The sequence below is a fragment of the Chungangia koreensis genome (genome assembly GCF_042651785.1).
In the GTDB taxonomy this organism is placed as follows: Bacteria; Bacillota; Bacilli; order Bacillales_A; family Planococcaceae; genus Chungangia; species Chungangia koreensis.
Window position 1 is genome coordinate 1 of the sequence record NZ_JBHSEC010000003.1, and the last position, 179,573, is coordinate 179,573.

The 179,573-nt window shown below is 42.1% G+C and carries 179 protein-coding genes, 1 pseudogene and 1 other annotated feature; of the genes and pseudogenes, 41 read left to right on the forward strand and 139 right to left on the reverse strand.

The window, feature by feature from the left end; translation table 11 throughout:
• Nucleotides 1-76: 76 nt before the first annotated feature.
• The 4 genes from ACFOZY_RS03230 to ACFOZY_RS03245 form a co-directional block, all read right to left on the reverse strand.
• Nucleotides 77-304: a hypothetical protein gene (locus tag ACFOZY_RS03230; RefSeq protein ID WP_378152219.1), complete on the reverse strand. Its 228-nt coding sequence runs from the start codon at nt 302-304 to the stop codon at nt 77-79.
• Between the two features lies 1 nt (nt 305).
• On the reverse strand, nt 306-563 hold the full coding sequence (locus ACFOZY_RS03235) for a phage holin (RefSeq protein ID WP_378152221.1): 258 nt from the start codon (nt 561-563) through the stop codon (nt 306-308).
• 1 nt (nt 564) lies between these two features.
• Nucleotides 565-924: a hypothetical protein gene (locus ACFOZY_RS03240; protein ID WP_378152223.1), complete on the reverse strand. Its 360-nt coding sequence runs from the start codon at nt 922-924 to the stop codon at nt 565-567.
• Nucleotides 925-1,018: 94 nt separating this feature from the next.
• A complete protein-coding gene (locus tag ACFOZY_RS03245; protein ID WP_378152225.1) occupies nt 1,019-1,318 on the reverse strand; it encodes a hypothetical protein in 300 nt (99 codons plus the stop codon).
• A 115-nt stretch (nt 1,319-1,433) separates the two neighbouring features.
• Here ACFOZY_RS03245 and ACFOZY_RS03250 point away from each other — a divergent pair, with 115 nt between their 5' ends.
• On the forward strand, nt 1,434-1,556 hold the full coding sequence (locus ACFOZY_RS03250) for a hypothetical protein (RefSeq protein ID WP_378152227.1): 123 nt from the start codon (nt 1,434-1,436) through the stop codon (nt 1,554-1,556).
• A 132-nt stretch (nt 1,557-1,688) separates the two neighbouring features.
• Here ACFOZY_RS03250 and ACFOZY_RS03255 read toward each other — a convergent pair whose 3' ends face one another.
• Nucleotides 1,689-2,204: a hypothetical protein gene (locus ACFOZY_RS03255; RefSeq protein WP_378152229.1), complete on the reverse strand. Its 516-nt coding sequence runs from the start codon at nt 2,202-2,204 to the stop codon at nt 1,689-1,691.
• A 1-nt stretch (nt 2,205) separates the two neighbouring features.
• Entirely contained in the window at nt 2,206-2,889 is a 684-nt protein-coding gene (locus ACFOZY_RS03260) for a hypothetical protein (RefSeq protein ID WP_378152231.1), read from the reverse strand.
• Nucleotides 2,890-3,082: 193 nt separating this feature from the next.
• Between ACFOZY_RS03260 and ACFOZY_RS03265 the strand changes: the two genes are divergently transcribed.
• From ACFOZY_RS03265 to ACFOZY_RS03275, 3 genes are all read left to right on the forward strand, one after another.
• Entirely contained in the window at nt 3,083-3,265 is a 183-nt protein-coding gene (locus ACFOZY_RS03265; RefSeq protein WP_378152233.1) for a hypothetical protein, read from the forward strand.
• A gap of 139 nt (nt 3,266-3,404) precedes the next feature.
• The gene (locus ACFOZY_RS03270; RefSeq protein ID WP_378152235.1) at nt 3,405-3,611 is read left to right on the forward strand and encodes a hypothetical protein; all 207 of its coding nucleotides are present in this window, start codon (nt 3,405-3,407) and stop codon (nt 3,609-3,611) included.
• A gap of 141 nt (nt 3,612-3,752) precedes the next feature.
• Entirely contained in the window at nt 3,753-5,801 is a 2,049-nt protein-coding gene (locus ACFOZY_RS03275) for a catalase (RefSeq protein WP_378152237.1), read from the forward strand.
• 57 nt (nt 5,802-5,858) lie between these two features.
• Here the strand turns inward: ACFOZY_RS03275 and ACFOZY_RS03280 are convergent, their stop codons facing one another.
• Nucleotides 5,859-6,677, reverse strand: a complete 819-nt coding sequence (locus tag ACFOZY_RS03280) for an N-acetylmuramoyl-L-alanine amidase (protein WP_378152239.1) — start codon at nt 6,675-6,677, stop codon at nt 5,859-5,861.
• A gap of 149 nt (nt 6,678-6,826) precedes the next feature.
• On the opposite strand from ACFOZY_RS03280, the gene ACFOZY_RS03285 reads away from it, so the two are divergent.
• Both ACFOZY_RS03285 and pabB read left to right on the forward strand, forming a co-directional pair.
• A complete protein-coding gene (locus tag ACFOZY_RS03285) occupies nt 6,827-7,393 on the forward strand; it encodes an anthranilate synthase component II (protein ID WP_378152241.1) in 567 nt (188 codons plus the stop codon).
• Complete coding sequence (gene pabB / locus ACFOZY_RS03290; protein WP_378152243.1) at nt 7,390-9,129, forward strand: aminodeoxychorismate synthase component I; 1,740 nt, start codon at nt 7,390-7,392, stop codon at nt 9,127-9,129. Before ACFOZY_RS03285 ends, pabB begins: the two co-directional genes overlap by 4 nt.
• Nucleotides 9,130-9,179: 50 nt before the next feature.
• Here the strand turns inward: pabB and pdxT are convergent, their stop codons facing one another.
• Both pdxT and pdxS read right to left on the reverse strand, forming a co-directional pair.
• Nucleotides 9,180-9,758, reverse strand: coding sequence for a pyridoxal 5'-phosphate synthase glutaminase subunit PdxT (gene pdxT, locus ACFOZY_RS03295; protein ID WP_378152563.1), 579 nt, complete (start codon nt 9,756-9,758; stop codon nt 9,180-9,182).
• 1 nt (nt 9,759) lies between these two features.
• Nucleotides 9,760-10,638 carry a pyridoxal 5'-phosphate synthase lyase subunit PdxS gene (pdxS, locus tag ACFOZY_RS03300; RefSeq protein ID WP_378152565.1) on the reverse strand — a complete coding sequence of 293 codons (879 nt, stop codon included), beginning with the start codon at nt 10,636-10,638 and terminating at the stop codon, nt 9,760-9,762.
• A 128-nt stretch (nt 10,639-10,766) separates the two neighbouring features.
• On the opposite strand from pdxS, the gene pdxR reads away from it, so the two are divergent.
• The gene (gene pdxR, locus ACFOZY_RS03305) at nt 10,767-12,161 is read left to right on the forward strand and encodes a MocR-like pyridoxine biosynthesis transcription factor PdxR (protein WP_378152245.1); all 1,395 of its coding nucleotides are present in this window, start codon (nt 10,767-10,769) and stop codon (nt 12,159-12,161) included.
• 54 nt (nt 12,162-12,215) lie between these two features.
• Here the strand turns inward: pdxR and ACFOZY_RS03310 are convergent, their stop codons facing one another.
• Together ACFOZY_RS03310 and ACFOZY_RS03315 are read right to left on the reverse strand one after the other, a co-directional pair.
• Nucleotides 12,216-12,341, reverse strand: coding sequence for a hypothetical protein (locus tag ACFOZY_RS03310; RefSeq protein ID WP_378152247.1), 126 nt, complete (start codon nt 12,339-12,341; stop codon nt 12,216-12,218).
• On the reverse strand, nt 12,341-12,562 hold the full coding sequence (locus ACFOZY_RS03315) for a hypothetical protein (protein WP_378152249.1): 222 nt from the start codon (nt 12,560-12,562) through the stop codon (nt 12,341-12,343). The genes ACFOZY_RS03310 and ACFOZY_RS03315 overlap by 1 nt, the downstream gene beginning before the upstream one ends.
• A 145-nt stretch (nt 12,563-12,707) precedes the next feature.
• Between ACFOZY_RS03315 and ACFOZY_RS03320 the strand changes: the two genes are divergently transcribed.
• Entirely contained in the window at nt 12,708-13,205 is a 498-nt protein-coding gene (locus ACFOZY_RS03320) for an amidase domain-containing protein (protein WP_378152251.1), read from the forward strand.
• A 52-nt stretch (nt 13,206-13,257) separates the two neighbouring features.
• On the opposite strand, the gene ACFOZY_RS03325 is transcribed toward ACFOZY_RS03320, so the two are convergent.
• The 4 genes from ACFOZY_RS03325 to ACFOZY_RS03340 all read right to left on the reverse strand — a co-directional run bounded on the left by ACFOZY_RS03325 (nt 13,258) and on the right by ACFOZY_RS03340 (nt 17,573).
• Nucleotides 13,258-15,273 carry a TRAP transporter permease gene (locus ACFOZY_RS03325; RefSeq protein ID WP_378152253.1) on the reverse strand — a complete coding sequence of 672 codons (2,016 nt, stop codon included), beginning with the start codon at nt 15,271-15,273 and terminating at the stop codon, nt 13,258-13,260.
• Nucleotides 15,266-15,775 (reverse strand): DUF1850 domain-containing protein, encoded by a 510-nt coding sequence (locus ACFOZY_RS03330; protein ID WP_378152255.1) that lies wholly within the window; start codon nt 15,773-15,775, stop codon nt 15,266-15,268. The genes ACFOZY_RS03325 and ACFOZY_RS03330 overlap by 8 nt, the downstream gene beginning before the upstream one ends.
• A gap of 62 nt (nt 15,776-15,837) precedes the next feature.
• A complete protein-coding gene (locus tag ACFOZY_RS03335) occupies nt 15,838-16,821 on the reverse strand; it encodes a TAXI family TRAP transporter solute-binding subunit (protein ID WP_378152257.1) in 984 nt (327 codons plus the stop codon).
• 128 nt (nt 16,822-16,949) lie between these two features.
• A complete protein-coding gene (locus tag ACFOZY_RS03340) occupies nt 16,950-17,573 on the reverse strand; it encodes a phosphatidylglycerophosphatase A family protein (protein WP_465251154.1) in 624 nt (207 codons plus the stop codon).
• 59 nt (nt 17,574-17,632) lie between these two features.
• On the opposite strand from ACFOZY_RS03340, the gene ACFOZY_RS03345 reads away from it, so the two are divergent.
• From ACFOZY_RS03345 to ACFOZY_RS03355, 3 genes are all read left to right on the forward strand, one after another.
• A complete protein-coding gene (locus ACFOZY_RS03345; protein ID WP_378152259.1) occupies nt 17,633-18,352 on the forward strand; it encodes an alpha/beta hydrolase in 720 nt (239 codons plus the stop codon).
• A gap of 84 nt (nt 18,353-18,436) precedes the next feature.
• A complete protein-coding gene (locus ACFOZY_RS03350; RefSeq protein WP_378152261.1) occupies nt 18,437-18,955 on the forward strand; it encodes a YjcG family protein in 519 nt (172 codons plus the stop codon).
• A 5-nt stretch (nt 18,956-18,960) separates the two neighbouring features.
• Nucleotides 18,961-19,395 carry a GNAT family N-acetyltransferase gene (locus ACFOZY_RS03355; RefSeq protein WP_378152263.1) on the forward strand — a complete coding sequence of 145 codons (435 nt, stop codon included), beginning with the start codon at nt 18,961-18,963 and terminating at the stop codon, nt 19,393-19,395.
• 34 nt (nt 19,396-19,429) lie between these two features.
• Here ACFOZY_RS03355 and ACFOZY_RS03360 read toward each other — a convergent pair whose 3' ends face one another.
• The 7 genes from ACFOZY_RS03360 to ACFOZY_RS03390 all read right to left on the reverse strand — a co-directional run bounded on the left by ACFOZY_RS03360 (nt 19,430) and on the right by ACFOZY_RS03390 (nt 22,507).
• The gene (locus ACFOZY_RS03360) at nt 19,430-19,720 is read right to left on the reverse strand and encodes a hypothetical protein (protein WP_378152265.1); all 291 of its coding nucleotides are present in this window, start codon (nt 19,718-19,720) and stop codon (nt 19,430-19,432) included.
• Nucleotides 19,721-19,779: 59 nt separating this feature from the next.
• Nucleotides 19,780-20,037, reverse strand: coding sequence for a stage VI sporulation protein F (locus tag ACFOZY_RS03365; RefSeq protein WP_378152267.1), 258 nt, complete (start codon nt 20,035-20,037; stop codon nt 19,780-19,782).
• A gap of 16 nt (nt 20,038-20,053) precedes the next feature.
• A complete protein-coding gene (gene yjcZ / locus ACFOZY_RS03370; protein ID WP_378152269.1) occupies nt 20,054-20,206 on the reverse strand; it encodes a sporulation protein YjcZ in 153 nt (50 codons plus the stop codon).
• Between the two features lie 67 nt (nt 20,207-20,273).
• Nucleotides 20,274-20,636: a stage V sporulation protein AE gene (gene spoVAE, locus ACFOZY_RS03375; protein WP_378152271.1), complete on the reverse strand. Its 363-nt coding sequence runs from the start codon at nt 20,634-20,636 to the stop codon at nt 20,274-20,276.
• 10 nt (nt 20,637-20,646) lie between these two features.
• A complete protein-coding gene (locus tag ACFOZY_RS03380; RefSeq protein WP_378152273.1) occupies nt 20,647-21,657 on the reverse strand; it encodes a stage V sporulation protein AD in 1,011 nt (336 codons plus the stop codon).
• Complete coding sequence (gene spoVAC / locus ACFOZY_RS03385) at nt 21,651-22,106, reverse strand: stage V sporulation protein AC (protein WP_378152275.1); 456 nt, start codon at nt 22,104-22,106, stop codon at nt 21,651-21,653. The genes ACFOZY_RS03380 and spoVAC overlap by 7 nt, the downstream gene beginning before the upstream one ends.
• Complete coding sequence (locus tag ACFOZY_RS03390; RefSeq protein WP_378152277.1) at nt 22,106-22,507, reverse strand: hypothetical protein; 402 nt, start codon at nt 22,505-22,507, stop codon at nt 22,106-22,108. The genes spoVAC and ACFOZY_RS03390 overlap by 1 nt, the downstream gene beginning before the upstream one ends.
• A gap of 133 nt (nt 22,508-22,640) precedes the next feature.
• Between ACFOZY_RS03390 and ACFOZY_RS03395 the strand changes: the two genes are divergently transcribed.
• The gene (locus ACFOZY_RS03395) at nt 22,641-23,183 is read left to right on the forward strand and encodes a CotY/CotZ family spore coat protein (protein WP_378152279.1); all 543 of its coding nucleotides are present in this window, start codon (nt 22,641-22,643) and stop codon (nt 23,181-23,183) included.
• 407 nt (nt 23,184-23,590) lie between these two features.
• Here the strand turns inward: ACFOZY_RS03395 and ACFOZY_RS03400 are convergent, their stop codons facing one another.
• Nucleotides 23,591-23,953 carry a hypothetical protein gene (locus ACFOZY_RS03400; protein ID WP_378152281.1) on the reverse strand — a complete coding sequence of 121 codons (363 nt, stop codon included), beginning with the start codon at nt 23,951-23,953 and terminating at the stop codon, nt 23,591-23,593.
• Nucleotides 23,954-24,019: 66 nt separating this feature from the next.
• A complete protein-coding gene (gene mgtE / locus ACFOZY_RS03405) occupies nt 24,020-25,393 on the reverse strand; it encodes a magnesium transporter (RefSeq protein WP_378152283.1) in 1,374 nt (457 codons plus the stop codon).
• 95 nt (nt 25,394-25,488) lie between these two features.
• Here mgtE and prpE point away from each other — a divergent pair, with 95 nt between their 5' ends.
• Nucleotides 25,489-26,232, forward strand: a complete 744-nt coding sequence (gene prpE, locus ACFOZY_RS03410; protein ID WP_378152285.1) for a bis(5'-nucleosyl)-tetraphosphatase PrpE — start codon at nt 25,489-25,491, stop codon at nt 26,230-26,232.
• Here the strand turns inward: prpE and ACFOZY_RS03415 are convergent.
• From ACFOZY_RS03415 to yjbM, 3 genes are read right to left on the reverse strand one after another with little or no spacing between them, the layout of a single operon-like run.
• A complete protein-coding gene (locus ACFOZY_RS03415; protein ID WP_378152287.1) occupies nt 26,213-27,121 on the reverse strand; it encodes an RluA family pseudouridine synthase in 909 nt (302 codons plus the stop codon). The two genes, prpE and ACFOZY_RS03415, sit on opposite strands and share 20 nt — an antisense overlap.
• The gene (locus tag ACFOZY_RS03420) at nt 27,114-27,914 is read right to left on the reverse strand and encodes an NAD kinase (RefSeq protein ID WP_378152289.1); all 801 of its coding nucleotides are present in this window, start codon (nt 27,912-27,914) and stop codon (nt 27,114-27,116) included. Before ACFOZY_RS03420 ends, ACFOZY_RS03415 begins: the two co-directional genes overlap by 8 nt.
• A gap of 2 nt (nt 27,915-27,916) precedes the next feature.
• Complete coding sequence (yjbM, locus tag ACFOZY_RS03425) at nt 27,917-28,591, reverse strand: GTP diphosphokinase (protein ID WP_378152291.1); 675 nt, start codon at nt 28,589-28,591, stop codon at nt 27,917-27,919.
• A 162-nt stretch (nt 28,592-28,753) separates the two neighbouring features.
• Between yjbM and ACFOZY_RS03430 the strand changes: the two genes are divergently transcribed.
• From ACFOZY_RS03430 to ACFOZY_RS03440, 3 genes are all read left to right on the forward strand, one after another.
• On the forward strand, nt 28,754-29,389 hold the full coding sequence (locus ACFOZY_RS03430) for a lytic transglycosylase domain-containing protein (RefSeq protein ID WP_378152294.1): 636 nt from the start codon (nt 28,754-28,756) through the stop codon (nt 29,387-29,389).
• A gap of 198 nt (nt 29,390-29,587) precedes the next feature.
• Complete coding sequence (locus tag ACFOZY_RS03435; RefSeq protein ID WP_378152296.1) at nt 29,588-29,986, forward strand: globin domain-containing protein; 399 nt, start codon at nt 29,588-29,590, stop codon at nt 29,984-29,986.
• Complete coding sequence (locus ACFOZY_RS03440; RefSeq protein WP_378152298.1) at nt 29,986-30,786, forward strand: DsbA family protein; 801 nt, start codon at nt 29,986-29,988, stop codon at nt 30,784-30,786. The genes ACFOZY_RS03435 and ACFOZY_RS03440 overlap by 1 nt, the downstream gene beginning before the upstream one ends.
• 402 nt (nt 30,787-31,188) lie before the next feature.
• Here ACFOZY_RS03440 and pepF read toward each other — a convergent pair whose 3' ends face one another.
• From pepF to ACFOZY_RS03490, 10 genes are all read right to left on the reverse strand, one after another.
• A complete protein-coding gene (pepF, locus tag ACFOZY_RS03445; RefSeq protein WP_378152300.1) occupies nt 31,189-33,006 on the reverse strand; it encodes an oligoendopeptidase F in 1,818 nt (605 codons plus the stop codon).
• A gap of 51 nt (nt 33,007-33,057) precedes the next feature.
• Nucleotides 33,058-34,158 carry a competence protein CoiA gene (locus ACFOZY_RS03450; RefSeq protein WP_465251155.1) on the reverse strand — a complete coding sequence of 367 codons (1,101 nt, stop codon included), beginning with the start codon at nt 34,156-34,158 and terminating at the stop codon, nt 33,058-33,060.
• Between the two features lie 129 nt (nt 34,159-34,287).
• Nucleotides 34,288-34,956: an adaptor protein MecA gene (gene mecA / locus ACFOZY_RS03455; protein ID WP_378152302.1), complete on the reverse strand. Its 669-nt coding sequence runs from the start codon at nt 34,954-34,956 to the stop codon at nt 34,288-34,290.
• Between the two features lie 247 nt (nt 34,957-35,203).
• On the reverse strand, nt 35,204-35,599 hold the full coding sequence (spxA, locus tag ACFOZY_RS03460) for a transcriptional regulator SpxA (RefSeq protein WP_378152572.1): 396 nt from the start codon (nt 35,597-35,599) through the stop codon (nt 35,204-35,206).
• 517 nt (nt 35,600-36,116) lie between these two features.
• A complete protein-coding gene (locus ACFOZY_RS03465; protein ID WP_378152303.1) occupies nt 36,117-37,334 on the reverse strand; it encodes a putative glycoside hydrolase in 1,218 nt (405 codons plus the stop codon).
• 188 nt (nt 37,335-37,522) lie between these two features.
• Nucleotides 37,523-38,461, reverse strand: a complete 939-nt coding sequence (locus tag ACFOZY_RS03470) for an ABC transporter ATP-binding protein (protein WP_378152305.1) — start codon at nt 38,459-38,461, stop codon at nt 37,523-37,525.
• Nucleotides 38,461-39,525 (reverse strand): ABC transporter ATP-binding protein, encoded by a 1,065-nt coding sequence (locus ACFOZY_RS03475; protein WP_378152307.1) that lies wholly within the window; start codon nt 39,523-39,525, stop codon nt 38,461-38,463. The genes ACFOZY_RS03470 and ACFOZY_RS03475 overlap by 1 nt, the downstream gene beginning before the upstream one ends.
• Nucleotides 39,526-39,538: 13 nt before the next feature.
• Nucleotides 39,539-40,558, reverse strand: a complete 1,020-nt coding sequence (gene opp3C, locus ACFOZY_RS03480) for an oligopeptide ABC transporter permease (protein ID WP_378152309.1) — start codon at nt 40,556-40,558, stop codon at nt 39,539-39,541.
• On the reverse strand, nt 40,558-41,490 hold the full coding sequence (opp3b, locus tag ACFOZY_RS03485; RefSeq protein ID WP_378152311.1) for an oligopeptide ABC transporter permease: 933 nt from the start codon (nt 41,488-41,490) through the stop codon (nt 40,558-40,560). The genes opp3C and opp3b overlap by 1 nt, the downstream gene beginning before the upstream one ends.
• Nucleotides 41,491-41,686: 196 nt before the next feature.
• Complete coding sequence (locus ACFOZY_RS03490) at nt 41,687-43,402, reverse strand: peptide ABC transporter substrate-binding protein (RefSeq protein WP_378152313.1); 1,716 nt, start codon at nt 43,400-43,402, stop codon at nt 41,687-41,689.
• Between the two features lie 241 nt (nt 43,403-43,643).
• Here ACFOZY_RS03490 and ACFOZY_RS03495 point away from each other — a divergent pair, with 241 nt between their 5' ends.
• Complete coding sequence (locus ACFOZY_RS03495) at nt 43,644-43,988, forward strand: DUF3899 domain-containing protein (RefSeq protein WP_378152315.1); 345 nt, start codon at nt 43,644-43,646, stop codon at nt 43,986-43,988.
• Nucleotides 43,989-44,040: 52 nt separating this feature from the next.
• Nucleotides 44,041-44,243: a binding site (T-box leader), on the forward strand.
• A 65-nt stretch (nt 44,244-44,308) separates the two neighbouring features.
• The gene (gene trpS / locus ACFOZY_RS03500; RefSeq protein ID WP_378152317.1) at nt 44,309-45,301 is read left to right on the forward strand and encodes a tryptophan--tRNA ligase; all 993 of its coding nucleotides are present in this window, start codon (nt 44,309-44,311) and stop codon (nt 45,299-45,301) included.
• Here the strand turns inward: trpS and ACFOZY_RS16105 are convergent.
• The 8 genes from ACFOZY_RS16105 to ACFOZY_RS03535 form a co-directional block, all read right to left on the reverse strand.
• Nucleotides 45,252-45,470, reverse strand: coding sequence for a hypothetical protein (locus ACFOZY_RS16105; protein WP_465251156.1), 219 nt, complete (start codon nt 45,468-45,470; stop codon nt 45,252-45,254). The two genes, trpS and ACFOZY_RS16105, sit on opposite strands and share 50 nt — an antisense overlap.
• A gap of 122 nt (nt 45,471-45,592) precedes the next feature.
• Entirely contained in the window at nt 45,593-46,510 is a 918-nt protein-coding gene (opp4C, locus tag ACFOZY_RS03505; protein WP_378152319.1) for an oligopeptide ABC transporter permease, read from the reverse strand.
• A 13-nt stretch (nt 46,511-46,523) separates the two neighbouring features.
• Entirely contained in the window at nt 46,524-47,489 is a 966-nt protein-coding gene (gene opp4B, locus ACFOZY_RS03510; RefSeq protein WP_378152321.1) for an oligopeptide ABC transporter permease, read from the reverse strand.
• 161 nt (nt 47,490-47,650) lie between these two features.
• Complete coding sequence (gene opp4A / locus ACFOZY_RS03515) at nt 47,651-49,387, reverse strand: oligopeptide ABC transporter substrate-binding protein (RefSeq protein ID WP_378152323.1); 1,737 nt, start codon at nt 49,385-49,387, stop codon at nt 47,651-47,653.
• A gap of 31 nt (nt 49,388-49,418) precedes the next feature.
• Nucleotides 49,419-50,426 (reverse strand): ABC transporter ATP-binding protein, encoded by a 1,008-nt coding sequence (locus ACFOZY_RS03520; RefSeq protein ID WP_465251157.1) that lies wholly within the window; start codon nt 50,424-50,426, stop codon nt 49,419-49,421.
• Nucleotides 50,423-51,454 (reverse strand): ABC transporter ATP-binding protein, encoded by a 1,032-nt coding sequence (locus tag ACFOZY_RS03525; RefSeq protein ID WP_378152325.1) that lies wholly within the window; start codon nt 51,452-51,454, stop codon nt 50,423-50,425. Before ACFOZY_RS03525 ends, ACFOZY_RS03520 begins: the two co-directional genes overlap by 4 nt.
• 258 nt (nt 51,455-51,712) lie before the next feature.
• Complete coding sequence (gene fabF, locus ACFOZY_RS03530) at nt 51,713-52,951, reverse strand: beta-ketoacyl-ACP synthase II (protein WP_378152327.1); 1,239 nt, start codon at nt 52,949-52,951, stop codon at nt 51,713-51,715.
• 31 nt (nt 52,952-52,982) lie between these two features.
• Nucleotides 52,983-53,915 (reverse strand): beta-ketoacyl-ACP synthase III, encoded by a 933-nt coding sequence (locus ACFOZY_RS03535; RefSeq protein WP_378152329.1) that lies wholly within the window; start codon nt 53,913-53,915, stop codon nt 52,983-52,985.
• A gap of 190 nt (nt 53,916-54,105) precedes the next feature.
• Between ACFOZY_RS03535 and ACFOZY_RS03540 the strand changes: the two genes are divergently transcribed.
• Both ACFOZY_RS03540 and ACFOZY_RS03545 read left to right on the forward strand, forming a co-directional pair.
• The gene (locus ACFOZY_RS03540; RefSeq protein WP_378152331.1) at nt 54,106-54,294 is read left to right on the forward strand and encodes a YjzD family protein; all 189 of its coding nucleotides are present in this window, start codon (nt 54,106-54,108) and stop codon (nt 54,292-54,294) included.
• Between the two features lie 107 nt (nt 54,295-54,401).
• Nucleotides 54,402-54,545 carry a hypothetical protein gene (locus ACFOZY_RS03545; protein ID WP_378152333.1) on the forward strand — a complete coding sequence of 48 codons (144 nt, stop codon included), beginning with the start codon at nt 54,402-54,404 and terminating at the stop codon, nt 54,543-54,545.
• Between the two features lie 168 nt (nt 54,546-54,713).
• Here the strand turns inward: ACFOZY_RS03545 and ACFOZY_RS03550 are convergent.
• From ACFOZY_RS03550 to ACFOZY_RS03565, 4 genes and pseudogenes are all read right to left on the reverse strand, one after another.
• Nucleotides 54,714-56,837: pseudogene (locus tag ACFOZY_RS03550) on the reverse strand (ATP-dependent Clp protease ATP-binding subunit); the annotation flags it as partial.
• 421 nt (nt 56,838-57,258) lie between these two features.
• Nucleotides 57,259-59,346, reverse strand: coding sequence for a putative bifunctional diguanylate cyclase/phosphodiesterase (locus tag ACFOZY_RS03555; RefSeq protein ID WP_378152335.1), 2,088 nt, complete (start codon nt 59,344-59,346; stop codon nt 57,259-57,261).
• A 274-nt stretch (nt 59,347-59,620) separates the two neighbouring features.
• Complete coding sequence (locus ACFOZY_RS03560) at nt 59,621-59,929, reverse strand: metal-sulfur cluster assembly factor (protein WP_378152337.1); 309 nt, start codon at nt 59,927-59,929, stop codon at nt 59,621-59,623.
• Nucleotides 59,930-59,967: 38 nt separating this feature from the next.
• Nucleotides 59,968-60,774, reverse strand: a complete 807-nt coding sequence (locus ACFOZY_RS03565) for a prolyl oligopeptidase family serine peptidase (protein ID WP_378152339.1) — start codon at nt 60,772-60,774, stop codon at nt 59,968-59,970.
• 123 nt (nt 60,775-60,897) lie between these two features.
• On the opposite strand from ACFOZY_RS03565, the gene ACFOZY_RS03570 reads away from it, so the two are divergent.
• From ACFOZY_RS03570 to ACFOZY_RS03580, 3 genes are all read left to right on the forward strand, one after another.
• Entirely contained in the window at nt 60,898-61,704 is an 807-nt protein-coding gene (locus ACFOZY_RS03570) for a Cof-type HAD-IIB family hydrolase (RefSeq protein ID WP_378152341.1), read from the forward strand.
• A gap of 56 nt (nt 61,705-61,760) precedes the next feature.
• Nucleotides 61,761-62,612: a DegV family protein gene (locus ACFOZY_RS03575; protein ID WP_378152343.1), complete on the forward strand. Its 852-nt coding sequence runs from the start codon at nt 61,761-61,763 to the stop codon at nt 62,610-62,612.
• A 76-nt stretch (nt 62,613-62,688) separates the two neighbouring features.
• Nucleotides 62,689-64,014, forward strand: coding sequence for a CoA-disulfide reductase (locus ACFOZY_RS03580; protein WP_378152345.1), 1,326 nt, complete (start codon nt 62,689-62,691; stop codon nt 64,012-64,014).
• A gap of 37 nt (nt 64,015-64,051) precedes the next feature.
• Here ACFOZY_RS03580 and ACFOZY_RS03585 read toward each other — a convergent pair whose 3' ends face one another.
• Nucleotides 64,052-65,491, reverse strand: a complete 1,440-nt coding sequence (locus ACFOZY_RS03585; RefSeq protein WP_378152347.1) for an alpha-amylase family glycosyl hydrolase — start codon at nt 65,489-65,491, stop codon at nt 64,052-64,054.
• A gap of 151 nt (nt 65,492-65,642) precedes the next feature.
• Here ACFOZY_RS03585 and ACFOZY_RS03590 point away from each other — a divergent pair, with 151 nt between their 5' ends.
• Nucleotides 65,643-65,978, forward strand: a complete 336-nt coding sequence (locus ACFOZY_RS03590) for a hypothetical protein (RefSeq protein WP_378152349.1) — start codon at nt 65,643-65,645, stop codon at nt 65,976-65,978.
• A gap of 186 nt (nt 65,979-66,164) precedes the next feature.
• Here the strand turns inward: ACFOZY_RS03590 and ACFOZY_RS03595 are convergent, their stop codons facing one another.
• The 6 genes from ACFOZY_RS03595 to ACFOZY_RS03620 form a co-directional block, all read right to left on the reverse strand.
• Nucleotides 66,165-66,512 (reverse strand): YisL family protein, encoded by a 348-nt coding sequence (locus ACFOZY_RS03595; RefSeq protein ID WP_378152351.1) that lies wholly within the window; start codon nt 66,510-66,512, stop codon nt 66,165-66,167.
• A 75-nt stretch (nt 66,513-66,587) separates the two neighbouring features.
• Complete coding sequence (locus ACFOZY_RS03600; RefSeq protein ID WP_378152353.1) at nt 66,588-67,490, reverse strand: fumarylacetoacetate hydrolase family protein; 903 nt, start codon at nt 67,488-67,490, stop codon at nt 66,588-66,590.
• Between the two features lie 59 nt (nt 67,491-67,549).
• Nucleotides 67,550-68,719, reverse strand: a complete 1,170-nt coding sequence (locus ACFOZY_RS03605) for a DUF418 domain-containing protein (protein ID WP_378152355.1) — start codon at nt 68,717-68,719, stop codon at nt 67,550-67,552.
• A 21-nt stretch (nt 68,720-68,740) separates the two neighbouring features.
• The gene (addA, locus tag ACFOZY_RS03610; protein WP_378152357.1) at nt 68,741-72,445 is read right to left on the reverse strand and encodes a helicase-exonuclease AddAB subunit AddA; all 3,705 of its coding nucleotides are present in this window, start codon (nt 72,443-72,445) and stop codon (nt 68,741-68,743) included.
• A complete protein-coding gene (gene addB / locus ACFOZY_RS03615) occupies nt 72,429-75,917 on the reverse strand; it encodes a helicase-exonuclease AddAB subunit AddB (protein ID WP_378152359.1) in 3,489 nt (1,162 codons plus the stop codon). The genes addA and addB overlap by 17 nt, the downstream gene beginning before the upstream one ends.
• Before the next feature lie 148 nt (nt 75,918-76,065).
• Complete coding sequence (locus ACFOZY_RS03620; protein WP_378152361.1) at nt 76,066-76,668, reverse strand: TVP38/TMEM64 family protein; 603 nt, start codon at nt 76,666-76,668, stop codon at nt 76,066-76,068.
• A gap of 146 nt (nt 76,669-76,814) precedes the next feature.
• Between ACFOZY_RS03620 and ACFOZY_RS03625 the strand changes: the two genes are divergently transcribed.
• Both ACFOZY_RS03625 and ACFOZY_RS03630 read left to right on the forward strand, forming a co-directional pair.
• Nucleotides 76,815-77,543 carry an AzlC family ABC transporter permease gene (locus ACFOZY_RS03625; protein WP_378152363.1) on the forward strand — a complete coding sequence of 243 codons (729 nt, stop codon included), beginning with the start codon at nt 76,815-76,817 and terminating at the stop codon, nt 77,541-77,543.
• The gene (locus ACFOZY_RS03630) at nt 77,543-77,851 is read left to right on the forward strand and encodes an AzlD domain-containing protein (RefSeq protein WP_378152365.1); all 309 of its coding nucleotides are present in this window, start codon (nt 77,543-77,545) and stop codon (nt 77,849-77,851) included. The genes ACFOZY_RS03625 and ACFOZY_RS03630 overlap by 1 nt, the downstream gene beginning before the upstream one ends.
• A 202-nt stretch (nt 77,852-78,053) precedes the next feature.
• On the opposite strand, the gene ACFOZY_RS03635 is transcribed toward ACFOZY_RS03630, so the two are convergent.
• The 10 genes from ACFOZY_RS03635 to ACFOZY_RS03680 form a co-directional block, all read right to left on the reverse strand.
• Nucleotides 78,054-78,314 (reverse strand): CsbA family protein, encoded by a 261-nt coding sequence (locus tag ACFOZY_RS03635; RefSeq protein ID WP_378152367.1) that lies wholly within the window; start codon nt 78,312-78,314, stop codon nt 78,054-78,056.
• Nucleotides 78,301-79,467, reverse strand: coding sequence for a PDZ domain-containing protein (locus tag ACFOZY_RS03640; RefSeq protein ID WP_378152369.1), 1,167 nt, complete (start codon nt 79,465-79,467; stop codon nt 78,301-78,303). The genes ACFOZY_RS03635 and ACFOZY_RS03640 overlap by 14 nt, the downstream gene beginning before the upstream one ends.
• An 88-nt stretch (nt 79,468-79,555) precedes the next feature.
• Nucleotides 79,556-80,995, reverse strand: coding sequence for a S41 family peptidase (locus tag ACFOZY_RS03645; protein ID WP_378152371.1), 1,440 nt, complete (start codon nt 80,993-80,995; stop codon nt 79,556-79,558).
• Between the two features lie 79 nt (nt 80,996-81,074).
• Nucleotides 81,075-81,653 (reverse strand): peroxiredoxin family protein, encoded by a 579-nt coding sequence (locus ACFOZY_RS03650; protein WP_378152373.1) that lies wholly within the window; start codon nt 81,651-81,653, stop codon nt 81,075-81,077.
• Nucleotides 81,654-81,656: 3 nt separating this feature from the next.
• The gene (locus tag ACFOZY_RS03655; protein ID WP_378152375.1) at nt 81,657-82,310 is read right to left on the reverse strand and encodes a hypothetical protein; all 654 of its coding nucleotides are present in this window, start codon (nt 82,308-82,310) and stop codon (nt 81,657-81,659) included.
• A 72-nt stretch (nt 82,311-82,382) separates the two neighbouring features.
• Nucleotides 82,383-83,693 (reverse strand): murein hydrolase activator EnvC family protein, encoded by a 1,311-nt coding sequence (locus tag ACFOZY_RS03660; RefSeq protein ID WP_378152377.1) that lies wholly within the window; start codon nt 83,691-83,693, stop codon nt 82,383-82,385.
• 32 nt (nt 83,694-83,725) lie between these two features.
• Entirely contained in the window at nt 83,726-84,610 is an 885-nt protein-coding gene (ftsX, locus tag ACFOZY_RS03665) for a permease-like cell division protein FtsX (RefSeq protein ID WP_378152379.1), read from the reverse strand.
• On the reverse strand, nt 84,600-85,286 hold the full coding sequence (gene ftsE / locus ACFOZY_RS03670; protein WP_378152381.1) for a cell division ATP-binding protein FtsE: 687 nt from the start codon (nt 85,284-85,286) through the stop codon (nt 84,600-84,602). Before ftsE ends, ftsX begins: the two co-directional genes overlap by 11 nt.
• Before the next feature lie 350 nt (nt 85,287-85,636).
• Entirely contained in the window at nt 85,637-85,990 is a 354-nt protein-coding gene (gene cccB / locus ACFOZY_RS03675) for a cytochrome c551 (protein WP_378152383.1), read from the reverse strand.
• Between the two features lie 73 nt (nt 85,991-86,063).
• A complete protein-coding gene (locus tag ACFOZY_RS03680) occupies nt 86,064-86,927 on the reverse strand; it encodes a YitT family protein (protein ID WP_378152386.1) in 864 nt (287 codons plus the stop codon).
• Nucleotides 86,928-87,193: 266 nt separating this feature from the next.
• On the opposite strand from ACFOZY_RS03680, the gene ACFOZY_RS03685 reads away from it, so the two are divergent.
• Entirely contained in the window at nt 87,194-88,114 is a 921-nt protein-coding gene (locus ACFOZY_RS03685) for a LysR family transcriptional regulator (RefSeq protein ID WP_378152389.1), read from the forward strand.
• On the opposite strand, the gene ACFOZY_RS03690 is transcribed toward ACFOZY_RS03685, so the two are convergent.
• The 21 genes from ACFOZY_RS03690 to ACFOZY_RS03790 form a co-directional block, all read right to left on the reverse strand.
• Nucleotides 88,106-89,146 (reverse strand): ABC transporter ATP-binding protein, encoded by a 1,041-nt coding sequence (locus tag ACFOZY_RS03690; protein WP_378152392.1) that lies wholly within the window; start codon nt 89,144-89,146, stop codon nt 88,106-88,108. The two genes, ACFOZY_RS03685 and ACFOZY_RS03690, sit on opposite strands and share 9 nt — an antisense overlap.
• On the reverse strand, nt 89,130-90,131 hold the full coding sequence (locus ACFOZY_RS03695) for an ABC transporter ATP-binding protein (RefSeq protein WP_465251158.1): 1,002 nt from the start codon (nt 90,129-90,131) through the stop codon (nt 89,130-89,132). Before ACFOZY_RS03695 ends, ACFOZY_RS03690 begins: the two co-directional genes overlap by 17 nt.
• On the reverse strand, nt 90,131-91,051 hold the full coding sequence (locus ACFOZY_RS03700) for an ABC transporter permease (protein ID WP_378152394.1): 921 nt from the start codon (nt 91,049-91,051) through the stop codon (nt 90,131-90,133). The genes ACFOZY_RS03695 and ACFOZY_RS03700 overlap by 1 nt, the downstream gene beginning before the upstream one ends.
• A gap of 13 nt (nt 91,052-91,064) precedes the next feature.
• Nucleotides 91,065-91,982, reverse strand: a complete 918-nt coding sequence (locus tag ACFOZY_RS03705; RefSeq protein ID WP_378152396.1) for an ABC transporter permease — start codon at nt 91,980-91,982, stop codon at nt 91,065-91,067.
• Nucleotides 91,983-92,045: 63 nt separating this feature from the next.
• Nucleotides 92,046-93,632, reverse strand: coding sequence for an ABC transporter substrate-binding protein (locus tag ACFOZY_RS03710; protein ID WP_378152398.1), 1,587 nt, complete (start codon nt 93,630-93,632; stop codon nt 92,046-92,048).
• Between the two features lie 31 nt (nt 93,633-93,663).
• Nucleotides 93,664-95,031, reverse strand: a complete 1,368-nt coding sequence (locus ACFOZY_RS03715; protein ID WP_378152400.1) for a M20/M25/M40 family metallo-hydrolase — start codon at nt 95,029-95,031, stop codon at nt 93,664-93,666.
• Nucleotides 95,032-95,336: 305 nt separating this feature from the next.
• The gene (locus ACFOZY_RS03720) at nt 95,337-95,528 is read right to left on the reverse strand and encodes a hypothetical protein (protein WP_378152402.1); all 192 of its coding nucleotides are present in this window, start codon (nt 95,526-95,528) and stop codon (nt 95,337-95,339) included.
• A 41-nt stretch (nt 95,529-95,569) separates the two neighbouring features.
• Nucleotides 95,570-96,671, reverse strand: a protein-coding gene (prfB, locus tag ACFOZY_RS03725) for a peptide chain release factor 2 (RefSeq protein WP_378152578.1) whose coding sequence is annotated in 2 segments (ribosomal slippage) — nt 95,570-96,598 and nt 96,600-96,671 — 1,101 coding nt in all. Because the reading frame shifts where the segments join, the coding sequence is not laid out codon by codon here.
• Between the two features lie 21 nt (nt 96,672-96,692).
• On the reverse strand, nt 96,693-99,203 hold the full coding sequence (secA, locus tag ACFOZY_RS03730; protein ID WP_378152404.1) for a preprotein translocase subunit SecA: 2,511 nt from the start codon (nt 99,201-99,203) through the stop codon (nt 96,693-96,695).
• Between the two features lie 273 nt (nt 99,204-99,476).
• Nucleotides 99,477-100,049, reverse strand: coding sequence for a ribosome hibernation-promoting factor, HPF/YfiA family (gene hpf, locus ACFOZY_RS03735; protein WP_378152406.1), 573 nt, complete (start codon nt 100,047-100,049; stop codon nt 99,477-99,479).
• A 275-nt stretch (nt 100,050-100,324) separates the two neighbouring features.
• A complete protein-coding gene (locus ACFOZY_RS03740) occupies nt 100,325-100,663 on the reverse strand; it encodes a PilZ domain-containing protein (protein WP_378152408.1) in 339 nt (112 codons plus the stop codon).
• 24 nt (nt 100,664-100,687) lie between these two features.
• Nucleotides 100,688-102,160, reverse strand: coding sequence for a methyl-accepting chemotaxis protein (locus ACFOZY_RS03745; protein WP_378152410.1), 1,473 nt, complete (start codon nt 102,158-102,160; stop codon nt 100,688-100,690).
• A 211-nt stretch (nt 102,161-102,371) separates the two neighbouring features.
• Nucleotides 102,372-103,610, reverse strand: coding sequence for an AAA family ATPase (locus ACFOZY_RS03750; RefSeq protein WP_378152412.1), 1,239 nt, complete (start codon nt 103,608-103,610; stop codon nt 102,372-102,374).
• Nucleotides 103,603-104,055 carry a tetratricopeptide repeat protein gene (locus ACFOZY_RS03755; protein ID WP_378152414.1) on the reverse strand — a complete coding sequence of 151 codons (453 nt, stop codon included), beginning with the start codon at nt 104,053-104,055 and terminating at the stop codon, nt 103,603-103,605. The genes ACFOZY_RS03750 and ACFOZY_RS03755 overlap by 8 nt, the downstream gene beginning before the upstream one ends.
• 15 nt (nt 104,056-104,070) lie before the next feature.
• Complete coding sequence (locus ACFOZY_RS03760) at nt 104,071-104,523, reverse strand: hypothetical protein (RefSeq protein WP_378152416.1); 453 nt, start codon at nt 104,521-104,523, stop codon at nt 104,071-104,073.
• Between the two features lie 27 nt (nt 104,524-104,550).
• Complete coding sequence (locus tag ACFOZY_RS03765) at nt 104,551-105,450, reverse strand: tetratricopeptide repeat protein (protein ID WP_378152418.1); 900 nt, start codon at nt 105,448-105,450, stop codon at nt 104,551-104,553.
• Nucleotides 105,451-105,461: 11 nt separating this feature from the next.
• Nucleotides 105,462-105,914, reverse strand: coding sequence for a hypothetical protein (locus ACFOZY_RS03770; protein WP_378152420.1), 453 nt, complete (start codon nt 105,912-105,914; stop codon nt 105,462-105,464).
• 231 nt (nt 105,915-106,145) lie between these two features.
• Complete coding sequence (locus ACFOZY_RS03775) at nt 106,146-106,502, reverse strand: hypothetical protein (protein ID WP_378152422.1); 357 nt, start codon at nt 106,500-106,502, stop codon at nt 106,146-106,148.
• Nucleotides 106,502-106,900 (reverse strand): flagellar export chaperone FliS, encoded by a 399-nt coding sequence (fliS, locus tag ACFOZY_RS03780; RefSeq protein ID WP_378152424.1) that lies wholly within the window; start codon nt 106,898-106,900, stop codon nt 106,502-106,504. The genes ACFOZY_RS03775 and fliS overlap by 1 nt, the downstream gene beginning before the upstream one ends.
• Nucleotides 106,901-106,931: 31 nt before the next feature.
• Complete coding sequence (locus ACFOZY_RS03785; protein ID WP_378152426.1) at nt 106,932-108,461, reverse strand: flagellar hook-associated protein 2; 1,530 nt, start codon at nt 108,459-108,461, stop codon at nt 106,932-106,934.
• A gap of 19 nt (nt 108,462-108,480) precedes the next feature.
• Entirely contained in the window at nt 108,481-108,846 is a 366-nt protein-coding gene (locus ACFOZY_RS03790) for a flagellar protein FlaG (RefSeq protein ID WP_378152428.1), read from the reverse strand.
• A gap of 125 nt (nt 108,847-108,971) precedes the next feature.
• Here ACFOZY_RS03790 and ACFOZY_RS03795 point away from each other — a divergent pair, with 125 nt between their 5' ends.
• Complete coding sequence (locus tag ACFOZY_RS03795; protein WP_378152430.1) at nt 108,972-109,778, forward strand: flagellin N-terminal helical domain-containing protein; 807 nt, start codon at nt 108,972-108,974, stop codon at nt 109,776-109,778.
• A 141-nt stretch (nt 109,779-109,919) separates the two neighbouring features.
• Here the strand turns inward: ACFOZY_RS03795 and ACFOZY_RS03800 are convergent, their stop codons facing one another.
• From ACFOZY_RS03800 to ACFOZY_RS03895, 20 genes are all read right to left on the reverse strand, one after another.
• Nucleotides 109,920-111,527 carry a CgeB family protein gene (locus tag ACFOZY_RS03800; RefSeq protein ID WP_378152432.1) on the reverse strand — a complete coding sequence of 536 codons (1,608 nt, stop codon included), beginning with the start codon at nt 111,525-111,527 and terminating at the stop codon, nt 109,920-109,922.
• On the reverse strand, nt 111,514-112,752 hold the full coding sequence (locus tag ACFOZY_RS03805) for a motility associated factor glycosyltransferase family protein (protein ID WP_378152434.1): 1,239 nt from the start codon (nt 112,750-112,752) through the stop codon (nt 111,514-111,516). Before ACFOZY_RS03805 ends, ACFOZY_RS03800 begins: the two co-directional genes overlap by 14 nt.
• Nucleotides 112,749-113,099 carry a DUF8042 domain-containing protein gene (locus tag ACFOZY_RS03810; RefSeq protein ID WP_378152436.1) on the reverse strand — a complete coding sequence of 117 codons (351 nt, stop codon included), beginning with the start codon at nt 113,097-113,099 and terminating at the stop codon, nt 112,749-112,751. Before ACFOZY_RS03810 ends, ACFOZY_RS03805 begins: the two co-directional genes overlap by 4 nt.
• Before the next feature lie 15 nt (nt 113,100-113,114).
• Nucleotides 113,115-114,809 carry a motility associated factor glycosyltransferase family protein gene (locus ACFOZY_RS03815; RefSeq protein WP_378152438.1) on the reverse strand — a complete coding sequence of 565 codons (1,695 nt, stop codon included), beginning with the start codon at nt 114,807-114,809 and terminating at the stop codon, nt 113,115-113,117.
• A gap of 721 nt (nt 114,810-115,530) precedes the next feature.
• Nucleotides 115,531-115,695, reverse strand: coding sequence for a hypothetical protein (locus ACFOZY_RS03820; RefSeq protein WP_378152440.1), 165 nt, complete (start codon nt 115,693-115,695; stop codon nt 115,531-115,533).
• A gap of 130 nt (nt 115,696-115,825) precedes the next feature.
• Nucleotides 115,826-116,638: a flagellin N-terminal helical domain-containing protein gene (locus ACFOZY_RS03825; protein WP_378152442.1), complete on the reverse strand. Its 813-nt coding sequence runs from the start codon at nt 116,636-116,638 to the stop codon at nt 115,826-115,828.
• Nucleotides 116,639-116,773: 135 nt separating this feature from the next.
• A complete protein-coding gene (gene csrA, locus ACFOZY_RS03830; RefSeq protein ID WP_378152444.1) occupies nt 116,774-116,995 on the reverse strand; it encodes a carbon storage regulator CsrA in 222 nt (73 codons plus the stop codon).
• Complete coding sequence (gene fliW, locus ACFOZY_RS03835) at nt 116,995-117,435, reverse strand: flagellar assembly protein FliW (RefSeq protein WP_378152446.1); 441 nt, start codon at nt 117,433-117,435, stop codon at nt 116,995-116,997. The genes csrA and fliW overlap by 1 nt, the downstream gene beginning before the upstream one ends.
• A gap of 14 nt (nt 117,436-117,449) precedes the next feature.
• The gene (locus ACFOZY_RS03840) at nt 117,450-118,004 is read right to left on the reverse strand and encodes a DUF6470 family protein (protein ID WP_378152448.1); all 555 of its coding nucleotides are present in this window, start codon (nt 118,002-118,004) and stop codon (nt 117,450-117,452) included.
• A 54-nt stretch (nt 118,005-118,058) separates the two neighbouring features.
• Nucleotides 118,059-118,982 (reverse strand): flagellar hook-associated protein FlgL, encoded by a 924-nt coding sequence (flgL, locus tag ACFOZY_RS03845; protein WP_378152450.1) that lies wholly within the window; start codon nt 118,980-118,982, stop codon nt 118,059-118,061.
• A 15-nt stretch (nt 118,983-118,997) separates the two neighbouring features.
• Nucleotides 118,998-120,518, reverse strand: a complete 1,521-nt coding sequence (flgK, locus tag ACFOZY_RS03850) for a flagellar hook-associated protein FlgK (protein WP_378152452.1) — start codon at nt 120,516-120,518, stop codon at nt 118,998-119,000.
• 15 nt (nt 120,519-120,533) lie between these two features.
• On the reverse strand, nt 120,534-121,025 hold the full coding sequence (locus ACFOZY_RS03855; RefSeq protein ID WP_378152454.1) for a flagellar protein FlgN: 492 nt from the start codon (nt 121,023-121,025) through the stop codon (nt 120,534-120,536).
• A 17-nt stretch (nt 121,026-121,042) separates the two neighbouring features.
• On the reverse strand, nt 121,043-121,309 hold the full coding sequence (flgM, locus tag ACFOZY_RS03860; protein WP_378152456.1) for a flagellar biosynthesis anti-sigma factor FlgM: 267 nt from the start codon (nt 121,307-121,309) through the stop codon (nt 121,043-121,045).
• A gap of 117 nt (nt 121,310-121,426) precedes the next feature.
• On the reverse strand, nt 121,427-121,831 hold the full coding sequence (locus ACFOZY_RS03865) for a TIGR03826 family flagellar region protein (RefSeq protein ID WP_378152458.1): 405 nt from the start codon (nt 121,829-121,831) through the stop codon (nt 121,427-121,429).
• An 11-nt stretch (nt 121,832-121,842) separates the two neighbouring features.
• Entirely contained in the window at nt 121,843-122,472 is a 630-nt protein-coding gene (locus tag ACFOZY_RS03870; protein ID WP_378152460.1) for a ComF family protein, read from the reverse strand.
• The gene (locus ACFOZY_RS03875; RefSeq protein WP_378152462.1) at nt 122,469-123,839 is read right to left on the reverse strand and encodes an ATP-dependent helicase ComFA; all 1,371 of its coding nucleotides are present in this window, start codon (nt 123,837-123,839) and stop codon (nt 122,469-122,471) included. Before ACFOZY_RS03875 ends, ACFOZY_RS03870 begins: the two co-directional genes overlap by 4 nt.
• A 177-nt stretch (nt 123,840-124,016) precedes the next feature.
• Nucleotides 124,017-124,859, reverse strand: a complete 843-nt coding sequence (locus ACFOZY_RS03880; RefSeq protein WP_378152464.1) for a DegV family protein — start codon at nt 124,857-124,859, stop codon at nt 124,017-124,019.
• 98 nt (nt 124,860-124,957) lie between these two features.
• The gene (locus ACFOZY_RS03885; RefSeq protein WP_378152466.1) at nt 124,958-125,521 is read right to left on the reverse strand and encodes a nuclear transport factor 2 family protein; all 564 of its coding nucleotides are present in this window, start codon (nt 125,519-125,521) and stop codon (nt 124,958-124,960) included.
• Between the two features lie 566 nt (nt 125,522-126,087).
• Entirely contained in the window at nt 126,088-126,762 is a 675-nt protein-coding gene (locus tag ACFOZY_RS03890) for a response regulator (protein WP_378152468.1), read from the reverse strand.
• Nucleotides 126,763-126,775: 13 nt separating this feature from the next.
• Nucleotides 126,776-127,936 carry a sensor histidine kinase gene (locus ACFOZY_RS03895; protein WP_378152470.1) on the reverse strand — a complete coding sequence of 387 codons (1,161 nt, stop codon included), beginning with the start codon at nt 127,934-127,936 and terminating at the stop codon, nt 126,776-126,778.
• A gap of 154 nt (nt 127,937-128,090) precedes the next feature.
• On the opposite strand from ACFOZY_RS03895, the gene ACFOZY_RS03900 reads away from it, so the two are divergent.
• Both ACFOZY_RS03900 and ACFOZY_RS03905 read left to right on the forward strand, forming a co-directional pair.
• The gene (locus ACFOZY_RS03900; RefSeq protein WP_378152472.1) at nt 128,091-128,723 is read left to right on the forward strand and encodes a YigZ family protein; all 633 of its coding nucleotides are present in this window, start codon (nt 128,091-128,093) and stop codon (nt 128,721-128,723) included.
• A 101-nt stretch (nt 128,724-128,824) separates the two neighbouring features.
• The gene (locus ACFOZY_RS03905) at nt 128,825-129,880 is read left to right on the forward strand and encodes an LCP family protein (RefSeq protein WP_378152474.1); all 1,056 of its coding nucleotides are present in this window, start codon (nt 128,825-128,827) and stop codon (nt 129,878-129,880) included.
• Between the two features lie 153 nt (nt 129,881-130,033).
• Here the strand turns inward: ACFOZY_RS03905 and ACFOZY_RS03910 are convergent, their stop codons facing one another.
• Entirely contained in the window at nt 130,034-131,086 is a 1,053-nt protein-coding gene (locus ACFOZY_RS03910) for a glycosyltransferase family 4 protein (RefSeq protein WP_378152476.1), read from the reverse strand.
• A gap of 255 nt (nt 131,087-131,341) precedes the next feature.
• Here ACFOZY_RS03910 and secA2 point away from each other — a divergent pair, with 255 nt between their 5' ends.
• Complete coding sequence (gene secA2, locus ACFOZY_RS03915; RefSeq protein WP_378152478.1) at nt 131,342-133,699, forward strand: accessory Sec system translocase SecA2; 2,358 nt, start codon at nt 131,342-131,344, stop codon at nt 133,697-133,699.
• Nucleotides 133,699-134,589, forward strand: coding sequence for an accessory Sec system S-layer assembly protein (locus ACFOZY_RS03920; protein ID WP_378152480.1), 891 nt, complete (start codon nt 133,699-133,701; stop codon nt 134,587-134,589). Before secA2 ends, ACFOZY_RS03920 begins: the two co-directional genes overlap by 1 nt.
• Nucleotides 134,590-134,634: 45 nt before the next feature.
• Here ACFOZY_RS03920 and ACFOZY_RS03925 read toward each other — a convergent pair whose 3' ends face one another.
• The 10 genes from ACFOZY_RS03925 to ACFOZY_RS03970 form a co-directional block, all read right to left on the reverse strand.
• Complete coding sequence (locus tag ACFOZY_RS03925; protein WP_378152483.1) at nt 134,635-136,194, reverse strand: hypothetical protein; 1,560 nt, start codon at nt 136,192-136,194, stop codon at nt 134,635-134,637.
• 363 nt (nt 136,195-136,557) lie between these two features.
• The gene (locus ACFOZY_RS03930; RefSeq protein ID WP_378152485.1) at nt 136,558-139,062 is read right to left on the reverse strand and encodes a phosphodiester glycosidase family protein; all 2,505 of its coding nucleotides are present in this window, start codon (nt 139,060-139,062) and stop codon (nt 136,558-136,560) included.
• A gap of 244 nt (nt 139,063-139,306) precedes the next feature.
• The gene (locus ACFOZY_RS03935) at nt 139,307-139,927 is read right to left on the reverse strand and encodes an S-layer homology domain-containing protein (protein WP_378152487.1); all 621 of its coding nucleotides are present in this window, start codon (nt 139,925-139,927) and stop codon (nt 139,307-139,309) included.
• Nucleotides 139,928-140,001: 74 nt separating this feature from the next.
• On the reverse strand, nt 140,002-141,021 hold the full coding sequence (locus ACFOZY_RS03940) for an acyltransferase (RefSeq protein ID WP_378152489.1): 1,020 nt from the start codon (nt 141,019-141,021) through the stop codon (nt 140,002-140,004).
• A gap of 126 nt (nt 141,022-141,147) precedes the next feature.
• The gene (locus tag ACFOZY_RS03945) at nt 141,148-141,645 is read right to left on the reverse strand and encodes a C40 family peptidase (RefSeq protein ID WP_378152491.1); all 498 of its coding nucleotides are present in this window, start codon (nt 141,643-141,645) and stop codon (nt 141,148-141,150) included.
• A 197-nt stretch (nt 141,646-141,842) separates the two neighbouring features.
• Nucleotides 141,843-142,541 carry a glucosamine-6-phosphate deaminase gene (locus ACFOZY_RS03950; RefSeq protein WP_378152493.1) on the reverse strand — a complete coding sequence of 233 codons (699 nt, stop codon included), beginning with the start codon at nt 142,539-142,541 and terminating at the stop codon, nt 141,843-141,845.
• A 137-nt stretch (nt 142,542-142,678) separates the two neighbouring features.
• Nucleotides 142,679-143,995 (reverse strand): NAD-dependent malic enzyme, encoded by a 1,317-nt coding sequence (locus ACFOZY_RS03955; protein WP_378152495.1) that lies wholly within the window; start codon nt 143,993-143,995, stop codon nt 142,679-142,681.
• 176 nt (nt 143,996-144,171) lie between these two features.
• Complete coding sequence (locus ACFOZY_RS03960) at nt 144,172-145,575, reverse strand: alanine/glycine:cation symporter family protein (RefSeq protein WP_378152497.1); 1,404 nt, start codon at nt 145,573-145,575, stop codon at nt 144,172-144,174.
• 153 nt (nt 145,576-145,728) lie between these two features.
• Nucleotides 145,729-146,484 (reverse strand): general stress protein, encoded by a 756-nt coding sequence (locus ACFOZY_RS03965; RefSeq protein ID WP_378152499.1) that lies wholly within the window; start codon nt 146,482-146,484, stop codon nt 145,729-145,731.
• Between the two features lie 187 nt (nt 146,485-146,671).
• Nucleotides 146,672-147,616 (reverse strand): nuclease-related domain-containing protein, encoded by a 945-nt coding sequence (locus ACFOZY_RS03970; RefSeq protein WP_378152501.1) that lies wholly within the window; start codon nt 147,614-147,616, stop codon nt 146,672-146,674.
• Between the two features lie 234 nt (nt 147,617-147,850).
• Here ACFOZY_RS03970 and ACFOZY_RS03975 point away from each other — a divergent pair, with 234 nt between their 5' ends.
• The 5 genes from ACFOZY_RS03975 (at nt 147,851) to ACFOZY_RS03995 (ending at nt 152,412) form a co-directional block, all read left to right on the forward strand.
• A complete protein-coding gene (locus tag ACFOZY_RS03975; protein ID WP_378152503.1) occupies nt 147,851-148,828 on the forward strand; it encodes a DUF2382 domain-containing protein in 978 nt (325 codons plus the stop codon).
• A 162-nt stretch (nt 148,829-148,990) separates the two neighbouring features.
• Nucleotides 148,991-150,139 (forward strand): betaine/proline/choline family ABC transporter ATP-binding protein, encoded by a 1,149-nt coding sequence (locus ACFOZY_RS03980; protein ID WP_378152505.1) that lies wholly within the window; start codon nt 148,991-148,993, stop codon nt 150,137-150,139.
• Nucleotides 150,139-150,792, forward strand: coding sequence for an ABC transporter permease (locus ACFOZY_RS03985; RefSeq protein WP_378152507.1), 654 nt, complete (start codon nt 150,139-150,141; stop codon nt 150,790-150,792). The genes ACFOZY_RS03980 and ACFOZY_RS03985 overlap by 1 nt, the downstream gene beginning before the upstream one ends.
• A gap of 7 nt (nt 150,793-150,799) precedes the next feature.
• The gene (locus ACFOZY_RS03990; RefSeq protein WP_378152509.1) at nt 150,800-151,717 is read left to right on the forward strand and encodes an osmoprotectant ABC transporter substrate-binding protein; all 918 of its coding nucleotides are present in this window, start codon (nt 150,800-150,802) and stop codon (nt 151,715-151,717) included.
• A complete protein-coding gene (locus ACFOZY_RS03995; RefSeq protein WP_378152511.1) occupies nt 151,714-152,412 on the forward strand; it encodes an ABC transporter permease in 699 nt (232 codons plus the stop codon). The genes ACFOZY_RS03990 and ACFOZY_RS03995 overlap by 4 nt, the downstream gene beginning before the upstream one ends.
• Nucleotides 152,413-152,454: 42 nt before the next feature.
• Here ACFOZY_RS03995 and ACFOZY_RS04000 read toward each other — a convergent pair whose 3' ends face one another.
• Nucleotides 152,455-152,655, reverse strand: a complete 201-nt coding sequence (locus ACFOZY_RS04000) for a CsbD family protein (protein ID WP_378152513.1) — start codon at nt 152,653-152,655, stop codon at nt 152,455-152,457.
• 400 nt (nt 152,656-153,055) lie between these two features.
• On the opposite strand from ACFOZY_RS04000, the gene ACFOZY_RS04005 reads away from it, so the two are divergent.
• Both ACFOZY_RS04005 and ACFOZY_RS04010 read left to right on the forward strand, forming a co-directional pair.
• A complete protein-coding gene (locus ACFOZY_RS04005) occupies nt 153,056-154,258 on the forward strand; it encodes a tetratricopeptide repeat protein (RefSeq protein WP_378152515.1) in 1,203 nt (400 codons plus the stop codon).
• 13 nt (nt 154,259-154,271) lie between these two features.
• Nucleotides 154,272-154,910, forward strand: coding sequence for a hypothetical protein (locus tag ACFOZY_RS04010; RefSeq protein WP_378152517.1), 639 nt, complete (start codon nt 154,272-154,274; stop codon nt 154,908-154,910).
• A gap of 80 nt (nt 154,911-154,990) precedes the next feature.
• On the opposite strand, the gene ACFOZY_RS04015 is transcribed toward ACFOZY_RS04010, so the two are convergent.
• The 9 genes from ACFOZY_RS04015 to ACFOZY_RS04055 all read right to left on the reverse strand — a co-directional run bounded on the left by ACFOZY_RS04015 (nt 154,991) and on the right by ACFOZY_RS04055 (nt 166,354).
• Complete coding sequence (locus ACFOZY_RS04015) at nt 154,991-156,364, reverse strand: glucose-6-phosphate isomerase (protein WP_378152519.1); 1,374 nt, start codon at nt 156,362-156,364, stop codon at nt 154,991-154,993.
• Nucleotides 156,365-156,484: 120 nt separating this feature from the next.
• Nucleotides 156,485-157,120 (reverse strand): superoxide dismutase family protein, encoded by a 636-nt coding sequence (locus ACFOZY_RS04020; RefSeq protein WP_378152521.1) that lies wholly within the window; start codon nt 157,118-157,120, stop codon nt 156,485-156,487.
• 102 nt (nt 157,121-157,222) lie between these two features.
• Nucleotides 157,223-157,996 (reverse strand): HAD family hydrolase, encoded by a 774-nt coding sequence (locus ACFOZY_RS04025; protein ID WP_378152523.1) that lies wholly within the window; start codon nt 157,994-157,996, stop codon nt 157,223-157,225.
• Nucleotides 157,997-158,051: 55 nt separating this feature from the next.
• Nucleotides 158,052-159,512, reverse strand: coding sequence for an S-layer homology domain-containing protein (locus tag ACFOZY_RS04030; RefSeq protein ID WP_378152525.1), 1,461 nt, complete (start codon nt 159,510-159,512; stop codon nt 158,052-158,054).
• A 148-nt stretch (nt 159,513-159,660) separates the two neighbouring features.
• Nucleotides 159,661-160,266, reverse strand: a complete 606-nt coding sequence (locus ACFOZY_RS04035) for a DUF4309 domain-containing protein (RefSeq protein ID WP_378152527.1) — start codon at nt 160,264-160,266, stop codon at nt 159,661-159,663.
• 128 nt (nt 160,267-160,394) lie between these two features.
• A complete protein-coding gene (locus tag ACFOZY_RS04040; RefSeq protein WP_378152529.1) occupies nt 160,395-161,915 on the reverse strand; it encodes a class I adenylate-forming enzyme family protein in 1,521 nt (506 codons plus the stop codon).
• Nucleotides 161,916-162,268: 353 nt separating this feature from the next.
• Nucleotides 162,269-164,503, reverse strand: a complete 2,235-nt coding sequence (locus ACFOZY_RS04045) for an S-layer homology domain-containing protein (protein WP_378152531.1) — start codon at nt 164,501-164,503, stop codon at nt 162,269-162,271.
• A 217-nt stretch (nt 164,504-164,720) separates the two neighbouring features.
• The gene (locus ACFOZY_RS04050; protein WP_378152533.1) at nt 164,721-165,644 is read right to left on the reverse strand and encodes a dipeptidase; all 924 of its coding nucleotides are present in this window, start codon (nt 165,642-165,644) and stop codon (nt 164,721-164,723) included.
• Nucleotides 165,641-166,354, reverse strand: coding sequence for a gamma-glutamyl-gamma-aminobutyrate hydrolase family protein (locus ACFOZY_RS04055; protein ID WP_378152535.1), 714 nt, complete (start codon nt 166,352-166,354; stop codon nt 165,641-165,643). Before ACFOZY_RS04055 ends, ACFOZY_RS04050 begins: the two co-directional genes overlap by 4 nt.
• 364 nt (nt 166,355-166,718) lie before the next feature.
• Between ACFOZY_RS04055 and ACFOZY_RS04060 the strand changes: the two genes are divergently transcribed.
• Complete coding sequence (locus ACFOZY_RS04060; RefSeq protein ID WP_378152537.1) at nt 166,719-167,327, forward strand: aspartate/glutamate racemase family protein; 609 nt, start codon at nt 166,719-166,721, stop codon at nt 167,325-167,327.
• A 46-nt stretch (nt 167,328-167,373) separates the two neighbouring features.
• Here the strand turns inward: ACFOZY_RS04060 and ACFOZY_RS04065 are convergent, their stop codons facing one another.
• The 11 genes from ACFOZY_RS04065 to ACFOZY_RS04115 all read right to left on the reverse strand — a co-directional run bounded on the left by ACFOZY_RS04065 (nt 167,374) and on the right by ACFOZY_RS04115 (nt 179,077).
• On the reverse strand, nt 167,374-168,810 hold the full coding sequence (locus tag ACFOZY_RS04065; protein ID WP_378152539.1) for an SLC13 family permease: 1,437 nt from the start codon (nt 168,808-168,810) through the stop codon (nt 167,374-167,376).
• A gap of 88 nt (nt 168,811-168,898) precedes the next feature.
• Nucleotides 168,899-170,863: a TRAP transporter permease gene (locus ACFOZY_RS04070; protein WP_378152541.1), complete on the reverse strand. Its 1,965-nt coding sequence runs from the start codon at nt 170,861-170,863 to the stop codon at nt 168,899-168,901.
• Between the two features lie 18 nt (nt 170,864-170,881).
• Nucleotides 170,882-171,367, reverse strand: a complete 486-nt coding sequence (locus tag ACFOZY_RS04075; RefSeq protein WP_378152543.1) for a DUF1850 domain-containing protein — start codon at nt 171,365-171,367, stop codon at nt 170,882-170,884.
• A 3-nt stretch (nt 171,368-171,370) separates the two neighbouring features.
• On the reverse strand, nt 171,371-172,375 hold the full coding sequence (locus tag ACFOZY_RS04080) for a TAXI family TRAP transporter solute-binding subunit (RefSeq protein ID WP_378152545.1): 1,005 nt from the start codon (nt 172,373-172,375) through the stop codon (nt 171,371-171,373).
• A 79-nt stretch (nt 172,376-172,454) separates the two neighbouring features.
• The gene (locus ACFOZY_RS04085; protein ID WP_378152547.1) at nt 172,455-173,660 is read right to left on the reverse strand and encodes an acyl-CoA dehydrogenase family protein; all 1,206 of its coding nucleotides are present in this window, start codon (nt 173,658-173,660) and stop codon (nt 172,455-172,457) included.
• Nucleotides 173,657-174,814, reverse strand: coding sequence for a CaiB/BaiF CoA transferase family protein (locus ACFOZY_RS04090; RefSeq protein WP_378152549.1), 1,158 nt, complete (start codon nt 174,812-174,814; stop codon nt 173,657-173,659). The genes ACFOZY_RS04085 and ACFOZY_RS04090 overlap by 4 nt, the downstream gene beginning before the upstream one ends.
• A gap of 245 nt (nt 174,815-175,059) precedes the next feature.
• Nucleotides 175,060-175,377 (reverse strand): DUF3870 domain-containing protein, encoded by a 318-nt coding sequence (locus tag ACFOZY_RS04095; RefSeq protein ID WP_378152551.1) that lies wholly within the window; start codon nt 175,375-175,377, stop codon nt 175,060-175,062.
• Nucleotides 175,378-175,445: 68 nt separating this feature from the next.
• Complete coding sequence (locus tag ACFOZY_RS04100; RefSeq protein WP_378152553.1) at nt 175,446-176,972, reverse strand: solute symporter family protein; 1,527 nt, start codon at nt 176,970-176,972, stop codon at nt 175,446-175,448.
• Nucleotides 176,969-177,358: a DUF485 domain-containing protein gene (locus ACFOZY_RS04105; RefSeq protein WP_378152555.1), complete on the reverse strand. Its 390-nt coding sequence runs from the start codon at nt 177,356-177,358 to the stop codon at nt 176,969-176,971. Before ACFOZY_RS04105 ends, ACFOZY_RS04100 begins: the two co-directional genes overlap by 4 nt.
• Nucleotides 177,359-177,602: 244 nt before the next feature.
• On the reverse strand, nt 177,603-178,385 hold the full coding sequence (locus ACFOZY_RS04110) for an SDR family NAD(P)-dependent oxidoreductase (RefSeq protein WP_378152557.1): 783 nt from the start codon (nt 178,383-178,385) through the stop codon (nt 177,603-177,605).
• A 77-nt stretch (nt 178,386-178,462) separates the two neighbouring features.
• Nucleotides 178,463-179,077, reverse strand: coding sequence for a YIP1 family protein (locus ACFOZY_RS04115; RefSeq protein WP_378152559.1), 615 nt, complete (start codon nt 179,075-179,077; stop codon nt 178,463-178,465).
• A gap of 75 nt (nt 179,078-179,152) precedes the next feature.
• Between ACFOZY_RS04115 and ACFOZY_RS04120 the strand changes: the two genes are divergently transcribed.
• Nucleotides 179,153-179,326, forward strand: a complete 174-nt coding sequence (locus tag ACFOZY_RS04120) for a hypothetical protein (RefSeq protein WP_378152561.1) — start codon at nt 179,153-179,155, stop codon at nt 179,324-179,326.
• Nucleotides 179,327-179,573: the final 247 nt, after the last annotated feature.

Consider the following 179,573-nt stretch of genomic DNA (forward strand, 5'->3'; position numbering starts at 1 on the left):
TGAGCCATACTTGATTCCTCCTAATGTTTTGGTCGCACTTAACATTTACCCAGGAACCAAGGTGGCTCATTCACTTTTACACAATTATATGGACTTTATCAAGTTGAATGGATCCATCACGCATGATAATTTCATGGTACCCACCAGTGCCCCATTTTTTCTGGCCATTCCATGTACGCCAAAATGTGAAGAAATCACCATCCTTCGTAGCAGAATGATGACGAGCAATATGAGTGATTTGACTCAGCGGCCGGGTGCCATTTGTTCGTTGTGTTTTGCTCCGGATATCGATTAGTTTGACCATATCACTTCACCCCATTAGGCTTTTCATATTGTCTCGCCTGCTTACTATCGGTAACTCCTGTTGTAGTCGGATCAGATACAACGCCGAAAGCGACCAGAATAGCAAGGACAGTATTGAAAATGTCGGTAGCTTGCTCACTGTAAACTGTAAAATCCAAACTAAATAAAGAAGCTACCTGCTGAGCAAGTAGCAACACTAATGAAAACAATGCAATTAAGAATGGTCCATGCTGAAAACGTACTTTCCAATTTATTTTCATATTAATTCCCTCCAAATTTGTCTATTAAGTGTTGAATGATTATATAGCCAGTTCCCCCTGCAGTTGTAAACCCCAGCAATAATTTAAGAATCACATTCGTCGAGGCGTTGATTTTTGCCATCCGTTGTTCATGTTTGTGTTTTGCTTCATCTGACTGATAACCCATCGCTTTGTCGACAATGGAGAAAAGCTTTTCAGTTTGCTGTACCATGGTCGAGCGAGTATCACGGTTTTCTTGCATGACCGTATTTTCTAACTTTAAGGCATTCGTCTCCAATTGTTTCAATCGTTCATCATGCCGCCTGTCAGCTTCCTTCAGTTTTTCTATGTCTTCCCCATGCTGTTTGACTGTATCAAACATTGATGTAGGACCTCCTTCTGGCATCCTCGCAACCCCCAAACCCATTTAGATTGAAAAATAAAAGAGCACCCGTTGTGGATGCTCTATAAAGTATTTAAGAATTCACTTTTTCCGTAATGGTTGCCCGTATTCCGTTTAATGCATCAAATTTAAAGAAAATCATCGGTATCATTTGGGCCATTTCATCTCTGGAATTCCTGTTGTAATTATAAGTGGAAACAATTATGGAATCATTTTCTCTGAGATAATCCATATCAACGATATCTTCTGCAAACACTTCGCACAATTCTTTATAAACTTTGTTTCTCGTTTCCGCGTCATTGAAAGCAAAAGATAAATGAGCTCTGTTCCCGCTTTCTACATATTCAACTTCAATCTGATACTCAATAGTCATTTAGCTCCCTCCTCTTTCATCCATTATTCGATAAAAGTGGAAGGAATCCTTTTTCAAATATAAAAGCATACTCAGATGAGCATGCTTTTATTATATGTTCTTAAACTTCTTAATAATGTCAGGTAAACTAAATAGAATCACCAATAATACCGCCATTATAGTACCAATCCAAAAAGCGATTCTAATGTCTGTTGGAGTTAAAGGTACAAGGGAACTCATTGACGGTGTAAATGAATAAGCAAAAATAAAGGTTAACATGCACATGTAAATAACCACAATAAACCACTGGGCTTTGCTTAATCGTGCATTTCTAACTGTTTCACTCGCCACATTAGACATAGGATCAAGATTAGCGAACATGATGCTACTACTATACATATTTGTCTACCCGGTCCTTCATGTCAATAAATGCGGAAATAATACCTGCAATAGAAAAGATTGCACCTGTAACTGATGAAAAGGGACCAATGGAGCCAGAAATACCTGCGGTAACGAACACCCCAAGTAGTAAAGCACAAAAAGACCAAACAGCAGTATAGTACTTATAATAAATTAAATTTGTTTGGTATTTCTTTTTCATTGCTGTTTCTGCCTCCTTTATCTTTCCCTCTAATTTCATAGTTGAAATATCATATGCAACTGATTCCGTTGACTTTACTGTTCGAGTAATTTTATTTGTAAGGTTAGTTGCTGCTCTCAAATGATAAATCAAATCATCAATCTCGGGTAATTTCTCTCCAGTTACAGAAATAGATGGTTCTTTATTAATAAATTGAACCACTTTTGAGCTTGGGATAGCGCTTTTTGTAGAATCTAAATTCTTGGCTGCTTTATCATATCTTACTGGCGGAATAGTTTGTTCTTCTTTTAATAGCATACTTTCCACATTATCCCTCCAATAAACCTAACATTTGGTCTAATGTCTCTACGGCTATCTTATTTGATTTTTCTACGAATGATCCGTAACTTTCTGATCGATTTGTAAAAACATCAATATCGATAAGGATATATGCGTCCTGCTTATGTTCAGCCCCTGTTGAAGAAATAGAAATTTGACCGTTCATTTCAGTTCGAAGATTAACATTTATATAATAGTCGTCACCTTGTTGTAGTGTAAAAGCTAAAGTGGGATTATTAATTGCTTTTTGGAAGGAACCCTGAAACCGTTTAAAGAACTTTTCGCTTAATAGTTCTTGTCCCTCAGCAATCGAATCTACTATTTTCCCAAAAAATAATCTTGTTCCCATACGGATATATTCTTCAACATCCAAGTTAGAAGAAACCTGGTCCATCACTAACTTTGAAAGGTTTTCAAAATCAAATAGGATTGGATCTTGCATATCCAGTGAAGTACTTTCTGCGTTAACAATAGCTACTGAACTCCCATCTGGCTGTAGTAAAATAAGTGAACCGTTTTGTTCGTCTTTTTGAATTTGACCAAAGAAACCTTTTAACCCTTTAGAAATGTAATTGATTTGTTTTAAGTCATCAAATAGAAAAGAACGGTCATAAATTACTTGTGATAAAGCCCTTACCAACCTTATATCTGTCCTATCCAGCTGATTTCCCATTTTATTTCCCCCTTATATGACTATCTTAATAATACTATCCTACCAAATATTATCAAGAGTCATATGATTGAGAAAACTGAAAAACCTAATATTATCTTTATTCGAGCAATAGCTTGAAAATCCTTTTTTAAGAAGAAGATATTTTATTAAAGCGCATAATGTATCTATTATTCACATAGGAGGTTCTTCACAAATGACTCAAAACTTGAATCCTAATGAAAGCAATAATGAAAAAAAGACCGATCCCTCTACTTGGACAGCCTATGGAGATCCTTTAAAAGAAGCTTCTTCCTCTGGTAAAGATGAGTATAATAATTCTACTTCCCCAATGATTGAAAAGGCACGTGAGGATGGAAACTACGTTAAAAAAGAATAGTGGAACAAAGGGAACTGTCCCAAAATCATGAAGAGTGATATCGGAGACAGCTCCCTTTTATTTAAATGAAATTTATTACGTTTTCGGGATAAAGAAGTACTTACTACATATCCTATCCCTGTTTAGGAGGTGAAACTTCATGGTGAATCAAAACAATCAAAACCAACAAAATGATCAATCAGTTGCGGAGAGCATCAAAAAAACAGCTGGCTCAGCCTTTGAAACAGTTCATAATGCTTTGGAAGCGACAGAAAACGTAGCAATGAAATCGGTAGATGCTACTAAAAATGCTACTAAGAAATTAACAGGTAAAGACAACGACGATTACATTGAAACATACCAATAATGAAAAAGGAAACGCCCTCACCGGCGTTTTTTTTATGTATCAAAAAACTTTCACAAGGTTTATTTGAAAACCATATTTTCTCGTTTCACTAAATTTTTTAAGGGTAGAGGTGAAAGAACTTAACTAAAGGAGGTAGCTGTAGTGACGGAGAATTTCAATGTGAATGAAGCAAGTAAAGACAAGCAATTGGAGCAGTATCGTGCGGATGATCAAGGGGAAAAGCTGACGACCAATCAAGGTCTTCGTGTTTCTGAGGATGAACATTCCTTAAAGGCCGGTGTCCGCGGACCAACTTTAATGGAAGACTTTCACTTCCGTGAAAAGATGACGCATTTTGACCACGAACGTATTCCCGAACGAGTAGTTCATGCGAGGGGCTTTGCAGCACATGGCCATTTTGAATTATACGAATCCATGGCTCCATTCACTAAGGCGAAATTTTTACAAGAACCAGGCTCTAAGACTCCTGTATTCGTTCGGTTTTCTACAGTAGCGGGTTCCCGCGGTTCGGCTGAGACCGTCCGTGATGTTCGTGGATTTGCCACTAAATTTTATACTGAAGAAGGAAATTTTGATTTGGTCGGAAATAATATACCAGTTTTCTTTATACAAGACGCGATTAAGTTTCCTGATCTAATTCATGCAGTGAAGCCAGAACCTCATAATGAGATGCCACAGGCCGCTTCAGCACATGATACATTTTGGGATTTCGTTGCGAATAATCAAGAGACCGCTCATATGATTATGTGGCATTTGTCAGACCGCGCCATCCCTCGAAGTTTCCGGATGATGGAAGGTTTCGGAGTACATACATTCCGGTTTGTAAATGAAGAAGGACGGGCTCATTTCATTAAGTTCCATTGGAAACCGGTTATAGGTGTCCATTCCTTGGTCTGGGATGAAGCGCAAAAGATATCAGGAAATGACCCTGACTTTCTCCGGAGAGATTTATGGGAAAATATTGATAAAGGGAATTTCCCGGAATATGAGTTAGGAGTGCAAATCCTTCCAGAAGAAGAGGAATTTAAATTTGACTTCGATGTATTGGACCCTACAAAGATATGGCCAGAGGAAATCGTCCCTGTAAAACTGATCGGCAAGATGACATTGAACCGAAATGTTGATAATGTCTTTGCAGAAATCGAACAAGTGGCGTTCCACCCTGGTCATGTCGTTCCTGGTATCGACTTTACGAATGATCCACTATTACAAGGAAGACTTTTCTCATATACGGATACTCAACTGATTCGTTTAGGCGGACCAAACTTCCATGAATTGCCGATCAACCGTCCTGTCTGCCCGTTCCATAATAACCAACGGGATGGGTACGGAAGACAAACGATCAATGTAGGACAAGTCAGCTATCACCAAAACTCACTTGCAGGCAATACACCTTCTCCAGCGAACCCTGAAGAGGGAGGTTATGTCCACTATGAAGAAAAGGTGGAAGGCAGAAAAGTACGTGCACGCAGTGAGAGTTTCAATGATTTCTTCTCCCAAGCAAAACTATTTTATAATAGCATGAGTGAAGCAGAGAAAAAACATATTATCGATGCCTTCAGTTTTGAATTAGGCAAGTGTAAAAGTAAAGATGTTCGCCAACAAGTCGTAGAAATGTTTGGTAATGTGGATACGGAAATGGCTACCTCGGTTGCCAAGAAGATCGGTGTCAAACCGCCGAGTTCGACACAAGTGAACGTTACGATGTCTTCTCCTGCACTAAGCCAATCCAATACGAAGAAAAGCCCAGAGACACGCAAAGTTGGCGTCATCGTCGGGAATGGCTATAATTCAGGAGAAGTCGACAAGGTCTTAAATGCCTTGAAAGCAGCTAAAGTACAGCCGGAAATCATTGGTGAAATGCAGGGAATGGTAGAAAGTGTTGACGGCAGCAAGCTTGAGATTGAACAAACCTTCTCAACGACAAATCCAGTCCTCTATGATGGGCTGTATGTAGTCGGAGGAGACGCAGAGCAACCTGAAATGTTTAGGCAACAAGTGTTGTACTTCATAGAAGAAACATACAAACACTACAAAACCATCGGAATCTCCTCTAATTGGGCAACTGTCATTGACCGTTTTACAAATGAGGAACCCGGAGTCGTTTTAGCTCATGACCTTCCGGAGTTTACTAACAAATTCCTTGATTCGATTGCTGAATACAGGCATTGGGACAGGATGGGATATTAATAGTATTGGGCACCGCAATTATTAGATGCGGTGCCCGTTTCGTTTTAATCACCATATCTATATGACCTCTTCACGAATATAAGTTATCCATCCAAATTTTTGTTGAAGTTTAACTTTTGCCTCCTCAGCCGCAGCTTTTGTTTTAAAAGTTCCGGTAAAAATCCGGTAAGTAGGGTTGAAATCAAGTGATTCTGCACGTTCATAAAAGACCCATGTGAATTCTCTTCTTGCCATCTCAATTGCATCTGCTAAAGACCGGCTGCTGTTAAATGTCCCGGTAAATACTCGATAGAGCGAAGTTGTGGTTGAAACATTTTTCGGTTTTAAGAAGAAAAGATTCACTAATGCTTGTGCAGCCACTTCCCCTTGAGCCTTTAGTTTTGCGTCATTTCGTAACGCCTGAATGTCGATCGTTGAATCCATGAAACCACCTTCTATTAGTACAGATGGCATATTCGACTCTCTCAACATATGGAAGTTTGCTTCTTTCATTTCCCGATCTTTGAGACCCATGGCCAGAGCAATTCTTGGGTGGATGAGACGTTGAATTTCCTTGGATGCAGCAGAAGATTGGGGATGCGTATACGTTTCAATCCCTGAATGTGTCCCCCAACTTCCAGCTAACGCATTATGATGAAAGCTGATCAGCACATCCGCTCCCCATGCATTCGCCTTGTCCGTCCGCTCCGATAATGGCACATCCCGATTTCCGCTGGGATCATCCAATCTTAAGAGCTCAACGTTTTCATATTGCTTTAGTTTGTCCGCAAACGCTATGGCAACTTTGTTGTTGAACATCCATTCCCGCTCCCCATCAGGCGTCCGTTTACCACTTGTACTCATTCCATGTCCAGCATCGTAAGCGATTTTTGTCATTCTATCTCCTCCCTCCTTTAAATAGACTCAAAGCGTACAATAGTATATTCATTATATAGCTGATAAAAGACGCAAATGCTGGGAAATCAATTGTCGCCTGCCTTCGTTGCATGTAAACTAATCATAGATTTAAGAAATGGAGATTCCGAATGATATTAGTCATCGATAACTATGATTCGTTCACCTTTAACCTTGTCCAATATTTAAAAGAACTCGGTGAAGAATTGACGATTGCACGGAATGATGAAATTACGATAGAAGAGATCCGAAAGTTGAAAGCAGATTCAATTTTGTTGTCTCCGGGACCAGGCAATCCTGACTCAGCAGGAGTTTGTTTGGATGTTGTACGTCAACTATATAAGGAAATTCCCATTTTAGGCGTTTGTCTTGGCCAGCAGGTCATTGGACAGGCATTTGGAGGCGTAGTACGAAAAGCGGTGCAGCCGATGCATGGTAAAGTTTCGACGATTTCTCATGACGGTTTAGGGGTTTTTTCGAATTTGCCATCACCGTTAAATGTTGCGAGATACCACTCGTTAGTCATCGATGAACTCCCTGCTTGCCTTACAATTACGGCAAGGACAGGAAAAGGTGAAATCATGGGCATACGACATACGAAATATAAATTGGAAGCTGTACAATTCCATCCTGAAGCGATACTGACCGAATATGGCATGGAAATGTTACGGAATTTCTTTGAGGGGGTACGTACATGAGCAACACTTTTACCTGCTCTTTTGAGTATGTGAACCATGATGGCCAACTGGTTCCGATGACCTTCACGAATCCGATTACAATCATTCAGGCGATTCGAATTGAGGAAGTCATCCCTGCTCTGCGTGAAATTGAAACAGCAGTGGAGAAAGGCTATTATGCTGCCGGTTTCTTATCCTACGAGAGTGCACCTGCCTTTGAATCTGCTTTTAAGGTTCACGAGTCCCCGACTATGCCTCTACTTTGGTTCGGAATCTTTGAGGAGCCGGAATATCGCAAATTAGAAAGAGCAAGGCATTATACCCTTTCAGAATGGACACCTAATGTGAGTCATGAAGAATATGCCGCGTCCATTCAAGCGATTCGGGATGCAATTGAATTGGGCATAACGTATCAAACGAATTACACTATCCGTTTGACTGCGGACTTTGAAGGCGACGATCTGTCGTTATTCACAAAGATGAAACGTGCTCAAGCGTCCAATTATTGCTCGTATGTTAATACTGGAGAACATAGCATTCTATCTGCTTCTCCAGAATTATTCTTTCATTTGAAAGGCAATCATATAAAAACAAAGCCCATGAAGGGAACGTTGAAAAGGGGCCTTTACTACGAAGAAGATGAAGCAAACCGTGAGTGGCTTAACCATTCGGAGAAGAACCGGTCAGAAAATGTCATGATTGTCGATTTGCTCCGCAATGATTTAGGTATGATTGCAGAAGCTGGTTCAGTGAAGGTAACAGAGTTGTTTAAGATTGAAAAGTATCCGACAGTTCTTCAAATGACATCTACTATTGAAGCAGAGATTTCATCCGATAAAACAATCGTTGATATTTTCAAGGCCCTATTCCCTTGCGGTTCCATTACCGGAGCACCTAAAATCAGTACAATGGATGTGATTGCAGGTCTTGAAACTGCGCCTCGGGAAGTTTACTGTGGAACCATCGGATTCATAACACCTGAAAAAGAAGCGGTTTTCAATGTGCCGATCCGAACGATGATGATTGTGCAAAAGACAGGAAAAGCGACATATGGCGTTGGCGGTGGCATCACGTGGGACTCTACCGCGGAGGACGAATATGAGGAAGTATTGGCGAAGGCAAGTTTTCTTAAAACGGAGAGACCGGATTTTGAAATCTTAGAAAGTATTCTATTAGAAGATGGTGCTTATTTTCTTTTAACTGAACATCTGCAAAGGATGAAAAAATCCGCACATTACTTTAATTTCGAATTTCCTCATAAAAAAATCATGGAGACATTGGACGAGTGTTCAAGTAATCATCCTGTGGGTTCTTTTAAAGTTCGGCTGCTGCTGAATAAAAGCGGAGACGTTGAAATAGAAGCTCAGCAAATCACACAAATCGAGACTCCGATTCTCATTGGCCTTGCTGAGAAACCAGTCAATCGGCAAAACCCTTTCCTATACAATAAAACGACGAACCGGAAAATTTACAGTGAGCTAAAACTTCAGAAGCAAGACGTATTCGATACACTACTTTGGAATAAAAATCATGAACTGACCGAATTCTGTAACGGGAATATCGTGTTGGAAATAGACGGGGATTTATTTACCCCCCCGGTCCGAAGCGGGTTGCTACCTGGAACATTTCGCAATTCTTTATTGAATGATGAAGTTATTAAGGAAAAAGTACTATCAATTTCCGACTTGAATCGCTCGACGAAAATTTGGTTCATCAACAGCGTCCGCCGTTGGCTTGAAGTAAAATTGAAAAAATGACATAGAAAAACGCTTGGATCTACTGTCTATCCAAGCGTTTTCCCATTCTTTTAAACTACTGTTAACTTTGAACTATTTACCATATCAATGAACAGTTGGAGGAATCGATGATCATCCGTCAATTCAGGGTGAAAAGCACTGACGAGGATGTTGCCTTCTTTTGCAGCAACCACTTGACCATCATAAGTGGCAAGCACTTCTACCCCATCTCCTGTCTCCTCTACGTAAGGAGCTCGGATGAACACTGCATGATAAGGTTCTTCCAATCCCTTCACCTCAAGAGCAGCCTCAAAACTGTCCTTCTGTCTGCCGGATGCATTCCGCTTCACTCGGATATTAATCCGTTGAAGGTGCGATTCTTCTGTACCGCTCAATTCATTTGCTAATAATACCATTCCCGCACATGTACCGAAAATAGGTTGTTCAAAGCTTTTTAAAGGTTCAACAAAACCGTAGCGGTCCATCAAATTACGGATAGCTGTACTTTCTCCTCCAGGGATGATTAAACCATCAATATCCTGTAGCTGTTCAGCCTTTTTGACAACTACTGCATCCACACCGCACGACTGGAGTTGTTTTAGATGCTCCCCTACGGCCCCTTGAAGTCCTAAGACACCGATGACAGTCATATTACCAGCCACGCTCCTGCATACGCTCTGCAGATGAAAGTTTGGAAATCTCGATCCCTTTCATCGGGCTGCCGAGCTCTTTTGATAAACGGCCGATCAATTCATAATCAGTGTAATATGTCGTAGCTTGAACGATGGCGCTCGCAAACTTCTCAGGGCTTTCGGATTTGAAAATTCCAGAACCGACAAACACGCCATCAGCACCAAGTTCCATCATAAGGGCTGCATCAGCTGGAGTGGCTACTCCGCCAGCGGCAAAGTTAACAACAGGAAGCTTTCCTTCTTTTCGGATTTCCTTTAACACCTCAAAAGGAGCTCCTAATAGCTTCGCTTCAGTCATTAGCTCATCGTCGTTCATATGTACAACCTTGCGTACTTGAGCATTCACTTTACGCATATGGCGTACGGCTTCTACGATATTACCTGTACCCGGTTCCCCCTTGGTCCGAAGCATGGAAGCCCCTTCCCCGATCCGTCTCGCTGCTTCACCCAAATCACGGCAACCGCAAACGAATGGAACTGTAAAATCACTCTTCAGCAAATGGAATTCTTCATCCGCTGGTGTCAGTACTTCACTTTCATCGATGTAATCTACTCCCATCGCTTCAAGCACACGAGCTTCAACAATATGGCCGATCCGTGCTTTCGCCATGACCGGGATTGAGACAGCATTCATGACTTCCTCGACAATACGAGGATCGGCCATTCTTGCTACACCGCCCGCTGCACGTATATCAGAAGGAACCCGTTCTAATGCCATAACTGCCACTGCACCAGCCGCTTCCGCAATTTTCGCCTGCTCAGCATTGATGACGTCCATAATGACGCCGCCTTTTTGCATATGGGCCATCCCTCTTTTAACTGTTTCTGTACCTAACATTTTAGTCATCTTCATTTCCTCCCTAAATTGCAATTGACTTCTATATAACTTAGTATAGAAATCAACTGAACCCATAGAAAGTGTCAGATTCAAACAGATTAAAGGGGTCAGATAAGGAGAGAAAGCGTATGGACATGTTGTCATGCAACTTGGACCGTTCAAGTGAATTACCGTTATATGAACAACTTTATCAGTTCATCAAAAGTGAAATTATAGAAGGAAGAATTCCTGATCAAACGAAACTTCCTTCCAAGCGAAAGCTGTCAGATTTTCTTCATATCAGCTTAAATACAGTTGAATCGGCATACGACCAGTTAGTTGCAGAAGGCTATGTAGAAGTTATTCCGAAGAAAGGATACTTTGTTTTAAAGTTCGAGGATTTGGAATATGTCATGACAGAAGATAAGCGCATGACGGCAAACTTTGTTGCTGAAGAAAAGGTGCTTTTCGATTTCCATCCGACTCGAATCGACTCCCTCCACTTTCCATTCCAAAAATGGCGCAAATATATGAAAGACTTGCTTGATGTACAACATCACGAATTATTGCTTCTCGGTCACCCTCAAGGTGAACAACGATTACGGTCAGAAATCAGTCATTATCTGTACGAAGCGCGGGGTGTCCATTGTTTACCAGAACAAATTGTGATCGGAGCAGGAGCCGAAACATTACTGCATCAGCTCATTCTTTTATTCAAAAATGAAACTGTATACGGTGTTGAAGATCCTGGATATCATCTCATTCAGCAGATTCTCAAAAGTTATCCGAACGAGGTCGTGCCCTTGAAAGTTGACGATGAGGGAATCGATATCGAGCTCTTTTCGGAGGCAGATATGAATGTTGTGTATGTCACTCCGGCGCGTCATTTTCCGTTCGGTACCGTACTGCCGGTAAATCGTCGTACAAAGTTGCTGAATTGGGCGGCAAGTACTCACGACCGATATATTATTGAAGATGATTATGATAGTGAATTCCGGTATAGTGGCAAATCCATTCCTTCCCTTCAGAGTATGGACCAAGGTGGCAAGGTCATCTATTTAGGTTCTTTCTCTAAGTCATTGGCACCTTCCATTCGGATCAGCTATATGGTGCTCCCTAAACAGTTACTTAGTAAATATCAGGAGAAGTTGTCGTTTTATCACTCTACTGTGTCAAGGATTGACCAACATGTTTTAGCAGAATTTATGGCGAATGGAGACTTTGAACGGCACTTGAACCGCATGAGGAAAATCTATCGCCGGAAATTGGAGAAAGTCGAGGAAATTTTCAGGCCCTATGATTGGATCCAAATCATTGGTGAACGGTCTGGTCTTCATATCGTATTGGATGTGAAAAATGGAATGGATGAAAACGAACTTGTCCAACGGGCAGCTGCGTTTGAATTAAAGATATATCCGCTTTCCTACTATTCTTTTAAAGATGTACAGTATTCGACCCCGAAAATCATTTTCGGCTTTGCAGGCATTCCTGAAGAAAAATTAGAGGAAGCTATCCCGTTGCTGCTCAAGAGTTGGGAAAGATAGTTCACAAATAAAGTGATACAGAATTCGAAAAGGAGCTAAGTTCCATGTGTGAACTTAGCTCCTTTCTTTATTCCGTACGTTAAAGAAGTACTCGGTCAATGCAGCCGATTGAGCGAAATGGATAACCAGTTGCCATGCACCGACACCGAGAAGACCATGGTTTATGGGTTTATTCGCCATTAACCGATTCTTCTTTGCCTGGTTCTTACCGGAAAAGCCGCGAGCAACTGCTCAATGTGGAAGATCCGTTTCTTATTACGCAAGTAACAATAAGCAAAGACAGCATCTCCTTTTATACTTAACACGCGTATGTTACGTTGGCTGATTGAACCGTCCTTCGCCTGATACACAATTTCTAAAACCTTGCTAACTTTCATAGCTTTGATTAATTGCTCTCTCACGATTCTCGCCCTCTCCTAAAAGAACATTTGTTCTTATTTTACTTTATTCTATGCAGAAAAGAAACAACTTAACCCTATTTTTGATCAGGTAAAACATGGACATCCATAATGTTTGCATATGTTCAGTAAGAGAGGAGGAGAAGCAATGGCTACTTACAACCGCGCGGCTGCTGTCCAATATGCGCACCGTTGGTGGAACAGTAATAATCCGGCGTACCCAATATTCAGTAATGATGATTGCACGAATTATATTTCCCAATGTCTGCATGCCGGGGGCGCTCCGATGAGAGGGTATCCGAATAAGCAAAACGGCTGGTGGGTCCGTGGAAACAATTGGAGTTATAGCTGGGCATCACCCCATTCTTTGCGCTGGTATCTCGGAGGATCCAAAAAAGGGTTGACCGCTACTCAAGTATCAAGTCCAGAACAACTACAGTTAGGAGATTTGATATTTTACGATTTCCAAGGAGATGGACGTTGGGACCATTCCACCATAGTCACGGCAAAATCGCAGGATGGCCTCCCCCTTGTCAATGCCCATACGAATAACAGCCGATATCGAAATTGGGAATACAAAAATTCAGGAGCATACACACCGAACATCAAGTACCTCTTTTTCCACATAAATGATCAGTTTACGTAACAAGAAAAAGTTCGTACTCCACGATTGGAATACGAACTTTTTGTTTGTCATATTAAGCTGTTTTCACTTCAATCTTCTTCTCTTTGTTTCGGGTAAGAATTTGAAGAGCTAATAGAGCAACAAATAAAATTAAACCGACAGTGTCAGAGATTCCTTCCGGATAGATCAGCATCAGACCCGCTGCTAATGCGAGTATCCGTTCAATCCAAGTAACTTTCCGGTACCAATAACCGATCATACCCGCTCCTATTGCAATCATTCCGGATATGGCTGTGAATAGTACCCATAACACTTCAGGTACAGTCGTATCGATCATCAGCAATTCTGGTGATAGAACAAACATATACGGAATGATGAAGGCTGCGATTGCCAACTTGGATGAATTGACACCAGTCTTAATCGGGTCGCCTCCTGAAACAGCTGATGCTGCCATGGCTGCCAACGCAACCGGCGGTGTAATATCGGCGATAATTCCGAAATAGAACACGAATAGGTGAGCAGATAAGGCAATGACTAACGGTACAGCGGCCCCAGCTGGCTCATTAAGCATGAGCAGAGTAATGATGGCAGGCGCAGCAATCGTTGATGTGATAACATAGTTTGCCGTTGTCGGAGAACCCATTCCAAGCACTAATGAAGCAATCATCGTAAAGAATAGCGTCAATAAGATGCTGCCATTCGACACGTCGATTAATCCATTTGCCAGACTTAACCCAAGTCCCGTTTTCACAACAACTCCAACGATGATTCCTGCTGCTGCAGTTGCAACTGCTACCGGTAATGCTGAACGGGCACCATCTACTAATGCTTCGATAATATCGCGGAAACCTAATCGTGTGCTCTTATCAAATGCACTAACAATAATTGTCAGAACAATCCCTAATAATGCAGACATCATAGTTGGAACGCCGGACATTAACAGGAAGATTATTGCAAAAATCGGCAGAAGCAAATAGAGCTTTTTAAATACTTCCTTCTTATTTGGCATTTCCTCTTTTGGAACTCCCCTAAGACCTAAACGCTTCGCTTCAAAGTGGGTCATGATCCAAATACCTGTAAAGTAAAGAAGCGCCGGGATTGCTGCAGCTTTCGCTATATCCCAATACTCTACACCATCGATGAATTCAATCATTAGGAACGCTGCCGCTCCCATGATCGGCGGCATTATTTGACCACCCGTCGAGGCAGAGGCTTCCACTGCCCCTGCAAATTCTTTTTTGTATCCTAACTTTTTCATCATCGGAATTGTATATGATCCCGATGTTACAACGTTGGCAACGGAACTTCCTGAAATCGTTCCTTGCAAGGCACTGGAGAAAATCGCAACTTTCGCTGGCCCTCCTATCGCTTTGCCCGCAATGGTTACCGCAAGGTCATTGAAGTATTGTCCAACCCCTGTTTTCACGAGGAAAGCTCCGAACAATAGGAATACGAAGATGAAAGTCGCGGACACACTAATTGGTGTACCTAAAATTCCATCAGTTGTATAGAACATAAGTTGTACGATACTTTCCAAGTCCTGACCACGGTGTTGTAGGAATCCCGGGAACTCACGGCCAAAGAAAGCGTAAAGTAAAAATAAACTCGCAATGATCGTAATCGGTAAACCGACTGCACGCCGGGAAGCTTCCAGTGTTAAAAGCACTGCGAGTATACCGATAATTAGATCCAGCGGTTCAACATTTCCAATTTGCATAACGAGGCTCTCGTACATGATTGGCCAGTACAGACCTACGGCCACCGATAATAAGGCTAAAATCCAGTCGTAAAATGGCACATTGTTTTTTTTCGGGCCCTTTTTCCGTAGAGGAAATAAGAGGAAAATTAAAGCAAGAGCGAATCCTAAGTGAACAGAACGCTGGATATATGCCGTGAACTGTCCGAAAATAGCCGTATATAGTTGGAAAAGTGAAAATGCCAATAATCCAAAGAAGACAACTTTTTTTACGATTCCCGCTACGTCCCGAGTATTGGACTCCGGATCATATTTCTGCAGGATTTCCATCTGTTGTTCATCTGATAGCTGCTCAATTTGTTCGATTTCATTCGATTGATCTTTTTTAGCCACTCATATTCACTCCTTTCAATAACTGAAAAAGAGAAAGGCGATCCGGTTCAAACCGATATGACTCGCCCCTCGTCAAAAATTGTTTTAAGTCATATTCCCGATTTTCATAATTTAGTGCCAGATCACGATCAATATCTCCGACAAATAGTGTGAAATCGGACATTTTACGATTCATATTCTCTATGTAGTACTTTCCGTTCTCTTCCCTGAATGTCTCCCCTTCTTCGGCCCCACTCGGCATTCCGATTGCAAAGTCCTCATATTCTAATGATTGAAGGATAAATTGATTGTTTGTTACATCATAAGTTTCGATCACATCAGATAGATGGATGGAGTGCGTATAGCGGATTTGAAAATGTTGGTCCTTGTTGAGTGGAAGGTATGCAACCAGATTCGATGTACGGCTTTCGTAGAATACGAGACTATTCTTAAAAGGCATAAAAAGAAAAGCGGTACAAATCGCAAGAATTATCGGGATCAGCAGGATTCGTTTAATCTTCAAATCCCTCACCCCTTCATTTTAATAGGAATGACGATGGAGCATGACTCCATCGTCACAAAATTTTACTGTTCAGCTTTTACACCGTTTTCATCGAAGAATTTCTTTGCACCCGGGTGTACAGGTATTCCAATACCATTCAAGCCCGTTTCTGTTTTAATGAATTTCCCTTTAGGGTGTGTCAAAGAACCTGCGCCTTCATAAATCGCCTTCGTAATTTTGTATACCACGTCTTTAGGAAGGTCGTTTTGGACAACAAGCATTGCCCCAACAGAAACTGTCGGTACGTCCTCTTCTAATCCATAAGTTCCTTTAGGAACAACTTCTTTTGCATAGTAAGGATACTTTTTGATCAATTCATCAGCTTTCGCATCCTCAACAGGTACAATGACAACCTCTGTCGTCGCATTTAACGTTTCAACTGCTGCAGTTGGTGTACCGGCAGTGATAAAGGCAGCATCGATTTGACCGGATTGAAGGCTTTCTTGTGACTCACCGAAGTCAAGGTTTTGAGCTTTGATGTCATCTTTAATTGATAAGCCATGAATTTCAAGTAATTGTTCAGCATTTGCGTATGTCCCTGATCCAGGTGCTCCGACAGATACTTTCTTGCCTTTTAAATCTTCAAACGTTTTGATTCCGGATTTTGCAGTTGTAACTAATTGCACAGTTTCCGGATACAATGCACCGATTGCAGAGACCATGTCGATTTTGTCGCCTTCGAACATTAACTCTCCATTAGCTGCATAATACGCGATATCCGTCTGTACGAAAGCAATTTCAGCTTTTCCGTCTTTAAGACCGGTCATGTTCGCTGCAGATGCTTGGGAACTTTCAGGTGTAGTAGAAATCCCTGTTTCATCCTCGATCAATTGTGCAAACATCCCGCCAAGTGGATAATACGTACCGGTTGTTCCACCAGTTAAAATACTTAGGAATTCAACTTCCTTGTCACCGCTCCCATTATTGGAACCGCTTCCACAAGCAGCAAGAACAAATAAGGCTAAGACACTTAGAATCGCTGTAAGCTTAAAAAAGTTCTTTTTCATTTTTTTCTCCCCTTTATTTAACAGAATATAAGAAACTATTACTTTAGTATAATAACATGAACCATAGTTCAGTTTCAAATTTGAAAAAATAAAAACCAGCCGTGGATGGCTGGCGTTTATTTCTAATCTTACTTTGCACCTTCAATATTGTTTTCCGGTGCAGTTTCTTCGGGAGGAAGTTCATTAAAAGTCTCTCCAGCTTCCTCCAAGTCACGTGTTCGGTGAGCGAGCCTCGAAGCCGCACATGCAGCAACACTTGCTACTAAATCATCTAAGAATGTGTTAATTTTGCCGATTCCGGGCTCAGTATCCAATTCATTAATAATACCGATCTTATTTTTGTCCAAATGCCCGAATGTTGTAACGGCAATACTTCCGTAGGTAAATACTGCACCTAAAGCAATCGTTTCATCAACACCAAAGAGGCCTTCATCGGCAGTGACGATTTGTTGCAGCGGTTCGGACAAAAGATTTTTTTCTGCTAACTCATCAAGCTCAACACCAACTAAAATGGCGTGTTGCATTTCCCGTTTCTTCAGTACACTTTCAACGGATTCAACACAGTGATCCATTGTCAGCCCGTCGTTATAAGGCACTTGCATTTCATAAACGATTTTTGCGATATCTTCAAGCGAAACTCCCCTGCGCTTCAACGCATTTTTGGTTGCTTCAGTCACCACTTTCGAATGTACACGCAGATTCTCATTATACATAAACCCAACTCCGTTCCTACCTGAAATTAGTAACATCATTATACCTTCCTTACAGTATATGATACAATTTTGGTACATTCACTTCCGGAGGTGCGGACATGAAAACGGGAACCGTACATGATATCACTTTATATAGCAAGGAATTAGGAGAAGAAAGGCAATTACTCATCTATTTGCCCCAAAACTACTCTCCTTTATACAAATATTCCATACTTATTGCATCGGATGGCAAAGACTTCTTTCAGCTTGGCAGAATTCCGAGAGTAGTTGACGGGCTTTTGGAAGAAGGAGAAATCGAGAACGTCATCGTTGTCGGTGTTCCTTATAAAAGCGTTAGAGAACGACATGAGATCTATCACCCCTCCGGTGAACGCACGAACGCTTATATGAGGTTCTTAGCTCATGAACTTGTTCCCTATTTGGATGAGAACTATCCTACCTACCAAGTGGGCAATGGACGTGCACTGATCGGCGATTCCCTTGCGGCGACTATTTCCTTTATGACCGCTGCGAAATATCCAAACATTTTCGGAAAATCGATTTTGATGTCCCCATACGTGGATCAGCGTATACTTGAGATAGCCCGCCAGACAGATCCAAAAGCATTTTCGGTCTATCACATCATCGGACTCAAAGAAGATGAAGTGAAAATGACGACAGGAGAGGTAACAGATTTTCTTCAACCAAACCGAGAATTAAATAAAATCTTCAAAGAAAGAGGATTTGACTACTTCTATGACGAATTTAACGGGAATCACTCGTGGAAATTCTGGCAACCTGATTTAAAAAGGGTTATGAAAATGAAATTCGGGATATAAGAGTGTTTAACATCGTTGAACTTCTACAGTTTTTGATATAATTAATTTGAAAAGGACTTTTGAGAATAAAAGGAGGTCTTTACCATGAAATACGGAATTGTTGCTTTTCCTTCAAAAACACTTCAAGACTTGGCGAATTCATATCGGAAACGTTATGACCCTCATTATTCACGCATCACGCCTCACATGACACTAAAAGGTGTGTTTGAAGCAAATGATAAGGAAATCGAAACCGTTGCAAAAGAAGTGGCTGAAATCGCAAGAAAATCTCGCCCGTTCCATTTGAATTTGACGAAAGTGAGCTCATTTGCTCCGATTACGAATACCATCTACTTCAAAGTAGAATCAAACGATGAATTATTAAGTCTTCATGAGGCATTGAATAATGAAAGTTTCTTTGGTGAACAGCCGGAGTATTCATTTGTTCCCCATATTACGATTGCCCAAAAACTTTCGTCAGGTGAACATGACGACATTTTAGGGCAAATTAAAATGGGCAACACTTCTCATGAAGAAACGATTGACCGTATCCACTTGCTTTACCAATTGGAGGACGGATCCTGGACGGTTTATGAGACTTTCCGTTTAGCAGGGGAGGCATAATCCCTTTGTTCGTTCGTGTAGTTGAAAATGCAACAGACAGAGAAAATGCTTTTTCCATCCGCCGAAGAGTGTTCGTAGAGGAGCAAGGGGTACCTTTACACTTGGAACTTGACGAACTCGATCGGACAGCTACGCACTTCATCGCTTATGATGATGACAAACCGATAGCTGCGGGAAGACTACGGGAAACAGACTTGAAAATTGGTAAGGTCGAACGTGTCTGTGTGATTCCTGAATATCGAGGGAAACACATTGGAAATTTAATGATGAAAGAAATGGAACGGTATGCAGCAGAGGTTGGCTTTGAGAAAATCAAACTGAATGCACAAACTCATGCTATCCCTTTTTATCAGAAGTTAAATTATGAAATTACATCTCCCGAATTCATGGATGCCGGAATTCCCCATCGTGCGATGGAAAAGCAAGTATCTTTGAAATGAGAAAAGGATCTGTCCGACGACAGATCCTTTTTTGTTATACATACGTATTAATTTGCAATCCCTTACCTACAACGAGTGAAATTTCTTGGGCTAAGGCCGCATGTTGGATAGGAGTGTTTTCAGCCCGATCAATGGATGGCATTCGATAGTTATCTACAATCAATCGATCATTTTCGTGAAGCTTCTCTTCGAGCTCTTCCTCAAAAAGAGACTTCGGCTTAACCGGGACAACTCTATGAACATTTGCATAATCGTAACGATCCATAGTTGTACGGCCGGCATATAAACCGGATTGGTTTGGCTGTATTGGCAATATATATCCCATGTCTCTTCCTCCACATACACGTTTTTTCACCCTATTCCCGCATTTACACTCGACCAAACTTATTTTCCTCGATTAATCATCGATTGTATTTGAGAAACATCCAGTGAATGTCCTTTTTTAATGATGGAATTGACAATATCATCTTCCAGTTGCTTGGATACATCTCTCTTCGCCAATTTCCCTACCTTTTTCACGATTTTCCGGACTTCATTCTCATCCGTGAAATCTGCATGCTGGATTGCATTCGCCAGAGCAAAGATTTCATTCATAGACACACCCGTTTTGCTTTCAATCTTATCGAAGAATGATTCGCTCATTGACTACCCCCTCCTCTCAACACGTATAACTCTTCCCAACAATAATTAACAGGATGAATAGTACGACGATGAGTATAAAAGAGGAGCGCCCAGGATAACAGCCATAATTATATCCGTATCCACCAAATCCGCCGGGATATCCTCCGCAGCCGCAATTGCAACCGTACATACTCTCTCCTCCTTTCCCGTTCCACCTATTGTATGCAGGACGGGAAAATCAGAGGCGGGTAATTTACCTATATACGGCCCTTCGGGCGGAAAATCAAAGCACCAATGAATCCAAAAAGAATAGCGGCGCTGATCCCAGAACTTGTCACTTCGAACATCCCGGTCAACACCCCGATTAAGCCATGTTTTTCAGCTTCCTGTAAAGCTCCATGGGTTAAAGAATTCCCAAATGAAGTGATGGGAACGCTCGCACCAGCTCCAGCAAAATCGATAAGCGGTTCATACAATCCAAAGCCGTCTAAAACTGAACCAACAACTACCAATAAGCTTAATGTATGGCCAGGTGTCAGTTTAGCTACATCAAATAATAGTTGACCGACTACACAAATGAGACCCCCGACAATAAATGCTACGACAAATGAACTAAACATATTCCTCACCTCATTCTGAAATCAATTCAATGGCATGTGCGATACAAGGGATTGTCTCTCCCTGCTGGAAGGATAGTGGAGACAGCAGTGCCCCAGTTGCAATTAGGAGAACCCGTTTATACGTTTTATTCATTAATTTTGTATAGACTTCACTGAAATACGCCGCTGCCGAACATCCCGCACCACTTGCTCCAGCAATGACACCTGGTTCATCACCATAAAATTCCTTTCCGGCATCTTTCAAGTACATATTCGGATGTGTCAAGAGTTCTTCCTGTTTCACCATTTCCATAAGTAAAGCAGAACCGACTTTCCCTAAATCGCCTGTCATAATGAGGTCATATTTAATGTCTTTCCCTTCATTCGCTTCCAAATGGCGCTTTAGTGTATCGAACGCGGCAGGGGCCATCGCAGCTCCCATATTGAGTGGGTCGGTCAATTTGTAGTCAATGACGCGCCCGATTGTGGCCCGGTGAAGATACGGATACCCTTCTTTGAAAGGACTGACAACGGCAAAACCAGCGGCCGTGACCGTCCATTGAGAAGTGGGCGGTTTTTGAGTTCCATATTCGATCGGATAGCGGAATTGCCGTTCAACGGCATTATGTTGGCTCGCCGCTCCTGCCAAAGCATAGTGAGACATTCCTACTTCCGTAAGTAAACCAGCAATGACAAGTGAGGAAACGGATGTTGCACAAGCAGAAAAAGCCCCGATGAATGGAGCAAATAGTTGTCTTGCCGCAAAATTGGATGGGGTCATCTGATTGACCAAATCACCACAAATCAGAAAATCAGCTTCTCCGATTGCTGCACCGACTTTGTTCATCGCGATCTCACAAGCATCTGAGATTAACTGCGTATGACCTTGCTCGTTCGATTGGAGATCCAGCCTTTCGTCATCATAGGTCTTATCGAAATACTCCGAAAAGGAACTTTTTCTTTTCTCTAAAGGGCCTGCTGTAACACCTGTTGCAGCAATAATCGGTTTCGTCATGAACTGAACAGTACCTTTTCCTACCACGATACAATCCCAGCCTTCACTAAGAGTGTTTTAATAAGTGCTACAACAAAAGCGGAAAAGACACCGAAAACAATTACTGAACCAGCAAGCTTGAAAATGTTCCCACCGACACCTAAAACAAGCCCTTCTGTCCGATGTTCTATTGCGGCAGAAATCATGGCATTTCCAAAGCCTGTCACCGGCACTGCGGAACCTGCCCCACCAAATTGCGCAATTTTCCGGTATTTACCAAAGCCAGTCAACAACATAGCCAAAAAAACCATCGTTGCAACGGTAGGATTGCTGGCTGTCCTTTCTGTAAAGTCGAAGAAGCGCATGTAGAAAAACTGGATTGCCTGTCCGATTGTACAGATGATCCCCCCTGTCACAAATGCTGCAATGACATTCTTTAATAAGGGACGTTTAGGACTCGTCGACTGCTCAATCGATTTGTATAAGTTTTGATCCATTATGTCTCCTCCTTCGAGAGCGATTGAATTTCTTGGAGTCTTTTGCGCATCTTCTTTTCTGAATCGCTTTCTTTCAATTCTTCAATTTCCCAGAAGATCTTTAAGTCGGTGGAAAAAATGACTTTATGTTCTGGAAAAGCTTGTTCAATTTCTTTTTGGAGCTCGGCTTCGATTTTTGCTTTATTGAACTTCGAAAATTGTTTCACCTTTCCTGCAGCAACCAGATGCCCGTCTATGATGTAGCCAACCGCATCGGACAATCGGTCTTCGCTCTTTAAAATAGTCAGAAGTTCATCTCTCTGTAATTCTGCATTTTCCGCCGATTTGATGTTAAACGCTCCATCATTCGAGCAGGCGGAAAGAATGACAGTTAGCATCACCATTATCAGTAAACTTTTCATGCTACGACTCCTATTTTTTTCTTAGTATGAAACAACGGAATAACATTATTCGCTCACATGTGCATCCGCCCTGAAAAGATTCGAACATGAACATAAGTTATAGAGAATTTGATGGTGAGGAGGTGAATTAATAATGGGATGCGGAAGAAATGATAATGTGGTTGAAAGCACAACTAATGACACAGTTGGCGGAACAATCATCGACGGCCGCTGCGTATGTGACGTCGTCCGTGCAATCAAAGACATTCAGGACGCATTTGAAGATGAATGTGGTCCATGTCCTACAAGCTGCTTTAACACTCCGCTTGGAAACCTCACTATCCCAGCTAACACACCAGCAGACACGCGCGTGTTCATGCTTTTGACAAAAGATGGCTCACCATTTAAAGCTTTTTACAGAGACCGTGATCGCTGCGACAATGATTGCTGGTCAGTATTTTTCAGAGTCGAAGACATCTTCGGACGTTGCTGCGCAACATTGCGTGTACTTGAACCACGTGATCGTCATGGAAACGAAGTGAACTTACTAAATGAACACAACAAATCACAAATCGATCTAAGCAAAATCTGTAAAGTAGTCGATTGGGATGCAACTGGCAGCTGTATTACAGTAGATCTTGACTGCTTCTGTGCAGTAGAGTGTATCGCAGACGTATTTTTAGGAATTTGTGACTAATAATCTTTACAACAATACAGTGTCCTTCCGTCCGGAATCAACCGGACGGATTTTTTATAGGGTTTTAATGTGGAGTCGGACGAGATGATTTGTTTTGTGGTTTTGCAGCTGCTGATGAATTTTTTGCCGTTCCCCGCCGAAACTTTTGGGGGTAGGAAAAGTCTTCGGTCTATATCTCGCTTTTGCATTCCTATTTTTATCTTGAGCAGAAATTCGGTCTAATATTGCTGTTTGAACATACCTATTGTAGAGAGAATTACGGTTTTCATTCAAACTATTGCGCATATTACGCCCAGTATTACCGCTCTCAATTGCGGAGAAATTTTTAATCGTCACAAAGTCCACTGTTTTATCCAAACAAAAAACCCTGCATACCTTTTTAGGCTGTGCAAGGTTCCCAATATTACTCAAACTTTAAAAACTTTTCCCTGCCAGACGATCTTCTCTAAATCGCCCAAGTGCACTTCGACTAATTCGGAATCCTCTGTGTCTGATTCCAGACGGACGACCACATGGTCCTCGAACAAGCTATCTACGACACCAAGCAGCTCACTCCCATCCGTTAGACGAAACGTCAGTGGCCGATACACATGACGTTGGAATGGGGAGTCCAAAAATTGAAGCTGTTGTTTAATCGGAGTCAAATCTCTCGAAGGGGTAAATGGTTTCGTATAAACTGAAGTGCTTTCCTCATAGCTGTTGTAGGCAGTTTCTTTCGTTTTCGTGAAAATGGGCGGTCCTGCTATGAAAAGGAGCGGTTCGCTTTGCAAAGTAAAAGGCACATCCTTTTTTTCTTTATAGTATGCATAGCGAAAAAAAGGTGTGCCCGCCCATCCTTATAACTGGCTCAAGAACATTGTCGCCAATCCTAAGTAAATGAGGATGCTTATAATATCATTCAATGTTGTGATGAAAGGCCCCGAAGCCACTGCCGGGTCAATTTTCATTCGGTGGATGAGTAGTGGAATAAAAGAACCGGCAATCGTCGCAACAAAGATGGATCCGAAGATTGCTCCACCAACAAGGGAGCCTAAAAGCAGTTCATGTTTCCATAAATAAATGACAAATGTAATGATAACTCCACATGTTAAGCCCGTCAGCAGACCTGTTCCAGCTTCCCGAAGCAAGAGCTTCAATCGACTCTCATCTTCAAGCTGCCCTGTTGCGATACCGCGGACAGCTACTGCGAGCGCCTGTGTACCGCTATTTCCTGCCATTCCGGCTATTAGCGGAATGAATACTGCTAATAAAGCAACTTGATCGAGTGTATTTTCAAACATCCCCATCAAATTCGCCGTAATCATACCAAGGAATGACAGGATGATTAGCCATGGCAAGCGTTTCTTAGCTGCGGTAAGTGGATTACGGTCAATCGTATCCATATCGGCAACCCCAGCAAGTTTCGAGTAGTCATCGGATGCCTCTTCTTCCAAGACGTCGATAATATCGTCGACTGTGATTATTCCAAGTAAGTGATTCTGAAAATCGACAACCGGTACAGCGAGGAAATTATAGTCCTTAATTGTACGGGCGACCTCTTCCTGGTCTTCGCTAACGGGTACACTGACGACACGATCACTCATGATGGAGCGGATGAGCGTGTCCTCATCAGCGATGATCAGATCCCTTAAAGAGATTACCCCTGTAAGCTGGTTATCTTCATTAACAACAAATAAATAATAGATCGTTTCGGCTTCGGGAGCAGCATTGCGCAGAATCGTCATCGCCGAGCGAACGGTCGAATTCTCAGGAATCGCTACATACTCCGTCGTCATAATGGAACCGGCCGTGTATTCTTCATAATGGAGAAGATCCTTGATTTCCTGTGCGGACTCCTGATCCATTATCGTTAAATAACTGGCGACTTGTGTCTTATCCAGTTCATTCAAAACATCCACCGCATCGTCCGTATACATCAAAGAAAGCATGTCTGCAGCATAACGATGGTCCATTTCCTTCATGAACTCTTCATATTCATCATTATCTAACTCGATTGCCTGAAATATCTCGGCCATTTCCTTTGGAGATAGGAATCGGTAGATAATCTGCCTACTATCAGGGCTCACCTTTTCATAAAATTTTGCCTGATCATAGGGGTGGAGCTGTAAGAATTCTTCACGGAAACCTTCATAATCTTCATTTAATAAAAGGCTATCCAAAAAGTCCAAATCGAATGGAAGCTCTTCGCGTTCAAACCGTTCCTCTGCCAATCTGACTCCCTCCTTTCCGCTTGTGTTATTTTGAAAAAGTCCATTAAAGGGTAAACTTAGCATGACCGAATAGAAACTGTCAAAGGGTGTTTTTGGTGAAATACGACATTATTGGTGATATCCATGGTTGCTTTGATGAATTAATCCAACTCTTATCAAAACTCGGCTACAAGAAACAAAATGATATTTATGTACATCCTGAGGGACGACACCTTGCATTCGTTGGTGACGCCACTGATCGCGGCCCCAAGTCTTTGGCGACATTGGAGTTGCTATTTAAGCTACAGGAAGCCGGCCAACTAACCTATTCCCCGGGAAATCACTGCAACAAATTATATCGGTTCATGAAAGGCAGTAACGTCCAACAGACACATGGACTGGAAACAACCGTGGCCGAATTCAAAACATTATCAGGAAAAGAGCAGAATCGCGTTCGAAGACAGTATATCCGATTTTACGAATCATTCCCGGTCTATTCGGAACTGGATGACGGTAAACTCATACTGGTCCATGCCGGAATCCGGGCTGACATGATTGGTAAACCGATCAATAAAAGCATTATCACATTTGCCATATATGGCGATATTACAGGCGAAAAACATCCGGACGGCAGACCGGTCCGGAGAGATTGGGCAAAAAAATATGCGGGCAGCCAAACCATTATTTACGGACACACGCCCGTAAAAGAGCCACGTTTCATAAATAATACTGTCAATATAGATACGGGTTGTGTATTCGGCAATAAGCTCACAGCTCTTCGTTATCCGGAAATGGAAACTGTTTCAGTTCCCTCGTCCATGCCTTATTTAGAGGAGAAATTCACTCATTTTGATGGATGAATCGGCTCATATCATCCGGTAATGGTGCAGTAAGCTGCAACATGTTGCCTGTGATTGGATGGGGAAACAACAGCTCATGGCAATGAAGGGCATGGCGCTGAATCAGCCCCTTTTCCCCTCCATACAGATCATCTCCAGTAAGCGGGTGTCCGATGTGACTCATATGAACACGGATTTGGTGGGTCCTTCCGGTATGAAGTTTTAAACGAATGACTGAAAAAGGTTGTCCTCCCCGCTCTATACGCTTTAGCACCTCGACATCCGTATGGGCATATTGCCCTTCCTCACTTACTTTTCGTTCGATGATACTTCCTTCTTTTCGACCAATCGGTGCAATGACCGATAGGAAATCTTCCTTCATATGACCATGTACAATGGCTACGTAAAACTTTTGAAGTTTCCGCTCTTTTTGAAGGACATCCATTAAATGATGGACATGACGATTTTTAGTCATACAGAGAAGGCCCGAAGTATCTCTATCGAGCCGTGTCACAACATGTACAGTCGATGGGATCCCTTTCCTTTTCAAGTGATACGCAGCAAAATTCGCTACCGTTCCGGTTGGATGTTCAAATGATGGAATCGTTGCTTGGTCAAAGGGTTTATTGATCACCAATAGTGTTTCATCCTCAAAAACGATATCGAGTTCCCCTTCATCAATAGAAATCCCTTCACTGACTTCTTCTGGCGGGAACACTATCGTTACGAGATCACCTTCACTTAACAAGTGGCGGACCGTCCGTTCTACTCCATTCACGATCAATTCCCCGCCTGAAAACTTAACAGCCGTCAACGTACGTTTTGAAATGCCCCAATTTTTCAAGGCGTCACGTAATAGCAGCCCGTCCTGTTCTGCGGTAAAAGTGAGTTGAAAACGTTTCTTAGTCATTACTGTCAATGAACGAGTCATGCACCCGTTTCCAGAATGGAAATGGACGGAAGCGTGCAAATCGCACACGTTCCTTTGCTACTCTATAATGAACAGATTTAACGTCTTTCTGCAAAATCTGCAAATGATCAATCGTCACCATGAAATCTGGCCCCTTTACCGGCTTTAACACCAAATTATGGTGGGATGGCAAAATGAGCGGAGAACCGACTGTCCGGAACACCCGGTTATTGATGGAAGCCATTTCCGTCATTTGTATCGCAGGAAGCGATGGATGAAGAATCGCACCGCCAAGTGCCTTGTTATATGCCGTACTACCGGTTGGAGTGGAGACACAGAGTCCATCACCTCTAAACCGCTCGAACAATGCACCGTTCAACTCAACATCCATGACAAGCGTCACTTCCGGAGATTTGATTGTTGATTCATTTAAAGCTAAGAAGGTCGCGCTCTGATTTCTGTTTGTATATTCCACTTTCACTTCGAGCAGTGGATACTCAATCACTTGGAAGTCATGCTTCGCAATGGAGATGACTAATTTTTCAATTTCGGCCGGTTTCCAGTCTGCATAGAAGCCTAAGTGTCCGGTGTGAATACCGACAAACGCAACCTCATCAAGACGCTCTTTATATCGATGGAAAGCATGGAGAAGAGTACCATCCCCACCGATGGAAAGAACCACATCCGGCTCTGCGTCATCGAAAATCAAGCCAAAATCCGTTAAATACGTTTTGGCCCGCTCCATTAATTCGTTTGATAAATCATCATTCCGCGATTGCACTGCAAATCTCATCGTCATTTTTGTTCACCTTCCTCGTTTTTCGCTTGGAAGTACGTGTTCGGCGTTTCCTTGTACTCACTAAAATACTTTTGGGCTTCCCGGACTTCATCTCTGATTTGTGACATTTCCTCATCCAGGCTGAATGCTGCCTCGGCCGCACGTTTCAATCTCAATTGAATTTCCTGAGGGAACAACCCTTTATATTTATAATTTAATGAGTGTTCAATGGAAGCCCAGAAATTCATCGCTAACGTCCTAATTTGGATTTCAGCAAGAATTTGGATTTCCCCGTGAACCGTCTGTACCGGATATTCAATAATCATATGGTACGACCTGTAACCGCTTTCCTTATTTTTTGCGATATAATCCTTTTCTTCGATGACACGCAAGTCATTGCGCATCCTTAATTGGTTAACGACCGTTTCGATATCATCGACGAATTGGCACATGATCCGAAGTCCTGCAATATCCTGCAGTTCCTCGGCAAGTTTTCTGGAAGGTTCAAAAGAAACCCCTTTTTCCAAGCATTTGTCATAAATGCTGGCAAGAGGCTTTACCCGCCCTGTGACAAATTCAATCGGTGAATGGACATTCTCGATTTCATATTGCGCCCGCATGCCTTTAAATTTAATTTTCAGTTCATCTACTGCTTGTTTATAAGGTTCAAGAAACCGATCCCATTGTCCCATGGAACGAACCCCCTGTTCTCTCTTAAAGCCGGGTTTGCCCCAGACTTTCCATGTTCATATTTTATCACAGGAAAGTGTCTGGCGCAGTGTAGATCAATCCTTTTTATTCGATTAAAATTGATGTAAAATAGGAAACAGTAAGAAAGGAGAGGACAAGCTACTTTGGATATCCGCTCTTTAAAATCATTAATGGAAATCAATGCCCTCCAAACACTAGGGGCAGTTCAGACATATGCGCAGTCCGATACGGTTTCGACTGTATTCAATGAGATGATCACTGAATTGATGGATCCTGACTCCATGACCGAATCCATGTCGAGCCAATCACAGGCATTTCTAAATCAGAGCTTGAACTATAGCGGTATAGCTCCAGTTTTCGTTCCAAATGATGTAAGCAGTCAAACGAGTGGATTTACTTCGGATGGTGACTGGGCTGATTTAATAAACCAAGCCGCTCAAAAGTTTAACGTGCCGGCTAAACTTATCCATTCAGTCATTCAGCAGGAGTCTTCTTTCAATCCTCAAGCAGTCAGTCAAGCGGGTGCAGCTGGACTCATGCAGCTGATGCCCGGGACAGCTAAGTTCTTAGGTGTTGAAGACCGGTTTGACCCAGGCCAGAATGTAATGGGTGGAGCTAAATATTTACGTCAAATGCTCGACCAGTTCGATGACCGAGTCGATCTGGCACTTGCAGCTTACAACGCTGGTCCAGGAAATGTGAAAAAATATGGAGGAATCCCGCCATTCCAAGAAACACAAAACTATGTGAAAAAAGTCCTTTCCAATTTTCAAGGATAATATGTTAATAATTGATCTGCCCTTTACAAAAGTGGCAGATTTTTTTGTTGTGGAATTAAGATTTCCAATTCGTTAAATTATGAAGTAAATAATCCAATAGTTTAAGAGGTACAAACCCAATCAGAAAGACGATTTATTTGAGAATTTATAGGCAGGCTGATAGAATGACTTTACTATACACGTGAAGGAGCGTACTCCATGACACGCAAATTCGTCATTCCTTACGAACAAATTGGTGAAGAAAAGCTATCACAGCTAATTGATATATTTTATAAGAATGTCGCAAAAAACCCTTTGCTAAAACCGATTTTCCCAGATGATTTAACGGAAACTGCACGTAAACAAAAGCAATTTCAAACTCAATACTTGGGCGGACCGAATCTATTTTCTCAAGAACATGGGCACCCCATGATGAGAGCTCGCCATAGCCCATTTCCTATTACACCCGCTCGTGCACAAGCATGGCTGGAATGTATGTCGGAGGCCATGGATGAAGTGGGATTAGAAGGTCCGTTCAGGGAAGAATACTTCAAAAGACTCGTCATGACAGCACATCATATGGTCAATACACCTGACGACGAAGAGGAGGAATTCTAGTGGATCGGTTCACGCTTCCCCCGGACATCATCGAGCCTGCAAATCCGAATAAGCCGATTGAGCTTTATGTATTTGTAGATCCCCTTTGCCATGACTGCTGGGAGCTTCAGCCGATGATCCGGAAATTACAGATTGAGTATGGTAAGTACTTTACTCTAAGGTATATTATCCGGACAAAACTAAGGCTCATTGAAAGTGAACAGCCAGAAGAACATGAAGAGTTTTGCCATCCGCTCCTGCCGAGCATTGCAATCAAGGCTGCTGAATATCAAGGGAAAAAGGCAGGGAATCTATTCCTTTCCAAAATCCAGGAAGCCTTTTTCTTAGAGCATAAAAATGTTACGAAATTAGGGTGTCTACTGTCGGTTGCCGAAAAATCCCGACTCGATATGGAAGAATTCGTACAAGACTTAAATTCCCCTGAAGTTTTAAAGTCATTCCAATGTGACCTTTACATTTCACGGGAAATGGAAGTCGATATCGTGCCAAGCATTGTCTATTTCAATGAACGAATTGAAGATGAGGGATTAAAAGTAAGCGGCAGCTATCCTTATGCCGTGTATGAAAAGATTTTAGAGGAATTGATCGGTTCCGAATTAGTACGTAACGAACCGCCTGAACTTGATGTTCTCCTTACCCAATACGATTCGTTAGCAACAAAAGAAATTGCTGCAATTTATCAAATCAGTGAGAAAGCAGCCGAAAGTGAATTGAAGAAAAGAATGTTGCAGCAAAACATTGAATGTGAAGCGTTTAAGAACACTAAATTGTGGCGCACTAAAAAGTTTAAAACAACGTGAAAGACCCATTCCAACTGGAATGGGTCTTTCCTATTTCACAAAGGGGATGGGAGAAATGTTCACGTTCAAACAAAAAGGGGTGTATGTTTGCTTGTGAATTATTTCACATCTAAAGATTATCACAGAATAATATTGCATTCAACAGTTTGAGATTAATTTCACAAAGTTGTCAAAGTGTAAGCGACTTCGTATTCTACTATCTTCGGATGATTGCTGATGACGATAAGGTTGATAGTAACTGTATGGCAAAAAACTCCGTTCATATTGCGCGAAATGCAATTGGTATTGCGGATTATCGATTCAGTATTGCGGGAATCTGCTTACGTATTGCGTTAACATATTATCGCCCATTATTTCTCCATAATAAAAGAGAGTGAATTATATTCACCCTCCCTTTCCTCCTTATTTCAATAATAAGGATTCCAACTCATTCAATTTTTCTTCAAATACTCGGCATGCTTCTTCGATTGGCGCAGATGTTGTCATGTCAACACCAGCAGCCTTTAATACGTTGATCGGGTAATCTGAGCAGCCAGCTTTCAAGAATTCTTTGATATAGCGTTCCACTGCAGGAGCGCCTTCTTCAAGAATCTGCTTGCTTAACGCTGTAGCAGCACTAAAGCCGGTTGCGTATTGATAGACATAGTAGTTGTAATAGAAGTGAGGGATTCGAGCCCATTCCAAGCCGATTTGCTCATCTACTACAATGTCCTCACCGAAGTATTTCTTGTTCAAGTCATAATAGACTTCCGTCAATTTATCCGCAGTAAGTGCTTCGCCATTTTGATCCAATTGGTGAACCAGGTGCTCAAATTCAGCAAACATCGTTTGGCGGAAGACTGTTCCTCTGAACCCTTCGAGCCAATGATTCAATAAGTACACGCGTTTTTGCTCGTCATCAATCGTTTTTAGCAAGTGGTCATTCAGTAATGCCTCATTTGACGTAGAAGCAACTTCCGCTACGAAAATGGAGTAGTTTCCGTAAATGTACGGTTGATTACTCCGTGTATAGTAGCTATGAACACTATGACCAAATTCATGAGCCAGTGTGAAAAGATTGCTGACGTTATCTTGCCAGTTCATCAAAATATACGGATTCGTTCCATAAGCACCAGAAGAATAAGCACCGGAACGTTTTCCTTTATTCTCAAGAACATCTACCCAACGATTTTCCAAACCGTTACGGACGATGGAAACGTATTCTTCTCCAAGTGGAGCAAAACTTTTCAGCATCGTTTCCGTCGCTTCTTCGTATGGGATTTCCATATTGGCATCTTTTACGAGTGGTGTATATAAGTCGTACATATGAAGCTCATCTACCCCTAACACTTTTTTACGCAGTGTTACGTAGCGGTGTAAAAGATGTAAGTTCTTATTGATTGTACCGACAAGGTTATCGTATACTTCCTCCGGAATATGGTTCTCGGACATGGCAGCATCGCGAGCAGACTGGTAATTTCGGACACGGGCATTTACGTTATTCGATTTTACATTTCCTGCAAGCGTAGTGGCAAATGTATTTCTGAACTTACCGTAAGTGTCATACATTGCTTTGAAAGCACCTTCCCTAACAGAGCGGTCGGAGCTTTCCAAGAAGTTAACGTAACGGCCGTGCGTCAATTGAATTTCCTCACCATTTTCACCTTTGATGAACGGGAACTCAAGATCAGCATTATTCAGCATCATGAAAGTTTCCGTAGAGGAACCTGTCACCTCTGCTAATTGAGCAAGTAATGCTTCCTGCTCGGCAGGCAATACATGAGGACGTTCCTTATTAATTTCCTCCAAGTGTTGGCGATACATTTGCAAGCCTTTTTCTTGCTCAACGTAAGACTTTAACTGTTCTTCGCTCAATGAAAGGATTTCAGGTACCAAATACGAAAGACCCGTTGATACTTTTACATATAGTGTTTTGATCCGGCTGTCCATCGCTTGATATGTGCTATTCGTCGTATCTTGATCGTAGCGCATATGGGCATATGTATAAAGCCTCTGCAACCGTTCAGAAATTCCATCACGGAATGTTAGTGCCTTAAGCAAAGCTTGGGGCCCCTGGTTTAAAGTTCCTTGGAATTGTGCTGCTTGATCAGCCAATTTACTTACTTCATCGAATTCTTTATTCCATTCTTCGTTCGTCGCGAAAATGTCTTCTAACCGCCAAGTCAGCTCAGCGGGTACTTCTCCGCGTGTCAATACTTTGTTAGTTGTGTCTGTCGTCAACGGAAGTCCCCCTTTATTCCCATTCTTGATGGAAAGTATAAACCTATTTTCTCAATTTTCATAACGCTTTGCAAGAAAATGGGGAGTTATGAGTTCAAAAAGAATTTCGACAGGAACCGACTTGCGTAAACAGTCAGGAGTTAGTGGGCATAGTCCGAGCTGATCCAAGAAAAGCAAAAAATTGTTTACCGCTGCCCATGCAAGATTCCGATCGAGATGGGGTTGTCTATTTATGAAAGTGTCCAAAGACTGATCCTCCATCCCATTTTCAATCACATGGAAAATCAGATTCGCTTGCCATTCTACTGCATGCCCCTCAAAGATTTCTGAGCCAGCAGTCGGCATACCTATAAATGAAGGAAGCTCTTCAGGACGAATACGGAACATGTAGCAATTCCGCAGAAATCGATCCTTGAGCCCTTTACGGCTTGTTAGCACCCTGGAAGAAAGGAATCTCCTTCTTTTACTACTATAAATCTTTTCATAGATTTTGAGTTCTCTCTTAGTTGGAGGATTAACGAGTAAGAAAGGGAATTGTTGTGAACCGATCGGAAGTCTTCTGATTTTCGCAATAACCTGGTTTTGTTGGACTGGTAGTAGATGGGAAGCATATAAGAAACTTTTGTTGGTATTGTCATATGTAAGGAGAGTTTGACCAATTAGTGGCCGACGGGGGATGAAAAGCTGTTGAAACTTGGAAAGGCTGAACAGTTGTATGCCATCTGACAATTCCTGCAGCGTTGTGGGTGTCCGTATTATCCATATAGGCTTTATGCCTATTTCTTTATAGCCTGCATTTCTGTGATCAAACAAATCTTTTGGAATGGGGCTACATTGATATTCGATAGCAAACCGATTATTCACCAATAGATCCGGCCTCTGTTTAATCTTATCTAATACGGCTTCCAATTGAACTGGATAATACGATTGAAAAAACTCATATAACTGTTGCTTACCGGCTAAATGATCTGCAGATTCACCTTCTGAAAATGCGCTGCTGCAATCATTTGACGAAATATGTGCAAAATGTGGGATGACCACTTGTCCCACTTTTAAAATTAGTTTCCCTTTACATTGAGGACAAAAGAAGTTGTCGCTTCTCCTCCATTCCTCCAACTCTCGCCGTTTGTGCTGTCTTGTTAACGTAATCAAACCATTCGCCTTTGAAACTGCAGTTAGAATGATTCATCACCTCCAACATCATTGTATGAATATTCACTCATTTATTCAAGTCAAAAAAAAGCCCCTCAATTAGATTACTCCAACTTAAGGGGCTGACGTTTAGCCAAAATATTTTAACACATGTTCAAATACATCGTGTTCCATTATTAGTTTGCCATACTCATCTAAACGGTAGATCGTAACATTCGTTTTTGTAGCGAATTCAGAAAGCATGCTGACAATATCTTGGATTTCCTCATTCGAGTATTCCTCGATTTCAACCTTGACATGCAGGTAATATCGCTCGTTAAAAAAGTAGAGTGACGTTTCAAGATCAGCGATTTCCATCATCCGCTCAGACAGTGGAATTAGATCGTCGAAGTCATTTAAGACAAAAGTGAATTCCTTCTGGTCTTCATCAGACGGTTCTTCATATTTAGCGAAGTCATCCAAACCTTGAATTCCATTAAAGGATTCATCATCACTTTGGAACATTTTTTTCGCTTCATCCATATCGAATGGCGGTTCAAACTTTTGACCGTCTTTAGCTGAGTAAGCCCTTGTCACGGTTACTTCCAAACCGCTGTCCATTGCATGGACTTGGATCCAGAGAGGACCTTCGATTTCAAAATCTGATTCATCATCAATTTCATCCATCATTTCCCAAAAGAGTTCTTCGCTCTTATCTCTGTTAAACCAAATTTCATCACGGCTGAAGCCTCGTTCTTCTATATCGATGTATGAAATGTAAAATTTCACGGTGTTTTCATTGATACGTTCGATATCCATTTTACACCTCTCCTTCCATCGGTATTTTTAGGGTGTTCAGAATTTCCGTATAAATGCAATACAGTGTCTATTCTTATTGTATGTTGACTTCTCAATTTTGAAAAGGATTCATTGGCATTCAATTATTTAGAATAGTATATGCATTTTAGTTGAGTATTCCATGGAAATCAACCCTAAATTGCGATAAAAAGGCCGGCAGGTTTCTTTGTACAAGAAACAGATAACCTGCCGGCCGTTAGTTTTTAAATTAGTTGACCATGCGTTGAGCTTCAGCAAGCTGGAATGCACGGACCTTCCGCGGTAAGAAACGACGGATTTCGTCCTCATTATAACCGACTTGAAGTCTCTTTTCATCCAAGATAATTGGTCGTCTTAAAAGTCCTGGATGTTCTTGAATAAGTTCATATAGTTTTTGTAGTGGAAGATTTTCCACATCCACATTCAACTTCTGGAAGATTTTCGATCTTGTCGAGATGATCTCATCAGTTCCATCTTCAGTCATACGAAGAATTTCTTTAATTTCACCTATAGATAACGGTTCGGAAAAGATGTTCCGTTCTTTATATGGTATTTCGTGTTCTTCAAGCCACGCTTTTGCTTTCCTGCAAGATGTGCAACTTGGAGAAGTATATAAGGTAACCATCATATGGAAGCACTCCCTTTCAACTGGGTAGTAAGATTTATTTAAACATTCAGCATATAATTTAGAATGATTTTAAATTATTTCATCTTGGTTAAATTATACACCATTTTTGACCTTTTGAAAATATGTTTCAAAAAAATAATTCGTATGTCTTAGCATTCGACAAAATCATAAGTATTTAGCGGGTATTAAGCACTCAGCATTAAAATGATACACATCTCCTAACTGTTATACCCTTTTAAAAAAACTTTCAAACATATTATTTCTAATTTTTTTCATTCTCAATTAGTTTAATGCTATTGAAAAAGAAATGAATCAAGTGTTCGTTATATAGTACGTTTCATTTACCCTTTCGGTTTCAGCCTTTAACGGGAAAAATATGTAGTAATTGTGTCTTCCTCTTCCTATCTCATTATTTCATTTAGTTTTGATTTTTAATCATCCTTTTATTCCTACAGACTTTTCCCCATTAAAATACTCCCGAAACATAAATTGCTCCGGGAGATCAAATATTTACCTATTCATTTGTTGGAGTATAGTCCACATTCTTTGAGTATCTGTTTCCGGAGTTCCATAAGAGGAATTCATTGATTCCTGCTTCATTCAACGCTCGGATTTGCGCTTCTACCTCTTCTTTTCCATACTTCTGATAATTACCAGCTCCTAAATAGGAAGCAGTAAAGTCTTGGAGCCAAGGTCTTGAAATCGGTGGACTTTCCAGTTCAGAAAGCTTTTCGTTTTCTACTTTGGCATATTCCTTAACAAGCCGATAAGGTTCAAGATCAGGTTTTGCAATACCGAAATAGGACGTCCAGTGACTTGGGTAAATCATGGATGAAATAACATCTACATTCTCCGAGATTTTAGAGAAGTTCTGTCCGATCCCAGGTGCTTCTGGAAGGGTTGCTGAGTATCCGAAGATATCAACGGACACTTTCACATCATAAGGTTTTAATTGTTCTCTGGCATAGGCCACGAAGTCTGTAACAGCCTCTACACGGCGTTGTACCGAATCCAATTCTGAATCCGTGTATTCACCCATTCCATAATTCAAAACCTCTTCTCTTTTTTCAAAACCTTCCGGAAAGCGGACATAGTCAAACTGTATTTCTTGGAAACCCATTTTTGCAGCTTCAATTGCTATCTCAACGTTGTGATCCCATACTTCCTTAAGGAAAGGATTGACAAAGGATTCTCCACGGCCATTTTTCCATACTTCATTTCCCTCAACATATGACAGTTCAGGTTTTTTTTGAGCCAATACAGAGTCTTTGAAGACAACTACCCGAGCGATAGGGTAAATTTGTTTTTCCTCCATTGTCTTTAGCATTGCTTTCGGGTCTTTAATGTATGGTTTCCCGATGTCGAGTTGTTGAAGTGGTGATTCTTCGTTTGGTACGTATGTAAGGTTTCCATAGTCATCCTTAATATCGATGACCATTGCATTCAATTCAGTGGAATCCATTAATTCAAGCAAATCGTTGAAGCGTTGGCCTCCTGCTGAATGTCCAGTCACATAAACGCCTCTTACTGCATCAGGATATTCAAACGATAGTCCCGAATTATAACGGAACAAATCAGAAGTAGCGATCAACTCTTCATCAATCGGTTCGAACCCTGACGTTAATCCTTCAAAGTCTTTGACTCCCGCTTCTTGGGCAGCGACGGATTGGATCGACATAGAAAGTATCATTGCCGAAATTGCACTACCGCTGATCCATTTAGTTAGGCTCATAGCTGTGTTCCTCCTTAGTTGTTCCAAACCATTGTATCAACCATAAAGTGGTTTTAAAACATTTTAATGAAAATTTATTTCATTTAAAATGTTAAAAAGCATCCGAACGGTTCAACTTTCTTTATACCACATTGAGACAAAGAAAAACCGGCTTCCTTATAGTATGGAAAGCCGGGTCATAAGAATACTTATTTAGCGGAAGAAGCTAACTTCATGGCATTAAATTCTTTTTCAGAACAGAATACGAAATGGCCAGGTGTCACTTCACGCATTGCAATTTCTTCACCATCAGCATAATTATGTGATGCTGGGTCATAAGTCTTACGAACACGGTTGCGCTCGTAATCCGGATCCGGAAGCGGAATTGCTGATAGCAATGATTGAGTATAAGGATGAAGAGGGTTGCTATAAAGCTCTTCAGCCGGAGCTAATTCAACAAGCTTACCGAAATACATAACACCGATACGATCAGAAATGTATTTAACCATGGAAAGGTCATGGGCGATGAATAAATACGTCAAGCCCTTTTCCTCTTGTAATTCTTTCAATAAGTTTACTACTTGTGCTTGGATAGAAACGTCAAGAGCTGAAATCGGCTCATCGGCAATGATGAACTCAGGATCAACAGCAAGTGCACGGGCAATTCCTAAACGCTGACGCTGACCACCGGAGAACTCATGCGGAAAACGGTTTGCGTGTTCACGGTTCAAACCAACTGTTTCAAGAAGGCTATACACCTTCTCTTTACGTTCAGCAGGGTTTTTAGCAAGACCATGAATATCCAAACCTTCAGCAATAATATCCATTACTTTCATACGCGGGTTTAGAGAAGCGTATGGATCTTGGAAAATCATCTGCATTTTACGATTGAATTGCTTTAAATCGGCCTTGGATTTTTTGTCGTGGACATTTACACCATTATAAATGACTTCACCATCTGTAGCATCATATAAGCGGATAATGGTACGGCCAGTTGTAGATTTGCCACAACCGGACTCACCAACTAACCCTAATGTTTCTCCTCTGTAAATATCAAAAGAGATATCATCCACAGCACGAACTTCATTTTTCTTTCCGGCATTGAAATATTGTTTCAAGTTACGGATTTCCAGCAATTTTTCTGCCATCAGTTCGCACCTCCAGTCGTTGCACTGTAATACCGGCTACCAGGGAACTTTTTCATCCGTTCGATGATCTGTTCAGGTGGTTCCACCTGTGGAGCATCTGGATGAAGCAGCCATGTAGCCGCATAATGCGTGTCACTCACTTGGAAGAAAGGCGGTTCCTGCTCAACATCGATTTTCAAGGCATAATCGCTTCGTAGTGCAAACGCATCTCCTTTAGGAGGATCGAGCAAATCAGGTGGTGTTCCAGGAATCGCATATAGCTTCTCATCCTTCGCATCTAAGGACGGCATCGAGCTTAATAATCCCCAAGTATACGGATGCTGAGGATTATAGAAAATTTCATCGACTGTTCCCACTTCAACAATACGGCCGCCGTACATAACTGCTACACGGTCAGCAACGTTCGCAACAACCCCAAGGTCATGCGTAATGAAGATAATGGATGTTTCGATTTTCTTTTGCAATGACTTCATCAATTCAAGGATTTGTGCCTGAATTGTAACGTCTAATGCAGTTGTCGGCTCGTCCGCTATCAAAATATGCGGGTTACACGCAAGTGCAATAGCAATGACGATCCGTTGACGTTGACCACCAGAAAATTGGTGAGGATATTGTTTAACCCGAAGTTCTGGCTTAGGGATACCTACCATCCGTAAAAGGTCGATCGCCACTTTTTTCGCTTCAGCTTTACCGACTTTTTGGTGTTTCAAAATCGGTTCGATAATTTGTTTACCGATTGTCATGGTCGGGTTCAAAGAAGTCATCGGATCCTGGAAAATCATTGAAATGTCTTTTCCACGTACCTTTTGCATTTCCCGATCAGATAGTTTTGTCAAATCACGGCCTTCAAAAAGAATATGGCCATTTTTAAATTCTGAACTGTGTTCAGGAAGTAAACGCATAATCGCTTTTGTCGTAACGGATTTACCTGAACCCGATTCACCAACAATCGCTAACGTTTCCCCTTTGAACAAGTCGAAAGATACGCCCCTGATTGCCTTAACCTCACCAGCAAACGTGTGGAAGGAAAGCTCGAGGTCTTTAACTTCTAATATTTTTTCCATCTAACTTTCCCCCTTAATCTTTCATCTTCGGATCGAATGCGTCGCGCAATCCATCACCGAGCAAGTTGAAGGCAACCATCAAAGCACTCAAGACAAGTGCAGGAGCCAACAAGATATGTGGTTGGAATTTAACTAATTTATAACCATCGTTGATCAAAGTTCCTAATGAAGCATCAGGCGGCTGAAGACCTAACCCGATAAAGCTAAGGAATGCTTCAAAGAAGATAGCTGAAGGAACAGTAAACATCGTATTGATGATAATGATTCCTAAAATATTCGGAAGCAAGTGCTTGCTGATGATTCGTCCGTTGCTTGCCCCTAAAGTACGGGCTGCAAGTACGAATTCTTGGTTTTTGAACTTCAAAATTTGCCCCCGGACGATACGGGACATTCCGATCCATCCGGTCAGAGCAATGGCGAAGATAATTGCCCCAAGCCCTGGTTCCATGACCAATAACATCAGGATGACGATAACTAAGTTTGGTATACCGTATAGTATTTCCACGATCCGTTGCATAATATCGTCGACACGTCCACCGTAGTAAGCGGATACACCGCCATAGATTACCCCGATTACAACGTCAATAATTGCTGCAACAAAAGCGATAATCAGTGAAATTTGGGCACCGTCCCAAACACGGGCAAACATATCCCGGCCTAAGCCATCAGTACCAAACCAATAATAATCATCCACACCTTTAAGTTCATAAAGGTTTACAACTTTACCCGCCATGACACCTTCGCCATCCATAATTCCCAGTTTTTCAAGTCCTGGAACTTTTGGAGGAAGGTTAGCGTGAGTAATCGTTTGGGTATTAGCATCATGTGGTCCGATGTGAGGTCCAATGATCGCCATGATGATAAGTAAAACTAATGCTATCATACTAACAACTGCAGCTTTGTTTTTACGAAGTCGCAACCAAGCATCTTGCCAAAAATTTAAACTCGGTTTTGAAATCTTCTCAGCTTGGCTGCTGTCGATTTTAATTCTTTCAAAAGATTCAGCAGGAAGTTTCTCGTAGTTTTGTGTCATTAGCTCTTACCTCCTGACAAACGGATACGCGGGTCAATAACTCCGTATAGCAAGTCGACAACGAAGATGATGACGACAAGGAATACTGAATAGAAAAGTGTTGTACCCATAATGATCGAGAAGTCGTTTGTCATAATCGCTTTAACGAACTGCTCCCCGATTCCTGGAATGGCAAAGATTTGCTCAATAACCATAGAACCAGTCAAAATACCTGCGGCCATTGGACCTAATACTGTAACAAGCGGAATCAATGCGTTTCTAAAAGCATGTTTGAAAGCGATTTCAGAACCACTGGCTCCTTTAGATTTTGCAAGAGTAATATAGTCTGAGCTCATTACCTCGATCATTTCTGTTCTGACAAAACGTGCTGCTGTAGCCAATGGTCCCAATGCGAGTGCAAGGGATGGTAATACACTGGATTTCCAACCTTGATCCCAAAGGGCTACAGGGAACCAGCCCCATTTAACTGCGAAGAAATATTGCAGGTAAGTAGCTAAGACGAAAGACGGAATCGATATCCCAATAATCGCAACGAATGTGCTGCCGTAGTCCCAAATTGTGTTTTGCCGTAAAGCGGCCAACATACCTAAAAGAATACCAATTAGGACACCGAAAATCATACCTTGTGCACCTAACTGCATTGATGGCCCTAAACGGTTTATGATCAGGTCGGATACTTCCTGACCTCTAAATTGGAACGAATAACCCAAATCACCTACGACAAGATTCGACATATACGTAACATACTGTACTGGGAGCGGATCATCCAATCCATATTTCGCCTCAACTACCGCCAATTGTTCTGGAGTGAGTTTGTTAGCGGAACTGAGAGGGGAACCTGGAAGTAGCTTCATTAAGAAGAACGTTGCAGTCGCAATCAGAAAAAGAGTCAGCAACATGTATATTACACGTCGAGCGATATACTTAGCCATCTTTGCACCTCCTAAAATAAGAATCTTTTTTTAAATCTATTATTTATATATACAGACTAAACCCATTATTGTCAAAGTCATTTTAAAAAACAGAAATTTTCCGTGTATTCTGTTTTATTTAAAAAGAGAGTATATGGACTTAAAGCAGCCATATACTCTCTGATTATGTGGTTTTCCTAAATACCGTCAGATAAAATTATTGGTTTTTACCTTCGATATAAGCCCACTTGTAAGAGTAGTCTCCACCGAATGGGTGAGAAACAACACCCTTAACATAAGGTTTTAGAAGTTGCATTGTAGCACGTTGGTAAAGTGGTGCGATACCATATTCTTCGCCTACAACAATCTTTTCAGCTTTAGCTAATGCAGTCCAACGAGCAGATGGATCCATTGCCAATTCGTTAGAAGCTTGTTCTAAAGCTTTGTCATATTCTTCGTTAGAGAATGACATTTGGTTGTTACCGCCATCTGTGATCCAAAGAGACAAGAATGTGTAAGGGTCTTGATAGTCAGGGCCCCAACCAGCAACTTGAATGTCATAGTCTTGGTTTGTATCAAGTTCAAGACGTACGTTGAAAGGTACTTCTTTAAGAGTAATTTTCAAACCAGGTAGATTAGTTTCCATTTGGTTTTTCAAGTACTCATCCATTTTCTTGGAAAGATCGGAGTCTCCACCAAGGATTTCCAATGTTACTTCTTTAACCCCTAGTTCAGCCAAACCTTTTTCCCAAGCAGTTTTTGCTTCTTCAGCATTGTAAACAGCCATGTCGCCGTTTACTTCACGGAAGTCAGTTCCGCTCTCATCGAAAGCGAATCCTTGTGGTACAAGGTAGTTAGCAGCAACGGAACCGTTAGCTAATACTACGTTAACCAAATCTTCCTTGTTGAAAGATTTCGCGATTGCTTCACGGATATTCACGTTAGCAAGTGGTGATGGTTTACCATTACGCTCTTGGTTGAATTTCAAGTAGAAAACAGTAGTTTCCATTTCTTTAACCAAGTCTGGATTGTCAGCATATTGCATTGCAAGCTCACCGGAAAGACCAGCACGGTCTTTTTCACCAGTTTCATACAAGTTTACAGCAGTAGCTGCTTCTTTTACTACGTCATAATTGATTTCAGTAAGTTGTACTGTTTCAGCATCCCAGTATTGGTCGTTTTTAACCAATTTCCAAGATAAGCCTGTACCATCCCACTCTTGAAGAGTGAAAGGACCATTGTAGATCAATGCTTCAGAGTTAGTAGCATATTTGTCGCCTTGGCCTTCAACAAATTCTTGTTTTTGTGGCAAGAACGTTCCGAAAGACATTAGAGACAAGAAGTAAGGAATTTGTTTTTCTAAAGTTACTTCAAGAGTCTTTTCGTCAATAGCTTTAACGCCAAGCTCGTTGAAGTCCATTTCGCCGTTAGAGATTGCAGTAGCGTTTTTAATGACGCCAGCCATCATGTACGGACCGTATTCAGAACCTGTTTCAGGATTCATCGCACGCTTCCAAGCGAATTCGAAGTCTTGTGCAGTTACAGCAGAACCATCGGACCATTTAGCATCGCGAAGTTTGAAAGTGTAAGTCAAACCATCTTCAGATACTGTTGGTTCACCGTCAGAAATTGCTGGTTCAGCAACGTTTTCTTGGTTCAAACGGTAAAGACCTTCCATTACGTTGTTCAAAAGGTCGAAACCTACAGAGTCAGTTACAAGAGCAGAGTCCATAGTTGGGATCTCAGCACCCATGATTAGATTAAGTACTTGTTCTTCATCTGCAGCTGGTTCAGTTGTTTCTGGTGTGTCGTCGCCTTTGTCTTTTGGTTCATCAGCTGGTGTAGCGTTATCATCGTCTCCACCACAAGCTGCCAAGAACATAGCAAGAACGAGCATCAGGCTTAATAGCCAAGCTAATTTGCTTTTCTTCACTTTCGTGACCTCCTTAAATATTCTGAAAAATTGTTACATTGTTTATTATACATAATCTTTTTTTCTTGTACACCCTTTTTTGTGAAATTCTTTTGGCAAATATTTCAGTAATGTTACAGAATTGTAGATTTATCAAGGGTTCGTAAAGGTTACAAAACTTTATGACTTTTTTCCCAGTTTCAATGTTTTTTGATTTTCACCTCCATTTAAATTAATATAAAATAAATTAGGGGGTTTCTCGATGAGAAAATTTGGGTACTACTTTGGGATTGCACAAATCCTGATCGTTATATTAATGGTGATCATATATCGTGATATCGGTTTATTGCCATATATTAATACATCATTCATCATTGGCGGTTCTCTCATGTTTTTCGGACTGGTTGTCTACATAGTGTCCAGTGGATTCTTCGACCTTTTCACATTGAGCTTCCGCAAAATGTTTACACCTAAGAACCGTATGAAGGATGCAATGGAGATGCGTACTCCATCTGATGCCATGTCCTTCTCATATGGACCCTTCTTAGTTGTAGGTGCTTCGATCATATTGATCATGTCGGTTTGTCTCTATATATATTACATGTAAAAATCACTTGCATTTCGAGTTTCTTCTATATTATAATAACCAACAATTACATTGAATAGCGATGACGAAGAGTAGTACATTTGGGTAAGCTGTCTAGAGAGTCTGTGTCCGGTGCAAACAGACCAGCATCCAAATGGAATGGACTTCCGAGCTGAGCTTGCGAACGAAGTAGCAAGTTCCGTTCCTTCACGTTACGAAGCTGAGTGGCCTTCGGGCAATCAGGGTGGTACCACGGATACATCATTCGTCCCTTTTATAGGGAAATGAATGGTGTTTTTTTATTTCCGTTTTTAATCAAACTACAAAAGGAGAAGTAAATCATGAAAAAAATCTTTTCTGGCGTACAGCCAACAGGTAACGTCACATTGGGTAATTATATCGGCGCTTTTAAACAGTTCACCGATCTCCAACACGACTATGATTGCGTGTTCTGTATTGTTGACCAGCATGCAATTACTATTCCACAGGAGCCTGCGGAATTGCGACGAACGATCCGTTCTCTCGCCGCCCTCTATCTTGCAGTGGGATTGGATCCTGAAAAAGTGACATTGTTTGTTCAATCTGAGGTACCTGCTCATGCACAGGCCGGCTGGATTATGCAATGCATCTCGTATATTGGTGAACTAGAACGGATGACTCAATTCAAGGACAAATCCGAAGGAAAAGAAGCCGTATCGGCTGCTCTCCTTACTTACCCGCCACTTATGGCTGCAGATATTCTTTTATATCATGCTGATCTTGTACCAGTTGGGGATGACCAAAAGCAACACGTAGAGCTGACAAGAGATTTAGCGGAACGCTTCAACAAACGATACGGTGAAGTATTTACGATTCCGGATATCAGCCTTCCAAAGAACGGAGCGCGTATTAAATCACTTCAAGATCCTTTTAAGAAGATGAGCAAGTCCGACCCGAACAAAAAAGGAACCATTACCCTTTTAGACTCACCAAAGGATATCGAGAAGAAAATCAAGAGTGCGGTTACGGATTCCGAAGGTGTAGTTGCTTTCGATGTAGCCAATAAACCAGGTGTCTCCAACTTACTTGTAATTGAATCTTCTTTAACGAACCAGTCTATCGAAGAACTGGTTAAGAAGTATGATGGTTTAGGATATGGCGCATTTAAAGCAGGTGTAGCTGAGTCGGTGATTGGACATCTTGCTCCAATTCAAGAGCGCTACAATGAGTTAATTGAGTCTGATCGCTTGGATGATATTTTAGATGCAGGTGCAGAAAAAGCAAATGCCATTGCATCGGCGACACTTAAAGCGATGGAAGACGCGATGGGCTTGGGAAGAACACGACGCAAGTAAAACAGATACTCGAAATGATAAACAGTTTAAAATCCGGTGTTTGAAGGATATAAGTGAACACTTGATTCCACGAATAACCGATGGAACGGTAATTCAAATAGAAAATCATTTGAGTAATGGTAACGACCATCAGTCCGTAGGAAATTAAAAAGAGCAAAAATCGTGTCATGAATAGCCCGTCCTTTATGGTTTTATAAAGTATATGAAAAAGCGGTTCCCCACTTGAATGGGAAACCGCTTTTTAGTTGATAAATATTCTTTACTCCCTATTACCCTTTGTGACTCTACCTATTACCGATAAGATTTCGGATTGAACGCGTCCTTCAACCCTTCACCAATAAAGTTAATTGAAAGGATGGTCATTGTTATAAATAGTGCCGGTGGCATCCAGATCCAAGGTTTCCCTTGGAGTACATCCGGTTCGTTTGCGAACGCCAACATATTTCCCCAGCTTGGTGTCGTTTGTGGAACACCGAAGCCTAAGTAACTTAAACTGGATTCTGCAACAATCATAGAAGCAAAGATCAATGTCGCGTAAACGATGATTGTGGATAACACGTTCGGCAGTAAATGCTTTGTTATTACTTTGAACGGAGAACAGCCAATTGAGATGGCAGCTAAAATATACTCATTCTCTTTTTCGGCTAAGATTTTACTCCGTACAATACGGGCCACTCCACCCCAGCTTAAGACACCGATTACAGTAATCAGTACCCACAAGCCATCGACAATACCTAATAGAATAGTATTTAATACAATTACGAAAACTAAGAATGGGAAGTTCAATACGAAGTCTGTAAAGCGCATTAATAGATTATCAACGATTCCTCCGAAATAACCGGCAATCGAGCCGACTACTGTTCCGATGAAGATGACAATTGCTGTACAGCTAATTCCTAAGAACAACGATACCCGTCCTCCGTAAAACAACCGGGTTAAAATATCCCGTCCACTTTTGTCAGTTCCTAAAATGTACTCTTCGCCCGGTGGCTTACTCATAGCGCTAATATTGACCTTTGTAATGTCCGGATGTGGAGATAGATGTGGTGCCAACGTTGGTGCCAGCATCGAAAGTATTGCAATGCTCAGTAAAAAGAATGTACTGATCATAGCCAACTTGTTGTTTAAAAATTTTCTTCGGGCAATTGCCCAAGGAGATAAGCTCTTCGCAGGCTTCTTCGGCTCAATCATTGTAGTAGTAGCTGTCATATGTGCTTCCCCCTTAATCCAGCCTGATCCGCGGATCGACGACTCCATACAGGAGATCCGCTATCAAGTTTCCTAATAATGTTAAGAAAGATAAGAGCATGGTGACGGTCATAAGCGTTGGATAATCACGATTTGTCACTGAATTCAGGAACAATTGTCCGATTCCCGGATACGTGAAAATAGTTTCCGTAATTACCGCTCCACTCACCAGTGCTGCAAAGTCAAATCCAAGGAAGGTAACAAGTGGAATAATGGAGTTCCTTAGGATATGAACATTGTAAATTTTGCGAACTTGTGTCCCTTTTGCCCGAGCTGTCCTGACATAGTCTTTCCGTGAACTTTCAATAATGTCATTACGTAGGAATTGTGTATAGGAAGCTGTACTGAATACCCCCAAAACTAATGCAGGCATGAATACATGATGAAGCCGGCTAATCCAATAATCCATTGTCCCATTCTCAACTTGTATGTCAACGGAACCCGCGAACGGAAACAAGTCAAGTTTGAAAGAGAAGAAGTAAATTGCAAAAACTGCCGCAACGAATGACGGAATGGCCAGTCCGGCATAGTTGAAACCGGCTATCAGATTATCCCCTATCGTATAAGGCTTCCGGCCGGCGTACATCCCCATTAGAAATGCTAACACATATGTAATAGCAAGTGAGATGAAGCCTAAAAATAAGGTATTCGGAAGCTTTTCTGCAATTAAATCCGCAACCTGAACTTTGTAGCGGGTCGATTTACCGAAATCCCCCTGAACGAAATCAGTAATCCAACGTCCGTATTGGACATAAATCGGGTCGTAGTAGCCATATTTAATTCGCATTTCTTCGATGTATGCTGGGTCCGTGTTGTTCGGATCAATTTCACCGCTGAACGAGTCACCCGGCATTAGTTTTGCCAGTGAAAAGACAACAATTGAGATGAGGAACAACATTGGAATCATGGCCAGCAGGCGCCGGAATGTATACTTTAACATCGGGGAACCCTCTCCTTTTCTGTCAATCATGGTTGGACAAGCAACTCTTAGTCACGGTAAGGGACATTTCAAATTAAATAGACCTTACCGTGCATAAGAGCCTTCCATCATGAAAAAGGAATGGACGGAATGTTTTCCGTCCATTCCCATGAAATCTCAACTTATTTTTCGTTCAAATACCATTCTGCAGGGTTATTGTAACCGGAAACATCCATTGTGAATCCACCTACGTTTTTGTTAACACCCATGATTTCTTCAAGTTCAGCAATGTACAACATTGGAACTTCTTCGTTCAAGATCTTTTGCCATTCAACGTAAACTTGCTTACGTTTTTCTGTGTCTGTACCCATTTCTTCAACACTTAGAGCTTTATCAAGCAATGCATCAGCTTCAGGGTTGTTGTAACGTGGGTAGTTCCACAATTTATCTGCTTTCCAAAGGTCGGATGGATCTGGATCAGAACCTGTTCCCCAACCTCCGAAGAATGTTTCGATACCTGGATCATCTTTCTCGATCATGTCGTAGTACAAGTTAACTTCCGTCATTTCAAGCTCTGTGGAAAGACCTACTTCATTCCAATATTGAGTCAAAGCAGTTGCACGAGTTTCAAATGTCGGGTTACCTGTCGCATAGTGAGAGAATTTCACAACAAATTTCTCACCATTTGGATCCTCACGCATACCATCGCCGTCTACATCTACATATCCAGCTTCGTCAAGCAACGCTTTAGCTTTTTCCGGATCGTATTCGTATGCATTTGGTAAATCTTTGTCATCAGCGGAAATCCAGTGTGAAGATGGAACTGGTTTGTTAACTGGTTTACCATATCCGAAGAAGAATGCATCTACCCACTCTTGGCGGTTGATGGCATACATCATCGCTTGGCGAAGTTTCTTGTCTTGGTATTTTGGATTCACTTCAGAGATTACGTTCTTTTCAGAATCGAATTTCCCTAATTTGAAACCTACATAGTAGTATGAAAGACCAGGAGCCGTAATTACATCTACGTTTTCCAAGTTTTCAACATCCGGAGCAGTTACCGGTTGCAAACCAACCATGTGGACATCTTCATTTTGAAGAGCTCCCAAAGTTGCAGTATTATCGATTACGCGAATGATAATCTTGTCAAGGTTAACTTCACCTTTCCAGTAGTTGTCGTTACGAACTAACTCAACAGATTCACCTGGAACGATTTTTTCAACTTTGAATGGTCCTAAACCAACAGGCTTTGTACGTACTAATTCATGTGCAGACATATCTGCAACTGCAATACCTTCAAAAGCCTTAGAGTTCATTGGGTATGTCCAGACGTTAGTCAAGTTGTTCAAACGTGGTTGGTCAAATTTGATTTCGATTGTGTAATCATCAATTACCTTAACACCAGAGATGCTATCAGCTGTTCCTTCACGGAATGCAGGTGCACCTTCGATGTTTTGTACGTTAGAGTAACGTGGGCCGTCATAGTCTTTATGAGCCAATGTTTCAAGAGCGAATACCCAGTCATGTACAGTCAATTCATTGCCATCATGCCATTTAACGCCTTTTTCAAATTTGAATGTATAAGTTTGGTTATCAGAAGTTTCCCAGCTAGCCAAGTTTGGAACTGGCGCTAAGTTTTCATCGTAATCGATTAATCCTTCATCAAACAAACCTAAAACTTCTGCATCTGTAGCAATACCATAGAATGCAAAGTTGAATAGACCTTCCGGTGGAGCATCGATCGCGTAAACTAACGTGCCACCCTTTTTATCATCTTCTGCTGGTTCCTGAACTACCGGATCCTCATCTTTCGGATCTTCTTTCGCTGGTTCTTTATCACCTGAAGTGTTACAAGCTGCTAAGAATGCGGAAAGAACAAGCATCATAGCAAATAGCCAAAATAAGGATTTCTTTTTCATTCAATTTCCCCCTAACTATTTAGTCGTTTGATCAATACAGAACACACGCCACATGATGCCCAGGCTTCACCTCCTTCAAAGGCGGCTTTTCCTGCGAACAAATTTCTTGTGCCATCGGACAGCGCGTATGGAACGGACAGCCTGTTGGCGGATTCGCTGGACTTGGTACATCCCCTTGCAGGACAATCCGCTCTTTTTTCAGCTTCGGATTTGGTTCCGGTATCGCTGAGATGAGAGCCTGCGTATAAGGGTGCAGCGGTTCTTGGTAAAGATCTTTATTTGAAGCGACCTCAACGAGATTGCCCAAATACATAACACCGATCCGGTCACTCATATGCTTCACGACACTTAAATCGTGCGCAATGAACAAATACGTAAGACCGAATTCCTCTTGTAAATCCTTCAACAGATTAAGAACTTGTGATTGAACGGAAACATCCAAGGCCGAAACCGGCTCATCCGCTATAATCAGCTTCGGATTCAAAGCAAGTGCCCGGGCAATCCCGATCCGCTGACGTTGGCCCCCCGAGAATTCGTGTGCATATTTGTAATACGCTTCTTCCGGTAGTCCAACTTTTTTTAGCAGGTTTTTTACGTACTGTTTAAGTTCCTTTTTATCCCGCTTCTCGTAATTCAGGATCGGTTCGGAAATGATATCCCCGACCATTTGCATCGGATTCAAGGAAGCATAGGGATCTTGGAAGATCATTTGGAAATCCCGTCTTGCCTTTTGGAGTCTTGCTCCAGAAAGGTTCGTAATATCTTCACCCTCGAAGAGGACTTTGCCATCCGTCGGTTTCATCAACCGTAAAATGGTTCTGCCAGTTGTCGATTTTCCACATCCGGATTCACCGACAAGGCCCAATGTTTCCCCTCTTTTAATGGTGAAGGATACATCATCGACCGCCTTCACGTTTCCGACTACCCGGCGGAAAAATCCTCCCCGGATCGGGTAATACGTTTTCAAATTTTGAATTTCAAGCAACGCATCAGAATCAATCGGTTTACTATTTTGTTCAGTCAGTTCCTTCGTTGTCATGAAACGATCGCCCCTTCTTTTTGAATGCTCTCCTCGTACAGGAGACACGCCACATCATGTCCATCTGCTACCGTTTGAAGATTCGGCGTGATTTGTGTACATTCAGGCATCGCTTTTGGACATCTGTTTGCAAATCTGCAACCAATTTGCGGCATATTCGTCAAAGAAGGTACAAGCCCTTCAATCGTCGCCAACTTCTCTACGTCTTCTTCCATCTTAGGTATCGCATTCATCAATAGCTCTGTATACGGGTGTTTCGGAGATTCAAATAATTCCTCGACACTTGCCTGTTCGACGATTTTACCTGCGTACATGACGATAACTTCATCACAGATTTCTGCTACAACCCCTAAGTCATGGGTGATCAAAATAATGGACATGTCGTTTACTTCTTGAATACTTTTGAGCAGTTCCAATATTTGCGCTTGGACCGTTACGTCTAGTGCGGTCGTTGGTTCATCAGCAATCAGGAGCTTTGGCTGGCAGGCGATGGCCATGGCAATCATGACACGTTGACGCATTCCGCCAGAAAGCTGGTGAGGATACTCATCAACAATTTTATCTGCTCTTGGTATACCTACGCTGCGCAACAATGCGACAGCTTTCACTTTTGCTTCTTTCTTGGATAGACCCTTTTCGTGGTTCCGTAGAACTTCCATGATCTGATAGCCAATCGTGAACACTGGATTCAGCGAAGTCATCGGCTCCTGGAAAATCATCGAGATTTCTTTTCCTCGTATATCGTTCATTTGTTTGTCATTAAATTTCGAGATATCTTGACCTTCAAAAAGAATTTCGCCCCCGCGGACCTCCCCCGCACCTTTGGGCAATAACTGCATGATGGAAAGTGACATCACACTCTTGCCACAGCCTGACTCCCCTACAACGCCAACAATCCGCTTAGGCTTCACTTCAAAGGAAACCCGTTCAACTGCATTATGATATTGTCCGTCTATTTTGAAGCCTGTTTGTAAATCCTGGACTTTCAATAGGGGTGCTTCTCCCTTGGTTGCCGCCACTCTGACCATATGAACACCTCTGAATTTCTATTTTTCTGTTAATTTAGAGTTTAGTTTATTACATAAGTATTACAATATCAATAATAATTTGAAAAATTAAAATAGACTAAATGATTTAGAACATTGTAATAACGTTCTCAAACCCTTGGAAAACATAGGTTTTATTCCCAATGTTTTTTTGGAAAAAATTATTTTCCGCGAGACTTTTTGAAACAAAAATGACATAAAAAAAGAAGCCGAGTAATTTCGGCTCCCGTAATAACTATCTTATATTTTCTTCAAAAGAATGGATGCATTATGTCCCCCAAAACCGAGAGAATTGCTCATGGCATACTGAACTTCTTCTTTTCGTGCTCCATCCGTTATATAATCCAAATCACATTCAGCATCAGCTGTTTTGTAGTTCGTTGTAGGCGGAAGGATATCTTCCTTCAAGCTAAGCGCTGTGAAAATTGCCTCGATTCCACCGGCTGCGCCCAATAAATGCCCAGTCATCGATTTTGTCGAGCTCATTGCAAGCTTATATGCATGATCACCAAATACTGTTTTGACAGCCATCGTTTCAAACAGGTCATTATACGGTGTACTTGTGCCATGAGCATTGATGTAACCGACAGCGTCCGGTGTTACTTCAGCGTCTTCAAGTGCTTGTGCCATTGCACGGGCAGCACCTTCCCCTTCCGGAGCTGGAGCCGTAATATGGTGTGCATCCCCAGTCGAGCCATAGCCAACCACTTCTGCATAGATCTTCGCTCCCCGGTTCACTGCATGCTCATACTCTTCGAGGATGACAATTCCTGCACCTTCACCAATGACAAAACCGTCTCTGTCCTTGTCAAAAGGACGGGAAGCAGATGCTGGATCCGGATTTAAAGACAATGCCGTGTTCGCACAGAAACCTGCAACAGCCATGTTCGTAATCGGTGCTTCTGCTCCACCAGTGATCATGACATCAGCATCTCCGCGCTGAATCACTTTAAACGCGTCTCCAATCGAGTTTGTACCCGATGCACAAGCTGTTACGGTACATGAATTGATTCCTCTTGCACCAAAATGAATGGATACTTGGCCAGAAGCCATATCCGGAATCATCATCGGCACAAAGAACGGACTAACGCGGCGATAGCCTTTTTCCAAGAAAGTGCGGAATTGCTGTTCATGTGTTTCAATTCCACCGACTCCGGAGCCGATCCACACGCCTGTACGGTTCTTCATTTCTTCCGGAAGTTCTTCTAAACCTGCATCGCGCATCGCCATGATGGAAGCGGCGAGTGCATAATGAGTGAAGCGGTCCATTTTCCGCGCATCTTTTTTCGAAATATATTGTTCAATATCAAAATCTTTTACTTCAGCTGCCACTTTTACCGGAAAATCCTCCGGGTTCAAACGTGTAAGTGGCCCAATTCCCGATTCTCCATTCAGAACTGCTTTCCACGTCGTTTCTGCATCATTACCAAGAGGCGTTACTGCTCCGATACCTGTTACAACTACACGGCGTTTACTCATATAAGTGTTCTTCCTTTCGCTCGTCATTCTATTATTTTCCCCACTTCATGGCGATTGCGCCCCATGTGAGACCACCGCCAAAACCGACCATGACAATCGTGTCATCATCTTTCACTTTACCATCTTTCAAGTCGTCGTAAAGTGAGATCGGAATGGATGCTGCGGATGTGTTTCCATATTTCTGAATCGTTTTCGACATCTTTTCAATAGGCAAGTCAAGCCGTTCCCGGGAAGCTTCCATGATTCGGATATTCGCTTGGTGAGGAATGAGATAATCGACTTCATCTTTTGTAAGTCCTGCTTTTTCAATCACATTCACTGCAGACTCACCCATTTGACGCACTGCAAATTTAAACACTTCGCGTCCGTTCATGATAATTTTATCATCTTGATACAAATGTTTCCCGCCAGTACCGTCTGCGCCTAATTCGAAAGATAAGATTCCGCGCCCTTCAGACACTTGACCGATGATTGCAGCTCCCGCTCCGTCACCGAAAAGAACAGCTGTATTCCGGTCTTCCCAATTCGTGATTTTTGAAAGCTTTTCAACTCCGACAACCAATACATACTTGTATACGTTCGACTCGACGAATTGTTTCGCCGTAATGACGCCATACATGAAACCTGCACAGGCTGCCGAAATATCCATAGCCGCGGCATTTTTCAAACCAAGGTTTTCTTGGATTCTGCATGCAACGGATGGAAATGGTTTATCCGGCGTGACCGTTGCCACAAGGATCAGTCCCACATCTTCAGGAGAGATTCCTGCATTTTCAATCGCTTCGCGTGCTGCTTCCGTTGCCAAATGGGATGTGTCTTGTTCATCTCCGGCAATTCTGCGTTCTTCTATTCCGGTCATCGTCCGAATCCACTCGTCAGATGTATCCATCATCTTTTCTAAATCAAAATTTGTCAAAACTTTGTTGGGCACACATTTTCCGATGCCAATAAAACCTGCATTCATATTTCCGCCCTCTTTCATAATATCAAATATTAGTACCTGGTAATAATAGTAACTGAAAGTTTGAGATTTTTCAAGATGCCAGTCACGGTTTCGCCAAAAATTCTAATCGTTGAGGGAAAAGTTTCTTTTGATGTTGGGCAGGCTATGATATCATGATAAGAGAATATTTCTGTTTAGAGGTGAATCCGAAATGAAATATATTATGACATTATTTTGGTCAGTCATTTTGACAAATGTCTTGGGTTACGTAGTATCATCCGTACAAGGTACTGAAAATAATTTCACTTTAGTAACGGTTATTGGAGTAATTATTGCAGTCCTAATTTTCGTAATCGATGCTGTTCTTCCTAAGAACGAAGCAATTGCAGACCACCATTGATTAAATGAAGTGCCGCTTTTCTGGTCGTGAACCGGAAAGCGGTTTTTATTTTTGGATTAAAGATGGTGGCGGGCTAAAAAATCGTTGTGTCATGCGACAACGCACGCATGACCGACATCCTATCGGCCTTGTTTGAAACGAATTTGCAAGTATTCGACATGAAATTGCAAGTATTCGACACGAATTTGCAAGTATTCGACAAAAACTTGCAAGTAAATTTCAATGAACAAAGGACAGCCGATAAAATATAAATACCTGGAGCAATCGCTCCAGTCGGCCGCTTTTCGCGGGCTCGCGCCAAGCCTACGGAAAGCGAAGGGGCAGGAACTGCTGAATTTCTTATACAATATTAATTAAAATCCTACTTTGTTTACAGTCAAAAAGGACAGCCTATATTTGGCTGTCCTTTGTTGTTATTCTTACACTCTATTCACTTTCACTTGACCATCTTCTAAAACTACTTGCAACTTACCGCCTGGAGGCACTTCTCCTTTGATTAACTCACGAGCGACGGCCGTTTCAACATGACGTTGGATGAACCGTTTAAGTGGACGGGCACCGAATTCAGGATCCGTCCCCTCCTTCACGACCCAATCTAACACGTCTTGGTCTACGGTTAAGTCAATCTCTTGCCCAGCAAGACGCTTGCGTAAGCCATTCATCATCTTCTCAGCGATCTTAATAAAATCGTTGCCTTTCAATGAATGGAAAATGATAATATCATCCATCCGGTTGAGAAGTTCCGGCTTGAAATGTTGCCGAAGTGCAGCCATTACTAAATCTTCGACAGCGTGTTCCTCTGTTTGATCCAAACCTTGCAGTAAATATGCCGAACCGATATTAGAAGTCATGATGACAACCGTATTTGTGAAATCGACATTCCTGCCTTGGCTATCCGTAATACGTCCATCATCCAATAGCTGTAGGAGGATATTGGCCACATCTGGATGAGCCTTCTCAATTTCATCCAAGAGGACTACGGAATAAGGATTGCGTCGGACTGCTTCTGTCAATTGGCCGCCTTCCTCGTAGCCGATATATCCAGGAGGAGCTCCGACTAAACGGGAGACGCTATGCTTCTCCATATATTCGGACATATCTATCCGGATGAAATGGTCTTCCGAATCGAATAGCGTTGCAGCTAATGTCTTAGCTAACTCGGTCTTCCCGACCCCAGTCGGTCCTAAGAATAGGAATGAACCGATCGGCCGATTCGGATCTTTTATTCCGGCGCGGGCGCGCCAAACTGCTTCCGTTACTAATTGAACCGCCTGATCCTGGCCAACTACCCGTTCTTCTAAAGTTTCCCTTAAACGAAGGAGTTTTTCCCGATCTCCTTCGACAAGTTTCGTCACTGGAATTCCTGTCCAGCGACCGACGATGGAAGCAATCTCATCTTCCGTCACGTCCTCGCGAAGAAGGCGACTTTCCGTTCCTTCTTGTAATTCACTTTCAAGTGTTTCCAAATCCTTTTCCAACGCAGGGATATCTCCGTACCGGAGTTCCGCCGCTTTATTCAAATCATAGCGATCTTCTGCGTCTTCCAATTCCCGGCGGTACTGGTCAAGCTGCTCCCGCTTTTCTTTGATGAACTTAAGCGATTCTTTTTCCTTTGCCCATTTTGCACGCATGTCTTCAGTCGATGTGCGAAGTTCTTCAAGTTCTTCACGCAATGATCGCAAACGGGTTTGACTCGCAGCATCCTTCTCTTTCATGAGCGCCTGCTCCTCAATTTCGAGCTGCATCATGCGCCGCGTCACTTCGTCTAACTCCTGTGGCATCGAGTCAATTTCTGTCCGGATCATCGCACACGCTTCATCCACCAAGTCGATTGCCTTATCCGGGAGGAAACGTTCCGTTAAGTAACGATTTGATAATGTTGCCGCTGCCACTAATGCACGGTCATGGATCCGAACACCGTGGTGCAATTCAAAACGTTCTTTCAATCCGCGCAAAATTGAAACCGTATCTTCGACAGATGGTTCGCGAACGAGCACCTGTTGGAAACGCCGCTCCAAAGCCGGATCCTTTTCGATATACATCCGGTACTCATCAAGTGTCGTTGCACCGATACAGTACAGTTCACCTCTGGCAAGCATCGGCTTCAACATATTCCCTGCATCCATCGCACCCTCAGTTTTTCCTGCACCGACAATGGTGTGGATTTCGTCGATGAAAAGGATGATCTTCCCTTCGCTCTCTTTCACTTGTTTCAGAACCGCTTTCATCCGTTCTTCAAATTCACCACGGTATTTCGCTCCTGCGATCAGAGAACTCATATCCAATTCATAAATTGTTTTTTCCTTAAGGCCTTCCGGAACATCCTTCTTTACAATCCGCTGTGCCAAGCCCTCAACAATCGCCGTTTTACCGACACCTGGTTCGCCGATCAGTACTGGATTGTTCTTAGTCTTTCTTGATAAGATCCGTATGACATCCCTTATTTCCTGGTCACGTCCAATAACGGGATCCATCTTCCCATTCTTCACTTCATCCACTAAATTTCGTCCATATAACTCTAAAGGATTCTTTTGTTCTTCTTGTGCAAATCTCATCTATAGCCACCCCTATTCAAGTTTGACCTTTTTTGACTAATTCAATTATAGAACGTTTTATTCTTCATTTCCAATAAAATGCTTATGCCTAATTTACGGATTGGTTCAGTGAAAGTTCCACCCACTTATTACTGTTACCCTCTTTTGATAAATTTAATAAATTCCTCTACACCCGAAATTTTGATTGTACACTTTGTGGATTTCATTGTAGACTTTTGGGATTTCGTTGTAGACCTCGCTTGTATGGTTGTACACTTTCGGCATTTGGTTGTACACTTTCGGCATTTGATTGTAAACCAGACTATTTCATATAAATTAAAAAGACTACCCAGCTGGATAGCCTCCATTTGTAGATCCGATAAAATTAACTAACAACTCACGAAACTCTCTTTTCGACTAAAAAGAGTTCTCATAATTTGCCTCCTATTTGACCATTTGAGCTACTTACATAATTAGTGAGCATTTCTGTAATTGTTTCTGCAGCTTCCGGCTTGGAAAAATAAAAACCTTGAAGATATTCACATGACATCCCTTTTAGGAAGGATAATTGAGCTTCTGTTTCAACTCCTTCAGCAGTAACAGCTAAACCGAGCCGATGAGCTAAAGTCAAAATAGATTCGATAATAATCCGCGATTTTTCATCCTTTTCAATATCTTTGGTAAATGAACGGTCAATTTTGAGAATGTCAAAAGCGTAATCCCTTAAATAAGAAAAGGTTGAAAATTGAGTCCCAAAATCATCAAGAGAGAGTTTAATCCCTGACATTTTCAGACGATTAAGCATTTCCAATGTCCGAGGATTATGATCCATGAGGACTCCTTCCGTTATTTCAAGTTCAATCAATTCAGGTGGAATTTCTAAACTCTTTGTACACTCAATGATTAAATCGACCCAACCATTCTGTTGAAATTGTTTAGGCGAGATGTTTATTCCCATAACAACAGGAGGAAGCCCCTGGTCAAGCCAGCTTCTCAATTGTATTAATGAAGTTTTAATAATCCAATTTCCAATTTCGTGGATCATCCCGTTTTCCTCAACTTGTGGAATGAACTTATCCGGCATAAGTAACTTTCCATTCGGCAATTGCCAGCGTATTAGGGCTTCGACTCCATGTAAACTGGAATCTAACTTGAATTTAGGTTGGTAATGTAAAACGAATTCATTTCTCTTAATCGCCCTTTCAAAGTCCATGCTATCGGAGAGATTGGAAAATTGGTGGGGCTCATAGAAGCGAAAACCTTTAATTTTATTATTTTTGGATTCATACATCGCAAAATCCGCGTATTTTAAAAGCTCTTTCACCGTATTGCCTTGATCAGGAGCATATGTAGCACCAATACTCAGTGAAATGTAATATGGACGACCATCCACCATATAGGGTGCGTCCATATGTTCGATCAGCGAACAGCAACGCTCTGCTAAATCATTCCTTGAGTTCAAATTAGGAATAACCATGACGAATTCATCGCCGCCTAATCTGGCAACCATTTCATCTGATCGTATAAAATCCAACAAACGCTTCGATACCATTTTTAGTAGATCATCCCCAGCCTGGTGGCCATGGTGATCATTTATGTATTTAAAATTGTCCAAGTCAAATAAAAGAACCCCCACTATTTGAGAACGGTTACGGCTGTTGAGTATTTCATTCAACCGATCAGTAAATTGCCTTCGGTTTGGCAACCCTGTTAACGAATCATGGTAAGCCATATATGATATTTTGAATTCTGCTTCTTTCCGCTTAGTAATATCCGTTCGGATCGCAGTGTATTGATAAGGAACTCCATTCAGGTCAAGAAAAGGGACAATGGTGGAATCTACCCAATATATTTCACCATTCTTTTTCTTGTTCTGAATTTCACCTCTCCAAATGTTTCCCTTTTGAATTTTCTGCCACATGTCCTTAAAGAAGCTTTTTGAATGGTAACCGGAGTTAGTAAGATTATGAGAACAGCCAATCAACTCACTCTTTGAGTAGCCGGAGATCGAACAAAACTTATCATTGACGTATGTAATGGTTCCATTTACGTCAGTGATTGTTACAAGTGTGGATTCATCTAATGCGAATTTTAAATCGGCAAGATGCCTTAAAGTATGATTTAGTTGAATTTCTGCTTCCCGTGAAGCAGTGATATTCTGAGTAATTCCACTAATGATATTTTCCTCGAGTCTCTCTAAATTCATATTTGCGTAAACATGAATCAGTTCGTCTTCCCGTTTAATACGGTATTCGATTTCTGTTTGAGAGCAATCCCATTCACCGTCTATAATTTTCTCTGTTATACTTGGCAGGAAACCCCAGTCGTCTTCATGTACATATTCTTTGATATATTCCTGCACAGGGATCATTGTTGGAATATCAGGACTGCCCATAATTTCGATATGCTCATCACTCAAGTGCAGATTCCCCGTCGTCAAATCCAGCTCCCACATTCCTACTTTAGAGAGCTTTAGGGCATCCTTGTATGCTGAATTATTAAAAATCAACTTATTCATTTCTTTCTCCATCACCCCATTCATCCCTATTTCACCCCATTCTCTATTTTGTGTAAATAATAGCAAAATAGAACTACTTAGTTTGTGACTTTCATCACACTTAAATCGATTAATTTAGTATAAAATAACTACTGAAAGACCTCTTTCTACAAATTTTTATAAGTTCAACAGTGAAAAGCTTATTCAAATTTAAGTTACTTTAAATAAAAAACTGTAGATTAATTCGACTTTTGTCGATTCAATCTACAGCCTGTGACTACATATTCATATTAAGTTATCGAATGCCAAGCGCCATTTTAGCATAACGCGACATCTTATCTTTCGACCAAGGCGGATTCCAGACGATATTTACGTCTACATCCTTTACTTCCGGTAGATCGGAAACGGCCGTCTTCACTTGGTCGACGATGACCGGTCCGAGCGGGCAGCCAAGTGAAGTTAGCGTCATAGTAACCGTCAAGGCACCTTCTTCATTCATATCTACATCGTAGACAAGCCCTAAGTTGACAATGTCGATCCCTAATTCCGGGTCAATGACGTTTTCAAGTGCACCCATGATACTTTCTTTTAAATCCTGGTCCATACTGAACCCCCATTTCAAACTATAGTGTGTTCATCATATCAAAACTTCATAGAAACATTCAAATGGTCTGCAAGCCAATCTACTGAAGCGAGCATTCCTTCGCGGGAAACGGCATGACCTGCATTCGCTTCACGCATGAAATGTAGCCGATTCGGCACTTCTTGATAATCAGCACGAATCGCTTCGTAGAAATTATGCGTCGGAGCAAACGGGACGGTCAGGTCTTGTTCTCCGTGCCAGAAGAATAGAGGACGCTGCTTCAATGTTTGTTGATGCTTCGTTAAATCTACATACTCGAGAGTAGCGAAAATCTTTTCACGCTCTTCAGCCGTCATCGGCAGTGTGAATCCTTTTGACTCATATTGTTTGATCTGTGCTTTTGCTAATTGAACATAGCCTGGCGCACCCATCATGACAGCAGCCACATCAATCCATGGGTATAATTTCAACGCACCAAGCGTCGTTATGCCCCCCATCGATGTACCAGCCACTCCAATTTTCCCTTCGGTGGCAAAGCCGCGTTCAACCGCTTCTTCTTTTAGTTCTTTCAGTTCTTCAAGCGAAGTCAATACAATTTCCCAGAAACGGAGCGTGATCTGGACATCATCGATTTCTTCAGAGCGTTCTCCGTGTAAAAGTGCATCGGGTAAAATTACGCGCAAGCCTTTCTCTGCTAAGTTATAAGCATAATGCAGATTATGTTCTTTCGCACTTGTATGGCCGTGCAAAAAGAAGACTACTGGAACCTGCTTTTCAAAGTTTTCTTCTGTTGCGACATGCAATAGAGGGATTTTGCCCCACTGTTCCCGTTCTACTCTCATTTGTCCCACTTCCCTATCCTTCATTCATATTAAATCGTAACAAAGTTTTTTCTCAAAAACAAAAATGAGGAATGGAGTTTGACTTAATTTGACTTGTGTACATAGGAAAAGCTACACTTTTCTTAGAAAAGAAAGGGGTTTGATTCAATGGAACGGCATTTAATCGTCTTGGATTTAGATGGAACCTTATTAACAGATGAGAAAATTATCTCCGAAAAGACTGAGCAAACCTTGCGGAAAGCAGTAGAAGCCGGTCATGAAATCATGATTGCGACCGGCCGTCCATATCGTGCAAGTGAGCCATATTATAAGCAATTGAATATGCGGACACCAATCGTCAACTTTAACGGTGCTTTCGTCCATCATCCAAAGGACCGATCATTTAAAACCGCACACGAGGCGATTTCCCTTCCGGTCGTCCAAGAAGTGGTTGAGTCTTTAAGTAATTTCCGTTTTCAAAATATCGTAGCGGAAGTGAAGGATGATGTATACGTCCATCACCACGATGAGAAGCTCTTGAACATCTTTGGCTTTGGAGAACCGAATGTAACGATCGGCGACCTTCGGAATTATTTGAAGGATGATCCGACAAGTTTACTCATACAATCTGATGAAGAGTATGTCCCGCAAATCCGCCAGCACTTGGAAGAGGTCCACGCGGAAGTGATCAACCACCGTAGATGGGGTGCCCCATTTCATGTAATTGAAATTGTACGGAACGGGTTGAATAAAGCAGTCGGCCTTTCAAAAGCTGCTTCCTACATGGGAATTCCAAAGGAACGGATCATTGCCTTCGGAGACGAAGATAATGACTTGGAAATGATTGAATACGCAGGTATAGGTGTGGCAATGGGCAACGCCATTGATCCATTGAAGAACATTGCCAATGAAATTACGCTGACAAATAACGAAGATGGAATTGCCGAATTACTGATCGACAGGCTAAAATTATAATTAGACCATTTAATAAGGAACAAGTGAATAACTTATATAAAAAAAGGGGGATTCAAATGAAAATTTACGCAGATAGTGCAAGTGATTTACCAAAGTCTTTTTTCGAGGAAAATGATGTCATACTTTTCCCTCTCCGTGTACATATTGATGAAGAGGAGTACGACGATCTGATTACGATCGATCCGAAACAAGTTTATGACGAGATTCGTGGTGGTAAACATCCAAAGACGTCTCAAGCTTCACCGGAATTATTCATGCAAAAGTTTACGGAGCTTGCTCAATCCGGTGAGGAAGGCATCTATATCGCATTATCCTCCGAATTGTCGGGCACGCATAACACCGCTGTCATGGTGAGAGAACAAGTGAAGGAAGAATACCCGGACTTGAAATTGACCATCATCGACTCAAAGTGTGCTTCACTTGGAATCGGTCTACTGATTAAGGAAGCCGTACGCTTACGTAAAGCTGGCGATCCATTAGGGCAAATCGAGGAGAAAATTCGTTTCATGGCCGAGCATATGGAACATCTTTTCACTGTTGAAGACCTCGATTACTTAGCACTAGGTGGACGAGTATCTAAAGCAAGTGCATTTATTGGCGGCTTATTGAATATTAAGCCTTTATTGCACGTTGAAGACGGTAAGTTGGTTCCGATCGAGAAACATCGCGGCCGTAAGAAAGTGCTTAAAAGAATCGTGGATTTAATGGCAGAACGTGGCGAGAAACTGCATGAACAAACGATTGCCATTAGTCATGCGGACGATGAGTCAATAGCGCTGGACTTAAAGTCGGCTATTGAGGAAGCATTCAATCCAAAAGCGGTTGAAATCTACATGATTGGTTCAGTCATCGGTGCACATACCGGTCCTGGGACAGTTTCCGTATTCTTCTTGAATAAATTACAATAACCTGAAAGCTCCGATCAGGCATGGCTTATTTGTCCTGCTGTTCGGAGCTTTACTCTTCTTGAATGGAGGTTTTCGCATGAAAATTATCGTGGTCGGGGCAGTTGCAGGCGGTGCAACCGCGGCTTCCCAAATCCGTCGAGTATTACCTGATGCTGAAATTACGGTCTATGACAAAGGCAGTACGATGTCATTCGGTAACTGTGGAATGCCCTATGTGATTGGCGGGGTCATCGAGGACAAGAAAAAGATCATTTCCGCCACGCCCGAGAGTTTTAAGGAGAAAAAGAACATAGAGGTTTACGTTCACCATGAGGTAGTCCGCATCGACCGGAAACAAAAATTGGTTGAAGTGAAAAATGTACAGACTGGCAAATCCTTTACAGATTCGTACGATAAGTTAATCCTCTCTCCAGGAGGTTCAGCTAGACGACCGACTTACGAGGGAATGGATACAGCGGACGTTTTCACTCTTCGAAGCTATGACGATATGGAAGAAATTCTGTCTTATATTCACGAGAAAAAGCCGTCTTCCTGTGCAGTTGTTGGTGGGGGCTTCATCGGGGTGGAGTTGGCTGAGGTGCTCCATGAACAGGGAATTTCCGTCAGTGTCATTGAGCGCAACAAACACATGATGTCGATCCTGGATCCTGAAATCGCTGTTTTGTTGGATGAAGAGCTTCGGAATAACGGTGTTGCGCTTCACAGGGAGACGGAGATTGCCAATATTAATGGATCGAAATTGACGTTGAAAAATGGTGACGTCGTAGAGGCGGATTTTGTCATGATGAGTGTCGGAATTATTGCCAATACCGAATTAGCGGAAGCTGCTGGCCTCGAAATTGGTGAGACTGGCGGCATCGTTACGAATGATGTCATGCAAACGACCGACCCGGATATTTACGCCATCGGGGATGCAGCGGAAAACAAAGAATGGTTCACCGGCAAGCCGAAGCGTGTTCCCCTCGCGTGGCATGCACATAGACAGGCATATATTGTCGCGAAGCATTTAGAAGGAAAACCCGTGAGAATCAAAGGATTACTTGGCACCTCGATTTCTAAAGTATTCTCACAATCAGTCGCCATGACAGGCATGACGGATGATATGCTTGAGGAAGAAGGAATACCTTTCAAAACCGTATTGCATAAAAGTAAAACGAATGCCGGCTATTACCCGGACCACGCGAATATTACGTTGAAAGTTACGTACCACGCTGAAACTCGTAAAGTTTTAGGAGCACAAGCATTTGGTGGAAAAGGAATTGATAAGCGCATCGATGTCATCGCAACCGCCATTTTCGGCGGCCTCACAGTCGATGATTTAGCTGCACTCGAACTTAGCTACTCCCCACCGTACTCATCACCGAAAGATCCAGTCAATATGGTCGGTTATAAAGCGGAGTAATATGAAAAAAGCTGGCGGATTGCTCCCGCCAGCTTTTCTATTTGGACGATTCTTCTTTACGTTTCTTCCCTTGTCTCCATACCAATGTAAGGAAACCAATAAATAGAATCCACACGAGGATTAAGGCTAAAATATATCCTTTATTGATCCCCCGGTCTTCATTCACAATGAACACTTCAGCAGTCTCACGATCCATAGTGATATTGAACTTATAGTCTACTGGACGTACGATATCACCGTCTAACAATCCACGAAGAATTGAATCACTCTCGCCGATTACAGTGTCATCCAATTCCACGACATGCGTTTCACTTGTGTTATTAACGGCGATGATCCATGTCTCTTCATCATTCCAACGCTTGTACACCATCATGCCGTCCTCGTTTTTCAGCAATTCGTATTTTCCGCTGCGCAATGCCTCGGATTCATTACGTAAATAATTCAAATCGGCAATATGTTTTATTAGTTCATCATCAGACTTAAAACTTAGAATCGGGTGTGATTCAGGTGCTTTTTCCCCATTCACCGCAATTTCTGTACCGTATTGAATGACCGGTGTACCCGGTAATGTCAAAAATGTTGTCATGATTAGGTTCCACCGAGTCGGCGGGAACATGCGCTCACTTACGATATCATACGTAAAACGGGAGTCGAACGGAGTGTCTACATAGATAGCTGCTGTATTTTCGTTGGATACCGGTAGGTCACTTAATTGCGACGATGGTTGATCAAACGCTACAAACAGTTCACGCAGAATCTCCTCCGTCTGGTCGTACATAGCCAAATCGAAGTTTGCCCCCGTATCTCCATCTCCCATAACATAAGCAGAAGGCTCTGCATCTTTTATTGCTCCAATAAGGTCATTCAGGAATTCCGTATCGATTCCATCCGTAGCAATAAGACGGACCCCATCTAAGTTATGTGTGGAAATAAAACCGACAACCGCATTCGTTAAGGCTTCCCTCACCTCAGGCAAATCGAGGTTCCAGTCAATCGTTCCATCTTCATTCGGCAGAGCCCAATTTTCATTCGAGGTCCAAATATGTTGAGCACTTACTCGGCTTAAAGGGATGTCCACAGTGATTTTCATATCTAACTCATGAGCTGCATCAACTAACGCCTTTAAATCCTCTGGCGTTCCGAAATGCTCCTCAATCGTGTCATAGCTCAATGCCAAACGACCGTCATAACGCTCCGTATCAAAGATCGGACCAAGATTGACAACCGTGAAGCCCATATCATTTAAGTACGTCAGCTTCTCTTTGACACCAAGTAGATCTCCCCCATTGAATGCGTTAGGGTCTTTGTAATCTACATCGAAATTATTGTCATTTGTATAATTAAAAAAGCGATCGACAAGCAAATCATACACACTCTCATCAACGATAGTGCGTTGCCCGTCAGCGTATGTTGCAGGTGCAATAGACGTTAGTAATAGTATAGCCGCCAGTACAGCGGTAAATTTCAATCGTTTCACAAGCTGTCCTCCTTCGAACAACGTTCCTCCGTCATTTTACCAAACTTGGCCTGCCACCTGCACATCTTTCAGCAGGAAAACATGGATTTGCCAAGAGATTTCGACAAACTTGTGAAGAGTGGTTTCCAGGAATAGGGGATGTGAGCATTGGGTGGGGTTATCCGAGCATAGAAGCGATGTATCCGAGCATTGGATCGGGTTATCCGAGCATAGCGGCCTGGTAAGCGATCATTGGTCCGGGCTATCCGAGCATAGGAGCGATGCATCCGAGCATAGGAGCGATGCATCCGAGCATTGGATCGGGCTATCCGAGCATAGCGGCCGGGTAAGCGATCATTGGTCCGGGTTATCCGAGCATAGAAGCGATGTATCCGAGCATTGGATCGGGCTATCCGAGCATAGGAGCAATGCATCCGAGCATTGGAGCGATGTATCCGAGCATAGGGGGTGTTCTTCCGTGCATTGGAGAATTTATTACGCGTGCTGACATCTACGGAAGCGTGGAAGGATTGGATTCGAAGCACAGTCTACAGCTTCAACGAAGGATATTTCCACAAATGGGTCCATCCGTCCATAAGTACCTCGTATATGCCCATATCCACCCATATATCCTCGCGCTCCCGTCACCAACTAAAAAAACCGCCCCCGAAAGGACGGTTATTCTGTCTGCTCATCACCAGCCGATTGGTAAATGGATTCCCATTCCAACTGTCAATACTAAGAACACGATGAACAAGATGAGGAACATGGTTGAGGGTTTGCCCTTTTTCTTGCGGACAAGTGCCATCTCTGCCATACCGATTGTCAATAGGCCAAGCAGGAATTTAACTCCGTACTGTGCCGGATCGTGAGCTGAAAATTTGAAGAATAATAGAGCTCCGGAAATCACGATCAATACGTAAAACAGGCGCGTAATCATATGTACGATTTTTTGCGCTTTGGCGTCAGCGGGCATGAAGTATGCCACGAAGAATAAAATGATGCCGACAACCCATGTGAAAATATGAAAATGTGTAGTCAAGTGGTTCACCTCTCGTCATTAATCCTTCCCTATCGTACCACATTTCATTTAGGCAAGGCATGTTTGAAGACATGCTTAAACGAATGTGTTGGAAAGGGTGCCGATCCCTTCAATCGATACTTTTACCGTATCACCGGCTTTCAAGAATGTCGGAGGTTTCATTCCTTTACCGACACCTGCAGGCGTACCCGTTAAGATCACATCACCCGGCTCTAATGTCACATATTTGGAAATCTCCGCAATCAGATCCTCTACCTTGAAGATCATATCCTCTGTACTGCCGTTTTGGCGCACTTCTCCATTCACCTTCGTCACGACAGTCAACTTTTGTGGATCCGCAATTTCCTCTTTCGTTACAAGATAAGGACCCATCGGGCAGGAACCATCCAAACTCTTTCCTAAGAAATACTGTTGGTGCTTGGATTGCAAATCGCGTGCTGTTACATCGTTCGCAATCGTATAACCGAATATATAGTCATAGGCCATTTTCTTTGGAATATTGCGGCCGGTTTTCCCGATCACTACTGCCAATTCCCCTTCGTAATCGAGGTTGGAAGTGACGTCGGCATGGACCGGGATTTCCTGGTCATGCGCAGCAATGGAAGTCGGCGATTTCGTGAAGACGACGATGTCTTCAGGGGCTGAAGCAGCACCCATTTCTTTCGCATGGTCGTTATAGTTTTTTCCGACACAAAGGATGTTTTTCGGTGTCCTCGGAATTGGTGAAAGCCATTCGATTTCTTGGAATGAACGCTTAAAACGCGCCGGATTTTCATCTTTATTCGCCGCATCGACGAGCTTCCGAACTTGTTCCAAAAAGTCAAAGCCCATTTCGATTCCTTTCAGGATGGTCGATGGGAAAGACGGGAGCACATTCAATTCGTCTTGGATCTGGCATACATCCCAGACTGCCTCCTCCTTTTTCACCTTCGGCCCAAAGCATACGTTACCATCGTGTTGAAAAGTCAATAACTTCATCCGATTTAACATCCTTTCATTCTTTTAATATAGTATACGACACATAATGCCATTTTCCTTTAATTTGTCGGAAGTTTACCATACGTCATTTTCCGCCATACCCATTCAAACGGTCCATACTTGAATTTCATGAACCAAAGCTCTGCAAAGATGACTTGGATGACAAAGATGCCTACGGCGAGCCACGTACCAGTCGCGACATCCACTTTTCCATAAAGGCCGAGGCCATACGAATAAAAGATTAAAGTTGCTATGATTGACTGCATTAAATACGTTGTAAAGGACATACGGCCAGCCCTTGCAACTGGGCGAAGAACAACCCGGAAGAGCGGGATCTGGCAAAGAAGAGCGATCAACGCCCCATACCCTACAGCTACGAAAGGTCCGCCGATTGAGTCTTGGACGGTGACAGTGAGCAAATCGGCTCCTCCAATATAAGGCAGCATTTTCAAAGCAAAGCCAATTCCGAATGAAACAATCGATGTCACTATCCAGAACGTCAACTTCTCTCCTGTCCGTTCGATCAGCTTCGCTTTAGCTGCAGCTGCACCAATCATCGTAAAAGGAAGAATTGTCGACAAAATCATCAGTGGAAGGATAATCGGTTGATTCGCATAAAACCAATCTCCGGCACGCTGTACGAAAATTTCACCCCATGAGCCGTTTGCATAGGCGGCAATTGAGCTTTCAATTTTCGTGATATCCACGTATGCCATATCGAATGATGGAATCTTGGATACAAAAAACGCTAAACCGACTAAAATGGCTTGCCCAATTCCAAATAGTACCGCTGCAATGGCAGTTAGCCATTTAGCTGAAAGTTTAAGCAAACCGAATAGGGCAAAACCGGTTATTGCATAAGTGATCAATATGTCCCCAGACCACACGAAGAAGGCGTGGAACATCCCGAACAACAACAATACAGAGAGTCTGCGAACGGCAAGCGGTGTAAAAGAAATCCCCCGCTCCACCGTTTTTCGGTGCTGCATGGCAAGTCCATAGCCGAACAACATCGAGAATAGCGGATAGAAGCTCGCCTGGACAAAAATATCAATCCAACGGAACGCCTCCTTATCTGCCGGTACTGTAAACCATGAATACGGATCGATATAGTAAAACGGTGTATGGAACAACAGCATGTTGGCGATGAAGATGCCGAGCAGGGCGAATCCGCGCATCATATCGATGGCGATAACCCGTTCCTGCAGCGGCGTCGGTGTTAAATTCAAGTCATTTCCCCCTATCGCGAATTACAAAACGAGCGTTCGATCCGCGTCAAATAAATAAAGGATTTTCTCTTTAATCTGTATGCCTAAAATTTCTGAAATAGCCTTTTCGTATAAAGAAAGCTGGACATCATACCGATTTTGCATTTCCTGGACAAGTTCCTCTTCCGAACCGAATCTTCCGCGCACCCGGTCTGTTTTATAATCCAACAGCACCCAGCCATCCTTTTCCTTGAATAGGCAATCCGCAATCCCCTGCAGGATTTGGATATCGCCATCGTCATCCGGCATGCCATAAGTGAATGGCATTTCACGGCGAACTTCCAACGAACTTCGAAGACGTGCAGCAACTTCATGTTTAAAGAAGTTTACAATCGACTGTGCGTGGATCGCATTTACCTCTTCCTCTGTCAGCAGCTGACGTCTGACCAATTCGTCTATCAACGTTCGAACCGTAGCGGCTGTATGTTTTTCATTCAAATCGATATGCTGCATGATCGTGTGCATCGCTGTACCGATTTCGGCAGAAGACAACCGGCGATCTTGCATGAATTGCGGACGCTCGTGCATATACATTGGTCGGATTTCATCATCTCTGGTAAAGAACGGATCCCGTTCCTCCTCCAACTCAAGCTGAGCGAGCCTCTTCAATTCACTGACCGACCGTTTCGTTTTCTTTGTTACGGACGATTCGTGATGATAGCGAGCATCAAAACGTTCAGTGACTGTCTTCAACAACTCCGGATCCGGCTTCTCGGACAGCATCGTCTGTAGTGTTTTCTGCTCATCCGTTTCTTCCTTCTCATACATACCAGTAAGCTCAGATGTATGGATCGCCGTGACTTCCCATTTCGAAGGATCATCACGCCAACTTCCACCTTCCATCAGGCCGAACTTTTCGAAATCCGGATGGCGGGCAACTGAAGGTCCAATCCAATCTAAATAACTGTTCGCTCGTGAACGTGTATATTCCGGCAACATTTCAGCCGGATCTATTAACTGTGCTTCCTGCCATTTCGGCAACAGCTTCTCCAAGCTTTTCGTATTCGAGACTAAAATCAGCTTTTCCTTCGCCCGTGTCATTGCCACATACAGGACACGCATTTCCTCCGCCTTCATTTCAAGCTGCTTCCGCTCCTTCATCGCCAAAAATGGTAATGACGTGTATTGAATCCGCTTTTCAGGATCAATCGCCTTCACAGCGAGTCCAAAGTCTTTGTCAAATAAATACGGCTGATGGAAATCGAGCTTATTGAACTGTCGACCAATTCCAGCGATGAAAACAACCGGGAATTCGAGTCCTTTCGATGAGTGGATTGTCATGAGCCTGACCACATTTTCCTTCTCACTCATCCCTTTTGCTGCGCCTAAATCATCTCCACGACGGCGCATCCGGTCGATGAACCGTAAGAATCGGAAGAGCCCACGGAATGATGTACGCTCGTAATCGATTGCCCGGTCATGCAATGCCCGTAAATTCGCTTGACGCTGCTTGCCGTTTGGCATAGCCCCGACCATTTCGAAGTAATGCGTATCCAAATACACTCGCCAGATTAGCTCTGACAACGAACCGCGACGGGCCAAATTGCGCCATTCCTCGAACTGTAAATAGAAGCGCTGCAGCTTTTCCTGTGTTTGCAAGTTGACGCCGCTCCGTTCATTGCGCATGAACAGCTTCACTGCTTCATAGAACGGTTCCTTCGGTGCTGCCAGCCTGATTTTCGCAAGCTCATTATCCGTGAGGCCTACAAACGGTGCACGGAGTACGGATGCCAATGGTACGTCTTGATATGGGTTATCGATCACACGGAGCGTGTTCAACATGATCATCACTTCGAGTGCATCAAAATACCCTTTTTTGAGTTCCGTATATACAGGAATCCCTGCCAGCTTGAACTCTTCCGTAATTTCGCCAGACCAAGTCATGGAACGCATGAGAACGACGATGTCCCGGTACTCAATCGGCCGCTTCTTCCCTGACCACGGGTCCATCACCAACGTTTCCGATTCGACGAGTTCTTTGATCCGCCTCACCATGAAGCGCGCTTCGATTTGGGATTTCTTCAGTTCCTCCTCCGTAAGCTCAGTCGCGTCTTCCACCAGTTCGTCCGTTTCGGGCTCATCCGAATAAAGGATTGCAAGCTCGACCGGCATATCCGTCTCATCATACGGTGCCTTCGGCTTGAGTGCCGCCGCTTCATCATAATCGATCTCCCCGACGCGCTCACCCATCACTTGAGAGAAAATATAATTCGTGCCGTGCAAAACCTCCTTGCGGCTCCGGAAGTTAGCATTCAAGTCTATCTTATAGCCTGAATCGGCAGCCGGATCCGTCGAGAAGCGCAAATACTTATTCAAAAACAGCATCGGCTCGGCAAGACGGAAACGGTAGATTGACTGTTTTACGTCTCCAACCATGAATAAGTTCCCGTTTTCTTCGTCGCCCGTTTTCACCAATTGAATAATGGTTTCCTGCAGCATGTTCGTATCCTGGTATTCGTCAACTAATACTTCCTTGAAGCGTTGGCGATAGTCTTTTGCAATCAAAGACGGTTTCAACCTTCCATTCTCTTCAATTGCCAAAACTTCTAACGCATAATGCTCCAAATCCGAAAAGTCGACGAGGCCACGGTCAACCTTCACCGCCTCATATCGTTTGCCGAACTCGATGGTCAATTCAACAAGCCTTTGCATGGAAGGGGCCATCAGCCGGATTTCATCGAGTAAACGGGCAGGCGTTCTGGCAAAGAAAGATTCACGTAAACCATTGACCAATTTCTTTGTTTGGTCACGAAGAGCTTTCGCCCGGTCCTTTAACGCATCATCGCAGGAATCCTTCGGTACCCGGCCTGCAGTCATCCATTTTATCGTCTGGAAATATTCATATGTTTCCTGCCAATTGCCGCTTGAAATACGATAGATCGCTTCTTGCAGCATGATTCGGTCCTGCTCGGCAGTGTCGCCTAATGCAGAGGGACCGTTCGGCATAATGGCAATCCGTCTTACTTCTTCTGTAAGCGCGACCGCTTCCTCCAATGTATGGCGGATCGTCAACTTCAGCGGGTCAATGAAGGGCAGCTCGTCTACAGTAATCCCATCCGGTAAGTCATACTCCTCCGGAATGGAACGAAGCCAACGTTCAGGTGACGGATGGACACGGGAGTAATCGTATAGACGGTCGATCAACATCTCGATCGCCTTATCATCGCGGTCACCGGTAAAACTATCGGACAAACGGTAAATCGCTTCCGGATTATCCGAGCTGTATGCTTCCTCTAATACATCTTCCAAAATATCATCCCGTAACAACGCCGCTTCCGTTTCATTGGCGATACGGAATCCTGGATCGATATCCAGCAAATAAGCGTATTGCCGTACGACATTCAGGCAGAAGGAGTGCAGCGTGGAAATCTGCGCTTTATTCAACAAACTGAGCTGTTTTCGTAAATGGTCTGACGTCGGATTTTCAGCAATCGCCTTTTCCAAGGCAGCGGCCATCCGGTGGCGCATTTCAGCTGCTGACGCATTCGTGAAGGTCACAACAAGGAGTTCATCGACATCAATCGGGTTCTTCAAATCGAGCACTTTCTCGATCATCCGGTTGATCAGTACTGCCGTCTTCCCGGAACCTGCTGCGGCGGAGACGAGGATATCCTTCCCCTTCGCCCATATGGCGTTCCACTGGTCGTCCGTCCACGTCACATCATTCGGTTTAGTTGGAATGATCATCCGGCTGCACCTCCTTCCTGATTTTCTCGATCATCTCTTCCGGTTTCTGCTCATGGAGCGGACGGTATTTCGATGCCGGATCGGTCGGGTCAAATTGACAAACGGACCGATACGAGCAAAATTGGCATGGCATTTTATCTTTCATTCGATACGGCAGAACATCTGCATTCCCTTCAAGCATTTCGTTGCCCGCTTGTTGGTGCTTTTTCCGTACGAATAAACGCATGAGCTGCATATCATCGCCGGAGAGGATTTTCGACTGCGATTTCGACAGCGTCTGGTCCTTATTCATGCGTACCGGAATGATGGACGAGAAGCCCTCCATGTCCTGATCCATTTCTGTAACGACTTCCGGGTCGTCCAGTACATAGCCCTTCATTTTGAATGAACGGAGCAATTCCGATTCCATCCGGGAGTCCGTTAACTCCTCATTCGGCTTCAGCATCGGGTTATGGATGTGTACATATAAAACGCCGGCAGGGGAAGCTTCCTCATCGAGCCAGACTTTCGAGTTGTCCAGCGCCACGTCCAAATACGTCAGCATCTGTAAACTCAAGCCGTAATACACTTCATTCAAGTCAAGTGCCCTTGAAGAGGATTTGTAATCGACAATGCGCACATACGGCTTGCCGTTCACACGTGTCGCATCGACCCGGTCAATCCGTCCACGCAGTTTCATCGATTCCCCACGTTTCAACGGAATCTGAAGCGGCGGCAGCTGTTCTCCTGGCCCGAAGCCCGCTTCGACCGCAACCGGGACGAAACCGGACACTTTCGAATGCTGGCTAAGCGAATACAGGGTTCGCTGCACGATTTGCTGCAGCTTCCGTTTGATATATACGTAACGGTTCGTACTTAACAAGATTTGATTGAAGAAATAAGGCGCAATCTGATCGACTGCGTTCCGCGCGAGCGACCAGCATTCTTCCTTCGAAAGTTGCGACCATGACTTACCAGATTGAAGAGTTTCGTCGGATACCCATTTCAACGCCGCATGGAACAGGTCTCCGATTGCTGGTGCCTCCAACTCATAATGCGGGCGTTCCTGCAGCTGCAAGCCGTACGAAGCGAAATGCTGGAACGGGCAGCTGTAATACGATTCCACACGGGAAACACTCGAAGTGAATGATTCTCCGTACAATTCCTTCGTCAGTTCCGGATATAGTTTTTCGGTTGCCCTTTGATCCCGTAGCGGGAAAATGACGCGTTCTACTACTGAAGACCAGTATGGATCATCCTCGTAATAAGCAAGCACAGCACGCCACTCCGGAGAAAGTTCCCCTTCTACTTCGGCTTGGCGGATTTGCATAGCTACAAATGGAAGCGTAGGACGCGGATGGCTAATATAGTCCATCTGATTGTCCTCTGGCAGCTCTGTCGGGTCAATCGCCGCAAGTTGAATGTCGGTTCCTGGAAGAAGCTGTTGAAGACGGTTGATATAGAGAGATGGCATGAGCGCTTTCCCCTCTTCATCCGCCACCGGATACGTCACGATCAGCTTTTCTTGCGGTGTGGTGAAGGCACGGTACGCCATGAATGTCTCGTCCATGAGCCGCATTTTCGATGTCGGCGCAAGCTCCAATCCGATTTGCATGAACAGCTCACGTTCCGAGTCCGAAAGCAGTCCCTCCTGGTCAATTCTTCGTGGCAAGACACCGTCATTTACTCCGATGACGAACACGGCTTTCATGTTCATCACCCTGGAAATATCGATGGTCGTTACGGTCACTTGGTCCATTGAAGGCGGAATCCGGGCGAATTCGAGTGTATCGAACCCTTCGTCCAAAATCTTCGCGAACTGTTCGAGCGGCATTTCCGTCTCCCCGAACATCAAGACAAACTGATCCAACACTTCAATCCATTGGTTCCATGCCTGATCGTGTTCAGTCGCTGCCAACAGCTTGTCTTCCTTCTCTTCTTCCGTCCGCAAGTCGACCATCTTATCGTAAATATGCAAGTCTTCCATGAATGAGAATAATGCTTCCGCTACATCACGGCCCGTTCGGCAACGCTTCAGCCTTGCCTCCAAGTCCATGAGGGGATTGCGAATAAAATCCCGTACCTCATGGAGTTCCTTTTGAATATAGAGCTCCTCATCCGTCTGCACGGTCGTATGGAACTCAAGTCCACGGTAACGTTTGAACACCCACCGTTTCTCATCGAACCAGCGATCCCCGTATATTCCCTGGGAAATGACATAGTTCTCCAAACGGTCCGCACGCTCGCGCCATAGTTTTTTGTCCGCTCCATGCGGGAAGAACAGATCCGTCTTCACTGCCCGGAAAATCGGCTCATACTTCCAACCTGTCATGACCGCTTCTAAAACCGAGCGGCTGAACTCAATGAGTGGATGGTGAAGCATCGGCTTTTTCCGGCTAATGAAAACCGGGATCTCATATTGGGGGAATACCGTTTCAATCAATTCATCGTATACTTCCGGCTGGCGGTACAGGATGGCCATTTCACGGTAACGCATACCATCACGCATGAGTTCTCTGATTCGGCGAGCGAGTGCATGCACTTCCGCATGGCGGTTCGCGGCTTCGATAATTTGAACGTTGCCTTCATTTTCCTTAGCCACTGCTGGATGGTTATCGAACTCGGTTTCCAAATGGCTCAGGTCTTCATTGTGGAACCGGAGCGGAGAATCCATATAGAGCGGTTCCTCAATTTCCACCGATTCTTGTTGAGCGATTTCCATGATTCGTTCGCCTGTTCTGACAGGATTGAAGAATAAACGAGCATTATCCTGGCTATATTCTTCATCCATCGGCAATACAACCGTTACCCGTTTCGCATACTTCATGAGCTCCGCCACGATTTCCAACTCTCTTGTTGTAAATGTAACGAAACCGTCTATGTAAACATGAGATGATTTTATTAGGTCTGAGTGTTTGATTTGAGAAACTAATAATGCCAAATAGCCTTCACTGTCGACATAGGACGTGCCAAGTCTTGCATCGAGCGCATTCATGAGAATGGACAAATCGTCCGTTTTATCGATCAGCGTTCGTGGAGCGTTTGATACCATCAGCTTCTGATGAAGGTCCGGAATTTTCTCACAGTCAAGGCAATACCGGCTAAACTCTTTTAAAAGTTCCTCGATTTGATCAGTGAATCCGCGTTTCCCTGCGGCTTTCCGGAACATCTTAAACTCTTCCTGGTGCTCTTCTAACACACTACGGATGAGCATCCGATATCCGAAACCATTCACTTCCTTCCGGGTAATGCCCCCTGTTTCCTGAAGAACCCGCCATGCCAAGCGCTTAAATGTCGCAACTTGCGAGCGGATTAAACCTTTCACACCATAATGAGACGACAAACTATATTCTGCAGAATACGACATCTGGTCAGGAACAATCAGAAAGATCGGATCGCCCATTGGATCCTGTTCCATCATTTCCGCAATTTCTTGTTGAACATACGTCGTCTTCCCTGTACCGGTACGACCGGTGATCAACCTGAGCGACATGGACTCCCTCCTCTATATCAATCTTTCATATTTATATTGAAGCTATGTAACAACTAAAAAACCCCTTGTTTCCTACTTTCTATTTTACAGAATAGAAGTGTGAGTTGGAAACAAAACGGGGTTCCAATTGGTGGGAATCCTGCTTTAGTTATTTATCATCTGAATCTTTCTCCACCTTCTTGTCCAGCCTTTTCTCAAGCTGTTTCCCGGCAATCCAAAGAAGAAGGATGACGATGACGATCGCCGCTGTTTTTCCAGGATTCGTCAAAAGTGAGCGTAAGTCATATCCGATATAAGTAATCGTGATGATCATGATGAATTTTCCTGCGATGAGTGTCCAGAGGTAATGCTTTTTCTTCATTTTCGACAAACCCGCCACGATGTTAACGAGTGATGAAGGTGTAAACGGAAAACAGAGCAGTAAAAATAATGGGCCAAAGCCATTCCGGTCCACCCAATTGATTAGCTTTTGGATCCGCTTATGCTTTGTCATGTAACGGACAAAGCGTGATTGGCCATAATTCCGAACGAGAAGGAACAGGAGATATGAACCCGTGACAGTCCCGCTCCAAGAAAGAAGGAAACCGAACCAAAAACCATACGCATCTGCGTTGGCAATCACAAACGCAAAGATTGGCAGGAACGGTAAAAACGCCTCGATGAATGGCAGAAGGAAGCCGATGATCGGTCCTAATGCCCGATACTGATTCGATAATTCGATTAAATTCTGCATTGTCAGCCAATCGTCCATTGATTCCAACTCCAACTTCTGATGAATGTACTTATTTTAAGTGTTTTTACAAAATTTCGCACGATTCAACATTTCTTTTATTGATTCTACCCAATGATGAATATTTTTGTAGTATAATCATTAGAAAATTTAAACTAATGGGTGAAATGATGAAGATGAAAGATTTCAACGCTGGTCTTAAAGCGGGTCTGAGTATTGCGATCGGTTACTTTCCGATTGCCATCACGTTCGGTTTATTGGCCAAAACTACCGGCCTGACTATTATAGAGGCGACTGCCATGAGCATTTTCGTCTACGCAGGCGCTGCCCAATATATATCACTATCATTAATCGCAAAAAGTGTCGATCCGGTCCTTATTGTCTTAAATACCTTCATCGTCAACATTCGACACTTTCTTATGACGGCTTCGCTCAATGAAAAGTTGATGCCATCCAGCCGTACGAAGAAAGCATGGCTCGCCTTCTGGATCACGGATGAATCGTTTTCCGTCCTCGCCACACGGAAAGAGGAAAAGCTTACAATGGCCTTCTCTTTCGGTGTCGCACTGATTGCCTACAGCAGTTGGGTAGGTTTTACAGTAGTAGGACATCTCATCGGAGCCAACTTGCCTCCATTCCTGCAAGCCGCCATGTCAGTAGCTCTGTACGCGATGTTCATCGGACTACTCGTTCCGTCCATGCGCGGGAATCGGAAAGTTGTCGTTCTGGCAGTCACAGCGGCGGCGATCAACGGAATATTCTTTTGGACAGGCTGGCTGTCGACAGGTTGGTCCATTTTGGTCTCAACATTGGCTTCTTCGATATTTGTGGAAGTCATTTATTCAATGAAGAGCCGTGAACGAACAATACCCGCTCAGAAAGGGGCTGAATCCTAATGGACTCATGGTACTGGTGGATGCTGTTAGGAATGGCTCTCGTCACGTACTTGCCACGTGCTATTCCGTTGACGTTTTTGGAAGGTAAAGAACTGCCTCCAATGGTTAGCGGCGTGTTGAGGAATATTCCGTTTGCGGTATTAGGTGCGTTAATCTTCCCTGCAATTTTGTACATACAGGAAGGAAATATCCTGTTCGGACTCATTGGCGCATTGGCGGCATTCGCCATTGCCTTCATTCGTGGAAATGTCATGTTAGTAGTACTGGGGTCGATAGCCGTATTGGCGATTTATAGTTTAGTGATGTGAGTGTGAAGATCCGCGTTGGTGCGGGTCTTTTTTTATTTTGAGGGAGGGTGGATTGATGTATAGAAATTTATTTAGTTGTAGATCGTCGACATGCATCGGCAAGATCGTCGACAATTTCTTGCTTGCAGATGCATATTAGGCAAAAACCATCCCAAATAAAAAGGCTTCCGAATGAAATATCCGAAAGCCTTTCTGCCAATATTTATTTCCCACGAGCTTTTTGCACCATGCGTGTAGCGAAGTAGAAGCCGACGGTTAGTGAGGCGGCGTCTACGACGTAGAGGATCCAATGGTGCGTGTAGCCAGCATAGACGCTGGCGGCGATGAGTGCGACCGTCAGGATGAGTCCGACTACGTGGTGATAGGTGACTCGGGTTAAAAAGACAACTAACATCCCTGGCATGAGTAATGCTAAGAAGAATTTTGTTATGAATTCCATAGTAGGTCCCTCACTGTACGACAAGCAAACCGAGGCGGTAGTGGTCGTGACGGTAAATCACATGCTGTCTAAGCCGCACTTCACCGGAGCGGTCGAGCACTTCCAGTCGGCAATGTGCCGCGTTGATCTGAATCGCTTCGTATAGCTCGTTTTCATTTGAAACTGCTTGTCCGTTCACTTTTCGTATGCATTCCCCGACCTTCAAGCCCATCTTATCAGCAGGAGAGCCAGGTAATACTCCAACAATTTTAACACCGGCACTCTCGGGAGCACCAGCTATCTTACCTGCTTTTTCTTGCAAATGTGTCATAACCGTAATGACGATCCGGCCAATTACACCGATGGCTATGGCTACTACACCAAGCAACGGAATCCCAATGGCCCCGATCCCGAAGACGGTTACCGCAATTCCGAGCCAGTTCAACCGTTTAGCAACCAGAGGGAATAAATCTTCCGGATATGAATGCCTGGCAGTTTGCTCAAATCCGATGACCAACGGCGCCAATACGAGCGCGAACGCTTCCCCGCCTATTGTGATTTGTGGCCAGTACGGAGCATAACTTGCAATCGCATCACCTGGTACGACGAATAAGACCGGAAGCAGCCAAAGGCGTTTCACTTTGAAAACAGCTGCGTTCATCCCACGTGCTGATTTCTTCATGAGTGGAGAAGCGAAATCTGCTGTATGGTTCTTCACTAAAAACGCTTCAGCCAGTAGGAATAATCCTGATAAAATCGCCACAGACGCAAACAATCCGTTATTGAAGGTTCCTCCGAATGTCCAATTCCAGAACTCGATTTCGTTGCCATATGTATGGAGTGCCCATAATATCGCTAAAGCGATAGCTGTAAAGTAAACCGGAGACCCTGCTTTATAAAGGAAACTGATCGTAACGAGCAATGCAATGACTGTAAACAATGCAAGCCATTCTTCAGTTACAGTCAATCCTGCAGCAAAGATCAAAACCGATAACAGGATGGACGGAATCCATCCATCCGCTACCAGCCGCTGGAGCTCTGTCCAGCCATAGAGAATTCGGCGTCTGAAAAACTTCCGTTCCCTCTTTACCCGTACATAGCCTAGCAGGACAGCAAATAACACGACAACATACGTGAGTGGATTAAGGAAAAAACGGCCGATCCCTTTTAACACTTCTAAAAGAATTTCAGAAAACATGATGCCACCATCCATTCAGCGTCTGCTAAGTTTCTATTATTGTATCAAAACGCTGATAGAAAGGGGTGATTTTTCTAAGATTCAGTACCTATTTCCCGCTTTTAATCGTATGTGACATATATCCGATGGCCATTTGAAGCTGATCATCGTTTTCCTTGCGCTCTTTATATGATTGAATCACTTCACGGAGCTTGACGAAAAAATAATGATCCATTTGTGGTTCCAAGGATAATCCTTTATCCTGACGGAAATCTTCTACTGCTTTGGCTGTCACTTCATCGAAATACCCATCTGTTCTTGTCACGTCATAGCCCATCGAGTTAAGAGCGTTTTGTGCGTAGGCGATGTCGTCCGAATAATCACCCGTTGCATACTGGCCGCCGACCGGTTTCGCACTTAATTTGAATAATACATTTTGCTCCACTTCCAGATCGGCTTTGATTCCTTTTCCATGAATCCACTGTTGGTTCGGTGTGAGCCATTTATGTGTTGATAGCTTCACTTCCCCGCCATTGGATAATTCCATCGTTTCCTGGACAGTACCTTTCCCGAAACTCGTCGTTCCAATGATGAATGCCCGTTTTAAATCCTTCAGTGCCCCACTTAATACCTCACTTGCTGAAGCGCTTCCTTCATTTTGCAATATGGCAACCGGGATTTTTTTCATCTTTTTTGTATACGCGGTCTCCTCCGGTTGTTTCACTGTGAGCGGTTCCAGAATTCCACGTGAATCTTGCATGAAGGTATACGTGGCGCCTGGTTTCAACATACTGCCAGCAACTTTTTCGACGCTATGCAAATAGCCGCCTGGATTACTGCGGACATCGATGATAATGCCCTCGACTCCCCGTTTCAGCAAGTCGCTCGTATGCTGCTCCCACTCTTCCGCCGTCTTTTCGCCAAACATGGAAATCGTTACATATCCGATCGTTTGCCCTTCTACGTCGAACGTTTCACTCGTCACCGTTTTGACTGGTATCGTGGAACGCATAATCGAGATTTTTACATGACGCTGCTCTTCTGGCCTGTAGAGCGTCAGTGTAACTTCCGTCCCTTTTTCACCGCCGATTAATTGGAGCAGCTCCTTCAACGACTTTCCATCCACCCGCTCCCCATTCACTTGTACAATTTCGTCATACGGTTTAATCCCAGCTTTCTCTGCCGGTGAGGACTTAATCGGAGAAACGATGATGAACCGCCCTTGGGACTGTGTAATTTCAGCACCTATTCCTACCCGTTCATCTGATAACGATTGCTCATGGGCCCTTGCCTCTTCTTCCGAAAAATATGTACTGTATGGGTCACCGATCGTATCTGTCATTCCACGAATCGCGCCCTCCACCAGCTTCTCATCACTTACGGGGTAAACTGCATGTTTGGTAATCAAAGCAAATGCTTCATCGATGGTCTTATTCTCACTAATTCCCTCCAATGCTCCGGTGCTACTATCCTTCTTATTCAAGAAAAATAAGAAGAATGCAATGACGATGATAAAAATTCCTACTAAAATAATTCGGCTCTTGCGCATATTATTTCCCCTTTCTTCCTTTCACTTTATGAAAGGGCTTGGGCGAATAACACACGCAAGAGCCGGTTTTTATTGTCAATTATTCCATGCTGTCCACTAAATCAATCATCATTTGTTCGTCCATCGGTCCGACAATCTTATGCCGAATCAAGCCGGCCGTATCAATCGTAAAGGTCGTCGGTATCGTTAAAATTTCATATGTCTTTTCAAGACTTCCATCTTCATCTGTCGGAATCGGGAACGTTAATTCATAATCTTCAACAAATTGAATGGCATCATCAATGCCGCCATATTCGGCATTCGTCAAATTGACCGCTAAGATTTCAACATTATCCTTTTCCGCATAATCCTCATAATAGTTCTGCATATGAGGCATTTCCGCTTTACATGGCGGGCACCAAGAAGCCCAAAAATTCAGTATGACTTTCTTTCCTTTGTAATCGGATAATTTAACGGACTCTCCATCCAACGTTTTCACTTCAAAATCCGGTGGGGCTTTTCCTTTTTCCAATCCGCTCTCAGGCAGAATATCAACCGATGTACCGATGGCCTCTTCAGGCACTTTTTGAGATTCTTCGATACTCCCTCTAACATATTGAGTAACCATGATGGCAACCAAAATGGCGACGATCAATAGACCGAATACTTTCTTCTTCATTCGTCAGATCCTTTCCTCCGTCGGTTTTTGTTTCACCTGCTTAAACAGGATCGGGAAGATTGCTAACATACAAACAATGGTAGTTAAAATAGGCGTCTGGTTCATCCCTTCAGGCTGGATGGTACCAATGAGGAGCATAACCAGCAGCATAATCGTGGCAAGCTGTATTCTCCATAACGTCCCTTTTGAAATATAGAGGAGGACGGCAAAAGATATGATTGTAAAAATGGTGAATGTGAGCATGCCTTGCCAATTCGTTCCGTCATTTAAGAATACCATCAGTACCTGATAAATGCATTGAATGAGAATGATTGAAAAAAGGGCTATTTCAGTATCCTTCACAGAAAAGCCATTCTTTTTTAGAGCGAAGAATGTACGTATTAATGCAGCAACTACCCCTAAATATATGCCGGTTTGGCCGCCATTAAAATACAGAATCATCAGAGGCGAATCGACAACCATGTTGAAATCTGTGACAACGACACTCAATTTCCACACGACGATGAAGATGATGACAATATCCGAATACATGTTTTCAGCTTGTTTGCCGTAACGTTTCCAGACAATTAAACCCGTTATAATAAACGCAGCTAATAAGGCGATCCATGAAGAAGGGATGGTCAGGGATTTTAGTATAAACCACTGTGTTACAGGCACAGGAATCGTCTCCTTTAGTTTGGGAGTTTAAAAACAGCCCTGCATCTAATGTAAGATACAGGGCTTGTCCTCTTATAGTGGTACGTAGCGCCAAGGATTGACAGCACTTGGTCCTTTAGATGACCAGTTACCGATATGGAACTCAAAGTGCAAGTGGGAGCCAGTTGAACCACCGGATGAACCCATTGCAGCAATGTGTTCTCCTTTATCAACCGATTGGCCAGAACTTACACCGATACTCGATAAATGCGCATATACTGTCGTATAGATTTGGCCGTCAACTGAGTGGGTAATCATGATGACATTACCGTAAGTTCCCATCGTCCCGGCATAAGAAACGACACCGTCACCAGCTGCATAGATGGGAGTACCAACACTGTTAGCAATATCTTGTCCACGGTGAGCCTTATAAACTCCAGTAATCGGATGGACACGCCCTCCAAAACCGGATGAGAAACGTCCGGAAGCCGGGCTTGTCCAATCTCCACTTGATACGGTAGGAGAAGAACTGCCGCCGCTATTAGTGCTATTGTTTTTATTTTGAGCAGCTTTTTTTGCAGCAGCTTCTCTACGTTTACGTTCTGCCTCTTTGCGAGCAATCTCTGCTAAACGTTTCTGTTCGGCTACAATTTTCGCCTCAAGTTCTTCGCTTACTTGGTGAGCATCATGTAAATCTTCTTCAAGATCTGCCTTTTCAGCACGAAGTTTTGCTACTTCAGCCTCCAACTGATCGACTAATTTACCTTGTTGGACTTTTTGTTGATCAAGTGAAGCCTTTAAATCTATTAACTTCTGTTTATTCAATTCTTGTTGTGCACGCTTATCTTCCACTAATTTCTTTTGTTCTTCAAGCGCTTGTTTATCAGCCGCTTGTTCTTCTAAGATCTTGCGGTCTGCCTCCATTAACGTATTTACAGCAGAGAAGCGGTCAATAAAGTCAATGAAGCTGTTGGCACCTAATAACACATCTAAATAGTTAACAGAACCACCGCTTGCTTGAACTGCACGAATCCGCTCGCGTAGCAATTCGTCACGTTCAGCAATTTTCTTTTCCAATTTGGCAATTGAAACTTTTAATTCGTCAATTTCCTTTGTTGTCTGAGCGATTTCTTCATTTACATGTTTGATCTTACCATTAGTATTTGCAATTTTATTATTCAGCTCTTGGATTTTCTCTTGGAGCAATTGAATTTCAGTTTTATTTTTATTAATCTCTACGTTCTTTTCACCAATTTGTGAATCTAAACTATCTTTTTTCTGTTCAATTTGTTTTTGCTGATCCTTCAAGTTGCTCATTGTATCGGCCATTGCAGCCGGTGCGGAAAAAGCAAAACCTACAGTCGCAGCCACTGACAGCAGCATCCATTTCGATTTCTTCAACATTCATTCCCCTTCCGAATCTATGAATCTATTATCTAAACTCGCAAAAACTTACGGACAGACATGAAACTTCCCCAAACACCGATAAAGATTCCCATTAGTAATATCAAACCGTCCACCTGCAAGATGAAGGGATTAAACTCTAATATTTGGAAAAGCGTATTATCAAGGCGCGGTTGTAATGCTTCATGAAGTTTATAGTAACCAAATGTGACGACAGCAATCGGCAAGATTGAACCGAGCACTCCGTACCACATACCTTCCAATACAAATGGGATGCGGACAAAGTTATTTGTGGCACCTACAAGTTTCATAATCTCAATTTCTCGTCCACGGGCAACAATTGTGATCCGGATCGTGTTTGAAATTAGGAACATTGCGGTAAATAATAGTGCAAGGATCAGACCTAATCCAACATTTCGACTAAGATTTAGGATATTGAAAAGACGTTCGATTTTCTCTTCACCATAGATGACATTATCGACGTGATCGAGCTTCCCAATTTCCTTTGCAACCAAATCCGTTTCCTGCGGATTCTCCGCACGCACATAAAATGCGTCGTGGAGTGGATTGCTTTGTTCGTACAAACGTAAAGCTTCCCCGAAATCTTTGACTAAATCGTTCAACTCTTCACCTTTCGGAGAGTATTGAACCTCTGCGACACCATCCATCGCATTTAACTGTTGTTCCAGTTGCTTGACTGCCGCTTCATCTGCAGTCAAATCGACAAGTGTTTTAATTTCTACATCATTCTCTAAGTTGTCTGCAATCTTATTCAAGTTCATCATGATGACGATAAACACGCCTACCAAAAGTAACGTTACAGTCACGGCACTAACTGATGCGAATGTCATCCAGCTGTTCCTGCCGAGACTCTTGAAACTTTCCCGGATATGACGGCCAAATGTCCTAGCTTTCATAACCGTAATCACCTCCGAGCTCGTCCCTCATAATGAGCCCGCCTTCAATCGCTATGACCCTATGTCTCACTGTGTTGACGATTTCCTTATTATGCGTAGCCATGACAATCGTAGTGCCACGGTTATTGATTTCTTCAAATATATTCATGATCTCCCAAGATGTCTCTGGATCGAGGTTACCTGTAGGCTCGTCTGCAATCACTACTTTCGGATTGTTGACGATTGAACGTGCAATTGCGACACGTTGCTGTTCACCGCCAGATAATTCGTTCGGGAACATTCTTGCTTTATGTTTCAATCCGACAAGTTCGAGTACATCTGTTACACGTTTGCGGATGACTTTCGGAGACTCCTCGATTACCTCAAGTGCGAATGCTATATTCTCGTAAACATTCAATTTAGGGAGTAGTTTGAAGTCCTGAAACACAACACCAAGTTGGCGTCTTAATAGTGGTACACGTTTGTTTTTCAAAGTAGCCAAATTTACACCGTTCACTATAATGTCGCCGGAAGAAGGTCTTTCTTCGCGGTACATCATTTTGATGAACGTCGATTTCCCTGCACCACTCGGTCCCACGACGTACACGAATTCGCCTTGCTTGATTTCTACATCAATACCGTTTGCAGCAACAACGCCGTTTTGGTATTTCTTGTAGACATTTTTCATTTCTATCATTCTTAGAACCACCTAAAGTTTTTTCTACAAGTGTTGCCGTTTTTCGACGGCAAACCAATTATAACATGATATTCTACACGTTTTATTACAGTTATGTATCAATTTACATTGATTTAGGGCATCATTCCTCAGCGTTTTTGGTACTTTCGGTATAAACTTCTACTAACGTCGAATGACCTACTTTTTTGTCTAATTCTCCGCGGTATTAAGAAACTCCTCTTTTTTCTATTAAATATTTTTTCGACAAACGAAGGAGGTTCACGTTTGTAATAATTAGGAAATAAATGGCGGAAATGTGGCAAAAAAAATCCCATCACTTTTGTTTAGTGATGGGATCTTTTTATACATAATTATTTTTGCTTAGATAAATAATCTACAACAGCATCCAAGTCTTCACCTGAAATAAGTCCGGGAGGCATTTGTCCTTTACCATTTTCAATGGTGCTGCGAATTTCATCTGCAGACAAACGGCCACCAACATCGTTAAGAGATGGTCCCATTCCGCCTTCAAGGTTTTGACCATGGCAGGAAATACAGCTTTGGTTCAATACTTCTTCAGCGTGAGCAGTTGTATCTGCGCCGCCTCCATTGTCGCCGTTTCCGCCGTTGTTGTTGTTGTCGCCGCCTGCATTATCGTTGCCGCCGCCACAAGCGCCAAGAACTAAACCAGCGCCCAATAACAACATCATGAACTTTTTCTTCATTTAGCTTTCCCTCCTGTTGGTATTAATGAAGTACATCATTAGTATAGCAATTAAATTTGCTATCATACTGTTCCTATACCCGTTTAAAACCTTCACCAAGCACTTCATGTGCATCCGCAACAATGACAAATGCTCGTGGATCTACCGTTTGCACAACTTCTTTCAATTTTGTGAACTCGGTTTGGTGAACAACAACCAGTACAATCGGCTTTTCTTCATTCGTATAACCACCATATGCAGGAAGTTTCGTCACACCGCGATTGACGACTTTGTAAATGGCATCCCGCACTTCAGCTTGACGGTTAGTAATAATGTACACCATTTTAGAACGGCCCAAACCTAATTGGACCATATCAATTGTTTTGGATGTAACGTAAAGCCCAATAACTGCGTATAACCCTTTTTCAATATCAAACGCAAGCGCAGCCGACAATACAATGACTCCGTCGATAAAAGCCACACACGAACCCAAAGTCATCCCCGTGTACTTATGAACAATTTGGGCAGCCAAGTCTGTACCGCCAGTCGAACCTTTCCCACGGAAAACAATTCCGATGCCAAGCCCGACCGTAATACCGCCGAAAATAGACGCCAACAATGGGTTCATAGTCCAAGGCTCCCAAGTTTCCGTCCAAAACACGACTAACGGAAGGAACACTGTACCGACCAATGTTTTGATGCCGAACTGGCGACCTAATAAGAGTATTCCCGCAATGAACAAAGGAATATTCAACGCCCACTGCACAAACGCCGGTTTCCAGCCAAGCAGTCCGTATAGTATCGTACTAATCCCGCTCACGCCGCCAGACGCAATCTCATTCGGCAATAAAAACACGTTAAAACCAATCGCAATAATGGCCGATCCGATTAAAACGTGGATATATTCTAATATGGTTTTAAAAGTTGGATTCAATTCAACTGGAGTTCTCCGATTCATAATCTGCCTCATTTCTATGTCGTAATGCCAAAAGAGAGTATAGCAGAGGCAGCGCCGGCTGTGAAGTTCATTACTGCGGCGCGTTGAAGTGGTGAAAACCTACATAGAGTGCTTTTAAGAAAATGTGATCGGAATTTGGAAGTTTGAGGATAGCTGACAACTTTGTATGCGGTGAAATTATTATTCACTTTAATCAAAAAGGCATTCAAAATGTCATTAAAATTGCTATAATTTAATAACTATTCAGAAAAAAGGGGATATTGAATATGGATTTAAAAGATTGTTCTTTACTACTATCTTTATATGAAGAAAAAAATTTGAGAAAAGTCGCTGAAAAACTTTATATATCCCAACCTGCAATTACATATCGTTTGAAACAGATTGAAGATAAGTTTCAAGCACGTTTAGTGGAAAGGACCAATAAAGGAGTTGTCTTTACTTTGGAAGGCGAGCATGTCGTGAAATTTGCCCAGACAATGCTAAATGAGTTTTCCGCTGCAAAGGACTATGTTTATAACATGAGCAGCGAAGTCCGTGGAGTTCTTAGACTATCAGTTACCAGTAATTTCGCCCAATATATTTTACCTAATCTCCTTAAGAGATTCTCAGAGCAGTATCCCAATGTGCAAATACATCTTAAAACAGGAAAGAGCAAAAATGTCCTTCAGCAGCTTAAAGATGACGATGCCCATCTCGCTATTTTAAGAGGTGATTACGCTTGGCTGGAGGAAAAAAAGAAAATCCATCAAGAAAGGATCCTTCTTATTTCAAAAATCCCTTTAAAGATGGAAAATCTCCCTGACTATCCTCGGATTTTTTACGTAACGGATCAACTATTAAGCCAGATTATCGATAACTGGTGGACCGAAAACTACTCATCTCCTCCAAACAATGTAGTGGAAGCCGACAAGGTAGAGGCTTGCAGGGATTTGGCGAGAACAGGAATGGGGTACACAATCATCCCTGAAATTTGCCTTAGCAAATCACATTTTGACGAGATGTTTGTGTACCCTCTTAAAAGTCCTCAAGAAGACTTAACTATTCGGAATACTTGGCTTCTCCATAAAAGGAAATCCCGAGAATTATCTGTAGTAGATGCCTTCATTGATTTTATCGAAAATGAATTGAAATCCGGTGAGATCATTCGCGTTTTCAATCCGGAAGAACATGTCGAACTTCTAATTTGAAAGCAGCAGACCATCGTCATAGTTTTTGAGAATCCCCTTACCCGATACAAGGGGGTAGTGGCATGCAACGGAATGTCCCTCTTCAAATGCATTTAACTCAGGTGTTTCTTGTTTACAAAGGTCAGTTGCGTATGGACATCTAGTATGGAACCTGCATCCACTTGGCGGATTGACGGGACTCGGAAGATCCCCCTCCAAAACTTGTCGGGTTCCTCTTTTTCTTAATGTTGGATCTGGTATTGGAATAGCCTGCAATAATCCTTCCGTGTATGGATGAAGAGGCTTGCTGAATAACTGCTCCTTCGTTCCAAGCTCAACGATTTTCCCTAAATACATCACTGCAATTCGATCGCTTATATATTTTACAGCTGGTAAGCCATGGGCGATAAAAATATAGGTAAGTCCGAACTCCTTTTGTAACTTTGCAATTAAATTCAAAATCTGTGATTGTACCGATACATCCAGGGCAGAAACTGGCTCATCACAAATAATAAGCTTCGGATTTAATGCAAGAGCCCTTGCAATGCCGATTCGCTGCCTTTGACCACCGCTAAACTCATGTGGATATCGGTTCGCATGCTCCGGACGAAGTCCTACAATCTCCAAAAGTTCCTTTACTCGATTCTTCAATTCTTTGCCCCTATGCAATTTATGGGCAATTAAAGGTTCGGCTATAAGATCAAACACCTTTAAACGTGGATTTAGCGAAGAAAAAGGATCTTGAAAAATCATCTGTATATGCTTCCGCTCCTGTCTCAATTCACTCTTGGACAGTTTGGTCAGATTTTTACCGTTAAAAATAATAGTCCCTTCGGTTGGTTCAAGGATATTCATAATCAGGTTTCCTGTTGTTGACTTTCCACAACCTGACTCCCCTACAATGCCTAAGGTTTCCCCTTTTTTCACTTCAAAGGCAACACCATCAACAGCTTTCAAAAATTCCTTGCTTTTGGAAAGGAAACCTGACTCGAGCTCGAAGTATTTCTTTAGATCCTTTACTTGTAACAAGACTTCCTCATTCGACGATTGCATGCTGGGTCACCACCTCTTCTTTATGCAGCCAGCAGCGCACTTGATGTGTTTCATCACCAAATAATTCAGGAGAATGCTCACGGCAATGATCCATTCTAAGTGGACAACGAGAATAAAACCTACAACCCTTCGGCCAATTCGAAGCGCTTGGAACTGATCCTGGAATTGCCTTCAGTTCATCTTCCAGTTCATGTACCTTTGGTGTACTTTCCATTAGACCGACCGTGTATGGGTGCTTCGGCTCCTTGAAAATAGTAAATACGTCCGACTCTTCAACAACTTGACCAGCATACATGACAATCACTTTATCAGCCATCTCAGCAACTACACCTAAGTCATGGGTAATGATTATAATAGACGTATTAAATTCCTCTTTTAACTCAAGCATCAGATTCAAGATTTGCGCCTGTATGGTAACATCAAGCGCTGTCGTCGGCTCATCAGCAATGAGTATTTTCGGGTTACAAGAAAGAGCCATGGCAATCATTACCCTTTGCCTCATACCACCGCTAAGTGAGTGAGGGTAAGATTCGTATATCTTCTCTGGCCTGGCTATGCCCACCTTCTTCAGTAATTCAATACTCTTAGTTTTCGCTTCCTTTTTACTAACAGATTGATGCAGCAGAATCGTTTCCGCTATTTGCTCACCAACTTTAAAAACCGGATTGAGCGATGTTAAAGGTTCCTGAAAAATCATGGATATGTCATTCCCACGGATTTTCCGCATTTCGCTTTCCTTAATTTTCGCCAAGTCCTTACCATCAAATAGAATAGAACCTCCGTCGATTTTTCCAGGAGGGTTTATTAAACGGAGGATAGAGAAAGACGTGACGCTTTTTCCGCAACCGGATTCGCCGACGATTGCAATTGTTTCTCCTTTATTCATGGTAAATGAAACACCATCAACCGCCTTTACCTGCCCATCTTCTGTATAGAATGATGTTCTAAGATTCTCAACTTTAAGTGCTATATTCTCCAATGCCATCACCCCTCCATCTGCAACCGCGGATCCAAAACATCGCGCAGCCAGTCGCCTAAGAAAATGATTCCTAAAACAGTTACTGTAATGGCAATACCAGGGAAAGTAGAAATCCACCATGAAGTGGCTAAATAATCACGTCCACTTTCCAAGATTCCTCCCCAAGAAATCATCGGGGGTTGAATCCCCATACCTAAATAACTGAGGGAAGCTTCCAGTAGGATGGCAGTCGCAATACTTAATGTCGATACGACGATAAATGAGGAAATGACATTCGGTAGAATGTGCTTGAATATGATTCCTCCATCTTTTGTGCCTAAAGTTCTGGATGCCTTTACAAAGTCCCGTTCCTTAATAGATAGGACCTCCCCTCTTACAAGGCGGGCGTATGTCACCCATTTGGTTGCACCAATTACAAATACTAACGTCCAAAGGCCTGGACCAAATACTCCCAAGACGACTAACATAAATAAAATATTCGGAATCGCAAGGACGGCATCAACCCCGCGCATGATGAAATTATCTAATAAACCACCATAATATCCCGCAAATAGTCCAAGTACGAGTCCTATTGCACCGGCAATCCCAATAGCACAAACCCCTACAATTAGAGATACTTGTGTTCCCACAATAATTCTACTCAGTAAATCTCTTCCTAAGTTATCAGTTCCAAGTATATGTTCAGAAGTCCCACCCTCCATCCAGAATGGGGGTTTGTTAATCATAATAGGATTGATTGAATTTGGATCAAAAGGTGCCAGCTGATTTGCAAAGATACCTACGATCGTAACAAGCATGACAATGACGAAACCGATCATTCCGGTTTTACTTTTCCATAATTTCCGTACAAGGCGGATAAATTCATTCTTTCTTTTAATATCTTCCCCTGCAATTTCGATTAACGACTGCTTAGTTGGTGCCTGCATATTTCCCCTCCCCCTAGTTGTACTTAATGCGGGGATCAAAGATCCTATATAAAATATCCGCAATTAAATTCAAGAAAATGACCATGATCGCTACGACAAATACTGCAGCTTGAACTATTGCCATATCCCGGCCGTTTACTGCCTGAACTAATAATTGTCCAAGTCCTGGATAGGAAAATACCACTTCCGTTACTAATGCTCCACTCACAAGAGTGGATATTTGAAGGAACAGGATGGTGATTACCGGGACAAGTGAGTTTTTAAATCCATGCTTCATAATAAGCGTAAATGGTTGTACTCCTTTGCTCTTAGCAGTCCGTATGTAATCCTGCTGAAGAATTTCAAGCATGCTCGAACGGATTAACCTTGTCATCTCAGCAGAAACTGCAGTTCCTAAAGTAATTGAAGGGAGGACAAGATGCCTCCAAGTCTCATTACCGGACACGGGTAAAACTTGTAGCATTACTCCAAAAACGAGCATAAGCATGATACCCAGCCAAAAGTTTGGCATTGCTTTACCTAATATCGAAAAACCGGTTACAAACATATCAAGGAATGTGTTCCTTTTAACAGCCGAAATGATTCCTGCCGGTATAGCAATAAGTACCGCTACCACCATGGAAGTCAAAGCAAGTATTAAGGTTGCCGGAAGACGTTCCATGACGATTGGCAAAGCAGGTTGAGCATAACGGAATGACTGGCCAAAATCTCCTTGCACTAAATTGAGTAGAAAATAACCAAACTGAACCGGTACTGGTTCATTCAACTTCAGTGCTTCCCGGAGATTTTCAATATCTTCTGGAGTGGCATCCTCAGGAAGCATCAACGATACGGGATCCCCTGCCATGTACACAAGGAAAAAAACAATGAAGGTTATCAAAATTAAAACGGGTACAATTTGCAAAATCCTCTGCCTTAAATACTTCCCCATACCTCTCCTCCTAATGGGAAGAGAAGACAAGCATGAAATCACTTGTCTTCCCGATTCCCGATATTATTTCAATTTAATGTTTTCGATTATAAACATTTCATCTACACGTGGTTCAAATTCAAGGCGATCATTAACTCCGTAAAAACTGTACACTTGGAATAGTGGAACAATCGGCACTTCCTCAGCAACAATTTCTTGAACCCTCTTGTATTGCTGTTCACGCTCTTCAGCATTCAAATTAACGTTTGCTGCATCCAATAATTTATCGACTTCATCGTTTTTATAGTCATTAATGGAATCGGCACGTTCAGAATGATAATAGTCAAGGGCTTGTGCTGCATCGAATAATGAAGCCCCTAAAGCAATGAAATAGGCATCCTTATGCTCTTCTGCTTTACGAAGATCAACGAATGCTCCCCATTCCATGAACTCCAGTTTTGCAGTGATACCAGCTTGTGCAAGCATTCCCGCTATCATTTCTACAGTAGCTTTGTCCTGGAAATAACGGCCATTTGGTGAATGGAGAGTAATTTCCACTCCTTTTTCATATCCAGCTTCCTTAAGTAGACTCTTCGCTTTTTCCAAATCATAATTGTATTTTCCGAATAGATCTTCATTAATACCGAAGTTTCCTGGATTCATACGTGTTAACGTCGGTTTTCCACCGCCGCCAAGAATATGGTCAACGAGGGCTTGATCGTCAATTGCATAATCGATTGCCTGACGAACTTTAACATCAGAAGTCGGATATCCTTCCGTTACACGTAGGAATAGCATCATCGTCCGGTTAACCGGTCCAGTAACGACATCTGTTCCGTCATTGTTTTTAATCCGTTCCCAATCCGTAGGAGGAACTTCTGTTGCAATATCCACTCCGCCTGTCAATAATTCAGCAACCCTTGTGGAGTTCTCAGGGATAGCCCTGAATACAACTTGCTCCCATTCCGTATTCACACCATTAAAATAGTCATCGTTTCTCTCCAATACAACACGGTCATCTTTTTTCCACTCAACAAATTTGAATGGACCCGTTCCTATAGGATTTTCCAAGAAATAGTCAAATCCGTTCTCTTCAATATATTTACTCGGCAGCATCCCCGAACCGAGGCGCGCAACACGATTTAACAATACTGGGTCTACTTCGAACGTTTTAATATGAACTGTATAATCATCAATGATTTCAACCGATTCTATTTGCTTATAGTTAGGGTGCTCACGCAATGAAGAATCTGTCGCCACCCGCTCTAAACTATATTTAACGTCAGCAGCTGTGAAGGGATCACCATTGTGGAATTTAACATCATCCCTCAACTTGAATTCCCAAGTATGGTCATCGACAAGTTTCCACTCTTTCGCCAAATCAGGGACAATCGTTCCATTTTCGTTTTTAACCAAGTAGTTATACATATTGATATGAATGGCTTCAGTTGCAGTGGTTTGGTGATTATGAGGGTCGAACGTTAACATATCCGTCCCCATTGCGATCGTCAGTGTCAGATTTTCTTCAGCTTCGACTTTAACTGTGCCTTCATCCTTTCCCTTATCGCCCCCGGTTGACGGCTCAGTAGTACCTTGGCCGCTATCCGAACATGCTGCTATGAATAGAGACAAGACAACTAAGAATGTGAATAACAAGCGTTTATTCTTCATAAATACACCCCTTTTGTGTTTTAAATTCTACTTAACCTACAGAAATCCCTTTATTAACCAAACTGTATTCATGCATAACTGTGCATATAAATTTAATCCCTTCAATAAAATCCTCAATACGAATGTTCTCATTAGGAGCGTGGATCCTTGAATCTTCGTAACCTACACCAAAACTAACAGCCGGAATATTATATTGAGCTGCTAATTTATACATAGGACCGGTTCCTGGAGACATGGAAAAGATTTGTGGAGGCTTACCGTAAAACTTCTCCGCTTCTTTAATGGCCACTTTGGCAAGTGGATCGCCCGGATCAGTTTTAGCTGCCTTCTTACCACTGATTTTATGAATGGTAATATCCTCGAAACCATGCTTATCTAAATGTTTGCGCAGGAGAACGATTATTTCATCTGGGTCCTGATCCGGAACGAGGCGAAAATCGATTTTCACTTTCGCTTCCGAGGGCAGAACGGTTTTCGATCCCTCTCCCGTGTAGCCGGAGTAAATTCCGCAAATGGTACAAGTAGGCTGGAAGATGAACTTCTCTTTTAATTCGTCTCCATCCAAGTTAAGGAGAAAAGATTCCAACTCCAGGTTTTTGAGCATTTCTTTTTCATGTAAAGGCATATTGGCAAGCATCTGTTTCTCCAGTTCGCTTGGCTGGTCAACTCTGTCATAAAATCCTTCTATTTTGACACGCTCATCCGTTCCTTTTAACGTATTTAATGCCCAAACAAGCCGCCATGCAGGATTTTCGATAATTGCTGCATTCGAGGAGTGAAGATCAGTATTCGCACCTTTCGCCCTCAGTTCGATATACAGCATCCCCTTTAATCCAAGGCGTATAGATAATGCTCCATCCGGCGTCTTATAACCCGACTCCCAAATGTAACCGTCTGTTTCAATAATATCCGGAGCATTTTCAATCGCATGATGAGTATAAATACTTCCGAATTCCTCCTCTCCATCTACAAAAAATTTAATGTTCACTGGAAGCTCGCCATACACTTGTTGATATGCATGGATTGCAGCAATACGTGCGAAAAGATTCCCTTTGTTATCAGCGACTCCACGAGCAAACAATTTTCCATCATGAATTTCTGCACCGAATGGAGGATAATCCCATAATTCAATTGGATCCTCAGGCTGAACATCATAATGGTTATAAAATGATAATGTCTTTTCCTTATCGCTAAGGATCTTTCCATATACAACTGGATGACGCCCAGTCGGTACAATCTGAACTTCCGCGTTTAATTTCAACAAATAACCTTCAACCATTGCAGCCATTTCATCAATTCCACGAAACTGAGTAGATACACTCGGCTGCCTGCAACCTTCCTGTAACCAAGAAATGTATTGATCTCTATGCTGATCGATATATTCGTATAAATCCTTCAATCCTGTCATCACCTACTAAACTTATTTTTGGAATCGCTTACATAGAGAATATCAAAAATTTAAAATTTCTGATAATACATATTTTTTTCTTGTGGTGATAAAAAAATTTTATTAAGGAAATAGAAAAACCTTTCATTCCGTTGGTTGGTTGGTTGGAAGAAGTGGTTGGATAGTTATTGCAGTCTCCTGTTTAGTGGGTTGAATGGAATCTTTTGCACTTGATTAGAAAAGGCTGAGGGTTTTGCACCTATCGAGGGTTCTTTTGCGGTTTCAACCAAATGTTTTGCTGATGCAAGCTGATCTTTTTAAGGGAGGTTAGCTACCGAAGGAGCCATATTGCGGATTTTTGATCTCATATTGCTGCGTTTGGCATCTATATTGCGCTTTGCCGCTATCATATTGCGGCGTTTGCCGTTTATATTGCGCGATTTCCACTTCATATTGCGCGGAAACCAATTGATATTGCGTTCCAAAGGATTCCACCAATTTTTCCCCATTAAAAAAGGTACACCAGATAATCCAGTGCACCTCCAACATATTAAGCTAGTTTCGAACGCAAATAGGCGTTGATGAATTGATCGATGTCGCCGTCCATGACGTTGTTGACGTTCCCGGTTTCGGCGTTCGTGCGGTGGTCTTTCACCATAGAATATGGGTGGAAGACGTATGAGCGGATTTGGCTTCCCCAGCCAATTTCCTGTTGGTCTCCACGGATTTCCAACAATTCTTTTTCACGTTCTTCGATCTTCAGTTGATACAATTTCGCTTTCAACATCTTCATCGCTTGTTCACGGTTCTTAATCTGTGAACGTTCATTTTGACATTGAACGACGACGCCCGTCGGCATATGCGTGATCCGGACTGCGGAGTCGGTCGTATTGATGTGCTGACCGCCGGCACCAGTTGCCCGGTACGTATCGACCTTCAAATCTTCACTCTTTACTTCAATCTCGATTTCTTCATTGAACTCAGGCATGACTTCGCAAGATGCGAAGGATGTATGACGACGTCCTGAAGAATCGAAAGGTGAAATCCGTACAAGACGGTGTACGCCTTTTTCCGCTTTCAAGTAGCCATATGCATTATGCCCCTTGATGGACAATGTCACCGACTTAACGCCCGCTTCATCACCCGCAAGATAGTTCATCGTTTCAACCTTGAAACCGCGCTTTTCAGCCCAGCGCGTGTACATGCGAAGCAGCATGGACGTCCAGTCCTGGGACTCGGTACCGCCAGCACCCGCATGCAGTTCCAAAATTGCATTGTTCTTATCGTACGGTTCGCTCAATAGTAACTGAAGTTCGAATGCTGAAAGCTGCTCAACAAAGTCCGGCAATTCGTTACTCAGTTCCGTTTGAAGTTCCTCGTCAGGCTCTTCACGAAGAAGCTCCAGCGTCATCTCCAAGTTTTCCTGCGTATCGCTCAGTTCTTTGTACTCCCCGACTAAATCCTTCAACGAATTCGATTCACTGATGACGGTTTGTGCCGCCTGCTGGTCATCCCAGAAATCAGGCATAAGCATTTGCTCATCCAATTCAGCGATTCTGGCCTCTTTGTTTTCTAAGTCAAAGAGACCCCCTAAAGTCCGCTAATTTCTTAGCTGTTTTATCCAACTCGTTCCGGATATCTCCTAATTCCATCATTGCTAAATCCTCCAATTATTACGAGACTGCGCCGTGGCAGTTCTTGAATTTCTTGCCGCTGCCACATGGGCATGGGTCGTTACGTCCGACGTTCTGCGTATTACGGACCGGTTTTTTCTTAACCGGCTCGCCGCCTTCTTTCGGATTGACCGCTTGGCCTTTTGCCACTTCCTGGCGCTCTAAGTTGTTGCGGATTTCCGCTTTCATTGCGTATTTTGCCACGTCATCGCGGATTGCATCCACCATATCTTCAAACATGGCAAAACCTTCGTTTTGGTATTCACGAAGTGGATCCGTTTGTCCGTAAGCACGTAAGTGAATACCTTGACGCAATTGATCCATCGCATCGATATGGTCAATCCATTTCGAATCGATCGAGCGAAGAAGGACAACCTTCTCAAACTCACGCATACGCTCAGGTGAAAGCTCTTCTTCTTTCTCATTATACCGCTCTGTGACAGCTTCCTTGATAACATCAATCATTTCCGCTGGAGATTTCCCCGCCAAATCGGATTGCTTGATGCGGCCTTCAGGCAATAAATTCGCCGCGATGAAATCTTCTAGACCTTTCAAGTTCCACTCGTCTTTATTCTCAGTTGCTGCAGTATAAGCACTTACCGTACGCTCGATTACTTCATCGATCATGGACTCAACAAGAGCACGTAAATCTTCGTTTTCGAGCACTTCATTCCGTTCCTTGTAAATGATTTCACGTTGCTGACGCAACACGTCATCATATTGAAGGAGACGTTTCCGTGCATCGAAGTTGTTTCCTTCTACCCGTTTCTGGGCGGATTCAACAGCACGGCTGACCATTTTCGATTGGATTGGCGCAGTATCATCCATACCCAAGCGAGTCATCATAGCCTTCATATTGTCAGAACCGAAACGGCGCATCAATTCATCTTCCAATGAGAGATAGAATTGCGTTACTCCCGGATCTCCTTGACGACCGGAACGACCACGCAACTGGTTATCAATACGGCGGGACTCATGTCGCTCCGTACCGATAACGGCCAATCCGCCAATCTCGCGAACTCCGTCACCAAGTTTAATATCCGTACCACGGCCGGCCATGTTTGTCGCGATCGTAACCGCTCCTTTATGACCCGCTTCCAAAATGATTTCAGCCTCGCGCTCGTGGTTCTTTGCATTCAATACGTTATGCTTAATACCACGTTTTGTTAATAAATTCGAAATCTCTTCGGACGTTTCAATCGCCACAGTACCGACCAGCACTGGCTGACCATTCTTATGGCGTTCTGCGATATCGTCAGCAACCGCATTGAATTTCCCTGACATCGAGGCGTAAATCAAATCCGCACGGTCGTCACGGATAATCGGCTTGTTCGTCGGAATGACAATAACATTCATATTGTAAATGTTACGGAATTCCTCTTCTTCCGTCTTCGCTGTACCGGTCATACCAGATAACTTCTCATACATACGGAAGAAGTTTTGGAACGTAATAGTCGCCATCGTCATCGATTCATTCTGAATCTCTAAACCTTCTTTTGCTTCGATTGCCTGGTGAAGTCCATCACTATAACGACGGCCCTTCATCAAACGACCTGTGAAGGAGTCAACGATGACCACTTCGCCTTCCTGAACAACGTAGTCAACGTCAAGATGCATACTCACATGCGCCTTTAGCGCCTGGTTGATCGCATGGTTCAAGCGGACATGTGTCAAATCGAACAAGTTATCGATCCCAAACGCTTTCTCAGCCTTATCGACACCACTCTCCGTCAACACGACACCCTTCGTCTGCTCATCGTACGCAAAGTCTTCTTCCTTCTTCAACATACGAATAAATGCATTCGCCTGGATATAAAGAGCAGCAGCCTTTTCAGCTTGTCCAGAAATAATGAGCGGCGTACGCGCTTCATCGATCAGAATCGAGTCAACCTCGTCAATGACCGCATAGAAAAGAGGGCGCTGAACTTTATCTTCTTTATAAAGAACCATATTGTCACGAAGGTAATCGAAACCAAGCTCGTTATTCGTGCTGTACGTAATATCAGCCGCATACGCTTCCCGCTTCTCTTCCTTCGATAAGCTATTCAAATTCAAACCAACAGAAAGACCGAGGAATTCATACAAATGGCCCATTTCCGTCGCGTCACGGCTTGCCAAGTATTCATTGACCGTCACGACATGTACGCCTTTACCGGACAATGCGTTCAAATAGACCGCCATCGTGGAAGTCAACGTTTTACCTTCACCGGTTTTCATCTCAGAGATATTACCTTCATGCAGTGCAGCAGCACCCATGATTTGAACACGGAATGGATACATGCCAAGTGCACGGCGTGCCCCTTCACGTGCAACCGCAAATGCCTCTACTAACAAATCATCAAGTGTCTCGCCGTTCTCTATACGTGTACGGAATTCATCCGTCTTAGCCCGGAGATCCTCGTCAGATAGGATTTCCATCTCATGCGCGAGCGCCTCTACCTGATCGGCAGTCTTCTCAAGACGCTTCACATCCCGCTTGTTCATATCAAACAATTTATTTAAAACGCCCATGTATGTCACTTCCTATTCAGTATCAAACTTCATTTTACCATTGTGTGATAGGCCTATGCAAATAGGCTGACAATAATAGGAACGCCGGTAGGTCGAGGTATGTTTCCGATTAAAGGAAGTTTAATGCTGATTGGATTGCAGTTAATGCTGATTCCTTTTCTGGTAATGCTGATTAGATTCTACTTAATGCTAATTGGACAACAGATTCCTCTAATTTCCTCTATAACACTTAAAAGAAGCCCCCGAAATCGGAGGCTTCCAACTTACACATATTCAATTCGTTTCAATCAATCCATATTTACCATCTCTGCGCTTATACACGATGTGAGTGCCGTTCGATTCGGCGTCCGTGAAAATGAAGAAGTTATGTCCTAACATGTTCATTTGGAGGATTGCCTCGTCTTGATCCATAGGCTTCAAGTCGAATTGTTTCGTACGTACTATCGGGAATTCACTATCCTCGTCATCGAGTACGGAAACGGCAGTTTCACCATTACTATTGCCATTAACCGAAGCAAAAAATGAAGCTACACCTTCTCGTTCTCTGAATTTCCGGTTCACCTTCGTTTTATATTTACGGATTTGACGCTCCAGCTTATCGCAGATCAGATCGACCGCTGCATACATATCATCGTGCCGCTCCTCTGCACGGAGAGTCAAATTCTTCATCGGAATCGTTATTTCAACCTTTGTCTGTTTATCATTGTAGACCTTGAGATTGACATTTGCTGTGGCATTCGCTCCTTCAGTGAAGTAACGTTCGAGCTTCTGAACCTTTTTCTCGACGTATTCCCGAATTGCTGGAGTTACCTCAATGTTCTCACCGCGAATGTTAAACTTTAGCATATGAACTCCTCCTTTTTGTTAAGCGCTTGTAAATAATATACTACGTATCCCCTCAAATTTCCTGCAAGAAACATCGGAAAATTTCGTCAAAGTCGAAATTTGTCGAATGTCTGTTTCAAAATGTTCAATAAATGAGGGGTGCGCCTGCCCTACACAATAGAGCTTTTGCTCATTTTACGACCAACGACTTCAGTTTATTCAATAAGTCGAGCAGGATGAATTATTTATTTTCCCTATTAAAAAACCTGCCAAACTCGGCAGGTAAGATAAATTCATTATTTTGTTGAAATTTCATTCCGCCTGCGGAACTTCAGCTGGCTGATAATCTGTTCTTCTAACTTTTCATCTTCGTTAAAATCGATTCCGTACAGTGCGCCCTCATGGCTTGCTTGCTTCCAAACCACTTTCCCAGGAGCAGTGATTGTGTCCTGCATCAATACAAACTGCATCACAACTTCCATTCCCTTTGTCAACTGGTTGTCAGAAAAGACCTTTGCTCCGCCTGGACTAATATCGATCATGCGGCATGAGCCATTCTCATCGCCCATTTTCAGCTCAGCTTCCAACGGACTGCCAAATGTATAACGGAAAATCTCTTTTCGTTTATAAAACATCCAAAACACCCCTGATTGTCTGCCTTATTTTTGAATCAAATCTTGCGTCATCCGAACCGTTTCTTCAATCGTCTCCGCAATATTCTCGTTGTCAGCCACCGTCTGATGAATCGTCGCGTTCATTTCCTCGATGGAACTACTGTTTTCGGTCAATAGATCTGCGAACTCATTTGTTGCGTTTCTTATATCAATGGTAGCTACGTTAATCCGCTCTACTTTCGCTTCAAATTCAACAAGCTTTTCCATCAGGTCTTCCATTGATTGTTGAATTGCTGACATTCGTTCTTCTGCAGTACCGGTAGCGTCAGATTGTACGCGCATACGACTGGAACTTTCCGTTAAGTGAGTACGTGTTTCTTCATTCGCCTTATTGACGTCCGACAGATTTTCGCTGATTTCATCCAGCGTGCTCTTCGTAAGACCTGCAAGCTTCCGGATCTCTTCCGCGACAACCGCGAACCCCTTCCCATGTTCGCCAGCACGAGCCGCCTCGATTGAAGCATTTAACGCCAACAAGTTCGTCTGTGCGGTAATTTGCTGTATGGACTCCGTCAATTCATTCGTCTTCGAAATGTTTTCGGTTAACGAGTGGAATGAATGCTGAAGTTCAGATAGGAAGCGTTCAACTTCCTGCATCCCTTTCCGAAGGCTGATCATAATCTCCATACTCTCATCAGAATCGTTATGTAACTGCTGGGCTCCCGAAGCCATTTCTTTCGTTTCGTTCAATAGAGCTTGAACTTCCCCTTGCGTCGTTTCCGCGTTCTCTGCAATACGAGAAATTTGGAACGACTCTTGTTCTACGCTTGCACTCACACTGTCGACAATGGTCAGCATCTCACGTTGGGCATTAATGTGCTGCTTGGAAGTAATACCAACATGATTGAGATTATCAGCAATTTGCTCTACACCACTATTCAAGTTAACAGACTTCTCTCCCTCAAGTTGAGCACGATTTTCCAAATCAATGGAAAACTGTTCAACCTGTTGCTGAAGCTTTTTCGATTGGCGGATCTGCATGAATAAACCTAAACACATAAGAACTAACACCAACATAAGGCTACTGCGGGAAGCTGCGATTTCCGCCTGATTCGGGTACTGCTGAAGAAAAGTTATGAGTGTGACTATACTCAACAAACTACCGAAAGCCATCAAACGGCTCGATGCGAGTATACTGGACAAACCCGCAATGTAAAACGCAATCCCTGCCGTTGCTACGGATGGCACACCTACATACGCATTAAATATTGTTGCCCCAGCTGTAACAGTGAGGACAATCCAAGGGAAGGCCTTTTGAAAAACAGGCACCCATTTCGCCAAACCGTACGCAATCAGCGTCAATACGACAGGAATTGCCATACTAATCACCTTCATCGCATCCTGGTCAGTCAACCAATAAAAAAGAAAACCGATGAAACTGGAAGCTCCTAAAGTAATAAAAAGGATTAAATTCTTCTTCTCAAAATCTCGTTGCCTAAGCAGTTGAACAGACTCCATAATGGACCCCCTGAATATTCTTTCTATTAAGTATAAAGTAGCATAATTTCCAGTAAATTCATACATAATTTTAGTAGATTCGACATAGAAAAACATCCGCACGTTAACAGCACGTCAAGTGATAGATAAATGAAAAAGCCCGGTACAATACCGGACTCTTTCCCAAGGGTTATTACATCTTCTTTAAGTGATTCAAATAAAACATTAATTATTAAAAGACTTCTTTGATATATTGTGCCGCATCACTATACAAACCGCCTTGATTGGCATATTTAATATAATTTTTAACAGTAGCCATCCATTCCAAAGTTGAAGGTTTTGTGCTGCGGATCGCGGCTAAAAGATCTTCCATCGTAATAAGGCGTTCCTGGTTTGTTCTCATGATTTCCGTCAGAACATTTTCTGTAGCGATTTCAATAACATTCTCAATATCTGCACCAGAGTAGTGCTCTGTTTTCTCCGCCAGCAGATCGTAAACTATGCTGTTATCAACCGGTTTTCCATGTAGCTTTAATTTAAAAATTACTTTTCTTGCTTCCCGATCCGGTGGTGGAACAAAGACAAGCTTATCGAACCTGCCCGGACGTTTGAAAGCGGAGTCTACGTCCCATGGCATATTGGTCGCTCCAATTACTAACATTTTATCAGTATTCGTATTAATGCTTTGCAATTCAGTCAACATGGAATCCACTAACCCACGCATCAAATCCGAACTCGACTTTGAACGGCTGTACCCCAGGGTATCTATCTCATCAAAGAACAAGACAGAAGGTTTGTTTGCCCTCGCTGTTTCAAAAATATTATGCAGGTTTTGTTCACTTTCACCAAAATATGGACTTAGAATTTCAGTAATATGTACAGGGTAAAAGTTAGCGCCTACTTCACCTGCAGTTGCTTTAGCAATAAATGTTTTACCACAGCCCGGAGGTCCATAAAGTAGAATTCCCCCGCCTGTCTTTTTGCTGAACTTTGAAAAGAGACCCGGATTAGTAAAAGGCTTAATGATTTTCATTTCAATTGTCTGTTTAAGGGAATCCAAGCCTCCGACATCTGCGAAGGTAGTCCTTTCTGCCAACCGTTCTCCCAAATTGATTACATTGTCTCTTTTTCCGCCGTCAATTACACGGATCTTAGATGAGGTACTATCTATCGGTTCTTCATTATGGACTTCTGTTTCTAACTTAGAAATTTCTAAAGTATCCTCTTGCTCAAACTCCAAAGAATCTTCTGAATCCCTGGATTCTGTTTCTTTTGCACCTAACATGTTACGCAAACTTTGGGTAACCAATCTTTCCATTTCCGGGTCGTTCTTTTCCAAGGCTTTGGAAAATGCGAATAGTGCTTCTGAAAGTTGCCTCTTCAGTAGGTATTCCTCAGCCAATAAGTACCAGGCTTCAAAGTTAGAATGATCTTTTTCAATCATAGAATGATATAACGAAATCTTATTCATTAAAATTTTCCTTTCGTAATCCATTTGTAAAACATGGATTATCAGGCTCAAGCCGAAGTGCTTCTTCAAAAAGAGATAATGCTTTGTCGTTTTCCAGGGCCAATAACATTAGGTAGCCGTAAGCAGCATAGGCCGTCCCACTTTCCGGGTTTACCTTCAAAGCATCCAAGAACGCTCTTTCCGCTGCAAAATGATACATCGTTCCTATGAAGAGAAAACCTGTTTCTTCATCCAAATCATAAATAAGTGCTTGTCGGCAAAGGTCCCTTGCAACTGAAAAATGTCTATAAGAACTTTGTACCACTGCAAGTTTATAAAGTGCGATCGAATTATTTGGATCAATTTTCAATATGTTTTGGATATGCTTTTCAGCTTCTTCGTACCTGTCTATCGCAAATAAATGATTGATGATAGACAGATCGTTTTCGATGGTTGATTGCAACATGTTCACCTACTAAGTTTATTTAACCCCTAAAATGTACAAGAGCCCTTCCCTCAAAAAAATCCCCACTATACTGTAAATAAAGGCTGGTCCAATCAAGTCAACCTTTTTTTCGTGAAAATAAATAAACTGCTCAAATCGTTTTTTAAGAATATAAATATAGTAGATATATAGTAAGAGTGCTCCAGCTCTATATCCGATTGCAACATTTCCGATATCTATCAAAGGGTAGTTAACAGTCAAATAGGTCATCAACAAAGGTTCGGAGATAAATAAAATAGATCCCAAAATGATTCCTGCATAAATTGCTTTTTTTGAAACTCTAAGCCATATGGCATTTAATGTACCTAAGATGACCAAAGGAAAAGTTCCGCCTAAAATTGCGACTAAGAAAAATGCATTGATCGGATATGTTTTTGGCATTACCCACACTTTACTCAAAGAGGTTTGAAACAAATCGTTATTTTGCATAATTACTCCTTCAATTGGGCACTTTTTTTATTTTGCTACAGCTCTTTTTAGCCACTTACCTTTCACAAAAACTTTGTACAAAACCGCGGAAAGCCATGTATAGACGACAAATGCTAAATAGACACAGACAACTATTGCTAATGGAACAACCAAGTTCAGTGTCTTGAATAGGAAGAGCAATACAATGAAACTCAACCAAATTACAATTGGCCCTCCTATTTTCATCATCGGCCCTTCATAAAAGAAAATAGGATGGGTACTCCTGTCATGGTCTTCGAGAATTTGAAGGAGCTTCTCATTAGAAGGATCCATCAGATAAGCTTGTACGAAATATTCTTTTGCGATTTTGTTTTCATCTTTTAATTGATGGTAAACAGCTAAATTTACTAACTTCCTTATTTCACTGCTGCCATTTTCCATCAAGTTCTGCAATAATACTTGTTGATTCTTTTTATCGGATGTTGCGAAAGCGTAGTGAAGCATTTCCTGCGTTACACGTTCATTTTCCGGATCGAGCCTCATGGCTTCCTCTAATAACGCAAAAGCTTTTTCCTTCTGGCCGACTGTCAGCATTATAGATCCATAGACCGCATGTGCGAAGCCACTATCAGGTTCGTTCTTCAAGAATTTTAAGTAAGCAGATTCAGCTTCCGTATAATTTTTTTCTTCTTCATATGTACTACCAATCAGATAATAACAAGCACCTTGGTCGTATCCATTCTTTAAGGCTTGTTCGCAGAGCTTCCTCGCCTCCATGTAATCATCTTTAGCATGTAAGATGCAAGCCATTGTATAAAGTGCCTCTGGATGGGAAGGATCCAACTGTAATGCGTTTATAATATGTATCTCCGCTTCAGGGAGTCTCTTCATTTCTAAGTAATGGTCTGCAAGTGAAATTTCCGTTTCTAACAGGTTTGGTACTTCCATTTATTTTCCTCCTATAGATTTATGATGGTGGCGGTAATGATCGTTTCAATTCCAATTCCAACAAGACTCCATTTGATGGCTGTCCCTAACATTGGAACCATCTCTCCACCCAAATACCGGTGGCTATTGAAAGCTTTACGCAAGGCAAAAAAGTAAGCTCCATATAATAGGACGCAACTTACGCGGTAGCCTATTCTCATACTACTGCTGTCGAACGTGAGGCTATTTTGCATCATATAAAGGAGAACCAGATATTTTCCGATAACTACCAATGATCCAAGTAATGCAAGCGCAACGATTCTCTTGTTAGAAAGCCTAACCCACTTTGCATTCATGGAACCCATAATAATTAATGGAATCGCTCCCCCAAAAAAACCAACCAAGAAAAGTCGATGGATATCAAAACTTTTCGTTTCTTCCCAGCCTTGTTGTAACGAAGGCTGATACATCTCCGTTTTTTGCATTCATTTTGCTCCTTTAAGTTAAAGATGTTCTTATCTCATTTTATATCGTAAATTTTTTCAAAATTTAAACAGATAAATTGGAAATTGCACTTATCATTTAAAATCAAAAAATGGTTCTCAATCAAAAAAAGACAAAACTAAAAGGCAAGAATTCGGTAAAATACCGAACCCTTGCCCTTTAGGTAGCCAGATGAGCCTACCTATAGTGGCCACCACTTTAGCAAGTGATCATCATTTGCGTTTATCAAAATACATGCCGTCCAAAGTTAAGGTTGCTGCATATGGGTTTAAATAGGATTGTTCAGACTTCTTGGTCAGCTGAACATTTTTCATGTCTGTTTTAATTTGGAGCATAATGGTTGAAAGTCTTTCTCTTATGTCATTATCATACTTTAATATTGTTTGATAATCAGTATGCTCTATAAGCATTATTCCGGAATCTTTAATGCTGAAAATGTCTCTTTCACGTTGTTCTAACAAGTAGTCAATTTGCTTAATATATTCTTCCCTTTGATCCTTGTTTGGTTTATCTAACAAATGATCATATAGCTTTTTGGAAGAAATTAAAAGCTTTTCAACAGCATCCATCAAGCTTGGTCCCCAGTAAATGTTTTCTGTCTGTTTATACGGATGACTTCTTTCCATGTATCACGAAACTCAGTCACATATCCCTCAACTTCTTCAACAATTTCAATACTATTTTGGATGTTAGCTTCGATGAGTCTATGGTTCATATATTCATACATCTGCATCATAGACTTAGAAACTTCGATATCCATGTTTAAAGTGGACATCAATTCTTGAATGATTTTTTGTGTCTTTTGAAGATTTAAGTTTTTCTCTTGTATATTTTTATCCTGAATGGCAGTTTTAGCTTTTCCTAAAAATTTGATGCAACCATTATATAGCATAAGTGTTAATTCACCAGGTGAAGCGGTACTCACACTGTTTTGCTTATACGCTTGGTGTGCTGATTGTGCTATCACGATTTTACAACTCCTTCATTCCTTTTAAAAATTAGCCTTGGGTGGCGCCCATTAACATTGCAGATTGTTGATTTGCTCTGCTGATCGCTTTTTCCATTGCGGTGAACTGTCTCCAGTAACGACTCTCGATGTCCTCTAAACGTCTTTGGAAATCAAAAATACGGCCATTTGTATCTATCAATCTTTTGCCAATATTGTATTGTTGGTCAGTAGAACTTGCTTTACCTGCCTGTCTTTCAATACTTTTAGTAAAGTCCTTCATGGAATCACGAAGTCTTTGAACGATTCCACGGGTATCTTCTCCAGTGGTTTTGTTAATAGCACCTGTTTGAGAAATAGTTTTGACAACTTGATCTGGGTTTTCCGTAAGTGCTTTTCGCAACTTATCTTCATCGATTACGAGCTTACCGCCGTCGGAATATACTTTGGAAGTGGTGATGCCCATTTCAGCAAGTGTATTTACTATGTTAACCTCAGAACCGACAGTACCGTAAATAGCATTACGCATATTCGACAATCCACCGCTGATTATAGGATCGTTCCGCAGCAGTCCACTTTTTGCCTTTTCATCCCAAAGTTCCTGCTCATGTTCTGACATATCTTCACGCTGCTGGTCAGTCAATGGTGGATAATCGCGATATTTCTTTTCTTTCAGTTGATCGTTCATACCTGAAACTAACTCATTATATTTTCCTACAAATTCTTTTACTTTATCTACCATAGAATCGATATCTGTTGTTGCACTTAAAGTAATAGGAGCTGCACCCGCAACAGTTTTATTTTTCAAAGTGATATTAAAGCCTGCAATTGTAAAGTTATTTGAAGTACGTTCAATTCTTGCACCATTTATTATAGATACCGAATTAGAACCATTCGTAGCCAAATCATTCTTACCAAACCCTAATTTTGTAAAGAGATCTGTAGATGTAGTATTATTAATGATTTCAGCACCATTTACATTATCTCCTGATGCTTTAGCACTTATAGAGAATTGCCCTGATTTTTCGTCATAAAAAGCAGTGACTCCGGCACCACTATTATTAAACTTTGAAACAACATCGGTGAGCTTATCTGAACTATTTAATACGACTGAAGTTGCTTTCATCGTTCCATCCGCTTGAAGGACACTTAAAGAAACTGAAAGTGTTCCATCCGCCGCAAAACCAGTTACCCCTAAGCTACTAAGAGTTGTTGTACTTGCCCTCTTAGTCGAATCAGTAATGGTACCTGCCCCATACGAAGAGGTTGCTAAAGAATCAACGCTTTGTACAGTCAATGAGCCGCTTGCAGCAGAGGTAGCGGTTGCAGTTAATATGGATTCATTAGAATTAGATACTGTTTTTTTGTTAAAATTGCTTGTAAGAGAAAAATTCTCAAATAAATAAGTATTAAACGTGTTTAGCTTTGTATTAATCGAACGAAACGCATCACGTTGCCATTCGTACGTTGTTTTCTTTTGAAATAATTTATCCAGCGGTATACGTTCCGCTTTCATCAATTCCGCTACAATTGAGTCAATATCCATTCCTGACGCTAATCCGCCGACTCTTAATCCTGCCATTTATTCCTACCTCCTATAGTTAAATTTTTTCATCAACAATCATGCCCAAAATTTTCTGCATCGTATAAAATGCGTCCAGGAGCTTTCTTGGAGGAATCTCTCTAATCACTTCCTCCGTTTTAGCATCCACAACCTGGACATAATATTTGTCTAAACCTTCATGCATAATGAATTTGGAGTTATGGGTTTGTAAAGTATTTAAGGCATCAATTGCTTTTTGAACCTTTTCTTTCGGAACCGACCTATCAGCTGTTTCCGCTTGTTGTGCTTTCATCAATTGTTTAAGAGAATTCTCAGGGGTTACTTTATTGGGTAAAACTGATTCGTTCTTCTGCTGATCAGTCATACTCGTTTCCCTGATTTGTGCATGTGTTGAAACTCGCATCTATCGTTTCCTCCTACACTAACAAAAGTCCTTATTTGTTTTATCGGTTTCTTTAAGTTAAATTTCAGTTTTCCTCAAAAAAATTAGTGAAATAGCCGATAGGAACTATAAGGAGGTGATGACAAATGAAAATACAAAACCAAGCATTGATAGCTTTCTCGACAAACCGTTATCAAAAGAATGAAAACTCGATTACGAAAACTATTGAAAAGCTTTCAGGCGGTGATAATTTAAAAAGGGCGGCAAATAATGCGTCAGGTGTCTCAATCTCTGAAACCATGCGCGGCCAAATCCGTGGATTAGCTCGTGCACAACTGAATATGCAGGATGGTCTATCAGTTTTAGAATCGGCTGATGCTGGTCTTAAGCATGTAAGCAGTGTACTACAAAGAATGAGGGAGCTTACTGTCCAAACATCAACCGACTTTATTACGGATGAAGATCGGGTTGCTGCACAAAATGAATTAGACCAGCTTCTCGAGTCAATAGATGACACCGCTGATAAACTTGAATTCAATACACAAAAAATATTAGGTGAGATCCGTCCGCTACACATACATGTAGGTGCTAATTCCGGACAAACTTTGGCCATTGATATGGTGGATGTAAGTACTGAAAAACTTGGTCTTGATGGGGCAAATCTGACTTCAAGAGAAAAAGCTGAAGAACTAATTGGTAAAGTAGACAATGCATTATCTACGATTTCAGATCATTTGGCTAATATCGGATCCGATTATGAAGCATTGACGCACCATAGCGACAATATATCTTTGACGCAAATCAATCTTGAAAAATCCGAATCACTCATCAAAGATCCGGATTTGGCGTTTGAAATGATGGAGTTTGTTAAACAGGGGATTAGACAAAAAGGAGATGAACTACTAATTAAACAAACTAACCGTAATGTAAGCAATCTATTATCTTTATTTTAATAAAATTTAACCAAATCAATGAATCACCTTATCATTGATTTGGTTTTTATAAAGTTTTCATCTTCTTCTAAAGCTTTATATTAACTGTTCTTGATCCACCTGTATCAAGAACAGTGTAAATTTTTTAAGAAGCTTTTCACTTTAAAAACCAAACCCTTTTAATTCGTTTTCATATTTATCTACCTTATCCAGAATTCTTTTTAAACGAATATCATATGTATGATATTTTGAGAGAGTTTCGAATCCTTGTTGTCTAATAATATTTCTTTTATTTTCATGTAACAAATAATAATCTATTAACTCCAGCAAATCTTGCAAATCACGATAAACTACTAAATCTTTGTCTGGTGAGAAAAGTTGCTGTATATCTTTTTTATTGTTAGTAATTAAGAAAGCGTTTGATCCAAGAACATCAAATACTCGCATTGGTAATCCAGACTCAACAAAAGAACGGGTAATATTTAAATTAATCTTTGAACACTTAAATACTTTTGGCATTTCTATAAAATGTTCCACTTCTTTTCTATATGCCTTGTGTATATAAGGACTTTCATTTAAAAGCCAACCCTTTTCACCATAAAGTCTGGTTTTATATTTTTCAGCGATTTTTGCCATATAGGTAGTTCGTTCTACAAAAGTATGATATCGGCCTAATAAAAATGAGAATGCGTCATTAATGGATAAGTTCAAGTATTTGTCTTTATTAAAAGATATTTTTGCATCAGTATTCACTAAATCAACAATGTCTTCTTCTACTAATTCTTTTATTAAAAATTGTTCACTATACATTTGAGCATTAATTAGCTTTTCTATTAACTCTTGAACAGGCAGAGAAAGTCGGGGTTTTATAATATTCATATACTCATTGTGAGAAGTACAACTACCCAAGAAGGAAACATCGGAACTATATTTTTGTATATCATTATTATTTAATACTATTTTATTAAGTCTATCTACATTTGCAGCAACTGGCATATAATCTACATTTTTTATTCCTTTTGTTTTGAGGTCATTTACAACTGCTTCATCATACACAAAAAGAATTGAGTAATTATAGTTGATTTCTCTTTCATATAACGTGTAACATGGTGTGTCTACTGTCCAAGAAATATAAAGGGTTTGTAACTGTTCACAAATATCAGCAATAACATTTATAAAGTTTACCGTAAATATATAATCTGGTTGTACTTCTATGATATCTTTATAAACCTTATTTAAATCATTTAACTGCAATATCTTTACGTTAAAGCCCATTTTTTCAAAAGAGATTGCACAATCTTTTGCAATCGTAGGATGATCATAAACAATTATTGTTCTTGATTTATTAATACTATTTTTATAAAATTCCATAACATTTTTGTAGAAATTAGTATTACATTCTATTAGATTATAATTAATAATATATTGTACTTTTTTATTCTCAAAACTAAAATTCTTATATTCTTCTTCTATGAATACTTTTACGTTATTCAATACTCTATCATTTTGAATATAATCATAAAAAGCTGGATCATACTCGATAACAAATATAGGCTTGTTCGTTAAGGACTTAATAATTTCTATTTCGTATCCAAGTCCTAAACCTAAAACAACTAAACAATCCGCATCGGCATTTATATTATACTGAACTTGAATATTTTCCGGAGTATACTTTGAATATAAATATTTAAACACACCGTTTTTTATTTCATACTTGCATGTATGCCTTCCATTTTTAGCTTTTTCTATAATCATTTTATTTTTCTTCATTAATTAATCTCTTCTTCCATTTAGAAAGTTTACATAAATTCATCAAATCTTGTTTACTAATAAAAGGTATTCCCTTAATCCTCGCACCTTCTTCAGCAGTATTGTATATCCTAATTGTAGTCTTTTGGGCCTTATATTCAAACCAACGAAGATAAGTATATAAATTTGGAGTTGTATTTATATACTTCCCATTATTTGTGATTATTTTTCTGTACTTGTAATTTTCTATAACTTTCTTTCCCGATGTAGAATTTAAAGCATGTGTTTGCGAATTCCCAAACCCTAAATCTTGTCCAAATAAGAACACATTACTAAAATCCATATATTCAAGCAATGAAATTCCGGTAGTCGCTACTGAGCCACCTGTTTCAAGTGTGTCTATCCCCAATTGTTCGGCATAATGTTCAGCAGCATAATAGCCTTTTTGGAAAACAATGTAACTAATTCCATTGTGAATATTTACCGCATAATTATTAGCTGTCCCCAAGTAAAACAATGGACCTTCGTATTTTGTGCCTATTATCTGATCTACTACATTTTCCTGTGGATCTGTAATTAATACTGCATCAGGTTTTATATCATGCTTTAAAAGTACTTTTAAAGCAGAACCAACGCAGAGAATATAACAATTCAATTTTATTAATTTTAAAAGGTCAATAGAATCATCTAATGTAGGACCAGAAGATATTAAACATGCATTTAATCCTTTATATTTATTTTTAAAATATTTAATTGAGGAATCGTTTCTCAATAAATTGGTTTTAAAATTAAAACTCATTATTTCGCCATAACTTTTCGCGCTAATCTGACGTATCTTAATATCCTCTAAATAATTATATAATGGATGTTCCTCCCCAATTGCCTTCATCCATGACATTGGTATAATTATTTGAAAACTTGAAACATCAATATTCAAATCAGTAGATAAACACATTTGAATATTCTTTTTATCAATGATAGATTTATTTGGTGCATAACTATTAAAAATTGAAATGTCATTGGTCCCTATTGGTAAAACTACAATCTGCTTAACCGAATCTAATTCTACTAAAGCTTCTAAGTGGTAACCTAACCCTAATCCCACTAAAAAATATCCTTTTGCGGTTGGATCAAATTCATTATTTATAAATCTAAACGCATCTTTTCGAGGATTATATTTGCTATATATGTAAACGTTATTCATTATTAACGTATATTCTTGATTTTTAGCAATTTCAATTCTCATATTATCTCTTTCAAATCATATAGAGTGCATTCTTTGAAAAATGGTTTTATTTCATATTCAAACATATCTGCAACTACAATATAATCTTGTATGAATAATCCTTGATTTACTTCATTTAAGAATTCATGAATTTTATCAATTTGTAAATCATTTTGAATGCCAAGCTCGTTAATCTTAGCATTCATATCTGTCAACCATGTAACCCCTTCACTAAATTGTAGGATTAATGTGAGCGCCTCATGTACATTATCTCCCCTTAACAAATCCGCAATACTCTGACAGCCTTCCGGTACTTTTTTCAGATAAATATTGTAACTTTCTATACTTTCAACTAAAATTTGTATCATTATTAGCTACTCCTCTTATTTTTGTATTTTCTCCATTAATTCATCTATAATATTCTGAGTATATATATAAGCTTCTTTAATTACTTTTAAGAAGTCATTAAACATCTCGTAGTTCTGTGTATATATTCTTCTATATGCTTCATTCTTTGTTTCATCTTTTTTAGGAAGATAATACTTCAGAATATCGAAAGTAACTAATTCAATGGAAATTGAAATGGAAGTTTTATCTAAAATTTTACGAAAATTTTGTTCATTCTCATCCATTTTCATTAATATGGTTGATGAAAATATCCATTTTCCCTTTGTTTTTTCTAACAACATCAAATTATCAAGGATTAATTTCCTCATCTTTTTATAATTCGATAAATCATTATTTAGATTTTCTATAAGATTATTATGAAACGCTCGCCTACTAACGCTTAAAATCAATTCTCGATTATAAAAACTTTTATTAATATAGTTTCCACAAAATTGTTTAAAAGGAATATTTTGAAATCCTTGAATTAAAGCTCCACCTTCTGTGCAGTTAAATATCCTATCTTTATTCTTTAATTCACCAATTAATACTTCCAAAGTTTCTTTCATACTATAAAATGCGTGATCAGTTAATACTTTATCTCCAAAATAACCTTCTGTATAAAACATTTGTCTTTTTTCAATATATTTGTCATCAACTTCCTTGTAATTATTATTAAATTCAGCATGTGTTTTGTTATCTGTATAAGCTAAGTCCTGACCAATGAGCGCAATTGGTCCCTTAGAAATATACCTGGCAAAAGACAATGCGTATGATGCTACGGAAGAACCCCCACGTAAAGAGATTAATTTTTTCCCGGAAAGATTTTTATAATACCCCTCGACCCCTGAAGCATCAGAAGTGATAAAATGGTAACCATCTTCAAAACAATCACGGATTTTATAGTGATTTAGTAAACTATATACTAATTTACTTTTTGTAAACTTTTTTCTTTCAAAATGTTTTAAATTGTTTTCGCCGCCATCTATTGATACAACAAAATCTGGTTCTAACCCAAACTGGACTAATGTATTAACTGTAGATCCTGCCGCAATTAAAATACAATGGTTTCTATACTCTTTTAATAAATCGATTTGTTTAGTCAACGAAGGCCCACCTGAAGCAAGTATTATTGGCAAATCATATTTCTGGAAAACATTTTCCAAATCACCATCGTATGGTATGTTTTTTAAGTTATATATAAAGTTTCTTTGCCATTCAGATGAAAATCTTCTAAGAGTATTTTCATTTATTTTATTCATTTGTAAACGATTATTGATATTATCAAGTACCTCTAAATAATATTCCGGAAACAACTTGTCATAGTTGGGAGAACATATAAATGTTACATTAGCGTGATTTGGAATAATACTTGAAAGTATGGTTTTAATCTCCGCATTAGTATTTTGAACTAAAAAAGTATAATCTTCCTTATTCACAGTTAATTGTTGAATAGGTTCTATAACAATGAGAAATTCATTGTTTACAAATTTCCTATTAAATTCCTTTGCAATATAACCTAAACCATAACCGAATAAAATATGAATAAAACCTGGTCTATAATGTTTTTCAACAAATTGTTTAGATTCTTTTAAGGGATCATATTTACTATGAACATAATATTCATTTATTTTTAATGTAGACAATTTGCTTTTAGAGTTATCCAACTTAATTTCATAATTATTATCAAGCATGTTCTCCACCTCTAATATTATATCGGAAATTTTATTATTTATTTGAGTCCAAAACCCTTTTTCTTTTCACTTTAAGAAGCAAAAGCCTATTCATGAGGCACTGCCCCCCCGTTTTTGAGACAGATATCATAACAACTTTAAGCAACCAGTTACCGGTATTGTACTTGTTGCTTAAAGGTGTTGGGTACGGCAATTGTTATAATAATTGATGTCTTCTTTTACAATGTGCACTACGATGGCCGTAATAGCCTGTTTTAAGTCATCAAGGTAGAATAGAATGTTTAGACTTTAGCGAGGTGTGAAACGATTCGATTGGGGTATTATCAGCGGGAGTTCCATTTCAGGACAAACTCATAGTAATGCCTCTTTCTTTTACTCTTCGCAATAGAGAAGTAATTTTTCCGATATCCGTATCGATATTTTTTTGACGACAAAGTTCCCCGATTCTAAGCTCGATTGATTGTTCAAGCTTTCCTTCCCTGTATTTCTTTTTTAATCGAGAAAAGGTTTACCTTGGAATCCCTAAATGCTTACAAATATCTTGAATAGGCATTGATTCTTTATGGTTCATTACTAATTGATGCTTCTGGTGCCACATCCTCTCCGATTCATTGTACTTTTTTAGTTTTCAATCTATTGTTTGAGATAACGGATCTCGGCTTGTAATTGAGCATTTTCACTCTCAAAATCCGGACCCTTCTTATAGGCATAGGAATACTGTTTACCAACTGGTTGATGAAATGATAGGTTTCACCAGCGGTCTTAATATCTGTGATTTATTTTTGATATTCAACTCTTCCACGACTTCTTTAACTGGTATGCCTGCTTCTCTCATCTCTACAGCTTTAATCTTAGCTTCTGCCGGATGACTGTTACATGTATCCATAGAAAAACACCTCCAAGTTGGATTTGAGTTTTCAATACCCTAATTTCAACTTAAAGGTGTTTTTATTTGTCTCACTTTATGGGGTCAGTCCCTAAAATGACTATACTTTTTATAGTGCTTATTGATTATATTATTGTAACAACTGAAGTACACCTTGTGGTTGTTGGTTAGCTTGAGCCAACATCGATTGTGCAGCTTGAGTCAAGATGTTATTCTTCGTGAATGCCATCATTTCAGCAGCCATGTCAACGTCACGGATACGGGACTCAGCAGCTGTCAAGTTTTCAGAAGTTGCACCAAGGTTGTTAATAGTGTGCTCTAAACGGTTTTGAACAGCACCTAATTTGGAACGTTCTGTTGAAACGGTTGTAATTGCAGCTTCAATTGTTGAAATTGCTGCGTTTGCACCTGATGTTGAGCTAATAGAGATACCTGAAACCGATAAAGCTGATGCAGCCATAGAACCAATTGTTAAAGTAATGCTTTGTCCCGAGTTTGCTCCAATATGGAAAGCTTTACCGCTAAATCCGCCACTCAATAGTTTTTGTGTGTTGAATTCAGTATTTTCTGCAATACGGTTAATTTCTGAAACTAAAGCTGTTACCTCTTGTTGAAGTGCAGCACGGTCACCTGTAACGTTAGTATCGTTAGCAGATTGAACTGAAAGTTCACGCATACGTTGAAGGATGGAGTGAGTTTCGTTCAAAGCACCTTCAGCAGTTTGGATCAAAGAGATTGAGTCTTGAGCGTTTTTAGTAGCCATATCCAAACCGCGGATTTGTCCACGCATTTTTTCAGAGATTGCAAGACCAGCAGCGTCATCGCCAGCACGGTTGATTTTGAAACCGGAAGAAAGCTTTTCCAAGTTCTTAGCAGATTGGCTGTTGTTGAAAGTCAAGTTACGGTGTGTATTTAAAGCTGAAATGTTGTGTTGAATTCTCATTATGAGATTCCTCCTTGAATGTTTTGTTTATTCCACATCCTTGTGGAATTTTGTCTGGCGTTTTATTGGTCGGCCGCCCAATAAATGCCTTACACTACTTATATCGTTCCGTGAATGAAATGTTTAATAGTTTTATCAATTATTTTTTTTTATTTGATTAAAAAGATTTTGGTTGATGTTAGCAGCTTCTTTGTTTTGCTCCTGTATGCTTTGATATACCTCGGACCGGAATATACGTACGTTTTCAGGAGCGACTATGCCCAATTTCACTTGATCTCCTTCGACGGAAAGGATCTTCACTTCGATATTGTCCCCAAGCATAATGGATTCATCTTTTTTTCTTGTGAGTACTAACATTACTTGTCGCTCCCCTCATTTTGGATGGGATAACGTATCTGATACCGCACAGAATCTTGCAATACTATTTGTTTAGCAAGTTTCTTCTTATGATTAATAATAACTGGTGCTTGTAAGTTGATGGTTGATTGTTGGAAAGGTTCTCTTAAAGTGACTATCGAATAAAAGACAAGATCACTTTCCAATTCAATCTGTAAACTCTGCTTATCCTCTTCCTGCAAATCGAAAGCATAATCCGGTTTAAAGGCAAATGGAAAAGCGATAATAAAACCGATTTCGGATTCTTTTATAGATTGAAGGATGGCAAATGGGGAGTCAGGCTCAACAGGAAGAATAACGAATTCCGTTAAATCCTCAAAACCCGGAATCCCACCCTCAAAGTGAATAATGCTGGATTTTTCAATCTCAGCTTCTCCAAGAAATTTTGTTTTGATTTTCATTCTATTAACTCCTTTTATACAATGACGTCAATTTCAATAGAAGGATCTTGAATCATATAACCCGACACTTTACCCGGTGTATACTCATGAATCGGTCTGTTCATTTTAGCACTAATTTGGGGTTTGTTTGTTTCTGCTTCTATGTGCAACTTTGAAGGCGTATACGATATTTTTACTGAACTGATAGAAGGTACAAATTGGAGTCCTAATCGTTTCATGGGTCTTACGGCTTTTGTTTCTGCAATCGATTGTATGGGATTACCTTTCTTTTCAATCCTCATCAACTGATCACCCTCTTGCGCCCGTCTTGCAATACCAGCCAACATAGCTTGTCTACCACGCTGAGCATATTTTCGGGTTGATTCAAGAGGACCTATTAATCCAAGATCACGCCTTGCTTGCGAGGAGTCAATTTTTAGTATTGAATTTGATGTTTCCATATCAACAGTTGCACGTGGTTGCCGAATTTGTAAGTCGGCTTTTGGCTGCCGTATCAACTGCTGTGAATCTGTAATGTTCAAACCTAACATACCTTTAGTAGTCCGTATACTAAGTTGCGGGAAATTCATACTTTTCACCCTTTAAATAAAGCGTTTGAACAATTGTTCAAACGCTGTTTGTTGTTATCTTAGAAAATCCATTAATGTCGGTTGAATGATCCGCGAACCGACTGAAAGTGCAGCCCGGTGTATCGATTCTTGGGAAATCAATTCAGTTATTGCCTTTTCATAATCGATATCTTCATTATTTGATAGCTGTTTCGTAACCACAACTTCCTGGGTACTTAGTCGGTTCCCCATCATCTCGACACGATTTTGCCGGGCGCCAATATCTGCTCTTGACTCAAGGACAAGATCTTGGTTACCGCTAATACTACTCAAATAATTATCGAAATCTGATCCAGATTTAGTTGTATCTAATAATTCAGCTTCTAAACTGACCATCATTTCATCGATCTTACTAAACATATCATAACCATTGCTATTTACTGTAATTTGTACCCCATCGTAGACCTCAATATTAACAGATCCTTCATAAGAAGTATTTGCAGGTGCAGCTGGATAAGCAGTTCCTGCTGCTACGATTGGCTCTCCGGCTAATGTTGTATCTGTGAACAAAGGTTCTAAAGTTTTTGTACCAGAGAAAATATATTTATCTCCAACTTTAGTATTCGCTAAATCACGGATTTGGTCTTTAATTTGTGTAATTTCAGCCTGGATCTTCTTCCGGTCATCCGTTGTAACAGAGTCAGTTGAAGCTTGGGTTACCAGCTCTTGGACACGTTGTAGTGCAAGACCGACATGATCCAAAGCATCATCCGAGCTGTCTAACCAGTTATTTACTTCTCCGAGGTTCCTTTGATATTGTTCAACCTTACCAAGGTCAGTTCGATAACCTATTCCTTTGATTGCAACCACTGGGTCCTGAGATGGCCGGGTAATTTTCTTACCCGAATTAATTTGCTCTTGAATCATGCCCATTTTATTGTAGCTGCTGGACAAGTTACGAAGCATGTTATTTGAAAGCATGGATTGAGTTACGCGCATGTCAAACTCCTCCTATTATAATCCGACTCGGCCCATGCCGTTAATGATTTTGTCTAACGTTTCATCTACTACCGTAATCATTCGGGCTGAGGCGTTATAAGCCTGCTGGAACTTAATCATATTTGTCATTTCTTCATCTAATGAAACGGAGCTAACAGATGCACGGTTGTTTTCAACTGATAGTTTAATCGTTTGTGAATTATATGTGAGTCGACCAGCTTGTTCTCCTTCAACACCAAGTTGTCCAATGATTGACTGATAAAATGTCTGGATATTGGTATTTGGCACTGTTCCAATTGTAAGTGGGGCAAACTTCATATTGGCCAGTTTTAAAGCGTTGGCTCCGTTACCTTCTTCATTCAATGAAGAGGATGCTGCCACGCTTCCTGGATCCGTGATAATGGCCCCGTTCACCTTAATGGTACTCGCACTGAGTCCGGCAGGATCGAAGAAATCAGAAATATTAGCGCTTCCTTGCAAAGGAAAGCCGTTTCCGTGATCAGTATTAAATTTTGTTACGAAAGCCTTGGCCATATCATTCAAGTCTTTTAACATATCTGGATAAAAACCGGCCTCACTGTCAACTGGTCCATATCCATATGAATTAACTAATGAAAGCATTTTACCTTTATTCGCTTCTAATTGATTTTGGGAAATTGAACCACCTGTAGCAGAACCATTTGCAGTAAAAGTAAATGCACCAAAATCTTCGTAACCCTCCGCTGTAGTCAGGTTCGTTGACATCTCCGCATAATCTTTCCCATTGACTATATTAACTGGGCTTCCCGCTGTTTTAATAGAGACATTCACAATACCTTCTGCAATTTTAGAGGCATTTCCGCCTGACTTTACGTATTCCAATTCTATCGGAAAGTAGGTTGATAGTTCATCGAGTAAGTTATCGCGTGCATCATATAGATCATTCGGCAAATATCCATTTGGTTCAATCGATGCAATCTGTTCATTCAGTGAAGCAATCTGATCCAATATAGAGTTGATATCGTCAGTCGAGACTCTGATTTCATTCTTCAGATTCCCTTGAATATCACTTAATTGTTTATGAATATAATTAAATGAATCAGCTACTGCAATCCCCCGTTGAACAACTACTTTACGTGCTCCAGCGTTTTCAGGGTTTACACTTAGATCTTGAAGAGAATTCCAAAACTGATTCAAAGATTCATTCAAGCCAAATTCAGATGGTTCAGACATAATGTCTTCCATCTGAGTAATAGCTTGTGATCTGGATTCCCAATACCCTAATTTACTTGACTCTTGCCGGAATTGACGATCGATAAACGTATCACGAATTCGCTCTATTGACTGAGCTTGCACCCCAGTTCCAATAAAACCTGGCGTAGTGGGAGTATTCAAACCAATACCCGGGTAGCCTAAAGAAGCTTCCATATTCACACGTTGGCGTGAATAGCCAAGCGTGTTGGCGTTACTGATGTTGTGTCCTGTTGTATATAAAGCGGATTGCTGGGTGAACATTCCGCGTTTGCTCGTTTCTAAGCCCATGAATGTGGAGCGCATGGTTTTCCCCCTATTTTATGCCTGGGAGTCGAACGTGCTGTTGCCGGCCGACTTTGCCCGTTTAATAGTGTCTTTAGAATAGTTAATGGATTCCGGCGTTGGCCGGAGCATATCCAATGATAGGTTTACGAATTGAAGAGATTGATATGTCATCTTCTGGTTCAAATCGTTCTGCCATTTCAAATCGTGGATGGTCCGCATAAGTTCATCACGAACATGTTCCAATTGTTCTTTTTCTTCCGTACCAGCGGCTTCGATGACTGAAGCGACAGTCGGTTCAGCATTGGCAAATCCTTTTGCCTGCAGGTACTCCATTACCTTTTGCTGACGCTGTGTCTCCAGTTGCGAAATCGCTGCTACGTGCTTCTGCTCGTCCTTGAGCAGCTGATCGAGGCCTTCCATGTCCCCCGTTTTGATGAGCTCAGTTTTCTTAAAGCTAAGCCCAAGCAAACTCTTATGCAATTTGTCCAAATGGTTCATCGCTTCAAAAATCGGTGTGATGGACATGGTCTACCCTTCTTTCATTACCCTTTGTAGAATTTAAGCAGATCTTCTGCCACTTTGGCAGCGTCAGGCTTGTATGTTCCTGCTTCTACTTGGGCTTTCAATTGTTGTACCCGTTCCGCGCGCTCTGCCGGATAAGATGTAAGCCCGGATAGCTGTTTCGCTGCATCTGAAATCTCCAGCTTATCAGCACCGACTTTAGCGGCAGATTTTGCCGCTTCCGTTTTCAACTGGTTCCGTTTGTACGGATTCACGTTATTTACATTTAAATTCGGATTAATTTTCATACCGTTCTTCCTCCTTCGTGGAGATGTATAGTTATTATTTCGGTTATATTAATGAATTCTTTAGGGCCTTTCGAACGAAAATTGGCTGGTAGGAAAAATTCCCTGCCAGCCAACCAATTATTTCTTCGCATGGTAGGATGCATCCCGCTCCGCAATTTGCTCACGGAACTCCTGGGCTGCCTCAAACTCACGTAAATTCTGTTTCAAATCTTTCTGGCATTCTTCACAAAGCTTACCATCAGTTGTAATCTTACCGCAACTATCACAAGGATACCCCAAATTCGGAAAAAGCGCACGCTGCAGTCGGTTCTTACGTACCCATTTATAGAGAAGGCTCGACGGGACGCCTGTCACTTCAACGATTCGGTCAACATTCGCCGCCCGGTTCTCACGCTTACGCAGAAATTTATACACTACCTCGTATAATTCCTCTTCTTTCGCATAGCATTTCGGGCATACGTCCCGCATACCCGTATAATTGAACAAGTCGCCACATGTCGGACAATTTCTTACTTCTCCCATTACTTTTCCCCCTATGCACGGATCAACGTCACTGCCTCGACCTTCGCCGCTCCGGCATCCTTCAGCACTTTTGCCGCATGCCGGACAGTCGTCCCAGTCGTGTACAAATCGTCGATCACAATATAATGCTTTTTCTCAATCGTACTTCCAGGTTTTATTGCAAATAAAGGCTCTGCATTCATCCGTTCTTGCTTCGACTTTTCACCTTGTGTCACGTCTGCAGTCTTCTCAAATAGATGTACGTATGGAATCCGAGCATCATCCAAGATTCGATCAACATGGGCGAAAGTGCGTTTCTTCAGTTTTTCAGGATGCATCGGAATCGGAACGATTATAGCTTTTCTGTTTTTCAATAAAGCCCTCATATCCTCGGCAAAAACTTTCGACAGAATTGCATCCTGAAGAAATTTATATTGATGCAAGTAGTCCTTCATTGCTTCATTGTACTGGTAGACCGAAGTTAGACCATCCAAGCTATTCTCATAGATTGAACCAATCCATTCGGCTTTGTCTTCTTTTATATCGGTCTTCTCGAACTTTTTTGAACACCTTTCACATATAGGTGGACCTATTTTATTGAGAAAAAGTCCGGACCATGTCGGTTGGATAATCATCGGCGAATGGCAAAGCAAACAATTCATATATGAACCTCCTTCGCTCGATTAAGCCGCTCAATTTCTCTTTTTGCGTCATCCATTGCATAAGTAATGCCATGGTGGAAGAACACGAGGTCACCAGTCGGATCATCCTTTGATCGACCAACTCTTCCGCCGATTTGAATAAGTGCACTTTCAGTGAAGATTCCCTCATCTGCTCCAACAACAGCTACTTGAACACGTGGGATGGTGATTCCTCGTTCCAAGATGGTCGTAGTGAGGAGTCCGGGCACTTCTTTATTTCGAAGACTTAACACTTTCTCTTTCCGGTCAGGGACATCAGCATGCACAGCATGTATTCCTCGATGGATTTGTTGAAATAAAGGCTCAGCCTTTTCCATTAACTCGATCGTAGGAAAGAATATGAGGAATGGTTCTTCATTCGCGAGCCTTTCTGCAGTCCAATCTCTTAACTTAGATGGTATTCTCCCTTTATGTATTTGCTTCCCATAGTTCCATAACGAGTCAAACCTCGGTACAGGTAATGGATGCCCATGGAACCGTTTGGTGATGACTGAGATTCTTCCGCCTGATTGCTTTACATTCCGAATTAACTCGTTGGATGGAGTGGCCGTTACCACATAAACCGGGGTATCTGGTTTCTTAGCCTTCTCAACTGCCCGTCTTAATGTTTCATCCGCAGAATATGGAAATGCATCCGCTTCATCTACAAATACTGCATCGAACGCCCCTTCAAAGCGGTAAAGTTGATGTGTCGTAGCGATCACAAGCTGGGCAAACCCTTCTTGGAACTCCGCTCCCCCGTAAAGTGAATGGATAATAGTTTCCGGGAACACTTGTCTGAAGCGTGGAGTTAATTCCAATACTACGTCTGTCCTTGGAGCAGCTACACAGACGCGTTTGCCTTCCTGCAGCAGTTCATGAATGGGTTTGAATAAAATCTCTGTCTTCCCTGCTCCACAAACTGCATGGATTAAATGAGGACGCTCTAACTGAATGTTCTCACTCAATTCATTTGCGGCTTTCTGCTGGGCAGACGTAAGTTGTCCATCCCATGCGAAACTATGATCTTGCTTGATTTCCGGAGAAGGTCCATTCCATTTAATGAGTTTCGTACAACTGCTCACCCGTCCCATTCGAATACAGTGGCGGCAATAGACACATGGCCCTTCACACTTAGCACAATCGAACATAGCAAAAAATCGCCGGTCCGTGTTTCGGCAACGCATACAAGTATAGGTATGAATGAATTTAGTTTTCTTCTGGTAAATTCCGTCGATGGTTGTAAGAAGGTTATTCTCGATGTGGTCATTGATGAGGTCTTGCGGGAAAGGGGTATGGTCGCGCAGCCAAATGCGCCCCGTGAGAAATTCCTGTAATTCTTTTTTCATGGTTCCTCCTTTATATTGAAGAATCGTTGATAAAAATTAATAATCGTTGATATATTGGTCAGAATCGTTGATATATGTCCAATAATCGTTGATAAACCTTCAACAATCGTTGATATCCCCAACCTTCTAAAACAAGCGGCCTCCGAAGAAGCCGCTCAAATAACATAATAATAGTCCTTATTTCCGCATCCAGCCGAGACCCATGGAACCTTCGCCTAAATGTGTTCCGATTACCGGCCCGAAATAACTGATGGTGAATTCGACATTTGGGAACTTCTCTGCCATTTCCTTGCGCCATTCTTCCGCTTCCAATGGGCGGTTCGCGTGAATAATAGCTGCTTCAAGTTTCTCATATTTCGCAGCATCCTCACCTAATAATTCGACAATTCGATTCATGGCCTTCTTACGGGTCCGGATTTTCTCGAATGGGACAATGACTTTATTTTCAAAATGAAGCAAAGGTTTGATTTGCAGTAATCCGCCAATGAGGGCTTGAGCACTCGATAATCTTCCGCCGCGCTGCAAATGTGAAAGATCATCAGCCATGAAATAAGCTCGCTCCGACAGCTTTAAGTCTTCAAGTTCGGACATGATGTCTTCCGCCGAAATGCTTTGTTTCGCCATTTTCGCAGCACGCAAGGCATAAAATCCTTGGACATAGCAAGACGTTTCCGAGTCGAAAGCATACACTTTCGCACCTTCCGTCATTTGACCGGCTTGCACAGCCCCTTGGTATGTACCGCTAATGCCGCTCGATAAATGAACGGAAATGATGGCATCGTAGTCCTTTGCAAGTCTTGAGAACAGTTCTGTAAACTGGCCGACTGGCGGCTGGGACGTTTTTGGAAGCTCTCCACCTTCCCGGACAAGACGGTAAAACTCGTCCACATGAAGATTAACCTCTTCCTCATACGCATGTCCTCCGACAATAACCGACAGAGGAACCATATGTATATCCCACTCATCCCGCACTTCTTTTGGAAGATAGGACGTGCTATCTGTCACGATCGCTGTTTTCATTCTATCAACTCCTACCCTATATTCTACCGAATGAGACTGTAAATGGAAACATGAAAAGGGCACCTCAAAAGCACGCCTTTTGAAATGCCCAAGAATTATTACTCCGTGTCACCTATAAAGTAAACGCTCGAAATTCGCCATTTGCCATCTTCTTTCACAAATACCGTCACCTGACGGCCAGAGCGATCGATGGTTGCACCACTTTTCGGTTCGCTCATGCTGATGTCAATATTCGCAAATAGCTGAGCTTCGTTTTCGCTATATTTCACAATCGTATGATTGCTCGCTTCCCGCTTCGTATCATACTTTTCAAATGCCGTTTGAACGGCCATTTTTTCATCATCATATTTAAAGCCTTCAGGTTTTTTCGCAATCGTCGCCATGTAGCGGTCGATGTCTTCCTCGTTGAATGCAGCTAAGTTTTCATTGAAAACCTCAATCACTGCTTCCCGCTCCTCTTTCGGAACGTTTGTCGCCTCTTCTACCGAACCTTTGCCGGTTACATTAAAGCCGACGGAATCATTCGTCACCCCATGGTCAAGTGTGCTCTGCGCATTTTGAGGAGCATCGCTATTGGACTGCAAGGTATTTGTATCATCATTGCCGCATGCGACCAGCAACAAGCCGAAGACGGATATCGTTAGTAATTTTAATAAGTTCATCGTTCTACCTCCTCCGGATAGTTTGTCACAATTTGTAGGTCTTTTCAATTAGAAGGTTCTTGGCGTAGATAATATGACGTTTTATGAGCAGTTGGCCGCCGCCAATGAGCAGATTCGTTCTCCCAATGAGCAGTTAGCCACTCCCTATGAGCAGTTGATGCTTTTCTATGAGCAGTTAACCTATGACAGGCTCGAATTGAGTCACTCTGGCCATGTCTATGCTCGGATAAGCTCCCTCTATGCTCGGATAACCACGTCCTATGCTCGCATAGCGTCCATCTATGCTTGGATCACCTTTTTATGGAAGAATAAACTCCCCTCACCTCTCATATATGGGCGGATAGCGTCATATATGGGCGGATAGGCCACAGATATGGGCGGATAAGCGTCAAGTATGGGCGGATAACCATTATTAATGAGCGTTCGCCCATTTACTCCCAACTCTCACCCATACCCGCTCCAACCTCCATCACATCCCATAAGACGTATCCACCTAAAAAAGGTTCTCCCCACACAAAAACTCCTCCAGCCCAAAGGCCAAAGGAGTCTTCAATTTCACATGTAAATTATCGAACTTCCACCCAACCGTTTTTGATCGCAGTAACTACTGCCTGTGTACGGTCGTTAACGTTCATCTTTTGCAGAATGCTGGAAACGTGGTTCTTAACAGTCTTTTCAGATATGTAAAGCGTTTCCCCGATGGAACGGTTGCTTTGTCCGTCTGTCAACAACTGAAGTACTTCGCATTCGCGTTTCGTCAACAGATGGAATGGACGGCGGATTTCCGCTTGGTGGAATGATCCTTTATGTTCTTTTTCGCTTAAGCGGCGGAATTCTGCCACTAAGTTGCGTGTCACTTTTGGATGTAGGTAAGAACCGCCTGCAGCTACGATTTTAATCGCTTGTACAATCGCGTCAGCGTCCATTTCCTTCAACATATAGCCTAATGCACCTGTTTTCAATGCATGTGTGACATAGGATTCATCATCATGGATCGAAAGGATGATAACCCGTGCATCCGGGTGCGCAGCCATAAGTTCGCCTGTTGCATCGATGCCGTTTTTGTTCGGCATGTTAATATCGACCAATACAACATCCGGTTGGTGCTGTTCATACAAAGGCACCACTTCGTTGCCGTCGCCGCCTTCTGCTACAACGTTGAACGAATCTTCAAAATCCAAGATCCGTTTGACTCCTTCGCGGAATAATTGATGGTCATCGACAATCACTATATTTGTCATATCCAATTCCCCCCTATGACTCTTCTTCAAGTTTTAGTTTGATAGGTATTCTGAATAGCAATAGTGCACCTTTTGACGGCGCTGAACTAATCGCCATTTCTCCTTTAAGTAAATCGACCCGCTCTTGCATTCCGATTAATCCGAATGACTGGTCCTTGACAATTTTCGGCTCAAAGCCGACTCCGTTATCCTTTACGACGATGTTCATCACATCGGTGAGCCATTCGATTTTGACCCAAATATCCTTCGATTTTCCATGTTTGACCGAATTGGTGACAGCTTCCTGGATCAGGCGGAAAATCGAGATCTCATAGTTGGATAAGAAGCGGCGCTCCTCCCCGATTGATTGGAAATGAATGGTTGTCCCCGTGTTATATCCCTCGAAGGTCGCCAAATATTTCTTTAGCGTTGGAGCCAATCCTAAATCATCAAGTGCCATTGGTCTTAAATCATATATGATTCGGCGAACTTCTGAAAGGGCATTACGAACCATTTCTTTTAGTGAGCCTATCTCCACAAATGCACTTTCCGGGCCTTTCTCGGTGTATGTACGTTCAATTAAATCTGATCGGACAAGTACGTTGGCCATCATTTGGGCAGGTCCATCATGGATTTCACGGGAAACCCGCTTCCGTTCCTCTTCCTGCGCTTCAATAATTTTCATACTAAAGTCCTGCCTGACTTTAGCACTCTCTAACGCCTGTCCAACATCCTTCAGATCCATCGTCAAATAGTTCAAGACGACATTCACTTGGTTCACAAGCTGATCTGCACGCTGGATTGTATCCTGCAATGCCAACAGTCTGCGTTCCAAATCGTCCCGTCGTTCACGGAGCTGTTTCTCCTCCGTCCGGTTGATCGACAGTTTGATCTGTAAATCATTTGCCGTTTCGTAAGCTTGTCTAACTTGAGTTTCAGTGAAAGAATTGAAGTTTTTAGAGACCTCTGCGAGCCGTCGCCGAGCATATCTCGTCTTATCCTCCAAATAATCCCCTTCGGTAATTACCCGGGAAATGGCAGTACGAACCTCATCCAATTCTTTTTTCATATTATCGAAGCTTTGACGGCTTTGTTCGCTTATAATGAAAATGTCGCTCTTCGACTGATCCATCGTTTGGATCATCTTATTGAAGATTAAATCGAGGGACTTGATATCGACCTTTTTCCCAGACATGTCTCGTTCTCCTCTAACACTAAACGCAAAGAATACTACGTTTATTTATATTTCGACAGCCTCAGGAAAAAATCCTTCAATGGCTCATATAATTATACCATTTCACGCTTAAAAAACTATTAAAAGTTCTTTACAAACGAACGGAGGTGCGCCTATGCGCGACGATTACAAAACGGTAAAAGGATATGGAGAAGCTGAAACTATCATTCAAAAATCCCAATTTCTCACATATATTGAACGAGCTGAAACAGAAGAAGAAGCGATCGCCTTCATCGATTCCATTAAACAAAAACATAGAAGTGCGAACCATAACTGCTCGGCGTACTTGATCGGCGAACACGATACAATCCAAAAAGCGAATGATGATGGGGAACCAAGCGGCACGGCTGGCGTCCCTATGTTAGAGGTCTTAAAAAAACAAGGTCTGAAAGATACAGTTGTTGTGGTAACCCGCTACTTTGGCGGAATAAAATTAGGCGGTGGCGGATTAATCCGGGCATATGGAAAATCTGTGACGAATGGATTGGAAAAAACGGGTATAGTAGAACGAAAGCTTCATTTTCTCATGAAAGTTTCAATTGACTATACGTTACTCGGAAAAATGGAAAACGAAGTACGGAATTCTAAATTCAGATTAAAAGAGATTCAATATGCAGAAGCAGTTGACCTATACATTTACGCACATCGCACGGAAGAGGATGAATTCATCACATGGATCACTGATCTTTCAAACGGACAGGCAACGGTGAATATTGTCGAAACAGAGTTTTTAGAGTCGGAGGCATAAGTGGAAGAAAAAGCATTTTACGACAAGTTGGGACCATAGTATAATAGTAAGATAGGCCAATTTGAAAGATTCGTTTACTTTTATATAGAGGAGAATTGAATATGAGAAGAAAAGAATTCAGGAAGCACTCAAAAGGCTCTTCAAAAAAGAAACTTGCCTTGAAGATTTCCTTGTTACTTGCACTTTCTCTGCTTCTGTCATTGACCGCATATGGGGTCTATTTGACGAAGAAGGTGGAGCATGCTGCTAATAATGCATATGAAGTAGCTGGTCAAAAAGGGTCCACTCTCCGTGATAATGAAGTGCAACCCGTATCAGACAATGTTTCAATTTTATTCATTGGCGTTGATAATAGTGAAGCACGTAACCAAGGCGAACGGAACACGAGAACGGATGCCCTTATGGTGGCTACTCTTAATAACAAAGACAAATCAGTGAAATTATTAAGTATTCCACGAGATTCATATGTATATATCCCAGAAGCGGGATACGAGGACAAAATTACTCATGCTTACGGCCATGGCGGTACACGCGTTACGATTGAAACAGTGGAAGAACTTCTTGAAATCCCGATCGATTATTATGTGAAAATGGATTTTAACGCATTTATCGATGTAGTTGATGCCCTCGATGGCATTACGGTGGATGTTCCATTTAATCGATTGGAAAAAGACGAAAATGACCGTAGGACAGTTCAATTAACAAAAGGCTTACAAACGTTGGACGGACGTCACGCACTTGCTCTTGCAAGAACCCGATATGTCGATAACGACATCGAGCGTGGTAAACGTCAGCAAATGATTTTGGAAGCTGTAATCGATAAAGCCACTTCAGCAAGCTCCTTCACAAAATATGGTGATGTGATTGACGCAGTCGGCGGCAACATGAAGACAGATATGACATTCGATGAAATGACCTCCTTCTTCAACTATATTAAAGGCGGAAAGCCGCAAATTGACTCGTTATCCCTTACAGGAGACGACGATATGTCCACTGGTACGTACTACTGGATTTTAGATGAAGAAGATTTGGAAGAAACAAGAGACATCTTGAAAGCTCACCTCGGTCTGACTACCGATACTTCGAACCTTTCAGATGGCAGTAGTTCCATTCAAGATCCAACTCACACAGCCCAAGGACAATACGACGAAGACTAACTAACTGCCCTCCACGGTGAGGGTGGTTTTTTTATGTATGAATAAAGGCAGTAATTTATCTTCCCTGCTCACTCTGAAATAAACCCCCTAAAAAAGCAAAAAAGCGCCTGGCACTGTAACAATTCAACATTGTTATCATGCCAGGCACTTATTTTATTTCCCGATCATACTTAACATACGTACTAAATTCAATAATGGTCGATAATTCTTACCGGCTAGTCCAACAACTTCTACGAACAACTCGATTGCAATGAGCATGACCGTAATCAGTAACAGTGCTCCCCAAATCGTCGCATACGAGAAAATGATGGCAGCAATTCCGAACAACGCGGCAATACCGTAGATAATCAAAACCGTTTGCCTATGCGAGAATCCCGCACGTAGCAAGCAGTGGTGCAAATGTGATTTATCTGGTGCAGATAAAGGTTGCTTCTCTCGAATCCGGCGTACAATCGCAAAGAATGTATCCGAAACCGGTACACCCAACATAATAATCGGGATGACCAACGAGATAAATGTTACGTTTTTAAATCCGGAAAGGGCTAATACAGATATCATGAAGCCCAAGAACAGTGCTCCCGTATCACCCATGAAGATCTTCGCTGGATGGAAATTATAGAAAAGGAAACCGATTGTACTAGCTGCCAAAATGGAAGCTGTCACAATTACGAATGTGTCCCCTTTGATGATCGCCATCCCGGAAAGCGTAATAAGAGCAATTGTTGAAACACCTGCGGCTAACCCATCTAATCCATCGATTAGGTTAATCGCGTTTGTAATCCCGACAATCCAAAGTATGGTTAACGGGATGTTCAAGAAACCGAATGCCAACTCTCCACCGAACGGCAAGTTAATGAACGGAATTTCAAGTCCGCCCCAGAACACCACAATAAGTGCTGCTGCTAACTGGCCTGTCAGCTTCGCTTTCGCTGTAATTTCAAACAAATCATCCAGTATTCCTGTAGCAACGATAATGAGCGCACCGACGATAATCGCCCAAGCTGCATCATCTTGCGGCCTCATGACGAGGAACCCGATCATGAATGCCAGGAATATAGCCAATCCGCCTAAACGCGGCATAATTTTTGCATGCACTTTTCTATAATTTGGCTTATCGACCGCACCGATGCGGACGGCAAACCGTTTAACGATCGGAGTTAATACTATTGATGCGACAAATGCCACAACCAGTGTCAGGTATAGCATGCCTATCCTCCTCAAAAACAACTCAATTCTATGATCAAACCAAAAGTATTATAGCATGAAATCTTCTATAATACATCATTAACAAAAAAATGAATGTTATTACCTACTTGCCCAAATTTCCTTAAAGAAAAACCACCTTCTATTTAGACGTTTCGACCGATTCATAGGTTTCATGTGATGATATGGTCTTTCTCCCTAAAATTTGATAAAATAACATCATGTCTAAAGTAGACAGACTAAAAGGAGAGTACCCATATGTTATCGTTTTTTAAACGTTCAAATGAAACTAGTCCACGACAATTAAAAAGATATTGGAAAATTGTCGATGAAATTAATAAATTGGAAGACAACTATTCGAAGATGTCAGACGAAGAATTGAAATCGATGACAGCCTTCTTTAAAAATGAATTAGCAAACGGCAAGGAGATTCAAAAAATCATACCAAATGCATTTGCCGTTGTCCGTGAAGCGTCAAAGCGTGTTTTGAACATGCGTCATTTCGATGTACAGCTGATCGGCGGATTGGTCCTCGCTGAAGGTAATATCGCTGAAATGCCGACTGGTGAAGGTAAAACACTTGTTGCCTCCCTTCCCTCTTACGTACGAGCTCTCGAAGGTAAAGGCGTTCACGTCATTACAGTGAACGACTACTTGGCAAACCGTGACTACGAACAGATCGGTCAGATACACCGCTTTTTAGGACTGACAGTCGGTTTGAATTTACCGATGATGCAGTCAGAACAAAAACAGGAAGCTTATAATGCAGATATTACATATGGTGTCGGAACAGAATTCGGCTTCGACTATTTGCGTGACAATATGGTAGCGGACCTTTCTCAGAAAGTGCAACGCCCCTACCATTACGCGATTATCGATGAAGTCGACAGTGTCTTGATCGATGAAGCGAAAACGCCTTTGATTGTTGCCGGGAAGATGCCTGCTGATCCTGATCTTCATGCCATTGCAGCCCGTCTCGCAAAACGTTTTGAAAAAGAGAGAGACTACGATTTTGACGATGAAACTAAAGCGACTTCCCTTACAGAAGTCGGTATCGAGAAAGTTGAAAAGGCATTTGGCGTAGACAATTTGTATGAATTGGAACACCAGACGCTTTACCACTACATGATCCAAGCGGTACGTGCCCACGTCATGTTTGAACGCGACGTCGACTATATCGTGAAAGAAGATAAAATCATGCTTGTAGATATGTTTACCGGCCGCATCATGGAAGGCCGGACATTGTCCGATGGCCTCCATCAGGCTATCGAAGCTAAGGAAGGCTTGCCGATCACGGAGGAAAATAAAGCTCAAGCCCAAATTACGATTCAAAACTACTTCCGGATGTATCCGATCCTTAGTGGTATGACTGGAACGGCAAAAACGCAGGAAAAAGAATTCCGTGAAGTTTACGGGATGGACGTCATTCAGATTCCGACGAACCGTCCGAAAATCCGTGTCGATCAAAAGGACAAAGTGTATGCAACAATTGAACAAAAGTACACTGCCGTTGCCGATGAAGTGAAGAAACGCCATGACAAAGGGCAACCAGTCCTTGTCGGTACGACTTCCATCCTCCAATCGGAAAAGGTGGCAAATTACCTCGACAAATTAGGATTGGAATATAACTTACTGAACGCGAAAAGCGTGGAGCAGGAGGTATACCTGATTTCCCAAGCTGGACAGCTTGGACACATCACAGTCGCCACAAACATGGCCGGCCGTGGTACAGACATTGTGTTGGGCGATGGTGTCGCTGAAGTTGGTGGATTGTTCGTCCTCGGTACCGAAAAGCATGAAAGCCGCAGAATTGATAACCAGCTGCGTGGACGTTCCGGACGTCAAGGAGACCCAGGAGAAAGCCAATTCTTCCTATCTCTCGAGGATGATATGTTCCGCCGTTTTGCAAAAGACGATTTGGAGAAGTTCTCACCTAAAGTGACGACGGATGAAGATGGATTAGTACAGAACAGCGATGTACATGAACTTACGGACAGGACACAACGGATCGTTGAAGGCGCACAATTCTCCATGCGAGAATACAACCTGAAATTAGACGATGTCATCAATGACCAGCGAAAAGTTGTTTATACTTTACGCGACCGTGTGTTGAAAGGCGAAAACACAATGGAAGCGTTAAAAACTATGGTAGACGAGCTTGTCGAATTCGTAGTCGGAGAAAGTTGCCCTGACGATGTAATTCCTGAAAACTGGGATTTCGACCGTATCGAACGTACCGTTAACCAATTGTTCCTTACACCCGTTACCATCGATCGCAAGTCCGACAAAGTGAAGAAAATCATGAATGACTTGAAGGAACCGTTAGACGAACTAAAAGTATTCATGGATACATTCAAGGAAAACGAACAAGTGATGAACACGATTCCTCGCGTCATGCTTTCCTATATCGATTCGATGTGGGTGAAACATTTGGAAGCGATGACTCGTCTGAAAGAAGGAATCGGTCTTCGTGCGTATCAACAGGAAGATCCTATGAGGATTTACGAACGCGAAGGACTTGAATTATTCGCGATGAACTACCAAAACTTAAGACGCTCAACTGCCGCGGAAATCGTCGGCTTCATGAGAGCATTGAATCAGCAGGAGGTGCAATAATGGGATTATTTTCGTTCTTCAAACAATCAGAGAAAACCGGTAAAGATGCAACAGTCAGTTCGGAAGAATTAGTTGACCATGCAGAAACGGGCGACGTGGATCGAGAAGTGGAAACTCCCCTCTCCTTCCATCCGGAATGGAACGTACCGAAAGAACAGGAATACGTTTTCCGTTTCCTTTCAAATGAATTGGAGCCATTGAAGCCAAATCAGATTTCCCTTTCCGGGATTGACATTGATGAGGATCAAAACGGCGGATTGCTTGTTAAAGCCTTCTTCCGTTCCTCCCTCCCACGTCCGATTGAAATGGGTAACGCAGAGTTGATGCTTTTAGATGGCGAAGACAACTTACTTGCTTCAAAAGAATTCAATCTAAAGGAATTAGGTGAAATCCCTGCCGAAAGTGCCCGCCCATGGGTATTCACTTTTGAACAACCTTTCCTAAAAGTCGAAGGCAAACCGGCTGACGGCTGGAAATTGGCATTCAACGTGCAATCCTTAGTTCCACACCAATTGGACTTGGACCCTGCATGGGAAGAAGGATTGCCTGAGGAGCAAAAGGATGCTTTGCGACAAGTGATTGAGAAACTGCCGAAGCTAAATCCGCGTGAAGTGAACTTCAGTGGCTTCCAAGCAAAGATTCAACCGGAAGGCAGCCTTGCTGTTTCGCTTTTCATCCGGAACGGTCACACGCAACATATCACGCTCGAACAGCTTCCTCTGGAAGTACTCGATGCTACTGGCACGTTAGTCGCTCGTGGATCCTTCAATCTGCCGTCTCTAACGGTCAAAGCCAATACATCCAAGCCATGGACCTTCATCTTCCCGAAAGAAATGATCATCATGGAGAATCCGGACTTTTCACGATGGACTGTCCGCGTTCCTCAATAAGTCAGAAAAGCACCCAGAACATCATCTGGGTGCTTTCTTCTTTAATTAATATCGTTCTTCTTCTACCTCGAATGTATTCGTTTTCCGATCAATCTTGGCCTTAAACTGATTTTCTTTCTTGTCCTTACGGAATTTAAGGACGATGGTTTCATCATCAACACTATAGATATAAATAGAGTGTATTGGTCCCTCTTGCTGATTTTCAATAAAATGCCTGATGGACGCGCTAATATTCTCATAGAGTTCATCATTTCGCCAAACGATCTTTGATAGTACCCCATGTTCTGCATTTATTTGTTTATACTCGTCTTTAATTAAGCTTCCCACTTTTAAATCCTGAATCGAAATATTCTCCCCATCAATCGTTTCCAACAGGTCCTCATCCAGGTATTTATAGCTGTTGCCCATAAACACACTGTCTTTTCCAACACCTTGTACAATTTGATAGTCATTGATATCATCATAAGGTGTCGGCTCATTGTTCGGAGGAATATGTTCAATTCGTTCGATACTTTGTTTTTTGGTATTAAAATCATACGTCACTTCAAATGTATCCCACGTATCATCCTGCAAGTCCGCCACCCGGATAGTATAGCTCTCCCCACTACGACCGATATAGTTAAACATGATCACCGGATCTTTGTAGAGAGGACCCTCGAGGACAGACTTGACCCATTCCTGGACCCCCGGTTTTTCTTCTGATTTCAATAGTGTCAACTTATTCAGTTTGGCTTCTTTAATAATTCCGTCGCCTTTATATTCACGATAATCCACTTTAACAAAATCACCAATTTTCAAGGAATCCTTCGTAATAATTTCCCCTGAATCCGTCTCAAGAACCGAGTCTTTTGTTAGGGTATAATCGGCCATCATAACCCGGAAACCATTATCATAGATTTCGGAAATATGTCCATTATCAACTCCATTACCTCCCGCCTCTCTCTCCTTTGCGACGGACGAGATCTCTCGAACAGAATATTCGTTTGTAAGGAGATTGATCGTAGCTGCATATTGTTTTTCAACAGATATGTCATAAAATCGCAGATGTATCCATTCATTCCCTACCCCAGATATCCACGTCCCTGTCATCAATCCACCTTCACGATTTTCAATAAAATGCCTGATCGCATGACTTACTTGAATGCTCTCTTTATCAGTTTGCAGCTTTACGATTTTAGCATAGCTCTTTCGAGGATACGTATTTTCATCTATAATGCCTGTTGAATGTAACTTTATTAAGTCGCCTGGACGTAAATTATCAATTGTCAGCTTTTCATCGTAACTATTTACGACTTTTGTACTCTTTACTATTTTGTAGTAAATATCATCGACTAAGATGCTATCATCGGTAACATCTGTAATCACTTTAAAATCTAAAACCTTTGAAAAAGGAAAATAACTTGGTTGTTCCAAATCTTTATTCTTTGAATCCATAGCAGGCCCTGCATCCTTAACAGTTAGATCATCGGCTGGTCCTGCTTCTTTATCTGTTCTCTCCTTTACAGGTTCTGTATCATTTCCAAAAAAGTCTGGTCCTACATCTTGCTGGCCACAACCGGCTACCAATAAAATTAAAATAAGTAAAGTTAAAACAGTTTTAAACATTTTTCTCCCCCTCTTCGCTGCTCATTTGAAATTTGTGGGATTATCCTATTAAACAAGTAGTCGTGTTACATTACCAAAAGTTTCAAGAAATGTGTAGGAAAATGAATAATTCGCTTTGTCGAGTAACTTGCGAATCCATGTCGATTACCTACCGGATGTTTGTCGACTACCTACCACTTCGGGAATCCACCACGTATTCCTGGAACACTTTGTCGCCTACCTTGCGGATCCATGTCGACTACCTTGCGCTCACGTGTCGCCCACCTTGCAACTACTTGTCTACTATCCCCCTTACTATCCCCTCTCCTTTTCCACAACCACAAAAAACAGCCGGCTCAATCGAAATTGAACCGGCCGTTTTCATCATTTAACTTTAAATTTCGTTATACTGTCCTTCACCATACGTGTACCTTGAGAGTTCGTTACAAAATGCGTTACGACAAGTCGGTATGCTTTACCAGATTGATAGCCTGCAGAAGGTGCGTTGACGATAAGTTTCGTTCCGTCACTTCCCTTTGCTACAGTTACTGGCTGGCGGACACCGTACTGATCTTCCACGTACACATATTTCGTATTTAGCAAGGAACTGTTCATGTTTTGACTAAATGTTACTGTGAATTGTTTATTCGCGGGTACAACACGGTCATTGGAATTCGATGTGAATGCCAATTCGTTTGTTGGACCATCATGGTAAACTGTTTGAAGTTTATCGAACCAGATTGAACTTTTGTTCTTCTTAGCAGAAGATGGTTCAGCTACATAGATTTTATTCAACTTTAAAGGTGCTGACAGATTGGAAGGGACTGTTGCTTCAACGTACTTCCATCCTGTCCAGTTCAAGCCGCCATCATTTGTGAAGTCGACTGTCACTTCTTTTCCATTGCCATCGGATAATGAGCCTCGGAGCCAGTGGTTATTTCCGTCTCCGTACACCCAAACACCGATTCTGTCAGGTTTTCCTTCAAGCGCAAGCCCATTCGTCCATGTTACGTATGCAGCGGAGGTATCGTCTTTATATGACGTGAAATCGTAATTCAATTTCAATGAGCTGTTTCCATCATGGGCGTTCAACTTCGTGTCAGTTGAAATAGATGCATTGGCACGGATTGTCTCTGCTTTTAATCCAGTAGTGGAATCAAACGTTCCAAGTACTAACGGTTGATTTGAAACAGTGACTGGAATCGTTACTTTCGTTGAACCGAATGTGCCGACGATGGAGCCTGAACCTTCAATGTTTCCTGAAGTAAATGTTGTTCCGTTTAATGAACCGATATTACCATTAACTGTCCAATTTACTGCTGAAGGATTGAAGATAACCTTCTGATTACTACTAATTCCTCTTACACTAAAATCAGCTGTTTCTCCTGTGCCCAGACGAATTTTCTCAGGTGTTGCCACTAATCGATCGATTGAATTCGTCACTGTGACAGGGATGGAAATAGTAGCTGTTTCATAAGTAGCTGTAATCGTACCTTTTCCAGCATTTGTACCTACGAATTTATTATTCTCGATAACTCCAACATTGTTAGACACAGATTCTAATTTCAGCTTGGAAGAATCAATTGGTAACGCATTGTAGTATTGATCCAATACATAGTTCACTTTGTAACCGACTGATGCCCCGACAGCAACGATGCCATCTTCTGTTTGGGTAACATTGACATGCTGAGGTGTACCGATTGGTGCTGTACTGATCGCCTCAAGAATCGCAGATACTCGGCGTTCTGATCCATCAGAAGGACGGTTTGCCAAAGTTGGATAAGTCGCCCCGTAATTTCTTGTAACCATCGTTGTGGAACCGCCGCCATCCAAGTTAATAGCATTGTAGGCACCGATGGATACCAAATAATTCGCGAACTCTGTTAGCGTCATCCCTTGGCTGTAACCCGATTGCTTGCCATCCACCGTAACGAAGTATGCCGTGTTGCCAGTTGCATCAGTCGCAACTGCTGTACGTGCAGTACGTTCAGTTACACGAGGAGATTTTGGATCAATCGTCATATCGACCCTGCCGTTTTGAACAAGCAATGGACCGGAAGCAAGCATGAACTGGGCACCTTTCCAAGACGAATCCACATCTACAGAAAGCGTGACAGAATCACCGACTTTCATTGAAGTGAATTTTGATGCTTCAGTACCTGAAGCGGAAATGACATATCCGTCATCCGGAATAGTAGCGGATGTATATTGTCCATATGGACGGATTGCGGAAACTGTACCAGTAACCTTTTCACCAAATTTCAATTGGGAGTCGACTTTCTTTGAAACTCCGCTTACGACAACTTCGATCCCGTATTGGTTTTGGCGAGTTTTATCATTCGGCCAGCTGGAAGTATATAAAATACTTTCATTGTTGTCTCTTAATCTATTCATCGATGTGAGCGAATAGTTTGCCCCATTATGCTCAATCGTGTGAGATAAATTGTATTTACCGACTTTTGCCTTCTTGTCTGCTGTAACTCCGAACGCAGCAGGTGTATGCATGTAATCATTGAAGTTGGTTGACACATTTCCTAAGTTCACAATCCGGTCATTTTCAGCTAATAAATATAGCGGGAAGCGATCTTCCCATCTGAAAAATGATGCGTTGACGGCACCAACAACATGGTGCTGATCATATGTATGAGCTTTAGATAATGCAGAAACGGACTGCAACGTATTTAATGGATTTGAAACCCCATATTCAATTTTACTGTACGGATTCGTCAAGTCGACTGAGAGTTTATTGACCTTTTGAGGATATCCTCCTACACTCGTTGACGTTGACTCATGGTTGATCCCCGGAGAGAGAGTCGCGGCGGATACTGTGAAACTGCTAAAAACTAAGACGGCTGCTAAAACTGTAGCGAGAATTTTTTTAACCTGCATTATGTGACTCCTTTCGACATCTCTTTCAAACTCTAAGTATACTAAAAGAATTGGAAAAAGATATAGTCCAGAGGACATAAAAATGGAAAAAGAACCCAAAAGAGTTTAAAAAACTCTAATGGGTTCTTCTTCGCGCCATCAACCAAGCACCACATTTATTGAATACAAAACAGGAATTTTACCTACGTGTTTATTGTACCATATTTATGAAATCTTACAAGAAAGATATTCATATTTGCCTAAACTATTCCACAGAAATTACTTCAGGTGGATCAAGTGTTACATTGCTTTCAGCACGGTAGATGAAGAGTGCAAATTCGCCTCTTGTAATGTTTTCTTTTGAGCCGAAAGTGGTGGCTGTTTTACCTTGCGTAATGCTACTTTGCAGCAAAGCCGCAACATATGGCTTAACAGTCGAAAGGACATCTGTAAACGGCATATCATAAGAAGTTGCCTGCAAATCGTATGTAAGAGCAATCACTTTAGCCATTTGCTCACGCGTCATAGATTGGTAGCTTCCGAATGTTTTCGAATTGATCCCGTTCATGATGCCGTTTGCTGCCAACGCATTTACTGCCCACTGGCGGTCCTTCGGAACATCTGTAAAACCTGCATTCGGATATACCGTATCAGGCGTGAACCCGTTAACACGAGCAATCATGACAGCTGCATCAATACGTTTAATTTGGTCGGAAACGCCGAACTGTGTATCACTTTGACCTTGAGCATATTTTTTATTCACAATATGGTTGACGGCATCTCTATATCGATCATTCACGTCCGTAAAAGCCGCTAATGCGGAGAAGGACGGAGCAAATAGAAGTAACAATAGAGAAATAACAACGATGGATTTTTTTAGTTTCATTCTCAATCCTCCAACAAGTAGTTTAGTAGAGTTTACCAATAGATTGGAAACAATTCAATTGGACAAATGGACTATTACGGGACAATCTGTTTCACAAACGGAATTTTTTGGATGATCCACGTGAGAATAAAGGAAGCAAAGAATATGCTGATCCACACAAGCGGTACCGCCAGTACTGGGTGCACCCAATACTCGTCAAAACCGATGCGTCTTCCGTAAAGCTGGACTATCGGATGGATCAAATAGATGCCCAAACTTGCCGCACTTAGCCTTTGAATGAATTTATTTGCCTTAAATACATGACCATACTGCTGAAACAAAACAAACAGGAAGATTCCGATGACCACGACATTCGGGCTAACGTATTGATAGAGGAATCCGTCCAGTTTCCCTCCATTTTTCAATGTAAGCCAATACGTGCCGTAAGCAGTCACCCCATAGCCGATCAAAGCCAGCACGCCAAGATAAGGGAGTGACTTCTTTGGCAACGGATATTTTAGCAAATAGGCTCCCAATATAAAATAACCGATATATGTACCGAACAAGCCAGCTTGTAATGCAATCGAAAATCCTTCAAATTTATTCACGAATGGCGCCAAACTGGATAGGACAAACCAGCTGACAAGGAAATATTGAAGCAATTCTTTCGTTGAATGCTGGACAATTTTTTGTAGAAACGGCGTCATTAAATACAATCCAATGATCGTATATAAGAACCATAGGTGAAAGAACACCGAATCGGTTAAAAACATTTTAAGCATCTGTTTCCAAGTGAAATCTTCAAACCACATCACCTGGCGGTAAATTAAATAAATCAGGCTCCATATTACGAGAGGTATGATGACTTTTGAAAAACGCTTCTTGAAGAAATCGCGTAAGCTTTCTTCTTTTGTGCGGGTCAATAGCAATGCACCGCTTATGATAAAGAAGATCGGTACGCTTACCCGAAGAGCGGAGTCAATCAGATTTCCGTACCACCAAACATTTGGTGCCTTAGTATAATTCGTGACATGCTGGGCCACAACGTGAATGCCGACTACAGAAAAAATTGCCATCACACGAAGCCAATCCATATAATCATAACGTTCTTTCATCAGGACAACCTCATCTTTCCTACAATTCAGTAAAGAAACTATATCACAAAAAAACACCCTCTCAAACTTAAGAGAAGGGTGTTCGAAAAACTTATATTTAGCTGTGAGTCAGCCGAGGGAATAAAATCATTTCTCTGCAGATGCTACCATGACTGCATCCGCAACCCGTTTTGCCCCTACATAACGCTTGCCCCAATAGTATGGGTCATTCAATTTATCAACGCGTACGCCTCTTGAAGAAGAAGCATGTGCAAATTTGCCATCACCAATATAAACGCCTACGTGTGATACACCTCTACCGGACGTATTGAAGAACACAAGGTCGCCTGGCTCAAGATCTTTCTTTTCCACTTTGTCTCCAGTCGCATACATTGCTGAAGAAGTTCTTGGAAGATCTACACCGACGGAATCAAACACATATCCGATGAAACCAGAGCAATCAAAACCTTTTGTTGACGTACCACCATAAACATATCTTGTACCGATTAAACTTTTCGCTACTTTTGTCATTTTATCTGCATCCACACTGGCTGCAGCTTCTGCACTACCCGTGAATGGGCCTGCCGCAAACATGATCACTAAAGAAAACACGACGAAAAACTTCTTAGCTACATTATTTCTCATTTGCCCCTCCGAGAGTTCTAATTTTCTGTAAATTCTATCTGTTTTCACTTTAACACGGATTAAACCTTTTGAACTTTACAGTTATGTAACAAATCTATTACAAAAGAAATAGATTGTAACTTGGACAATCTATCATTTGGACCATAAAAAATAGGAGAAAAGCCTGTTATTTCGGCTTTTCTCCTTATTTAACTCTATTATGACAAATCATTTAAATCGGTAATCACTGTTACATCGGGATGATTTTGCAAAATTGTTACAGGACATTCTTCAGTTACAGTTCCTTTAAACAATTGATTTAACGCTTCACGCTTCTTCTCGCCAAATGCTAGTAAGATGATTTTACGCGCCCTCAATATAGAAGAGATTCCCATCGTCAATGCCTTTGTCGGAACCGCATCTTTATTCTCAAAATATGGGCTGTTTGCGTCAATGGTCGATTGCGTTAAATTCGTAACATGTGTATTCGAAGTAAATGGAGTCCCAGGCTCATTGAATGCAATATGGCCGTTTTCTCCGACGCCCAATAATTGAAGATCAAGCGGATGATCACTGAGCAGTTGTTCATAACGATTACATTCCGCTTTCAAATCTTCTGCACTACCATTAGGGATATACGTATTCTCAAACACTTTCTGGTTAAATAGCTTTTCTTTCATATAATAAGCATAACTGTTCGGATGCTCAGCCGTTAAGCCGACATACTCATCCAAGTTGAATGCCGTAACATGACTAAAATCTAAATCCGTTTTGGATAATTCTTTATAAACAGGCTCCATCGTTCCACCTGTCGCAAGTCCAAATGATTTTAAATCACCTCTATTAAGTACATCTTCTATAATTTCAACCGCTTTCTTTGCAGCCTCTTCTTTCGTTTTCACAGTAATGACATTCATTTAATCCCACCTGACTATGTTTCTATTTCCCTTAAGTGTAGTAGGAAATGAAAACACGGTCAACTAACGAAAAATCCCAATCTAATTATATGAAAATGACCTGCCGGCAATCCGAACAGGTCATCGTTTCTTCTATATTATGAGTGATTTGACAATGCCACGCGTTCAACTGCGTGAGCTACCATTTGGTGAACTGACGGGTCGAGCGGATGAGGAACAAGATCCCCTTGTTTCGTACTTGAAACAATGGCTTCGGCTGCAGCAATCATCATCGGATAAGTAATTGCAGAAGCGCCAGCATTCAAGACACCACGGAAGATTCCCGGGAAGCCTAACACATTATTCACAAGGCGGCCATCTGCTGCATAAGCAGCTCCTGCCTTCAATGCTTCCTTCGGCTGGATTTCTGGGTTCGGATTCGACAAAGCAAGGATGACTTGTCCTTCACGAACCATTTCCGGTTTAATCAACCCTTCTACCCCAGTTGTTGCAATGACAATATCGCATTTTTCCATAATTTCTTCAACCGAATTAAGAACCGTGCCGCCATACTCGCGAAGTCGGTTTGTCGCCTCTTCTTGACGATCGGTTCCCCACATTTCCTTGACCCCATATTCCATCATCATCCGGCTGATCGCCAAGCCGGCCGCACCAAGGCCGATTTGACCGACCACTGCATTTTTCAAGTCTACTCCAGCTGCTCGGCAAGCGTTCAAAGCGGCGGCAAGTGTGACAACAGCAGTTCCGTGCTGATCATCATGCATAACCGGAATCTGTAATTCTTTCTTCAACCGCTCCTCAATTTCGAAGCAATGGGGTGAACCGATATCCTCCAGTAAAATCGCACCAAAGCTTTGATGGATATGCTTCACTGTTTCCACGACCTCATCCGGATCGCTCGTATTAAGCAAAATCGGGACTCCACTAATACCAACGAACTGGTCAAAGAGGACCGCTTTCCCTTCCATAACAGGCATGCCTGCTACGGGACCAATATTTCCAAGGCCTAAAATCGCGCTTCCATCAGTCACGATTGCAACGGAATTGCCAATGCTTGTGAAATATCGTGCCTTATCTGGATTTTTTTCAATCTCTAAACAAACATTCGCTACACCAGGAGTATAAACACGTCTCAAGTCTGCGAGAGAACGCACATCCACCCTGCTTGTCATATGAATTTTCCCGCCTTCATGGGCATGCATCACATCATCGGAAACCGCAAGAATATCGATTCCTTCACCCGCATTCTTCATTCCTTCAACAATTTGTTCAAGAACTACCTTACTGCTGCAAGTTACAGAAATATCACGTACTGTGGACATCGTCCCCATTTTAATCGTTTTTATATCACCAATTTCTCCACCTAATTCACCAATAACCGTTGCGACTTTCGCAAAGTTACCGGGAATGGATGGTATTTCGACAATAATATTACGCAGTAGATCTCGTGCCATACCATCATTGCCTCCCACTTGTTGTAAATACGTCTAAAGCCATCCCCTATTGTACTACTAAGGTCATAAAGTGACAACAAAGCAATTATTTGTCGGAAACAGGTGAATCTTTTAGTTGAGCCACAATTCGCATACAAAAAGACAGCCCCTCACAATGAGGAACTGTCTCCAAAAATTTATTCCCTTAATGATTCATCTTCCCAGCATTCCGCTCCCTTTAATCCAGGAATAGAGCTTGCATGGAACTCCGGATTTTTTCCGGCCTTACGCTGTTTAACATAGTCATTAAGCACTTTGAAGGCAACTTTTCCTATGATGAAAATCACGATCAAGTTGAGTATTGCCATCAATCCCATGAACAGATCGGCCATATTCCATACAAGGTCAACCTTTGCCATCGCACCAAAGAACACCATGGCCAAAACACCAATACGATACAATGTCAGCCATATTTTATTGCCGTTCATGAACTCGATATTCGTTTCACCGTAGTAATAGTTCCCGATAATTGAACTATACGCAAAGAATAGAATGGCAATCGCCAAGAAATACGGAGCCCACTCCCCTACGTGCACCGCAAGGGAATTCTGCGTTAAGACAATACCTTCGTGCTCGCCGGTATCGTATAATCCGGCTAAAATGATGATGAATGCGGTCGCTGAACAGATGACGATCGTATCAAAGAACACACCAAGACTTTGTACAAAGCCTTGTTTTGCCGGGTGCGATACATTAGCAGTAGCTGCTGCATTCGGTACACTACCCATACCGGCTTCATTGGAGAACAATCCACGCTTAACCCCTTGCAGAATCGCTACACCGATGGCACCGCCCACTACTTCATTCAATCCGAAAGCACTCTCAACAATAAGTGAAAAGACTGCCGGTATTTCAGAGAAGTTAACGATAATGACGTAAAGCGCAATAAGAATATACAAAACTGCCATAACCGGCACCAACACTTGTGTAACTCTCACGATTCGATGGACTCCACCGAAAATAATGATGGCCGTAAAAATGACTAAAACCAACCCGATCATCCATTTTTCCCAATTGAAGACATTATTGAACGATGCAACGATCGTATTTGCCTGAACGGAATTGAAAATAAAACCGAAAGACACAAGCAATAAAATAGAAAATGCAATGCCGAGTCCTCTGTTGCCTAATGCTTTTTGCATATAGTAAGCTGGACCACCGCGAAACGAATCCCCATCTCTCACTTTGTATACTTGAGCTAATGTACTTTCGATAAACGCCGTTGCCATTCCGATCAAGGCAACGATCCACATCCAAAACACTGCTCCCGGACCACCAATCGCAATCGCAATTGCTACACCTGTAATATTACCTGTTCCGACACGTGATGCCGTACTGATCGTAAACGCTTGGAATGGCGATACCCCTGTTTCCCCGTCCTTCTTCTCCGTTATGACCCGGAACATCTCCGGGAATAAGCGAACTTGAACAAATTTTGTTCGGATCGAAAAGTATAAGCCCAATCCAATCAACACATAGATGAGAATATATTCCCATAATAAAAAATTCCCTTTATCAACAATCCACTCCAGAATACTCATACCTTCACCTGCTTGAAATTTTTATGTAAGTGCCCTATGAAGTTATAGCGACCAAATATTTTTACCCCATCGTTAGTGACCTAAAACCAATTCGTCATTTCCCGGGAAATTCCGACATGAAAAAGGCGGGTTTGGTCCCCCGCCATTTTTACATTATAGGTTTTGATTAAAAGGTCTTCGAGACTGGTGTTCAGTCGCTTCATCAATAGGACCAAATGGTGCCGGCCCTAAATTCGGATCAATGCCTGGCGACTGTTCATCCTGCATCCGGTAATCATCATTGACTACCGGTTCATCTGATCCGTCATTATCGTCGTAAACCTTTTCTGCTCCAAACAGTTCCTCCCGGTTGTTTCGAACGATTGGATCCTCTTCCATTGAAAATGAAACATGATCCTCTTCCCTGACTAAAATGTCATCATTCTGGAATGTCTGGCCATGACGGAACCGGTCAATCGGCTCATCATAATTATTTTCAACATGGAATGGAATCTCTTCAGCCGTATTCAACTCGTTCGAACCGTCTCCATCTGACCAACGTTCACGATCCATCATCGGATTTCCCTCCTCTATGGAAGTCATATCCCTATTGTGAGCTTCACTGAACAGGATTATTCCACCCTGATCCAACCCATTATTGATAAATCGAATCTCCTGATCAGAAAAGCCGATCCCTTCCAAATTTCCATTCGACGCTTCATTGCCGCCGAACAACGACATCATCTTACTCTTCATATTTCCTAAATCATGCACCTGCACATCCGAATACTTTCTCACCACCCGCAGTTCCGATGGCTTCTTTGATAACACATGTATATCGTTTTCTTCAAAACCCATGCTTGTTAACTCATCAAGCTTTGCATACATATCCTCTTCTGAAAGAGCTATCTTCAAAACTCGATTTTCCATAGTATAACCTCCTCGGGTATTTGATAAGTTAATACCCCGGGAGGTGGGAATCGTAAACTACTTGCGTCTTGAATAGGAGGTGGTGTATTTGGAATTCCAATGCTCGGATAGCGTTGTTCTATGCTCGGATAGCCAACTTCTATGCTCGGATAAGTAGTTTCTATGCTCGCATAAGCTCTTTCTATGCTCACTTGACCATATTCTGGTAGTCGAAAACGTATTTAGTATGCCTTTTTTCACCAATTGCCGCTAATTTCATTCCTATTAATATGCGTGTAGCTACATGGCGGTCACCAATCCCCAAAAACCATCGACATTCCCGGTTCGTAATCGTATCCCCCACTAACATAAAATACTCTTTCATCGTTTTTTCATGAGCATTCACATTAAAGAAGCCACATTTTCTGCAGAACCATCCACGTATTACTTTCTCCATCCCTAATCTCCCACACTTCTCACATTCCACCCCTGTCAACAAATCCTTCGGGTCGATGCCCCACCGTTTACACATCGGAAATGGCTTGAACCCCCGATGTTCTAATTTCAACTGTTCACCTATTTCCTTCATCTGTGATTCGCTTATTCTGGTCTTCCCCTGCCGAATGCTTCTTATATAAGGAGGAACCGCATTCGGGAAGAGGACGGTCATGTTAGTATGATTTTCAAATTTCTTAGGATATGGCAGAACGAATGCCCGATATACCGGGAGCTTAATACCTCGCATCTCCAGCCATCTACTCAAGTAGTATGTGGACTTATCCATTTGGGATAAATCGTATGCCCGCTCCTTACCATCTTCATATTCCTGCTCAACACGCAATGGATTTGAAAGGAAGTTGATTTTTCCTCCCAAATTTTTGATTTCAAATACAAATAGATAGTTTTGGGTAATTAATAATGAATCGACTTGGAAGTCTTTATTAAGTGAAAGATCATGGAGAAAAAGGTGGGGGACGCCGAGATGCTGTTTCTCAATAATGCGGTCGAATTCTTCTTCACCGCCTCTCCCGGCTTTAGCGGATAAGAACCTGTCCTGAATCATGTAGTATTTCTCATGGCTTTTCGATAGCCGTTTTAATAACACTTCATATCCTATAAGACTGATCGGAGAGTCTCTACCTTTAATAATCACACTTGTCACCTCAAGGCGAGAATAGCATGCTTGTCCGAATAAAGGAATGGCTTTTCACAAGGTTGCATTTTGATGGTCGAAATCAGGCCAAAACCACGTTTTAACCACGAATAAAGACTCCTACCTGTAACTCTTGTAATAAATTCGAAAAAATTCAGTTTGTTTCCATGCTCCCCCAGCGTGGTATAGATAGCCTGTAACCAATTCCAAATAATTTCTTAGGAGGAATGTGCGATGGATAAAAAATATGTTGGTACTTTCCATACTGAACAAGGTGTATTTAACGAGATTGAGAAACTGAAAGCGCAAGGTTATACGGAATCTGATATTTACGTCATTTCGAACAATCAAGATGACATTTCCATGCTACGTGGTCGGGTAAGCGCCGATACACTGGACGCTAAGACAACAGAGAACCGTGGATGGATGGACAAGTTCATGGACTTCTTAAGTGGAGAGGAACCGGTCCGCGGCGCATTCACTGACATGGGATTCTCCGATGAAGAATCCACTCGTTTTTACAATGAGGCACGAGATGGTGGAATCTTAGTCTTCGTAGACCGTGATTACGGCGACAAATTTAGCTCAGGTGTTACTTATGATAATACTGATGCAATTAACGAAGATGGCATGAGTTTAACAACACCAGTAGAAAATCAAGGTCTTGGCGAGACGGTAAACAGGGCAGACACGTATGATACGACAACGAATCGCGACTTTGCCGATACGGATTTAACCGAAGAACAACGACTTAGACTTCATGAAGAAAAGTTACTCATTGATAAAGATGAAGTTCAAACGGGTGAAGTCAATGTAAGCAAGCATACAGTTACCGAACAACAATCCGTTGACGTACCGGTAACTCGCGAAGAAGTATACGTTGAACGCCGGCCGGTAGATGGCGAATACGACGCGTCATCAGCGGATTTTAATGATAACTTTAATGACGATGAAACGATTCACATTCCAGTAACTGAAGAAAAAGTTGAAGTATCGAAACGTCCAGTGGTGAATGAAGAAATCGTCGTAGGTAAGCGTAAAGTCACGGACACAGAAACTGTAAACGAAACGGTCCGCAGCGAAAAAGCGGATATCGATGAGGATACTTTATCGGCAAGCGACCGATTCGATCGTGACGGAAAAACATTCAATAGCGATCTATTAAACGATCAGTATGACGATAATAATTACGATAATAACCGACCACTATAATGTGGTTCTCTCCCTCGGCAACTGCCGGGGGTTTTTTTGTGCTCATTTTTTAACAAGTTTTTCACATCCTAATGTTTAACACATAATTAAAACGGGTATTAATGTATCTCAAGTTGCGTTCATGCGACAAAAATAAAGAGAACCCCTATTGGAGGAATGAGTATGCTCAAGTTCGAAAATGTCTCGAAGGTCTACCCCGGAGGAAAAGTGGCGGTGGACAAACTGAATCTTGAAATTCAGGAAGGTGAATTTATTTGTTTCATCGGCCCTTCCGGCTGCGGAAAGACTACAACGATGAAAATGATCAATCGACTCGTTAAACCGACTGACGGAAAAATATTGGTACGAGGAGAAAACATTCTGAAGAAAGATGTTGTCGAGTTGCGTCGTCATATCGGCTACGTGATCCAACAAATTGGATTATTCCCACATATGACGATCCGGGATAACATTGCCCTCGTTCCACGGTTATTGAAACAATCAAAAGAGGAACAACATAAAAGAGCTGAAGAGCTCATACAACTTGTAAATATGCCAATGGAGTTTCTAGACCGCTACCCACACGAACTAAGCGGTGGACAACAGCAAAGAATCGGTGTACTGCGGGCACTTGCCGCTAATCCCCCATTAATCCTCATGGACGAGCCATTCGGAGCGCTCGACCCTATTACACGTGATTCCTTACAAGCAGAGTTTAAAAATTTACAACAATCCCTTGGTAAAACGATCATCTTCGTTACGCATGACATGGATGAAGCGATTAAACTTGCTGACCGGATTGTCATTATGAAAGCCGGTAAAATCGTTCAGGTCGGAACACCGGATGAAATTCTTCGTTCCCCTGCCAATGAATTTGTAGAGGACTTCATTGGTAAAGATCGATTGATTCAAGCGCAACAGCATTTCCAAACCGTTGACCAGATCATGAATTCTAATCCCGTTACAATTCGCCCAGAAGGCACTTTATTGGAAGCAATCAGTTTAATGAGGACACGTCGTGTCGACTCATTACTTGTTACAAATAGTGACAATGTATTGGAAGGTTTTATTTCCATCGAAATGATTGACCGGACAAAAAACTACGATACCCCCATCTCATTCATCATGAAAACTGATTTACCAACTGTGAAAGAGAACACACTTCTCCGTGATGCAACACGTAACATTCTTGTACGCGGACTAAAGTACGTTCCTGTTACAGATCATGAGAATCGCTTGATCGGATTAGTAACACGAACAAGTCTTGTTGATGTCCTATATGATTCCATCTGGGGCGAAGAAGATTCCGAAACCTTGAGAGGTGAAGCATAATGGATGCGTTCACTTCCTTTTTTGCAGAATATGGCTTACTGCTTGCCGAGAAAACTTGGGAGCATCTTTATATTTCGTTTATTGCACTTCTATTAGGCGTGATTGTGGCTGTTCCAGTCGGAATATGGCTCGTCCGACTTCCTAAAATAGCGGATTTTGTCTTAGGCGTCGTCAGCATCATCCAAACCTTCCCGAGCCTTGCCATTCTTGCATTCTTTATTCCTTTATTAGGAATTGGAAAGCTTCCTGCGATTGTCGCGCTCTTCCTTTACTCGATGCTGCCAATTTTACGGAACACGTATATCGGCGTTAAAAATGTCGACAAAAACCTGTTGGAAGCAGCTCGCGGCATGGGGATGAACTCCTTCGAGCGCGTGATGAAAGTGGAACTTCCCCTTTCAATCCCAGTCATCATGGCTGGAATCCGTGTTTCGGCGGTTTACTTAATCGGATGGGCCACTCTTGCATCCTTCATCGGAGGCGGCGGTTTAGGCGACTTCATTTTCGATGGACTAAATTTATTCAGAACAGATTTGATCGTTGGCGGAGCCATTCCAGTTACTTTGTTGGCTTTAATAATTGACTTCCTTCTTGGACGACTTGAATATTACGCGACGCCTAAAGGAATCCGTCGTAGAGATACAGTGGCATAAGGGGGAAATGAAGATGAGAAAACTAAAACTATTAACCGTATTTATAATTGCAATCGTCCTTACTGGTTGTTCCTTACCTGGTTTAGGAGGCAACGCTGAAAACACTATCAAAATTTCGACATTAACCCATACGGAATCACAGGTGTTGGGATATCTTGTTGCCCATATGATCAAAGAAGAAACCGATCTGAATGTTGAGATGATCGAAAATCTCGGTACCTCTGTCATCGCCCATCAAGCGTTGACGAATAAAGAAGTCGATATTACAGCTGCTCGTTACACAGGAACTGATTTACCATCAGTATTGGAAGTCGAACCGATGAAAGACCCTGAAGAAGCTTTGGCTTTCGTTAAAAAGGAATTTGACGAGCGTTTTGACCAAATTTGGTATGACTCATATGGATTCCAGAACACCTACGCATTCACCGTGACGCAGGAATTTGCAGATGAACATGGTCTTGAAACAGTATCCGACTTGGAGAAAGTAGCAGCTGACATGACACTTGGAGTGGATAACAGCTGGTTGAATCGTGCTGGAGACGGTTACGAAGGGTTCATTGAAACATATGGTTATGAATTTGGCGAGGCATTGCCGATGTCGATCGGTCTTGTCTATCAAGCGGTTAAAAGCGGAAAGATGGATATCGTGCTTGCTTACAGTACGGACGGCCGTTTGAAGGCATACAATTTAAAAACATTGGAAGATGATAAAAAATTCTTTCCTCCCTATGATGCATCACCAGTGACACGTAAAGATGTCATCGAGAAGCACCCAGAAATAGACGAACTGTTAAAACGCTTTGCCGGAAAAATCGATGCGGACACGATGACACAATTGAACTACGAGGCGGATGTTGAGAAAAAAGAGCCATCCGTTGTGGCAAAACAATTCTTAGAGAAACATAACTATTTTAGAGGGGAGTGATGGAAATGGATACGATTCAAGAGTTATGGACTTATTACATCGTCAACGGATCATATGTGTGGGAGCAATTCTCGCGCCACTTCCTTATGTCGATCTACGGAGTACTATTTGCAGCAATTGTGGGGATTCCTGTAGGGATTTTAATTGCACGGTATGGAAAATTAAGTAACGTGATCCTTTCACTTACGAATATCATTCAAACCATTCCGGCTCTTGCCATGCTTGCAGTACTCATGGTCGTCATGGGACTCGGTGCTAACACTGTTGTCATGAGCCTATTCCTTTATTCACTATTACCGATCATTAAAAACACGTATATTGGCATTAAAAGTGTAGATTACGCGATTTTAGAAGCTGGACGCGCAGTGGGCATGACGCCATGGCAACGTTTGTATATGGTTGAACTTCCGCTTTCTCTATCAGTCATCATGGCAGGAATTCGGACAGCCTTGGTCATTGCAATTGGTGTTGCCACGATTGGAGCATTTATCGGAGGCGGCGGACTTGGATCGATTATCATTCGGGGAACGAATGTAACCGACGGAGCGGCTATCATCCTGGCAGGTGCTATTCCCACTGCACTTATGGCAGTAATCGCAGACTTTGTGCTTGGAAGAATCGAGCATGCATTGTCCCCTGCCAATAAAAAACGAACAACTATTAACACAGATCATCCAAAGCAAGCCACCAGTTAAATGCAAAATTAAAGGGAGCTGAATCAGCTCCCTTTTTTCCTACTATAATCTTCGTTCGTCATAATGCTCTTTGTAATCGCCGATGGTATCCTGGACTTTGCCTTTCGCCTTATCAGCTTTACCTTCCATTTGAAGCGAGTGATCGTCTGTTGCGTTGCCCCATTGGTCCTTCGCTTCACCCTTCACCTTATTAACGGTGCCTTTGAGTTTGTCCGACATATAATCATGATCTTTGTCAGCCATGAATATCACCCTCCTTCTTGCTTATTATTTACCCGATATGAGATAAGGCAAAACAATTGTCTTCCAGTATTAAGAAACTACTATATAAATTAGGAAAAGTATCCCTTCTACCTATACTTTGACTTCGAAATGATTCTTCCTTCCTATTTTGGGTATAATACAGGTTTGTTAGAATATGGTTATCCTATAAATATAACTTAATGAAACGAACAGGCTTTTAGTTATTTGACTATTCACAACATTCGAAAGTCCTATTAATAGTGAAGTAATTTTACTTCTTTAGTAGTATCTTTAGAAATTGAGTAAATTTTATTGGTATTTACTCAATTTCAGCTATATGATAAAAGTGTAAATAGTCTGTAATTATTGTGTAAAAGAGCCGATGGAAAGGAGGATCCATTTGGGAAGTGCAGCAAAACGGTTTCGGCCGAATATGAGCCCAGATGAAATTATAGCAGCTATGAATATTAACAATATCGGAAGAACCGGGAAAAAGCCTCCAGAGGATGGGGAAAAACAACTGATTGAAAACTTTAAATTGTTACTACTTGAATCTACCCAAAGAAAAAAGATTTTCGAACAATATTTATATTTACAAGACCACCCCATCACCCATTTCGATAAGAAATTAAAACTCGACTTCGACATTCAACAAATTAGATTTCATGTTTTAAATGGGGATATGGAAGCGGCAGAACAGATTATAAAAGATGTTTATCTTTATGAAGATGCTTTTGATGATGAACAGCATTATTATTACAATAAACACTTAGGAAATTTCCATTATGCCCATGGAGATTACAAAAAAGCCTTTGATCATTATGCCATAGCAGAAAAGTTAGTTTTAGATTCATTCCCCCAATTAGAATTAGGTGATTTATATTATTCTTTAGGATTAACAGCTTCTCAATTTTTTGAGACAGTTAAAGGACTAAAATATACGGAAATAGCGTTAAAAATATATCAACAGGAATTTGTTCCTAAACGGATTACTGAATGTCATATTAATTTAGGAGTCATTCATAGCAGACTTCGCAACTTTAAAACTGCGATTGATCATAATCACGCTGCCCTTAAAATCGGTCAAGAATTAAACTCGAACTTATTAAGATTCTCTACAGAATACAACTATGGATATATCTATTTCCAATTTCAAAATTATCAACTTGCAATTGAACATATTTCTAAAAGTCTTGACCATTTACCTCCTGAATACGTCACGGATTACTTAATGAGTTTTAATAGCTTAGTTAAAGCTTCAAATGAGTTAGGTGATAAAGAACAAGCACTTTATTGGTTGGATAGAGGAAGTGAGATTGCCAATGAGATAGATAGTGAAGAAATAATTGATAGAAATGTCAAAGAAGTATACACTGAACATAAAGTTCTATCCTTTTTCCTAAATAATGAGATAGAACAGTATGAAAATTTAATGTTAAATGTTTGGTTACCATTACTTGAACATAAAAACCACCTATTTGAATTAGGTTATTATTATAATCAAGTGGGTAATTATTACTTGGGTAAAGGGGAGTTTGAAAAAGCTGCCCATATGCTAAAAAAAGCAAGTAATACTTTCCAACATTTAATGACAACCGGATAAGGAGTGAAGTTGAATGAAAAAGTTAGTATCAATTTTTTGCTTAGTTGCATTACTATTTGCCGGATCTCATTTTACCGCTAATCAGAACGAAGAGAATCTGGCTGCAGAAAAACTTCCGCCACCTTGGAGCATTAAATCCTTGGCTGCGGAAAAGCTTCCTGAGCCTTGGAGCGTTAAATCACTTGCTGCAGAAAAGCTTCCTGAGCCTTGGAGCGTTAAATCACTTGCTGCAGAAAAGCTTCCTGAGCCTTGGAGCGTTAAATCCCTGGCTGCAGAAAAACTTCCTGAACCTTGGAGCGTTAAATCACTTGCTGCAGAAAAGCTTCCTGAGCCTTGGAACGTTAAATCCCTGGCTGCGGAAAAACTTCCTGAGCCTTGGAACGTTAAATCACTTGCTGCAGAAAAGCTTCCTGAGCCTTGGAACGTTAAATCCCTGGCTGCGGAAAAGCTTCCTGAGCCTTGGAGTGTTAAATCCCTGGCTGCGGAAAAACTTCCTGAGCCTTGGAGTGTTAAATCACTTGCTGCAGAAAAGCTTCCTGAGCCTTGGAGTGTTAAATCCCTGGCAGCTGAAAAACTCCCTGAACCATGGAGTGTGAAAGCTCTTGCAGCTGAAAAACTCCCTGAACCTTGGAGTGTAAAACCACTAGCATAATATCATAATCAACATGAAGCAATCATACTTACAAAGATAAACAGCTCACGGATTACTCCGTGAGCTGTTTTATTATGCCTTTATTCAGAAGCTACTTCTTCTTTGTTCTCTTCGAGTTCATCCATTCGTTCTTTCAAGGTTTTGTGTTGGTTTTCGTATCCAGGTTTGTTCAATAGAGCGAACATGTTGTTTTTGTATGCTTCTACGCCTGGTTGATCGAAAGGATTTACTCCGAGCAAGTAGGCGCTCATGGCACATGATTTCATGAAGAAGTAGATTAAGTATCCGATGTGGTATTCATCCAGTACGTGTACATTCAGTTTTACTACTGGAACGCCGCCATCCACGTGCGCAATGGCCGTTCCTTCTTTAGAAAGACAGTTAATCTCATTGACTGTTTTATCTACTAAATAATTCAGTCCATCCCGATCATCTTCCATAAATGGAATTTCGATATCATCTTCTACTTGATCGAAATGTAGAATTGTTTCAAATAAGAAGCGATGGCCATCCTGGATATATTGACCAATTGAATGAAGGTCCGTTGAATAAGAAACAGCAGCTGGGAAAATCCCCTTCTTCCCTTTCCCTTCACTTTCACCGAATAATTGTTTCCACCATTCATGGAAATTCTTCAATGAAGGTTCGAAACTGGCCAGCAGCTCCATCGTATAGCCTTTTGAATAAAGAATGTTCCGTATGACTGCGTATTCGTAGGCAGGATTATCCGAAATGGTTTCACTCTGCAAATCAAAGGCAGCTCGCTTTGCACCATTTATTAATTCGGAAATATTACAGCCCGCTGCGCAAAGCGGTAATAACCCAACAGGTGTTAATACAGAATACCGCCCACCAATATCGTCGGCAATCACAAATGAACGATAGCCCTTTTCATCGGCAAGCTCACGAAGAGCCCCTTTTTTCAGATCCGTTGTTACAATAATCCGCTCTGAAGACTCATCGCCGTAGCGTGCTTCCATGTAATCACGAATCAGCCTGAAAGCAATCGCCGGTTCCGTAGTAGTTCCAGATTTTGAAATGACATTCACGTAAATTTCTTTACCCTTAATATAAGAAAGAAGCTGTTTCAAATAAGCTCCGCTCATATTTTGGCCAGCATAAATGACCTCTACTCCCTCACTTTTCGGTCCAAAATAAGGTGCTAATGCTTCTTGGACGGCGCGTGCTCCTAAATAGGAACCCCCCACACCAATTACTATTAAAACATCTGCATTCTTCTTAATTTCATCTGTTACATTCTGAATTGCCTTCAGCATTTCACTATGATCTTCCAAAGGATTATCCAGCCATCCTAAAAAGTCAGATCCTTCTGCCATTCGTTCATGCATAGCAGTGTGAAGTTTAGAAACATGATCTTGATAATGGTTTATTTGACTGTCCGTTACAAATTCTTTTAATAAGTTAGTATGTAAGGCAACTGGTTTACGGTTCATTCTCTATCTCCTAAATCGTGTATTGCCATTATTTTACCATAGCTGCCGGACTTTATCGACTTTAACAACAAAACAAAAAATCTGCGAGACTCCATTTATAAGTCTCGCAGATGCTTCGGTTTAATGCTTTACAACTCCACAAGCGATACGTTTACCGGAATCACCAGAAGGCTGGCTTGATCCATCATCCGCATTTTCGTGAATTACTAACGCAGTACCGCCCTCCTTAAATAACGAGTTCTTCGCACCTGATTCCAACGTTACGTTTTCAGCAGTGAATTCTGCTTGCGCTTTTCCGTCGCCATCTACTGTCAAATTAGGTAAATCTCCTGCATGACTTCCATGATCAGCAGTTGTAGGATTGAAATGCTCTCCCGCTGTGGCAAAGTCCGGAGCATCACATTTTCCAAACTCATGGAAATGGAGACCGTGATCGCCTTCATCAAGACCTTCTGCGTTGACTTTTACTAGGACACCTTTGTCTTCCTGTGTCAGTTCCGCTGTCCCCACGACATCTCCGTCAGTGTTGATCAGATCGACTGTTACGAATGTCCCTACACCTTCACCGTCAGTAGCTGATTCTCCAGATGGGGGATTGGTTTCTTCCACACCTGAACTACCTTCAGTATCTTTTGGTGCAGTTCCATCAGTTTCAGTGGCTGGTTCATCTGTTCCCTCTTGATCGTTCCCGTCACCACAAGCTGTTAAGACGAGAGTAAACAGAATGGCCAGTAGGAATAATATCCATTTTTTCATATGCAGGTCTCCTTTTAGAAAGTTACGTACTACTTCTAAAATTGACCTGAATAACCCTATTTAAACATTAAAGAGGGTAAATAAACCTTTTGTAATGGGAATCTAATATTCGTTATCCGAAAGAAGTATAACCAGTTCCTTAATACTATGAATAATATAGGTTGGCTTTCCCCAGTGTGGCAGTTCTGTTAACCCCATCTTCGTCTCACAATTTAGTTTGTTTAATAAAAATTCAGCAACATCAGAATGATTCACTCGATCCACAATGGGCAAACGTTGAATTTTTTCTGGTAATGAACGATTTATCAAAACCGATGGAACCCCTGCTTCGTATGCCGAACGGACATCGTGTTCCAACCGATCTCCTACATGAAATGCGATTTCCCCATTAACACCATTAAAAATTCGAGGATCCGGTTTTGCATACCCGGCCTCTGAAGGAGTTATGATTATATCGAATAAAGGAGTTAACTGAAGTGCATCCATCACTGGCTTTTGATACTTCAAATAGCCATTCGTCACGGCAGCAAGGGCATAGCCACTCTTTTTCAATGTGTTAAGGACTTCTATAACTTCATCCTCAAGCAAATAAATCGACGGTGCATGACAATACTGACATACGATTTTCTCAATATCGATCGAGTCCGAGATATTATTCTTTCTCAAGAAAGTCGATACAATGTCATCCCAGTCATATGCTTCCACCCAGCGATTTGCGTCTATCCTCAAAGTATGTTCAGCAAGAATATCAGGTAAAACATTCCCAATACCGCCTACCTTCTCTAACACAAGCCGTTCAATTTCCGGAAATACTTGACCAACAAAAGGATTTTGCATTAAGGTTCCGTCAAGATCAAAAGTAATCCACTTCTTCATGAACAGGTTTCCCCTTTTAAAAAGCCCTGCAGGTAAATCCCTGCAAGGCTTTTGGTTATTTCTTCACTAAATTAAACGATGCGATATAGCCATAAATTTTCTTACCATTCTTTTCAACCATGGCCGGGTACCAAACGAATGCATTTGTAGAGTTTTTATTCTCATCATACACCGGGCCACCAACGATATGAATGTCGTTCGTTGTGCTAACTGACGTATAACTTAGACCTACCGTCGGTGTTGGTCTCAAACGTCCTTCAACAGTAGAACGTACATCGTCACCAGCTACAAAACGTTCGGCTGAAGCAGTCTCTGTATTCCCTTTTAGAGGGAAATGAGTCTTATTGAATTTAATGACCCAATTTGTTTCAGGACCATAGGTGAAATCTGAGCTGCTCATTTCGATATTAGCAATCTTTGTAGATTTCAAACCATTTTCTGCAATTTGAGCGTACACCTTCTCTTGGTATGCGCCTGGATTTCTTAAACCAGTTTCCTTTACAATCGGGCTATTCAATCCAACTACACCGTTATAAGCCATCACTGCAAAGTACCAACTTTCCAATGAGTTCGGCGACTTACTGCCGACTGTAGGCAAGACAGAACGTCCGAAGTTCTTCTTCAACATTTCGACTCCCACTTCAATATTATATGTGAGGTCATTTTCTAAGCGTTCAACATTATAACCATCTGTAAGTGTAATCTGCATAACGCCGATTCCACCATCAGTAGATTTAAATGGAGTTCCATCTGCATTAAATTGTTTCCAAGGACCGTTTTCCGCAGAAGCGATTCCTTTCACAATTTCAGGAGGAACCCCTTGCTTTAAAGCCTCTCTTGTCAATAAACAGTTTACAGTTTGGCGATCCGGATTTGTTTTGCTTGCCGGATCGTAACCACAAGTATTCACGTCAACACGGAAATCTGCATTTAAAGCCCTTGCTAAAAAGGCCGAAAACTCCCGTCTTGTCAGTTCAGTGTTCGATTTAAAAATCCCGCCATTATAACCATTAGTAATTCCGGCAGCTAATATTCTACGGATGGAAGAATAAGAGACTTGTTTAATTGAAACATCCTTAAAAGCGATAACTTCCTCGTCTTGAAGATTAAACGCACGAGCAATAAAGATCGCCATCTCGCCTCGGTTCACCACTTTATTCGGCTTAAATATTCCATTACCGTAACCCTGCAAGATTCCGCGATCATTAGCAGACTGGATTGCTCCTGAAGCTTCTATGTCAGAAGGAACATCTTTAAACTCTGTTTTCGTTTTTTCAGTATCAAGTCCAATTGCACGGGCAATCATCAAGGCTGCCGCACCACGGGTAACGTTGTCCTCAGGACCGAAACGTCCATCTTCGTATCCCTTAATGATTCCTTTTTCATACAAGTACATCATTTCTTTTTCAAACGGATCGCCAGGCTTCACATCAGAGAAACCTGTTTCGGCACTCGCTTGACCTCCAAAACCGATCAACATAAACATTGAAACTACTACTATTGCAATCTTTCTCATTCGATTTCCCTCCCTTATCTATTAGGTTACCGAAAATTGGGAGAGAATGAAACACTTTAAATAGAGATTTTCTTTATTTTACTAATTTTTCCTTCCAATAAAAAAGGCTATCCCCATTTTCGGAGATAACCCTTTCCCATAAAACGTATTAACTTTCTTTCTTTTTGTTAACGATGATGGCATCAATAACTTTGTCTTTCTCTTTCGATTTAACCGTCACAACCGTATCTTCTACAAACTCATACGTCAACGTATAAGTTCCGGGCGCATTGTTGTACATCGCACCCTCGGTTGCTGGAGCGCCCCAAGCTTCAATAAATTCACTCGTTGTTGTGTTGTCGCTTTCAGGTACATGGTATGCAATCGCGACCACTTTTCCATCCTTTACGCCATATGCGTATTTTTCATATGTTATGAAATTGACGTCGTCTACATCTTCTTCCGCTTGTGGTTCACCCATTTGTGATTTGACATCATCTTCGGGGTCATCCAATTTTATATTTGAACCCGGCATATTGCCTTGGCTTACTTCATTATAGAAATCCTTTGTCAAATAATTTTTAGCTTCATTCTGCTCGTTATCATCATCTGCTCCGTCTTGTTCATGCTGTTCATCTTCGTTAATTACCGCATCGTCACCTAACTCTTCAGTGCCCAAATCGTCCATTGCTTCTTCGGGGTTTTCGTTACCATCATTATTGTTACAGCCAGCAAGCAGCATGATCGCAGCAAACGGCAAAAACCATTTTTTCATGCATTCAAACCCTTTCTGTTAAATTTCATCTGTGTAGTTATCATTCCCCCGAATTGAAAAATAAAACAATATCCCAACGCTTTAGCCATGTTCAAATGAAAAGAAAAAACGTCCGTTAAAACGGACGCTTAATAGACAATTGTCTGCTTCTCTCTCAACACGGTTTTCAGAACTTTCCCACTCGCATTACGTGGCAGACTGTCAATGAATTCAATGTCAGTCGGTATTTTATATTTGGCTAAACGCTCTTTACAATAATCCAAAACGGACTCTTCGGAAAGAGTTTGCCCAGGCTTCAATACGATATACGCCTTCGGAACTTCACCGTACACCTCATGTGGAATTCCGATTACCGCTGCTTCTAAGATTTCCGGGCGTTCAAACAGCACTTCTTCCACTTCGAGCGGATATACATTTTCGCCACCACGGATGATCATGTCTTTTTTTCGGTCGACGATATATAAAAGTCCGTCTTCGTCCATCTTTCCTAAATCGCCGCTATACAACCAGCCATTCCGGAGTGCCTTTCGAGTCTCATCTTCATTTTTCAAATAGCCTTTCATCACTTGTGGACCCTTAACGACAATTTCCCCAACTTCACCGGCAGGTAGCGGTTCTCCAAATTCGTTCACGATTTGAATCTCGGTCATTGGCAATGGTCTACCAACAGAACCGACTTTCGTGAGCACATGCTCATCAGTCAAGGACGTAGCCGCTGGGGAGTTTTCCGTTTGGCCATATAGATTTTGAAGTTTGACCTCCGGAAATAATGATTTCACCCGCTTCACTAATTCATAAGGCATCGGTGATGCACCATACGTAAATAATCGTAAGTCAGACAGATTCGCTTCTTTTATAGTCTCTGTATTCAACAAAATGGCATACATAGCCGGAACACCGAAGAAAATGGTCGCCTTTTCCTCTTCCATCGTCCGAAGTGTCTGTTCAGGTGAAAAGCCTTCTTCAATTATTAACGTCCCACCTGAATAAATGATCGGAATACTGAACACATGGCTTGCTGCACAATGGAAAAGTGGAGCCACAATATGCATCCGGTCGCTGCTGTTTAACTTCATCGACTCTGACCAGATTTGAGCAGTCGCAAATGTGTTTTTATTCGTAAGCATAACACCTTTAGGTTTTCCGGTTGTGCCTGACGTATAAAAGATGACAGCGGTATCCTCATCACTTCGTTCAGGTTCCACGAATCCTTCGTCCGATCCGTCGATTAAATCCTCCAGCCTCACTTCTGCATCCGCGTTGCCAACAACAACTGTATCTTGTACATGTATTAATTTCGGAGAAATACCCTCTAAAGTCTCCTTAAGCCGTTCATCATAAATGACAGCCTTCGCCTCTGAATGATTCAATATATACTCGACCTCTCGCCCGGTCAGTTTTATATTGATCGGTAAAACTGTAAATCCACCAATTTGGCACGCATAATAGCAAATGAGAAAATAATCCGAGTTGTGTAAATAGAGCGCAATGATGTCTTCCTTTTTATAGCCCTTCCGTTGAAAATGCGTTGCTACATTCTTCGCCTTTTGGTAGAAATCCGCATATGAAGTGACCCGTCCATTGAATGACGTAATTGTGTGATCCGGTGTCAGATCCACTTGCCCTTTCAACTGTTCAGCAATAAACATCTGGCTACAACTCCTTTATTCTATTTATCCATTCTATTATAATTGAAAATTTATAATGATTGAAATTTTTAGAATAAAAGACATCAAAAAAAGCATCCGGAGCAGTTCTCCGGATGCTTGAGGGTCTTCTGTAATATGAGCATTTTCAAAACAGGGAGAAAAACCGGGTAACCAGCCCGTTGCTCATAAATAAAGGATATCACCGTTTCCGCCTTTTTAAACAGAAAATACTTACTACCCAAGCCCATATTTTCCAGGTATTTTACAGCTTAGTTTCAGAGAGATTGCAGTATCATTTCAAAACAGAAAAAAGACCGAATCTCAAAGGAGATCCGGTCCAAAGTGAACAATAATTATTCTGTTACAGCAGCTGCTTTTACATCTACTGTTACTGGTTGAGTTTTAATAACGTCACCAGCTGGATTCAATACACGCATTGTGAATTCGCCTTTAGTACCTTCAGTCAATGCGATACCGCCAACAAAAATCTTACCGGAAACATCGAAAGTTAAAGCATCTTCGTTAGCGGTAACTGCATCAACAGTACCTAAAAGGATATCAGTACCTGCAGTGTAACCATTCGCTACTGATGCTGTTTCGACAAAGATTACGCCTTTACCATCTGCATAGCCAAATGATACAGCGTCAGTTGAAGTCAATTTAATTCCTTCAGCTTTAAGCAAATCAGTCATAGCTGCATCAGCAGATTCTACTTTATCGGAAGCAAATTCAACGCTATCAATTGAAGGAGATGTATTTTCTACAGTTACTGTTACTGTATCACGAACGATAGATCCTTCTTTGATGATGATATCGGCAGTTCCTGTTTTAACAGCTGTCACAGTGATGACGCCATTTCTTTCAGAAACGTTGACATTGTCATTAGAAGCAGAAACTGTGAACTTTTGATCAGCTCCGATTGTTTCAGTTAGTCCGATCAACATACCATCTGCATTGTATTGGTTATAAACAAGTTTAACAGACGCATCGGATTTTACTGGGTTCAAGTCAAGAGTAGTATCAGACTCAGTGCTTAGAACTTCCAATAGGCGCTTTGCCACTACATTGCTGGAGCCAACTTTAACTGAAAGAGTCAGTAATGTTGTTTCTCCAACTTTTATTTCTGCGTTGCCAACACCTGTTTCACCAGTTGCGACTACTGTTGCAATCGCTTCACCAGCAGTATCGGATTCGGAAACAGTTACGTTTGCAATTGTTTTCTCGCCTGCTTTAACAGCTACAGGTTCTACAACTTTGAAGCCTTGGAACGGATCTCCGTATTGGTCAACAACCGTTACAGCAACAGCTTGGGATTTATTCGCCAAGATCGAAACAGAAGTGGATGTTGCTGAAACTTTAGCAGCTTTACGTGCTTCTTTTACGACTTCAACAGGAATTTCCATTTTAACTTCTGAATCTTTAACAGTTACAGTAATTGTCGCTTCACCTTCAGCAACAGTTGTTACATCACCATTTTGGTTTACAACTACTACGTTCTTATTAGAAGATTCGAATGCTAATCGAGTATTATCTGTGAAGTTTAAAGCACCCTTCAAAGAAGTTCCTTTAACGCCGCTGATTGATGCTTTTTCGTTCAGTACAAGTGTACCGCTTGTCAATTCAACACCGTCTACAGTTAATGCATAGTCATTCAATGCTACAACTGTCTTCGCGAAATCTTCAACTTTAACTGTTGTTTCAGAAGACTTCACTGTTTTACCGTCTTTTGTAATAGCTACTTTATAGGAGAATTCCTCTCCTTCAACGAATTTGGATTGATTTAATTCACCGGTTTTCGCGTCTTTCAACACATTTAAGTTTGTAGATTGGAACTCGACTGTGAAGCCTGCTTTAGTTAACTCTTCAACTGTTACTTCTTTGCCATTATTCACAGTGAAACCAAGGAATTGCGCATCAGCTTTAACGTCTACTAAAGAAGTCGTTGCTTCAACAGATGTAACTTCAGTAATTCCTTGAGCAGGAATCAAATCTTTTGCACGGAACATGAACAATGCGAACTCGCCGCGAGTGACGTTTGCATCGGGTGCGAATTGAGTAGCCGTTTTACCCAATGTAATTTCATGTTTTACGAGAGCGTCTACATATTCATCCCATTGGTCAGCAACGTCAGTGAATTGGTTGTCCAATCCTTCGCCATTCAATCGGTATGCGTTCGCGATAATTTTAGCCATTTCAGAACGTTTGATTTTATCGTCAGGTGCGAATGAAGTTTCACTCTTACCATTGATTACTTTTAAACTATGTAAAGCGTTGACAGCGCCAGCTACACGGTCATTAATATCTGTAAATGGTGAAGCAGGTGCATTTTCAACATCAAGTTTTAGAGCCTTTGCAATCATGACTGCAGCGTCTCCACGCTTAATTGAATCATTTGTGCCGAAAGAATGTTCACCAGTTCCTTGTGTGATTTCATTATCAACCAAATAGTTTACTGAGTCAGTATACTTATCGTTCACATCAGTGAATTTCATTTCTGCTGCAGCAGCTGGTACAACTGCGGACGCTACGATTGCTGCTGTAGCGGCTGTTGCTGTGAACTTTTTATAGGATTTTTTATTGAAAGACATAAATCTTTCCCCCTGATTCTAATTTATTGCGCCTTCGAAAAATCTTGAATTTGAAAGAACGCTTCTTAAGACTATCAATATTACAAATAGATTACAATAAACTTGAATATATTGCTAAATTTTACATAATTAAATGGAATTGGGTGGTCATACATGAAAATATTTCCCCAAAAGTAAAGAAGACCAGATCGGCGAAAAAGCCAATCTGGTCTTCTTTTCAAACAGGTCGGTGATCCAAGAAATTCTGATACGCGAATCCTTTAACCTGTTCCTCTGTATAGTATTTTAATAGTTCATTCAGTAAGTTCGGATGCATAGAAGCATCTTCCAATCTACCAATCTTCGCTGTAATTCCATCAAAGTCAGAACCGATCCCGATATTATGTATCCCGCCAATTGAACAGAAATGGTCGATATGTTTTATCAAATCTCCAATCTCCACGTCACCAGTTTCTTTCACGAATTCTGTTACAAATGTTACATGGACCATCGCATTTCGATCGAACATCACTTTCGCCTGTACGTCCGTTAAATTACGTGCATTCGGACAAATCGACTTTGAATTCGAGTGGCTCGCAATCGGATATTTGGCTATTTCCATTACATCCCAAAACGATCTTTCACTCAAATGAGAAACATCCGTGAACATCTGATGCTCGTTATTGAACGTCACAATTTCCTTACCAAATGACGTTAGACCCGCACCTCGTTCTTCTAAAATACCGTCTGCCGCAAGGTTTGCATTGTTCCAAGTCAACCCGATCGAGCGAACTCCCAACTCATGCAAAATGGTCAACTTATTGATATCATTCCCGATGGCATCTACGCCTTCAAGCGACAATAGCGCGCCAATCTCACCGTCCTGAAGTTTGTCGATATCCGTCCAATCCCGAATCAGTTTCATATGAGGATTGCTGCCGAGCACCCTTTTATGAAAATAATGGACTTGATCCATCGCTACGCTAAACTTCTCTTCCACCTTTACTTCAGGTAAAACAAAAATGGCAAACGTCTGGAGCATCACATTTCCTGCTTTCAGCTTCTCTAAATTGGCATCCAGATCGCCGTCGAGGAAATCGACTGCCCCTTTTGACCGTTGCATCTTCCATAACACATCACAATGTAAATCGATCGTCTTCAAGCTGTATGCCTCCCCGTTGCACAAACTGATACAAAGTGCTCAAATATTTTTAGTGAAAGCGGATCACCTTTCAGCGCCATACCTTCCGGATGCCATTGCACCCCTAACACGAACCGATGTCTCCGGCTTTCAATTGCTTCAATTATACCATCTGATGCGATACCAGAAGCCACGAATGAAGGAGCTACATCCTTTACAGCCTGGTGATGGTAGGAGTTTACTGTAATCCGGTCCGATCCGGACAATCTCTGTAAATGAGACTCTTCTGATACATGTACATAGTGGGAAGGATGATAACGCGGTGCATCTTGGCTATGTTGCAAAAGCTCTCCTTTATGTTGGCTCAAATCCTGATATAATGTGCCTCCAACCGCGACATTCAAAATTTGCATCCCACGGCAAATCCCCAAAATAGGCTTATTCAAGTAAAGGAAATGTCTCGCTAATTCAACTTCCAGTGCATCCCGCTCCGGTGTCACTTCACCCAATTTCGGGTGTGGCTCCTGCCCAAACAAAAGAGGGTTCGGATCATTTCCTCCTGACATCATCAACCCATCCACCAAACCGGCAAGCTGAACGACATCCGTCTCGGTGCCCATTGGTATGACTAACGGAATCCCACCTGCCCGAATTATCGCTTCAGCGTAATCATTATTCAAAAAATGTTTTTGTTCATCGATACTACACGTTAAGCCAATTACCGGTTTCATTGAACCAACCTCCTACTCTAATTCATAATATTCGAGGCCAATCCAACTTTTCCTTTCTTCTCCAATAAAAATAATGAGAGGGCTGCACGAAGTATCCAAGTAAAAAAGAGGAAGGCTTCCGGTAAATCAGATGTCCCATCCAGTTGAAACACTTTTTCTACTACTTACCACTTATATGTCGACTATCTCTCCTATACGTCTCGACTACCTAAAACAACCATGTCGACTACCCCACAGTTAATAGTAATCACCCCTTCTCCCACCAAAATTCCCCCCTCCTTCTTCATTCTAAACAGCCAAAACTCAACATAAAAATGGGATAAGCATTATATAGAGCGGAGGAAAATCGAATGGAAGATTCTTCATGATTGGCATCCTATTAACCAAAACACAGATAGAAAGACCAATTGGGGATATCGGGCACCCCAATACCCTGCCATTTCCTGCCGTCTTTGAAACGGCAAGTCGCGAGGAAGAGCTCCTTCCACTTGCAAGAAACTTAAAAAGCAGAGGCGCTAAAACTCTTATTACTGAACACCTGACTGACCCACAAAAATTTCACGAACTTTCCATACCAACTTTCACATCACCACTCATTCTACTCCCAACCCTCATCCCATCCATACCGGGTAAAATCGCCATCTTCTCGGACAAAGAAGCGTCGATTACTCCAAAGCTGCTCGAAACGTACCATGTCCCTCCCAATTTTCCACTGATCCCATCAGGAATGGACGATATGCCGGCGTTCACAGAAGCCTATGTATTCGGTACAAGGCCGATTGATGTGGAAGCGATCAATTTCGAGCTAACATTTGTAACACAACGAATCAGGAAAGCTAATCCTGATCTCGGTGCCATCATTTTAATGAGCCCGTATATGTCCGCCTTCCGTAAGGCGATACAGGAAGCAGCCGACGTCCCTATTTACGATATTGTCTCTTTAGTTAAATTTGTCCACGACTCCTATTCCTAAAATGGACAAGGGGCAGTCCGAGTAACCCGGCTGCCCCTTGTCTTTATTATAAGAACCCGATGACTTTCCACCAAGTCGCTGCAACGATCAACATGATCACCATCGAAAGCAGTGTAGCGAAAAAACCCGGTTTTAGTAAATCTCTTTGTGTAATTAAACCCGTGCCATGAGCGAGTAGATTCGGCATCGTTTCCACAATGAGCATGAATCCATGTAGACTTGCAAGTCCTGCAGTAAAACCAATGACGACTGGATCAGCACCAGCATTCACAGCGACGCTCACCATAATCGGAATGAACGTCACGACAGCTGTTGAGACATTGGATATGACCTTGTGAAAAATTTGAGCTAATAAGATAACAACGGCTATAGCCAATAAAGGCTCTCGCATGATCGCTAAGAACCATTCAGCACTTAAGTATCGACTAATGGTTGTGGCAGCTCCGGATTCTGTTAACGCATAACCCATAGACAACGTCACACCTAATAGGAGTACCGTTCCAAAGTTAATCTTAATAACATCCTCCCAATGCGCCACGCCAATACCTGGAAGTGTCATCAACACAGCTCCCGCCAATGCAGGAATGCTCGGATGAAACCCATGTAGCGGCTCCGTTACCCATAATCCAACGATAAATAAAAGAATTACTAAACAACGGATCTCCTCCCGATTCAGAGGGCCAAGTTCTTCTAATTTCTTCCTCATTTCCTCTTGAACACTTGGAAACACCCGTTGATCTGTCGGAAGAGGATACAATTTCAATAACAAGAACCAGATGGAGGGTACAAGTAATAGCCAGATCGGAAACGTGTAGAGGAACCACTGAAAATACGTAATATTGACACCGGTAAACTGTTTTACGAGCTCAACCGTTAAAATATTCCCGATCGCAGCAGTTAGGATGGCCGTCCCGCTAATGTTTCCACCGAATGTAGCCCCTAATGCGATGAGTTTCCGTAAATTGCTATCCCTTTTAGCCCCGATTGTGTCAATCATCATGGAAGCTACGGGCAAAATGAGTGTAGACCGTACAGCCGTGGTCGGAATGAATATTGCCTGGATTTGCTGAATGATGATCAAGCTTCCGACAAGCCCCCTCGACGTGGTGCCCCAGCGATGTAAAATATGATAAGTAACGCGCTTGACTAATGTCGTCCTATTGACTGCACCCGCAATCATCATGCCTCCAATAATAAGAAATACCGCAGGTGAAGCAAACCCGCTATAAACTAACTCCGGTCCGCCCACATCAAATAAGAGCATGAGTAATAGGACAATGATGGCGGTCAGCCCGATTGGCACTGATTCGAATATCCAGAGAATGACACCGAAGCTGACGATGGCGGTCATTCGTTTTGCTTCCTCACTAAACGTATCAGGCAACCCGAATAACATCAGTACAAATACAGCAACAGCTAAAACGACACCAAACAAGGATTTTCCGTTCATTCCGAGTGTCATATAATCTTTTGATTTCCCCATGTTGTTCAATCCAATCTGCAATCTATTAAATTGAGTATAACAAAATCATAGAAAAACAGCGGAAAGCACACTCTCCGCTGTCGTAGAATTATGTCGTTTGTGGTGCAATCGGTCCTGTTTCACGTTTCTTCAAAATGATTTGAATTGTAACGAAAGTGGCCAGAAGACCTAACCCAATAATATCGGTCATCATGGTCGGAATGATTAATGTTACCGCACAAGCTGCAGCTAAAATTCGGAAGAGCATGTGCACTTTTGTAATGAAATACCCTTCCAATGCCGCTCCCAAAGCGAGAACTCCTACCGTCGTCGTGAAGGTAATCCAAATAATCTCGAAGGCTGTGGCATTTTGCATGAGAAGTTCGGGTCCATATACAAATACATATGGAACCAATATTCCGGCTCCTGCAAGCTTCAAGGAAATGAACCCGGTTCGATTCGGATTTCCTCCTGCGATCCCCGCTCCCGCAAAAGCTGCAAGCGCTACTGGCGGCGTCAAGTTTGCAAAAATACCGAAATAGAATACGAACATATGGGAAACGAATGGCTCAATTCCGAAATGCGTGAGAGCCGGCGCAGCCATCGAAGAAGTAATGATATAAGTCGGAATCGACGGGAGACCCATCCCTAAGATGATCGAAGCAATCATCGTGAAGAATAACGTTAAAATCAACGTGTCATTCCCTAATATTAATATCGCATTCGTCATCTTCAAACCAAAGCCTGTAAGAGAAGCCACACCCACAATAATCCCAACCATCGCACACGCCATCGCTACCCCTAACGCACTTCGGGTTCCTTCTTCAAGTGCCAGAACAATCGACTTAAAGTTCATGCGGGTCGTTTTGCGGAACATGGAAATCACCACAGTTGAAATGATTGCCCAAGCGGCCGCATAAATCGGAGTAAATCCACCGAATAACATATAAATGAGAATCACGAGCGGAATGAGCAAATGCCCCCGCTCCTTTAGAACATCCATCATATTCGGCAAGTTTTCACGGGATAAGCCCGATAGCCCTAATTTCTTCGCCCGTAGATGAACCACGGTCAATACGCCTAAATAATATAGAGCACCTGGTATAATCGCGGCCAATGCAATATCCGAGTACTTCATTCCGAGCGTTTCCGCCATGATGAATGCTGTTGCACCCATGACAGGAGGTAAAATTTGGCCTCCTACCGAAGCGGATGCTTCAACTGCTCCGGAGAAGTCTTTAGAATAACCGGTACGCTTCATAAGTGGAATCGTGAAAGCACCCGTCGTCACCACGTTCGCAACAGCGGAACCATTGATTGACCCTAAGAAGCCACTCGAAATGACCGCCACTTTCGCCGGTCCTCCCGATGTATGCCCCGCAAGTGCAAGAGCCGTGTCATTGAATAATTGCCCCATTCCTGTCTTATTCAAAAATGCGCCGAACAAGACAAACAGGAAAATATACGTTGCCGAAACACCAATCGCTGTTCCAAAAATCCCTTCAGTCGTCAAAAACATATACGTCACAATATCATCCAGCTCATAACCGCGGTGGGCAATCACCCTTGGCAATTCCGGACCTAAGAAAGCATAGAGCAAGAAGAGTCCACACAAAATCGTAAGACCATTCCCGACAACACGCCTGCCGCCTTCAAGTACAAGCATGACCATCAGCAAACTGAAAAGAATATCCGTGTTGTTCGGCAATCCTGCTCGTTGGATAATACCGGTATAGTCCACAAAAATATAAGAAATCGTCGCCACAGATAAAATAGCCAGGAAGAAGTCGATGACCGACGGACGATCCTGAGGCGCTTTCTTCCACGAAGGATATAACAAAAATACTAAGACCAACACGACTCCCGTATGTACTGCCCTGTGCTGTAAGGTTACAAGTGGCCCTGTAAATGAAGTAATCAAGTGGAATAAAGCCAGTCCGACCGCAATCAGTGTAACAAGCCGTAAAATCCAAGGTACATTTATCTTTCGGAAACGTGATTCCGAATCGTATTTTTCCATTATCTCCTGATGTTCTTCGGGTAACTCCACAGTTTCGTCAGCTTTCATCGCCATACACATCCCGCCTTTCTACTAAAAATGTGGCATCCCCATCAGCACCCACTCGTATAACCGGACCTTTTCAAATGAGATACGGACTTCCTCATAGTCAGGAACGAAATCTTCCAACGGATAGCTTTTCCCGTCCACTTCGATAGAGTACTGAGAAATAGGGACATAAAGTAATGAATAATAAGGAACGATCCGTTCAATCTCCGTTACATGAATCATTCCATTTGGTAGTAGTTCTGCTTTGCCTTCCCGGTCAGGGGTGCCTGCCCCATACATTTTGTACTCGGTAAAGGCGAGGGACAACTGTCCATCCTCGCCTACCCGATACGTTTCCTTCCAAGGCGTCTTTTCAACCGAATGCCGCCATCCTACTGTCACTTGATCCTCACCGGGAATAAATTTCAAAAGCTTTCCCTCACCATCAGACACCTTAAAACCGGTGTCTATTGGTAGGAATGAAAGGACCGTAACAGCCAGTACGAAAAGCACAATCAAATAGTTTTTCATCGATTACTTCGGAACGGAAATCCCTTGTTCCTCAAAGTACTTTTTCGCACCTGGATGCAATGGCGCTGGCAGGCCTTCCACCGCTTTCTTAATATCAATTTCAGCGGCTGCATTATGTGTATTTTTCAGTTCTTCCAAGTTTTCGAAAATTCCTTTTGTCATAGCATACGCTACGTCATCGGAGACATCTTTATGTGTTAACAGAACGTTATACACACCAATCGTTGTGACGTCCCCTTCCATCCCTTTATACGTATCTTTTGGAACGACAGTCGGGAAGAACGCCGGATAATCCTTTTGCATTTCCTTGATCTTCGCTTCATCAATTTCTACAACAACAATGTCCTTGCTTGTCTCAAGTTCCATAACGCCGGCATTTGGCAGTCCGGAAGAAATTACAACTGCATCAATCGTGTTGTTCTTCATTCCTTCGACCCCTTCAGCAAATGACAGATAGTCAGCCGAGATGTCATCATAAGTCATACCAAAAGCCTTCAAAATCCGCTGTGCACTGATTTCCGTCCCGGAGGCAGGAGCACCAACTGCTACTTTCTTTCCTTTCAAATCTTCAATTGTTTTAATGCCAGATTCTTTTGTTGCGACAATTTGCAAGTAGTTCGTGTAAAGAGCAGCAATCGTGCGAAGATTTTCCTGCGCCCCTTGCTCTTCAAAACTATCGACTCCTTGGTAAGCATCTGCTGCAGTATCCCCCATAGAGAACCCGATTTCCGCTTTCCCTTGGTTGATCGTTGTGGCATTCGCCGCAGAAGCTGCAGTCGATTGGCTATTCGCCGTAGCCCCCATCTCTTGATAGATTTTCGCCATCGTACCGCCTAACGGGAAGTACACCCCTGAAGACCCTCCAGTCAGCACGGTAATGAATTCCCCATCAAGCAGTTTGCCGTCTGCTTCCGCTTCAGGCGTGTCGCCGCCGGATTCCCCGCAAGCCGCTAAAACCATACTAAATACCAATAATGCCACCATGAATAAAAACGATTTTCTCTTCATCCCTTTTCTCCCTCCTGATCTTATGAAAATTTTTGAAGGAGAGCCTATTAAATTAATAGACTCTCTCTTGATGAATGAATTAGTTGTACTGATAGAGATCTTCCCAAGCCGGCAGCATTTTGTTCAGCTTTTTATCCTCACGATAGCCGAGCACATACTCCGCTTGCATAATCGTGTGAATTTCACGAGTTCCTTCGTAAATGACCGTTGCTTTCGAATTACGCAAGTAACGTTCTACCGGATACTCATCGGAATAGCCATATGCACCATGAATTTGAACGGCATCATCCGCGGCTTTATTGGCAAAGTCACATGCTTGCCATTTCGCAAGCGACGTTTCACGTGTATTGCGTTTACCTTCATTCTTCAACTGGCCTGCACGGTAAACGAGCAGACGGCTCATCTGATAACCAGCTTCCATTTTTGCGATCATTTGTTGCACTAATTGATGTTGGCCGATTTCTTTGCCAAACGTCTTCCGGTCATGACAATACTTCACACTCGCCTCGATACACGCTGCAATTTGTCCAACTGCGCCTGCAGCAACTGTAAACCGGCCATTATCAAGTGCAGCCATCGCAATCTTGAAACCTTCGCCCTCTTCACCTAACAGATTTTCCTTCGGTACTCGAATATCTTCAAAGAAAATCTCTCCGGTGTTCCCCGCTCGGATACCCAACTTCCCTTTGATCGCCTTCGAGGAGAACCCTTCCCAGTCACGCTCAACAATAAAGGCTGAAATTGCACGGTGTTTTTCAGCTTTGTCGCCTGTATACGCAAAGACGATGAAATGGTCCGCGACATCACATAGCGAAATCCATGTCTTTTGGCCATTCAAAATATAGTAGTCTCCGTCCTTCACAGCGGTTGTCTGAAGTGCGGCCACGTCAGATCCTGCACCCGGCTCCGTCAAACCGAAGGCACCGATCTTCTCGCCTTTCGCTTGCGGAACTAAGTACTTCTTCTTTTGCTCCTCTGAGCCCCATTGCAGCAACGTCATGCTGTTTAGGCCCACGTGAACGGACACCGCAGTACGGAATGTCGTGTCGCCCCGCTCCAATTCCTCACAAACAATCGCAAGCGAATTATAATCCATACCACTTCCGCCGTATTGTTCAGGAATGCATACACCCATTAGCCCTAAATCAGCAATTTTACTAATGATGGATGACTCAAAATGCCCCTTCCGGTCCCACTCTGCAATATTCGGCATAATTTCCTTATCTACAAAATCCCTCACTGTTTGACGCAACATATTCTGCTCTTCTGAAAATGAAAAATTCATCCTACAATCTCTCCTTTTCGTTCTCCTAATATTTCCTCATTATGTTCACCTGGATCTGGTGGATGGAGCCTGATTTTGACTGGTGTACGCGATAACTTCAACGGGCTGCCGATCATGCGTATTCTACCGGCAGACGGATGCTCCGCTTCAACGATCATGTCGCGGGCGATCAGTTGCGGATCTTTAACGACTTGTTCCAAGTTTTGGATCGGTCCACATGGAATATTGTTTTTCCGGCATTCCTCTCGCCAGTAAGAGGTCGGTTTGGTTACTAAAACTTCCTGAAGCATCGGAATCAGCAGTTGTCGATGTTGGACACGGTCCGGGTTTGTCCGGAACCGCTCATCCTCGGCAAGCTCAGGTTGATCCAGCACGCCGCAAAATGCCCGGAACTGATGGTCATTCCCGATTGCCACAACCATTTCCCCGTCCCCCGTTTTAAACGTCTGATACGGAACAATATTCGCGTGTGTATTTCCAAGCCGCGATGGCATTTTCCCGGCCATCAAATAATTGCTTCCGATATTGACGAGGGCACTCACCGCACTGTCATACAATGACAGATCAAGCTTTTGTCCTTTCCCGGAAGTGGACCGTTCCAATAACGCCGCTTGGATTCCAATGACAGCATAGAGCCCTGTCAACACATCCGTAATGGCTACGCCGACTTTTTGAGGTCCGGACTCTTCATTCCCCGTAATACTCATAAGTCCGCTCATCGCCTGGATGATGAAATCGTATCCAGGCAAATCCTTCTCTGGACCCGTTTGCCCGAAACCGGTGATGGACGCATACACAATTCCCGGATTCAATGAAGCAAGCGTCTCGTAGTCAAGCCCGTACCGTTCCATCGTTCCGGTCTTGAAATTATTAAGAATCACGTCGCTTTCCTTCACCAACTCTTTAATCGTTTCGATTCCTTCCGCAGTTTTCAGATCAACCGTAATTGCCTTTTTGTTCCGGTTCGCGCTTAAATAGTAAGCGCTTACACTGTTCTGGAAAGGCGGCCCCCATTTTCTCGTTTCGTCGCTTCCACCAGGCGCTTCAACCTTAATGACTTCCGCACCCAAATCTCCCAAAATCATCGTGCAATACGGGCCAGCCAGCACCCTCGACAAATCGAGGATCTTGATGTTTTGCAATGCACCCGACACTTCTGCATCCTCCTTGAGCAATATAAAAAGCCAACCCAAATAGAGATACAGAAATCCTGTACTCTTATTGGACTGGCTTACACCTGCGTAAACAGATCCGGCTAAGGAACGTTGGCAGATTAGGCAGCGTATGTGGCTTTTACATATAGTACTTCACCATGCGGGTTGGTCGCTTGTGGCGACTCGGCATAGTTCTTGTTTACGAGTATAATAGATTGGATTTTTATTTGCAATATTTTATTAATTCAAATAACAGAAGTAAAGTGATGTTCGTACTGTTTATGTACATCCCGTAAAGCGGAAGCGAGCGCATTTCCCGCCTTGCCCAAGTAATGCTGCTTCAACTGTTCAATCGGCTCCTCTACCCCATCCCGTAAACTATGCCCTCTTAATAAATGATGGATAAAGTCACGGCCATGCTCAGTCGCCAGCGTACAGCTCGCCGATACAATCACTCCGTACTTCTTATCGACCTCGGCTGTAATAGTCAATGTCCCATATATACTTTGTGCCGCCATTCCATTTGGTAAGCGAGCATGCCCTGCAATAAAGACAGTATTCATATTGTTTCCCTCCTTAATTGAAAGGGGGTGCCCCCGATAGAGGCATCCCCTTTATTTTCATGAAAATCTCAATCGCGATAACCTGTGTTCGCACGGACAGACACTTCCGCAAAGCGCTTTGCATCCACTTCCTTCGATAATAGCGTACCGATAAATCCGCCTAAGAAACCAAGCGGAACCGAAATAATAGCCGGATTTGCATACGGGAAGAGAGGCTCTCCAACAAAGATTGCGGTCCCTTCAGGCGAGATCACACTTGGACTCACTGCAACTAAAATCAGCGCAGAAAGCAGCCCTGTAATCATAGCCGTCATGGCTCCAGCCGTATTGAATCGTTTCCAGAAAACCGTATACAGGATCACTGGCAAGTTTGCACTTGCCGCTACACAGAACGCAAGGGAAACTAAGAACGCAACATTCAGTGACTGTGCGAATAAAGCAAGCAAGATGGATAACACGGATACACCAAGAGAGGCATAGCGTGCGGCTTTCATCTGCTGGGTATCTGACACTTGTCCTTTTTTAATGATTTGCCCGTAAATGTCATGGGCGAACGCCGATGCACCAGATAAAACAAGACCCGCTACAACAGCCAAAATGGTCGCGAAGGCTACTGCAGAAACGAAGGACATCAGCAAATCTCCACCAAGAGCCTGAGCCAGCAACGGAGCCGCCATGTTCCCGGCAGCATTGGCTTCACGGATAGCAGTCGAACCGACGAAAGCCGCAGCACCGAATCCTAAGAATACTGTAAGTACGTAGAAAATCCCGACGATCCAAGTTGCATAGACGACAGAACTTCTGGCAGTCTTCGCATCTTTAACTGTGAAGAAACGCATCAGGATATGAGGCAGTCCTGCCGTACCTAAAACGAGTGCCAACATGAGGGAAATCGTTCCAATCGGATCTTTATACCGAAGACCCGGCTGTAAATAAGCTTCCCCATGCTCTGTTACAGTTTTCACTTCAGAGAACATTTGGAGAATGTTGAAATCGAAGCGCTGTAACACTAAAAATGAAATGATCACAGTACCGATCATCAGAAGAACAGCTTTGATAATTTGCACCCAACTTGTTGCTGTCATCCCACCGAATAATACATAGATAGTCATCATCACTCCGACGATCAGAACGGCAACCCAATAAGGAATTCCGAATAAAAGCTGAATAAGTGCACCTGCACCAACTAACTGTGCAATCATATAGAAAATAACAATCGTAATCGTGCTTAACGCTGCAACCGCACGCACTTTCTTCGCATCAAAACGCGCATTGATCATATCTGCAAGCGTGTACTTCCCTAAATTCCGCAATGGCTCCGCCACAAGGAATAGTACAACCAAGTAAGCAATTAAGAAACCAATACTATAGAAGAATCCATCGTATCCGAATAGCGCGATAGAACCCGCAATACCGAGGAAAGAAGCAGCCGACAAATAGTCACCGGCAATCGCAAGCCCATTCTGCCAGCCAGTCAAACCCCCACCAGCAGTGTAGAAATGCGAAGTCGATTTCGTCCGTTTCGCAGCGTAATATGTAACAACAAGCGTCAAAATAACAATAGCCAAAAACAACGTAACGACCGTACCATTCATCGCTTACCGCCTCCTTTCACAATTTCCTCCTCAATGATCACATCTGCGTCATCATCAAAGGAAGCAGACTTCTTCGCATACATCGTACAAAGCACCCACGTCATGATGAACTGAGCAAGCGCAAACAACCATGCCCAGGAAATATCACCGATCACAGGCGTATTCAGAAAGTCCGAATAAGACGTCATCACAGGCAAAGTAAAATAGAAAATGAGGAAAAACACAGTTAAAGGAACAATGAATTTCTTCTTCTTTGCCATGAACTCACGGAATCGGCTGCTCTCCGCAATCCGCTCAAAATCCACCCCTGATTTGTGAACAGAGTGACTCTTCGGAGGACCTTCCTCATTCGGGTCCATAGCATCTTCTGCGTAAACACCTTTCATTCTATCAACCCCTTTGGAAAAATAGTGTAATACACTATAATCTTATAGTTTTAATACGAAACATTCAAACTATTTCAAGTAGTATGATTTTACTATTTTTCTAAAAGACTCTATGACAATTGACGTGTACATTGACAGAATGGGAATGAAAGGCGAATAGTATTTGTTTATGGCGAGCAGTCGATTGCCTTATTTTGCTCATAAAAAAACTCCCGGCGAACCGGGAGCTTTCATTCAATAGGCATTACAATACTGCTGAAGATCCACCGTCGATGTTGACGGAAGTTCCTGTTAAATAAGAGGCTGCGTCAGAAACTAAGAATGTAATGACGTTAGCTGCTTCCACTGTGTCACCGATGCGTCCAAGAGGAATGCCGTGTTCCGGTTTACGGGAGAACTCGTCCCATGACATTTCCGGGTTCACATTCTTCCACTTCTTCTCGATCTGATCGCTGCGAATCAACCCGATACATACTGTGTTCACACGAATATTATCAGCACCGAGATCCTTGCTCATCGCTTTTGTGAGCGCCATACCAGCTGCTCGGCTCACCGATGTCGGCAACGAAGAAGCTGTCGGTGTTTTCCCTTTTACCGCTGTTAAATTAACGATTGCACCGCCGCCAGCTTTTCTCATATGCGGAATGGCCGCCTTCGAGCAATTGATCGCTCCAAACAACTTCAAATCCAAATCGTCGCGCCACAAATCAGTATCGACGCTATCGAATGGCTTTGCCTGTGATGTCCCTGCATTGTTGACTAATATATCAAACTGTCCGTATTTCTCTGCTGCTTCATTGACAGCTTTTTGACAATCAGCTTCATTTCGGACATCCGCTACAATTGTAAGAACTTCTTCACCTGTCTCGGCTTTGATCCGTTCAGCGGCCGCGTTCAAATTCTCTTCATTGCGAGCACAAATGGCGACCTTTACGCCTTCCTTAGCCAGATTGATGGCCGTCTGAAGTCCAATCCCTTTACTGCCGCCTGTAATCAGCGCCACTTTTCCTGTTAACCCTAAATCCATCTTTCATTCCCCCTCAATTTAAAAAGTCAACCTACTCTCATTGTAGGCTGACTTCTCTTTTCGAATCAATCATTCTATTATTTGAAGATGAAGATTGAAATGATGGCAAACGAAATAATCAACGTGATCACAATCAGGAACCCCGTAACAATTGCGACGGCTCCAAAACCTCGAAGTGAAGAAAAACCGTGCGCCAACCCAAGTCCCATGCTTTGAATCACAATCGCGTAAACCCCAATTCCAAGCGTAATGAGGTTATAGATCAAGTAAACGGCAATGGGAAGAACCGTAAATTCGTAAATTTGAGGCGCTTCATATAAATCCTTTCCGTAAATGAGCAGGATCAACACATTGATCGGTGCCATCCAAATTCCCGGAAGTGCGGATGATGCAACAATTTTACTCACCTGAGGCATCGTTCCACTGCCGCCCAACATCTTCCCGACCAATGTATATAAGAGCGTCATAAACCCCCAGCCCATTAAACCCAATACGATAGCTGCTCCAAACGAAATCGCCAATATCGCAACTAACGGGAAATCACCAAAAAATCCTGTATCTGAAAAAGCCATAATACTGCTCACCAACGAACCAAGCAAAGTAAGCATAACCGCATATCCGACCGTCTTCTCATCTAATATGTACTGAAGTGTCTCTTTCGGTCGGCTCCATATCGTTATGAATGGATTCATCCCGCATCTCCCCCTTCTCTTCTTACTACGGATAGTACGCAGAAAAGTTACAGAAAAGAATATTAAGGAAGGAATTTGTTTGAAGTGCTTGGCATTGGAAGAATGGTTGTAGACTTTGGTGATTTGGTTGTAGATTTATCCTGCTTAGTTGTAAACTTCACTAAAATGGTTGTAGACTTTCACCGTTTAGTTGTAAACCTTGGACAAATTGTTGTAAACCAGCATTTTCATCATTCATTAAATCAGTAGATCGTACTGGATTGATTTGGTTGTAAACTTCCCTTGCATAGTTGTAGACTTCCCCCGCTTTGTTGTAAACTTCACCAAAATGGTTGTAGACTTTCACCGTTTAGTTGTAAACCTTGGACAAATAGTTGTAAACCAGCATTTCCCCCCAGTCAAGTCCATAATCTTGTGTAAAATTACTGGGCAATCATTAGTTGCTGAAATTCATTATTTATAGTTTTCTATTCAGTGGATTTTTCCACTTATATTG

What these genes read in the sequence shown, in the direction of transcription:
- ftsX (WP_378152379.1), bottom strand. Translation starts at nt 84,610, where the DNA reads ATGAAAGCTAGGACATTTGGCCGTCATATCCGGGAAAGTTTCAAGAGT.
- ACFOZY_RS03660 (WP_378152377.1), bottom strand. Translation starts at nt 83,693, where the DNA reads ATGTTGAAGAAATCGAAATGGATGCTGCTGTCAGTGGCTGCGACTGTA.
- ACFOZY_RS03560 (WP_378152337.1), bottom strand. Translation starts at nt 59,929, where the DNA reads ATGGACCAGGATTTAAAAGAAAGTATCATGGGTGCACTTGAAAACGTC.
- ACFOZY_RS03695 (WP_465251158.1), bottom strand. Translation starts at nt 90,131, where the DNA reads ATGGCATTGGAGAATATAGCACTTAAAGTTGAGAATCTTAGAACATCA.
- ACFOZY_RS03645 (WP_378152371.1), bottom strand. Translation starts at nt 80,995, where the DNA reads ATGCGCAAGAGCCGAATTATTTTAGTAGGAATTTTTATCATCGTCATT.
- ACFOZY_RS03320 (WP_378152251.1), top strand. Translation starts at nt 12,708, where the DNA reads ATGGCTACTTACAACCGCGCGGCTGCTGTCCAATATGCGCACCGTTGG.
- ACFOZY_RS03795 (WP_378152430.1), top strand. Translation starts at nt 108,972, where the DNA reads ATGAAAATACAAAACCAAGCATTGATAGCTTTCTCGACAAACCGTTAT.
- ACFOZY_RS04020 (WP_378152521.1), bottom strand. Translation starts at nt 157,120, where the DNA reads ATGAAAAAATGGATATTATTCCTACTGGCCATTCTGTTTACTCTCGTC.
- ACFOZY_RS04115 (WP_378152559.1), bottom strand. Translation starts at nt 179,077, where the DNA reads ATGAATCCATTCATAACGATATGGAGCCGACCGAAAGAGACACTTCAG.
- ACFOZY_RS04015 (WP_378152519.1), bottom strand. Translation starts at nt 156,364, where the DNA reads ATGAACCGTAAACCAGTTGCCTTACATACTAACTTATTAAAAGAATTT.
- cccB (WP_378152383.1), bottom strand. Translation starts at nt 85,990, where the DNA reads ATGAAGAAAAAGTTCATGATGTTGTTATTGGGCGCTGGTTTAGTTCTT.
- secA (WP_378152404.1), bottom strand. Translation starts at nt 99,203, where the DNA reads ATGGGCGTTTTAAATAAATTGTTTGATATGAACAAGCGGGATGTGAAG.
- ACFOZY_RS03765 (WP_378152418.1), bottom strand. Translation starts at nt 105,450, where the DNA reads ATGGAAGTACCAAACCTGTTAGAAACGGAAATTTCACTTGCAGACCAT.
- ACFOZY_RS03540 (WP_378152331.1), top strand. Translation starts at nt 54,106, where the DNA reads ATGAAATATATTATGACATTATTTTGGTCAGTCATTTTGACAAATGTC.
- ACFOZY_RS03230 (WP_378152219.1), bottom strand. Translation starts at nt 304, where the DNA reads ATGGTCAAACTAATCGATATCCGGAGCAAAACACAACGAACAAATGGC.
- ACFOZY_RS03365 (WP_378152267.1), bottom strand. Translation starts at nt 20,037, where the DNA reads ATGAGCGAATCATTCTTCGATAAGATTGAAAGCAAAACGGGTGTGTCT.
- ACFOZY_RS03625 (WP_378152363.1), top strand. Translation starts at nt 76,815, where the DNA reads ATGATGAAGATGAAAGATTTCAACGCTGGTCTTAAAGCGGGTCTGAGT.
- ACFOZY_RS03620 (WP_378152361.1), bottom strand. Translation starts at nt 76,668, where the DNA reads ATGGACGATTGGCTGACAATGCAGAATTTAATCGAATTATCGAATCAG.
- ACFOZY_RS03825 (WP_378152442.1), bottom strand. Translation starts at nt 116,638, where the DNA reads ATGAGAATTCAACACAACATTTCAGCTTTAAATACACACCGTAACTTG.
- flgL (WP_378152450.1), bottom strand. Translation starts at nt 118,982, where the DNA reads ATGCGCGTAACTCAATCCATGCTTTCAAATAACATGCTTCGTAACTTG.
- ACFOZY_RS03270 (WP_378152235.1), top strand. Translation starts at nt 3,405, where the DNA reads ATGGTGAATCAAAACAATCAAAACCAACAAAATGATCAATCAGTTGCG.
- ACFOZY_RS04000 (WP_378152513.1), bottom strand. Translation starts at nt 152,655, where the DNA reads ATGGCTGACAAAGATCATGATTATATGTCGGACAAACTCAAAGGCACC.
- ACFOZY_RS03865 (WP_378152458.1), bottom strand. Translation starts at nt 121,831, where the DNA reads ATGGGAGAAGTAAGAAATTGTCCGACATGTGGCGACTTGTTCAATTAT.
- ACFOZY_RS03810 (WP_378152436.1), bottom strand. Translation starts at nt 113,099, where the DNA reads ATGATACAAATTTTAGTTGAAAGTATAGAAAGTTACAATATTTATCTG.
- ftsE (WP_378152381.1), bottom strand. Translation starts at nt 85,286, where the DNA reads ATGATAGAAATGAAAAATGTCTACAAGAAATACCAAAACGGCGTTGTT.
- ACFOZY_RS16105 (WP_465251156.1), bottom strand. Translation starts at nt 45,470, where the DNA reads ATGACACGATTTTTGCTCTTTTTAATTTCCTACGGACTGATGGTCGTT.
- ACFOZY_RS04010 (WP_378152517.1), top strand. Translation starts at nt 154,272, where the DNA reads ATGAAAAAGTTAGTATCAATTTTTTGCTTAGTTGCATTACTATTTGCC.
- ACFOZY_RS03395 (WP_378152279.1), top strand. Translation starts at nt 22,641, where the DNA reads ATGGGATGCGGAAGAAATGATAATGTGGTTGAAAGCACAACTAATGAC.
- opp3b (WP_378152311.1), bottom strand. Translation starts at nt 41,490, where the DNA reads ATGGCTAAGTATATCGCTCGACGTGTAATATACATGTTGCTGACTCTT.
- ACFOZY_RS03285 (WP_378152241.1), top strand. Translation starts at nt 6,827, where the DNA reads ATGATATTAGTCATCGATAACTATGATTCGTTCACCTTTAACCTTGTC.
- csrA (WP_378152444.1), bottom strand. Translation starts at nt 116,995, where the DNA reads ATGTTAGTACTCACAAGAAAAAAAGATGAATCCATTATGCTTGGGGAC.
- ACFOZY_RS03310 (WP_378152247.1), bottom strand. Translation starts at nt 12,341, where the DNA reads ATGGCGAATAAACCCATAAACCATGGTCTTCTCGGTGTCGGTGCATGG.
- ACFOZY_RS04030 (WP_378152525.1), bottom strand. Translation starts at nt 159,512, where the DNA reads ATGAGAAAGATTGCAATAGTAGTAGTTTCAATGTTTATGTTGATCGGT.
- ACFOZY_RS03720 (WP_378152402.1), bottom strand. Translation starts at nt 95,528, where the DNA reads ATGGGGAAAAATTGGTGGAATCCTTTGGAACGCAATATCAATTGGTTT.
- ACFOZY_RS03680 (WP_378152386.1), bottom strand. Translation starts at nt 86,927, where the DNA reads ATGAATCGGAGAACTCCAGTTGAATTGAATCCAACTTTTAAAACCATA.
- ACFOZY_RS04080 (WP_378152545.1), bottom strand. Translation starts at nt 172,375, where the DNA reads ATGAAGAGAAAATCGTTTTTATTCATGGTGGCATTATTGGTATTTAGT.
- ACFOZY_RS03980 (WP_378152505.1), top strand. Translation starts at nt 148,991, where the DNA reads ATGCTCAAGTTCGAAAATGTCTCGAAGGTCTACCCCGGAGGAAAAGTG.
- yjbM (WP_378152291.1), bottom strand. Translation starts at nt 28,591, where the DNA reads ATGGGACAATGGGATCGGTTTCTTGAACCTTATAAACAAGCAGTAGAT.
- ACFOZY_RS03790 (WP_378152428.1), bottom strand. Translation starts at nt 108,846, where the DNA reads ATGCGAGTTTCAACACATGCACAAATCAGGGAAACGAGTATGACTGAT.
- ACFOZY_RS03935 (WP_378152487.1), bottom strand. Translation starts at nt 139,927, where the DNA reads ATGAAACTAAAAAAATCCATCGTTGTTATTTCTCTATTGTTACTTCTA.
- ACFOZY_RS04035 (WP_378152527.1), bottom strand. Translation starts at nt 160,266, where the DNA reads ATGAAAAAATGGTTTTTGCCGTTTGCTGCGATCATGCTGCTTGCTGGC.
- opp3C (WP_378152309.1), bottom strand. Translation starts at nt 40,558, where the DNA reads ATGACACAAAACTACGAGAAACTTCCTGCTGAATCTTTTGAAAGAATT.
- ACFOZY_RS03565 (WP_378152339.1), bottom strand. Translation starts at nt 60,774, where the DNA reads ATGAAGGATAGGGAAGTGGGACAAATGAGAGTAGAACGGGAACAGTGG.
- ACFOZY_RS04100 (WP_378152553.1), bottom strand. Translation starts at nt 176,972, where the DNA reads ATGAATGGTACGGTCGTTACGTTGTTTTTGGCTATTGTTATTTTGACG.
- ACFOZY_RS04095 (WP_378152551.1), bottom strand. Translation starts at nt 175,377, where the DNA reads ATGAATACTGTCTTTATTGCAGGGCATGCTCGCTTACCAAATGGAATG.
- ACFOZY_RS03240 (WP_378152223.1), bottom strand. Translation starts at nt 924, where the DNA reads ATGTTTGATACAGTCAAACAGCATGGGGAAGACATAGAAAAACTGAAG.
- ACFOZY_RS03535 (WP_378152329.1), bottom strand. Translation starts at nt 53,915, where the DNA reads ATGAATGCAGGTTTTATTGGCATCGGAAAATGTGTGCCCAACAAAGTT.
- yjcZ (WP_378152269.1), bottom strand. Translation starts at nt 20,206, where the DNA reads ATGTACGGTTGCAATTGCGGCTGCGGAGGATATCCCGGCGGATTTGGT.
- ACFOZY_RS03895 (WP_378152470.1), bottom strand. Translation starts at nt 127,936, where the DNA reads ATGTCTGGGAAAAAGGTCGATATCAAGTCCCTCGATTTAATCTTCAAT.
- ACFOZY_RS03700 (WP_378152394.1), bottom strand. Translation starts at nt 91,051, where the DNA reads ATGCAGGCACCAACTAAGCAGTCGTTAATCGAAATTGCAGGGGAAGAT.
- hpf (WP_378152406.1), bottom strand. Translation starts at nt 100,049, where the DNA reads ATGCTAAAGTTTAACATTCGCGGTGAGAACATTGAGGTAACTCCAGCA.
- ACFOZY_RS03600 (WP_378152353.1), bottom strand. Translation starts at nt 67,490, where the DNA reads ATGAAGTTATTGACTTTTCAACACGATGGTAACGTATGCTTTGGGCCG.
- ACFOZY_RS03545 (WP_378152333.1), top strand. Translation starts at nt 54,402, where the DNA reads ATGACCGACATCCTATCGGCCTTGTTTGAAACGAATTTGCAAGTATTC.
- ACFOZY_RS04110 (WP_378152557.1), bottom strand. Translation starts at nt 178,385, where the DNA reads ATGGATTTAGGGTTAACAGGAAAAGTGGCGCTGATTACAGGCGGCAGT.
- ACFOZY_RS03235 (WP_378152221.1), bottom strand. Translation starts at nt 563, where the DNA reads ATGAAAATAAATTGGAAAGTACGTTTTCAGCATGGACCATTCTTAATT.
- ACFOZY_RS03815 (WP_378152438.1), bottom strand. Translation starts at nt 114,809, where the DNA reads ATGCTTGATAATAATTATGAAATTAAGTTGGATAACTCTAAAAGCAAA.
- ACFOZY_RS03495 (WP_378152315.1), top strand. Translation starts at nt 43,644, where the DNA reads ATGAGAAAATTTGGGTACTACTTTGGGATTGCACAAATCCTGATCGTT.
- spoVAC (WP_378152275.1), bottom strand. Translation starts at nt 22,106, where the DNA reads ATGGATCAAAACTTATACAAATCGATTGAGCAGTCGACGAGTCCTAAA.
- flgK (WP_378152452.1), bottom strand. Translation starts at nt 120,518, where the DNA reads ATGCGCTCCACATTCATGGGCTTAGAAACGAGCAAACGCGGAATGTTC.
- ACFOZY_RS04040 (WP_378152529.1), bottom strand. Translation starts at nt 161,915, where the DNA reads ATGTTTATTGCTGAACAGTTGAAAGGGCAAGTGGATCTGACACCGGAT.
- addA (WP_378152357.1), bottom strand. Translation starts at nt 72,445, where the DNA reads ATGATCATTCCAACTAAACCGAATGATGTGACGTGGACGGACGACCAG.
- ACFOZY_RS03470 (WP_378152305.1), bottom strand. Translation starts at nt 38,461, where the DNA reads ATGGCAGAAAAATTGCTGGAAATCCGTAACTTGAAACAATATTTCAAT.
- ACFOZY_RS03880 (WP_378152464.1), bottom strand. Translation starts at nt 124,859, where the DNA reads ATGAAAACAGCGATCGTGACAGATAGCACGTCCTATCTTCCAAAAGAA.
- ACFOZY_RS04075 (WP_378152543.1), bottom strand. Translation starts at nt 171,367, where the DNA reads ATGAAAAACTATTTGATTGTGCTTTTCGTACTGGCTGTTACGGTCCTT.
- ACFOZY_RS03390 (WP_378152277.1), bottom strand. Translation starts at nt 22,507, where the DNA reads ATGAAAAGTTTACTGATAATGGTGATGCTAACTGTCATTCTTTCCGCC.
- ACFOZY_RS03750 (WP_378152412.1), bottom strand. Translation starts at nt 103,610, where the DNA reads ATGAATAAGATTTCGTTATATCATTCTATGATTGAAAAAGATCATTCT.
- ACFOZY_RS03820 (WP_378152440.1), bottom strand. Translation starts at nt 115,695, where the DNA reads ATGGATACATGTAACAGTCATCCGGCAGAAGCTAAGATTAAAGCTGTA.
- ACFOZY_RS03650 (WP_378152373.1), bottom strand. Translation starts at nt 81,653, where the DNA reads ATGAAGAAGAAAGTATTCGGTCTATTGATCGTCGCCATTTTGGTTGCC.
- fabF (WP_378152327.1), bottom strand. Translation starts at nt 52,951, where the DNA reads ATGAGTAAACGCCGTGTAGTTGTAACAGGTATCGGAGCAGTAACGCCT.
- ACFOZY_RS03805 (WP_378152434.1), bottom strand. Translation starts at nt 112,752, where the DNA reads ATGAGAATTGAAATTGCTAAAAATCAAGAATATACGTTAATAATGAAT.
- ACFOZY_RS03705 (WP_378152396.1), bottom strand. Translation starts at nt 91,982, where the DNA reads ATGGGGAAGTATTTAAGGCAGAGGATTTTGCAAATTGTACCCGTTTTA.
- ACFOZY_RS03870 (WP_378152460.1), bottom strand. Translation starts at nt 122,472, where the DNA reads ATGAATTGTTTGCTTTGCCATTCGCCGATGATTATCCAACCGACATGG.
- ACFOZY_RS03640 (WP_378152369.1), bottom strand. Translation starts at nt 79,467, where the DNA reads ATGTTTTCTGAAATTCTTTTAGAAGTGTTAAAAGGGATCGGCCGTTTT.
- ACFOZY_RS03755 (WP_378152414.1), bottom strand. Translation starts at nt 104,055, where the DNA reads ATGTTGCAATCAACCATCGAAAACGATCTGTCTATCATCAATCATTTA.
- ACFOZY_RS03340 (WP_465251154.1), bottom strand. Translation starts at nt 17,573, where the DNA reads ATGATGTTACTAATTTCAGGTAGGAACGGAGTTGGGTTTATGTATAAT.
- mecA (WP_378152302.1), bottom strand. Translation starts at nt 34,956, where the DNA reads ATGGATATCGAACGTATCAATGAAAACACCGTGAAATTTTACATTTCA.
- ACFOZY_RS03775 (WP_378152422.1), bottom strand. Translation starts at nt 106,502, where the DNA reads ATGGATGCTGTTGAAAAGCTTTTAATTTCTTCCAAAAAGCTATATGAT.
- ACFOZY_RS03570 (WP_378152341.1), top strand. Translation starts at nt 60,898, where the DNA reads ATGGAACGGCATTTAATCGTCTTGGATTTAGATGGAACCTTATTAACA.
- ACFOZY_RS03265 (WP_378152233.1), top strand. Translation starts at nt 3,083, where the DNA reads ATGACTCAAAACTTGAATCCTAATGAAAGCAATAATGAAAAAAAGACC.
- ACFOZY_RS03745 (WP_378152410.1), bottom strand. Translation starts at nt 102,160, where the DNA reads ATGGAGTCTGTTCAACTGCTTAGGCAACGAGATTTTGAGAAGAAGAAT.
- spxA (WP_378152572.1), bottom strand. Translation starts at nt 35,599, where the DNA reads ATGGTTACCTTATATACTTCTCCAAGTTGCACATCTTGCAGGAAAGCA.
- opp4C (WP_378152319.1), bottom strand. Translation starts at nt 46,510, where the DNA reads ATGACAGCTACTACTACAATGATTGAGCCGAAGAAGCCTGCGAAGAGC.
- trpS (WP_378152317.1), top strand. Translation starts at nt 44,309, where the DNA reads ATGAAAAAAATCTTTTCTGGCGTACAGCCAACAGGTAACGTCACATTG.
- ACFOZY_RS03760 (WP_378152416.1), bottom strand. Translation starts at nt 104,523, where the DNA reads ATGCAAAATAACGATTTGTTTCAAACCTCTTTGAGTAAAGTGTGGGTA.
- ACFOZY_RS03690 (WP_378152392.1), bottom strand. Translation starts at nt 89,146, where the DNA reads ATGCAATCGTCGAATGAGGAAGTCTTGTTACAAGTAAAGGATCTAAAG.
- ACFOZY_RS03945 (WP_378152491.1), bottom strand. Translation starts at nt 141,645, where the DNA reads ATGAGAAATAATGTAGCTAAGAAGTTTTTCGTCGTGTTTTCTTTAGTG.
- spoVAE (WP_378152271.1), bottom strand. Translation starts at nt 20,636, where the DNA reads ATGTTTAGTTCATTTGTCGTAGCATTTATTGTCGGGGGTCTCATTTGT.
- ACFOZY_RS03345 (WP_378152259.1), top strand. Translation starts at nt 17,633, where the DNA reads ATGAAAACGGGAACCGTACATGATATCACTTTATATAGCAAGGAATTA.
- ACFOZY_RS03940 (WP_378152489.1), bottom strand. Translation starts at nt 141,021, where the DNA reads ATGAAAGAACGTTATGATTATATGGATTGGCTTCGTGTGATGGCAATT.
- ACFOZY_RS03985 (WP_378152507.1), top strand. Translation starts at nt 150,139, where the DNA reads ATGGATGCGTTCACTTCCTTTTTTGCAGAATATGGCTTACTGCTTGCC.
- ACFOZY_RS04105 (WP_378152555.1), bottom strand. Translation starts at nt 177,358, where the DNA reads ATGAAAGGTGTTTACGCAGAAGATGCTATGGACCCGAATGAGGAAGGT.
- ACFOZY_RS03920 (WP_378152480.1), top strand. Translation starts at nt 133,699, where the DNA reads ATGGGATTATTTTCGTTCTTCAAACAATCAGAGAAAACCGGTAAAGAT.
- ACFOZY_RS03770 (WP_378152420.1), bottom strand. Translation starts at nt 105,914, where the DNA reads ATGCAAAAAACGGAGATGTATCAGCCTTCGTTACAACAAGGCTGGGAA.
- ACFOZY_RS03925 (WP_378152483.1), bottom strand. Translation starts at nt 136,194, where the DNA reads ATGTTTAAAACTGTTTTAACTTTACTTATTTTAATTTTATTGGTAGCC.
- ACFOZY_RS03885 (WP_378152466.1), bottom strand. Translation starts at nt 125,521, where the DNA reads ATGAACTTATTAAAATTACTAACGATATCCGTCTTCGGCTTGTTGCTG.
- ACFOZY_RS03875 (WP_378152462.1), bottom strand. Translation starts at nt 123,839, where the DNA reads ATGAAAAAAGAATTACAGGAATTTCTCACGGGGCGCATTTGGCTGCGC.
- ACFOZY_RS03260 (WP_378152231.1), bottom strand. Translation starts at nt 2,889, where the DNA reads ATGGGAAATCAGCTGGATAGGACAGATATAAGGTTGGTAAGGGCTTTA.
- ACFOZY_RS03575 (WP_378152343.1), top strand. Translation starts at nt 61,761, where the DNA reads ATGAAAATTTACGCAGATAGTGCAAGTGATTTACCAAAGTCTTTTTTC.
- ACFOZY_RS03335 (WP_378152257.1), bottom strand. Translation starts at nt 16,821, where the DNA reads ATGAAAAAGAACTTTTTTAAGCTTACAGCGATTCTAAGTGTCTTAGCC.
- ACFOZY_RS03910 (WP_378152476.1), bottom strand. Translation starts at nt 131,086, where the DNA reads ATGCTATACCTGACACTGGTTGTGGCATTTGTCGCATCAATAGTATTA.
- ACFOZY_RS03800 (WP_378152432.1), bottom strand. Translation starts at nt 111,527, where the DNA reads ATGAAGAAAAATAAAATGATTATAGAAAAAGCTAAAAATGGAAGGCAT.
- ACFOZY_RS03965 (WP_378152499.1), bottom strand. Translation starts at nt 146,484, where the DNA reads ATGGAAAATCGAGTTTTGAAGATAGCTCTTTCAGAAGAGGATATGTAT.
- ACFOZY_RS03360 (WP_378152265.1), bottom strand. Translation starts at nt 19,720, where the DNA reads ATGGGATATATATTGCCAATACAGCCAAACCAATCCGGTTTATATGCC.
- ACFOZY_RS03525 (WP_378152325.1), bottom strand. Translation starts at nt 51,454, where the DNA reads ATGGTCAGAGTGGCGGCAACCAAGGGAGAAGCACCCCTATTGAAAGTC.
- ACFOZY_RS03855 (WP_378152454.1), bottom strand. Translation starts at nt 121,025, where the DNA reads ATGTCCATCACACCGATTTTTGAAGCGATGAACCATTTGGACAAATTG.
- ACFOZY_RS03250 (WP_378152227.1), top strand. Translation starts at nt 1,434, where the DNA reads ATGTCAGGTAAACTAAATAGAATCACCAATAATACCGCCATTATAGTA.
- ACFOZY_RS03350 (WP_378152261.1), top strand. Translation starts at nt 18,437, where the DNA reads ATGAAATACGGAATTGTTGCTTTTCCTTCAAAAACACTTCAAGACTTG.
- ACFOZY_RS03955 (WP_378152495.1), bottom strand. Translation starts at nt 143,995, where the DNA reads ATGGCACGAGATCTACTGCGTAATATTATTGTCGAAATACCATCCATT.
- ACFOZY_RS04085 (WP_378152547.1), bottom strand. Translation starts at nt 173,660, where the DNA reads ATGAATTTTTCATTTTCAGAAGAGCAGAATATGTTGCGTCAAACAGTG.
- ACFOZY_RS03900 (WP_378152472.1), top strand. Translation starts at nt 128,091, where the DNA reads ATGCGCGACGATTACAAAACGGTAAAAGGATATGGAGAAGCTGAAACT.
- ACFOZY_RS03975 (WP_378152503.1), top strand. Translation starts at nt 147,851, where the DNA reads ATGGATAAAAAATATGTTGGTACTTTCCATACTGAACAAGGTGTATTT.
- pabB (WP_378152243.1), top strand. Translation starts at nt 7,390, where the DNA reads ATGAGCAACACTTTTACCTGCTCTTTTGAGTATGTGAACCATGATGGC.
- ACFOZY_RS04025 (WP_378152523.1), bottom strand. Translation starts at nt 157,996, where the DNA reads ATGAAGAAGTGGATTACTTTTGATCTTGACGGAACCTTAATGCAAAAT.
- opp4A (WP_378152323.1), bottom strand. Translation starts at nt 49,387, where the DNA reads ATGAAAAAGAAATCCTTATTTTGGCTATTTGCTATGATGCTTGTTCTT.
- ACFOZY_RS03420 (WP_378152289.1), bottom strand. Translation starts at nt 27,914, where the DNA reads ATGAGATTTGCAGTGCAATCGCGGAATGATGATTTATCAAACGAATTA.
- pdxS (WP_378152565.1), bottom strand. Translation starts at nt 10,638, where the DNA reads ATGTTAGGTACAGAAACAGTTAAAAGAGGGATGGCCCATATGCAAAAA.
- ACFOZY_RS04060 (WP_378152537.1), top strand. Translation starts at nt 166,719, where the DNA reads ATGATTGGCATCCTATTAACCAAAACACAGATAGAAAGACCAATTGGG.
- ACFOZY_RS04065 (WP_378152539.1), bottom strand. Translation starts at nt 168,810, where the DNA reads ATGGGGAAATCAAAAGATTATATGACACTCGGAATGAACGGAAAATCC.
- ACFOZY_RS03930 (WP_378152485.1), bottom strand. Translation starts at nt 139,062, where the DNA reads ATGCAGGTTAAAAAAATTCTCGCTACAGTTTTAGCAGCCGTCTTAGTT.
- ACFOZY_RS03950 (WP_378152493.1), bottom strand. Translation starts at nt 142,541, where the DNA reads ATGAATGTCATTACTGTGAAAACGAAAGAAGAGGCTGCAAAGAAAGCG.
- ACFOZY_RS03415 (WP_378152287.1), bottom strand. Translation starts at nt 27,121, where the DNA reads ATGACTAAGAAACGTTTTCAACTCACTTTTACCGCAGAACAGGACGGG.
- ACFOZY_RS03465 (WP_378152303.1), bottom strand. Translation starts at nt 37,334, where the DNA reads ATGAGCCTAACTAAATGGATCAGCGGTAGTGCAATTTCGGCAATGATA.
- fliW (WP_378152446.1), bottom strand. Translation starts at nt 117,435, where the DNA reads ATGAAAATCAAAACAAAATTTCTTGGAGAAGCTGAGATTGAAAAATCC.
- ACFOZY_RS04045 (WP_378152531.1), bottom strand. Translation starts at nt 164,503, where the DNA reads ATGTCTTTCAATAAAAAATCCTATAAAAAGTTCACAGCAACAGCCGCT.
- ACFOZY_RS03630 (WP_378152365.1), top strand. Translation starts at nt 77,543, where the DNA reads ATGGACTCATGGTACTGGTGGATGCTGTTAGGAATGGCTCTCGTCACG.
- ACFOZY_RS03520 (WP_465251157.1), bottom strand. Translation starts at nt 50,426, where the DNA reads ATGACAACGAAGGAACTGACTGAACAAAATAGTAAACCGATTGATTCT.
- ACFOZY_RS03740 (WP_378152408.1), bottom strand. Translation starts at nt 100,663, where the DNA reads ATGTTTTATAAACGAAAAGAGATTTTCCGTTATACATTTGGCAGTCCG.
- ACFOZY_RS03245 (WP_378152225.1), bottom strand. Translation starts at nt 1,318, where the DNA reads ATGACTATTGAGTATCAGATTGAAGTTGAATATGTAGAAAGCGGGAAC.
- ACFOZY_RS03710 (WP_378152398.1), bottom strand. Translation starts at nt 93,632, where the DNA reads ATGAAGAATAAACGCTTGTTATTCACATTCTTAGTTGTCTTGTCTCTA.
- ACFOZY_RS03280 (WP_378152239.1), bottom strand. Translation starts at nt 6,677, where the DNA reads ATGACAAAAATCGCTTACGATGCTGGACATGGAATGAGTACAAGTGGT.
- ACFOZY_RS03580 (WP_378152345.1), top strand. Translation starts at nt 62,689, where the DNA reads ATGAAAATTATCGTGGTCGGGGCAGTTGCAGGCGGTGCAACCGCGGCT.
- ACFOZY_RS03435 (WP_378152296.1), top strand. Translation starts at nt 29,588, where the DNA reads ATGACACGCAAATTCGTCATTCCTTACGAACAAATTGGTGAAGAAAAG.
- secA2 (WP_378152478.1), top strand. Translation starts at nt 131,342, where the DNA reads ATGTTATCGTTTTTTAAACGTTCAAATGAAACTAGTCCACGACAATTA.
- ACFOZY_RS03685 (WP_378152389.1), top strand. Translation starts at nt 87,194, where the DNA reads ATGGATTTAAAAGATTGTTCTTTACTACTATCTTTATATGAAGAAAAA.
- ACFOZY_RS03960 (WP_378152497.1), bottom strand. Translation starts at nt 145,575, where the DNA reads ATGAGTATTCTGGAGTGGATTGTTGATAAAGGGAATTTTTTATTATGG.
- opp4B (WP_378152321.1), bottom strand. Translation starts at nt 47,489, where the DNA reads ATGTTAAAGTATACATTCCGGCGCCTGCTGGCCATGATTCCAATGTTG.
- ACFOZY_RS03905 (WP_378152474.1), top strand. Translation starts at nt 128,825, where the DNA reads ATGAGAAGAAAAGAATTCAGGAAGCACTCAAAAGGCTCTTCAAAAAAG.
- ACFOZY_RS04055 (WP_378152535.1), bottom strand. Translation starts at nt 166,354, where the DNA reads ATGAAACCGGTAATTGGCTTAACGTGTAGTATCGATGAACAAAAACAT.
- ACFOZY_RS03475 (WP_378152307.1), bottom strand. Translation starts at nt 39,525, where the DNA reads ATGGAAAAAATATTAGAAGTTAAAGACCTCGAGCTTTCCTTCCACACG.
- addB (WP_378152359.1), bottom strand. Translation starts at nt 75,917, where the DNA reads ATGTCGCTCAGGTTGATCACCGGTCGTACCGGTACAGGGAAGACGACG.
- pdxT (WP_378152563.1), bottom strand. Translation starts at nt 9,758, where the DNA reads ATGACTGTCATCGGTGTCTTAGGACTTCAAGGGGCCGTAGGGGAGCAT.
- ACFOZY_RS03785 (WP_378152426.1), bottom strand. Translation starts at nt 108,461, where the DNA reads ATGGCAGGATTAAGAGTCGGCGGATTAGCGTCAGGAATGGATATTGAC.
- flgM (WP_378152456.1), bottom strand. Translation starts at nt 121,309, where the DNA reads ATGAAAATTAATCCGAATTTAAATGTAAATAACGTGAATCCGTACAAA.
- ACFOZY_RS03555 (WP_378152335.1), bottom strand. Translation starts at nt 59,346, where the DNA reads ATGAATAAGTTGATTTTTAATAATTCAGCATACAAGGATGCCCTAAAG.
- ACFOZY_RS03890 (WP_378152468.1), bottom strand. Translation starts at nt 126,762, where the DNA reads ATGACAAATATAGTGATTGTCGATGACCATCAATTATTCCGCGAAGGA.
- ACFOZY_RS03990 (WP_378152509.1), top strand. Translation starts at nt 150,800, where the DNA reads ATGAAGATGAGAAAACTAAAACTATTAACCGTATTTATAATTGCAATC.
- ACFOZY_RS03840 (WP_378152448.1), bottom strand. Translation starts at nt 118,004, where the DNA reads ATGAATTTCCCGCAACTTAGTATACGGACTACTAAAGGTATGTTAGGT.
- pdxR (WP_378152245.1), top strand. Translation starts at nt 10,767, where the DNA reads ATGGACATGTTGTCATGCAACTTGGACCGTTCAAGTGAATTACCGTTA.
- ACFOZY_RS04070 (WP_378152541.1), bottom strand. Translation starts at nt 170,863, where the DNA reads ATGGCGATGAAAGCTGACGAAACTGTGGAGTTACCCGAAGAACATCAG.